The 228,033-nt window shown below is 63.8% G+C and carries 210 protein-coding genes and 3 tRNA genes (1 of these 213 only partly in view); 98 read left to right on the forward strand and 115 right to left on the reverse strand.

Features of this window, described 5'->3' with window-relative positions:
• Positions 1-357: 357 nt before the first annotated feature.
• Both lon and PVW51_RS11815 read right to left on the reverse strand, forming a co-directional pair.
• Positions 358-2,769, reverse strand: a complete 2,412-nt coding sequence (lon, locus tag PVW51_RS11810; RefSeq protein ID WP_274575227.1) for an endopeptidase La — start codon at positions 2,767-2,769, stop codon at positions 358-360.
• A gap of 274 nt (positions 2,770-3,043) precedes the next feature.
• Positions 3,044-4,141: an alkene reductase gene (locus PVW51_RS11815; protein WP_274575228.1), complete on the reverse strand. Its 1,098-nt coding sequence runs from the start codon at positions 4,139-4,141 to the stop codon at positions 3,044-3,046.
• A 14-nt stretch (positions 4,142-4,155) separates the two neighbouring features.
• Between PVW51_RS11815 and PVW51_RS11820 the strand changes: the two genes are divergently transcribed.
• Positions 4,156-4,332 (forward strand): hypothetical protein, encoded by a 177-nt coding sequence (locus PVW51_RS11820; RefSeq protein ID WP_274575229.1) that lies wholly within the window; start codon positions 4,156-4,158, stop codon positions 4,330-4,332.
• Between the two features lie 53 nt (positions 4,333-4,385).
• Here the strand turns inward: PVW51_RS11820 and tgt are convergent, their stop codons facing one another.
• Positions 4,386-5,513, reverse strand: a complete 1,128-nt coding sequence (gene tgt / locus PVW51_RS11825; protein ID WP_274575230.1) for a tRNA guanosine(34) transglycosylase Tgt — start codon at positions 5,511-5,513, stop codon at positions 4,386-4,388.
• Positions 5,514-5,630: 117 nt separating this feature from the next.
• On the opposite strand from tgt, the gene PVW51_RS11830 reads away from it, so the two are divergent.
• The 8 genes from PVW51_RS11830 (at position 5,631) to PVW51_RS11865 (ending at position 12,873) form a co-directional block, all read left to right on the forward strand.
• Complete coding sequence (locus tag PVW51_RS11830) at positions 5,631-6,518, forward strand: SPFH domain-containing protein (RefSeq protein WP_443069640.1); 888 nt, start codon at positions 5,631-5,633, stop codon at positions 6,516-6,518.
• Positions 6,518-6,793 (forward strand): NfeD family protein, encoded by a 276-nt coding sequence (locus tag PVW51_RS11835; protein ID WP_274575232.1) that lies wholly within the window; start codon positions 6,518-6,520, stop codon positions 6,791-6,793. The genes PVW51_RS11830 and PVW51_RS11835 overlap by 1 nt, the downstream gene beginning before the upstream one ends.
• 42 nt (positions 6,794-6,835) lie before the next feature.
• Entirely contained in the window at positions 6,836-8,506 is a 1,671-nt protein-coding gene (locus PVW51_RS11840; protein WP_274575233.1) for a mechanosensitive ion channel family protein, read from the forward strand.
• 51 nt (positions 8,507-8,557) lie between these two features.
• Entirely contained in the window at positions 8,558-9,937 is a 1,380-nt protein-coding gene (gene rimK / locus PVW51_RS11845; RefSeq protein ID WP_269367716.1) for a 30S ribosomal protein S6--L-glutamate ligase, read from the forward strand.
• Between the two features lie 405 nt (positions 9,938-10,342).
• Positions 10,343-10,705 (forward strand): SUF system Fe-S cluster assembly protein, encoded by a 363-nt coding sequence (locus tag PVW51_RS11850; RefSeq protein ID WP_114275625.1) that lies wholly within the window; start codon positions 10,343-10,345, stop codon positions 10,703-10,705.
• Between the two features lie 118 nt (positions 10,706-10,823).
• Positions 10,824-12,035, forward strand: a complete 1,212-nt coding sequence (locus PVW51_RS11855) for a glycerophosphodiester phosphodiesterase family protein (RefSeq protein WP_274575234.1) — start codon at positions 10,824-10,826, stop codon at positions 12,033-12,035.
• Between the two features lie 152 nt (positions 12,036-12,187).
• A complete protein-coding gene (locus PVW51_RS11860) occupies positions 12,188-12,550 on the forward strand; it encodes a HesB/IscA family protein (RefSeq protein WP_269367714.1) in 363 nt (120 codons plus the stop codon).
• Positions 12,547-12,873, forward strand: a complete 327-nt coding sequence (locus PVW51_RS11865) for a TfoX/Sxy family protein (protein WP_274575235.1) — start codon at positions 12,547-12,549, stop codon at positions 12,871-12,873. The genes PVW51_RS11860 and PVW51_RS11865 overlap by 4 nt, the downstream gene beginning before the upstream one ends.
• Before the next feature lie 178 nt (positions 12,874-13,051).
• Here the strand turns inward: PVW51_RS11865 and PVW51_RS11870 are convergent, their stop codons facing one another.
• Entirely contained in the window at positions 13,052-13,984 is a 933-nt protein-coding gene (locus PVW51_RS11870) for an isopenicillin N synthase family dioxygenase (RefSeq protein ID WP_274575236.1), read from the reverse strand.
• Positions 13,985-14,080: 96 nt separating this feature from the next.
• Between PVW51_RS11870 and tpiA the strand changes: the two genes are divergently transcribed.
• The gene (gene tpiA / locus PVW51_RS11875) at positions 14,081-14,824 is read left to right on the forward strand and encodes a triose-phosphate isomerase (protein WP_274575237.1); all 744 of its coding nucleotides are present in this window, start codon (positions 14,081-14,083) and stop codon (positions 14,822-14,824) included.
• Positions 14,825-14,977: 153 nt separating this feature from the next.
• On the opposite strand, the gene PVW51_RS11880 is transcribed toward tpiA, so the two are convergent.
• From PVW51_RS11880 to PVW51_RS11900, 5 genes are all read right to left on the reverse strand, one after another.
• Positions 14,978-16,354 carry a TRAP transporter large permease gene (locus tag PVW51_RS11880; protein ID WP_269367710.1) on the reverse strand — a complete coding sequence of 459 codons (1,377 nt, stop codon included), beginning with the start codon at positions 16,352-16,354 and terminating at the stop codon, positions 14,978-14,980.
• 4 nt (positions 16,355-16,358) lie between these two features.
• Positions 16,359-17,039, reverse strand: a complete 681-nt coding sequence (locus PVW51_RS11885) for a TRAP transporter small permease (RefSeq protein ID WP_269367709.1) — start codon at positions 17,037-17,039, stop codon at positions 16,359-16,361.
• Between the two features lie 81 nt (positions 17,040-17,120).
• A complete protein-coding gene (locus PVW51_RS11890) occupies positions 17,121-18,122 on the reverse strand; it encodes a TRAP transporter substrate-binding protein (RefSeq protein ID WP_274575239.1) in 1,002 nt (333 codons plus the stop codon).
• Between the two features lie 244 nt (positions 18,123-18,366).
• Positions 18,367-19,599 carry a sigma-54-dependent transcriptional regulator gene (locus tag PVW51_RS11895; protein WP_269367707.1) on the reverse strand — a complete coding sequence of 411 codons (1,233 nt, stop codon included), beginning with the start codon at positions 19,597-19,599 and terminating at the stop codon, positions 18,367-18,369.
• Complete coding sequence (locus PVW51_RS11900) at positions 19,596-21,326, reverse strand: sensor histidine kinase (RefSeq protein ID WP_274575240.1); 1,731 nt, start codon at positions 21,324-21,326, stop codon at positions 19,596-19,598. The genes PVW51_RS11895 and PVW51_RS11900 overlap by 4 nt, the downstream gene beginning before the upstream one ends.
• Before the next feature lie 92 nt (positions 21,327-21,418).
• Here PVW51_RS11900 and PVW51_RS11905 point away from each other — a divergent pair, with 92 nt between their 5' ends.
• Positions 21,419-22,597, forward strand: coding sequence for a cytochrome P450 (locus tag PVW51_RS11905; RefSeq protein WP_274575241.1), 1,179 nt, complete (start codon positions 21,419-21,421; stop codon positions 22,595-22,597).
• Positions 22,598-22,842: 245 nt separating this feature from the next.
• Here the strand turns inward: PVW51_RS11905 and PVW51_RS11910 are convergent, their stop codons facing one another.
• Positions 22,843-23,304 (reverse strand): Lrp/AsnC family transcriptional regulator, encoded by a 462-nt coding sequence (locus PVW51_RS11910; RefSeq protein WP_114275635.1) that lies wholly within the window; start codon positions 23,302-23,304, stop codon positions 22,843-22,845.
• Between the two features lie 156 nt (positions 23,305-23,460).
• On the opposite strand from PVW51_RS11910, the gene cysG reads away from it, so the two are divergent.
• The 6 genes from cysG to PVW51_RS11940 all read left to right on the forward strand — a co-directional run bounded on the left by cysG (position 23,461) and on the right by PVW51_RS11940 (position 28,931).
• Positions 23,461-24,855: a siroheme synthase CysG gene (cysG, locus tag PVW51_RS11915; protein WP_269367705.1), complete on the forward strand. Its 1,395-nt coding sequence runs from the start codon at positions 23,461-23,463 to the stop codon at positions 24,853-24,855.
• A complete protein-coding gene (locus PVW51_RS11920; RefSeq protein WP_274575242.1) occupies positions 24,855-25,166 on the forward strand; it encodes a DUF2849 domain-containing protein in 312 nt (103 codons plus the stop codon). The genes cysG and PVW51_RS11920 overlap by 1 nt, the downstream gene beginning before the upstream one ends.
• Entirely contained in the window at positions 25,166-26,842 is a 1,677-nt protein-coding gene (locus tag PVW51_RS11925) for a nitrite/sulfite reductase (RefSeq protein WP_274575243.1), read from the forward strand. Before PVW51_RS11920 ends, PVW51_RS11925 begins: the two co-directional genes overlap by 1 nt.
• A complete protein-coding gene (locus PVW51_RS11930; protein WP_274575244.1) occupies positions 26,832-27,611 on the forward strand; it encodes a phosphoadenylyl-sulfate reductase in 780 nt (259 codons plus the stop codon). The genes PVW51_RS11925 and PVW51_RS11930 overlap by 11 nt, the downstream gene beginning before the upstream one ends.
• Positions 27,608-28,006: a DUF934 domain-containing protein gene (locus PVW51_RS11935; protein ID WP_274575245.1), complete on the forward strand. Its 399-nt coding sequence runs from the start codon at positions 27,608-27,610 to the stop codon at positions 28,004-28,006. The genes PVW51_RS11930 and PVW51_RS11935 overlap by 4 nt, the downstream gene beginning before the upstream one ends.
• Positions 28,007-28,088: 82 nt before the next feature.
• Complete coding sequence (locus PVW51_RS11940) at positions 28,089-28,931, forward strand: ferredoxin--NADP reductase (RefSeq protein ID WP_274575246.1); 843 nt, start codon at positions 28,089-28,091, stop codon at positions 28,929-28,931.
• 174 nt (positions 28,932-29,105) lie between these two features.
• Here the strand turns inward: PVW51_RS11940 and PVW51_RS11945 are convergent, their stop codons facing one another.
• Entirely contained in the window at positions 29,106-30,011 is a 906-nt protein-coding gene (locus PVW51_RS11945) for a translation initiation factor 3 (protein ID WP_274575247.1), read from the reverse strand.
• A 191-nt stretch (positions 30,012-30,202) separates the two neighbouring features.
• Between PVW51_RS11945 and infC the strand changes: the two genes are divergently transcribed.
• Positions 30,203-30,763: a translation initiation factor IF-3 gene (gene infC / locus PVW51_RS11950; RefSeq protein ID WP_269367698.1), complete on the forward strand. Its 561-nt coding sequence runs from the start codon at positions 30,203-30,205 to the stop codon at positions 30,761-30,763.
• Positions 30,764-31,018: 255 nt separating this feature from the next.
• On the opposite strand, the gene PVW51_RS11955 is transcribed toward infC, so the two are convergent.
• The 6 genes from PVW51_RS11955 to PVW51_RS11980 all read right to left on the reverse strand — a co-directional run bounded on the left by PVW51_RS11955 (position 31,019) and on the right by PVW51_RS11980 (position 38,941).
• The gene (locus PVW51_RS11955; RefSeq protein WP_274575248.1) at positions 31,019-32,848 is read right to left on the reverse strand and encodes an OmpA family protein; all 1,830 of its coding nucleotides are present in this window, start codon (positions 32,846-32,848) and stop codon (positions 31,019-31,021) included.
• A gap of 174 nt (positions 32,849-33,022) precedes the next feature.
• Positions 33,023-33,811 carry an FAD binding domain-containing protein gene (locus PVW51_RS11960; protein WP_269367696.1) on the reverse strand — a complete coding sequence of 263 codons (789 nt, stop codon included), beginning with the start codon at positions 33,809-33,811 and terminating at the stop codon, positions 33,023-33,025.
• Between the two features lie 116 nt (positions 33,812-33,927).
• Positions 33,928-36,291 (reverse strand): xanthine dehydrogenase family protein molybdopterin-binding subunit, encoded by a 2,364-nt coding sequence (locus tag PVW51_RS11965; protein ID WP_269364246.1) that lies wholly within the window; start codon positions 36,289-36,291, stop codon positions 33,928-33,930.
• Positions 36,292-36,374: 83 nt separating this feature from the next.
• A complete protein-coding gene (locus PVW51_RS11970; RefSeq protein WP_269364248.1) occupies positions 36,375-36,860 on the reverse strand; it encodes a (2Fe-2S)-binding protein in 486 nt (161 codons plus the stop codon).
• Positions 36,861-36,986: 126 nt separating this feature from the next.
• Positions 36,987-37,979 carry a molybdopterin-binding protein gene (locus tag PVW51_RS11975; protein WP_274575249.1) on the reverse strand — a complete coding sequence of 331 codons (993 nt, stop codon included), beginning with the start codon at positions 37,977-37,979 and terminating at the stop codon, positions 36,987-36,989.
• On the reverse strand, positions 37,976-38,941 hold the full coding sequence (locus PVW51_RS11980) for an XdhC family protein (RefSeq protein WP_274575251.1): 966 nt from the start codon (positions 38,939-38,941) through the stop codon (positions 37,976-37,978). The genes PVW51_RS11975 and PVW51_RS11980 overlap by 4 nt, the downstream gene beginning before the upstream one ends.
• A gap of 221 nt (positions 38,942-39,162) precedes the next feature.
• On the opposite strand from PVW51_RS11980, the gene PVW51_RS11985 reads away from it, so the two are divergent.
• Entirely contained in the window at positions 39,163-39,399 is a 237-nt protein-coding gene (locus PVW51_RS11985; protein ID WP_269364254.1) for a BolA/IbaG family iron-sulfur metabolism protein, read from the forward strand.
• Positions 39,400-39,423: 24 nt separating this feature from the next.
• A complete protein-coding gene (gene grxD, locus PVW51_RS11990; RefSeq protein WP_274575254.1) occupies positions 39,424-39,786 on the forward strand; it encodes a Grx4 family monothiol glutaredoxin in 363 nt (120 codons plus the stop codon).
• A 73-nt stretch (positions 39,787-39,859) separates the two neighbouring features.
• Here grxD and PVW51_RS11995 read toward each other — a convergent pair whose 3' ends face one another.
• The 3 genes from PVW51_RS11995 to PVW51_RS12005 are packed head-to-tail and all read right to left on the reverse strand — an operon-like array spanning position 39,860 to position 41,093.
• Positions 39,860-40,198 (reverse strand): MliC family protein, encoded by a 339-nt coding sequence (locus tag PVW51_RS11995; RefSeq protein ID WP_274575255.1) that lies wholly within the window; start codon positions 40,196-40,198, stop codon positions 39,860-39,862.
• Entirely contained in the window at positions 40,195-40,584 is a 390-nt protein-coding gene (locus PVW51_RS12000) for a cell division protein ZapA (RefSeq protein ID WP_274575256.1), read from the reverse strand. Before PVW51_RS12000 ends, PVW51_RS11995 begins: the two co-directional genes overlap by 4 nt.
• Complete coding sequence (locus PVW51_RS12005; RefSeq protein WP_274575257.1) at positions 40,584-41,093, reverse strand: hypothetical protein; 510 nt, start codon at positions 41,091-41,093, stop codon at positions 40,584-40,586. Before PVW51_RS12005 ends, PVW51_RS12000 begins: the two co-directional genes overlap by 1 nt.
• A 249-nt stretch (positions 41,094-41,342) precedes the next feature.
• Between PVW51_RS12005 and tkt the strand changes: the two genes are divergently transcribed.
• Entirely contained in the window at positions 41,343-43,358 is a 2,016-nt protein-coding gene (tkt, locus tag PVW51_RS12010; RefSeq protein ID WP_274575258.1) for a transketolase, read from the forward strand.
• Between the two features lie 530 nt (positions 43,359-43,888).
• Here the strand turns inward: tkt and PVW51_RS12015 are convergent.
• A complete protein-coding gene (locus PVW51_RS12015) occupies positions 43,889-44,866 on the reverse strand; it encodes a DUF808 domain-containing protein (RefSeq protein WP_274575260.1) in 978 nt (325 codons plus the stop codon).
• Positions 44,867-45,054: 188 nt separating this feature from the next.
• Here PVW51_RS12015 and gap (PVW51_RS12020) point away from each other — a divergent pair, with 188 nt between their 5' ends.
• The 3 genes from gap (PVW51_RS12020) (at position 45,055) to gap (PVW51_RS12030) (ending at position 47,434) form a co-directional block, all read left to right on the forward strand.
• Entirely contained in the window at positions 45,055-46,056 is a 1,002-nt protein-coding gene (gap, locus tag PVW51_RS12020) for a type I glyceraldehyde-3-phosphate dehydrogenase (protein ID WP_274575261.1), read from the forward strand.
• Positions 46,057-46,123: 67 nt separating this feature from the next.
• Complete coding sequence (locus tag PVW51_RS12025; RefSeq protein ID WP_274575262.1) at positions 46,124-46,267, forward strand: hypothetical protein; 144 nt, start codon at positions 46,124-46,126, stop codon at positions 46,265-46,267.
• Between the two features lie 162 nt (positions 46,268-46,429).
• The gene (gene gap, locus PVW51_RS12030) at positions 46,430-47,434 is read left to right on the forward strand and encodes a type I glyceraldehyde-3-phosphate dehydrogenase (RefSeq protein ID WP_274575263.1); all 1,005 of its coding nucleotides are present in this window, start codon (positions 46,430-46,432) and stop codon (positions 47,432-47,434) included.
• A gap of 2 nt (positions 47,435-47,436) precedes the next feature.
• Here the strand turns inward: gap (PVW51_RS12030) and coaD are convergent, their stop codons facing one another.
• From coaD to PVW51_RS12045, 3 genes are all read right to left on the reverse strand, one after another.
• The gene (coaD, locus tag PVW51_RS12035; protein ID WP_274575264.1) at positions 47,437-47,928 is read right to left on the reverse strand and encodes a pantetheine-phosphate adenylyltransferase; all 492 of its coding nucleotides are present in this window, start codon (positions 47,926-47,928) and stop codon (positions 47,437-47,439) included.
• Positions 47,929-47,992: 64 nt separating this feature from the next.
• Complete coding sequence (locus PVW51_RS12040) at positions 47,993-48,427, reverse strand: CBS domain-containing protein (protein ID WP_269364276.1); 435 nt, start codon at positions 48,425-48,427, stop codon at positions 47,993-47,995.
• Positions 48,428-48,487: 60 nt separating this feature from the next.
• Entirely contained in the window at positions 48,488-49,381 is an 894-nt protein-coding gene (locus PVW51_RS12045; protein ID WP_269364277.1) for a LysR family transcriptional regulator, read from the reverse strand.
• Between the two features lie 125 nt (positions 49,382-49,506).
• Here PVW51_RS12045 and PVW51_RS12050 point away from each other — a divergent pair, with 125 nt between their 5' ends.
• From PVW51_RS12050 to PVW51_RS12075, 6 genes are all read left to right on the forward strand, one after another.
• Complete coding sequence (locus PVW51_RS12050; RefSeq protein WP_274575265.1) at positions 49,507-51,006, forward strand: CoA-acylating methylmalonate-semialdehyde dehydrogenase; 1,500 nt, start codon at positions 49,507-49,509, stop codon at positions 51,004-51,006.
• A gap of 70 nt (positions 51,007-51,076) precedes the next feature.
• The gene (locus PVW51_RS12055) at positions 51,077-52,234 is read left to right on the forward strand and encodes an SEL1-like repeat protein (protein ID WP_274575266.1); all 1,158 of its coding nucleotides are present in this window, start codon (positions 51,077-51,079) and stop codon (positions 52,232-52,234) included.
• Positions 52,235-52,314: 80 nt separating this feature from the next.
• Positions 52,315-53,457, forward strand: coding sequence for an acyl-CoA dehydrogenase family protein (locus PVW51_RS12060; RefSeq protein WP_274575267.1), 1,143 nt, complete (start codon positions 52,315-52,317; stop codon positions 53,455-53,457).
• A gap of 9 nt (positions 53,458-53,466) precedes the next feature.
• Positions 53,467-54,492, forward strand: a complete 1,026-nt coding sequence (locus PVW51_RS12065) for an enoyl-CoA hydratase/isomerase family protein (RefSeq protein ID WP_274575268.1) — start codon at positions 53,467-53,469, stop codon at positions 54,490-54,492.
• Between the two features lie 11 nt (positions 54,493-54,503).
• A complete protein-coding gene (mmsB, locus tag PVW51_RS12070; RefSeq protein ID WP_274575269.1) occupies positions 54,504-55,388 on the forward strand; it encodes a 3-hydroxyisobutyrate dehydrogenase in 885 nt (294 codons plus the stop codon).
• Positions 55,389-55,512: 124 nt separating this feature from the next.
• Positions 55,513-56,544: a hypothetical protein gene (locus PVW51_RS12075; RefSeq protein ID WP_274575270.1), complete on the forward strand. Its 1,032-nt coding sequence runs from the start codon at positions 55,513-55,515 to the stop codon at positions 56,542-56,544.
• A 93-nt stretch (positions 56,545-56,637) separates the two neighbouring features.
• Here PVW51_RS12075 and uvrA read toward each other — a convergent pair whose 3' ends face one another.
• From uvrA to PVW51_RS12115, 8 genes are all read right to left on the reverse strand, one after another.
• A complete protein-coding gene (gene uvrA / locus PVW51_RS12080) occupies positions 56,638-59,514 on the reverse strand; it encodes an excinuclease ABC subunit UvrA (protein WP_274575271.1) in 2,877 nt (958 codons plus the stop codon).
• 80 nt (positions 59,515-59,594) lie between these two features.
• Positions 59,595-60,755 carry an MFS transporter gene (locus PVW51_RS12085; protein WP_269364290.1) on the reverse strand — a complete coding sequence of 387 codons (1,161 nt, stop codon included), beginning with the start codon at positions 60,753-60,755 and terminating at the stop codon, positions 59,595-59,597.
• A 12-nt stretch (positions 60,756-60,767) separates the two neighbouring features.
• Entirely contained in the window at positions 60,768-61,328 is a 561-nt protein-coding gene (locus PVW51_RS12090) for a methyltransferase domain-containing protein (RefSeq protein WP_274575272.1), read from the reverse strand.
• Positions 61,329-61,905: 577 nt separating this feature from the next.
• Complete coding sequence (gene lpdA / locus PVW51_RS12095) at positions 61,906-63,312, reverse strand: dihydrolipoyl dehydrogenase (RefSeq protein WP_274575273.1); 1,407 nt, start codon at positions 63,310-63,312, stop codon at positions 61,906-61,908.
• Between the two features lie 87 nt (positions 63,313-63,399).
• Positions 63,400-63,987: a DUF924 family protein gene (locus tag PVW51_RS12100; protein WP_114274721.1), complete on the reverse strand. Its 588-nt coding sequence runs from the start codon at positions 63,985-63,987 to the stop codon at positions 63,400-63,402.
• Positions 63,988-64,108: 121 nt separating this feature from the next.
• Entirely contained in the window at positions 64,109-65,368 is a 1,260-nt protein-coding gene (locus PVW51_RS12105) for an MFS transporter (protein WP_269364297.1), read from the reverse strand.
• Positions 65,369-66,021: 653 nt separating this feature from the next.
• The gene (gene queA / locus PVW51_RS12110; protein ID WP_274575274.1) at positions 66,022-67,077 is read right to left on the reverse strand and encodes a tRNA preQ1(34) S-adenosylmethionine ribosyltransferase-isomerase QueA; all 1,056 of its coding nucleotides are present in this window, start codon (positions 67,075-67,077) and stop codon (positions 66,022-66,024) included.
• A 22-nt stretch (positions 67,078-67,099) separates the two neighbouring features.
• A complete protein-coding gene (locus PVW51_RS12115) occupies positions 67,100-70,462 on the reverse strand; it encodes a YhdP family protein (protein ID WP_274575275.1) in 3,363 nt (1,120 codons plus the stop codon).
• 95 nt (positions 70,463-70,557) lie between these two features.
• On the opposite strand from PVW51_RS12115, the gene PVW51_RS12120 reads away from it, so the two are divergent.
• From PVW51_RS12120 to PVW51_RS12135, 4 genes are all read left to right on the forward strand, one after another.
• Positions 70,558-71,019, forward strand: a complete 462-nt coding sequence (locus PVW51_RS12120; RefSeq protein ID WP_269364301.1) for a peroxiredoxin — start codon at positions 70,558-70,560, stop codon at positions 71,017-71,019.
• Positions 71,016-71,825, forward strand: a complete 810-nt coding sequence (locus PVW51_RS12125; protein ID WP_269364302.1) for a ferritin-like domain-containing protein — start codon at positions 71,016-71,018, stop codon at positions 71,823-71,825. Before PVW51_RS12120 ends, PVW51_RS12125 begins: the two co-directional genes overlap by 4 nt.
• Positions 71,826-72,020: 195 nt before the next feature.
• Complete coding sequence (locus PVW51_RS12130) at positions 72,021-73,349, forward strand: M23 family metallopeptidase (RefSeq protein WP_269364303.1); 1,329 nt, start codon at positions 72,021-72,023, stop codon at positions 73,347-73,349.
• Positions 73,339-73,848, forward strand: a complete 510-nt coding sequence (locus PVW51_RS12135) for a bactofilin family protein (RefSeq protein ID WP_114273259.1) — start codon at positions 73,339-73,341, stop codon at positions 73,846-73,848. Before PVW51_RS12130 ends, PVW51_RS12135 begins: the two co-directional genes overlap by 11 nt.
• 564 nt (positions 73,849-74,412) lie before the next feature.
• On the opposite strand, the gene PVW51_RS12140 is transcribed toward PVW51_RS12135, so the two are convergent.
• Both PVW51_RS12140 and PVW51_RS12145 read right to left on the reverse strand, forming a co-directional pair.
• Positions 74,413-74,967 carry a peptidylprolyl isomerase gene (locus tag PVW51_RS12140; RefSeq protein ID WP_274575276.1) on the reverse strand — a complete coding sequence of 185 codons (555 nt, stop codon included), beginning with the start codon at positions 74,965-74,967 and terminating at the stop codon, positions 74,413-74,415.
• Positions 74,960-75,466 (reverse strand): peptidylprolyl isomerase, encoded by a 507-nt coding sequence (locus tag PVW51_RS12145; protein ID WP_114273261.1) that lies wholly within the window; start codon positions 75,464-75,466, stop codon positions 74,960-74,962. Before PVW51_RS12145 ends, PVW51_RS12140 begins: the two co-directional genes overlap by 8 nt.
• A 129-nt stretch (positions 75,467-75,595) precedes the next feature.
• Between PVW51_RS12145 and PVW51_RS12150 the strand changes: the two genes are divergently transcribed.
• From PVW51_RS12150 to PVW51_RS12170, 5 genes are all read left to right on the forward strand, one after another.
• Positions 75,596-76,783 (forward strand): phosphoglycerate kinase, encoded by a 1,188-nt coding sequence (locus PVW51_RS12150; RefSeq protein ID WP_274575277.1) that lies wholly within the window; start codon positions 75,596-75,598, stop codon positions 76,781-76,783.
• A 170-nt stretch (positions 76,784-76,953) separates the two neighbouring features.
• The gene (locus PVW51_RS12155; RefSeq protein ID WP_114273264.1) at positions 76,954-77,253 is read left to right on the forward strand and encodes an FtsB family cell division protein; all 300 of its coding nucleotides are present in this window, start codon (positions 76,954-76,956) and stop codon (positions 77,251-77,253) included.
• A gap of 139 nt (positions 77,254-77,392) precedes the next feature.
• Positions 77,393-78,403 (forward strand): pyruvate dehydrogenase (acetyl-transferring) E1 component subunit alpha, encoded by a 1,011-nt coding sequence (pdhA, locus tag PVW51_RS12160; RefSeq protein ID WP_269364312.1) that lies wholly within the window; start codon positions 77,393-77,395, stop codon positions 78,401-78,403.
• A gap of 4 nt (positions 78,404-78,407) precedes the next feature.
• Positions 78,408-79,793: a pyruvate dehydrogenase complex E1 component subunit beta gene (locus tag PVW51_RS12165; RefSeq protein WP_274575278.1), complete on the forward strand. Its 1,386-nt coding sequence runs from the start codon at positions 78,408-78,410 to the stop codon at positions 79,791-79,793.
• A gap of 11 nt (positions 79,794-79,804) precedes the next feature.
• On the forward strand, positions 79,805-81,118 hold the full coding sequence (locus PVW51_RS12170) for a pyruvate dehydrogenase complex dihydrolipoamide acetyltransferase (protein ID WP_274575279.1): 1,314 nt from the start codon (positions 79,805-79,807) through the stop codon (positions 81,116-81,118).
• A gap of 163 nt (positions 81,119-81,281) precedes the next feature.
• Here the strand turns inward: PVW51_RS12170 and cysE are convergent, their stop codons facing one another.
• From cysE to fabD, 27 genes are all read right to left on the reverse strand, one after another.
• The gene (cysE, locus tag PVW51_RS12175; RefSeq protein WP_269364318.1) at positions 81,282-82,094 is read right to left on the reverse strand and encodes a serine O-acetyltransferase; all 813 of its coding nucleotides are present in this window, start codon (positions 82,092-82,094) and stop codon (positions 81,282-81,284) included.
• A 73-nt stretch (positions 82,095-82,167) separates the two neighbouring features.
• The gene (locus PVW51_RS12180) at positions 82,168-82,491 is read right to left on the reverse strand and encodes a DUF7742 family protein (RefSeq protein ID WP_269364320.1); all 324 of its coding nucleotides are present in this window, start codon (positions 82,489-82,491) and stop codon (positions 82,168-82,170) included.
• A complete protein-coding gene (locus PVW51_RS12185; RefSeq protein WP_274575280.1) occupies positions 82,491-86,420 on the reverse strand; it encodes a baseplate multidomain protein megatron in 3,930 nt (1,309 codons plus the stop codon). The genes PVW51_RS12180 and PVW51_RS12185 overlap by 1 nt, the downstream gene beginning before the upstream one ends.
• Positions 86,420-86,854, reverse strand: a complete 435-nt coding sequence (locus PVW51_RS12190) for an NlpC/P60 family protein (protein ID WP_269364323.1) — start codon at positions 86,852-86,854, stop codon at positions 86,420-86,422. Before PVW51_RS12190 ends, PVW51_RS12185 begins: the two co-directional genes overlap by 1 nt.
• Positions 86,851-87,738 (reverse strand): DUF2163 domain-containing protein, encoded by an 888-nt coding sequence (locus PVW51_RS12195; RefSeq protein ID WP_274575281.1) that lies wholly within the window; start codon positions 87,736-87,738, stop codon positions 86,851-86,853. Before PVW51_RS12195 ends, PVW51_RS12190 begins: the two co-directional genes overlap by 4 nt.
• Entirely contained in the window at positions 87,738-88,370 is a 633-nt protein-coding gene (locus PVW51_RS12200) for a DUF2460 domain-containing protein (RefSeq protein ID WP_274575282.1), read from the reverse strand. The genes PVW51_RS12195 and PVW51_RS12200 overlap by 1 nt, the downstream gene beginning before the upstream one ends.
• A gap of 14 nt (positions 88,371-88,384) precedes the next feature.
• Positions 88,385-89,041 carry a phage tail tape measure protein gene (locus tag PVW51_RS12205; RefSeq protein ID WP_269364329.1) on the reverse strand — a complete coding sequence of 219 codons (657 nt, stop codon included), beginning with the start codon at positions 89,039-89,041 and terminating at the stop codon, positions 88,385-88,387.
• A complete protein-coding gene (locus tag PVW51_RS12210; RefSeq protein WP_269364331.1) occupies positions 89,034-89,246 on the reverse strand; it encodes a rcc01693 family protein in 213 nt (70 codons plus the stop codon). The genes PVW51_RS12205 and PVW51_RS12210 overlap by 8 nt, the downstream gene beginning before the upstream one ends.
• On the reverse strand, positions 89,243-89,557 hold the full coding sequence (locus tag PVW51_RS12215) for a GTA-gp10 family protein (RefSeq protein ID WP_269364333.1): 315 nt from the start codon (positions 89,555-89,557) through the stop codon (positions 89,243-89,245). The genes PVW51_RS12210 and PVW51_RS12215 overlap by 4 nt, the downstream gene beginning before the upstream one ends.
• A gap of 2 nt (positions 89,558-89,559) precedes the next feature.
• Positions 89,560-89,985 (reverse strand): phage major tail protein, TP901-1 family, encoded by a 426-nt coding sequence (locus PVW51_RS12220; protein WP_114273276.1) that lies wholly within the window; start codon positions 89,983-89,985, stop codon positions 89,560-89,562.
• A gap of 35 nt (positions 89,986-90,020) precedes the next feature.
• Positions 90,021-90,431, reverse strand: a complete 411-nt coding sequence (locus tag PVW51_RS12225; RefSeq protein WP_269364335.1) for a DUF3168 domain-containing protein — start codon at positions 90,429-90,431, stop codon at positions 90,021-90,023.
• The gene (locus PVW51_RS12230; RefSeq protein ID WP_274575283.1) at positions 90,428-90,766 is read right to left on the reverse strand and encodes a head-tail adaptor protein; all 339 of its coding nucleotides are present in this window, start codon (positions 90,764-90,766) and stop codon (positions 90,428-90,430) included. Before PVW51_RS12230 ends, PVW51_RS12225 begins: the two co-directional genes overlap by 4 nt.
• Entirely contained in the window at positions 90,763-91,356 is a 594-nt protein-coding gene (locus tag PVW51_RS12235; protein WP_274575284.1) for a head-tail connector protein, read from the reverse strand. The genes PVW51_RS12230 and PVW51_RS12235 overlap by 4 nt, the downstream gene beginning before the upstream one ends.
• Positions 91,357-91,525: 169 nt before the next feature.
• On the reverse strand, positions 91,526-92,689 hold the full coding sequence (locus PVW51_RS12240) for a phage major capsid protein (protein WP_269364340.1): 1,164 nt from the start codon (positions 92,687-92,689) through the stop codon (positions 91,526-91,528).
• A gap of 18 nt (positions 92,690-92,707) precedes the next feature.
• On the reverse strand, positions 92,708-93,280 hold the full coding sequence (locus PVW51_RS12245; protein WP_274575454.1) for an HK97 family phage prohead protease: 573 nt from the start codon (positions 93,278-93,280) through the stop codon (positions 92,708-92,710).
• 76 nt (positions 93,281-93,356) lie between these two features.
• A complete protein-coding gene (locus PVW51_RS12250; RefSeq protein ID WP_274575285.1) occupies positions 93,357-93,578 on the reverse strand; it encodes a GTA head formation protein, RCAP_rcc01685 family in 222 nt (73 codons plus the stop codon).
• Positions 93,571-94,752 carry a phage portal protein gene (locus PVW51_RS12255; protein ID WP_274575286.1) on the reverse strand — a complete coding sequence of 394 codons (1,182 nt, stop codon included), beginning with the start codon at positions 94,750-94,752 and terminating at the stop codon, positions 93,571-93,573. The genes PVW51_RS12250 and PVW51_RS12255 overlap by 8 nt, the downstream gene beginning before the upstream one ends.
• Positions 94,753-94,904: 152 nt before the next feature.
• A complete protein-coding gene (locus PVW51_RS12260) occupies positions 94,905-96,275 on the reverse strand; it encodes a DNA-packaging protein (protein ID WP_443288002.1) in 1,371 nt (456 codons plus the stop codon).
• A complete protein-coding gene (locus PVW51_RS12265; protein ID WP_269364343.1) occupies positions 96,187-96,528 on the reverse strand; it encodes a hypothetical protein in 342 nt (113 codons plus the stop codon). The genes PVW51_RS12260 and PVW51_RS12265 overlap by 89 nt, the downstream gene beginning before the upstream one ends.
• 277 nt (positions 96,529-96,805) lie before the next feature.
• A complete protein-coding gene (mltG, locus tag PVW51_RS12270; RefSeq protein ID WP_274575290.1) occupies positions 96,806-97,990 on the reverse strand; it encodes an endolytic transglycosylase MltG in 1,185 nt (394 codons plus the stop codon).
• A 3-nt stretch (positions 97,991-97,993) separates the two neighbouring features.
• Positions 97,994-99,250 (reverse strand): beta-ketoacyl-ACP synthase II, encoded by a 1,257-nt coding sequence (gene fabF, locus PVW51_RS12275; RefSeq protein ID WP_269364347.1) that lies wholly within the window; start codon positions 99,248-99,250, stop codon positions 97,994-97,996.
• A 106-nt stretch (positions 99,251-99,356) separates the two neighbouring features.
• The gene (locus tag PVW51_RS12280; protein WP_269364349.1) at positions 99,357-99,767 is read right to left on the reverse strand and encodes a hypothetical protein; all 411 of its coding nucleotides are present in this window, start codon (positions 99,765-99,767) and stop codon (positions 99,357-99,359) included.
• Between the two features lie 108 nt (positions 99,768-99,875).
• Positions 99,876-100,409 (reverse strand): GNAT family N-acetyltransferase, encoded by a 534-nt coding sequence (locus tag PVW51_RS12285; RefSeq protein WP_274575291.1) that lies wholly within the window; start codon positions 100,407-100,409, stop codon positions 99,876-99,878.
• 166 nt (positions 100,410-100,575) lie between these two features.
• Positions 100,576-100,809 carry an acyl carrier protein gene (locus PVW51_RS12290; RefSeq protein ID WP_025048350.1) on the reverse strand — a complete coding sequence of 78 codons (234 nt, stop codon included), beginning with the start codon at positions 100,807-100,809 and terminating at the stop codon, positions 100,576-100,578.
• Between the two features lie 311 nt (positions 100,810-101,120).
• Positions 101,121-101,858, reverse strand: a complete 738-nt coding sequence (fabG, locus tag PVW51_RS12295) for a 3-oxoacyl-[acyl-carrier-protein] reductase (protein WP_269364353.1) — start codon at positions 101,856-101,858, stop codon at positions 101,121-101,123.
• A gap of 18 nt (positions 101,859-101,876) precedes the next feature.
• Positions 101,877-102,452 (reverse strand): alpha/beta hydrolase, encoded by a 576-nt coding sequence (locus tag PVW51_RS12300; RefSeq protein WP_274575294.1) that lies wholly within the window; start codon positions 102,450-102,452, stop codon positions 101,877-101,879.
• On the reverse strand, positions 102,452-103,384 hold the full coding sequence (gene fabD / locus PVW51_RS12305; RefSeq protein ID WP_274575295.1) for an ACP S-malonyltransferase: 933 nt from the start codon (positions 103,382-103,384) through the stop codon (positions 102,452-102,454). Before fabD ends, PVW51_RS12300 begins: the two co-directional genes overlap by 1 nt.
• 158 nt (positions 103,385-103,542) lie before the next feature.
• On the opposite strand from fabD, the gene PVW51_RS12310 reads away from it, so the two are divergent.
• Positions 103,543-104,751: a cytochrome b/b6 domain-containing protein gene (locus PVW51_RS12310; RefSeq protein ID WP_274575296.1), complete on the forward strand. Its 1,209-nt coding sequence runs from the start codon at positions 103,543-103,545 to the stop codon at positions 104,749-104,751.
• 401 nt (positions 104,752-105,152) lie between these two features.
• Here PVW51_RS12310 and PVW51_RS12315 read toward each other — a convergent pair whose 3' ends face one another.
• Positions 105,153-105,740: a YceI family protein gene (locus PVW51_RS12315; RefSeq protein WP_274575297.1), complete on the reverse strand. Its 588-nt coding sequence runs from the start codon at positions 105,738-105,740 to the stop codon at positions 105,153-105,155.
• A 155-nt stretch (positions 105,741-105,895) separates the two neighbouring features.
• The gene (locus PVW51_RS12320; protein WP_274575298.1) at positions 105,896-106,387 is read right to left on the reverse strand and encodes a hypothetical protein; all 492 of its coding nucleotides are present in this window, start codon (positions 106,385-106,387) and stop codon (positions 105,896-105,898) included.
• A gap of 518 nt (positions 106,388-106,905) precedes the next feature.
• Here PVW51_RS12320 and PVW51_RS12325 point away from each other — a divergent pair.
• From PVW51_RS12325 to rplI, 4 genes are all read left to right on the forward strand, one after another.
• Positions 106,906-108,300: an MATE family efflux transporter gene (locus tag PVW51_RS12325; protein WP_274575299.1), complete on the forward strand. Its 1,395-nt coding sequence runs from the start codon at positions 106,906-106,908 to the stop codon at positions 108,298-108,300.
• A gap of 155 nt (positions 108,301-108,455) precedes the next feature.
• Positions 108,456-108,809, forward strand: coding sequence for a 30S ribosomal protein S6 (gene rpsF, locus PVW51_RS12330; protein ID WP_067288809.1), 354 nt, complete (start codon positions 108,456-108,458; stop codon positions 108,807-108,809).
• Positions 108,810-108,838: 29 nt separating this feature from the next.
• Positions 108,839-109,066, forward strand: a complete 228-nt coding sequence (gene rpsR, locus PVW51_RS12335) for a 30S ribosomal protein S18 (RefSeq protein WP_005852865.1) — start codon at positions 108,839-108,841, stop codon at positions 109,064-109,066.
• Between the two features lie 11 nt (positions 109,067-109,077).
• The gene (rplI, locus tag PVW51_RS12340; protein WP_274575300.1) at positions 109,078-109,722 is read left to right on the forward strand and encodes a 50S ribosomal protein L9; all 645 of its coding nucleotides are present in this window, start codon (positions 109,078-109,080) and stop codon (positions 109,720-109,722) included.
• Between the two features lie 229 nt (positions 109,723-109,951).
• On the opposite strand, the gene PVW51_RS12345 is transcribed toward rplI, so the two are convergent.
• Complete coding sequence (locus tag PVW51_RS12345; RefSeq protein WP_274575302.1) at positions 109,952-111,475, reverse strand: ABC-F family ATP-binding cassette domain-containing protein; 1,524 nt, start codon at positions 111,473-111,475, stop codon at positions 109,952-109,954.
• A gap of 418 nt (positions 111,476-111,893) precedes the next feature.
• Here PVW51_RS12345 and PVW51_RS12350 point away from each other — a divergent pair, with 418 nt between their 5' ends.
• On the forward strand, positions 111,894-112,373 hold the full coding sequence (locus PVW51_RS12350; protein WP_274575304.1) for a lytic transglycosylase domain-containing protein: 480 nt from the start codon (positions 111,894-111,896) through the stop codon (positions 112,371-112,373).
• A 127-nt stretch (positions 112,374-112,500) separates the two neighbouring features.
• A complete protein-coding gene (locus PVW51_RS12355) occupies positions 112,501-113,424 on the forward strand; it encodes a calcium/sodium antiporter (protein ID WP_274575305.1) in 924 nt (307 codons plus the stop codon).
• A gap of 3 nt (positions 113,425-113,427) precedes the next feature.
• Here the strand turns inward: PVW51_RS12355 and PVW51_RS12360 are convergent, their stop codons facing one another.
• The 4 genes from PVW51_RS12360 to PVW51_RS12375 all read right to left on the reverse strand — a co-directional run bounded on the left by PVW51_RS12360 (position 113,428) and on the right by PVW51_RS12375 (position 117,118).
• Positions 113,428-114,105 carry a nitroreductase gene (locus tag PVW51_RS12360; protein WP_274575306.1) on the reverse strand — a complete coding sequence of 226 codons (678 nt, stop codon included), beginning with the start codon at positions 114,103-114,105 and terminating at the stop codon, positions 113,428-113,430.
• Between the two features lie 318 nt (positions 114,106-114,423).
• The gene (gene tig, locus PVW51_RS12365; RefSeq protein ID WP_274575309.1) at positions 114,424-115,755 is read right to left on the reverse strand and encodes a trigger factor; all 1,332 of its coding nucleotides are present in this window, start codon (positions 115,753-115,755) and stop codon (positions 114,424-114,426) included.
• Between the two features lie 104 nt (positions 115,756-115,859).
• The gene (locus PVW51_RS12370) at positions 115,860-116,756 is read right to left on the reverse strand and encodes a type IV pili methyl-accepting chemotaxis transducer N-terminal domain-containing protein (RefSeq protein ID WP_274575310.1); all 897 of its coding nucleotides are present in this window, start codon (positions 116,754-116,756) and stop codon (positions 115,860-115,862) included.
• A gap of 77 nt (positions 116,757-116,833) precedes the next feature.
• Positions 116,834-117,118 carry a DUF2312 domain-containing protein gene (locus tag PVW51_RS12375; protein WP_067288826.1) on the reverse strand — a complete coding sequence of 95 codons (285 nt, stop codon included), beginning with the start codon at positions 117,116-117,118 and terminating at the stop codon, positions 116,834-116,836.
• A 104-nt stretch (positions 117,119-117,222) separates the two neighbouring features.
• Here PVW51_RS12375 and PVW51_RS12380 point away from each other — a divergent pair, with 104 nt between their 5' ends.
• Both PVW51_RS12380 and PVW51_RS12385 read left to right on the forward strand, forming a co-directional pair.
• Entirely contained in the window at positions 117,223-117,462 is a 240-nt protein-coding gene (locus tag PVW51_RS12380; protein WP_269364387.1) for a hypothetical protein, read from the forward strand.
• Between the two features lie 61 nt (positions 117,463-117,523).
• Positions 117,524-117,946, forward strand: a complete 423-nt coding sequence (locus PVW51_RS12385; protein WP_269364389.1) for a TIGR01244 family sulfur transferase — start codon at positions 117,524-117,526, stop codon at positions 117,944-117,946.
• 4 nt (positions 117,947-117,950) lie between these two features.
• Here the strand turns inward: PVW51_RS12385 and PVW51_RS12390 are convergent, their stop codons facing one another.
• The 5 genes from PVW51_RS12390 to PVW51_RS12410 all read right to left on the reverse strand — a co-directional run bounded on the left by PVW51_RS12390 (position 117,951) and on the right by PVW51_RS12410 (position 124,365).
• Complete coding sequence (locus tag PVW51_RS12390; protein WP_274575312.1) at positions 117,951-119,174, reverse strand: FliM/FliN family flagellar motor C-terminal domain-containing protein; 1,224 nt, start codon at positions 119,172-119,174, stop codon at positions 117,951-117,953.
• Between the two features lie 377 nt (positions 119,175-119,551).
• Positions 119,552-122,263: an ATP-binding protein gene (locus PVW51_RS12395; protein ID WP_269364393.1), complete on the reverse strand. Its 2,712-nt coding sequence runs from the start codon at positions 122,261-122,263 to the stop codon at positions 119,552-119,554.
• The gene (locus tag PVW51_RS12400; protein ID WP_269364395.1) at positions 122,263-122,544 is read right to left on the reverse strand and encodes a hypothetical protein; all 282 of its coding nucleotides are present in this window, start codon (positions 122,542-122,544) and stop codon (positions 122,263-122,265) included. Before PVW51_RS12400 ends, PVW51_RS12395 begins: the two co-directional genes overlap by 1 nt.
• 8 nt (positions 122,545-122,552) lie before the next feature.
• Positions 122,553-122,924, reverse strand: a complete 372-nt coding sequence (locus PVW51_RS12405) for a response regulator transcription factor (protein WP_114273307.1) — start codon at positions 122,922-122,924, stop codon at positions 122,553-122,555.
• A 145-nt stretch (positions 122,925-123,069) separates the two neighbouring features.
• Complete coding sequence (locus PVW51_RS12410) at positions 123,070-124,365, reverse strand: helix-turn-helix transcriptional regulator (protein ID WP_274575314.1); 1,296 nt, start codon at positions 124,363-124,365, stop codon at positions 123,070-123,072.
• Positions 124,366-124,592: 227 nt separating this feature from the next.
• Here PVW51_RS12410 and PVW51_RS12415 point away from each other — a divergent pair, with 227 nt between their 5' ends.
• The 9 genes from PVW51_RS12415 (at position 124,593) to aat (ending at position 133,471) form a co-directional block, all read left to right on the forward strand.
• Positions 124,593-125,939, forward strand: a complete 1,347-nt coding sequence (locus PVW51_RS12415) for a substrate-binding protein (RefSeq protein ID WP_269364399.1) — start codon at positions 124,593-124,595, stop codon at positions 125,937-125,939.
• Positions 125,940-126,043: 104 nt separating this feature from the next.
• The gene (locus PVW51_RS12420) at positions 126,044-127,072 is read left to right on the forward strand and encodes a branched-chain amino acid ABC transporter permease (protein ID WP_114273310.1); all 1,029 of its coding nucleotides are present in this window, start codon (positions 126,044-126,046) and stop codon (positions 127,070-127,072) included.
• A 3-nt stretch (positions 127,073-127,075) separates the two neighbouring features.
• On the forward strand, positions 127,076-128,284 hold the full coding sequence (locus PVW51_RS12425) for a branched-chain amino acid ABC transporter permease (RefSeq protein ID WP_274575316.1): 1,209 nt from the start codon (positions 127,076-127,078) through the stop codon (positions 128,282-128,284).
• Positions 128,285-128,295: 11 nt separating this feature from the next.
• The gene (locus tag PVW51_RS12430; protein WP_274575317.1) at positions 128,296-129,060 is read left to right on the forward strand and encodes an ABC transporter ATP-binding protein; all 765 of its coding nucleotides are present in this window, start codon (positions 128,296-128,298) and stop codon (positions 129,058-129,060) included.
• A 39-nt stretch (positions 129,061-129,099) separates the two neighbouring features.
• Positions 129,100-129,852: an ABC transporter ATP-binding protein gene (locus tag PVW51_RS12435; protein ID WP_269364407.1), complete on the forward strand. Its 753-nt coding sequence runs from the start codon at positions 129,100-129,102 to the stop codon at positions 129,850-129,852.
• A 319-nt stretch (positions 129,853-130,171) separates the two neighbouring features.
• Entirely contained in the window at positions 130,172-130,714 is a 543-nt protein-coding gene (locus tag PVW51_RS12440) for a superoxide dismutase family protein (RefSeq protein WP_274575319.1), read from the forward strand.
• Positions 130,715-130,960: 246 nt separating this feature from the next.
• A complete protein-coding gene (gene accB, locus PVW51_RS12445; protein WP_269364411.1) occupies positions 130,961-131,467 on the forward strand; it encodes an acetyl-CoA carboxylase biotin carboxyl carrier protein in 507 nt (168 codons plus the stop codon).
• Positions 131,468-131,477: 10 nt separating this feature from the next.
• Entirely contained in the window at positions 131,478-132,830 is a 1,353-nt protein-coding gene (accC, locus tag PVW51_RS12450; protein WP_269364413.1) for an acetyl-CoA carboxylase biotin carboxylase subunit, read from the forward strand.
• Positions 132,831-132,835: 5 nt separating this feature from the next.
• Entirely contained in the window at positions 132,836-133,471 is a 636-nt protein-coding gene (gene aat / locus PVW51_RS12455; protein ID WP_274575320.1) for a leucyl/phenylalanyl-tRNA--protein transferase, read from the forward strand.
• Here the strand turns inward: aat and PVW51_RS12460 are convergent.
• Positions 133,435-133,788: a DUF2155 domain-containing protein gene (locus PVW51_RS12460; protein WP_274575322.1), complete on the reverse strand. Its 354-nt coding sequence runs from the start codon at positions 133,786-133,788 to the stop codon at positions 133,435-133,437. The genes aat and PVW51_RS12460 overlap by 37 nt on opposite strands.
• A gap of 26 nt (positions 133,789-133,814) precedes the next feature.
• Positions 133,815-134,198: an NADH:ubiquinone oxidoreductase subunit NDUFA12 gene (locus PVW51_RS12465; protein WP_114273317.1), complete on the reverse strand. Its 384-nt coding sequence runs from the start codon at positions 134,196-134,198 to the stop codon at positions 133,815-133,817.
• Between the two features lie 161 nt (positions 134,199-134,359).
• On the opposite strand from PVW51_RS12465, the gene PVW51_RS12470 reads away from it, so the two are divergent.
• Positions 134,360-136,126 (forward strand): FkbM family methyltransferase, encoded by a 1,767-nt coding sequence (locus PVW51_RS12470; protein WP_274575325.1) that lies wholly within the window; start codon positions 134,360-134,362, stop codon positions 136,124-136,126.
• A 163-nt stretch (positions 136,127-136,289) separates the two neighbouring features.
• On the opposite strand, the gene PVW51_RS12475 is transcribed toward PVW51_RS12470, so the two are convergent.
• From PVW51_RS12475 to PVW51_RS12490, 4 genes are all read right to left on the reverse strand, one after another.
• Positions 136,290-136,646, reverse strand: a complete 357-nt coding sequence (locus PVW51_RS12475) for a RidA family protein (protein ID WP_114273319.1) — start codon at positions 136,644-136,646, stop codon at positions 136,290-136,292.
• Positions 136,647-136,793: 147 nt separating this feature from the next.
• Entirely contained in the window at positions 136,794-138,059 is a 1,266-nt protein-coding gene (clpX, locus tag PVW51_RS12480; protein ID WP_269364422.1) for an ATP-dependent Clp protease ATP-binding subunit ClpX, read from the reverse strand.
• A gap of 131 nt (positions 138,060-138,190) precedes the next feature.
• On the reverse strand, positions 138,191-138,835 hold the full coding sequence (locus PVW51_RS12485; protein ID WP_269364423.1) for an ATP-dependent Clp protease proteolytic subunit: 645 nt from the start codon (positions 138,833-138,835) through the stop codon (positions 138,191-138,193).
• Between the two features lie 219 nt (positions 138,836-139,054).
• On the reverse strand, positions 139,055-140,551 hold the full coding sequence (locus PVW51_RS12490; protein ID WP_274575326.1) for a 5'-nucleotidase C-terminal domain-containing protein: 1,497 nt from the start codon (positions 140,549-140,551) through the stop codon (positions 139,055-139,057).
• Between the two features lie 210 nt (positions 140,552-140,761).
• On the opposite strand from PVW51_RS12490, the gene PVW51_RS12495 reads away from it, so the two are divergent.
• A complete protein-coding gene (locus PVW51_RS12495) occupies positions 140,762-142,786 on the forward strand; it encodes a PhoX family protein (RefSeq protein WP_274575327.1) in 2,025 nt (674 codons plus the stop codon).
• A 268-nt stretch (positions 142,787-143,054) separates the two neighbouring features.
• Here the strand turns inward: PVW51_RS12495 and PVW51_RS12500 are convergent, their stop codons facing one another.
• Positions 143,055-143,897 carry a hypothetical protein gene (locus tag PVW51_RS12500; RefSeq protein WP_274575328.1) on the reverse strand — a complete coding sequence of 281 codons (843 nt, stop codon included), beginning with the start codon at positions 143,895-143,897 and terminating at the stop codon, positions 143,055-143,057.
• Positions 143,898-144,016: 119 nt separating this feature from the next.
• Here PVW51_RS12500 and PVW51_RS12505 point away from each other — a divergent pair, with 119 nt between their 5' ends.
• Positions 144,017-144,754, forward strand: coding sequence for a helix-turn-helix domain-containing protein (locus PVW51_RS12505; protein ID WP_269364429.1), 738 nt, complete (start codon positions 144,017-144,019; stop codon positions 144,752-144,754).
• 166 nt (positions 144,755-144,920) lie between these two features.
• On the opposite strand, the gene kynU is transcribed toward PVW51_RS12505, so the two are convergent.
• From kynU to PVW51_RS12545, 8 genes are all read right to left on the reverse strand, one after another.
• Positions 144,921-146,111: a kynureninase gene (gene kynU, locus PVW51_RS12510; RefSeq protein WP_274575329.1), complete on the reverse strand. Its 1,191-nt coding sequence runs from the start codon at positions 146,109-146,111 to the stop codon at positions 144,921-144,923.
• Entirely contained in the window at positions 146,112-146,939 is an 828-nt protein-coding gene (locus tag PVW51_RS12515) for a tryptophan 2,3-dioxygenase (protein WP_274575331.1), read from the reverse strand.
• Positions 146,936-148,555, reverse strand: coding sequence for an AMP-binding protein (locus PVW51_RS12520; protein WP_269364435.1), 1,620 nt, complete (start codon positions 148,553-148,555; stop codon positions 146,936-146,938). Before PVW51_RS12520 ends, PVW51_RS12515 begins: the two co-directional genes overlap by 4 nt.
• Before the next feature lies 1 nt (position 148,556).
• Positions 148,557-149,705 (reverse strand): acyl-CoA dehydrogenase family protein, encoded by a 1,149-nt coding sequence (locus PVW51_RS12525; protein WP_274575332.1) that lies wholly within the window; start codon positions 149,703-149,705, stop codon positions 148,557-148,559.
• Between the two features lie 81 nt (positions 149,706-149,786).
• Positions 149,787-150,587, reverse strand: a complete 801-nt coding sequence (locus PVW51_RS12530; RefSeq protein ID WP_274575333.1) for an enoyl-CoA hydratase family protein — start codon at positions 150,585-150,587, stop codon at positions 149,787-149,789.
• The gene (locus tag PVW51_RS12535; protein WP_269364439.1) at positions 150,577-151,041 is read right to left on the reverse strand and encodes a MarR family winged helix-turn-helix transcriptional regulator; all 465 of its coding nucleotides are present in this window, start codon (positions 151,039-151,041) and stop codon (positions 150,577-150,579) included. Before PVW51_RS12535 ends, PVW51_RS12530 begins: the two co-directional genes overlap by 11 nt.
• Complete coding sequence (locus PVW51_RS12540; protein ID WP_274575335.1) at positions 151,038-151,772, reverse strand: SDR family NAD(P)-dependent oxidoreductase; 735 nt, start codon at positions 151,770-151,772, stop codon at positions 151,038-151,040. The genes PVW51_RS12535 and PVW51_RS12540 overlap by 4 nt, the downstream gene beginning before the upstream one ends.
• Positions 151,769-154,060: a bifunctional salicylyl-CoA 5-hydroxylase/oxidoreductase gene (locus PVW51_RS12545; RefSeq protein ID WP_274575336.1), complete on the reverse strand. Its 2,292-nt coding sequence runs from the start codon at positions 154,058-154,060 to the stop codon at positions 151,769-151,771. The genes PVW51_RS12540 and PVW51_RS12545 overlap by 4 nt, the downstream gene beginning before the upstream one ends.
• 167 nt (positions 154,061-154,227) lie before the next feature.
• On the opposite strand from PVW51_RS12545, the gene PVW51_RS12550 reads away from it, so the two are divergent.
• Positions 154,228-155,118 (forward strand): 2-dehydro-3-deoxygalactonokinase, encoded by an 891-nt coding sequence (locus PVW51_RS12550; RefSeq protein ID WP_274575337.1) that lies wholly within the window; start codon positions 154,228-154,230, stop codon positions 155,116-155,118.
• Between the two features lie 69 nt (positions 155,119-155,187).
• Positions 155,188-156,606 (forward strand): pyridoxal phosphate-dependent decarboxylase family protein, encoded by a 1,419-nt coding sequence (locus PVW51_RS12555; protein WP_274575338.1) that lies wholly within the window; start codon positions 155,188-155,190, stop codon positions 156,604-156,606.
• A gap of 12 nt (positions 156,607-156,618) precedes the next feature.
• On the opposite strand, the gene PVW51_RS12560 is transcribed toward PVW51_RS12555, so the two are convergent.
• Positions 156,619-157,494, reverse strand: coding sequence for a hypothetical protein (locus PVW51_RS12560; RefSeq protein WP_274575339.1), 876 nt, complete (start codon positions 157,492-157,494; stop codon positions 156,619-156,621).
• Between the two features lie 276 nt (positions 157,495-157,770).
• On the opposite strand from PVW51_RS12560, the gene PVW51_RS12565 reads away from it, so the two are divergent.
• From PVW51_RS12565 to PVW51_RS12580, 4 genes are all read left to right on the forward strand, one after another.
• Positions 157,771-157,846: transfer RNA gene (locus PVW51_RS12565), tRNA-Thr, on the forward strand.
• A 346-nt stretch (positions 157,847-158,192) separates the two neighbouring features.
• Positions 158,193-159,068: a lysophospholipid acyltransferase family protein gene (locus tag PVW51_RS12570; protein WP_274575340.1), complete on the forward strand. Its 876-nt coding sequence runs from the start codon at positions 158,193-158,195 to the stop codon at positions 159,066-159,068.
• A gap of 346 nt (positions 159,069-159,414) precedes the next feature.
• Positions 159,415-160,374: a DNA cytosine methyltransferase gene (locus tag PVW51_RS12575; RefSeq protein ID WP_114273333.1), complete on the forward strand. Its 960-nt coding sequence runs from the start codon at positions 159,415-159,417 to the stop codon at positions 160,372-160,374.
• A 66-nt stretch (positions 160,375-160,440) separates the two neighbouring features.
• The gene (locus PVW51_RS12580) at positions 160,441-161,346 is read left to right on the forward strand and encodes a NaeI family type II restriction endonuclease (RefSeq protein ID WP_274575341.1); all 906 of its coding nucleotides are present in this window, start codon (positions 160,441-160,443) and stop codon (positions 161,344-161,346) included.
• A gap of 568 nt (positions 161,347-161,914) precedes the next feature.
• On the opposite strand, the gene PVW51_RS12585 is transcribed toward PVW51_RS12580, so the two are convergent.
• The 4 genes from PVW51_RS12585 to PVW51_RS12600 form a co-directional block, all read right to left on the reverse strand.
• On the reverse strand, positions 161,915-163,459 hold the full coding sequence (locus tag PVW51_RS12585; RefSeq protein WP_443288049.1) for an acetolactate synthase large subunit: 1,545 nt from the start codon (positions 163,457-163,459) through the stop codon (positions 161,915-161,917).
• 11 nt (positions 163,460-163,470) lie between these two features.
• Positions 163,471-165,045 (reverse strand): class I adenylate-forming enzyme family protein, encoded by a 1,575-nt coding sequence (locus PVW51_RS12590; RefSeq protein ID WP_274575344.1) that lies wholly within the window; start codon positions 165,043-165,045, stop codon positions 163,471-163,473.
• Between the two features lie 5 nt (positions 165,046-165,050).
• Positions 165,051-167,042 carry a TRAP transporter permease gene (locus PVW51_RS12595; RefSeq protein ID WP_274575348.1) on the reverse strand — a complete coding sequence of 664 codons (1,992 nt, stop codon included), beginning with the start codon at positions 167,040-167,042 and terminating at the stop codon, positions 165,051-165,053.
• A gap of 82 nt (positions 167,043-167,124) precedes the next feature.
• On the reverse strand, positions 167,125-168,261 hold the full coding sequence (locus PVW51_RS12600) for a TAXI family TRAP transporter solute-binding subunit (RefSeq protein ID WP_274575350.1): 1,137 nt from the start codon (positions 168,259-168,261) through the stop codon (positions 167,125-167,127).
• Positions 168,262-168,517: 256 nt separating this feature from the next.
• Between PVW51_RS12600 and selA the strand changes: the two genes are divergently transcribed.
• From selA to PVW51_RS12625, 5 genes are all read left to right on the forward strand, one after another.
• A complete protein-coding gene (selA, locus tag PVW51_RS12605) occupies positions 168,518-169,909 on the forward strand; it encodes an L-seryl-tRNA(Sec) selenium transferase (RefSeq protein ID WP_274575353.1) in 1,392 nt (463 codons plus the stop codon).
• Positions 169,909-171,819: a selenocysteine-specific translation elongation factor gene (gene selB / locus PVW51_RS12610; protein ID WP_274575354.1), complete on the forward strand. Its 1,911-nt coding sequence runs from the start codon at positions 169,909-169,911 to the stop codon at positions 171,817-171,819. The genes selA and selB overlap by 1 nt, the downstream gene beginning before the upstream one ends.
• An 89-nt stretch (positions 171,820-171,908) precedes the next feature.
• Positions 171,909-172,003, forward strand: a tRNA-Sec gene (locus tag PVW51_RS12615).
• A 56-nt stretch (positions 172,004-172,059) separates the two neighbouring features.
• Complete coding sequence (locus tag PVW51_RS12620; RefSeq protein WP_274575355.1) at positions 172,060-173,664, forward strand: TlpA family protein disulfide reductase; 1,605 nt, start codon at positions 172,060-172,062, stop codon at positions 173,662-173,664.
• A 23-nt stretch (positions 173,665-173,687) separates the two neighbouring features.
• Positions 173,688-174,209, forward strand: coding sequence for a UGSC family (seleno)protein (locus PVW51_RS12625; protein ID WP_274575357.1), 522 nt, complete (start codon positions 173,688-173,690; stop codon positions 174,207-174,209).
• A 169-nt stretch (positions 174,210-174,378) separates the two neighbouring features.
• Here PVW51_RS12625 and PVW51_RS12630 read toward each other — a convergent pair whose 3' ends face one another.
• A complete protein-coding gene (locus PVW51_RS12630) occupies positions 174,379-175,149 on the reverse strand; it encodes an SDR family oxidoreductase (RefSeq protein ID WP_274575358.1) in 771 nt (256 codons plus the stop codon).
• Positions 175,150-175,261: 112 nt separating this feature from the next.
• Here PVW51_RS12630 and PVW51_RS12635 point away from each other — a divergent pair, with 112 nt between their 5' ends.
• The 4 genes from PVW51_RS12635 (at position 175,262) to PVW51_RS12650 (ending at position 179,600) form a co-directional block, all read left to right on the forward strand.
• Positions 175,262-176,182 carry an SMP-30/gluconolactonase/LRE family protein gene (locus PVW51_RS12635; protein WP_274575359.1) on the forward strand — a complete coding sequence of 307 codons (921 nt, stop codon included), beginning with the start codon at positions 175,262-175,264 and terminating at the stop codon, positions 176,180-176,182.
• A 289-nt stretch (positions 176,183-176,471) separates the two neighbouring features.
• Entirely contained in the window at positions 176,472-177,839 is a 1,368-nt protein-coding gene (gene radA / locus PVW51_RS12640; protein ID WP_274575361.1) for a DNA repair protein RadA, read from the forward strand.
• Positions 177,840-177,865: 26 nt separating this feature from the next.
• Positions 177,866-178,420, forward strand: coding sequence for a CvpA family protein (locus PVW51_RS12645; protein WP_274575362.1), 555 nt, complete (start codon positions 177,866-177,868; stop codon positions 178,418-178,420).
• Positions 178,421-178,487: 67 nt separating this feature from the next.
• Complete coding sequence (locus PVW51_RS12650; protein WP_274575363.1) at positions 178,488-179,600, forward strand: sensor histidine kinase; 1,113 nt, start codon at positions 178,488-178,490, stop codon at positions 179,598-179,600.
• Between the two features lie 157 nt (positions 179,601-179,757).
• Here the strand turns inward: PVW51_RS12650 and PVW51_RS12655 are convergent, their stop codons facing one another.
• Positions 179,758-180,666, reverse strand: coding sequence for a sulfotransferase domain-containing protein (locus PVW51_RS12655; protein ID WP_274575364.1), 909 nt, complete (start codon positions 180,664-180,666; stop codon positions 179,758-179,760).
• A 439-nt stretch (positions 180,667-181,105) separates the two neighbouring features.
• Between PVW51_RS12655 and purF the strand changes: the two genes are divergently transcribed.
• From purF to PVW51_RS12695, 8 genes are all read left to right on the forward strand, one after another.
• The gene (purF, locus tag PVW51_RS12660) at positions 181,106-182,590 is read left to right on the forward strand and encodes an amidophosphoribosyltransferase (protein WP_269364481.1); all 1,485 of its coding nucleotides are present in this window, start codon (positions 181,106-181,108) and stop codon (positions 182,588-182,590) included.
• 43 nt (positions 182,591-182,633) lie between these two features.
• Positions 182,634-183,056 carry a hypothetical protein gene (locus PVW51_RS12665; protein WP_274575366.1) on the forward strand — a complete coding sequence of 141 codons (423 nt, stop codon included), beginning with the start codon at positions 182,634-182,636 and terminating at the stop codon, positions 183,054-183,056.
• A gap of 126 nt (positions 183,057-183,182) precedes the next feature.
• Positions 183,183-183,449, forward strand: a complete 267-nt coding sequence (locus PVW51_RS12670) for a pilus assembly protein PilZ (RefSeq protein ID WP_274575367.1) — start codon at positions 183,183-183,185, stop codon at positions 183,447-183,449.
• A 48-nt stretch (positions 183,450-183,497) separates the two neighbouring features.
• Positions 183,498-184,133 carry an SDR family NAD(P)-dependent oxidoreductase gene (locus PVW51_RS12675; RefSeq protein ID WP_274575456.1) on the forward strand — a complete coding sequence of 212 codons (636 nt, stop codon included), beginning with the start codon at positions 183,498-183,500 and terminating at the stop codon, positions 184,131-184,133.
• Between the two features lie 80 nt (positions 184,134-184,213).
• The gene (gene surE / locus PVW51_RS12680; RefSeq protein ID WP_269366979.1) at positions 184,214-184,999 is read left to right on the forward strand and encodes a 5'/3'-nucleotidase SurE; all 786 of its coding nucleotides are present in this window, start codon (positions 184,214-184,216) and stop codon (positions 184,997-184,999) included.
• Positions 184,996-185,652 carry a protein-L-isoaspartate(D-aspartate) O-methyltransferase gene (locus PVW51_RS12685; RefSeq protein ID WP_114273348.1) on the forward strand — a complete coding sequence of 219 codons (657 nt, stop codon included), beginning with the start codon at positions 184,996-184,998 and terminating at the stop codon, positions 185,650-185,652. Before surE ends, PVW51_RS12685 begins: the two co-directional genes overlap by 4 nt.
• A 62-nt stretch (positions 185,653-185,714) precedes the next feature.
• The gene (locus PVW51_RS12690; protein ID WP_274575369.1) at positions 185,715-186,950 is read left to right on the forward strand and encodes a LysM peptidoglycan-binding domain-containing M23 family metallopeptidase; all 1,236 of its coding nucleotides are present in this window, start codon (positions 185,715-185,717) and stop codon (positions 186,948-186,950) included.
• 145 nt (positions 186,951-187,095) lie between these two features.
• Positions 187,096-188,124 (forward strand): Hint domain-containing protein, encoded by a 1,029-nt coding sequence (locus tag PVW51_RS12695; protein WP_274575370.1) that lies wholly within the window; start codon positions 187,096-187,098, stop codon positions 188,122-188,124.
• 2 nt (positions 188,125-188,126) lie between these two features.
• Here the strand turns inward: PVW51_RS12695 and PVW51_RS12700 are convergent, their stop codons facing one another.
• Genes PVW51_RS12700 through tatA form a run of 4 tightly spaced genes read right to left on the reverse strand, consistent with a single transcriptional unit; the run spans position 188,127 to position 190,783 of the window.
• Positions 188,127-188,969, reverse strand: a complete 843-nt coding sequence (locus PVW51_RS12700) for an ATP-binding protein (protein WP_274575372.1) — start codon at positions 188,967-188,969, stop codon at positions 188,127-188,129.
• Complete coding sequence (tatC, locus tag PVW51_RS12705) at positions 188,966-189,874, reverse strand: twin-arginine translocase subunit TatC (protein WP_274575373.1); 909 nt, start codon at positions 189,872-189,874, stop codon at positions 188,966-188,968. The genes PVW51_RS12700 and tatC overlap by 4 nt, the downstream gene beginning before the upstream one ends.
• A 3-nt stretch (positions 189,875-189,877) precedes the next feature.
• On the reverse strand, positions 189,878-190,513 hold the full coding sequence (gene tatB / locus PVW51_RS12710; RefSeq protein WP_274575375.1) for a Sec-independent protein translocase protein TatB: 636 nt from the start codon (positions 190,511-190,513) through the stop codon (positions 189,878-189,880).
• A gap of 6 nt (positions 190,514-190,519) precedes the next feature.
• Positions 190,520-190,783, reverse strand: a complete 264-nt coding sequence (tatA, locus tag PVW51_RS12715) for a twin-arginine translocase TatA/TatE family subunit (protein WP_269366993.1) — start codon at positions 190,781-190,783, stop codon at positions 190,520-190,522.
• Positions 190,784-190,995: 212 nt separating this feature from the next.
• Between tatA and PVW51_RS12720 the strand changes: the two genes are divergently transcribed.
• Together PVW51_RS12720 and PVW51_RS12725 are read left to right on the forward strand one after the other, a co-directional pair.
• Positions 190,996-191,304, forward strand: coding sequence for a hypothetical protein (locus tag PVW51_RS12720; protein WP_274575376.1), 309 nt, complete (start codon positions 190,996-190,998; stop codon positions 191,302-191,304).
• A 21-nt stretch (positions 191,305-191,325) separates the two neighbouring features.
• The gene (locus PVW51_RS12725; protein ID WP_274575377.1) at positions 191,326-191,991 is read left to right on the forward strand and encodes a helix-turn-helix transcriptional regulator; all 666 of its coding nucleotides are present in this window, start codon (positions 191,326-191,328) and stop codon (positions 191,989-191,991) included.
• Between the two features lie 91 nt (positions 191,992-192,082).
• Here PVW51_RS12725 and PVW51_RS12730 read toward each other — a convergent pair whose 3' ends face one another.
• The 7 genes from PVW51_RS12730 to PVW51_RS12760 form a co-directional block, all read right to left on the reverse strand.
• Positions 192,083-192,442: a Lin0512 family protein gene (locus PVW51_RS12730; RefSeq protein ID WP_274575378.1), complete on the reverse strand. Its 360-nt coding sequence runs from the start codon at positions 192,440-192,442 to the stop codon at positions 192,083-192,085.
• Positions 192,435-192,788: a Lin0512 family protein gene (locus PVW51_RS12735; protein WP_274575379.1), complete on the reverse strand. Its 354-nt coding sequence runs from the start codon at positions 192,786-192,788 to the stop codon at positions 192,435-192,437. Before PVW51_RS12735 ends, PVW51_RS12730 begins: the two co-directional genes overlap by 8 nt.
• The gene (locus PVW51_RS12740) at positions 192,781-193,881 is read right to left on the reverse strand and encodes an ABC transporter ATP-binding protein (protein WP_274575380.1); all 1,101 of its coding nucleotides are present in this window, start codon (positions 193,879-193,881) and stop codon (positions 192,781-192,783) included. The genes PVW51_RS12735 and PVW51_RS12740 overlap by 8 nt, the downstream gene beginning before the upstream one ends.
• Positions 193,882-193,914: 33 nt before the next feature.
• Complete coding sequence (locus PVW51_RS12745; protein WP_274575382.1) at positions 193,915-195,273, reverse strand: sodium:proline symporter; 1,359 nt, start codon at positions 195,271-195,273, stop codon at positions 193,915-193,917.
• Positions 195,274-195,376: 103 nt separating this feature from the next.
• Positions 195,377-196,501: a DNA alkylation repair protein gene (locus PVW51_RS12750; RefSeq protein ID WP_274575383.1), complete on the reverse strand. Its 1,125-nt coding sequence runs from the start codon at positions 196,499-196,501 to the stop codon at positions 195,377-195,379.
• A 2-nt stretch (positions 196,502-196,503) separates the two neighbouring features.
• Positions 196,504-196,890 carry a hypothetical protein gene (locus PVW51_RS12755; protein WP_274575384.1) on the reverse strand — a complete coding sequence of 129 codons (387 nt, stop codon included), beginning with the start codon at positions 196,888-196,890 and terminating at the stop codon, positions 196,504-196,506.
• Positions 196,891-196,904: 14 nt separating this feature from the next.
• The gene (locus tag PVW51_RS12760; protein ID WP_274575385.1) at positions 196,905-197,684 is read right to left on the reverse strand and encodes an SDR family oxidoreductase; all 780 of its coding nucleotides are present in this window, start codon (positions 197,682-197,684) and stop codon (positions 196,905-196,907) included.
• A 139-nt stretch (positions 197,685-197,823) separates the two neighbouring features.
• Here PVW51_RS12760 and PVW51_RS12765 point away from each other — a divergent pair, with 139 nt between their 5' ends.
• Positions 197,824-198,837, forward strand: a complete 1,014-nt coding sequence (locus PVW51_RS12765) for a Hint domain-containing protein (RefSeq protein WP_269367014.1) — start codon at positions 197,824-197,826, stop codon at positions 198,835-198,837.
• Positions 198,838-198,914: 77 nt separating this feature from the next.
• Here the strand turns inward: PVW51_RS12765 and PVW51_RS12770 are convergent, their stop codons facing one another.
• The 5 genes from PVW51_RS12770 to PVW51_RS12790 form a co-directional block, all read right to left on the reverse strand.
• On the reverse strand, positions 198,915-201,761 hold the full coding sequence (locus tag PVW51_RS12770; RefSeq protein ID WP_274575388.1) for a calcium-binding protein: 2,847 nt from the start codon (positions 201,759-201,761) through the stop codon (positions 198,915-198,917).
• Between the two features lie 181 nt (positions 201,762-201,942).
• Entirely contained in the window at positions 201,943-202,212 is a 270-nt protein-coding gene (locus PVW51_RS12775; protein ID WP_114273363.1) for a hypothetical protein, read from the reverse strand.
• An 87-nt stretch (positions 202,213-202,299) separates the two neighbouring features.
• A complete protein-coding gene (gene choV, locus PVW51_RS12780; RefSeq protein ID WP_274575389.1) occupies positions 202,300-203,316 on the reverse strand; it encodes a choline ABC transporter ATP-binding protein in 1,017 nt (338 codons plus the stop codon).
• Entirely contained in the window at positions 203,313-204,146 is an 834-nt protein-coding gene (gene choW / locus PVW51_RS12785) for a choline ABC transporter permease subunit (RefSeq protein ID WP_274575390.1), read from the reverse strand. The genes choV and choW overlap by 4 nt, the downstream gene beginning before the upstream one ends.
• An 82-nt stretch (positions 204,147-204,228) precedes the next feature.
• On the reverse strand, positions 204,229-205,152 hold the full coding sequence (locus PVW51_RS12790; protein WP_274575391.1) for a choline ABC transporter substrate-binding protein: 924 nt from the start codon (positions 205,150-205,152) through the stop codon (positions 204,229-204,231).
• 409 nt (positions 205,153-205,561) lie between these two features.
• On the opposite strand from PVW51_RS12790, the gene PVW51_RS12795 reads away from it, so the two are divergent.
• A complete protein-coding gene (locus PVW51_RS12795) occupies positions 205,562-208,285 on the forward strand; it encodes a glycosyltransferase (protein ID WP_274575392.1) in 2,724 nt (907 codons plus the stop codon).
• Between the two features lie 113 nt (positions 208,286-208,398).
• Positions 208,399-210,825, forward strand: a complete 2,427-nt coding sequence (locus PVW51_RS12800; protein WP_274575393.1) for a class I SAM-dependent methyltransferase — start codon at positions 208,399-208,401, stop codon at positions 210,823-210,825.
• A 14-nt stretch (positions 210,826-210,839) separates the two neighbouring features.
• Here the strand turns inward: PVW51_RS12800 and PVW51_RS12805 are convergent, their stop codons facing one another.
• Positions 210,840-211,859, reverse strand: coding sequence for a hypothetical protein (locus tag PVW51_RS12805; protein WP_274575395.1), 1,020 nt, complete (start codon positions 211,857-211,859; stop codon positions 210,840-210,842).
• 95 nt (positions 211,860-211,954) lie between these two features.
• On the opposite strand from PVW51_RS12805, the gene PVW51_RS12810 reads away from it, so the two are divergent.
• Positions 211,955-214,033: a non-ribosomal peptide synthetase gene (locus PVW51_RS12810; RefSeq protein ID WP_274575396.1), complete on the forward strand. Its 2,079-nt coding sequence runs from the start codon at positions 211,955-211,957 to the stop codon at positions 214,031-214,033.
• A complete protein-coding gene (locus PVW51_RS12815) occupies positions 214,030-215,847 on the forward strand; it encodes a polyketide synthase (RefSeq protein WP_274575397.1) in 1,818 nt (605 codons plus the stop codon). The genes PVW51_RS12810 and PVW51_RS12815 overlap by 4 nt, the downstream gene beginning before the upstream one ends.
• 103 nt (positions 215,848-215,950) lie before the next feature.
• Here the strand turns inward: PVW51_RS12815 and PVW51_RS12820 are convergent, their stop codons facing one another.
• Complete coding sequence (locus tag PVW51_RS12820; protein WP_274575398.1) at positions 215,951-216,721, reverse strand: class I SAM-dependent methyltransferase; 771 nt, start codon at positions 216,719-216,721, stop codon at positions 215,951-215,953.
• 88 nt (positions 216,722-216,809) lie between these two features.
• Here PVW51_RS12820 and PVW51_RS12825 point away from each other — a divergent pair, with 88 nt between their 5' ends.
• From PVW51_RS12825 to PVW51_RS12840, 4 genes are read left to right on the forward strand one after another with little or no spacing between them, the layout of a single operon-like run.
• Positions 216,810-217,097 carry an acyl carrier protein gene (locus PVW51_RS12825; RefSeq protein ID WP_269367040.1) on the forward strand — a complete coding sequence of 96 codons (288 nt, stop codon included), beginning with the start codon at positions 216,810-216,812 and terminating at the stop codon, positions 217,095-217,097.
• Positions 217,094-218,392 (forward strand): polysaccharide pyruvyl transferase family protein, encoded by a 1,299-nt coding sequence (locus tag PVW51_RS12830; RefSeq protein ID WP_274575400.1) that lies wholly within the window; start codon positions 217,094-217,096, stop codon positions 218,390-218,392. The genes PVW51_RS12825 and PVW51_RS12830 overlap by 4 nt, the downstream gene beginning before the upstream one ends.
• Before the next feature lie 3 nt (positions 218,393-218,395).
• Positions 218,396-219,262 carry a phytanoyl-CoA dioxygenase family protein gene (locus PVW51_RS12835; protein ID WP_274575402.1) on the forward strand — a complete coding sequence of 289 codons (867 nt, stop codon included), beginning with the start codon at positions 218,396-218,398 and terminating at the stop codon, positions 219,260-219,262.
• On the forward strand, positions 219,259-220,083 hold the full coding sequence (locus tag PVW51_RS12840) for a phytanoyl-CoA dioxygenase family protein (RefSeq protein WP_274575404.1): 825 nt from the start codon (positions 219,259-219,261) through the stop codon (positions 220,081-220,083). The genes PVW51_RS12835 and PVW51_RS12840 overlap by 4 nt, the downstream gene beginning before the upstream one ends.
• On the opposite strand, the gene PVW51_RS12845 is transcribed toward PVW51_RS12840, so the two are convergent.
• Positions 220,080-220,937, reverse strand: a complete 858-nt coding sequence (locus PVW51_RS12845) for a glycosyltransferase family A protein (RefSeq protein ID WP_274575405.1) — start codon at positions 220,935-220,937, stop codon at positions 220,080-220,082. The genes PVW51_RS12840 and PVW51_RS12845 overlap by 4 nt on opposite strands.
• A gap of 75 nt (positions 220,938-221,012) precedes the next feature.
• Between PVW51_RS12845 and PVW51_RS12850 the strand changes: the two genes are divergently transcribed.
• Together PVW51_RS12850 and PVW51_RS12855 are read left to right on the forward strand one after the other, a co-directional pair.
• On the forward strand, positions 221,013-222,170 hold the full coding sequence (locus PVW51_RS12850) for a cytochrome P450 (protein ID WP_274575406.1): 1,158 nt from the start codon (positions 221,013-221,015) through the stop codon (positions 222,168-222,170).
• A gap of 137 nt (positions 222,171-222,307) precedes the next feature.
• Positions 222,308-225,208, forward strand: a complete 2,901-nt coding sequence (locus tag PVW51_RS12855; protein WP_274575407.1) for a polysaccharide pyruvyl transferase family protein — start codon at positions 222,308-222,310, stop codon at positions 225,206-225,208.
• An 823-nt stretch (positions 225,209-226,031) separates the two neighbouring features.
• On the opposite strand, the gene PVW51_RS12860 is transcribed toward PVW51_RS12855, so the two are convergent.
• A tRNA-Ser gene (locus PVW51_RS12860) sits at positions 226,032-226,121 on the reverse strand.
• 228 nt (positions 226,122-226,349) lie between these two features.
• Between PVW51_RS12860 and PVW51_RS12865 the strand changes: the two genes are divergently transcribed.
• On the forward strand, positions 226,350-227,243 hold the full coding sequence (locus PVW51_RS12865; protein WP_274575409.1) for an SPOR domain-containing protein: 894 nt from the start codon (positions 226,350-226,352) through the stop codon (positions 227,241-227,243).
• 21 nt (positions 227,244-227,264) lie between these two features.
• Positions 227,265-228,033, forward strand: the 5' portion of a protein-coding gene (locus PVW51_RS12870) for a D-alanyl-D-alanine carboxypeptidase family protein (RefSeq protein WP_269367068.1). It continues 383 nt past the right edge of the window; the window shows 769 of its 1,152 coding nt (coding positions 1-769); it begins with the start codon at positions 227,265-227,267; its stop codon lies off the right edge, out of view.

Below are 228,033 nucleotides of genomic sequence, written 5' to 3' on the forward strand. Positions count from 1 at the left end.
CCGGGCTGACACCCGGGCCAAGGCTTGTGGCTGGCGTCGTGGAAGAACGATTTCGTTGTTTCGGGGGGAGCGGGTGCAGGAACGTGCGTTTTCAGCAGCCTCACGCCCCGATGTGGATCGGGGCGCTTTGGTGTTTCGTCAGGCGCGGGTCTTAGCGCGCCGACCTTGAACTTGTGACACGAATACCCTGCCGCGCCTGCGGCGCTCTCGGGACATCCGTGCCACTGGATGGTACAGTTTAAAGGCCGGACGCTTTACGCGCCCGACCTTTAACTTGCGACACGAATACCCTGTCGCGCCTGCGGCGCTCTCGGGACATCCGTGCCACAGGATGGTACGGGTTAAAGGCCGGACGCTTTAGTGCGCGGTGGCGCTGTCGCCGGAGCCTTTTTGCGAGGCCAGGCTGGCCGCAGCGGCGGCGTCCTCGGCCTCCTGATCCCATTCGATGGGTTCAGGAACCGACACCAGCGCGTGTTTCAGAACCTCCGAAACGTGGCTGACGGGGATGATGGTCAGCCCCTCTTTGACGTTGTCGGGGATCTCCGGCAGATCCTTCTCGTTCTCCTCGGGGATCAGCACCGTGGTGATACCGCCCCGCAGGGCCGCGAGCAGTTTCTCCTTCAACCCGCCGATGGCAGAGGCATTGCCGCGCAGCGTGACCTCGCCGGTCATGGCGATGTCCTTGCGCACCGGGATCTGCGTCAGCACCGAAACGATGGCCGTGACCATGGCCAGACCGGCGCTCGGCCCGTCCTTGGGCGTGGCCCCGTCCGGCACGTGAACGTGGATGTCCAGCGTGTCGAAGCGCGGCGGCTTGACCCCGATCTTCGGACTGATCGACCGCACATAGCTGGAGGCCGCGTCGATGGATTCCTTCATCACATCGCCCAGCTTCCCGGTGGTCTTCATCCGCCCCTTGCCCGGCAGGCGCAGCGCTTCGATCTGAAGCAATTCGCCGCCGACAGAGGTATAGGCAAGGCCGGTCACCACGCCGATCTGGTCTTCCTTCTCGGCCAGGCCATAGCGGTGTTTGCGCACGCCCAGGAATTCCTCAAGGTTGTCGCCGGTCACGGTGATGCTCTCGGCCTCCTTGCGGATGATCTTGGTCAGCGACTTGCGCGCCACCTTGGCGATCTCCCGCTCCAGGTTCCGCACGCCCGCCTCACGGGTGTAATAGCGGATCATGCCGGTCAAGGCACTGTCTTCAATCGAGAATTCCTTGGCCTTGAGGCCGTGGTTCTTGATCTGCTTGGCCACCAGATGCTGTTTGGCAATCTCGCGCTTCTCGTCCTCGGTGTAGCCGGACAGCGGAATGATCTCCATCCGGTCCAGCAGCGGCCCCGGCATGTTGTAGCTGTTCGATGTGGTCAGGAACATCACGTTGCTGAGGTCATATTCGACCTCCAGATAGTGATCCACGAAGGTGGAGTTCTGTTCCGGATCCAGCACCTCAAGCATGGCCGACGCCGGATCACCCCGGAAATCCTGCCCCATCTTGTCGATTTCATCGAGCAGGATCAGCGGGTTGGTGGTTTTCGCCTTTTTCAGCGCCTGGATGATCTTGCCGGGCATGGAGCCGATATAGGTCCGGCGGTGGCCACGGATCTCGCTCTCGTCACGCACGCCGCCAAGGGAGATGCGGATGAACTCGCGCCCGGTGGCCTTGGCCACGCTCTTGCCCAGCGAGGTCTTGCCCACGCCCGGAGGGCCGACAAGGCACATGATCGGGCCTTTCAGCTTGCTGGAGCGCTGCTGCACGGCCAGATATTCAACGATCCGTTCCTTGACCTTCTCAAGGCCGTAGTGGTCGTCGTCCAGCACCTTCTGCGCCTTGCCAAGGTCCTTTTTCACGCGGCTTTTCACGCCCCATGGAATGGACAGCATCCAGTCGAGGTAATTGCGCACCACGGTTGCCTCGGCGGACATCGGGCTCATGTTCTTGAGCTTCTTGATCTCGGCCTCGGCCTTTTCGCGGGCTTCCTTGCTCAGCTTGGTGTCGGCAATCTTGGCTTCCAGCTCGGCAACTTCGTTCTTGCCGTCCTCGCCATCGCCCAGCTCCTGCTGGATCGCCTTCATCTGTTCGTTCAGATAATATTCACGCTGGGTCCGCTCCATCTGCGACTTCACGCGGGTCTTGATCTTTTTCTCGACCTGCAGAACCGACATTTCGCCCTGCATCAGCCCATAGACCTTTTCCAGCCGTTCGGAGACCGAGAGCGTTTCAAGCAGGTCCTGCTTCTGCTCCACTTCGATGCCCAGATGGCCCGCAACCAGATCGGCCAGCCGCGCAGGCTCTGCCGACTCGCCCACGGCGGTCAGCGCCTCGTCCGGCACGTTCTTCTTGACCTTGGCATAACGTTCGAATTCATCGGCCACGGTCTTGATCAGCGCCTGCGTGGTCGCGGCATCGCCCGGCATCTCTGTCAGATACTCGGCACGGGCTTCAAAGAAGTTCTCGTTTTCGAGGTATTCGGTGATGCGCACCCGCGCCTGACCTTCGACCAGCACCTTGACGGTGCCATCGGGCAGTTTCAGCAGCTGCAGCACATTGGCCAGCACACCCGCCTTGAAAATACCGGTGCTCTCGGGATCGTCCTCGCCCGGGTCAACCTGGCTCGACAGCAGAATCTGCTTGTCGTCGGACATCACTTCTTCCAGGGCGCGCACGGATTTCTCGCGACCGACAAACAGCGGCACGATCATATGTGGGAACACCACGATGTCGCGCAGCGGCAATACCGGGTAAGAAGCGTTCAATGGCTCTAACATGCTCTTTTCCTTTACTAGCAAGACGAAAAGGTCCCTGATTAGGCAACCGCCTCCGTCTCCTGACATGGGGTGGATATGGAGATCTGCCCCGCCTGTTTCAATCCCTTCCGCGGGCTTTGCGTCATCATCGCCTGCCTGTCCGGTCATGGCAACCGGGGTTTTTACAGGAATGTAACGCAAAATGAACGAAAGGCCCTGCCCGCGCAACATATGTCGCGCTGCGCGGGCATCATAACGCATCTGACCGCGCGTTGCGCCGCGCGGTCAGGCATCGTCACTCCGCCGCTTGCGCGACCGCTGCGGGATAGTCGGTATACCCTTCGCGACCGCCGCCGTAATAGGTGCTCTGATCACCCTCTGCGAGGGGCAGATCGCGCTCGTAACGTGCCACCAGATCGGGGTTGGCAATGAACGGACGGCCAATGGCGATGAAATCCGCATGACCCTCTGCGACGGCTTTCAGCGCCATCTCCCGGTCATAGCCGTTGTTGGCCATATAGGGCCCCTCGAACAGCTTGCGCAGCCTGTCGATGCTCTGCCCCTCCTGCAAGGCGCGGGATCCGCCGGTGGCGCCCTCGACCAGGTGCAGATAGGCCAGACCAAAGCGGTTCAGCGCCTTGATCACATATTCGAAGGTTTCCTGCGGATTGTCGTCGCTGATCCCGTTGGCCGGAGAGAACGGCGACAGGCGCAGGCCCACACGGTCCCCGCCCCAGACCCTGGTGACGGCCTCCATCACCTCAAGCAGCAGCCGGGCGCGGTTTTCCACCGACCCGCCATAGGCGTCGTCGCGGTGGTTGCTGCCGGTCTTCAGGAACTGGTCCAGCAGATAGCCGTTGGCGCCATGCACCTCGACCCCGTCAAAACCCGCCTCAAGGGCCATGGCCGCCGCATGGGCGTAATCGGCGACGATCCGTGGCATTTCCGCAAGCTCCAGCGCGCGCGGGTCAGAGGTGTTTTCAAACCCTTTCGCGGTAAAGGTCTTGCTGCCCGCATTCAGCGCCGAGGGGGCAACCGGCGGCTGGCCGTCGGGTTGCAGCGAGGTATGGCTGATGCGCCCGACGTGCCAGAGCTGCACGACGATCTTGCCGCCTGCTTCGTGCACCGCATCCGTTACCCGACGCCAGGCAGCAGCCTGACCGGGGGTGTGGATGCCGGGGGTCTGCAGGTAACCCTTGCCCTCGGGGCTGATCTGGGTCGCCTCGGTGATGATGATGCCGGCACCGGCGCGCTGGCGGTAGTAATCGACATGCATGTCACCGACCTCGCCGGTGACATTGTCGGCGCGGTTGCGGGTCAGCGGTGCCATCGCGATCCGGTTACCGGCCTCGATGGCCCCGGCCTTCGCGGGGGTGAAAAGCGGTTGTGTCATTGTGGGAGTCCTTGATGAAGGTGGTGTCGGAAATGACAGCTAATGCACCCCTGCGCCGCTGCAAGACCTTGAAATTTCCGCGCCGCGATCACAAGACGCGCAGCATGAAACATGAAGAAAGTCGCGTAGTCCTTTGTATTAAAACTACAATTCATGAATTAAACCGCTTACCGCCCCATGAAACGGTTTGACATGGCCCCGGCCATCACACCCCCACACGTCCGCCGCATATCGCCCGTCCCCTTCAAAGCGGGTCGATATCGCCCTGCGCACGGGTGGCATGGAAATCCGCCTGCCAGGCCGCGAAAGTGCCCGCCGCGATGGCGCCGCGCATTCCCGCCATGATGTCCTGAAAATAATGCAGGTTGTGCCAGGTCAGCAGCATCGAGCTGATGATCTCCTGACTGCGGAAAACGTGATGCAGATAGGCCCGCGAATAGGTGCTGCAGGCCGGACAGTTGCAGTTCTCGTCCAGCGGGCGCGGATCATCCGCGTGGCGCGCGTTCTTGATGTTCAGCACACCGAGCCGGGTAAACACCTGCCCGGTGCGCCCCGACCGCGACGGCAGCACGCAATCCATCATGTCGATGCCCCGCGCCACCGCCCCCACGATGTCATCGGGCTTGCCCACGCCCATCAGGTAACGCGGCTTGTCCTCGGGCAGCTGGTCCGGCGCGTAATCCAGACAATCGAACATCGCCGCCTGCCCCTCGCCCACCGCCAGGCCACCCACCGCATAGCCGTCAAAGCCGATCTCGCGCAGCGCCTCGGCGCTCTGCTGGCGCAGATCGCGTTCCAGCCCGCCTTGCTGGATGCCAAAGAGCGCGTGACCGGGGCGGTCGCCAAAGGCCTCCTTCGACCGCTTCGCCCACCGCATGGACAGTTCCATGCTTTCCGCGATCCGGTCCCGTGACGCGGGCAGCGCCGGGCATTCGTCGAAACACATCACGATGTCGGAGCCCAGCAGCGCCTGGATCTCCATCGAGCGTTCCGGCGTGATCTCGTGGCGCGACCCGTCGATGTGGCTCTTGAAGGTCACCCCGCGCTCGGTCAGCTTGCGCAGCTCGGCAAGGCTCATCACCTGAAAACCGCCTGAATCCGTCAGGATCGGCCCCGACCAGTTCATGAACTTGTGCAGCCCGCCCAGCCGCGCCACCCGCTCCGCCGTGGGGCGCAGCATCAGATGGTAGGTATTGCCCAGCAGGATGTCGGCCCCGGTGGCGGCCACGCTTTCGGGCATCATCGCCTTGACCGTGGCGGCCGTGCCCACCGGCATGAATGCGGGCGTGCGGATGTCGCCCCGCGTGGTGCGGATCACCCCGGTGCGCGCCTTGCCATCGCTGGCCTTTATGTCAAAGCTGACCTGGCTCATCTGCCGTCTCCCTGCAATCTCAGCAGGCGGATACCCCCTTGCGGTGAAACTTGCAATTCGCCCGAAAAATGCTCAGATGAAACATCACGCGCCCTTACAAGGATTGATCCTTTGGACATCGAGAACCTGATCGTCGGATTGCTGGAAAACAACCTGGCATATCTGTTGCTGGCCGCACTTGTCGTCATCGTCATCTTCAAGGCGGTCAAGATCGTGCCCCAGTCCGAACAGCATGTGGTCGAACGCTTTGGCCGCTTGCGCAAGGTGATGGGACCGGGGATCAACCTGATCGTGCCCTTCATCGACCGGATCGCGCACCGGGTGTCGATCCTCGAACGCCAGCTGCCCACCGCCAGCCAGGATGCGATCACCCGCGACAACGTGCTGACGCAGGTGGATACCTCTGTCTTCTACCGCATCACCGAACCGGAAAAGACCGTCTACCGCATCCGCGACGTGGACAGCGCGATTTCCACCACGGTTGCGGGGATCGTCCGGGCCGAGATCGGCAAGATGGATCTGGACGAGGTGCAGGCAAACCGTTCCTCGCTGATCACCACCATCAAGGCCAATGTCGAGGACGCCGTGGACAACTGGGGGATCGAGGTGACGCGGGCCGAGATTCTGGATGTGAACCTCGATACCGCCACCCGCGCCGCGATGATGCAGCAGCTCAATGCCGAACGCGCCCGCCGCGCTCAGGTGACCGAGGCCGAGGGCAAGAAACGCGCCGTTGAACTGGCCGCCGACGCCGAGCTTTATGCCTCGGAACAGACCGCCAAGGCGCGCCGCGTGCTGGCCGAGGCCGAAGCCTATGCCACCCAGGTCGTGGCCCAGGCGATCAACGAAAACGGGCTGGAAGCCGCGCAATACCAGATTGCCCTGAAACAGGTGGAAGCGCTGAACGGCATGGGCTCGGGCGAAGGCAACCAGACCATCATCGTCCCGGCAGAGGCGCTGGCCGCCTTTGGCGATGCCTTCAAACTGCTGAAAGGGCGCGGCTGATGGAGGCCTATCTGACACTCTGGTGGGTCTGGATCTGCATCGCGCTGGCGCTTGGCGTGCTTGAACTGCTGGCACCGGGCTTCATCTTTCTGGGCTTTGCCCTGGGGGCGCTGGCGATGGCGGGCCTTGTGCTGATCCTGCCCGCCATCGGCATTCCTGCCCTGCTCGCGCTCTTTGCCATCCTGTCGCTTGTGGGCTGGATCATCCTGCGCTTTGCATTCCGCCACCAGTCCAGCGGTGCGCGGATCGTCACCCACGACATCAACGACAACTGAAGCAGGACTTGACCAAAGGCAGGGCGGGCTAGTTTCCTGTCGATGCATCAGGTCGTTCTGAAACCCTTCCTGCGGACCCTCGCCGCCGCCCTGGCGGCCTGTCTGATCTGGCTGGCCCCTGCCGCCACCGCGCAGGAGCCGTGGTTCGAGCAGGACAGCCTGAACGCCGGCATGGCGGCACCCCCCGCCACGCTGGACCGCGCCACGCCGATGGCCGCGATGGAAACTTTCCTCTACCTCGCGGAACACGGCCATTTCAGTGTCGCCGCACATCTGTTGGATCTGTCGGACGTGGCACCGGCCGATCAGCAAACCATCGGCACCGAACGCGCGCGGATGCTGTCGGTGATCCTGGAACGCAAGGTGGTGATCCCCTGGTCCTCGCTCGAAGACCGGCCGGACGGCTGGCTCTCCGGCAATTCAGAGGACAATGACACCGGCCGGGAACGCCGCTCCATCCTGATCGACCGGATGGAACGCGGCGGCCATCTGGTGCCCTTGCGGCTGAACCGGATCAAGGCGGCAGACACCAAGGAACCCGTCTGGGTGTTCTCGCGGCAAAGCGTGGACAACATCCCCGCACTCTACGCGCTTTATGGGCCGACCGATCTGGAACTGGCTCTGCCGGAATGGCTGCGCACACCCGCCTTCTGGGGCATGTTCCTCTGGGAGGTGCTGTTCCTGCCGCTGGTGGCGCTGGCCGCGCTGATCGTGGCTGCCCTGGCCTTCCGGATTCTGCGCAGACTGGGCGAAACCGCCCGGCGGCGCGGTGCCCGGTTCCTCGCGCGCTCGCTGAAATGGCCCGCGGCCATCACCATCTTTGCCGCCATCATCGGCACCGCAACCAGCCGGGTGCTGGTGGTGACGGGCATCATCGACGCGGTGGTCTCGCCGCTGGTGCTGATCTCTTACGTGGTGGCGATCACCCTGGCGGTGGTGCTGGTGATCGACGAGGTTTTCGACCGCATCAGCGTCTCCACCGCGACCGAGCTGGCGGACCCGCAGAATGCCCATCTGCGCGCCGTGGCCACAACCATTTCCGCCGCGCGCAAATTTGTCATCGTCATCGCGACCCTCGCCGCCTCGGGCGTCGTGCTCAGCTCCATCACCGCCTATGGCACCCTTGGCATCTCGTTGCTGGCCTCTGCCGGGGCGCTGACCATCGTGCTGGGCTTTGCCGCCCGCGAAGTGCTCGGCAATATCCTGGCCTCGGTGCAGATCGCGCTCAACCGCTCGGCGCGGATCGGTGACCAGCTGATGTTCAAAGGGCATTTCTGCACGGTGGAGCGGATTGATTTCACCTATGTCCAGCTGATGATCTGGAACGGCACCCGGCTGATCGTGCCGGTCAGCACCTTTGTGTCGGACCCCTTCGAGAACTGGTCGATCGAAGAGCCCGAAATGGTCCGCCCCATCGAACTGACCCTGGCCCATGGTGCCGATGTTGAGCGCCTGCGGCAGGTGTTCCTCGATCTGCTGAGCTACGAAGACCCTTCCGATGTCTCCCCGATGGAGCGCGCCAGGGTCAATGTGACCGGACAGGACGCCATCGGGATCAAGGTCCGCTTCGAATTGCCGACCGCGAATCCGGCCACTTTCTGGGATGTGGAGTGCCGCCTGCGCGAAGCTCTGCTGGCCGAGGCCGCGCGCATCGAACGCGAGACCGGCGCGCGGATTTTTCCGATCCTGCCGCCGGACGTAACACCAGCTTGAAGCCCGCCGGGCAAGCCGCTAGGCAGGCCGCGCAGCAGCAGGAGAAACGCCGTGAACGAACTGAATTTCGGATGGGAGGAATGGGTCTCCCTGCCCGATCTGGGCCTGCCCGCCATCAAGGCCAAGGTCGACACCGGCGCGCGCACCTCTGCGCTGCATGCCCATGACATCGAAACCTTCGGCTCTGCCGCGAAACCCAAGGTCCGTTTCAACGTGCATCCGATTCCAGGGCGCGAGGACATCTCCATCACCTGCTCTGCCCCGCTGATCGACCGGCGCGAGGTCACCTCCTCGAACGGCGAAAGCGAACAGCGGCTGGTCATCGCCTCCACGCTTGAGGTCGGCGGCCAGAGCTGGCCCATCGAAATCACCCTGACCAACCGGGCGGGCTTGACCAGCCGCATGTTGCTGGGCCGTCAGGCGCTGGGGGATCATATCATCATTTCCCCCACGGAGCGGCGGCTGCAGCCCGACCTCAGCTATGATGTTTATCATTCCGCAAAGGTGCGCCATGCCGCCCCCGTCCGCGCCCTGCGCATCGCGGTGCTCAGCCGCGAAGACAATTATTCCACCCGCCGTCTGGTCGAGGCCGGCGAGGCGCGCGGCCATACCGTGGAGGTCATCGACACCACCCGCTGCTACATGGCGATCAATTCTCTGGCGCCCGAAGTGCATTATGACGGCAAACGCCTGCCCCGTTATGACGCGGTGATCCCGCGCATCGGGGCTTCCGTCACACCCTATGGCTGCGCCGTGATCCGGCAGTTCGAAACCATCGGCACCTATTGCGTGAACGGCTCGGCAGGCATCCTTGCCAGCCGCGACAAGCTGCACGCCCATCAGGTGCTGGCGGGCAAGAAGATCGGCATGCCCACCACCGCCTTTGCCGCATCGCCCAAGGACACCTCCAACCTGATGGCGCTGGTCGGCTCCGCGCCGCTGATCGTGAAACTGCTGGAATCGACGCAAGGAAAAGGCGTGGTGCTGGCCGAAACCAAAAAGGCCGCCGAATCCGTGATCGACGCCTTCCGGGGCCTCAAGGCGAACTTTCTGGTGCAGAATTTCGTGAAAGAGGCGGCAGGCGAAGACATCCGCTGTCTGGTGGTCGCGGGCAAGGTTGTCGCGGCGATGAAACGCACCGGGGCGGAGGGCGATTTCCGGTCCAATCTGCACCGCGGCGGCTCGGCCAAGGTCGTGCGCATCTCGAAAGAGGAACGCGACACCGCCGTCCGCGCCGCCCGCGCCTTTGGCCTGGGCAAGGCAGGCGTGGACCTGCTGCGCTCCGAAAGCGGGCCAAAGGTGCTGGAAGTCAATTCCTCCCCCGGTTTCGAAGGCATCGAAAAGGCCACCGGCAAGGACATCGTCGGCAAGGTCTACGACGAGATCGAAGCAAGGGTGAAACCGCAGCCAGTGCGCCGACGCAAGGCGTGATCGGGGGAACGGCCCGGAGCGGGCATGCGCACCAGGCGCAGCCAATGGCAGCGATGGGGCCAAAGTGACATGAGGCGTCGGCCGGGTATCGCCCGACCTGGAGGGCGTTCCAAACCTATGAGTGGTAGAGAACATCTCAGCCCGCAGGCCGGTCATGGCTTGGCGGAGGCTGCAAAATCGCCCTCCGGGGGGAGGTCGGGCGATGCCCGGCTGACGCCGGGCGGGGGCGCTTGGGGCTATGCACCGCGCCAATGGCACGGCGGCAAAGCCCCCATACCAGACCTCTGCGCAAACCACAGCGAACGTCCGCAACCCCGCCCCCCCCCTGCTGCACCACCTCCCCCCACTGGACGCCGCGCCATGCTATCCCTATATAAACAGTCAGGAACCAGATCAGAGGCCGACATGACCGACAACACCCAACCGCTCGAAGGCACACCGCTGATTGCGCCCTCCAGCACCGATCACCCGCTCTACGATCAGGTGGTCGAGGCCTGTCGCACAGTCTATGACCCTGAAATCCCGGTGAATATCTATGAACTGGGCCTGATCTACACCATCGACATCGACACCGAAAACGCGGTGGACATCAAGATGTCGCTGACCGCCCCCGGCTGCCCTGTGGCCGGTGAGATGCCCGGCTGGGTCGCGGATGCGATCGAACCGCTGCCCGGTGTCAAACAGGTCAATGTTGAACTGGTCTGGGAGCCGCCCTGGGGCATGGACATGATGTCGGACGAGGCGCGGCTCGAACTGGGCTTCATGTGACACAAAGAAACTGGCAGGTGTCGTGAAACCGTCACCCGCCTGTCACAGAGGCTTCGTCATACCGTTACAGGCTGCCGTCAGAAGGGACGCGACGACACCCTGAATTTACGGAGCTTCCATGCGCAGTCTCGCAGCCCTCGCGGCCCTTTCCCTCATCCCGCTCGCAGCCCAGGCCGAAGACCACCTGGCCGCCAATGGCTACGGCTATGGTCCCCGCCCGGCCTTCCTGGTCTCCCGGCTTGCCGATGGCGATCTCAAGTCCCGGCTGACCGCCTGCCTGGGCCAGCAGGCCGAACCGACGCTGTTCTCCATCGGCCACCGGGGCGCGCCGATGATGTTTCCCGAACATACCATAGAATCCAATGTCGCCGCCGCCGGCATGGGTGCCGGCATCCTGGAATGCGACGTGACCTTCACCGCCGATCACGAGCTGGTCTGCCGTCACGCGCAGAACGACCTGCATACCACCACGAACATCCTGACCACCGATCTTGCGGCCAAATGCACCACCGGTTTCACCCCCGCCACGGCGGACACGCCGGCCAATGCCGAATGCCGCACCTCCGATCTGACACTGGCGGAATTCCGCAGCCTTGCCCCCAAGATGGACAGCGCCGACAAATCCGCCACCACGGCCGAAGCCTATCAGGGCGGTATCGCGGGCTGGCGCACGGATCTCTATTCCGCTGGCGCCCGGACCATGACCCATGCCGAATCGATTGCGCTTTTCGCCTCGCTGGGTGCCCGCTTCACGCCGGAACTGAAATCTCCCGCCGTCGAAATGCCGCATGAGGGTTTCACCCAGGCGGATTACGCGCAGAAGATGATCGACGAATACAAGGCCGCCGGCATCCCGGCCTCCGATGTCTGGGCGCAGTCGTTCAACCTGGATGACGTGATGTACTGGATCGAAAACGAACCCGAATTCGGCGCACAGGCGGTCTATCTCGTGGAATGGTCCGAAGGCTTCGACGAACAGAACCCCGAGACCTGGGCTCAGGATTTTGCCGCGCTCAAGGCCGCGGGTGTCAATTACATCGGTGCCTCGCTGAACATGCTGCTGACAAACGCGGATGGCACGCTGGCGGCCTCCGATTATGCAAAGGCCGCGCGGGACGCCGGGATCACCCTGATCGCCTGGACCCTGGAACGCTCCGGGCCGCTGGCATCGGGCGGCGGCTGGTACTTCCAGTCGGTGAACGACATCATCACCGATGACAGCGATTACCTCGTCGCGCTCGACGTGCTTGCACAGGATGTAAAGGTCGCGGGCGTCTTCTCTGACTGGCCTGCCACCGTAACCTTCTACGCCAACTGCATGGGTCTGTAACGCCCCACCCCGTCCCCAAGGGACCCGCGCAGCAGGCCGCCTCCATCCCCCCCGGAGGCGGCCATTTTGCTGCAGCGCGCACCGTTTTCCCGCAGACCGCTTGAGAATGCCGCGCAAGGCTCCTATCTTTGTCCCAACAGGAGAAAACACCCATGTTCGGCATTCCCGGAAAACAAGCTGTCACCATGACGCCCAGGGCGTCCGCCCAGATTTCCAAGCTGATGGCATCGGCAGGCCACGCGGGCCTGCGCATCGGCATCAAGAAGGGCGGCTGCGCGGGCATGGAATATACCATGGAATACGTCGATTCCCCCGACCCAAATGACGAGGTCGTGGAACAGGACGGTGCGCGGGTGATGATCGCGCCGATGGCGCAGATGTTCCTGTTCGGCACGGAAATCGACTATGAAACCACCCTGCTGGAAAGCGGGTTCAGGTTTTCCAACCCGAATGTGACCGAAGCCTGCGGCTGTGGCGAATCCATCAAGTTCGACGAAGCGCTCGGCGCGAAGTGAGCCTGGGCGCCGCGGATATTGACTTTGCCCGCGATCTGTTTTCGGAGATTCCAGACCTGGCCACCCGCCGCATGTTCGGCGGGCTGGGGATTTACTGCGGCGATACGATCTTTGCCCTGATGCTGTCGGACGGCCGTCTGATGCTCAAGACCCAGGGCGGTTTCGCACAGCGGCTGGCGGGGGACGGGGCCGAACAATGGACCTATACCCGCAAGAACGGTGCCAGTGCCGCCATGCCCTATTGGACCCTGCCCGAGGCCGCGATGGAAGATCCCGAACAGGCGCTGGCCCTCGCCCGCGACGCGATCGACGCGCTGCGTTAGGGGATACGTTTCAAAGCGCGAGAGTGTCTGCATGCGAACTTTGCAACCGTTCGCCACAATGCCCGGGTGCCCCGCGTCCGGGCCGCCCCCGACCCGCCCCGTCACGCCAGAGGCGTGCCTGATCGTTTCGGCGCACCTCTGGTGCGACGGGCGGGCGCGACTGCGTCGCCCCCGGTGATCAGGCCTTGGCCAGGTGCAGGTAGGTCTCGTTATAGCGTTTCGCCAGATGGTCTCCTGCGCTGATCACCTGATCCGACCCCGGTGGCGCCACATTGGTTTCCCGCGCGGGGTTGAAGAACAGCGGCACCGAGATGCGCTCGGCGGTGCTGCCGATGACCCGGTGCGGCGTCGCGATCACCTTGCCATCGCTCCAGAATTGCAACATCTCGCCGAAGTTGATCGCGAAAGCCCCCGGCGCCGCCGTGACCGGTATCCAGCCGCCGCCGCGTTTGCGCACCTCCAGCCCCGGTGTACCGTCGGTGGCCAGCAGCGTCAGGCAGCCGTAATCGGTATGGGTCGCGATGCCGAAATCCCTGGCCCCGGCCGATGCGGGCCTTTCGGGATAGTAATTGCCGCGCAGCAGCGCCATCGGCGCGTCAAAGGCCGCATCAAAGGCGTCGCGCCGCTGTCCGATGGCCTCCGCCACGCCGCGCAGCACTTCCAGACCCACGGCACAGGCATCCGTGTAGTAGCTCTCAATCGTCTGGCGAAAACCGGCGGGTGTGCCGGGCCAGATATTGGGCGCATAAAAGGGGTCCGCAAGGCGCGGATCACCCTCTGGCAGTGTCACGCCGCAATCAAAGACCTGTTTGTAATCCGGGTTGGCGTCCGGATCGACCTGTTCCGCACCGGACCGGCCCCAGCCCCGGTTCGACCCGGTGGTGGCCATGTCGGTCGCGGCTTTTTCCGCCTCCGGCAGTTTGAAGAAGGCGCGGTAGGTTTCGATCACCTGCGCGACCCGCTCGGGCGGCAATGCGGTGTTGTACACGGTGGCAAAGCCCACATCCGTGGCGGCGACCCGCATGGCATCAAGGGCGGCCGGGTCGCTGGTGCGCAGGGCCTGAAGGTCGATGCGGGGAATCAGCCCCGATGTCTCGCTGTGCTCATTCATGGGGCAAGCCTAGGTCGTGCTGACGCCATCGGCAAAGCCTTTCGTTGCCGCCCCGGGTGCCGGCTGGTAAGTCTGTTCGAAAATCAGGAGAATTTCATGCGCCCCAAGATCGCCGCCGGTAACTGGAAGATGAACGGCACGCAATCCGCCCTCGACGAACTCGATGCTCTGGCCGCGATGCTGCCCGGCGGCGACACCCGCGTGGTGATCTGCCCGCCTGCCCCATTGCTGATCCCTGCCGTGGCGCGGGCAAAGGGCATCGCCATCGGCGCGCAGGATTGCCATGCGGCGGAAAAGGGCGCGCATACCGGCGATATTTCCGCCGCGATGGTGGCGGACAGCGGTGCGGCCTATGTGATCCTTGGCCATTCCGAACGCCGGGCCGACCATGGCGAAAGCGACGCGGATGTCAGCGCAAAGATGCAGGCCGCCTGGGCTGCGGGGCTGACCGCGATCCTCTGCCTGGGCGAAAGCGAAGCGAACCGCGAGGCGGGGCGCACGCTGGAGGTGATCGGCGCGCAGCTGGCAGGCTCCCTGCCCGATGATGCCGGTGCTGAAAATACCGTTGTGGCCTATGAGCCGATCTGGGCCATCGGCACCGGCAAGGTGCCCACCCTGGAGCAGATCGTCGAGGTTCATGATTTCCTGCGCGCCGAGCTGACCGCGCGCTTTGGTGCGGACAGGGGCAATGCGATTGCGCTGCTCTATGGCGGGTCGGTCAAGGCCGCGAATGCCGCCACCATCTTTGAGGCGGAAAATGTCGATGGGGCGCTGGTCGGCGGGGCCAGCCTGAAGGCCAGTGATTTCGCCCCCATCGTGGCGGCGCTGGCGGCATCCTGAGCTTCCTGCTGCATGGGCCGTTCGACAGGCGCTTACAGCCCCCGCAAAAAAGGGTTCCCCGCGGGGAACCCAAATACTTGTTAACAGACATCTTGTTTGGTTAGCGCTGCGCGCGGAGGCGGCGGCGCACCGACGGGGTGCGCCGCCCGTTTGTCATTTCGTGATGATCTCCGGCCCCATCATCATTGTCGGCAACCAGGTCGAGATGATCGGGATATAGGTCACCATGATCAGGAAGACGAAGAGCACGGCAGTGAAGGGCAGCGCGGCCCTGACCACCTTCATCATCGGCATGTTTGCCACCCCGGAGGTCACAAAGAGGTTGAGCCCGACCGGTGGCGTGATCATCCCGATTTCCATGTTCACCACCATGATGATGCCAAGGTGGATCGGGTCGATGCCCAGTTCGATGGCAATCGGGAACACCAGCGGTGCCACGATGACCAGCAGGCCCGAGGGCTCCATGAACTGGCCGCCGATCAGCAGGATCACGTTGACGATGATCAGGAACATGATCGGACCAAAGCCCGCGTCCAGCATGATCGCGGAAATCCGCTGCGGGATCTGTTCGTCGGTCAGCACATGTTTCAGGATCAGCGCGTTGGCGATGATGAACATCAGCGTCACGGTCAGCTTGCCCGCGTCGAACAGGGTCCGCTTGGTGTCGGGGTGCCAGAACACGCTGAGGAGCGCCAGCGGCTTGCGCATCAGCGACAGGTTGCGCCCCTCGCCCTCCACATGCAGCGGCCCCATGTCGCGGTAGACGAAACTGGCGATCAGGAAGGCATAGATTGCCGCCACCGCTGCCGCCTCTGTCGGGGTGAAGATCCCGCCATAGATGCCGCCCAGGATGATCACGATCAGGAACAGGCCCCAGCCCGCTTCCCGGCCCGAGGCCCAGACTTCGCCCCAGCCGCGCCATTCGCCCTGCGGCAGTTTGCGCACCTTGGCCATGATGTAGATTGTGATCATCAGCATGGTGCCGGCCATCAGACCCGGGATCACCCCGGCCAGGAACATCCGGCCCACGGAGACATCGGTGGCCGAGGCATAGACCACCATCACGATGGAGGGCGGGATCAGGATGCCCAGGGTGCCCGCGTTGGCAATGACGCCAGCCGCGAATTCCTTGGTATAGCCGACCTGGCGCATCCCCGCGATGACGATGGAGCCGATGGCGACCACAGTCGCAGGGGAAGAACCGGAAAGGGCGGCAAAGAGCATACAGGCAAAGACGCCCGCAATCGCCAGACCGCCCGGCAGGTGCCCCACCAGGGCGATGGAGAACCGGATGATCCGTTTCGCCACGCCGCCGGTGGACATGAAGCTGGAGGCGAGGATGAAGAAAGGGATCGCCAGCAGGGTATAGTGACCGGCCATCGCCTGAAACAGCGTCTGCGCAATGGAGGCAAGCGAGGTATCGGACAGGACCAGCAGGAACATGATGGAGGACATGCCGAGCGAGACCGCAATCGGCACCCCGATCAGCATCAGGCCCACGACCATTGCGAAAAGAATTGCTACTTCCATGGGATCAACGCTCCGCGTTCATGTGTTTGACGTCCTCGATGGCGTCTTCGGCCTCGTGGCTGACAATCAGACTGTCGGCATTGCCCTGCAGCAGACGGATGAACGCCTGGATGAAGCGGAACAACAGCAGCGCCATGCCGATGGGCAGGATTGCATAGGGAATGAAACGGGGCAGTTTGTCATAGCTTTCGCCCTCGTTCATCACCGGCTCGATGAAGCGCAGCCAGTCGGGCATGGGCAGGTCGACAACCTCGTACCAGGCCTGATCGCGGCTGTTGGCAAAGCCGGTCGGGAACCAGCGGCCCGTGGTGGCATCGAGACCCGCGAAGGGGGCCCAGTAATCCCAGGCGCCTTTCATCAGAAACACCGCATAGATGATGCAGACCAGGCCCGCGATCAGGGCAAGCACCCGGCGCGCAGGCTTGTCAAAAAGGTTGATCACCGCGTCCACGCCCAGATGCGCGGTGACCTTGACCGCATAGCTCACGCCCAGGAGGACCAGCCAGGCAAACAGAAGCGTCACCGCCTCAAGCCCCCAGATCAGGCCCGTGTTGAAGCCGTAGCGCAGAACCACGTTGATGAATGTGATGAGTGTCATGAGCCCGAGGATCACGGCAATCGCCGTTTCCTCGAATTCGTGCACGAAGCGCCCCAGCCCCGTGCGTGGTTGGTAATGCGATGCCATCGCTCAGCCCTTCCGGAAAAATGCAGGTAAGGGGTGGCCGGTCGCCCTGACCGGGGCCGGCCACCCGCAAGACACGAAAGCCTAGTGCTTTTCGTTGATCGCCTGTGCGGCGTCGATGTTTTCCTGACCAACGTCGGCCACGAATTCTTCCCAGACGGGTTTCATTGCGCTGACCCAGGCTTCGCGCTGTTCGGCGTTCAGTTCGCGGATCACGCCACCGGCATCCAGGATCGCCTGACGCGCTTCGGCGTCCACCTGTGCCACGGCGGCGTTCCGCTCGGCGGTCACTTCGTCCATGATGGTGGCAAGCTGGGTGCGCACGTCTTCGGGCAGGCTGTCCCACCAGTCGGTGGATACGACAACCATATAATCCAGAACGCCGTGGTTGGTTTCAGTGGAACCGTCCTGCACCTCAAAGAACTTCTGGCCATAGATGTTGGACCAGGTATTCTCCTGACCGTCGACAACGCCGGTCTGCAGCGCGCCGTAGACTTCGGAGAAGGCCATCGGCTGCGGGCTGACGCCAATCGCTTCCATCTGCGCCTTGATCACTTCGGAAGGCTGCACGCGGAACTTGAGACCCTTTGCATCTTCGGGCAGCAGCAGCGGCTTGTTGGCCGACATCTGCTTCATCCCGTTGTGCCAGAAGCCCAGACCCAGCAGGCCGCGGCGTGTCATCGATTCCTTCATCGCGGCACCGGCTTCGGAGTTCTGGAACTCGTCCACGGCTTCGATGTTCTTGAAGACGAAGGGCAGGTCGAACAGGCGGAAGACCTTGGTGAACTGCTCGAACTTGGACAGCGAGGGCGCGCCCATCTGGACGTCACCCTGCAGCATGGCTTCGAGCAGCTTGTCGTCGTCGTAAAGCGTGGAGTTCGGGAACACTTCGACGCAGGCCTTGCCGTTCATCTCGTCGTTGACGCGCTGTTCGAACAGCGAGGCCGCGATGCCCTTGGGGTGTTTGTCGGTGTTGGTGACATGGCTGAACTTGATGACGATCTCGCCGTCATCACAGGCAGCGGCAACAGCGCCCGCACTGACAGACATCGTCAGGGCAACAGCGGCGGCGGTAAATAGCTTCATTGGTTGTCTCCTCCCAGAGATTTGGAATCAAATCGTCGCACCTTTCCGGGTGCGCTGAGATAAGGAGCCATATTCCCGCGTGCGTTCACAAGTGCGTGTGATCCGCGGGGTGCTTTTTCCTGTTTATACTTTAATTACAACGGATTACAAGACGATCCCGTGATAGGTCATTGAACCTGCCGTACCGGATGTGCGGTTTCCCACACATGCCGGAGCGGCATTTGTGCGGAAATCCGCACATAATTCAGCTGCGAAAATCCTCGGGGCGAATGCCGTAGCGCGCCAGCTTGTCGTAAAAGGTCTTGCGCGGCAGTTTGAGCGCCTTGGCGGCTGCGCTGGCCTGCCCGTCGGCCCGGCGCAGGGCGGCCTCCAGCAGGGATTGCTCCACCTGGGCCATCTGTTCGGACAATCCCAGCGCCGCATCGGGAGCCACGGCATCCTCATGCACCCCCATCACGAAGCGCATCGCCGCCGACATCAGCGCGCGGGCATTGCCGGGCCAGTCGCGCGCCATCAGGTCGGCCACCACCTGCGGCGTGACCTCGGGCCGGGTCAGCCCCGCCTGCTCTGCCGCCTGGTCGACATATTGGCGGAACATCGAAGGGATATCCTCGGGCCGCTCGGAGAGGGCCGGGATCCGCACCGGCATCACCTCCAGCCGGTAATAGAGATCGGCATGCAGGCGGCCTTCCCTGACCGCGGCCTCCACGTCACGGGTGCTGCCGGTCATCAGCCGCGCGGCGGGCGCACCCTCCAGCGCCTCGATCAGCGCCAGCTGGGTCTGGGCGGGCAGCAATGTGACCTCGTCGAGAAACAGGCTGCCGCCTGCCGCCGCCTCCAGCGCTGCGAACAGGGCCTCCGATCCCATCTCTGCCGCCGCGCGTTTGACGAAAGCCGCCTTGGAGCGCGCGGAGCTGAGGTGGATCACCTCCGCCACCTTGGAAATCCCGGTGCCCGGCGCACCAAAGACCAGCACCTCGCCCTCGGTCTGGGCAACGCGGCGGACACGGGCGCGCAGGGCCTCCGATATCTCCGACGTGCCAAAGATCATCCGCGACGCGGGATCGCCCTTGCGCACCAGATCGCGCAGGCGGCGGTTGTCCAGCACCAGCGCACGGGTCTTGAGCGCACGTTCCAGCACCGCAAGCAGGGCGGCAGGCGCACAGGGCTTTTCGAGGAAATCGAAGGCCCCCTGCCCCATCGCCTCCACCGCCATCGGAATGTCGCCCTCGCCGGTCAGCAGGATCACCGGCAGGTCCGGGTCCTGACCCTGGGCATATTTCAGCAGGTGAAACCCGTCACGTCCGGGCATCCGCATGTCCGACAGGATCACCCCGTCGAAATCGCGGGTGATCCGATCCTTGGCCGCCACGAAGGAGCCGGCGGTGACCGCCGTGAAGTCGGCCAGTTCCAGCGTCTGCGCCAGCGCCTCGCGCACGGCGGCATCATCATCCACAAGCAGCACCTTGCCCATCATGCCGTCGCCACATCCTGTGTATGTCGTTCAAGTGTCACGGTAAAAAGCGCCCCGCCCTGATAATTGCTGCCCCTGATCTGTCCACCAAAGCTTTGCACAATGCCATAGCTGATCGACAGGCCCAGCCCCATCCCGGCGGAGGGGCCCTGGGTTTTCGTGGTATAGAAAGGATCGAATACCTTGTCCGGCATCTCGATCCCCGGTCCGGTGTCGCGAAAGCTGACAGTGACCTCATCCGCTTCGAGCACCAGGATTTCAAGGCGCTTTTCCGGCGCATCGGCCATCGCGTCCACCGCATTGGTGATCAGATTGACAAAGACCTGCCCCAGCCGCACCTCGCCGCCGCGCACCCAGGTCGGCGCTTCGAGCGGTGCATGCACCAGTTCGACACCCGCCTCCTGCACATGGGCGCGGGTCAGCTCCAGGGCGCTTTCCAGGGCCCGGCGCAGATCGACACGGTCATCGGTCTGCTGGTCCTGCCGGGCAAAGGCGCGCAGGTTCTGGATGATCCGCGCCATCCGCTGCGCCAGTTCGGAAATGCGGGTCAGATTCTCTGCCGCGCGCGCCGGCGTGCCGCGGTTCATGAACTGCACCCCGTTCTCCGCAAAGGACCGGATCGCCATCAGCGGCTGGTTCAGCTCGTGGCTGATGCCCGCAGACATCTGCCCCAGGGCGCTGAGCTTGCCCGCCTGCACCAGCTCATCCTGCGCCCGGCGCAGGGCGGCCTGCGCCTCTTCGCGCTCGGCCGCCTCTGCCAGCAGCTTGGCATTGGTATCGCGCAGGGCCCGGGTGCGCTCGGCCACCCGGTCTTCCAGACGGGCATTGGCGCTGGCCAGCGCGCGCCGCCGCTCTGCCGCAAGAAACAGCAATGACCCGAATGCGAGGCAAAGTGCGGCCACCGCCGCGGCCTGTGCCGCCGCGAGCCTGCGCGCGGGTTCGGTATCCAGCAGCACCTCGCCGGTCAGGCCGATGACCGGCAGGCCTTGGGTCAGATGCAGCGCGGAGCGGGGCAGATACGGGCCCCAGTCCAGCAGCCAGATCTCATGCCCCCCCAGCCGGCGCGCCTCGAAAGGCGGGGCGGGCCCCACCGGCGGCACCAGACCGACCAGGCCGGAGGATGCTGGCGCCCGGTGCCAGAACAGCAGTTCCGAGCGGTTCGAAATCAGGACCTCGCCGCTGCTGTCGGTGAAAAAGGCCGGCGGGTTGCTGCCGCGCCAGTTGTAGTCGATGCCGTTCAGATCGGTCACCACAACCACGGCGCCCAGCACCTGCCCCGGCGGGCTGAACACCGGTGCGGCATGAAAATAGGCCCGCTGGGAGAGCGGCATCGCTTCGCCGTGCCCCCATCCCAGCGCGCCGCGCAATGCCCGGCGCACAAAGGGCTGTCCGGCCAGTTCCATCGGCGCATCCAGCCCCAGCGCCGAGGCGCGCAGGCGCCCCTCTGCATCAATCACCAGCACATCCAGCGCCGCCGTCTTGTCCGCGACCTTCAGCAGCAGATCGCCCAGGTCCCGCGCATCGCCCTCGGAAAGGACCGCACGCACCGCCGGATGATTCCCCATCAGCACCGCCAGATCCCGGTAGCGCTGCAGCTGGCCCACCAGCCGGTCCCCGGCAAGCGCCAGGTCCGCGCGCCCGCGTTCGGCCAGCAGGTCCAGGCCCTGTTCATGGAAATACCGCCAGACTCCCCCCGAGAGGGCCGCCACAACCGCCAGGAAGGCCAGCATCACTGCCGCTCTTTGCCGTATTCCGCTTATCATGGGGCCAGATTGCACATGCGCCCTTGCCTTGACCAGAGCCGCTCGGGCATCTGGTCGGGATGAAACGCCTTTCCCAATCCCCGCTCGACCCCGGGTTCATCCAGAACCCCTATGCCGTCTATGATGAAGCCCGCGCGCGCGGGCCGGTGCTGTTCTGGGAGGATTACGGGATGCTGGCCGCCTTTGACGCGGCCACCATCACCGCGCTGCTGCGCGACCGCAGGCTGGGCCGGCAGAACCCGGAACCGGCCCCGGCTCCGGCGCATCTGACCCAATGGCACCGGGTCGAGGCGCATTCGATGCTGGAGCTGGAGCCGCCCCGGCACACGCGGCTGCGGGCCCAGGTCCTGCGCGCCTTCACCTCGCGGCGGATCGCGAACCTGCAACCGGATATCGACCAGATCATGCAGGAACTGCTGGCCGCCCTGCCCGCGACAGGGCCGATCGACCTGATCCCCCAGGTCTGCACGCAGCTGCCGGTGCGCATCATCGCGCGGCTGCTGGGGGTGCCGGAAGAGCGCTGGCCGGACCTGCTGCGCTGGTCCAATACCATGGTGGCCATGTATATGGCGGGCCGCAGCCGCGCCATCGAGGACGCCGCCGAAGCCGCGACAGGCGAATTCGTCAGCTATCTGACCGATTACATCGACCGCCGTCGCGGCGACCCCGGCAATGACCTGATCTCGGAGCTGATCGCCACCGAAAGCGCAGGTGAAAAACTGAGCAGCGAGGAGCTGATCGGCACCTGCATCCTGCTGCTGAACGCGGGCCATGAGGCCACCGTGCACGCCATGGGCAATGCGGTGAAATGCCTGCTGGAACATCAGACCGACCCGCTGGCCCTGGCGCCGCAGAACATCGCCGCCACGGTCGAGGAACTGCTCCGCTTCGACCCGCCGCTGCACATGTTCACCCGCTACGCCTACGAAGACATCGACCTGGGCGATGTGACCCTGAAAAAGGGCGATGAGATCGCGCTGATCCTGGGGGCGGCGGGCCATGATCCCGACATCCACGTCGCCCCGGACCTGTTCAACACGCAACGCCCCGGCAGGCCCCACGCGGCCTTTGGCGGCGGGTTGCATTTCTGCGTCGGTGCGCCGCTGGCCCGGCTGGAACTGCAAAGCGCGCTGCCCGCGCTCTTTGCCCATCTGCCCGGGATGACCCTGGCCGAAACCCCGCGCTATGCCGCCACCTATCATTTCCACAGGCTCGAAAAGCTGCTGATCCAGCCGTGAACCGATCCGGGGTCAAGGAGGCCGCAGGCCCCGCGCAGCGGCTTGTCCTTGAGGCCGGAGCGGTTCGCAAGACCCTCGGAAAAGGTCGTTCAGGACGCAAGGCGCCCTGAACACCTTCTCAGCAATGAAAACCCCGGCACAAGGCAAAGCCCCGTCGCCGACAGGGGCTCAGGCCGCCACGGGTGCCCATAGAAAGGAATCGCGGCAAGGCCGCGTCCTTCAGATCACGCCAGGGCCTGTTCAGGTCACAGCGGCAGAGCCACGGTGGACTTGATCTCTTCCATCGACAAGAGCGCGGTGACATTATGCACCCGCACCTCCGAGATCAGCGCCTGATAGAACGCGTCATAGGCCCGCGCGTTCTTCACCCGCACCTTCAGGATATAATCGATATCCCCCGCCAGCCGATGCGCCTCCTGCACTTCGGGGCGGTCGCGCAGCGCCTTGAGGAAGGCCGCCTGCCATTCCGCTTCATGCTCCGAGGTGCGGATCAGGACAAAGAAACAGGCCTCGAACCCCAGCGCTTCGGCGTCCAGGATCACGGTCTGCTGGCCGATGATCCCGGCCTCGCGCATCTTGCGGATGCGATTCCATACCGGGGTCTTGGAAGAGCCCACCGCCTTGGCAATATCATCCAGCGATTGCGCCGCATCGCGTTGCAACTGGCCAAGAATTTTCCGATCTGTCTCGTCTATCCGAACAGGCATCCCGTGATTTTCCTTTTCGTCACAAACTTGTTCTATCTGGCGCTGAAAACAGAACAATATTCCTTATCTGCGCGGGCATATGGCCCAGTACAGGGAATATTTCCTATATAGAGAGGTAAGTCAACGCATCACACCGGCCGCAGCAAGGGGCACATCATGGACCATTTTCCCATCTTTCTCGCCACCGAGGGCCAGCGCATCGCGCTGTCGGGCGGCGGTGATGCGGCGCTGGCCAAGCTGCGGCTGCTGCTCAAGACCCGCGCGCGGATCCATGTCTATGCCCCGGCCCCCGCGCCCGAGATCGAAAACTGGGCGGAAGCCGGCAGGCTGACCCTACACCGCCGCGCCTTTGCCCCGGGCGACGCGCGGGACACAAGGCTGTTCTATGCCGCCGATGAGGACGCGGGCGAGGATGCCCGCACCGCCGCCATCGCGCGGGCCGAGGGGGCGCTGGTCAACATCGTCGACAATCTTGCCGACAGCGCCTTTATCACCCCCGCCATCGTGGACCGCGACCCGGTGACCGTGGCGATCGGCACCGAGGGCGCAGCGCCCGTGCTGGCCCGCGCCATCAAGGCCGACCTGGAAGAACGCCTGCCCGCCACGCTGGGCAATCTGGCGCGGATCGGCAAGGGCTTTCGCAAGCTGGCCGATGCCCTGCCCTTTGGCCGCGCGCGCCGCGATTTCTGGCGCGACTATTATTTCAACACCGGCCCCCGCGCCATCGCCGCAGGCGAGGACCGGGTGAAGGACAGCCTCGGCACGCTGCTGGAGGATCACCTGACCCGTGCCGCCCGCGCGGGCCATGTCGCCTTTGTCGGCGGTGGTCCGGGCGATCCGGAGCTGCTGACCCTCAAGGCGCGCCGCGCGCTGGATGAGGCGGATGTGGTGATCTATGACCGGCTGATCTCGGCACAGATCCTCGAACTGGCCCGCCGCGAGGCGGTGATGATCGACGTGGGCAAGGAAGGTTTCGGCCCCTCCACCAGCCAGGAAACGATCAACGCCCTGCTGGTGGAACATGCGCAATCGGGCGCCCAGGTGGTGCGGTTGAAATCGGGCGATGCCACCGTATTCGGCCGCCTGGACGAGGAAATCGACGCCATCGACGCCCATGGCATCACCTGGCATATCGTGCCGGGCATCACCTCGGCCTCTGCCGCGGTGGCGGCCATCGGCCAGAGCCTGACCCGCCGGGGGCGCAATGCTTCTGTCCGCTTCCTTACCGGGCATGACATGAAGGGGTTCGCCGATCACGACTGGGCCGCGCTTGCCCGCCCGAACGAGGTTGCCGCGATCTACATGGGCAAGAAATCCGCCCGTTTCGTGCAGGGCCGCCTGATCATGCATGGGGCGGACCGCGCCACGCCCGTCACGGTGATCGAAAACGCCTCGCGTCCCGAGCAGCGGGTGCTGGAAACCACGCTGGACCGGATGGCCGCAGACATTGCCGATGCGCAGATGACCGGCCCCGCCCTGACCTTTTACGGACTTGCCCCGCGCGCCGCCGTGCAAGCCGCCACTGACATGCCGATCGAGGAGATGGCCTGATGCCCAAACCTTTCACGCCCAAAGTTGTCACCGCCAACGCCCTGCTTGAGGGCGACGTGATCTATATGACCGCCAGTGGCTGGACCCGTGACCTGGCCGAGGCCGAAGTGCTGACCGATGAGGCCGACGCCGACCTGCGCCTGATCGAGGCGCAGTCGCAGCCGGGCAGCATCGTGGGCGCCTATCTGGCCGATGTCACCCTGCAGGACGGCGTGCCGCACCCCACCCATTTCCGCGAGGATTTCCGCGCCACCGGGCCTTCCAACTATCCCCATGGCAAGCAGGAAACCGTCAAAGAGGAGCGTTTCTGATGTACCATTATACCGATTTCGACGCCGCTTTCCTGGCCGAGCGCAACGCCCAGTTCCGCGCCCAGGTGGAACGCCGCATCGACGGCAGCCTGACCGAGGATGAATTCAAGCCGCTGCGCCTGATGAACGGGCTCTACCTGCAGCTGCACGCCTATATGCTGCGCGTCGCGATCCCCTATGGCACGCTGAACTCGCGGCAGATGGACCAGCTGGCGATGATCGCCGAGAAGTGGGACAAGGGTTACGGCCATTTCACCACACGCCAGAACATCCAGTACAACTGGCCCGAACTGCGCGATGTGCCCGACATGCTGGACGCGCTGGCGGCGGTGAACATGCATGCCATCCAGACCTCCGGCAACACCATCCGCAACGTGACCGCCGACCATTTCGCCGGTGCCGCCGCGGATGAGGTCGCGGACCCGCGCCCGGTGGCCGAACTGATCCGCCAGTGGTCCACCGACCACCCGGAATTCCAGTTCCTGCCGCGCAAGTTCAAGGTTGCCGTGACCGGGGCCGAAGCCGACCGCGCGGTGATCAAGGCGCATGACATCGGTCTGCGCATCGTGGAGCGCGACGGGGCAATCGGCTATGAGGTCATTGTGGGCGGCGGCCTGGGCCGCACGCCGATGATCGGCAAGGTGCTCTATGATTTCGTGGCGGAGGAAGACCTGCTGCCGACGCTGGAAGCGATTGTCAGCGTCTACAACTTGCTGGGCCGCCGCGACAACAAGTACAAGGCGCGCATCAAGATCACCGTGCATGAGAACGGGATCGAAGACATCCGCGCCCGTGTCGACGCGCGCTATGCGCTGATCCGCCCGCAGTTCGGCGGTGTGGACCAGCAGATGCTGGCACGGATCAAGGCCGATTTCGCCGCCCCCCGGTTCCGGGTGGCAGACGAGGCACCCTATCGCAACGCCTATCAGAACGACCCGCTGTTCCGCAGCTGGGCCGATACCAACCTCTCCGCGCACCGTGCGCCGGGCTATGCCATCGTCTCCATCAGCCTCAAGGCGCATGGCAAGACGCCCGGCGATGCCTCTGCCCGGCAGATGCGGCTGATGGCGGCGCTGGCGAAACGCTATGGCCATGACGAGCTGCGCATCAGCCACGAGCAGAACGTGATCCTGCCGCATGTCCATAAATCGGACCTGCCGTCGGTCTTTGCCGCGCTGCGGGCCGAGGGGCTGGGCACCGCCAACATCGGGCTGATCAGCGATATCATCGCCTGCCCCGGCATGGATTACTGCGCGCTGGCTACGGCACGTTCGATCCCCATCGCGCAGGAGATTGCCACCCGCTTTGACGAATTGAAGCTGGAGCATGAAGTGGGTCCGCTCAAGATCAAGATCTCGGGCTGCATCAATGCCTGCGGCCACCACCATGTGGGCCATATCGGCATCCTGGGGCTGGACCGCGCGGGCGTGGAAAACTACCAGATCACCCTGGGCGGTGACGGCACCGAAGATGCGACCATCGGCACCCGTGCCGGCCCCGGTTTCTCTGCCGATGAGATCATCCCGGCGGTGGAACGTCTGGTGCTGGCCTATCTCGACCTGCGCACGGAACCTGCGGAGACCTTCCTGCAGACCTACCGCCGGCTGGGGATGGCCCCGTTCAAGGCCGCCCTTTACCCCGAGGCAGAAAGCAAGGAACGGGCAGATGCCGCTTGACCGAGACCGACATGTACCGGCGGCGCAGGCCAGCGGGGCTGCGCAACCTGCCCTGGACCGGGTTGGCGCGCTCAACGCCGAGCTGCGCCATCACAGTGCCACGGATGTGCTGCGCCGCGCGGTAGAAGAGATCCCGCATCTTGCGCTTGTCTCAAGCTTCGGGGCGGAATCGGTGGTGCTGCTGCATCTGGCCTCCATGGTGAACCGCGACCTGCCGGTGCTGTTCATCGACACCGAACTGCTGTTCACCGAAACGCTGGTCTATCAGCAGGAGCTGACCGAACGTCTGGGCCTGCGCAATGTGACGATCCTGCGGTCGGGCAACATCCGCGCGGTGGACCCGGACAACACCCTGCACCAGCGCGACACCGACGCCTGCTGCAACCTGCGCAAGACCGTGCCGCTGCAAACCGCGCTGCGCGGCTTTGACGGCTGGATTTCGGGGCGCAAGCGGTTCCAGTCGGGCACCCGTGCCGCGCTGGAGCATTTCGAGCTGGAGCAGCGCGGCAATGGCGTGCCGGACCGGATCAAGGTGAACCCGCTGGCCTATTGGGACCCTGCCGATGTGCAGACCTATATGACCGAGAACCGCCTGCCGCGCCATCCGCTGGTGGCGCAGGGCTACCCCTCGATTGGCTGCGCGCCCTGCACATCGCCGGTGAAACCGGGTGAAGATCCCCGCGCAGGCCGTTGGAGAGACAGTGAAAAAGACGAATGCGGCATCCATTTTGTCGATGGCAAGATGGTGCGAACCGGAGGCAAGACATGACCCAATTGATCAACGATAGCGGCTTTGTGGAAGACGACTGGACCGGTGGCTTTTGCGCCACCGGGGCCGCCAATGACTGCGTGGCGCTGGACCTGGCCTCGGATGCCGATCCCGAAGCGGTCGATCTGTCGGGGCTCAAGGTCATCCGGGTTGATTTCCCCTCCTCCGCCGACGGGCGCGGCTTTACCGTTGCGCGCGCCCTGCGCCTGCGGGGGTTCACCGGACGGCTGCGCGCCCGGGGCCATCTGATTGCCGACCAATATGCGATGGCGCGCCGGGCCGGCTTTGACGAGGTCGAAGTGCATGACGAAATCGCCGCCCGCCAACCCCAGGACCAATGGCAGTTCCGCGCCAATTGGCAGGCGCATGACTATCAGTCGCGCCTGCGCGGCTGAGCTGCGACAAAGGCAAAGATTGCCCTGACCCCATTCATCTTCTAAGAAGGGAACGCAAGCGATCGCTTGTGTACATGTGATTATGACCGAGCAGACCCCAGTGAACCAGACCACAGCCCAGCCCGCCCTGCCTGACGCGCAGACCGTGACATCGGTAAAGCACTGGACAGACAGGCTTTTCTCTTTCCGCGTCTCCCGCCCCGCATCTTTGCGGTTCCGGTCGGGCGAATTTGTGATGATCGGGTTGATGGGTGATCCGCACCCCGAGACCGGCAAGCAGAAGCCGCTGTTGCGGGCCTATTCCATTGCCTCGCCCGCCTGGGACGACGAATTGGAATTCTATTCGATCAAGGTGCAGGACGGTCCGCTGACCTCGAAACTGCAGCACATCCAGCCCGGTGACCACATCATCCTGCGGCCCAAGCCGGTGGGCACGCTGGTGCATGACGCGCTGCTGCCGGGCAAGCGGCTGTGGTTCTTTGCCACCGGCACCGGCTTTGCGCCCTTTGCCTCCCTGCTGCGCGAGCCGGAGACCTATGAGAAATTCGATGAAGTGGTGATGATGCACACCTGCCGCGATGTGGCAGAGCTGGAATATGGCCGCCAGCTGATCGAGAACCTGAAATCCGACGAGTTGATGCAGGAGCTGATCGGGGCCGAAAACCTGGCCAAGATCCGCTATTACCCGACCACCACCCGTGAACAAAGCCCCAAGATGGGCCGCATCACCACCCTGTTGCAGGACGGGACCGTCTTTGCCGATCTGGGGATTGACGGGATCAACAAGGAAACCGACCGCGGCATGGTCTGCGGCAGCCTTGAATTCAACAAGGACATGATGAAAACGCTTGAGAGCTTTGGCCTTGAGGAAGGGGCAAATTCCGATCCCAAGCATTTCGTGGTCGAAAAGGCCTTTGTCGGCTAAAGCGTCATGCGAAAAACCTGCACCAGCTAACGCTGCCTGAAATCGGAGATTTCAACGCTCTGACTGATGAATGGTGTTTCAGGTATTTCGTCAGTGGCTGTAAGCCACTCACCAGACATGAAAAAACCGCGTCCCGTCACCGGGGCGCGGTTTCTTTTTGCACGTCGAAGCGGATCAGAGGTTCAGCGCTTCGCGGATTTTTTCCAGCGTCGCCTTGAGCAGATCAGGATTGTCCTGCGCCGCCTTCAGACCTGTGGTCAGGGTGGTTTTCTGCAAGGCGCCCAGATCGGAGTTCTCGATCATCTCGGTGACCTTGCCGAGGTCGAAACCATCCACTGTCAGCAGCTGATCCACCATCGAAGGTTCAACCCCATCGACACCGGCGGCGGCCTCGGCCTCTGCCGTGTCGCCGGTTGTGGCATCGACAGATGCCTCTGCGGCCGGCTCGGTGGTTGCCTCGGCTGCGGTTTCCGCGGCCTCTTCGGTGCTTTCAACAGCCGCATCCGCGGCCTGCTCGGTGCCCTCGGCGGTGGCTTCCGCTGCCTGCTCAGTTGTTGCGGCTGCGCTGTCGGCGGCCTCGGCTGTGGCATCTGCCGCGTCTTCGGCGGCTTCTGCCGTGTCCGTGGCGGCATCGGCCACCGCATCTGCCGTGTCGGAAGCTGCATCAGCGGTTGCATCTGCCGCATCCGCTGCGGTGTCGCCCGCTGCATTTGCCGCATCGGAGGCCGCTTCGGTGGTGGCTGTCACGGCGTCAGAGGCCGCTTCGGCAGCGTCGCTGGCCGCATTCTCGACCGCCTCGACAGCGCCTTCTGTCGCCTCTGCAATCGCTTCACCGGCTGCATTTGCGGCATCTGCCGTGGCATCGACCGCTTCGCTCACGGCGCCCTCCACCGCGTCAGCGGCTTCGCCTGCGGTTTCAGAGGCGCTTTCCAGTGCTTCGGGTGCATTGACTGTTTCGGAGACCTCATTCACAGCTTCGGAAGCATCATTGGCCAGTTCAGACGGTGACTTGCCGGAATACAGCATGTAGCCGCCAACAGCGACAAGTGCCGCCACGATAATCCAGATCAGGTTTTTCATATTCTTTCCCTCTTTGACAGCGCCGGGGCCAACACTGGCCCTGCACACCTTGTCGGCCCAAATGCGGAACAACCCCGATACATTCAAGGGGAATTTGGCGCGAAAGACGTCCATTGCACCAATTTACCGGCTTGAAGAAGGCGGTTGCCACGTCTACCTTGCAACTTCGAAAATACAGCAACCACCAAAGGATGACCACCATCGCTCGCAGACCTCATAACGCGCCACCGCAACGTGACACCGGACCGCGCGTCAACGAAAACATACGTTCCCCGGAAATCCGCCTGATCGGCGCAGATGGCGAAAACGTCGGCGTCGTGACGCCCAACCGCGCCCTCGAAATGGCCGAAGAGGCCGGGCTGGACCTGGTCGAGATTTCGCCCAACGCCAATCCGCCGGTCTGCAAGATCATGGATTTTGGCAAGTTCAAGTACGAACAGCAAAAGCGCGAATCCGAAGCCCGCAAGAAGCAGAAGATCATCGAGATCAAAGAGGTCAAGTTCCGTCCCAACACGGATACGAACGACTATGACGTCAAGATGCGCAATGTCTTCAAGTTTCTTGAGAACGGCGACAAGGTCAAGATCACCCTGCGTTTCCGGGGCCGCGAGATGGCGCACCAGAACCTGGGCCGCGAGCTGCTGGAACGGGTGGCAGAGGACACCAAGGAGCGTGGCAAGGTCGAGAACTTCCCCAAGATGGAAGGCCGCCAGATGGTCATGCTGATCGGGCCCCTGCCCAGCAAGGCCTGAGACCAGCACTTCGCCGCTACAAAGAGCGGCCTTCTGACGCGCCCGGCAAAGCCGGACTCTGAGAAGGCCGCCAGATGGTCATGCTCATCGGGCCCCTGCCCAGCAAGGCCTGAGGTCATAGCCTGAGGTCGGCACATTGCCTTGACACTCAGCGGCCCCTGCCTTCCGGACAGATGTCAGCGCCGACGGAATCGAAAAACCCCCGCAACGCATTGCGGGGGTTTCTTTTTGCGGGTCATGCCCCCTGCGAGAGGGTCAGCGCAGCAGGGCGGTGATGTTGCGCACCACCGCGCGGCGGTTGGCAGGTTCCGCATCAAGCGTCGGGATCTTGAGGTCGGATTCGCCATAGCCCTGGGTGACGAGGTTCTGCGCGGGCACGTTGAAGTATTCGGTCAGCGCCAGCGCCACGGTTTCGGCGCGGCGGTCCGACAGGGCCAGGTTGTAGGTGGCGCTGCCGACAGCATCGGTATGCCCCTCGACCAGGATCACGGTACGCGGATCCTGTGCGATCTGTTCGCGCAGGGCGGTGCCGATCCGGGCCAGGCTGCGCGCCTGTTCCGGCTGGATCGCGGCGGAACCGGTCGGGAAGCGGACCGCATCAAGCTCCAGCTGCGGTGCCAGGGCACGCACCTGGCTGATGTCGCGGACCTGACGCAGGGAGAAGGTGCGGTTGGTATCTGCCGCCAGTTCGCGTTGCAGCGCCGCGCGCAAGGCCTCCTCGTTCTGGTTGCTGACCATTTCCACCTGCTGCTGCCGGTTCACCTGCGGCAGGTCGTTCACCACAACCCGCTGTTCTTCGACAAGGTCATCAAACAGCACCACCTGGTTGCCCTGCGTATCCACGGAAACCCGGCGCAGGACCGAACCGTCACGGGCGCGGATCGTGATGATCTGCGAACCGTCCGGTTTGGTCACGATGCTGCGGCTGGAGCCGTCGTCGAAGGTCTGGGTGCGGACCTCATCGCCCGCCTGGCGGATCAGCGCATCTTCATCCTTCAGCACCCGCAGGTCGCCATTGGGGTCCTCGACCACCACCCGGTCGCCCGAGCGGCTGACAACCTTGTCGCCGTTCTTGAGCACGGAGCCCACCACCACGGCACCAAGCCCCAGCAGAAGCGCCTTTTCGAATTTGCTCAACCCGCTGTCGTCACTGGAGGCTGCAGGCTGCTGGTCGCCGGTCACGGCGGTCTCGAATTCCTCGTCGGAGGAGCGCAGGTTTTCCTCGGTGATCTCTTCGGTCACCACGTCGGCATCACTGCTTTGAGACTCGGCCGCTGCGGCGGCGGCGGCGATGGCCTGACGCTCGGCCTCGCGGTCTGCGGCGCGTTGGGCTTCCAGCTCGGCGGCCTGACGGTCCGCTTCGGCCTGGGCTTCGGCGGTCAGCTCTGCCTCGGCTTCGGATGTGGCCTGCGCATCAGCGGCAGCCTGTGCATCGGCTGCGGCCTGAGCATCGGCTGCGGCCTGTGCGTCAGCTGCGGCTTGAGCGTCAGCTGCGGCCTGCGCATCAGCGGCGGCTTGATCCTGCTCCGCCTGTGTTTGAGCGGCAGCGGCGCTTTCTGCGGCCTGAGCATCAGCGGCAGCTTGTGCGTCAGCAGCAGCTTGCGCATCTGCAGCGGCCTGATCCTGCGCAGCCTGTGCATCGGCAGCAGCTTGATCTTCGGCGGCCTGCGCATCTGCGGCGGCTTGATCCTGCGCAGCCTGCGCCTCAGCAGCAGCTTGGGCGTCTGCAGCAGCTTGTGCGTCAGCAGCTGCCTGGGCATCTGCAGCAGCTTGCGCGTCAGCGGCAGCCTGATCCTGTGCCGCCTGTGCCTCGGCTGCGGCCTGTGCGTCCGCCTGGGCCTGTTGCTCTTCACTTGTCGGCGCCGCCTCAGAATTCTCTGTCGCGGCGGATTCCTCTTTCATGGCGCGGCGCACAACCAGCTCTTCAGCGGTCTTCACGGCCTGATCGTCAAACATGCAGGGAAAGGTGACCTCCCCCCCGGTCAGATCGCAGGCCGGTGTTTCGGACTGCGCAAATGCGCCCCCCGGCAGCGCCAGAAGCAGGCTCATGCTCAGGGATGTTGTCGATTTCAATAGCGTCTTCATTTGGTGTTCCTCACATTGTTCCGAACGCCGTTCGGGCAGCGCTTGTGAGTTAACGTCTGGTGGCGGTGGCGGTTCCGCCGCCCCTGAAGATAGGCAAGGATACGCAAAAATCCGCGCACCCCTGGGGCACGCGGATTTCTGTTCAGACCACGACTTTCAGGCCATGGCGCCCGGTCAGGCGATGGCGGCAACCGCCCGTTTGGTCATCACGCCAACCAGATGGGCGCGATATTCGGCAGTGCCATGCAGATCGCTGATCATGTCGCCTTCGGCTTTCAGCCCCGCCACCGCATCGGCAGAGAAATTGGCCGAAAGCGCCTCTTCCGCCTCGGTCCAGCGGAAGACACCGTCATTGGAGGCACCTGTCACCGCCACGCGCACCCCGTCGCTGAACCTTGCGACAAAGACCGCGACCAGCGGGAAGCGCGAGGCAGGCTGGAGGAATTTTTCGTAATGCGCCGCCTGCGGGATCGGGAATTTCACTTCGGTGACAATCTCGCCCTCTTCCAGTGCGGTGGTGAACATGCCGAGGAAATAATCATCCGCCGCAATCTCGCGGTTGTTGGTCACGATGGTGGCGCCGGAACCAAGGGCCGCCGCCGGATAGCAGGCGGAAGGGTCGTTGTTGGCCAGAGAGCCGCCGATGGTGCCCCGGTTGCGCACCGCAGGGTCGCCGATGCGCGCCGCAACCGTTGCCAGACCCGGATAATGCGCCGCCGCTTCGGCCGCCACGGTCGCATGGGTGGTGCCGCCGCCGATGCAGAGCCTGCCATCGTCAGACATGCGGACCCCCTTCATTTCCTCGATCCCCGTCAGGGACACCAGCACCGAAGGGGCGGCCAGCCGCGCCTTCAGCGTCGGGATCAGGGTCTGCCCGCCGGAAATCGGCTGAGCCTCTTCCTTGCTCATCGCCTGCACCGCATCGGCGATGCTGGTGGGGCGTTCGACGTCGAAATTATACATCTTCTTTCCTTTCGAACCTGGCACCGCCTGCGGGTCTCGCGGGGCACCTGCTTCTTTATGCCAAAATACCTCCGGGGGGTCCGGGGGGCAACGCCTCCCGGACCCCCCGTCTCAGATCACCCCTGCATCGCGGCCCAGACGCGCGATGGCGTCACCGGCATGTCGATATGGGCCACATCCTTGCCGCCGGAGCGCATTGCGTCCAGCACCGCGTTGACCACCGCCGGAGGGGAGCCGATCGCCCCCGCCTCGCCGCAGCCTTTCACGCCCAGCGGGTTGTGGGTACAGGGTGTCTGGCAGGAATGGTCCACGTCATAGAAGGGCAGATCGCTGGCCCGCGGCATCGCGTAATCCATGTAGGATGCGCTCAGCAACTGGCCGTCGCTGTCATAGGCGCAGTTCTCCAACAGTGCCTGGCCGATCCCCTGTGCCAGCCCGCCATGAACCTGGCCGGTAACGATCATCGGGTTGATGATATTGCCGAAATCATCCGCCGCCGAGAACCGCTCGATGGTGACCTGGCCGGTCTCCGGGTCCAGTTCCACCTCGCAGGCATAAGCGCCCGAGGGGTAGGTAAAGTTCGACGGATCGTAGAATGCCGTCTCCTCCAGCCCCGGTTCAAGATCCTCCAACGGATAGTTGTGCGGCACATAGGCTGCCAGCGTCACATCGCCCCAGGCCAGGGATTTGTCGGTGCCCGCCACGCTGAACATGCCATCCTTCAGTTCGATATCGCCTTCGGAGGCCTCCAGGATATGGCCGGCGATCTTCTTGGCCTTGGCGATGATCTTTTCCGTCGCGCGGACCATGGCCGATCCGCCCACCGCGATGGAGCGGGAGCCATAGGTGCCCATGCCCATCGGCGTGCGCGCGGTGTCGCCATGCACGATCTCGACCATCGAGGCGTCGATGCCGATCATTTCCGCAATCACCTGGGGAAAGGAGGTCTCATGCCCCTGCCCGTGGCTGTGGGAACCTGTCATGACAACCAGCCCGCCGGTGGCATTGACCCGCACCGTGGCGCTTTCATAAAGCCCCGCCCGCGCGCCCAGCTGGCCCACAAGGTTCGACGGCGCGATGCCGCAGGCCTCGATATAGCAGTTCACGCCAAAGCCGCGCAGCTTGCCCTTGGCCTCGCTTTCCTTGCGGCGCGCCGCAAAGCCCGCGATGTCAGCCATCTCTTCCAGCTTGTCCATCGTGGCGAAATAATCGCCGGTGTCATATTCCACCGCCACCGGGGTGGCATAGGGGAATTCGGTGATGAAGTTCTGACGCCGCAGCTTGATCGGGTCCACGCCCAGCTCATGCGCCGCCTTGTCCACCAGCCGCTCCAGCTGAAAGGTCGCCTCGGGCCGTCCGGCACCGCGATAGGCATCGACCGGCACCGTGTTGGTGAACACCGCCTTCACGTTCACATAGATCAATGGCGTCTTGTAGTTCCCCGCCATCAGCGTGCCATGCAGCCATGTCGGCACCGAGGGCGCGAAGGTCGACAGATAGGCGCCCATGTTGGCATAGGTATCGGTGCGGATCGCGGTGAAGTTGTTGTCCCCGTCCAGCGCCAGTTCGATCTTGGTCACGTGATCGCGGCCATGGGCATCCGACATGAAGGCCTCCGACCGGCTGGAGGTCCATTTCACCGGACGGTTGCAGGCCTTGGCGGCAAAGGTACAGAAGGCTTCTTCCTGATAGTGGAAGATCTTGGTGCCGAAACCGCCGCCCACATCGGGGGCCACGACGCGCAGCTTGTGCTCGGGGATGCCCAGCACGAAGGCGCCCATCAGCAGGCGGATCACATGCGGGTTCTGCGAGGTGGTGTAGAGCGTGTGTTCGCCGTCCGAACGGCTGTAATCGCCCACCGCCACACGCGGCTCCATCGGGTTGGCGACCAGACGGTTGTTGACCAGTTCCAGCGTGGTGACATGTGCGGCCTCTTCAAAGGCCTTGTTCACCGCCTCCTTGTTCTCCTCCACGAAACCCCAGTCATAGCAGAGGTTCGAGGGCAGCTCCTCATGCACCTTGGGCGCGCCGTCCTTGACCGCCTCCTTCATGTTGATGACGGCGGGCAGTTCCTCGATCTCCAGGACAATCGCCTCGGCGGCATCGCGGGCCTGGGCCAGCGTCTCGGCCACGACAGCGGCGATGGGTTCGCCCACATGGCGCACCTTGCCCTGGGCCAGCACCGGGTGGCCCGGTTCCTGCATCGGCTGGCCGTGTTTGTCGGTGACCTGCCAGCCGCAGGGCATGCCGCCCACGCCTTCAAAGTCCTTGCCGGTGAAGATCCTGACGACCCCGTCCATGCCTTCGGCCGCCGACGTGTCCACGCTGGTCAGCTTGCCATGTGCCACGTCGGAGCGCAGGAAAAAGACATAGGCCTGTCCCCGCAGGTTGATATCGTCGGTGTATCGTCCGTTCCCTGTCAGAAACCGGACGTCCTCGCGCCGCTTCGTGCTGGCACCAATTCCGCCGTCTTTAGGCATCTTCATTCCTCCCGAATGTCTTGGGTGGCCCCCACCCTACATCTCCTCTTGCAGGGTGGGTCCGACCCCACGCGTTGATGTGCTTATTCTGCTGCGATCGCGCTGACGTCCTGGCCGGATGCGGCCATGATCGCCTTGACGATGTTGTGGTAGCCCGTGCAACGGCAGATGTTGCCGTCAAGGTAGTGTCGCACTTCGGCCTCTGTCGGCTTGGGGTTCTCCTTGAGCAGGGCCGCCGCCGACATCACCATGCCGGGGGTGCAGAACCCGCACTGGAGGCCGTGGTGGTCCTGAAACGCCTGCTGGATCACATTGAGCGATCCATCCGCATTGGCCTGCCCTTCGATGGTGTCAACGGTGGCACCGTCCGCCTCGATGGCGAGCATGGTGCAGGCTTTCACGGCCTGCCCGTTCACATGGACCACGCAGGCGCCGCACTGGCTGGTGTCACAGCCGATATGTGTGCCGGTCAGGCCCTGATCATCGCGCAGGAATTGTGCCAAGAGCGTGCGGCCCTCCACGTCGCCGGACGCGGTTTTGCCGTTCACGGTCATTTTGACCTGTGTCATGAAATCCTCCCATTTGTGACCTTGTTTGAACGTGAGTAAATCACGCAGAGCCTCTATTGAGAATAGATAAAAACGGATATCACGGGATATTGGACTAAAGTACCAAGGCTGCGCATCCGCGCAGCGTCAGCGGCCCCGGCGGGGCTGCGGACGGGTCGGAATTTCCTTGAGCAATCCGCCCACCCCCATGCCCGCGATATCGGCAGAGCTGACCGGCACGCCGCAGATCACCCGGGACAGCACCCAGTCGGCACCGTTCAGCGCCGGTGCGCGGGCACATCCCGGCAGGCCGATCACGGGGCGGCCGTTCAGCGCCCCCAGGAACAGCAGGTTGCCCGGATCGACCGGCATGCCAAAGCGTGTGACCCTGCCACCGGCCGCGCGCAGGGCGGCGGGTGCCACGTCCTCGCCGTCCGAGGTGGCAGAGCCGGTCAGGACCAGCAGCAGCTCCGATGTGCAGGCCGCCAGCGCCGCTGCCAGCTCGGTGCGCCGGTGCGGCACCAGTTTCACCGTCTCCAGCGTCACTCCCAGCGCTTCCAGCCTGCCTGCGATGGCGTTGCGGCCCTTGTCGCCGACACCGCCGGGGATTTCGGTGATGATCAATGTGGCGGTCTTCAGCACCGGCTGGCGCAGGGTGATCGCGCCTGCGGTCGCCACCGCCGCGCAGGCCTGTGCCAGGTCCGCCTCCGGCACGCCGTAGGAGATGATCTTGATCGTCGCCACCATGCCGCCGTCGCGCATCTGCTGCCAGGGCGGCACGGTGGCGATGGTGATCATCGGATGCACCGCATTCACCGCCTCAAGTGCGGCCACATCCAGTTCCGCCACCCCCGGCCCCTCGGCCAGCAGGTTGACGCGGCCGGTGAAAGGGCGGGTCTGCTTCAGCCCCTTTCCCTGTCCCAGCACGGCAGTGGCCAGCCGTTCCGCCGCCAGATCCTCGCCCAGGTCATCAGGCCCCAGCCGGGCCACGATCACCTCTGCAATGCCGGTTTCCGCCAACGCCTGCAGATCCGCGCCCGACAGCACGCGGCCCTTGCGCAGCCGTCCCCCCCGGGTCGGCACGGAATGGGCCAGCACCGCCCCCTCGGCCTGAGAAAGCGGGACCGGGCCAAACTTCACGATTGCCTCAGCGTCTGGATCATCTCTGCCAGGATCGCCACCGCAATCTCTGCCGGGCCCGCGGCCCCGATGTTCAGCCCGATGGGACCATGGATGCGCCCGATCTCATGCTCGGCAAACCCCGCCTCCGCCAGCCGCGCCACCCGCGCGCCATGTGTCCGCGTGCTGCCGAGCGCGCCGATATAGAAGGCCTTTGAGCGCAGGGCGCAGGTGATTGCCGGATCGTCCAGCTTGGGATCATGGGTCAGCAGCACCACCGCACAGCGGGCATCCAGCCCGATCGCCTCCAAGGCGGCATCGGGCCAGTCGTTGATCACCCGCGCATCCGGAAACCGCGCCTGCGCGCCAAAGGCCTCGCGCGGGTCCACCACAACAGGATCAAACCCCGTGCTGCGCGCCATGCCGACCAGATGCTGGGCAATATGCACCCCGCCCACAACGATCAGCCGCAGCGGCGGATTGTGAATGGCGATAAAGGTCTTGCCATCTGCGTCAACGCCGGAACGGTCCATGCGGAACCTGTCCTCATGTCCCTCGTGCACCAGCCTGCGCGCGCTGCCGTCCAGCGCCACCTCATAGGCGACGGGGTGACGTTCGGCACGGGCCGCGACCAGATCGCGCAGCATCGCCTCGGGCATGCCGGCCTCCCCCACCGGTTCCACCAGAATGCGGATGGTGCCGCCACAGGCCAGACCCACGGCAAAGGCATCGCCATCGCTGACACCATATTCCAGCAGCCGGGTGCCGCCCTGCTCCAGCGCCTCCAGCGCCTCGATCACCACCGCGCCCTCGACACAGCCGCCGGAAACCGAGCCCTCCATCTGCCCCTCGCCCGAGACGACCAGTTGCGCGCTCACCCGGCGCGGGGCAGAACCCCAGGTCTCGATCACCGTGGCAAGGGCCACGCGCTGGCCCGCGTCGATCCACGCCAGGGCCTGTTCCGGTGCTGTCTGCGCTGCCATGCTGATCATCCTTCTCGTCCCGGGACCAGAGGTCCGATGCACTCTTGCCCCGGAATGTAATGCGCGGGGCACCCGCGCTCAATCAGATAAGAACACCCCCGGCCCGTGCAAAGGTCCAGCGCGACCTTGGTCACAGATGGGTCAGGCGGCAGCGGATGGCTTGCACTGCCCCGCTGTGGCAACTACATCTGTCGCGACGACATGATAACCGGAGACCTGCCATGCCGATGCAAGCCAGTGAGATCGAAGAGTTGATCCGCGCGGCCTTTCCCGATGCCCGAATCGTGGTCGAAGGGAACGATGGCGTGCATATGGCGGCGATGGTGGAGGATGCCTCTTTCAAGGGGATGAACCGGGTGCAACAGCAACGCGCGGTCTATGCTGCGCTCAAGGGCAAGATGGACGGGACCAATGGCGAATTGCACGCCCTGGCGCTGACCACGCGCGCCCCAGTCTGAACAGGATTTATCGAGGATAAAACGATGAGCGATGCGACAACGCGGATCAAGGATACGATCACTGCAAACGATGTGGTGCTTTTCATGAAGGGCACCAAGGAAATGCCGCAGTGCGGGTTCTCTTCCCGCGTGGCGGGGGTGCTGAACTATATGGGTGTCACCTATTCCGACGTGAACGTGCTGGCAGACGAAGAGATCCGTCAGGGGATCAAGGATTTCTCGGACTGGCCGACCATCCCGCAACTCTACGTCAAGGGAGAATTCGTCGGCGGCTGCGACATCATCACCGAGATGACATTGTCAGGCGAGCTGGACACGTTGTTCGAGGAAAACGGCGTGACCTATGACAAGGACGCCGCAGACAAGATCCGCGAAGCGAACGGCTAAGCCCCCCGGTCGCTGCCACAGACACCTGCCGGGCCATGCCGGACCGGATGCGGTCCGGCATGGCCCGGCGCTGTCACTTCACCACGCATTCCGCCAGCAGGGTTTCTTCCGAGCCGTCGGTGCCGTCGTGCCAGAGCAGCGTGGCAGTCTCGCCCTTGGTCCACCAGACGTAATGCGACCCGTCGGACGGATAGCCATAGCGCGCGCCCGACGCGCTTTGCTCTGACTGGAGGTTGTACATGCCGCCCTCGACATGGAGGACAGCGATGCCGGGACCGGTCTCGTCGTTGACATAGACCACCGGCACCTCGACACCCCGCTCGCAGGTATAGCGCATCGCCTGCACCTGCATCTCTGCCCAAGCGCAGGCGGGCAGCAACAGCGCCGCGATGCACAGCGCGGGGCGGATCACGCCGACTTTTCCTCGACCTCGGCGGCCAGCGCCTCTGCCCTTGCGGCCAGTTCCGCCAGCGTGTCCTTGACCGACTGCGGCACCACCGGCACCTCGACGCGCTCCGGTTCGATCTTGACATTGCGCAGCCCGGCGAGCTCCGCCTCGCGCTCGGCCAGTTCGGCCTTTACCTCGGCCATGCGGTCTTCGACGCTGGCGGTCTTGTCGGCCAGCAGCAGGCCCGCCATCAGCAGCATCCGCGCCTCGGGCATGCGCCCGACCTGATCGGAGAGCACCTGCGCCTCGTCATCCAGCATCTTGGCGGCGGCATGCAGATAGCTTTCCTCACCCTCCTGACAGGCAACCTCGAACTGGCGTCCGCCAATTGTGATTCGTACCTCTGGCATCAGGCGTCCTCCTCGGCTTCGTCGGTATCGGCGGTGGCGGGGGTGTCCCCTGCGCTGTCCAGCAGCGGACCAAGCGCGGCAAGGATGGCGCTGCCTTCGGCCACATCGGCGGCGCGGGCGGCGCGCAGCCCTTCCAGTTCGGCCAGCATCGCCTTGTTGATCAGATGCGCATCCCCCACCCCTTCGGCGTTGGCCTCCTGCAAGGCGGCGCAGGCATCGGTCAATTGCGCATTGGCGCGGCGGACGCGCTGCAGCTCGATATCAAGCTGGGCGATCCGGGCCTGCGATTCCTCGACCTGGGTGCGCAGCGTTGCGTTTTCGGATTCAGCGCGGGCTTTCAGGGCGCGCACCCGCTCGGTCAGCTGCGCGTTTGCGGTGCGCTCGTCCTCCAGCGCCTGGACCATTTCGGGGTCCGGCGCGCCCGCGTCCTTGCCCAGGCCTTCAAGGCCGGCGGCAACCCGGTCCATGGCCGCGGTGATGCGGCGTTGCAGTTCATCTATGTCACTCATTCCCCGGTTCCTTCACGTCCTGTCTGTCACCGACCGTCACTGCCCCGGCAGATTTCCGGGCGAATCGCCCCTGCACAAGGATTTTTATTATCCTAACCAAAGGATCGGACAAATGCGCCCCCCTTTCAGATCAGCAACTTGACCGGCGAAGTTGATCCGCAAAGCAGCGCCCGTGCCTGTTGCGCTTGAACTTTGCCCCTTGACTGCTATGCACGGGCGCAACCCTGACGCGCTATAAGGAAGCTTCCCTTGGATCTTGACGCCCTTGCCAAAGCACACCCGGACCATTGGTCCAAAGCCACCGCCATCCGCGCCCTGGCCCTGGATGCGGTCGCCGCCGCGAACTCCGGTCACTCCGGGATGCCCATGGGCATGGCCGATGTCGCCACCGTATTGTTCGAAAAGCATCTGAAATTCGACGCCGCCAACCCGCTGTGGCCCGACCGGGACCGGTTCATCCTGTCCGCCGGTCACGGGTCGATGCTGATCTATGCGCTGCTGCACCTGGTGGGCGACGCGCAATTCCCCATCGAAGAGCTGAAGAATTTCCGCCAGATGGGCGCGCGCACCGCCGGGCACCCCGAGAATTTCCTTGCCGATGCGATTGAGACGACAACCGGACCCCTGGGTCAGGGCATCGCCAATTCCGTGGGTTTTGCCATGGCCGAGGAGATCCAGCGCGCCACCTATGGCCGCAAGATCGTCGATCACCACACCTATGTCATCGCGGGCGACGGCTGCCTGATGGAAGGTGTCAGCCAGGAGGCGATCACGCTGGCGGGGCGTCATAACCTGAGCAAGCTGATCGTGCTGTGGGACAACAACAACATCACCATCGACGGGCCTGTCTCCCTGTCCGACCGCACCGACCAGATCGGCCGGTTTACCGCCGCCGGATGGCATTGCATCGAGATTGACGGCCATAACCCCGAAGAGATCGACGCGGCCCTGACCGAGGCGCGCAAGTCCGACAAGCCCACGATGATCGCCTGCAAGACCCATATCGCCCTGGGCCATGCGGCACAGGACACCTCGAAAGGCCATGGCGCGCTGACCGATGCGGGTCAGCTGGCCGATGCCAAGGCGGCCTATGGCTGGCCCTACGGGCCCTTCGAAATCCCGTCGGATGTGAAATCCGCCTGGGAGGCGATCGGCAAGCGCGGCGCAGACGAACGCCGCGCCTGGGAGGAACGCTTTGACGCGATGTCGCGCAACAAGCGCGAGACCTTCAACCGCGCCCTGGCCCTGGACCCGCCGAAAAAGCTGAGCGCCACCATCAAGGCCTTCAAGAAGCAGATGTCGGAAGCCGCGCCCAAGCTGGCCACCCGCGCCTCTTCGGAAAAAGTGCTGGAAGTGATCAACCCGATCATGCCGGAAACCGTGGGCGGCTCTGCCGACCTGACAGGATCCAACAACACCAAGACGGGCGATCTGGGTGTCTTTGACCTGGACAACCGCGGTGGGCGCTATGTCTATTGGGGCATCCGCGAACACGGCATGGCGGCGGCGATGAACGGCATGGCGCTGCACGGCGGCGTGCGGCCCTATGGCGGCACCTTCATGTGTTTCACCGATTACGCCCGCCCCTCCATGCGTCTGGCAGCATTGATGCAGATCCCGACCGTCTTTGTCATGACCCATGATTCCATCGGTCTGGGTGAAGACGGGCCGACCCACCAGCCGGTCGAACATCTGGCAATCAGCCGCGCAACCCCCAACACCTATGTCTTCCGCCCCGCCGACACGGTGGAGACGGCAGAGGCCTGGGAAATCGCGCTGACCTCCAGGAAAACGCCTTCGGTGCTGTCGCTGACCCGTCAGGGGCTGCCGACCGTGCGCAAGGACCACAAGAACAACAACATGGTCGAAAAAGGCGCCTATGTACTGGCCGAGGCCGAGGGCAAGCGTCAGGTGATCCTGATCGCCAGCGGCTCCGAAGTCAGCGTGGCACTTGAGGCGCGCGCGCTGTTGCAGGCCGAAGGCATCGGCGTGCGGGTGGTCTCCATGCCCTGCATGGAATTGTTTGCCGCCCAGGACGACGCCTATCGCAAGCGCATCCTGCCCGGTGGTGCCGTCCGTGTCGGCATCGAGGCCGGTGTGCGCCAGGGCTGGGACCAATGGCTGCTGGGCGAACGCGGCAAGTTCGGCAAGGCCGATTTCGTCGGCATGGACCGTTTCGGCGCCTCTGCCCCGGCGGAGGAATTGTTCGAGAAATTCGGCATCACCGCCCGGAACGTGGCGAACAAGGCCAAGGCGCTGCTCTGAACCTGCGGCCATCGAAAAGCAAACCGGCCATATCTGCCAGCCTTTCAAGGCACAGGGTGGATATGGCCGGGTGAGCAAACCCCGCGCGGCGCAGCCGCAAGGTGGCTGTGCCGACCGGGCCGAAGTTGGAACCGGTTGGCGCGGATGCTAAGCGCAATCCATGAAATTCTCTGCACGCTCGGAACATTCGTGTCGCTGGATGCTTCAGCCTAGTCACCCGGACTCAAAGTTCGGTTCATTGAATGCAGCCCTCGACGGCAGGTTCGCACCCGACACCGAGGGCGGCCCTCCATTTGGCGGGGCATTTCCATTTTTCCATACTTTGCAGCACCTTGCGAGGTCGGAGTTTCGCACCCGCCCTGGGGGGCGGGGTCGGGTGCGAACCGGATCGCAAGCGATCCGGGGGCAGTGGGAAATGATGCGCATTTCGTTTCCGCCATACTAGGTCGGGCGATTCCCGCCCTGCGCCGGGCGGGGCGTTTTTGGATCATACGGCGGACCTGCGCGCCGCAGAGGTCCCCTGCGCCCGGTCAGGCAGGCTTTTTCCCGAAGGGCAGTGCGCGCCACAGCGGTGTGATCAGATTCTCACCCACCGGGATCAGCAGCAGGCCCAGCAACAGCCCGAACACACCATCCATCGCCGCCTTTGCCGCCCATTCCGTACCTGCCTCGATCCCCGCAGGCACCTGATGCGCAACCGCGACAGCCGCGTCGTGGATCCAGTGGCCCAGCGTGCCGAACCCCAGTTCCTCCAGCCCGTGAATGATGATCGACCCGCCGACCCAGAGCATCGCGGCGGTGCCGACAATGGTCAGCAACCGCAGGAACCCCGGCATCCCCTTCACCAGCAACCGCCCCAGCACGCGGGTCAGCGAGAGCCGCCCCCGCTTGGCCATGGCCAGCCCCAGATCGTCCATCTTCACGATCAGACCCACCGCGCCATAGACGGCTACGGTGATCATCACGGCAACCACCGCCAGGGTCGCAGCCTCCATCCAGAAGCTGCTGGGCGGGATCGCGGCAAGGGCAATGGTCATGATCTCTGCCGACAGGATGAAATCGGTCTTGATGGCACCTTGCGCCTTCTGCTCTTCCAGATGCGCGGGGTCTTCCACCACGCTTTCCTTGCCCGGGTAATCCCCGTGCCCGGTGGACAGTCCCACCGCATGGGCGACCTTTTCGGCCCCCTCGAAACACAGATAGGCCCCGCCCAGCATCAGCAGCGGCGAAATCGCCCAGGGCGCGAAATTCGACAGGGCCAGACCGGCTGGCAGCAGGAACACCAGCTTGTTGCGCAGCGATCCCTTGGTGATGCGCCAGACCACCGGCAATTCGCGCGAGGCCTCGAACCCATGCAGGTATTTCGGCGTCACCGCCGCGTCGTCGATCACGGCCCCCGCCGCCTTGCTGCCCGCCTTGGCCGCCTGCCCGATCACATCGTCGACAGAGGCCGCCGCCACCTTGGCGATGGCCGCCACATCATCCAGCAATGCAATCAATCCGCTCATCTTGTGCCCCTTGTTGTTCTGGCACAATTAGCCTGCGCGCCCCGCGCGGCAAATGCAAAGCTGCCATGCCTTTACCGCTAACACCAAGGTTTATCGCTAACAATCTGAAATCACGCGCGTTTGCCCCTTTCGCATCCGCAGCACGGACCGCTATAGAGCGCCCAAAGCTGCACCCAGAGGATGACCAAATGACCATCAAAGTCGGTATCAACGGATTTGGCCGGATCGGCCGCTGCACCCTGAGCCATATCGCCGCCACCGGGCGCGACGACATCGAAGTGGTCAAGATCAACGCGACCGGCCCGCTGGAAACCGCAGCGCATCTGCTGAAATACGACTCTGTCCATGGCCGTTTCCCCGGCGAGATCACCATCGACGACGGCTATCTGAACCTGGGCCAGAACGATATCGAGGTGATGTCGACCTACAACCTCGAAGAGCTGGACTGGCACGGCTGCGACGTGGTGCTGGAATGCACCGGCAAGTTCAACGACGGCAACAAGGCCAATGTGCACCTGGAACAGGGTGCGAAACGGGTCCTGCTCTCGGCTCCGGGCAAGAACGTGGACAAGACCATTGTCTTCGGCGTCAACCACGACACGCTGGTAAAGTCCGACCGGATGATCTCCAACGGCTCCTGCACCACCAACTGCCTGGCGCCGATGGCCAAGGTCATGCATGACGCGGTGGGCATCGAAAGCGGGCTGATGACCACCATTCACAGCTATACCGGCGACCAGCCGACGCTGGACCGCCGCCACAAGGATCTGTACCGCGCGCGGGCCGCTGCCATGGCGCTGATCCCCACCTCCACCGGTGCGGCCAAGGCCCTGGGCGAGGTGCTGCCGGCCCTCAAGGGCAAGCTGGACGGCACCGCGATGCGGGTGCCGACGCCAAATGTTTCCGCCGTGGATCTGACCTTTCAGGCCTGCCGCGATGTCACGGTCGAAGAGATCAACCTGGCCGCCAAGACCGCCGCGGAAGGGTCGATGAAACGGGTGCTGGGCTATGACCCCGAGCAGAAAGTCTCCATCGACTTCAATCACACCGAGGAAAGCTGCATCTTCGCACCGGATCAGACCATCGTGGTCGCGGGCCGGACCGTGCGGGTTCTGGGCTGGTACGACAACGAATGGGCGTTTTCGGTGCGGATGGCGGATGTGGCCGTGGCCATGGGCCAGTTGGGCTGACGCTTGCGCGGGCGGCGTGGGGCTGTCATATCGGTCTGACCTGATGCACAAAGGCAGGCGCGCCCCCGTGACCAACCGTATCGCTATCTTCCTCGGCATGATCCTGATCGCGGCTTTTGTCGCGGACACGATGATCTTCGGCAATGAACACCTGATCTATCTGGGCAAGAAACTGTTCGACCTGATCGAATGGATCGCCTTCTGGCGCTGACGCCAGGTATTTGCAAACCTCCCCCCTGCATTTTGCAAAGTGCCGCCTGCCCGCCGCTCCCGCGATATTGTATCGGTACTTGTTTCTGCCCCCGCCCCCGTTGACTTGGCCCCTTGAGGGCGCAATCTAGGGGCATCTGGATTTGATCAAAAAGGTGTCGTGATGACCATCAGGCTGGGGATCAATGGGTTCGGCCGCATCGGGCGCAGCGTGTTGCGCAGCCTGATGCGCCAGGCGCCGGGGCGCTTCGAGGTGGTGGCGATCAACGATCTGGCCCCGCTGGAAACAGCCGCGCATCTGTTCGAATTCGATTCCGTGCATGGCATCTATCCCGGCACCGTGACCCTTGGTGAGGGCACCATGGACCTGGGCCGCGGCCCGATCCGTGTCACGGCAGAGCCCCGGCCCGAAAGGCTGAACTGGCAGGATGTGGACATCGCCCTGGAATGTACCGGCCATATGACCGATCCGGTCCGGGCCGAGGCGCATCTGCGCAACGGCGCGGGCCGCGTGCTGATCTCGGGACCTGCCAAGGGCGAGGCAAAGACTGTGGTTTACGGCATCAACCATGACAGCCTGACCGCCGGGGACAGGGTGGTGTCGAACGGCTCCTGCACCACCAATTGCCTGGTGCCGATGGTGCATGTCCTCGATCAGGCCTTTGGCATCCGGCACGGCATGATGACCACGGTGCATTGCTATACCAATTCGCAGAACCTGACCGATGCCGCCCATGAGGACCTTTACCGCGCGCGCGCCGGTGCGCTGTCGATGGTGCCGACCTCGACCAGCGCCTCGCGCACGCTGGATCTGGTGCTGCCGCATCTGGCGGGGCGGATCACCAGCCATGCCATCCGGGTGCCGACACCGGATGTGTCCTGCTGCGATCTGGTGGTGACGCTGGACAAGTCCACCACGGCAGAGGCGGTCAACGACGCCTTTCGCGCAGCGGCGGCCGAAGGTCCGCTCAGGGGCGTGCTGGGGGTGACCGACCGCAAGCTGGTCTCGACCGATTTCAGGGGCAACCCCCATTCCGCCGTCTTTGCCACCGACCAGACGCGGATTCAGGACGGCACCCTGCTGCGGGTGCTGGCCTGGTATGACAATGAATGGGCGTTTTCCAACCGGATGCTGGACACGGCCGGCGTGATCGCCAGCCGCATGTAGGCTCAGCCGAAGCGTTCCAGCAGCTTGGCATTGACGCTGGGGGTCACGAACTTGCTGACATCCCCGTCCAGGCGGGCGATTTCCTTGACCAGCTTGCTGGCAATCGCCTGATGCTGCGCCTCGGCCATCAGGAACACCGTCTCGATGCTGTCATCAAGCTGCCGGTTCATGCCGACCATCTGGTATTCATATTCAAAATCCGCCACCGCCCGCAGGCCCCGGATGATGATCTGCGCGCCCACGTCCCGCGCGCAGTTGATCAGCAGGTTCTCAAAGGGATGCACCGCAATCTCGACCCCGGTCTGCCGGCCCAGTTCGGCGCATTCGTCCTGGATCATTTCGACCCTTTCGTCCAGGTCGAACAGCGGCCCCTTGTCGCGGTTGATGGCCACGCCGATCACCAGCTTGTCCACCAGCCGCGTCGCCCGGCGGATGATATCGATATGGCCCAATGTGATGGGGTCGAAGGTGCCGGGGTAAAGGCCAATGCGCATGGGACTTCCTGGATCTGGTCGTTTTCGCGCGCAAGCAAACATGCGCGCGCCTGAGGCGCAAGCGCTAGTGGCCCATAATCATGCCCTGCAGGGCATCTTTCTCCATCGAGAGTTCGGACAGGCGCGCCTTGACCACGTCGCCCAGCGAAATCAGCCCCACCAATGCGCCGTTTTCCAGCACCGGCATGTGACGGAACCTGCCGTCTGTCATCTGCTGCAGGATCGCATCGGCGCGGTCGTCGCGGCTGCAGGTCACCAGCTTGGTTGTCATCAGCTTGTCCACGGTCATGCTCAGGCAGCCCGCGCCCTGTTTGCCCAGTTCGCGCACGATATCACGCTCTGACAGGATGCCGATCGGGGTCTTGCCGTCCTTGGAGATCACCAATGTGCCGATCCGCTTCTCCGACAACATCCGCGCCGCCTCTGAAATCAGAAGGGTGGGCGCAGAGGTCACCACCGCATCATCGGATTTCGATTTGAGAATTTGCGACACCAGCATGGCGTTCCTCCTGTTTTGACGCACCCCGTAAGTCCAGCGTCACCAGAAAGCGTTTAGCTGTCAAGCTTTTGCCTCCAGCAGCGCCAGTTCCGAGCGGATCGCGGCACCAAAGAGGTCGGCAAAGCGGCTCAACCGGCGGTTGGACTGATCGTCGGCATGGCGGATCAGGTAAAACGACCGTTTCAGGCTGACCTCGGCGGTCAGGATGCGCTGCACCTCGGGCGCGAAGGGCAGCACGAAATCATGGACCACGCCGATGCCCCCGCCCCGCGCCACCATCTGCAACTGGACCGAGACGGAATTCGAGGCCAGCGCCACCCGCGTGAGGCCCAGATCCGCAAGATAATCCAGCTCGCGGTCAAAGATCATGTCGGGGATATAGCCCACGATGCGGTGATGTTTCAGATCGGCCACCGAGGCCGGCACGCCCTGCGCACCAAGGTAGCCGTCCGAGGCCGCCAGATGCAGGTGATAATCGCTGACCTTCTGCACGATCAGCCGTCCCGCCGTGGGTGCGGAGACACCGATGGCCATATCCGCCTCGCGCCGCGACAGGTTGAAGACGCGCGGCAGGGCGACGATCTGGATGTCCAGCTCGGGATGGTCGCGCCCCAGCGCGGCGCAGACCTGCGGCAACAGGAAATTCGCCGCCCCGTCCGGCGCACCGATGCGAATCTGTCCGGTCATCCGGTCGCTGGGCACCGCCACCCCGGCAGAGGCCAGCCGCATCGCCTGTTCCACCGCCTCTGCCCGCTCCAGCAGCTGCGCGCCCGCTTCCGTCAGCGCATAGCCCTGCGGCGATTTCACGAACAGGCCAACCTCCAGCGTCTTTTCCAGCCGTGCCACCCGGCGGCCCAGCGTCGCCGGGTCCAGCCGCAGCACCTTGCCCGCGCCCGACAGGCTGCGCTCCCGCGCGACGGCCAGGAACAGGCGGATGTCGTCCCAGTTTTCCATGCGCGCGGCCCTTTCGCCTTCTCCTGCAGATCGCCTTGCAAAAATGCAAAACCATTTTGAAAACTTGCCCCTTTAACATGCCTTTTTGCAAGACTAATCTGCCGCCAACCCAAGGGAGATCCGCTATGCAAGAACTGACCCATTATCTGAACGGTGCCCATGTCAAAGGCACCTCCGGCCGTTTCGCCGATGTGATGAACCCCGCCACCGGCGAAGTTCAGGCGCGCGTGCCGCTGGCCAATGGTGCCGAAATGGCCCAGGCCGTGGCCTATGCACAGGCCGCCCAGCCCGCATGGGCGGCAACAAACCCGCAGCGCCGCGCGCGGGTGCTGATGAAATTCGTGGCCCTGCTGAACCGCGACATGGACAAGCTGGCCGAGGCGCTGAGCCGCGAGCATGGCAAGACCCTGCCCGATGCCGCCGGTGACGTGCAGCGTGGCCTGGAAGTGGTGGAATACTGCATCGGCGCGCCGGAGCTGCTGAAAGGTGAATTCACCGACAGCGCAGGCCCCGGCATCGACATGTACTCCATGCGCCAGGCGCTTGGCGTGACGGCGGGCATCACCCCCTTCAACTTCCCCGCCATGATCCCGATGTGGATGTTCGCGCCGGCCATCGCCTGCGGCAATGCCTTCATCCTCAAACCCTCCGAACGTGACCCTTCCGTGCCGTTGATGCTGGCCGAACTGATGGAAGAAGCGGGCCTGCCCAAGGGCATCCTGCAGGTTGTCAACGGCGACAAGGAAGCGGTGGACGCGATCCTGCACGACGAGGTGATCCAGTCGGTCGGCTTTGTCGGCTCCACCCCCATCGCGGAATACATCTATGCCACCGGCTGCGCCAACGGCAAACGGGTGCAATGCTTTGGCGGCGCCAAGAACCACATGATCATCATGCCCGACGCGGATATGGATCAGGCCGCCGATGCGCTGGTGGGCGCGGGCTATGGCGCTGCGGGCGAACGCTGCATGGCGATTTCCGTGGCTGTGCCGGTGGGTGACGAAACCGCCGACCGGCTGATCGAGAAACTGGTGCCGCGCATCGAAAAGCTGAAAGTCGGCCCCTATACCGCCGGCAAGGATGTGGACTACGGCCCGGTCGTGACCGCCGCCGCCAAGGCCAACATCGAACGTCTGGTGCAGACCGGCATCGACCAGGGCGCGGAACTGGTTGTCGACGGGCGCGATTTCAAGTTGCAGGGCTATGAGGACGGCTATTTCGTCGGCCCGCACCTCTTTGACCGCGCGACCAAGGACATGGACATCTACAAGCACGAGATTTTCGGCCCCGTGCTGACCTGCGTGCGCGCCCAGACCTATGAGGAAGCGCTGGGTCTGGCGATGGACCATGAATACGGCAACGGCACCGCGATCTTTACCCGCGACGGCGACGCGGCGCGTGATTTTGCCAACCGGATCAACATCGGCATGGTGGGTGTCAACGTGCCGATCCCGGTGCCGCTGGCCTATCACACCTTCGGCGGCTGGAAGAAATCCGTCTTTGGCGATTTGAACCAGCACGGGCCGGATGCGTTCAAGTTCTACACACGCACCAAGACCGTGACCGCACGTTGGCCCTCGGGCATCAAGGAGGGTGGCGAATTCTCCATCCCTGTGATGGAGTAAACATCCACACCACCTGCAAGACCAAAGCGGGCCGCAAGACGGCCCCTTTGCCACCCGAACGGAGGAACGGATGCGCCTTTTCGCGAGGATTCTGCTGCTGAGCCTGCCCTGTGTGGCCCTTCTGGCGGGCCCGCCCGCCGCGCAGAACAGCCCGAGCATGACCATGAATGGCGTCACCTTCTCCGTCTCCGGCGGGCAGGAACAGATGCTCAATCCCATCGCGGGCGGGGTCGAGGTGGTGCTGGATGGCCGCCAAATCCAGCTGACAGGCGCGCAGGTGATCGTGGACGGCACATCTTACCCCACCAGCAGCGAGGCGCGCATCGACATCGACGCAAGCGCGGGGCTGCTGCGGATCAGCGCGGATGGGCGTCTGATCATGGAAGAGACCGAGATCGACAAACTGGCCCGCGCCGCCGAGGCGGGGGATACGCTGGCGATGAACAACCTGGCAATCCACCTGCTGACCGGGGCGCAGACCGACATGGATGTGCCCCGCGCCATCGCCCTGCTGGAACGCGCTGCGGGGTCTGGCCTTGCCTCTTCCATGCGCAACCTCGCCCTGCTCTATTACGAAGGCACTGCCGTGCCTGCCGACCTGCCCCGCGCCCGGGAGCTTGCACAACAGGCGGCTGACCTGGGCGATGGCCCCGGCCAGCGGCTGGTGGGCATCTTTCTGTCCGACGGGCTGCTGCAAGACCCCGATCCCGCCGCCGCGGCGCAGTGGTTTGCCCTTGCGGCGGCCCAGGGCGATGCAGCGGCGCAGAACCGCCTTGGCGAGGCCTATCGCGATGGCCTGGGGGTGGATGCGGATCTGACCCGGGCCGCGACCCTGTTCCGGCAGGCCACGACCGCCAAACACCAGGCCGGCACCTGCAACTACGCGCAGGCCCTCTGGGACGGGGCCGGCCTGCCCATGGACCGGGCAGCGGCCTATCAGACCGCCCTGCAACAGGCGCAGCTGGGCGGGCGGGCCTGCCAGTACCTGCTGGGCAGGGCCACTTATGACGGCGATGGCACCGCGCAGAACCGGCGCACGGCGGCGCAATGGTTCTGGGATGCGGCCAATGAAGGCCATGCAGCGGCCGCGCGGCGCCTGGGCGAGATGTACCGCGATGCGGACGGCCTGCCACACGACCTGTTTCAGGCCCGCCACTGGTTCGAAACCGCCGCCCGACTGGGAGACCCCTCTGCGGGGAATGCGCTGGCCGAAATTTCCGGTGACTGACACCGGAAATCGCTCGCAATATTTCTGCAAGGAATGGATATTAACAAGCGTTCAATAACGTGATTTGGGGAGGGAGCACGATGGACTTTGCACTGACAGAGGAACAAACAGCCATCTTCGATATGGCGCGTGATTTCGGCCAGGGTCAGATCGCGCCCCATGCCCATGCCTGGGAAAAGGACGGCACCATTCCCCGGGACCTGTGGCCGCGCGTCGGTGAGCTGGGCTTTGGCGGTCTTTATGTCTCGGAAGAGGTCGGCGGTTCGGGGCTCAGCCGTCTGGATGCGACACTGGTGTTCGAGGCGCTTTCGATGGCCTGCCCCTCTGTCGCGGCCTTCCTGTCGATCCACAACATGTGCGCCAAGATGATCGACACATTTGGCAGCGATGCGCTGAAAGGCCGGGTGCTGCCCGATGTGGTCGCCATGAACACCGTGCTCAGCTATTGCCTGACCGAACCCGGCTCAGGCTCTGACGCCGCAGCGCTCAAGACGCGCGCGGAACGCACCAACGAAGGCTACCGGCTGAACGGAAGCAAGGCCTTCATCTCCGGCGGCGGCTATTCCGATGCCTATGTGGTGATGGCACGCACCTCTGACGACGGGGCGGCGGGTGTCTCTACCCTGCTGGTCGAGGATGGGACAAAGGGCCTCAGCTTTGGCGGGCTGGAGGACAAGATGGGCTGGCGCAGCCAACCCACGGCACAGGTCCAGTTCGACAATTGCGATGTTTCCTCTGCCAACCTTGTCGGGGAAGAGGGCAAGGGCTTCAAATATGCCATGGTGGGTCTGGACGGCGGCCGGCTGAACATCGCCGCCTGTTCGCTGGGCGCGGCGCAGACGGCGCTGAACAAGACCCTCGCCTATATGGGCGAACGCAAGGCCTTTGGTCAGGCCATCGACCAGTTCCAGGGCTTGCAGTTCCGCCTTGCGGATATGGAGATCGAGCTTCAGGCCGCGCGCATCTTCCTGCGGCAGGCGGCGTGGAAGCTGGACAACAAGGCGCCCGATGCGACCAAGTTCTGCGCCATGGCCAAGAAATTCGTGACAGAGACGGGCAGCAAGGTGGTGGATCAATGCCTGCAGCTGCACGGCGGCTACGGCTATCTTGCGGATTACGGCATCGAAAAGCTGGTGCGCGATCTGCGGGTACATCAGATCCTTGAAGGCACCAATGAAATCATGCGCGTGATCGTCGCCCGCGACATGCTGAAGAACCGCTGAGGCCCTGCCATGAGCGATATCGACATCCGCATCACGGGCCGCGCCGGGCGCATCACCCTGACCCGGCCCCAGGCGCTGAACGCCATGACCTATGACATGTGTCTGGCGATCGAGGCGGCGCTGGATGACTGGGCGGGGAATGACGCCGTGGCGCTGGTGGTGATCGACGCCGAAGGCGAACGCGCCTTCTGTTCCGGCGGGGATATTGCCGAATTATACGAGACCGGAACCAGGGGTGACTACGCCTACGGCCGCCGGTTCTGGGCCGATGAATACCGGCTGAACAACAAGATTTTCGGCTATGACAAGCCCGTCGTCTCGTTCATGCAGGGGTTCACCATGGGCGGCGGGGTCGGCATCGGCTGCCACGGGTCGCACCGGGTGGTCGGAGAAAGCAGCCAGATCGCCATGCCCGAATGCGGCATCGGTCTGGTGCCCGACGTGGGCGGCACATTGATCCTTGCCCGCGCCCCCGGCAGGCTGGGCGAATACCTGGGCACCACCGCAACACGCCTGGGGCCGGATGATGCGATATTTGCAGGGTTTGCAGATGTCTTTCTGCCGGAAGCGTCCTGGCCAGAGGTTATTGCAAAACTGGAAACCACCGGCGATCCCGCTGAAATCAAAGGGGAAACACCGCCCCCCGGCAGCCTGCGCGACCAGCTTGCCGAGATTGACAGGCATTTTTCTGGCGCGGATCTGGAGGCGGTTCTGGACAGTTTGCAAACTGCGGATACCGGTTTTGCAAAGGACACATTGAAGAAACTCTCCCGTGTCTCGCCACTCTCGGCGGCCTGCACGATTGAGATCATTCACCGCTTGCGCGACACTGGCCCCACAATGGCAACCGCGCTGGATCTGGAATACCGCTTTACCTATCGCGCGATGGAAGACGGCGATTTCCTGGAAGGCATCCGCGCCGCGATCATCGACAAGGACCGCAATCCGCGCTGGCAACATGCCGGGGGCCAAGTGCCCCCGGCGGCAATCTCTCACATGCTGCAACCGCTGGGTGCGGATGCGGTGAAACTCTGAAAGGACATTCTATGGCCGCGCTCAAAATCGGATTCATCGGACTTGGCAACATGGGGGGGCCGATGGCGGCGAACCTTGCCAAGGCAGGCCATGCGGTCGCGGGGTATGACGTGGCCGGGACCACCGCCAGCGGCGTAACCGTCGCCGACAGCATCGCCGATGCCGTCACCGGCGCGGATGTGGTGATCACCATGCTGCCAAACGGGTCGATCCTGCGCCAGGTCGCGGCAGAAGCGATTGGCCATATGCGCGCGGGCGCGGTCTTCATCGACTGTTCGACCGTGGATGTGGAAAGCGCGAGGAACACCTCGGAAGCCGCTGAAAATGCGGGGCTTCTTGCGGTGGACGCACCTGTGTCCGGAGGCGTTGGCGGGGCCGAAGGCGGCACGCTGACCTTCATGGCGGGCGGGTCCGAAGCGGCATTTGCCGCAGCGCAACCGCTGTTCGAGATCATGGGCCAGAAGGCGGTCCATTGCGGCGCTGCGGGCGCGGGCCAGGCCGCCAAGATCTGCAACAACATGATCCTGGGCGCCACGATGATCGCCACCTGCGAAGCCTTTGCCCTGGCCGACAAGCTTGGCCTTGACCGTCAGCGCATGTTCGACGTGGTCAGCACTTCTTCGGGCTATTCCTGGTCGATGAACGCCTATTGCCCGGCGCCGGGGGTCGGGCCGAAATCGCCCGCCGACAACGGTTACAAACCCGGGTTTGCCGCGGAACTGATGCTCAAGGACCTTGGCCTGTCGCAACAGGCTGCCGAACTGGTGGATGCCGACACCCCGATGGGGGCGCGGGCACTGGAAATCTACAAGACCTTCGTCGAGGAAGAAGACGGCAAGGGCCGCGATTTTTCCGCCATGCTGCCCCGTCTCGCGGCCCGTGGCCGCAACGGCTGATGCCCGCCAGCCCCGTCGGCGGAGCCACGCCGACGGGCAATCCCGCCCGGGAACCTGTCTGCCTTCCCATCGGTTGAATGCGTAAAGGTGACGTTTATGCGCCGCCGCACCGGGAAGGAAACACATGCGACATCTGATGACATCCGCCCTCTTGAGCGTCGGTCTGGCCAGTTCCCTGGCCGCCGCGCCATTGGCCGCAGGCCCTGTCAGCGCCTCCTCTGTCAACGCCCTGACAACCGCGGATCACAGCGCGCAGCTCTGGCTGGCAAAGGACAATGGCAAGGGGAACGGCAAGGGTGCAAAAGCCGAAAAGCCCGCCAAGGGCAACAAGGCCAAGGGCCATGGCAAGGACAAACGGGCCAAGGGCAAGGACAAGACCGGGGACATTGCAAAGGGCAAGCCGGACAAACCCGGGAAAGCCCACAAGCAACAGGCCAGGAACGACAAGCCGGACAAGGCACTGAAAGCGGGCAAAGGCACGCTGCGCGGTGCCGACTGGGACAAGCGGGCGGAAGAAATCCTGCGCGTGAAGGCCCCGGCGGACCGCGACATGCTGACCCTGCTGGGTGGCGTTGCCCTTGCCCTGGCCGGTCCGCAACTGGTGGTCGCCGATACCCCGATCGAACAATTGATCACCTATCGCAACTGCCCCCCCGGCCTGGCCAAGAAGACCCCGGCCTGCGTGCCGCCCGGTCTGGCGAAACAGGGCGTGACCCAGGAGCAATGGCTCAGCTACGATGACGCGGAATACGACCGGCTCTGGCTGCGGCAGCGCGACGATTATCTGCGGCGCGGCCTGACCCCTTCGGAGAACCTGCTGTTGCAATCGGCGCAGATCGCGCGGCTTTTTGGTCTGGCCCCTGCCCCGAACGGTCAGCGCTATGCGCTGATCGACGGGATGCCGGTGCTGCTGGATCAGGAGGATTACACCGGCTTGCTGCTGATCAACGAATTGGCCCAGGTGGCCGATATCGGCAGCGGGCTGAACGTGGCGCCCACCGCCGCGCTGACCCAGTATGAACTCAGCCGTCTGTACCGCCTGCCCGCCCCCGGACCGGACGTCAATTATGCGGTGCTGAACGGTCAGGTGATCCGGCTGAGCGACAGCCAGTACGAGACGTTGCAACTGATCCGGATTGCCCGCGCGGTGCTGTGAACCGGATTGTCGCGGCCGCCGAGAGGGCGGCGCACCGGGGGTTTCACACCCCCGGACCCCCGTGGTATATTTTCGGAACAATGAAGCCCGGGGTTACTCTGCCGCCACTTTCGCCCGCGCCTTGGTGAGCATCGGCTTGAGGTATTTGCCGGTGTAGCTTTCCGCCACCTCGGCCACGTCTTCCGGGGTGCCGGTGGCCACCACACGGCCACCGCCATCGCCGCCCTCGGGGCCGATGTCGATGATATGGTCGGCGGTTTTCACCACATCGAGATTATGTTCGATCACGATGACGGAATTGCCCTGATCGACCAGTTCATGCAGCACTTCCAGCAGTTTGCGCACATCTTCGAAATGCAGCCCCGTGGTTGGTTCATCCAGGATATAGAGCGTGCGCCCGGTCGAGCGTTTGCTGAGCTCCTTGGAGAGTTTCACGCGCTGCGCCTCGCCGCCCGAAAGCGTCGTCGCCTGCTGGCCCACCTTGATATAGCCCAGACCCACCCGCATCAGCGCGTCCATCTTTTCGCGGATCGACGGCACCGCCTGAAAGAACGCCTGGGCGTCTTCCACGGTCATGTCCAGAACATCGGCGATGCTCTTGCCCTTGAACCTGATCTCCAGCGTCTCGCGGTTGTAGCGCGCGCCCTTGCAGGTCTCGCATTCCACATAGACATCCGGCAGGAAGTGCATCTCGATCTTGATGACGCCGTCGCCCTGGCAGGCCTCGCAGCGCCCGCCCTTGACGTTGAAGCTGAAGCGCCCCGGCTTGTAGCCGCGCGCCTTGGATTCGGGCAGGCCTGCGAACCAATCGCGGATCGGGGTGAAGGCCCCGGTGTAGGTTGCCGGGTTCGAGCGTGGCGTGCGGCCAATCGGGCGCTGGTCGATGTCGATGACCTTGTCGAGGTGCTCCAGCCCCTTGATGGTCTCGCAGGGGGCGGGCGTCTGGCGCGCGCCATTGAGGTTCATCGAGGCGGTCTTGAACAGGGTTTCTATGGTCAGCGTGGATTTGCCGCCGCCTGACACGCCGGTGACGCAGACGAATTGTCCCAAAGGAAAATCCACAGTGACATTCTGCAGGTTGTTGCCGGTCGCCTTGACCACCTGCACTTTCTTGTTCTTGCCCTTGCGCCGGGTTGCCGGGATCGGGATTTCGCGCTTGCCGGTGAGGTACTGGCCGGTGATCGAATTGGGGTCCGCCGCCACCTGATCGGGCGTGCCATGGCTGACCACCTGCCCGCCGTGCACCCCGGCCCCCGGCCCGATGTCGAACACATAATCCGCCTCGCGGATCGCTTCTTCGTCATGTTCCACCACGATCACGGTATTGCCCTGGTCGCGCAGGTTCTTCAGCGTCTGCAAAAGCCGGTCATTGTCGCGCTGGTGCAGCCCGATGGAGGGTTCGTCAAGGACATAGAGCACCCCGGTCAGGCCGGAGCCGATCTGGCTGGCAAGCCGGATGCGCTGGCTTTCGCCCCCAGACAAGGTGCCGCTGGAGCGTGCCAGTGTCAGGTATTCAAGCCCCACGTTATTGAGGAACCCAAGCCTTTCGCGGATTTCCTTCAGGATGGCGCGGGCGATCTCGTTTTTCTGCGGGCTGAGCGCCGCCGGCACCGTGTTGCACCAGTCGAAGGCCTCGCGGATCGACATCTGCACCACCTGGCCTGCATGTTTCAGATCATCCGCCGGGCCGATCTTGACCGCCAGCGCCTCTGCCCGCAGGCGATAGCCGCCGCAGGTGCCACAGGGGCGGTTGTTCTGATAGCGCTCGAATTCCTCGCGGATCCAGTTCGAATCCGTCTCGCGATAGCGGCGTTCCATGTTGGGGATCACCCCTTCGAAGACGCGCGTCACCTCATAGACGCGCCCGCCCTCGTCATAGCGGAACTTGATCTCTTCCTTGCCGGACCCGTAGAGGAACACCTGCTGCACCTGCTCGGGCAGGTCTTTCCAGCGGGTCTGCTGGTTGAAGTCGTAATGTTTCGCAATCGCCTCGATGGTCTGCTTGAAATAGGGGCTCTTGCCCTTGCGCCAGGGGGCCAGCGCGCCGTCATAGATCTTCAGGTTCTGGTCCGGCACCACCAGACGCTCGTCAAAGAACAGCTCAACCCCCAGCCCGTCGCAGGAGGGGCAGGCCCCGAAAGGCGCGTTGAAGGAAAACAGCCGTGGTTCGATTTCGGGAATGGTGAAGCCGCTGACCGGACAGGCGAATTTTTCGGAAAACGTATGGCGTTCGGGCTCCCCCTCTGCCGGAGCAGTTTCCAGGATCGCGATGCCATCGGCCAGATCAAGCGCTGTGCGCAGGGAATCGGCCAGCCGCGTCTCCAGCCCCTCGCGGACCACGATCCGGTCCACCACCACGTCGATGTCATGGCGGAACTTCTTGTCGAGCGTAGGCGGCGCGTCCAGCTCGTGGAACGCGCCGTCGACCTTGACCCGCTGGAAGCCCTGTTTGCGCAGTTCGATGAATTCCTTGCGGTATTCGCCCTTGCGGTCGCGCACGATCGGGGCCAGCAGATAGGCGCGGGTCCCCTCCTCCATGGTCATGATCCGGTCCACCATGTCCTGCACCTGCTGCGCCTCGATCGGCTTGCCGGTCTCCGGGGAGTAGGGCGTGCCGACCCGCGCAAACAGCAGGCGCATGTAGTCATAGATCTCCGTCACTGTGCCGACGGTGGAGCGCGGATTCTTGCTGGTGGTCTTCTGTTCGATGGAAATCGCCGGGGACAGCCCGCTGATGTGATCCACATCGGGCTTCTGCATCATGTCGAGGAACTGCCGCGCATAGGCGCTGAGCGATTCGACATAGCGGCGCTGCCCTTCGGCATAGATCGTGTCGAAGGCGAGCGAGGATTTCCCCGAGCCGGAAAGCCCGGTGATAACAACCAGTTGGTCGCGCGGAATATCCACGTCGATGTTCTTGAGATTGTGTTCGCGCGCGCCGCGCACTTCGATATTCTTCAGCTCAGCCATACAGCACCCCGTTTCCCGGTTTCTACATAGGCGCGGACGCGGGATTCTCCAACGATAAAATAAGAACCAAAGAAGAACATTCAGGCGGCGCGGCGCTGTCCCAGCCACAGGTGGACCAGCAGCCCGGCCAGGAAAGCGCCCCCCGCCAGCACCGGCAGCGCAGCATAGCCCAGCCAGATCAACCCGGCGGCCATCACTGGCGTGCCGATGGTATTGCCCAGGTTGCCCATCTGCGCCATCGCCCCGTTGGCCCGGGCCTGGGAAGCGGCGGTATCGTTCAATTGTGCCACGGCGGCAAAGCTGGCGCCCTGGATCAACCCCATCGCGGCGGCCAGCGCCAGACAGGCCAGCGGCGCGCCCGGACTGGCCCAGAGCCAGAGTGCGGCGGCAAGCGATCCGGCGAATCCCAGTTCGACCACCCGCACCGCGGCGATCCGGCGCAGCAACGCCACCCCGGCTGTCATCGACACCGCGATGCTGACCAGCGGCATGGCCCCCATGATCCAGCCGCGCAGCCCCGGATCCAGATAGGGCGGCAGAACCGTCAGGATGGAAACAAAGCTGAAGGTATAGAACAGCCAGCCCAGCCCAGCCGCGGATTGCCGCGGCGAGCGGTAGATCGCCACATGGTCCCGCAGCACCCGCAACAGCGAAAACACCGGCTGCGGCCCCTCGTCCGGCAGGCGGCGCAGGCGCGACGACAGATAGAGCGCACAGCCCGCCATATAGGCGCCATGGGCGGCAAAGACCGCCTGCGGTCCATAGGCCAGCGCCAGCGGCCGCCCCAGCACCGCCAGCACCGCAAAGGCCACGCCAAAGAAGGTGCCCCAAAGGGTCAGGGTGAAGCCGCGGTCCTTTTCCGCGCTGATCTGCGCGATCAGCGTCGGGGCCGCCACGACTATCGCCAGATGCGAGGCGCCTTCGATCACCCGCGACACCAGCAACAGCGGCAGCGGTGGCAACAAAGACTGAAACAGCGACAGCACCGCCCCCAGCCACAGCGCCATCAGCAAGGCCCGGCGATAGCGGACCCGCGCCACCACCAGCCCGGCCACCACCCCCAGCAGGATGCCGACAAAGCCCACCAGCGACACGGCAAAACCCAGCGACGCCCCCGCCGCAGGATAGACCCCCGGCAGCATGTCGAAAATCACCGAGACCTTGCCATATTGCGCCGCAGCGCCCAGCCCCGCGGCCCAAAGCGCCAGGACCAGCGCAAAAGACGTCTGTTTCGCTGCCATCCGCCCCGCGCCTCAGACCTTCTGCGCCAGCGCCCAGGAACAGATCGGCATCTCAGGGTCGTTCCTGATGTCATCGGTCTCTGCGTCATATTCCGGCGGCCAGTGCGCTTCGAGGTTGCGCATTGCCACATGCCGGTTGCCCCATTGCTCCGCATGGATGGCATCGGGCGCGAACCCGCCCTCGATCAGCAGGTTCTTCAGCCCCCGCGCGCTCCAGCGCGAATTGTCCTGCGGGGCCGCATGCAACGGCACGAAAAACGGCACCGCAACCCAGAAATACCCGCCCGGGCGCAACATGCGATGGATGTTGCGGGTGGCGGCATAGGGCCGGTCCAGATGTTCCCAGACCTGATTGGCAAGGATCAGGTCAAAGGTCAGCGGCACCCCCGCCGCATCGGTAAAGGGTTCACCGCAGACGTCATACTCGGGATAGCGGAACTGGCTGTAGGATTTGAAATCGAACCTTTTGCCCCATTTGCCTGATATCTCTGCACAATCCAGATCCGAGGGACCCAGGGCATTGATCATCCGGCGGCTGGCCGGCTGCATGACGACACGATTGAGACTTACCATGCCCTGCTTATGCCACCGGCCCTGCGGCCCGTCCATAACAAGAGTCTGGCATAACAAGAGTCTGGCACAACAAGAGTCTGAACCGGGTCAAGGAGGCCGCAGGCCCCGCGCAGCGGCTTGTCCTTGAGGCGGTTCAGACTCGGAAAACCATCGAAACAGGTCGTTCAGGACGCATCGCGCCCTGAACACCTTCTCAGCAGAAAATTCACCCCCTCAAACCGCGCAACATCCGCCCCGAGGGGCTCAGGTCCGCAAGAAACGCCCATAGGCTCTGGACCCATTAATTCTATATGCTCAGCGGCGATTTCGCGAAATTTCAAGGGTTTGGGGCGTGCAGTCAATAGTGGTTCTATTTGCAAGCGACCCAAGACGTTGAAATGAAGTGAAATCGCCGCCCTTCGGGTTTGACGGATTTTCCCGCAGCCTGCGTCACATCTGCTTGAAATAGAACCACTATTCTTGCGCAGATGTTCCTGGTCTGCGAAAAAATCTGTCAAACTGAGCATATAGAATTAATGGGTCCAGAGCCTAGATCGTGTCGCGCGCAGCGCGTCCGTCAGATCACACCCCGGCGGGCTCACATGTGGATCACACGCCCATAGGCATCCAGCACCGCCTCATGCATCATCTCGCTCAGGGTCGGATGCGGGAAGACCGTGTTCATCAGGTCTTCCTCGGTGGTCTCCAGCTGACGGCCCACCACATAGCCCTGGATAAGCTCGGTCACTTCCGCCCCCACCATATGCGCGCCCAGCAATTCGCCGGTCTTGGCGTCAAAGATGGTCTTGATCATCCCGCTTTCCTCTCCCAGCGCGATGGCCTTGCCATTGCCGATGAACGGGAAACGGCCCACCTTGATGTCAAAGCCCAGCTCCTTGGCCTTCGCCTCCGTATAGCCCACCGATGCGACCTGCGGGTGGCAATAGGTGCAGCCCGCGATGCTTTCGGGTTTGACCGGATGCGGATGCCCGCCCGCGATCAGCTCGGCCACCATGACACCCTCATGGCTGGCCTTATGCGCCAGCCAGGGCGCCCCGGCGATATCGCCGATGGCATAAAGCCCCTCGACCCCGGTGCGGCAATATTCATCGGTGACCACATGGGTGCGGTCCAGCTTCACGCCCAGGTCCTCCAGACCCAGCCCCTCCACATTGCCGACGATGCCCACGGCGGAAATCACCGTGTCGAAGTCCTGTTTCTCGATCTTGCCGCCCACCTCGATATGGGCGGTCACCTTGTCACCGGCCCGGTCCAGCTGCTTGACCATGGCCTTCTGCATGATCTTCATGCCCTGTTTCTCAAAGGCCTTCTTGGCAAAGGCGGAAATCTCCGCATCCTCCACCGGCAAGACGCGGTCCATCACCTCGACCACGGTGGTGTCGGCCCCCAGGGTATTGTAGAAACTGGCAAATTCGATGCCGATGGCCCCGGAACCGATCACCAGCAGTTTTTTCGGCATATGTGCCGGCTGCAGCGCGTGCTTGTAGGTCCAGACCAGCTTGCCATCCGCCTCCAGCCCCGGCAGTTCGCGGGCCCGCGCACCGGTGGCCAGAACGATGTTCTTGGCGGTCAGTTCTTCGGTGCCCCCACCATTCTTTGCGTCGGTCTTGACGCTGACCTTGCCCCTGGCAGGCAACGTCGCCTCGCCCATCACCACGGTGATCTTGTTCTTCTTCATCAGATGGCCGATCCCGCCCGACAATTGACCCGCCACCTTGCGCGAGCGTTTGACCACCGCGTCCAGATCATAACCGATGCCCTCGGCCTTCAGCCCGAATTCCTTGGCCCGGTGCATCAGGTGGAAGACTTCGGAAGAGCGCAGCAGCGCCTTGGTCGGGATGCAGCCCCAGTTCAGGCAGATGCCGCCCAGATGCTCGCGCTCGACAATCGCCACGGAAAGCCCCAGTTGCGCCCCCCGGATGGCGGCGACATAGCCACCGGGCCCCGCACCGATCACGATAAGATCAAAGGATTTTGCAGCCATTCTCGAGGTCCTCGCAATGTGACAGACAGATATAGTTTACCGTTAAACCACTTTTTGATCTGTCACAACCGCGAGAACTGAAAGTCGTCAGGCGACGGCGGATTCTGCCTGCAATTCGCGCAAAGTCTGCCCGTAGCCGCCATCGCTGACATAGGCGATCTCGCAGCTGGTGCCCGCGCGCGACAGGGCCTCGTTGCGATAGGGGAACCGCCCGAACCGCCGGATCACCTCGCGATGCGCACGCGCATGCAGCAGGTTGTTCTCGCGGGTTTCGGGCATGCGTTCGCACATCAGCCGCACACAGCGGTCCTGATCACACAGATTCTCGGAATGCATCAGCGGCATGTAGAAGAACTGTCGTGCCGGTTCGTCGATCTTCAGGTCCCAGCCCCGCTCGATCGCGGATTTCGCTGCCGCAAGTGCGGCACGGTCGCTGGCAAAGGCCCTGGCCTGGCCCCGGAACATGTTGCGCGAGAACTGATCCATCAGGATGATGTAGGCCAATGCGCCCGAGGGGTAGGTCAGCCAGAGCGAGAATTTGCCCTCGCAGGCCGCCTCCCATGTCGCCTCGAACCGGTCACGGATGGTGGCGTCCAGCGCATCGCTGGCCTCGTACCAGCCCTTGGGGCCAACTTCGTCCAGCCAGAACGAAAGTACTTCATCAGGGCCTTGCATGGATCACACTCCTCAGCTTGCACGCAATCTTGCGACCTATGGCAAGATCATCCCACCTTATGAACATCTTAACCCCAACGGCGACTCACGATTTATATCAATTGCGACATGTTTGCCGCGTTCAACTGTTGTTTTCGTCATCCTGCTCGCTTTCGATGGCATATTCCTGCGCATATTCGACGGCGACAGCCGTGGCTGTGGGGTATAGCGCGACATAGTTTCCGGTCTCGTCCACCGGCACGGCGGGACGGCGGGTGGCGCGGTAGGTGGCATAGACCGCCAGGATCACGAAGAGGACCGCCGTGAACAGATAAAACCCGCCCGGCCCCAGCGAGGTGCCCATCATCCAGCCGGTGATGATCGGCCCCAGGATGGCCCCCAGCCCGTTGATAAAGATCATCCCGCCAGAAGCTGCGGCCATGTCCTCATGTTCGAGAAAGTCGTTGGTATGGGCGATCAGCAGGGAATAGAGCGGATTGGACATGCCGCCCACGATGAAGGCGGAGATCAGCAGCAGCCAGAACACATCGCCCAGCATCATCCCCATGACCGAGCCCGCCGCCCCGATGGCAGAGGTGATGACGATCAGCGTGCGCCGGTCCATCCGGTCCGAGACCCAGCCGATGGGATATTGCAGCACCACAGAACCGACAAAGAAGGTCGCCACGAAGGTCGAGATCTGCGCCACGCTCAGCCCGGCCTCCGCGCCATAGACCGGTGCCATGCCGAATTGCGCCGAGAAGACGCCGCCCAGCAGGAACATGCCAATGCAGCCCAGCGGCGAGAACCGTGCCAGTTCCCGCAGGCTCATCGGTTTGGTTGTGTCAAAGGCCGGTGTCGGGCTGATCGTCAGCAGAATCGGAGTCACCGCCACGCTGACCAGCACCGAGGGGATCACGAAGAGCACATAGCCCGAAGGGTCCGCCGCCAGCAGCAGCGCCTGCGCCACGACGATGCCCAGCGTCTGCACGATCATGTAAAGCGACAGCGCCTGCCCCCGGTTGGAATTGTCGGCGGCATTGTTCAGCCAGCTTTCCGCCGTCACATAGACCGCGGAAAAGCAGAACCCGATCAGCACGCGCCCGATTGCCCAGAGCGGGACCGCCGGAAAGGTCGGATAGAGAATCATCACCGCCGAGATCAGCGAGGCAAGTGCCGCAAAGACCCGCACATGCCCGACTCTGCGGATCATATGCGGCGCCAGCCGCGACCCGCCCAGAAAGCCCACGAAATAGGCCGACATGACAATGGACATCTCGAAGGTGGAAAAACCTTCAAGCGCGCCACGGATACCCAGCAGCGTGCCCTGCATCCCGTTGCCGACCATCAACAGGCACATGCCCAGCAAAAGCGCCCATGCGCTGGAAAGAACCTGTATCATCGCTGCGAATCCAATCTGCCGTTTGGCCCCTCCCTGAACCTCTTGGGCAGCGGCGTCACCCGGTTATACGACATTCAGGCGCTTTTTTGCGAATCGTGTCACCTGTCGGGCCGGAACGGCCCTTGTTGTCGATTGTCGCGCAACTCCGACTCCTGGCGGCGCATTTGCTGAATCTTGTCACTGGGCCGTGCCAGGCATTTCCGACCCGGACCAGACCTGGGGCGTGGTATGGGGCAAGGTCAGGTGAGCGGACGGAGCTGCCGTTCGCAACGAAACGTCTAGCCGCGCATCGACGGGCCGTGGTTCGGCGATCCGACCTCAGTGACTGGCACTTTATGGCAGCCAAGCACTTCCAAGCTATCCGTGGCACACGACAGCAGCCAAATCGCCGTGCCAGGGGACGGCCCGGCGATGCGCGGCGGCCTGCGGCCTTGATTCCGCGCTGGGGAAGCGGAAAGACTCTTTCCGGTCCTTCGCTGCGACGTGTGTGAAGGTCAGGTGAGCGGAACAATGCTGCCGTCTGTCACTGGCACCCAGGCCCGGAACACGCCGAAGGCGCCGGGCCCCCTGCCCCCGTCCTTTGGACCTAGCGCCGCGCTCCGGGTCAGCGATGTGACGCAAAAGCCGGTTTTGCCTGGCACCTGGCACTTGTGTCACTTTTGACCCGGAATGAGCAGGCTGGAATCCCCGTAGGAGAAGAACCGGTATTCTTGCGCGATTGCATGGTCATAGATGTCACGGATCGCCTGCGGCCCCATCAGCGCGGAGACCAGCATCATCAGGGTGGATTTCGGCAAATGGAAATTCGTCATCAGCGCATCCGCGACGTGAAAGCGAAAGCCCGGCGTGATGAAGATGTCGGTGTCGCCCTCCCAGGGCCTGATCTCGCCCTCCCGCGCCGCGGTCTCGATCAGCCGCAGGGCGGTTGTCCCCACCGGGATCACCCGGCCACCTGCCGCCTTTGTTGCGGCAATCTCCGATGCGGCCTCGGCGCTGACCTGTCCCCATTCGGCATGCATCTTGTGCCGGGTGATGTCATCCACCTTGACCGGCAGGAAGGTGCCCGCACCCACATGCAGCGTCACATGGGAAAAGCAGACGCCCCTTTCCGCCAAGGCCTCCAGCAGCGGCGCGTCGAAATGCAGCGATGCCGTGGGGGCCGCGACCGCCCCCGCATGGCGCGCCCAGATGGTCTGGTAATCCGTCCGGTCGCGGGCATCTGCCGGGCGTTTCGCCGCGATATAGGGCGGCAACGGCATCGCCCCCGCCGCGTTCAGCGCCGCGTCGAAATCCGCGCCCTTGCAGTTGAAGCGCAGATGGCCCTGCCCCTCGGCCACCGCTTCCAGCGTCGCATGAAGCTCCGGGCTGAAATCCACCCGCTCGCCCACCTTGAGCTTGCGCAGCGGCTTGATCAGCGCGGCCCATGTGCCATCGGCGCGCGGCTCCAGCAGGGTGGCCTCGATCCGGGCGGTGACCTGGCCCTGCGCCGATTGGCGCAGCCGGACCCCGGACAGCCGCGCCGGGATCACCCGGGTATCGTTCAGCACCAGCCGGTCGCCCGGGCGCAGCCAGTTGGTCAGGTCGGTCACCCGGCAATCGTGCAGCGCAGCCCCATCGGCCACCAGCAGACGCGCCGAAGACCGCGGCACGGCGGGCCGGGTCGCGATCAATGCCTCGGGCAGGTCGAAATCGAAATCTGACAGTTTCATGGTGCGCCTTTTTCCGGGCCGTCTAGCGCCCCGGCGTGCGCCGGACAACGGGTTTTTGCGGTGGCGGCCGCGCTCCCGGTGCCTGCGGCACCTTTGGCGGCGGGCGGCGAAAGATCTCGCGGAACATGCCGGGCGTCAGCGCCGACAGTGGGTTGACCCCGACACTGGGCTGTCTGGCCGGGCCCTTGAGCGTATAGTTGAACCCGATCAGCCCCTCGCCCTTGCGGGTCAGCACCGACCCGATGCCGTTGAGCAGATAGACCGGGGTGATCACCCCCTGCATGTCGATCACGCCGGAATCGAGCGCATAGATCCCGTCCATCGACAGGCCCATCGACGCGCCGACAGCGCTGGCTTCGGTCAGGGTCAGCCGCTTTGGCGTCAGGCGGAACCTGCCCTCGACCTGATCGAAATAGATGCCGTCCCCGTTCAGCTCGTTGATCAGCCCCACCACGGAGATCGAGTTCAGCAGCGCCGCGATGCCCGGCGCATCCTTGACCCGCACATCCGTGACCTCAAGGGTGCCGTCAAAGGTCCCGCCGGTCCCTACCGGCAGCAGCGTCAGCGACAATTGCCCGCCCACCACCTGCCGCAGCAACCCGGCGGCGCGCAACACTCCGCCCGCATCCGCCGATATCAGCCGCACGGCGGAACGTCCGTTCTGCGGTACGATCCGCCCCTCGACCGGGGTGCCGCCGTTCAGCCGGGCCTGGAAGGAACCGTCCAGCCCCCCCGCCGTGGCAAAATTGCCGCGCAGGTCGGTCAGGGCGATGGTATCGGTGATCTGCAACCGGTCCAGCCGGACCTGCATCGGCGGGCCGCTGGCCTGTGCGCCGCCGCCGCCGCCACTGCCCAGATCGGCCTGCCGCATGTCCAGCACACCGCCGCGCAGCACCACCTGCACCGGCTTGCCCGCGCCCTGCCCGACGATATCCACCGCCGCATCCAGCCATTCCCCCGCGCGCAGCCTGTCAAAGCTCAGCCGGTCCAGCGCCCCGCCTTCGCGCAACCGAACCGCGCCCTCGGCACTCAGGCCGGGGCCGGAAATCGCCAGACGGTCCACGCGCGGCGTGGCACCCAACTGCCCGGTCACGCGCAGCTTTCCGGCGCTGGCCGGGGGTTTGGCCCAGTTCAGCTGCGGCACCGACAGGCGCAGCCCCCGCAGATCGGATTGCAGATCGAACTCCGGCGCGCGGCCCTTCGGCAGGTCCACCTCCAGTTGCGCCTTTGTCTGCCCCGCGACAGTCCCGGGCGGCAGGGCGATCCCGAAGGCGTCCAGCGCCGCCTGATCCAGGCTGACCTCCGCGCGCAGCCCGGCTGTCCGTGGCGCCTCTTCCGTTGCCGGCCCCGCCCCTATGGGCAGCACGAAACTGCCGTCAAAGCCTGCGCCGTCCAGTTCTCCCGCACCGGTCAGGATCACCCGGTCATTGTCCACCACCACGCCGATTTCGGGGGCCGACAGCGCGCGACCTTTGACCAGAACGCTGCTGCTGACATCGCGCAGTTTGCCCGACACGTCGAACACCACCTTGTCCTTGCTGCCTTTCTTGAGCGGCAAGGCGATCTGACCGCTCAGCGCGGCGCGCCCGCCTGCCAGATCGACCGGCAGATTGGCCTTGTCCATCACGTTCAGCGGCGCCCGGTTCAGCAGGGACAGCGCCGCGGTCACACTCGCTTCGGCCTCCAGCCGGACAACCGCCGGGGCACCATCACGCACGCGCACATCGGGAATGATGAAGGAAGAAGCCCCGAGACGCACATCACCGCCTTCATCCGCCGTGACCACCCCTTCATCCACAGCCACCACCAGCCGGTTGTCCATCAGGCTGAAATGCCCCTTGCCCCCGGTCACCGGCGGCATGGTTTTCAGAAACTGCACATCGGCCCCGGCATAATCGAAGCCCACATAGGTCTGCGGTGCCTTGCCCGGTGCCACCCGCAGCGCCAGGTCAAGGTTGCTGACCTCGCCCTTGCGGACATTCTCCACCAGCCAGGTCCTGGTCTTGGGCTTCAGCCCCTCGGGCCAAAGCTCCAGCAGCCGCTCAGGTGTCAGCCCGTCCATCTGCCCGTCCAGCGCCACCCGCCAGCCGTCAGGCCGCGCCGAGAGCTTGCCATCCAGCAGCAGCGTCTTGCCCTGGTCGCTGATCTGCACCCGCCCCAATTGCAGGCGGAACGGGTTCAGCCGCATCTGGAAATCGAGGTCGGTTTCGGCCAGCCCGACAGGCGCGGGATAGATATCCGCCGGATTGGCGCGCAGGTCGCGGATGGTGAACTGCCCGACCAGATCGCTCAGTTGGCCCTCCGGCGTCAGACCCAGGGTTGCGGTGCCGGAACTTTCCGCGCTGATCCATTTGCTGCGCAGACGCACATCGGCAAAGCGCAGCAGCGCCTCGGCGGGATCATAGCTGAAATAGCTGCGCGCGCCCTCAAAGGGGATCGGCCGGGTCCGCGCATTGGGCTGCACCACGCCCGCGCCGATTTGCAGGGTCGCGTTCAGCGGCATGAACTGCCCCGCATCGTTCAGCCCGCTGCGCACCGCGCCTGAAATCGGCGCGCGCAGCACCCCCAGCCAGGCAAAGGCAGGGCCCTGGGTTGCAATATCCTCGGCTGCGACGCCTTCGAAACTGACACCGAATTCAGCGGCACTGGCACCGATGCGGCTGGCATAATTGGCCGACAGGGTCGCCACCCCGGCCCCGCCGCTGAGCAGCGCCAGATCCGCCGACAGCGCCAGCACCCCGGCCTCGCGCGACAACAGCAGCCGCCCGCCATCGACGGTCCAGCTGCGGCCCGCGCGCAGGTCGTCGAACTGCAGGGTCACGGCGCGCAGCTCCGCCTCGGTCAGCGCCTGCAAGGCCGGCCGCTGCAACACACCGTCAAGCTGGGCGATCAACTGCGGCAGGGTCGCGGCCTCGCGGCTGAAACTGCCCGGCCCCACGCCTGCGCTCAGCGCCACCCGGCCCGCCGCGTCCCGGCGCAGGGTCACCACCACCCCCGAGAGCGATATGGATTGCGGCTGCACGATCCCGTCCAGCAGCGGGCGCAGGGCAAAGCCGGTCTTGAACTCCGTCAGGCTGAGGATCTCGGCCCCTTCGGGCGTGCTGATGGCGACATTGCGCAGGCGCACGCGCGGATGCCAGCCTTCCTCCACCACCAGCTCCGCCTCGCCCAGAGAGACCCGGACCTGGGGCAGCTCACGCGCGATCCGCGCCTCGATCCGCTCCTGCAGCCAGCCGGGCGCGCGCAGGGGCTGGCCCATCGACAGCCACAGCGCCCCCACCAGCGCCCCGGCGGCAAGGCTCAAGAGCAGGATCGACCACAGGCCGAAACGCGCCACATGCTGATGCGGCTTGCGTCTGGGGCGGGGCGTGTCGGGTTTGCTCATCTGTGTCCCAAATCGGGCGGCCCTCTTGGCACGCGCCTGAATTGGCCTAGTATGACAGCCCGACATCCTGCATCCAAGTGAAAGAGACGTGATCCATGCCCGAGATTTCCGAGCAAGCACCAGACTTTACCCTTCCTGTGACCGGCGGCGGCGAGGTGACCCTCTCTGACCTGCGCGGCAAACCGGTTGTGCTGTTCTTCTACCCGCGCGACGACACGCCGGGCTGCACCACGGAAAGCATCGGCTTCTCGGCAAACCTGTCGGACTTCGAGGCGGCAGGCGCAAAGGTCTTCGGCATTTCCCGCGACACCATGGCCAAGCACGACAAATTCGTGGCCAAACATGCGCTGACCGTGCCGCTGCTGTCGGATGAACAGGGCGACGTGACCGAGGCCTATGGCGTCTGGGTCGAGAAAAACATGTACGGCAAGAAATCCATGGGCATCGAACGCGCGACCTATCTGATCGGTGCCGACGGCAGGATCGCGCAGGTCTGGCGCAAGGTCAAAGTGCCCGGCCATGTGGAGGCGGTGCTGGAGGCGGCGCGCGCCCTGTGATTGCCCTTGCCCAGATGGCCGAGGCGGTGCTGCGCTGTGCCGATGGCCGCGAAAAGACCGCCCTGTCGCGCCGCCATGCGGCGGCGTGGCAGGCCGCCCGCGCGGCGGGCGAGACGCCTGAAATCGGCCATGCCGACCCGCCGCTGCACCCTGCCCGGCCCGCCGCGCCCGAATTGCTCAGCCCGCGCGACGTGCCGCGCCGCCGCCCCGGCACGCCCGAGGGGCGCATCGCCCTGCTGCATGCCGTCGCCCATATCGAATTGAACGCGGTGGACCTGCACTGGGACATCATCGCGCGGTTCACCGACACCCGCCTGCCGATGGGGTTCTACGACGATTGGGTCAAGGCGGCGGATGAGGAATCCAAACATTTCAACCTGATGTGCGATTGCCTTGAAGAAATGGGCAGCCACTACGGCGCGCTGCCCGCCCATGCGGGCATGTGGCGCGCGGCAGAGGATACGGTGGATGACCTGATGGGCCGGCTGGCGGTTGTGCCCATGGTGCTTGAGGCCCGCGGCCTGGACGTGACCCCCGGCATGATCAAGATCTTCAAACAGGCCAAGGCTGACAGCGCCGTGGCCGCGCTTGAGACGATCTATGCCGAGGAAGTGGCCCATGTCGCCTATGGGTCCAAGTGGTTTCACTTTCTCTGCGGGCGCTTCGACGAAGACCCCAAGGAACGGTTTCACAGCCTTGTGCGGACCTACTTCCACGGCGATCTGAAACCCCCGTTCAACGAGGAAAAACGCGCCGAAGCGGGCATTCCCCCGGACTTCTACTGGCCCCTGACCGCCTCGGGCTGAAACGCTCAACTTCAACACAAATCGTCAAGCTCTTGGTATCGGCGGATTTTTGCCAATATACCGCATTCCGGTGAAATGCCGCCGCCGGACAGGTCAACAGGGTTGCCCCAAGGTCACAGTGTAGCTAAGAAAATCTGAATTCGGGCGCGTATGGGGATTACCGCGCCCGTTTTGGGACGGAAAAAGGAATATACATTGCGCTCTACGCTTGCCATCAAGGTCCATGCGACGCTGGAGAAGTACTTTCCCGAACGTCGCGTGTTTCTCAAATCCGACAGTGACACGCGCTTTATCCGCCTGCGTCCCGGCACCCAGATCATCGCCTTTGCCGGCTGCGCCGCCGTCGTTGCCTGGGCCATCGTCGCCACCGCCATCCTGCTGATGGACAGCATCGGGTCGGGCAACTTCCGCGAACAGGCCAAGCGCGATCAGCGCACCTACCAGGCCCGTCTGAACGATCTTTCCGCACAGCGCGATGGCCGCGCCGAAGAGGCGCTGGCCGCCCAGAACCGGTTCAACGCAGCACTCAAGCAGATTTCCACGATGCAGTCCGAGCTGCTGGAATCCGAAACCCGCCGCCGCGAGCTGGAAACCGGGATCGACGTGATCCAGTCCACCCTGCGCGACACCATGAAAGAACGTCAGGACGCCCGCGCCCAGCTTGCCGCGCTTGAGGGGTCGCTGGCCGAAGGCGGCACCGGCGTCGTGCAGGCCGCCGCCTCAAGCGCCCCCATCGAATTTCTGGCCGAAGCACTGGCCGAGACCGCCAAGGAACGCGATCAGGTGATCGTCGATGCACAGGACGCGCTGTTGCAGGCCGACGAAATGGCCCAGCAGATCGCCCTGATGAAAGACCAGAACGACGCAATCTTCCGCCAGCTCGAAGAGGCGATGACCGTTTCCGTCGCCCCGCTGGACAAGATGTTTCGCAATGCGGGCATGTCCACCGACAGCATCCTGGCCACCGTCAAGCGCGGCTATTCCGGCCAGGGTGGCCCGATGACGCCGCTCTCCTTTACCACCCGGGGCGAGGAGCCCTCCCCCGACACGCTGCGCGCCAACCGTCTGCTGAACCAGATGGACCGGCTGAACCTCTACCGGATCGCGGCGCAGAAAGCGCCCTTTGCCAAACCGGTCAAATCCGCCTTTCGCTTCACCAGCCAGTTTGGCTATCGCCGCGATCCCAAGACCGGCGGCCGGCGGATGCATTCCGGCGTCGATTTCGCCGCCGGGATCGGCACGCCGCTTTATGCCACTGCGGATGGCGTGGTCACCCATGCGGGCTGGCAGTCCGGCTATGGCCGTCTGGTCAAGATCCAGCATGAGTTCGGGATCGAGACCCGCTATGCCCATCAGTCGCGCATTCGCGTGAAGGTCGGACAAAGGGTCTCGCGCGGGCAGCACATTGGTGATATGGGAGCATCCGGACGTGTCACCGGCGTTCATCTGCACTATGAAGTCCGAGTCGGCGGCAAAGCTGTTAACCCCATGATCTATATCAAGGCTGCAAACGATGTTTTCTAAGAGCAAAATCAACGATCCCGCCCCGAACAAGGATGCCGAAAGCCAGCGCCAGGCGACACCGCAGGCCCCGGCGCAGTCCACGCCTGCCCAGCCCAAGCCCAACGAGTTCAAGGCATCGGCGCCCAAGGCGAAACCCCCGGCCTCGGTCCTGTCTTCCGATCTGCATGTGACCGGCAACATGAAGACCACGGGCGATATCAACGTCGAAGGCACCGTGGAGGGCGACATCCGCGCGCATCTGCTGACCATCGGCGAAACCGCGACCATCAAGGGTGAAGTGGTTGCCGATGATGTGGTGATCAACGGCCGTATCGTGGGCCGCGTGCGCGGCCTCAAGGTCCGCCTGACCTCGACCGCACGGGTCGAAGGCGACATCATCCACAAGACCATCGCGATTGAATCCGGCGCGCATTTCGAAGGCTCCGTCCAGCGTCAGGACGACCCTCTGAACCCCGGTGCCAAGAACGCACCGACCCAGAAGCCGAACCCCGCCTCCTGAGGCATCGGCATCCCGGTTTCAAAGGGCGTCGCAGGCTGCGGCGCCTTTTTGCTTTTGGGGGGTGATGTGGGATTGGCTGTACGGGCCGAAGCCCCGGTTAACCACAACGCCCGGACGCCCCGCGTCCGGGCCGCGCCCGACCCGCCCGGCGCAAGCCGGGCATCGCCCGACCCGCCCTCTGGGCGGGCGCGGCCCTCAGGTTTCGGGACGCCAAGGCTCTATGGGCCCGGCCTCGACCGTCGCCGACGGTTGACTGGTTGGCAACAGCGCGGACTTTGCTGCCAACCACCACCAAAGCCCGGAACAAGCCGAAGGCGCCGGGCCATCGCCTGCCCGCCCCACGGGTAGGCGATTTGGTGAGGCTGGGTGTTCTCCCGATAGGACTCATCATGGTTGAGAAATAAAGTGCCATCTACACAAGTCGGTATCGCCCACCCCGGGCAGGCGCTGGCCCGGCTTGCGCCCCACGACACGTTGATCTCAGAACCTCCCTTCCCACACCACCTCCCCAAACGCAAAAGGGCGGACCAAACGGCCCGCCCCTTGCTTTGCCTGCAACACAGATCACTCGGTCACGGTGACCTTGCGCATCACGTCCGGGGTGCCTTCGATCGCGCCATTGCCGCCGGTGCCGCGTTTGATCGCGTCCACCACGTCCTGGCCGCCGGTCACCCGGCCGACCACGGTGTATTGGCCGTTCAGGAAATGCCCCTCATCGAACATGATGAAGAACTGGCTGTTGGCCGAATCCGGGTTCTGCGCCCGGGCCATGCCGACGACACCCTTGTCAAAAGGCGTATCGGAGAACTCGGCCGACACGTCCGGCATATCGGAGCCGCCCATGCCCGCGCGGGACATGTCGCCGCCTTCCTTGCCGAATTCCACATCGCCGGTCTGCGCCATGAAACCGTCAATCACCCGGTGGAACACGACGCCGTCATAGGCCCCCTGCTCTGCCAGCGTGGTGATGCGCTCCACATGCTGGGGTGCGAGGTCCTCCAGCAGGTCGATGGTCACGGTGCCATTGGCCTCGCCCTCGACCACGATTTCAAGCCCGGTGGCCAGCGCGGGGCCGGCGGCAAGGGTGGCGCACAGGCCACAGAGGATCAGCTTACGCATCCGCCGCAACCTTGACGCTGATCATGCGGTCCGGCTGGGCGGGCGGCTCGCCCTTGGCGATGGCATCCACATGCTCCATCCCCGACACCACCTGACCGTAAACGGTATACTGGCCGTTCAGGAAATCATTGTCCTTGAAGTTGATGAAGAACTGGCTGTTGGCACTGTCGGGATTGGCCGAACGCGCCGCACCCAGCGAGCCGCGCGCATGCGGCACCTTGGAGAATTCGGCAGGCACATTGCCCAGATCGGACCCGCCGGTGCCTGCCATCCGCAGGTTGAAACCGTCTTCCATGTTGCCATGTTCCACATCGCCGGTCTGGGCCATGAACCCGTCGATCACCCGATGGAAACAGACGTTGTCATATTTGCCCGCCCGGGCCAGTTCCTTCATCCGCGCGACGTGCTTGGGGGCGACATCCGGCAGCAGTTCGATGGTTACGGTGCCACCCTTCAGCTCCATCAGGATCGTATTTTCGGGGTCTTTGATCTCAGCCATGCGGGTCTCCTTCGCAAAATTGGTTGAGCGATACCTAAGGTCGATTGTGCCGATTGCCAAGCAGATGCATTGACCCCCGCGCCTGATATGGCAAAAGACAGCCAGCATATTTGAAACCGGAGGCACGGCATGGGCTGGAAGACATTGGACGACATGGAACTCGGCGGCAGGACAGTGCTGGTGCGCGTCGACATCAATGTGCCGGTGGAGGATGGCCGCGTCACCGATGCCACCCGCATCGAACGGATCGTGCTCACCGTCGCGGATATCCTTGCCGCGGGCGGCAAGCCCCTGCTGCTGGCGCATTTCGGCCGCCCCAAGGGCAAGGTGGTGCCGGAGATGTCGCTGAAACCGCTGCTGCCCGCGCTTGAGGGCGCGCTGGGGCGTTCCGTCGCCCTGATCGACAGTCTTGAGACCGCCGAGCAGGGGCTGAACGCGGACGCCGATGTGCTGCTGCTGGAAAACATCCGCTTCTACCCCGGGGAAGAGGCCAATGACGAAGGCTTCGCCCGCCGCCTCGCCGCGCTGGGGGACATCTATTGCAACGATGCCTTTTCCGCCGCGCACCGCGCCCATGCCTCGACCGAGGCGCTGGCGCGGCTGCTGCCCGCCTGCGCAGGCCGTCTGATGCAGGCCGAGCTGAGCGCGCTGGAAGCCGCCCTTGCCACCCCGGAACGCCCGGTGGGCGCGGTGGTGGGCGGGGCCAAGGTCTCGACCAAGATCGAATTGCTTGAGAACCTCGTGAACCGGCTCGATGTGCTGGTGATCGGCGGCGGCATGGCCAACACCTTTCTTGCAGCCCTTGGTGCCGACATGGGCGCGTCGCTGAAAGAGCCGGATTTCTACGGCACCGCCAGGGACATCCTGGCGCAGGCGGACAAGGCCGGATGCCGGGTGATCCTGCCGGTCGACGGTCTGGTGGCGCGCGCATTCGCCGAAGGGGCCGCGCATGAGGTCATGGCCCTGGGCCCTGATGCAAAACTGGCAGCGGACCAGATGGTGCTGGATGCGGGCCCGGAAAGCATCGCCGTGCTGCAAGCGGCCTTTGCCGGGCTGAAGACCCTGATCTGGAACGGCCCGATGGGGGCCTTTGAAATCGCCCCCTTCGACACCGCCACCGTTGCCGCCGCACAGGCCGCCGCGCGCCAGACCCGTGCCGGCACGCTGATCTCCGTCGCGGGCGGCGGTGACACCGTTGCCGCCCTCAACCAGGCCGGTGTGGCCGATGATTTCACCTATATCTCCACCGCCGGGGGCGCTTTCCTGGAATGGATGGAAGGCAAGGAACTGCCCGGCGTCGCGGCGCTGAACAGCTGAAACAGGCATTCGGCGGCCAATCCCGCCGCCCTGCCCCCGGTGTTGCCCGTGCAATGACCGGTATATTCATGTCAAAAAACTGATCTGCGCACACAGAGGGGATTCCCTTGGCGAATCACCTGTGTCATACTCCCGTCACGTCCACCAAGAGACGATTTGAGGCAGACCAGATGACACGCACCGCACGCCCGGCTTTCGGCACATTGCTGTTCTTTGCGATTGCATTCGCGCTCAGCCTCTATTTCACCTTTGCCGCCGTCCAGGGCGATTACGGCCTGTTCCGCCGCGCCGAAATCCTCGCCGAAAGCCAGGAGTTGCGCAGCCAGCTGTCCACAGTACGCATGGATGTGGCGCGTATGGAGAACCTGACCAAGCGCATGTCGGACGATTACCTGGACCTGGATCTGGTCGACGAACAGGTGCGCCGGGTGCTCGGCATGGTGCGCCCTGATGAAATTGTAATCAGATAAGCCTCAAACGCACGGATTTTCGCCCGGTTGCACGCGTGCAGAAAACCGCTCTACACTTCTGTCACCGAATCCGCTACAGAATAGTTTAACGCTAAACTAATTGCGCAGCCCGCCACCCGCGCGCACTGAGGAGATGCCCATGGCCGCCAGAAAAACCACCAGGAAACCCAATGTTTCGGCAGACGAGCTGAAAGCCTATTACAAGGACATGCTGCTGATCCGGCGGTTCGAGGAAAAAGCAGGCCAGCTTTACGGCATGGGCCTGATCGGTGGTTTCTGCCACCTCTATATCGGACAGGAAGCCGTGGTTGTCGGCCTTGAGGCCACCACCAAGGAAGGCGACAGCCGCATCACCACCTACCGCGACCACGGCCATATGCTGGCCTGCGGCATGGACCCCAACGGGGTGATGGCCGAACTCACCGGCCGCGAAGGTGGCTATTCACGCGGCAAGGGCGGTTCCATGCACATGTTCTCGAAAGAGAAACGCTTTTACGGCGGCCATGGCATCGTGGGCGCCAACGTGCCGCTGGGTGCGGGCATCGCATTCGCCGACAAATACAAGGGCAACGACCACGTCACCTTCACCTACTTCGGGGACGGTGCCGCCAACCAGGGCCAGGTCTATGAGGCCTTCAACATGGCGGCCCTGTGGAAACTGCCGGTGATCTTCGTGATCGAGAACAACCAATACGCCATGGGCACATCGCAGCAACGCTCCACCTCCTCCGCCGAGATCTGGGAACGCGGCAAGGCCTTCGGCATCCCCGGCGAGGCCGTCGACGGCATGGATGTGCTGGCGGTGAAGGAAGCGGGCGACAAGGCGGTCGCGCACTGCCGCGCCGCCAAGGGCCCCTATATCCTTGAAATCAAGACCTACCGCTATCGCGGCCACTCCATGTCGGACCCCGCGAAATACCGCACCCGAGAAGAGGTGCAGAAGATGCGCGACGAACGCGACCCGATCGAAGCCGTGCGCAACCTGTTGCTGACCGGCAAACATGCCAGTGAAGAGGACCTGAAAGCCATCGACAAGGACATCAAGAAAGTCGTGAACGACAGCGCCGAATTCGCCAAGGAAAGCCCCGAACCCGCACTTGATGAGCTGTGGACCGATATCTACGCAACCGAAGTCCCGCAGGAGGCATAAGACTATGGCAACCGAAATTCTCATGCCCGCCCTCTCGCCCACCATGGAAGAAGGCACCCTGGCCAAATGGCTGGTCAAGGAGGGTGACACCGTCGCCTCCGGCGACATCATGGCCGAGATCGAGACCGACAAGGCCACGATGGAATTCGAAGCGGTGGACGAAGGCACCATCGGCAAGATCCTGATCGCCGAAGGCACCGAAGGGGTCAAGGTGAACACCCCCATCGCCATTCTTCTGGAAGAGGGCGAAAGCGCGGATGACATCGACACCTCCGCCAAACCCGAAGCACCGGCAGCGGCCCCCGCCGCCGATGACGCGCCGCAAAAATCCGCAGCGGCCCCGGCAGAGGCCAGGTCGCAGCCCGAACCCAGGGTCGATACAACCCCCGACTGGCCCGAAGGCACCACGCTGAAGAAACAGACGGTCCGCGAAGCCCTGCGCGACGGCATGGCCGAGGAAATGCGCCGCGACGAAAACGTCTTCCTGATGGGCGAGGAAGTTGCCGAATATCAGGGCGCCTACAAGATCTCCCAGGGTCTGCTGGATGAATTCGGCTCCAAGCGCGTGATCGACACGCCGATCACCGAACATGGTTTTGCCGGCATCGGTGTCGGCGCCTCCTGGGGCGGTCTGCGCCCGATCGTCGAATTCATGACCTGGAACTTCGCCATGCAGGCGATCGACCAGATCATCAACTCCGCCGCCAAGACGCTCTATATGTCCGGTGGCCAGATGGGCTCGCCCATGGTGTTCCGTGGCCCCAACGGTGCCGCCGCCCGCGTCGGCGCGCAGCACAGCCAGGATTACGCCGCCTGGTACATGCAGATCCCCGGCCTGAAAGTGGCGATGCCCTATTCCGCCTCGGACTACAAAGGCCTGATGAAAACCGCGATCCGCGATCCCAACCCGGTGATCTTCCTGGAGAACGAGATCCTCTATGGCCGCAGTTTCGACGTGCCCGAGATCGAGGATTACACGGTTCCCTTCGGCAAGGCCCGGATCTGGCGCGAGGGCGACGACGTGACCATCGTCAGCTTCGGCATCGGCATGAGCTATGCCCTGCAAGCCGCTGACAAACTTGCAGAAGAAGGCATCATGGCCGAGGTCATCGACCTGCGCACCCTGCGCCCGATGGACACCGACAGCATCATCAAATCGGTGATGAAGACAAACCGCTGCGTCACGGTGGAAGAAGGCTGGCCGCAGGGCTCGGTCGGCAATTACATCTCAAGTGTCATCATGCAGCAGGCCTTCGATTATCTCGATGCCCCGGTGATCAACTGCACCGGCAAGGATGTCCCGATGCCCTATGCGGCCAATCTTGAGAAACACGCGCTGGTGACCACCGACGAGGTCATCGAAGCCGTCAAAAAAGTCACCTACAAGTAAGGAGCGGACAGATGCCAACAGAAATCCTCATGCCCGCCCTCTCGCCCACCATGGAAGAAGGCACGCTTGCCAAATGGCTGGTCAAGGAGGGCGATACCGTCGCCTCCGGCGATGTGATGTGCGAGATCGAGACCGACAAGGCCACGATGGAATTCGAAGCCGTGGACGAAGGGGTGATCGGCAAGATCCTCGTGACCGACGGCACCGAAGGGGTCAAGGTCAACACCCCCATCGCCGTGCTGCTGGAAGAGGGCGAAAGCGCCGATGACATCGGTGACACCCCCGCACCGGCAAAGGCCGAAGCCCCGAAAGAGGATGCGCCAAAGGCAGCACCCGAAGCCGCCAGACCCGAGACCGCTGCCGCCCCACCTGCCCCCAAAGGCGGTGACGGCAACCGGATCTTTGCCTCGCCGCTGGCCCGTCGCATCGCGGCGGACAAGGGGCTGGACCTTTCCGGCGTCACCGGCTCCGGCCCGCATGGCCGCATCGTCAAGGCCGATGTCGAAGGGCGCTCCGCCTCCGACACGTCCAAAGCCGCCGCCTCCCAACCTGCCGAGGCCGCTGCCGCTGCACCCAGGGCCGCAGCCCCGGCCGGCCCCTCCGCAGATGCCATCGCCAAAATGTACGAAGGCCGCGACTACGAGGAAGTCAAACTCGACGGCATGCGCCGCACCATCGCCGCGCGCCTGACCGAAGCCAAGCAGACCGTGCCGCATTTCTACCTGCGCCGCGACATCCAGCTTGACGCGCTGATGGCCTTCCGTGCCCAGCTGAACAAACAGCTTGAAGCACGGGGCGTGAAGCTCAGCGTCAATGACTTCATCATCAAGGCCTGCGCCCTGGCCCTGCAGGAGGTCCCGGAGGCCAACGCCGTCTGGGCAGGCGACAAGGTGTTCAAGCTCAAACCCTCCGACGTCGCCGTCGCCGTGGCCATCGAAGGCGGGCTGTTCACCCCGGTCCTGAAAGACGCCGAGATGAAATCCCTCTCCGCCCTCTCGGCCGAGATGAAGGATCTCGCCACCCGCGCCCGCGACCGCAAGCTGGCGCCGCATGAATACCAGGGCGGCAGCTTTGCCATCTCCAACCTCGGCATGTTCGGCATCGATAACTTCGATGCGGTCATCAACCCGCCCCATGGCGCGATTCTGGCCGTGGGTGCAGGGGTGAAAAAGCCGGTGGTGGATGCCGAAGGCCAGGTCAGCGTGGCCACGGTCATGTCGGTCACCCTCTCGGTCGATCACCGCGTCATCGACGGTGCCCTGGGCGCGCAGCTTCTGAACGCGATCAAGGCCAACCTCGAATCGCCGATGACCATGCTCGCCTGATCCCTTTTTGGCAGGCATATATCCTCGGGGAGTGTGAGGGGCAGACAGCCCCTCACCCGCCGCGTCAGGGACGCGGCCGTGATCATGCAAAAGCCGGGGCGCGCGCGCGCCCCGGCTTTTTCAATTCTTCACTTTTTCAATTCTTCACAATGTCAGCTGGCAGTCAGACGCTCTTGGTCCCGAACATGTGATCCATCAGCACCGACGGCTGATCACAGCCCGCCTCGCCCACGATCTTCGCCGGGATGCCCGCGACGGTCTTGCAGGGCGGCACTTCCTCCAGCACCACGGAGCCCGCCGCGATCCGGCTGCAATGGCCCACCTTGATGTTGCCCAGCACCTTGGCCCCGGCCCCGATCAGCACGCCATCGCCAATCTTGGGGTGACGGTCCTCTTCCTCCTTGCCGGTCCCGCCCAGGGTGACCGAATGCAGCATCGACACATTGTCGCCCACCACCGCCGTCTCACCGATGACAATCGAATGGGCATGGTCGATCATGATCCCCTTGCCGATCCGCGCCGCGGGGTGAATATCCACCCCGAAAATCTCGCTCACCCGCATCTGCACGAAATAGGCCAGATCGCGCTTGCCCTTCTTCCACAGGTGATGCCCCACGCGGTACGCCTGAACCGCCTGATAGCCCTTGAAATAGAGGATCGGCTGCACCAGCCGGTGACAGGCCGGGTCGCGCTCGTAAATCGCCACCAGATCGGCGCGCGCCGCTTCGACCAGACCGGGGTCCTCGGCAATCGCCTCATCCACGATCTCGCGCACCACGACCATCGACATTTCATTCGACGCCAGCTTTGCCGCAATCCGGTAGGACAGCGCCTTTTCGATGGATTTATGGTGCAGGATACAGGCATGCACAAAGCCGCCGATCAGCGGCTCATCCTTCACCGCCTGCTGCGCCTCATGCTGGATCTGCTGCCAGACCGGGTCAACGCTGGAGATATTTCTGCGGGGTTCGGCCATAACATCACGTCCTTTGCTGCGCTCAGACTACCTCATGCCGCATCAGAAAACCAATGGCAAACCCGTGATGCAACTAATTTCCCATGTGTGCATGTAAGCCCTGCTTGCAAGAGGCAGCCGCGCATTTTTCCAGGACCGCCGTGACAACCATCTGAAAACACGCGCAATCCTCCGCGTCGTCAAAGCGGCCCGGCGGGGCAAGCCGCCGCGCCCCGGCGGCGGCCAGCAAGGTGCCATTGCCCCATAACGGATGCACCCGCCCCAATCGCCGGGTGTGGCGGTCGGCCCAATCCGCCTCCAGGAACAGCCGCGCACAAAGCGCCGCGCGCTGTGGCGCGGGCACCGCCCGCAGGGCCCGCGCCGCCGTCCGGACATCGCTCAGCAGCACCGCGCGCATCAGCCGCCCACCACCCGCGTCTCCGCCAGCCCCGGCCCATAGACCGCCGAGATCTGCGCCACCGAGACCTCGAAGGGCAAGGTCAGACCATCGGTATCCTGATCCGCCGCGCTATAGGTCCAGCCCGGCGCATCCACCTGTTGTTCGCGCAGGATGCTGCCACCCGCCGTGATGCGCAGCAGATAGCGCTCGCTCTCCTCGCCCAATGGCACCTCCGGCACCTCCCAGGCATCGCCGTTCAGCCGCGTCCGCCTGATCCAGTTCAGGTCAAAGCTGCCATCCGCCCGTTTGACGACCCTCAGGTGACAGGGGCTCAGCGGGCGTTGCCCGTTTCCGGCAAAGGCCGTCACCAGATGGCGATAGGACGGATCGTCATAGCCCCGCCGCGCGGGCCCGATGCGGAAATGCTGCGCCACCTGGCGCAGGTTCGGGCTGAAATCAATCTGCTGCGGCCTGCCATCCAGCAGGACAAAGCGCGATCCGGCGGGCCAGACCGGCGGCATCAGCGCATCGCTCCCCGCCTGCCCCCGCAGCCGCCCCGACAGCCAGTAGACCCCCGGTGCGACCAGTGTCGCTGTCCGGAACTGGAACAACTCCCAGTTGTCCGCCGATCCGTCTCCGATCGCGGCCAGGTTCGCCCCGCTCAACAATGCCTCTTCGGTCACCGATTCCAGCGTGCCGGCAGTCAGCCTGACCTCCAGGGCATCGCCCCGGTCGATCAACCCCGGCGATGCCGCCGCCAGGTCGTTCAGGGTCACGCCAATGGTGCTGCGCGCGGGCAATATCCCGTTCAGCCGGTAATTGGCATCGGTGCTCGACTGATAGACCGCAACCGCCCCCGGCCAGGGCTGCGCCGTCGCCGCCAGATGCGGCGCATACGGCACCTCGTCGCCGCGCAGCAGCGGCAGGTCCATGAAATAGGGCTGCACCGGCACCGGCGCTGCAAAGGGCCGCAATGGCACCAGCTCATCCGTGAGCTCAGCGGCATCATAGACCTCCGGCTCGATCCGCACCGCGTCCACCAGCTGCAGGTCCGATTGTTCCACCCGGTCGATCCGGTAAAGCGCCGCGCCCTCCTGCCCCTCACCGGGCAGTTCAATCACATCCCCCGCGCCCAGCGCGAGCCTTGAGGGCGGTAAGGCCAGCCGCAAATGCCCGCGTGCCACCCGCGCCTCCACCAGCCAGCGTTCGGCCACCTGTCGGCCCTCGGCCCGGGTCAGCGCCATGTTCAGCTCTGATGCCGCAACCGCATGGGTCGCCTCATCGGGCAGAACCGCCTCCTCCGCAATGGTGTCAAAATTGCCATCCGCCTGCACGAAGCGCAGCCGCACCCGGCCCGAGATTTCGGCCTCCGCCTCGCGCAGCTGTTCGCTTACCCCGTCCAGTTCCTCGCTGACCGCCAGCAGCGCCGGGTCCAGCACCTGCGGCTTCAGCCCGTCCCGCGACCGGAAGGACAGCACCCCATCCCGCTCGACCGCATCGAAACCGTGGCGCAGCATCAGCGGCTGCAGCGCCGTCCGCGCATCCGCCACCTGATCCACCGCATAGCCGCGCACATATCCATGCAGCCCCTGCGTGCTGAACGCATCCAGCCCCGCCCGCCTGCAGATCTCGCCCACCACAGAGGCCAGCGTGCGGGCCGAGCTGCGCCCGTTGATCCAGTGACCGCGCGCATAATTCTGCCCGTCGCTCCACAGATCGCGGTTGTTGGGAAAGAACGGATAGGGCCGCACGTCCCAGGCCCAGACAAAGGCCCGCGTCATGTCCAGCATCCGCCCCTCATATTCCGAAGACTGCGGATTATGCGCCGGATCATCCCAGTAGGAGGACATCGCCCGCAGATACTGCATCTGCATCAGATCATCGCGCGCCCCCGTCGAATAGCGCGGCAGCGCACTTTCCGAACTTTTCTGATCCAGAAACTTGTTCGGCTCATTGGCCCCCTTGTCCACCGCCGCACAGCCATATTCCGTAAACCAGATCGGCTTTGATGCAGGCACCCAATCCGTCGGGCTCTCCTGCCGCAGGCCCCCCAGCCGCTCATGATGCGCATTCTGCCACCAGTTGCGGATGTCCTTGTAGCGGTAGACCCAGGGCTCATCATAGGCGCCATCGGTGATCTCTGTCCGGATCTGCGCCGCCCGGGCCTCGGGCGAATGATAATAGAAATCATAGCCTTCGCCGCCCTCGATGTTCCCGCGCAGGTAATTCAGGTCATGGATCGCATCGTGATCCTGCGCATCCAGATGATCCTCGCCTTCGCGCCAGTCCGCCAGCGGCATGTAATTGTCGATCCCGATGAAATCGACGTTGTCATCCGCCCAGAGCGGATCAAGGTGAAAGTACAGGTCGCCACTGCCATCCTGCGGCTGATAGCCGAAATATTCGGACCAATCCGCCGCATAGCTGATCTTGACCTGCGGCCCCAGCAGGGCACGCACCTCCCCCGCCAGCGCCCGCAACCGTGCCACCGCAGGAAAGCTTTTGCCGCTGCCCCGGATCTGCGTCAGCCCCCGCATTTCCGAACTGATGCAAAAGGCCTCGACCCCGCCCGCAGCGGCACAAAGCGCCGCGTAATGCAGAATGAACCGCGACAAGGACCATTCAACCGGCCCGGAATAGCTCACCGTCTCGCCCGACACGGCAAAATCCGCCGCCGTGACCGTGCCAAAGAACGCATCCACCTCTGCCTCGGCCCCGGCGGTGCCATCGGGGCTGCCGGGCCGTCCCGGTGCCTGCGACAGGGTGATGCGCCCGCGCCAGGGCAGTTTCGGCTGGCTGGTGGCATCGCTGTAGGGGTCGGGCAGGTCGTTCCCTTCCCCCTGATCCATCAGGATAAAGGGATAGAACATCACCGCCTTGCCCGCCGCCGTCATCGCCTGAATGGCCTCGATCACGGAACGGTCCGTCGGCGTGCCGCCATAGACCGGCCTGCCTTCCTGCCGGGCGATGACCTGCGCCGCGCTCCGGGTCAGCCCCGCCACCTGCCAGGCCATGTTTTCCCCTTCGATGGTGGGGTCTTCCACCTTGGGCCGGACGGTACATTCCCCACAGCGCAGGTCATCGCCGAACCAGGACACCACCAGCGATGCGGCTTCCAATTCGGGCAATTCCTCGCCCAGCGCCTCCAGCGACACGGCAAAATCCGCCTTGCCCTGCGGTGTGTTCACATTGGCGCTCCACCGCGCCTCTGCTCCATCGACGTAAGTTACATCTGTCGTTGCCAGCCCGTATTCCCCGGTTCCGGGGATCAGAGCGACACCGCGCACCCCATGGGTCGGCATATGCTCCCAACCCGGCGCGCCGCGCTGTTCGGGGCGCAACACCTCAAAGGAAAACTGCGGCACGCGGTTGCCAAAAGCCGCCAGCTGCAGGTCCTCCATCACCACATAGGCGGTCCCTCGATAGGCAGGCACCTGCCCCGCGCCCTCGATCGCCTCCATCACCGGATCCGGCAATTGATCCGCTCCCCCGGAATAGACCCGCATGTTCAGATCGTCCCGGGCCACTTCCTCCCCATCGGCCCAGACCCGCCCGATGCCGGTGATCTCCCCCTCGCAAAGCGCGATGGCCAGGCTCACCGAATAGCTGTACTCGGTTGTCTGCGGCGTGGGCCGCGCCCCCTTGCCCCCGCCCGAGACATTCACCGCCTCCTGAAAATCCGACACCCAGATCACATGTCCGCCAATGCGCATCCGGCCATAGACCTGCGCCACCGGTTCCCCTTCGCCCGCGCGGGTCAGGCGAAACCGGTCCACCTTGCCGGTCTCGACTGCCTGCCCGCCCTGCCCCAGCAACCGCTGATCGACAAAGCGGCCCAGCGTCGCCCCCACGGCACGTCCGATGGCAACCGATGACAGCCCCGCCAGCGTGCCGCCGACAGAGCCACCCAATGCCGCACCCGCAGCCGAAAAAATCACCGTTGCCATCAACCGTCTCCTTGAGGAAATTCAAACCGCGCCACGATCCGCCGCGCCCAGGGGGCGCTCAGCGGGCTTTCCACCACGCCGCGCCCCGCATAGGCATGGATGAAAGCCGGTGCCCGGCCCGCCCGCGCCTGCAGCCCCAGATGTTTGGCCACCGATCCCGCCCGCATCCGGAACAGCAGCACATCACCCGCCCGCGCCTGATCCAGCGGCCTGGCCCGCAGATGCCGCAGAGCGGCCGCCCACAACAGCTCCTCGCCCTGCGGTTCGGACCAATCCATCGAATAGGCCGGCACCGCCTCGGGCTCCGCCCCCAGCACCTCGCGCCAGACCCCACGCAGAAGGCCCAGACAATCACAGCCCGCCCCCTTGCTTGCCTGCTGATGCACATAGGGCGTCCCGATCCAGCCGCGTGCGGCCTCCACGATCCGGCTCACCGCAGCGACCCGCCCGTGTTCGCCCCCGTTGACCGCGGCACCGCCACCACCCAGTCTTCGCCCGGCAGGTCCGGAAACCCCTGAAAATTCAGCAGGTTGTTGAATTTCAGCCGGCAGGTCTCCATCCGCTTGTCACAGCCCGCAACCAGCCTCACGGAGGTGCCCTCCGCCAGATCCCCCCGCAATGGCTCCCACAGTTCGATCACGCGCCGCGCACCGTCGAACCGGTCATGCTTGATCAACCCCCAGAGCCCCTGCGCGGTGCCATCCAGCACCTCCAGCCGCCCCCGCGTGAACCACCCCGCCTCGAACCCCTGAAAGCTGTCCCAGGCAAAGATGCGGCCCTCTTCCACATCCTGCACATTCCGCGTCTCGGCATAGCCCGGCGTCTCCAGCGCAAAACGACAGGTGCTGTCGCCCAACACCGCGGTACAGGGCTTCTGATAGACCCGCCCCTGCGGCTGGTTCAGCACCTCGGTCAACCCGCGCAATTCGGCGCGAAACGCCCCCCCAACCCGGCGCAATTCCCCAATCGTGCCGTGAAACTGCAGCTTGCGCTGGGATGTATCGGCCCAGTTGACCAGCCAGGCCTGCACCTGCGCCCCGTCAAACCGCCCCTGCTCGATCTCGTCCTCGCGCAGGGTCACGTCACTCAGCGCGCCCAGCGCCTCGGTGTTGTCCACCGCCAGCCCCGTGCTCTGCGCAATGGCCCTGGCGCTCAACCCGGTATCGGCGCGGAACAGCTCGCCCTCCATGACCAGCGGCACGTCATGATCGGTAAAGGCAAAGCTGACCCCGTCCCGCCGCGTGATCCGCCAGGCATGACACAGCGTCGTATGTCCGCTCTCCAGATGCGCCTGCAGCGCCGCGCTCACCCCGGCCATCAGATCCGCACCTCGATGACAGGCACATCCGGCACCTGCCCGGCCTGAAAACTGGCAACCGAGGTCAGGATGCGGTCGGTGTCGAACCGGACAGGAACGTCAAATTCATAGCCCGCATGGATTTCGATCTCCGGATCGGGCGGATGGGCAAAGCTGACGATACCCGTGGTCAGATCCACCTCGTAATCAAGCCCCTCCTGCAACTCGTCCTGCTCCAGCCCCAGGCGCACCGTGCCCGCCACCGGCTTGCGGATCGGGCGAAGATAGCTCTGCGCGCCGGAGCGATAGGTCTTGACCAGCGGGAAGTCGGCTTTCACCCCGTCGCCATAGCCGATGGTCTGATCGTCAAAGGCAGGCTCCCGCGACGCCCGGCAGGATTTGTAATCCGCCCAATCCTTCCAGCGGAAACCATGCAGCTGCCCCATCCGCGCCTCGAAAAACCCGATCAGCAGCTGCAGATCGTCAATCGACCGCATCCCGAGACCCGCATCATAGACCCTGCGCGAATGCGCCCAGGGGGTGTTGCGCTCTTCGAAGCCATTGGCCAGCGTCACCACATCCGTGCGCCGCTGCGGTCCGCCCATCGCGCCAAAGCTCAGGCTGGCGGGAAATCGTACCTCGTGAAATGCCATGATGCTGCTCCCTCCTATCTGTTGCGGTTGCCGGCACCCAGGGCGCGGCTCATCTGTGCCGCGATCTGCGACTGGCTGCGCTGGAAGCCCTGCACATCCGGCGTGGTGATGTTCATCACCACCGTGGTGCCGCCCCCGGCCCCGCGCACCCCCAGCTTGCCGTCACTGCCCCGCGCCAGCGGCATGATCGCCTCCGGCCCTGCCTCGCCCATCACCCCCATGCCGCCGCGCATCGGAAACGCCGTGGCCGAGCTGACCACGCCGCCACTGGCAAAGGGCATCACCCGCCCCTGGCTGAAGGCGGCCCCATCGGCAAAGGGCAGGATGCCCTGCATGATGTTGCCCACCCCCTGAGAGATCAGCCCCCCGAAGTGATCGGTCACCGGCCGCATCGCTGCGTTGTAGGTCGTGCGCATCAGCGACTGGGCCACCGTGGTCAGCGCATCCGACAGTTTCATCCCGTCGAACACCACGCCATCAAAGGCCTTGCGCAACCCCTTGCTCAGGCCCCGCTCCAATGTCGCCACGTCTTTGCCGGTCGCGGCCAGCGACACCCGCATCCGCCCCAACTCACCGTCAAAGGCCGCCACCAGCCCACCGGTCTCGGCCAGCGTGCTGTTCAGCCCCTGCGCATTGTCCTCAAGCGCATCCATGTCTTCAAACTCAGCCATCGCCGGTTTCCTTCCTCTGATCCGGATAGGCCGCCATCAGCGCCGCCAACCCATCGCTCAGCATCGGGGCCTGCGCGCCTGCGCGCCCCAGCATGATCTGCAGTTCCACCGGGGTCAGCGCCCAGAACACATCCGGGCTCAGCCGCAGCCCATGCAGCCCCGCCCGCATCAGCGCACCCCAGTCCAGAGATTGCCCGCTGCTCACTCCGGCACCACAAAGGCCCGCGCCAGCAGCTCCGCCGCCGCCCGCGCCGCCGCCATCGGCCCGCCTCCGATCTCCGCCTGCGCGAGGGCGGCATCGCTGATCCGCGCCCCCCCGCCGCGCAGCCCCGCCCCCAGCAGCGCCACAACATCACGGCTGGCAAAGCTGTTGCTCTCGAAGCGTTCCACAAGGGCCACCAGCGACCCCGCCTCAAGCGCCTCTTCCAGCTCGGCCAGCGCCCCCAGCGTCAGCCGCGCCACATGGCGCTGACCGTCAATGACAACCGCCACATCCCCCCGCCACCGATTGGCCATGCTCAGACCTCCGTGGCATCGGGCGTGAACGCCAGCTCACCCGCCGACATCAGGCTGACCTCGAATGTCGCCTCGCCATTCAGCGACCCGGCATATTCCAGCGCCGTCACCTGGAACGGCCCCTGCACAACGCCAAAATCAGGAATGATGATCTGGAAATCCGGCGTCAGCCCGTCAAAGAACAACTGCCGCGCCCGTTCATCGGTGCCCGCATCGCGAAACACCCCCGATCCGCTGATCGCGGCCGAACGCACCCCCGCCCCCACCAGCAACTCCCGCCAGCCCCCGGCACTGTCGAGCGTGGTGACATCCACGGTCTCCGCATTGAAACTCACCCGCGTGGCGCGCAGCCCGGCAATGGTCTCGAATTGCCCGTCGCTTGTCATGTCCACCTTGACCAAAAGGTCCTTACCAGCTTGAACAGCCATTTCACGTCTCCTGCTTGATCCCGAAAATTCTCGTCTCAGTCGTCCTGCACCCGCGCGGCAAAGCGCAGGTCGATCTGGCGCGCCGCACCGCTGTCGATGCGCGCGGCACGCGCCCGCTCGAACCGCAGTGACACCAGCCGCCCCCGGCTCAGGGTCAGATCCGCGTCATGCAACACATCGCTGATCGCCGATCCCGCCTGCTTGGCGCTGGCAAACCCAGGTTGCGTCGTGATCACCGACACCGTGAACCGATGCAGCGCACCCGCCCCGGTCCCGTCGGAGGCATCTCTCGCTGTCTCACTGCCCAGCCGCACATAGATCGCAGGCAGGTTGCCCGATGGCACCGCGTCATAGATCGCCGTCCCCACGATGGCCCCCAGTGCCGCATCATTGCCAAGCGCCTCGAATACCGCCGCCTGCAACGGCGCTGACCCCGCAAAACTCATGCCACCTGCTCCTCTTGCGCATGACAGATCAGGTAACGCCCATCCGGATCGCGCTCTGTCACTGCCGTGATCTTGAAAACCCGCTGCCCGTCGCGCAGACGCTGTTGCGGGCGTGGCCGTTCCGGGCTGCCAAAGGGCGCGCCCCGCACAACAATCCGGAACCCCGCGCGGCTGACAAAAGCGCCGGCGGCCCGTGTTTCCCGCCCGGTCCGCGCCGTGACCTCCGCCCAAAGCGTGCCCAGCGGCAACCAACCCTCGACAAAGCCCCCGGCACCGTCCGGCAATTGCTCCGGCGTCTCCAGCACCATCGCATGGTTCAGGCGCGGCACATTCATGCCCCCAGCCCCATGCGCACTGCGCGATAGCGCTCGATCAGGCTGCTGACGCCAAAGGGCATGCAGCCCCCGCTCAGCCCGGTGTCATTGCGGTATTCATAGTAATGCGCCGCCAGCATCAGCACCGCCTGCCGCAGATCAGAGGGCACCCCCTCCCACTCCGCTGCAAACCCGGCCTCAAAGACGATCTTCACAATCCCCTGCCCAGGCACCCGCGGCAGCACCGACCCCGCCGGCCGCAGCCGCGGTGCCTGCATGTCCCGCTCCAGCCAATAGTCTGTCGCCGGCACTTCGGTCTCCGCGCCGCCCTGCGCCACCAATATGACCTGGCTGACCGCCTGCACCGGGGCCAGCGGCAGCTCCTGACCACCGGCATCACGCCATGCTGACAGCTCCAGGCTGAACGCGCGCCGCAATATCGCCTTGCCGGTGCGCGCCTCGATCGCGGCCGCGGCAGCCCGCAGGAACGACACGAGCACCGCGTCCTGTACATCCTCCAGACCAAAGCCGCTGCCCAACCGCAGATGTGCCTTCAACGCATCCACGGGCAAGGCATTGTCCGGGGCGGGTGTTACTTCGATCAACATCATGGATCATCTCCAAAAATCGCCCCCTCGGGCGGTGGTCGTCATCATTCCGGGCGCGCACCCACCCGCACCGCTCGGTCAGAGGGGAGCAGCTAGGCGATGCGAAGATGTCTTCAGGCGCGCACCCGAGCCGAGGTCAGGTCTCCCCGGCCCCGGCATCCGCCACGGGCTGTTAGGCCGTGCCGAATTTCAGCAGCTTGATCGCGGCAAAATCGCTCACATCGCCGCCCACACGCTTGGTGGCGTAGAACAGCACATGCGGCTTGGCGCTGAAGGGATCGCGCAGGATGCGCAGATCGGGGCGCTCCGCCACCGTGTAGCCGGCCGCAAAATCGCCAAAGGCGATGGAGATGGAATCCGACCCCGGATCGGGCATGTCCTCTGCCACCAGCACCGGATAGCCCATCAGCTGCGCAGGCTCGCCCGCCGCCAGACCATCAGACCACAGGAACCGGCCATCCGCGTCCTTCAGCTTGCGCACCAGCGCCGTGGTCTTGGAATTCATCACGAAGGACCCGTTGGCGCGGTACTGCGCCCCCAGCGCATAGACCAGCTCGATGATCGCATCGGCGGTCACGCTGCCATCCACGCCGCTTGGCACATAGCCAAGGTTGCCCCAGGACCACAGATCATTGTCGACAGTGGCATGGGTCAGGAACCCCCTGGGCTTGTCCACGCCGTCCCCGTTGATGAAGGCCTGCGCTTCGGCCCGCGCGAACTTGTTGGCAATGCGCCCGGCCAGCCAGCCCTCGATGTCAAAGGCACTGTCATCCAGCAGCCGCTGTGACGCCTTGGGCAGGGCCGACAGCTCATGCAGCGGGATGGTGATCCGGTCGATCTGCGGCGTGTCGGTCTCCGCCTGCGGCCCCGCCTCGGTGGCCCAGCCCGCGCCCACATCGGTATGATCCACCAGCACATCGAAAGAGGTCGCCTCGACCCGGACGACACTGGCAATCGCGCGGATTGACGCTGTTGCGTTCAGCACCGATTGCACGGTCTCCGAGGTCTGCGGATCGACCAGATAGCCGCCATCCGAATTGACAGCCGTGGACAGCGATTTGCCCTCCAGCTCCAGCCCGCGCAGCCCATCGTCATCGCCATTGCGCAGATAGGCGTTGAAAGCCTTCTGATGCGGCGCAGCCGCCTCCACGCCACCGGCCAGCGGAGTCCGTACAGTCATCTTGCGGTCCAACATTGTCACTCGCTCTTCTGTTTGTTGAAGTTTCATCTCAATTTCGCCCCGGAAGCCCTTGAAGTCGGTGACAAAACCCGTCACCGCCTGGCGAACCTCCTCCGCCGGAGACAGCTCTGTGCCCCCCGTTTCGGTCTTGCTCATCAATTGTCCTCACTTGGTTCAGCCGCGGGAGGTCCCGCGCGCCAGTTCAGCGCGCGCCCCGTCAAAGGCCGCCGCCATCTCCCGCAGCACGTCACCCAGGGGCGCACTGTCCCCCTTGGCGCCGACCCGCGCACTGGGCAGCATCGGGAAGGTCACCAGGGACACCTCCCAAAGCTCCAGTTCCGACAAGAGCCGCTGGCCCTTCGTGTTCTTGCTCGCCCGCAGCGTGCGATAGCCGATCGACAACCCGTCAATCGCCCCCGCCGCGATCAGCGCCGCCGCCTCGCGGCCCTTCGCCACGCTCGACAGGATGCGCCCCCTGACCCAGAGGCCCCGCGCATCTTCGCGGACCTCGTCCCAGACCCCGATGGGCTGGGCCGGATCATGCTGCCACAGCATCTTGATGCTGCGCCCCGCCGCCGCGACCGCCTTCAGACTGGCGGCATAGGCCCCGGCCTCCACCACGTCACCGCCCTGATCGGCATCGCCGAACAGGCTGGCATAGCCGCTGATCTCGGTGCCGCCCTCGACCGCGATGGCCTGCCCGAAGCGGGCAAACTTGCGCTCCAGCCCCGGCAGCCCGCCGGACATATCTTTCCCGTTCCCCGGAACCACCCCGAGGTCGCCTTGATCATGATCCATGACAACTCCTGTGAATTTCAGATGTTCAGGGGGCTACCGCCAGGAACGACTGCACCGCCTGCGCCAGTATCACCGCAACCACCCCATAGACGGTCAGCCACAATCTTCGTTCCATCCGCGCCATCACCCCCTCAAGCTGATCCAGCCGGCGCATCAGGTTCTCCCGATGGATTCGGCTGACTTCCTCATGGGCCTGCAACCGCAGCCCCGGCGCGCAATCGAACCGCTCGAACCCCGGCTCATGCATCGTCAGCCACCGCAGGCAGCCCCAGCAGGCTGCGCTTTTCCGCCTGGCTCAGGAAATCCGCCTGCGCCACCCGCGCCCATTGCGCGTCACGCTCTCCCGCCAGCGCGGGCACCTGGTCCAGATCGGGCTTCAGCTCCAGCACCTCGCCGCTGAACCCGGCCATCCAACCCGCCAGCGCCGCCGTGACCCGCGTGGCCAGCGGCAGCACCGTCAGGCGATAGAACGCCCGGTGCGCCTCCTGGTAATTGGCATAGGTCGCATCCCCCTGGATGCCCAGCAGCATCGGCGGCACCCCATAGGCCAGTGCAATCTCCCGCGCAGCGGCCTCCTTGGTCTTCTGGAACTCCATGTCGCTGGGCGAGAACCCCATCGGCTTCCAGTCCAGCCCGCCTTCCAGCAGCATCGGACGCCCCGCATTACGCGCGCCCTGATGATGGCTCTCCATCTCGCTCACCAGCCGCTCGTACTGGTCCTCGCTCAGCTTGCCCTGCCCTTCGATCCCCTTGTAGACGATGGCCCCCGAAGGGCGCGCCGCATTGTCCAGCAGCGCCTTGGACCAGCGCGAAGCCGCGTTATGCACGTCCATCGCCATCGCGGCGGCCTGCATCGGGGCAAAGCCGTAATGATCGTCCTGCGGATGGAAGTTCCGGATATGACAGATGGGCCTTGCCCCTTCCGCCACCTCGAACCGGTGCCTGGCCCCGCCAACGGCATATTCATAGGCCACCGGCCAGCCATCGGCCCCCGGCACCACCGACATCCGGTCAGAGCGCAAGACATGCAACTCCACCGGCAGGCCCCCGGCACCGCCCACCGCCTCGACATAGCCATTGCCGCTCAGCAGCAGCTGCGCATAAAGCGCCTCCAGCAGCTCCGCCCGGCCCTGCGCCCCGTTGGGCCGCGCCAGCAACGCCGCCAGCGGATGCGCCTCATAGCGCCGCTCGGCATCCTGCACCACCAGCGGCAAGGCCGCCGCCGCCTCCGCAATCAGCTTGACGGAGCGGAACCCGACCGGGTTGGCACAGAACCCGGTGCGCGTCAGGCTCACCGTGTCGCGCGGGCTCCAGGCCGCGCGGCCAGAGGTCTGATAGGCCACCACCGGCCCGGTCGCCGAAGCCTTCTGCTCCGGCACGCCCGCCGCCGCCGTCCCGCGCCGCAGAAAATCAAACACCATACCGTCGCTCCTCATGTCTCTTGCTGCCGGAACCCGTCTCATCCGACGCAGGAACACTTTGCCTCAAACTGATTAAGGTCCCGAAACCCCACCGCCCGGTGGGGTGCGCAACACCCAATTCTTCCTGCCGGAGATACGCAATCGCCCGGCCGCTACAGGCTCCGCACACCGGGTGACCGCCACTTCGCCGCAGGCTCGATCATCAGCTCATGCAGCGCCCAGACCAGCGCATCGACCCGGTCGGGCGAACCGCCACCCTCGAACCCCTGCGCGGTCATCCGGCACATCTGGTCCTCCAGCCTGTCCAGCCCCCTGACATGGCGCACCCGGCCCTGCTCATAAAGCGCTGCAACCGGCTCTGCCCGTGCCACCTTGCCCCGGCTCGCATGTACCGATTTGAGCGGCACCAGCGGGTCGACCCCGCGCAGCACCTCGCCCACCATCTGACCGCCCTGGTTGACCTCCGCCACCAGCCGGTCCGCGCCAAAGCGTTCCATCGCGGTAATCGCCGCCCGCGCCCAGCCCGTCGGCGTCGCCCCCTGCACCGTCGCATCCGCCAGGACATAGGCCCGCCAGTCCTGCACCGGCCCGCGCGTCTGCGCGCCTACCACCACGATCCCGCATTCGTCCGAAGCACTGCCCGATGTTGTCGCCGGGTCCAGCCCCACGACAATCCGGTCCAGTTCCGGCAGCCGCGCCACCTGCGCCGTCTCCAGCATCGCGGTTGTCCACAACGCCCCCTCGGGCTCCGCCAGCAGAACGCCCTCCAGCTCCTGCCGCCCCATGCGCGTGCCCGCATAGCGCGCCATCACCTCGTCAAGGAAGGACTGCGCCAGATGCGCGGCATTGGCCTGTGTCGGCGCATGGGTCGTCACCGTCGAGGGCGAGGCCAGCAGCGCCTTCAACACCCCCACATTGCGCGGCGTGGTGGTGACACAGACCCGCGGGTCCTCGCCCAGCCGCAGCGCAAACTGCAACTGGTCCCAGGTCGCCTGCGCCTTTTTCCACTTGGCCAGCTCATCCACCCAGGCCGCATCGAACTGCGGCCCCCGCAGACCTTCGGGGTCATGCGCCGTATGCACACAGGCCTCGGCCCCGTTGGGCCAGACCAGCCGCTTGCGGCCGGCCTCCCACACCGGCCTGCGGTCCTCGGGCGAACAGGCCAGGATGCCGCTGTCGCCAAAGATCATGACCTCGCGCACCTGCTCGATGGTCTCGCCCACCAGCGCCACCCTGCGGCATTGCCCCGGGTCCAGCGGCATCGGCCCCTCCACCATCGAACGGACCCATTCGGCACCGGCACGGGTCTTGCCCGCCCCCCGCCCGCCCATCACCACCCAGGTCCGCCAGGCGCCTTCGGGCGGCAGCTGATGGTCCATCGCCCAGAACTCGAACAGAAACGGCAGTGCCAGCAGCTCCCCCTCGTCAAGGTCATCAAGAAACTGTTTTTGGAGGTCTGCACCGGCGCAAGCGATCCAGCTTGCACCCGATCTCAAACCGGGCTTTGTCCAGATCGAGGGCATAGGCTCCCCTTGCGATGCCAGCTTGTCTGTTTCTGTTTTCATGAAGATTGTTCTCCGCCTTTGCACATTGCGGGATCAGCCCCTGAATTTCCTTCAGGGCCTGCATCACCGCCTTTCCGTCGATGTCCTCAATGGACTGCGCTTGTGTCGTCAGGTCCTCGATCCGCCGCCGCAGATCCCGGACCGCATTTTGCAGGGCCTCAAAGACCTCTGCGCTATATGCCACGTCTTGCTCCTGGGTCTTGATCGTCATTCAGAGTCAAACCTTTTGCTACAGCGTCCCGCCCTGGACCTGAGACAGATCAAATCGCCAATGTCCCCAGAGCGCGTAGCGCGGCAGGGTATGGGCGGTTCAAGTTTAAGGCGGGGCGCATTAGGGGGCCCTGACCGAACAGACATGAAAAAGGCGGCACCCGGGTCACCCCGGGGCCGCCTGCCATCTGTCCTAGCATGCCTGAATCTATACGTCAGACCGTTCGCAAAGTCAAGTTTTTAAGTGTTAACAACACCTTACACGACAGCGCGCAGCCTCAGTTGCCCCCGGTTGAAGCATTGCCCGCAGCCGCCGCACCGCGTTCCGCCTCGATCTGGCGCCAGCGTGCGACATTCTCGTTATGCGCCTCCAGCGTGGTGGCAAAGGCATGTCCACCGGTGCCATCGGCGACAAAGAACACATAATCGGTCTCATCCGGCTGCGCCGCCGCCATCAGGCTGGCACGGCCCGGATTGGCAATCGGCGTGGGCGGCAACCCGGTGATCACATAGGTGTTCCAGGGCGTCTCCGCACGCAGCTCCGACCGCCGCAGGCCCCGGCCCAGCACACCTTCCCCCTTGGTGATCCCATAGATCACCGTCGGATCGGTCTGCAGCCGCATGTTCTGGTTCAACCGGTTCACAAAGACCGAAGCCACCTGCCCCCGTTCCTCCGGCACACCGGTCTCCTTCTCGACGATGGAGGCCAGGATCAGCAGATCTTCGGGGCTGCCGATGGGCAGATCGGGATCACGCGCTTCCCAGGCAGCGGCAACCAGCACCTCCTGTGCGGCCTCCATCTGCGCCAGGATTGCCGCGCGGTCGTCACCGGGGCGCACCTCATAGCTGTCGGGGGCCAGCGCGCCCTCGGGCGGCACATCCGCAATCTCGCCTTCCAGCAGGTCAATGCCCTTGAGCGCCTCGACCACCTGCCAGCTTGTCACGCCTTCGGCCATGGCCACCCGGAACCGGGTGTCAGGCTTTGCCCTGAGCGTGGTGAAAACCTCCGGCACATCGCCCTCGCCGGGCGTGAACTCCGCACGCTCCACGAAACGATTGGTGGCCGGGTCCAGTTCACGCACCTGTACCGACACGCGGTTCACCCCGATCCGGTAGACCACCTCGGTGCCACAGGTGCTGGCCCCGCCCTTGGTCACCACATCGACGATCTGCGACATCGAGGTGCCGGGCTGCACCAGGAAACTGCCGGCCTTCAACTGGCCCGTCTTCTCCTCGTAATCCGCGCCGATGCGAAAGATCGCGGCAGAGGAGATCGCACCCTGATCGACCAGGCTCTGACTGACCCTGCGCATGTTGGACCCACGCTCGACCTGGAGGCAAATCGCCTGATCCAGCGGCCCCTCAGCCTGATATTGTGACTTTCCCCAAAGAATGACACCGCCCAGCAGGAACAGTCCCACAATCAGGAACGTCACTGCGTTGGACGCAATATGTCGCCACATGAATCAGACCTTTCCGAACAGGACAGAGGCATTTGTCCCGCCGAACCCGAACGAGTTGCTCAGCGCCACCTTGATCTCGCGCTCGACCTTCTTGTTGGGCGCAAGGTCGATGGCGGTTTCCACCGCCGGGTTGTCCAGGTTGATGGTGGGCGGGGCCACCTGATCGCGGATCGCAAGGATCGAGAAGATCGCCTCGATCGCGCCGGCCGCGCCCAGCAGGTGCCCGGTGGCGGATTTGGTCGATGACATCGTCACCTTGCCCGCCGCATCGCCCAGCATCCGCTCGACCGCGCCCAGCTCGATGGTATCGGCCATGGTCGAGGTGCCATGCGCGTTGATATAGTCGATATCACCCGGCTCCAGCCCGGCACCACGCAACGCGCTGCGCATCGAGCGTTCGGCCCCGTCGCCATCCTCCGCCGGTGCGGTGATGTGATAGGCATCGCCCGAAAGCCCGTATCCCAGCACCTCGGCATAGATCTTGGCACCGCGCGCCTTGGCGTGTTCATATTCCTCCAGCACCACGATGCCGGCCCCCTCACCCATCACAAAGCCGTCGCGGTCCGCGTCATAGGGGCGGCTGGCCTTGGTGGGGTCATCGGCGCGCTTGGTGCTCAGCGCCTTGCAGGCGTTGAACCCGGCAATCCCGATTTCGCAGATCGCGGCCTCGGCCCCGCCCGCGATCATCACATCCGCATCACCATGCTGGATCAGCCGCGAGGCGTCGCCAATGGCATGCGCCCCGGTGGAACAGGCGGTCACGACCGAATGGTTCGGGCCCCGGAACCCGTAGCGAATGCTCACCTGTCCGGAAATCAGGTTGATCAGCGCGCCCGGCACAAAGAACGGGCTCACGCGGCGCGGCCCCTTTTCCTTCATCATGATCGCGGTATTGGCGATGGAATTCAGCCCGCCGATGCCGGAGCCGATCAGAACACCCGTCCGCTCAAGGCTCTCGCGGTCTTCGGGCATCCAGCCGGAATCCTCCACCGCCTGCTGCGCCGCCGCCATGCCGAACAGGATAAAGGTATCGACCTTGCGCTGTTCCTTGGGCTCCATGTATTTGCCCGCGTCAAAGGTCCCGTCGGACCCGTCGCCAAGGGGAACTTCGCAGGCATATTGCGTGATCACATTGCTCGCGTCGAAACAGGTGATCGGACCTGCCCCGGATTGCCCCGCCAGAATCCGCGACCAGCTTGCCTCGACCCCATCGGCCAAGGGCGTCACCAGCCCCAATCCTGTCACCACCACTCTGCGCATCATATGCCCCCTCATGTCTTTTACAGGGCTATACCTTGGCCAAGGCCCCGTGTTCAAGAGCCGAGGCTCGGCTCGGCTGGATCAGGCAAATCAGGCGGCAGACGGCTCAGCGCAGGAAAAGCACCAGCAGGACAAGGCCATAGCTTGTTTCAACCACAAAGCAGCCCAGCGTGTTCAGCGACTTCAGCGGCACGCCGTGTTGCAGGCGCCGGATCAGATGCCAGATGCCCTGCGCAAAGATCGTCACGACAATCAGCGCGGGCGAAGTGACAAGCCCCAGCACACCGCCGCAGATCAGGACCGAAGCGATCAGCGTCTCCGGCCCCAGCGGCGCGCGGCGGCCATGGGTCTTGGCCAGATAGGTCAGATTGACGAAAATGGAAAAAGCGGCCGCAATCAGCCAGATATGCGGACCGGCCAGCGGCATTTGCGGCACCATCACCAATGTCAGGTACAGGGCGCAGGCCGAGATAAGCAGATGCTGCTTTTGCCGCAGAAATTCCGAAAATGAGAGCATGAGTGAAAATACCTTGGTTTCCGATAGCTGAAAATCTGCCAGCACCACCGCCGTGCAGCAAGTCAGGCAAACCTTACCCCCTGTGGTGTCCCGTAGCCCCGGCGCGGCTCATACCGGCGGTCCCTTCCGGGTCAGCAGGACCACCGGATCACCGTCCATCTCGGTCTCGCGCATCGGGGTATAGCCCAGAGTCTCGGCAATCCGCAACGACCCTTCGTTGTCGGGCGTGATCAGGCAAACTGTCCGGCCCGCCACCACCCTGTCGAACCAGTCATGCGCCGCCTGCGCCGCCTCAAGCCCAAGGCCGCGCCCCTGTGCCCCGGGTTCCAGCACCCAGCCGGCCTCGGGAAAAGGATCAAAATCATCACCCAACCCCCTGGAACCAAAGAAAAATCCCGTTTGCCCGGACATTTCGGGCTGGCGATGTATCTGGATCGCCCATTGCCCGAAACCCGCGATCTGCCAATGCCCGGCATTGCGCAGAAACGCATCCCATGACCGCGTCTTGGGCCAGGGTTTGCCGGAAATATGGGTCACCACCGCCGGGGTTGCCCAGATCTCCGCGAAACGCGGAAAATCCTCGCGCCGCATCGCGCGCAGCGTCAGCCGGTGGGTATTGATCGTCGGAACATTGCGGGACATGCGGTGAATGACTTTCACTCTTGGGAACTGCCTGAACGCACATTGGCAAATGCCCGTGCTGCTTCGCAACCCCCGCCGCACCGCAGAAACGAAAAACGGCGTCAATCCGCAGAGGATGACGCCGTTCGATGGTTTTCAGCCGCGGCCATGCCGCCGGCCCATGGACTTAGGAAGCTTCCTTGATGAACTTCACCGCGTCGCCGAATGTCTGGATGTTCTCGGCTGCGTCATCGGGAATCTCGATGCCGAACTCTTCTTCGAATGCCATCACCAGTTCAACGGTGTCGAGGCTGTCGGCACCCAGATCGTCGATGAACGACGCATTCTCGGTGACTTTGTCCTCTTCAACACCAAGGTGTTCCACAACGATCTTTTTTACGCGGTCTGCGACGTCGCTCATAATAAGTCCTCATGTCTTCCGGTGGCCGGTATGACCCCCGTTTATACTAGCCTCATGCTGATGTTCAGCGGTTGGCGGATGCCCCGTTTCCGAAGCGGCTCTGACCCTTGTTCGCACAAGGCCCATAGGGCACGCAAGCACCCCCTTTTACGATTCTGCGCCCCCTTTAGCACATGACGCATGACACGCAAATGTTATTACAGCCTCCGGCCATTACCCCAAGACAGGTCACATCGCCAATGTCCCGAGAGCGCTTGGCGCGGCAGGGTATTGGCGATTCAAGGTCATGGCCTGACGCCACAGGCACAGGGTCACAACATGGCCATGCCGCCGTTGACGTGCAAGGTGGTGCCGGTCAGATAAGCGGCCTCCGCGCTGCTGAGATAGACAACCGCGCCCGCGATTTCCGCCGCGGTGCCCATCCGCCCCGCAGGGATCTGCCCCATGATTCCAGACTTCTGGTCGTCGGTCAGCTTGTCGGTCATTGCCGTGGCGATAAAGCCCGGTGCCACCGCGTTCACGGTGATGCCACGGCTTGCGACCTCATAGGCGAGCGATTTGGACATGCCCACCATGCCCGCCTTGGACGCAGCGTAATTCGCCTGGCCGGGGTTGCCGGTGGCCCCCACCACGCTCGAAATATTCACGATCCGGCCCCAGCGCGCCTTCATCATGCCGCGCATGACGCCTTTGCACAGCTTGAAGGTTGCCGTCAGGTTCACATCCAGCACCGACTGCCATTCTTCATCCGACATCCGCATGAACAGGTTGTCGCGGGTGATGCCCGCGTTATTGACCAGAATATCGACCGATCCCATCGCCTCAGCCGCCTGTTTCGGCAGGGCATCCACCGCCGCCAAGTCGCTCAGGTTGCAGGGCAGCACATGCGCCCGCTCGCCCAGTTCCGCCTTCAGCGCCTCCAGCGGCTCGGTCCGCGTGCCGGACAGGCCGACAACCGCCCCCTGCGCGTGCAATTGCCGCGCGATCTCTGCGCCGATGCCCCCGGACGCGCCGGTGATCAGCGCATTTTTCCCTGTCAGATCAAACATATATCTTCCTTTTCGTGGTCAATTCCCGACCGGCTCTGTCAGCAGGCCATAGCGGGCGATCTCGCCCGGTGTCATTTCATGTATCCCGTCCGAGGGGGCGGCAGCCAAGGTAAACCAGTAAAACGCATCGCTGCCCAGCATATCGGCGACATAGCTGCGGGTCATATCGTGTTCCGGCGCGCTGCGCGGATAGCTGCTGCCCTCGCGGTAGCCATTGCGCCAGCTGTGTACCCCCAGGGACGCGCCGCGCGCCATCGTGCGGCGGTTGCCCGCCAGGAAAAGATCCACCCCGCCCGAGTCGACCACGCTGTCCGGCGTCAGATGGGTGTCGATGCCGCGCGCGCGCAGCAGATAACCCATGCGCACGGTCGCCGCCCCATCGACAGAGCCGCTCACCTGCGTCGGCACCAGCGTCCTGACCTGCGGATTCTGCGCCAGAAGCCGCTCGAAATTGGCAGGTGTGCGGCTGGTGATTGTCCCGGCAAGATACAGCCTGTCGCCCTCGACGCGCAGGGTCGTGCCATCGCTGGCGTTCTCGATCGTCGCGCAGGCGGCCAGCGCCAGCAACAGGATCAGGGCAAGGCGCCGGAACATCAGGCGTCTTTCAGCGCGGCCACGTCCTCTGGCGTGCCGACCGCGCGGCAGGTGCTGTCCTTGGCGATGCGGCGGATCATGCCGGACAGGGCCTTGCCTGCGCCGATCTCCCAGAACTCGGTCACGCCCTGGGCGGCCATCCATTCCACCGAAGAGCGCCAGCGCACCCGGCCTGTCACCTGCTCGACCAGCAGTTCGCGGATGCGCCCCGCATCCGTCACGCTGGTCGCCAGCACATTGGCCACCAGCGGCACGGCCGGGTCCTTCATCTCGACCTCGCCCAGGGCGCGGGCCATCTCCTCTGCGGCGGGCTGCATCAGCGCGCAATGGAAAGGCGCAGAGACCGGCAGCGGCAGCGCGCGCTTGGCACCGGCCTCCTTGGCCAGCACCACGGCGCGATCAATCGCCGCCTTGCTGCCCGACAACACGTTCTGGCTGGGGTCGTTTTCATTGGCCAGCTGGCAGACATCGCCCTGTGCGGCCTCTGCCGCCACTTTCTCGGCGGCCTCGGCATCCAGCCCCAGAACCGCCGCCATGGCGCCCTGACCCACCGGCACCGCCGCCTGCATCGCGCGGCCCCGGATACGCAGCAACCGCGCCGTATCAGCCAGCGACAGGGTGCCTGCCGCACAAAGCGCGGAATATTCCCCCAGCGAATGCCCCGCGACAAAGGCCGCGCGGTCCAGGTCGAAACCTTCGGCGCGCATCGCGGCAAGGGCGGCCATCGAGGTCGCCATCAGCGCAGGCTGGGCGTTTTCGGTCAGGGTCAGCGCCTCTGCCTCGCCCTCCCAGATCAGCGCCGAGAGTTTCTCACCCAGCGCGTCGTCCACCGCGTCGAACACCGCCCGCGCCTCCGGGTAACTGTCGGCCAGCGCCTTGCCCATCCCGATGGTCTGTGCGCCCTGCCCTGGAAATACGAATGCGATGCTCATCTTGGCCTCCTCTTTGTTGGCATCGGGTCTAGCCTGCACGGCCAGCCGGAACAAGCCCGCAGCGCATCGCGCATGGCTGCACAGCGGGCCTGCGTCTATTGGCATTGCCCCGGCGGAAACAGCCGGTATCTATGCGCCAAACCCGACCGGAGACCCAGATGCCCCTGACCAACACACAGATCCGCTATGGCGGTGTCGCGAAAACCTTTCACTGGCTGACCGCGCTGCTGATCCTGACCCTGATTGTCCTGGGCCTCGTGGCCGAGGATCTGCCCTATGCCACCGATGCCGAACTTGCACGCAAGGCCTGGCTGTTCTCGCTGCACAAGACCCTTGGCGTGCTGGTCTTTTTCGTCGCCCTCGCCCGTATCCTCTGGGCAGTCAGCCAGCCCAGGCCGGGCCTGCTGAACGCCGACAAGAGGGCAGAGAGTTTTCTGGCCGAGCTGGTGCACTGGCTGCTCTATGGCGCGCTGGTGATCGTGCCGCTGTCGGGCTGGATCGGCCATGCCGCTGCCTCCGGCTTTGCGCCGATCTGGTGGCCGCTGGGGCAAAACCTGCCGCTGGTGCCCAAATCCACCAGCCTGGAACGTCTCGCCGGTGCGGTTCACTTTGTCTCGGGCCGTGTGCTGATCGGGGCGATCCTGCTGCATTTCATCGGCGCACTGAAACATCACGTCATCGACCGCGACAGCACCCTGCGCCGCATGTTGCCGGGCGACGCGCCGATTGGCCCCCTGCCGCAGGCCAGCCACAGCGCCCTACCGGTGGTGGCCGCTGTGGCAATCTGGTGCGCCTCGCTTGGTCTGGCCCTGAGCATGGCGCAGGGCGCGGATGGGGCGCTCCCCAATGGTCCGGCCCTGAGCGAAGTCACCTCTGACTGGCAGGTGCAGGAGGGCACGATCGCGCTGCGCGTGACCCAGTTCGGATCCGAGGTCGAAGGCCGTTTCGACGACTGGACCGCCGCGATTTCCTTTGACGATGCGCAGCCGACCGGTGTTGTGGGCGATGTCACCGCCACCATTTCCATCCCCTCGCTGACGCTGGGGTCGGTCACCAAACAGGCATTGGGCGCGGATTTCTTTGCCGCCGAGAGCTTTCCCACCGCCACCTTCAGCGGCGAGATCCGTCATGCCAGCGACGGGTACGAAGCCCTGGGCACCCTGACCATCAAGGACAGGTCAGTGCCGCTGACCCTGCCCTTCCTGCTGTCGATCCGGGACAACGCCGCCGAGATGCGGGCGGATGTGACCCTGGACCGGCGCGATTTTGGCATCGGTGACAACATGCCCAAGGAGGACAGCCTGGCCTTTGCGGTCGATGTCGCGATCCGGCTGACCGCGACCCGCAAGCAGGCAGGCACCGAATAGCAGCCTTCCAGATGCAAAAAGGCCGGGAACAATCCCCGGCCTGAGGTTGCTGAAAACGCACGTTCCTGCACCCGCCCCCCCGAAACAACGAAATCGTTCTTCCACGACGCCAGCCACAACCCTTGGCGCGGGCTGAAAGCCCGGGCCGCGCCCGACCCTCCCCCCGGGAGGGCGCTTTTGGTGACTTCTCGTATCACACTGACAACATTGATATTTGTAAGGGAAGCGCTCCGAATGCGCGTCTCAATGCGCCCTCCCAGGCTCGGGCGCGGCCCTTCGTTCGACAACGTAACGCAGAGCGCAGAAGAACGATTAGCCTCAGGCGGCAGTCGTTTCCGGGTTTGTCAACAGTCTGAGGCCGGGGACAATCCCCGGCCTTTCGCTTGTTCCGTTCAGGACGATCAGTCGGCTTTCATCGCCTCGACCGAGATGTTCACCTGAACCTCGTCGCTGACATAGGGCGCAAAGGCACCAAGGTCGAAGTCGGACCGCACGATGGTGGTGGTCGCATCGAAACCGGCCCAGGGTTTGCCCTCTTGCGGGTGGTCGCCAAGCTGGTTCAGCTTCGCATCCAGCACCACGGATTTGGTCACGTCGTTCATGGTCAGATCGCCGGTGATCAGGGCCGTATCCTCGCCGGTGACCTCGATCCCGGTTGAGGTAAAGGTGATCATGTCACCCTCTTCCGCACCGAAAAAGTCATCCGCCATGAAATGGTTCTTGCGCTGTTCCCAACCGGTGAACATCGACATGACCGGCATGGACACGGTGACGGAAGACGCCGCAGGGTCTTCCTGATCGAACATGATCTCACCCTCGAAGCCCGAGAAGATGCCGTAGGTTGTCGAAAAGCCGAGGTGTTCATAGCTGAACACGACCTGCGAGTGGCTGGGGTCCAGCGTGTATTTTTCCGCCTTGGTCGCCGTGTCGGCCGCCATTGCACCGGTCGCGCCAAGGGCCAGAGCCGCGGCAAAAATCATATGCTTCATGTGGTACTCCTGGGAGGATGTTGGTTGATCGTAGTGGCAGCAGATGTGCGGCTTGCCACGACGGAATCAATTCAACATGTCCTCACAGAGACTGCGCGCCAGCAAACAATTGCCTTCTGCGAACCCTTCCGGGCTGCGCATCTGCTGTCAGCGCATCAGGCGAGTTTGCCCGCGTCGCGCAGGCCGTTGATCAGGCTGTTGCGCAGGGATGTATCCGTCAGCGTCGCGACGGCCAGCAGGACGCCCTGCGCATCCCACAAACGGACAACCGGACCGCTGACCTCGGCCGCGCCAAGATCGGCAAAGCTGCTGCGCGTCAGCACCTCCCGCACGCCATAACCGTCGGGCCGGACCAGGCTGACGGTGCGGCGGATCGTGTCGATTTCGATTTCGGGCGCCCCGGGCTTGCTGCTGGCCAGCATCATGCCCAGTCCCGCCAGTGCCGCCGCCACGGAAAGCAGCAGCCGGAACAACATCACTTCCGCCTCGGCGGTGCCGGGTGCAAGCCAGATCACGAAAGCTGCCAGAAACAGCCCCGCACCACAGATCCGCTGCAATGTGCGGGCCAGCATCCGGCCCCCGTCCACCATGGATACCGGTTCACGCGTGATTGCGCCGCCTTTGGTAAAATCCGCTGCTGCCGTCATCTGCCCAATCCTTTATTTGGTTGGCCTTTATTTGGTTGGCCTTTGTTTGGTTGATGTGATGCTGCAAAAGGAATTGGACCAAAGCTGGGCGAAGCCGCGGCACGGATCGGACCTTGTTGAGACCGCTGGGCAGAACCGGCATTGCCGTCATGCATTTCCAATGCCGGATCAGCCCTTCAGGACAGGGTGGAAGGGTCCGGTGAGGCGGACAAAACTGCCGTCGATCACTGGCACCCAGGCCCGGAACAAGCCGAAGGCGCCGGGCCATCGCCTGCCCGCCCGTCGCACCGAAGGTGCCCCGATCAAACCGCAGCTTCGGCGACTGGCAACCGCGACACTCCCCGATTTGCCATTGCGACAAAGGATTTCCTGCGCTAATCCTGCCGCAGGTCCGGCCACCTGCTGCTCGCAGACGCAAGTCACGGTGAAGGTCGTGTAACATCTCTGACCTCACATGCACTTCGCAGGTCGGCAAGGCGAGCACCCTCCCCCATGTGAAGCAGCTTGCGAGGACCACAATGTCGAACCCTGCTCCAAATCCATTTGTCCACGGTGCCCTTGGCCCGATCTTTGCCCGAACCGCCCTGCCCATCATCTTTGTCATGGGGATGAACGGTTTGCTGGCTGTCGTGGACGCCATTTTCCTCGGCCGCTACGTCGGCGCGGACGCGCTGAGCGCCGTGACCCTGGTGTTTCCGCTTTATATGGTGATCGTCGCGCTGGCGACGCTGGTCTCCAACGGCATGTCCAGCATCCTTGCCCGCAACCTGGGCGCCGGAGACCGGGCCGGGGCGGCGCGAGTTTTTACCGGCGCCCATGGGCTCGCCCTGCTGATGAGCGGGGTGCTGATGCTGCTCTACCTGCTGTTCGGCGGGGTCGTGACCCTGGCGCTGGCCTCCGGGTCCGGGGTGCTGGCGGCCATGGGGCAGACCTATCTTGGCATCACGGTGTTCATGTCGCCGCTGTTCTTTGTCCTTGCGGTCAATTCCGACGCCCTGCGCAACGAGGGGCGCGTCGGCTTCATGGCTGCGATGAGCCTGCTGGTGTCGCTGTCGAACATCGGGTTCAACTACATCCTGATCGCCCTTCTGGGCCTGGGCGTGGCCGGCTCCGCCCTTGGCACGGCGCTGGCGCAGATGCTGGCGCTGGTCATCATCATCGCCTTCCGCAGCTTCGGGCGTACCGAGCTGCGCCCCGGTCTGCTGCTGCGCATCCCGCTCAACGCCTGCTGGGGGCGCATTCTGGCGCTGGGGGCACCGCAAAGCCTGAATTTCATCGGCCTCTCGCTCAGCTCCGCTGCGGTGATCGTGGTGCTGCAACTGGTGAACACGCCGCTTTATGAAACAACTGTCGCGGCCTTCGGCATCCTGACCCGCGTGATGACCTTTGCCTTTCTGCCGCTGCTCGGGCTGACCCACGCGCTGCAAACCATCGTCGGCAACAACTATGGCGCGCGGGCATGGGCACGTTCCGACACCGGGCTGCGGATCGGGCTTGGCACCGCATTTGTCTATTGCGCGGCAATGCAGGCGGTCTTTGTCACCATGCCGCAGAGCATCGCGGGCCTTTTTGTCACCGAACCGGGGGTCATCGCCGAATTCGCGCGCATCCTGCCGGTGAACACCGCGATGTTCTGGCTGGCCGGGCCGCTGATCGTCATTGCCTCCTATTTCCAGGCCATCGGCAATGCCAGCCGCGCCGCCCTTCTGGGGCTGACCAAAAGCTATGCTTTCGGCCTGCCGCTGACATTCTGCCTGCCGCTGATGCTGGGGGAGCCGGGGATCTGGCTGGCCGGGCCATTGGCGGAATGCATGATGGCGCTGCTGACCTTTGTGGTGCTGCAGCAGAGTGTTTCGGCGCTTGGCCTGCGCCGGGGGCTGTTCGCGGCGGGGCGCGGTCCGCAGCCCGGCTGACGTGAAAAACGGCGCGGGGCGCTTGCCCTGCGCCGCAAACCGTGTATATCGGCCTTTCCTTTGCACATCTGTTGAACCGCGCAGTCTCTCGTGGTGGGGCCGCAAGGGATACCGCCCCGCCTATGAAATGCGCCTTGATATAAATAGGAGACCGCATGCCGCTATATGAGCATGTCATGATTGCGCGTCAGGATCTGTCCAACACGCAAGCCGAAGGCCTTATCGAACATTTTGGCACCGTCCTGTCCGACAACGGCGGGAAACTCGTGGATAGCGAGTACTGGGGCGTCAAGACGATGGCCTACAAGATCAACAAGAACCGCAAGGGCCACTACGCCTTCCTGCGTTCGGATGCACCTGCACCGGCCGTTCAGGAAATGGAACGCCTGATGCGCCTGCACGACGACGTGATGCGCGTTCTGACCATCAAGGTCGACACCCACGCCGAGCTGCCCTCCGTGCAGATGCAGAAACGCGACGAGCGCCCCGAGCGCCGTGAGCGCCGTTGATCATCAGCTTGAAGAAAAGGACATAAACCATGGCTGCAAAACCATTTTTCCGCCGTCGCAAGGTCTGCCCCTTCTCGGGCGACAACGCACCTGCGATCGACTACAAGGACACACGTCTGCTGCAACGCTACATCTCCGAGCGTGGCAAGATCGTCCCCTCCCGCATCACCGCAGTTTCTGCGAAAAAGCAGCGTGAACTGGCCCGTGCCATCAAACGTGCCCGCTTCCTCGCCCTGCTGCCCTACGCCGTCAAGTAAGGAGAAAGCACATGCAAGTTATCCTTCTGGAACGTGTCGCCAAACTGGGTCAGATGGGCGAAGTCGTGGACGTAAAGCCCGGCTTTGCACGCAACTACCTGCTGCCGCAGGGCAAGGCGCTGTCGGCCTCCAAGGCCAACGTCGAAGCCTTCGAGGCGCGCAAGTCGCAGCTTGAAGCCGAGAACCTGGAAACCAAGAAAGAAGCCGACAAGATGGCGGACAAGCTGAACGGTCAGCAGTTCGTCGTGATTCGCTCCGCTTCCGACGCGGGCGCGCTTTACGGTTCCGTCACCACCCGTGACGCAGCCGATGCCGCGACCGAAGGCGGGTTCACCATCGACCGCAAGCAGGTCGTGCTGAGCGCCCCGATCAAGGAACTGGGCCTGCACGACGTGCTGATCGTCCTGCACCCCGAAGTCGAAGCGACCATTCAACTGAACGTGGCCCGTTCGGTCGAAGAAGCCGAGCTTCAGGCATCCGGCAAATCCATCCAGGAACTGGCAGCCGAAGAAGAAGCGGCCGCCGAGTTCGAAATCCAGGAGCTGTTCGACGATATCGGCGCAGCGCAGCTGGACGACATGGACATCGACACAGGCAATGATGCCGGCGAAGAAGCCGCATCTGGCGATCAGGAAGACACCGCAGGCCGCGGCTGAACCTTTCCTGACTGACATTGAAACGCCGCGCGGAAGGGTCCGCGCGGCGTTTTTGTTTCCGGCATCCGGTGTCGGGTAGAATCGACGTTTCTGTCACATTGCAAGCCCGCCTCAACAAGCCGCGCGCATGGCGGAGGCCGGGCGGGTGCATTGTGTACCAGTCACTGCAAAATCGGGGCAGCAGCAAACGCCGCACAAGCACCTTCCGACACCATGCAACAGCTGGTCCTCACCCCGGCGCGGCCCCCATCTCTCCGGCCAGGAAGGGCTCGGGGCTGGCGACCTCTTCCAGCTTGCCACGGCGAATCCACCAGAACCGGGTCCCCACCTGACGCAGAAAGCTGCGGTCATGGCTGACCAGCAGGCAGGAGGCGCCATGGGCAATCAACTCCTGCTCCAGCGCCTCCTGCCCTTCGATGTCCAGATGGTTCGTCGGCTCATCCAGCAGGTAGAAATTCGGGTTCTTCAGCCGCAGCACCAGCATCGCCAGCCGCGCCTTCTGCCCGCCCGAAAGCGCGCCGATCTTCCTGTCCTGCATGCCGATCTCCACCCCCGCCCCGGCCAGCACCCCGCGGGCGCGCTGGTCGCCGATGTCGAAAGCCCCGGTGATGGCCGTCATCGGGGTGTCATGGTCCGAAAGCTGGCTCAGATGCTGGTCCGAAATGGCCGGCACAACCGAGGGCGCGCATTTCACCGGGCCCTCGGCATCTGTCAGCGCCTGCGCGATCAGCATGACCAGACGGGTCTTGCCGGTGCCATTGGCCCCCAGCAGCACAACCCGGTCACCGGGCAGGATCCACTTCTGCCCGGTCCGGTACAACAGATCGCCGCCCGGCGTTTCAACCGGCACATCATCCAGTGTTATCAGCGCCTTGGCATGGGTTCCGCTGTTGGTGAGCCTGATCTCTCCCGCGCTGCGCTCCTGATGCGCGGGCCTGGCCGCCGCCTCCATCTGTGCGGCCCTTTCGTTCAGCTGCCGGGTCTTGACCACCAGCAGGTCGGAACCGGAGTTGATCCCGATGTTCTTGAGCTTGGCCGCCTGCCTGCGCAATTGCTGCGCCTTGTTGAGGTCATTTGCAAAGCGCCGCTCGTCGGCGGAATCGGCCTCGTCCAGCGCCCCCCGCGCGGCGCTATAGGGCAGCTGGAACACCCGGGAGCGTTCTGCCCGCAGGAACAGGGTGCGGTTGGTGGTCTCGTCCAGAAACGCCCGGTCATGGGATGTGGTCACGACCGCGACATCACGGGGCAAAGCTGTCAGCCAATCCTGCAACAGCCCGATCCGCTGCAGGTCCAGATGGTTGGTCGGCTCGTCCAGCAACAGCACATCCGGTTCGGTGATCCAGACCGAAGCCAGCATCGCGGTGCGTTGCCAGCCACCGCTGAGCGCGCCCAGCTCCTTGTGCTGAATGTCATATGGCACCTTGAGATCGTCCAGCACCACATCGACCCGCCAGCCCTCGTATTCGGCCTGTTCCGCCGGAAGCGCCGCAAGCACCCGGTCATAGAGCGTCTGGCCAAGTGCCGCCTCCGGCAGGTTCTGCGCGACATGGCCGGCGCGCAACCCCCGCGCGCGGGTGATCTCGCCGGTCGTGGGGTCCAGCTCACCGGCCAGGCATTGCAACAGGGTGGTCTTGCCGCGCCCGTTGGCGGCCACCAGACCGATGCGGTCGCCCCTGGTGATGTTCAGGCTCAGGTCAGAAAACAGCGATGCGCCAAGGGTGACGCCCAAAGCGTTGATATTGATGATGGTCATGGGATTCTCTGGTCAAACAAAGGGGTGCCGCAACGCGGCCATGGGCAGGCAGTTCGACGTGTCGTCTCTGACCAGCCCTGCAAACGGATTTACAGGGCGTAGCGGGGACCATGCTGAAGTCGGCGGATGATACGCATGTTCAGCTTGTGCCCTCCCCTTGTGCGTGTTGACCGATGCCGGAAGTCTAGAAAATCCGGATCCGAAGTGCAAGTTTCGGGGGTGTTCGGGCCAGCCTGCTGGCCGGCCCGGCCTCCCGCAGGCATGGGCACATCCGGCCTCATCCCCCTGCATTACAGGCCCATTGGGCCGATTCCCGCGCATCCCTCTGCGACTTCCCGCGCATCGCGGCGCTGCACCCTTGCCAGAAAGTCCGCTGCCGGTAGTTTCTGCGCAGTTGCCACAATCGCGAATCCGTACAATGTTTCATCACACCCGTCGCGCCGCGCTGGCCTTGCTTTGCGCCGCTGCCGTCTCTGCCTGTGCCGCCGCGCCAGAGGTCAAACCCGCCCCGCGGCTTGCCATTCCGCTGCACCCCAACGAGACTCCGGAGCTGCGGCAAAAGATCAACTATTGGGCCGATCATTACGAGCTGCCGCGCCCGCTGGTGCACAAGCTGGCGATCCGCGAAAGCACCCACAATCCCAAGGCGCGCAATGGCCCCTACTACGGGTTGTTGCAGATCCTGCCCGCCACCGCACGGTCGATGGGCTTCCAGGGCGCGCCCTCCGAGTTGCTGGATGCCGATACCAATCTTGAATATGCGCTGAAATACCTGCGCGGGGCATGGTTGCTCTCGGACGGTGACCAGAGCACCGCCATCAAATGGTACGCGCGCGGCTATTACTACGAGGCCAAGCGCCGCGGCATGCTGGTCGAGACCGGGCTGCGCAGCGGCTGATCCCTGCCCGCGCCGGACGATATTATCATCCACCTCTTGAAGCCAGCACCAGCCGCCATGATCTAGGCGTTACCGGGTGGCGCAGTGATCGGCATCGTGTCTGTTCCGGTCTTTCCGGGACACCCAAATGATTGATCTTGCGCTTATCGTGATCGGCTTTGCCGGTCTGCTGGTCGGTGGCAACTGGCTGGTGGACGGGGCCGTGGGCCTTGCCACGCGCTGGGGTGTATCCCCGCTGGTGATCGGGCTGACGCTGGTGGGTTTCGGCACCTCGATGCCGGAACTGGTGACATCGGTGCAGGCCGCCCTTGCAGGCTCTCCCGGCATTGCGATCGGCAATGTGGTGGGCAGCAATATCGCCAATATCCTGCTGATCCTGGGGCTGACCTGCGCGCTCAGCCCGATGGTGGTGGCCAGGGCAACGCTGCAGCGCGACGGGCTGGTCATGCTGGGGGCCACAGGTGCCGCACTTGTGCTGGTGCTCTGGGGCAGCATCACCCGACCCATGGGGCTGCTGCTGGTGGCCGGTCTGGCGCTTTACCTTGTCAGCGCCCTGCGGCGCGGTGAGGATAACCTGGACTGCATCAGTGACACACCCGCTGCGCCGCTCTGGCGCGCGTCGCTCGGGGTGCTGGGCGGTCTGATCGTGACGATCCTCGCGGCACGCGCCCTGGTGAGTGGCGCGGTTGCCGTGGCCGCCTCCTGGGGGGTGTCAGAGGCCTTGATCGGGGTGACCATCGTGGCGGTCGGCACCTCCCTGCCGGAACTGGTGACCTCGATTGTCGCCGCACGCAAGGGTCAGGCCGAGATGGCCTTTGGCAATATCATCGGCAGCAACATCTTCAACGTGCTGGGAATTCTCGGCGTCACCGCACTTGTGCGCCCGATGCAGGTGCCTGCGCAATTCGTCACACTGGACATCTGGGTGATGACAGCGGCCGCACTGGCGGTTCTGGTCATGGGGGCAACGGGCCGGCGGATCAGCCGGGGCGAAGGGGCGGCGCTGCTTGCGGGTTACACCGCCTATACCGGGTTTCTCATCTTTGGCTGACGGTCAGTCAAACCCGACAAACCGGGCAACCTCATCCACCCCGCGCCGCCGGGAGCGCACCGCATTGGCGGAAAAACTGTCATCGGGCCAGCCCATGGCGACACAGGTCAGGATCACCTGATCCTCCGGGATCTTCGCATGTTCGCGCACCACGGGCGATTGCATGATGCCCTGCCCGTTGATCACGGTGCCAAGGCCCCTGCTCCATGCCGCCAGCACCAGACCATAGGTCACCGCCCCCAGATCGAAATGGGCGATTGTGCCTTTCTCGGTCAGGCTCTTGTCAAAGCAGACCACAATCGACACCGGCGCGTCAAACTGGCGAAAGCCGCGCATGACCCAGTCCTGCCGCCTTGCCTTGTCGTCGCGCTCGATCCCCATGGCCCCGAAAAGCTGTTTGGCGATCTCCACCTGGCGGTCGCGGTGGACGCCTTCATAGGCGCCATGGTCATTGATCTCGCGCTGGGGCGGGACGCCGCCCAGCATGCGGCTGGAATTGCCCTCCCGCACCTTCTCCAGCGGATCGCCGGTCAGCACATGCAGATGCCAGGGCTGGGTGTTCATCGAGGAGGGCGCGCGCATTGCCAGGGCAATGATCTCTTCCAGAAGGGCGCGCGGCACGGGGTCATTGGTGAACCCACGGATGCTGCGCCGTTCCAGCATGGCCTGATCCAGTTCCATCGCGATGTCCCTCCTGCGCCTCCGCGCCAGGATGCACCAAGGCTGCTGCGGGGACAATCGGCGCTGGCGGTAACGTGGCGGCACAGGGGCCGAAACGCAAAACGGCCGGCCTGCATGTTACCGCGGCCGCCCACCGGAGTTTTCAAAAACTCCGAACCGTTTTCTTCGAAGAAAACCGCGCTTTCACCCGGCATGCACCCCTTGCCACCCGCCGGAGTTTTCAAAAACTCCGGGTCGATTTTTTCGAAAAAATCGCCCCCAAACGCAAAAGGCCGTGCCCAACGGACACGGCCCTGCAAGCGTCGGCAGAGACGCGGTTTATTCGTCTTCCAGCGCCTCGACAGCCTTCTGAAGGTCCTCTTTGGACACTTCTTTTTCTGTCACTTTCGCCTGTTCGGCGATGTGATCGATCACCTTGTCCTCGAACAGCGGCGCGCGCAGCTGCTGCTGCATCTGCTGGTTCTGCTGCACGAATTCAAAGAACTGACGCTCCTGGCCCGGATACTGGCGTGCCTGGTTCATGATCGACTGGGTCATCTCGGCGTCCGAGACTTCGACCTCGGCCTTCTGACCGATCTCTGCCAGCAGCAGGCCCAGACGCACCCGGCGTTCCGCCAGCGTCTTGTGCTCATCCGTGGTTTCGATCTCGGGGTGGTCGTGGCCCTGCACGTCCGGGTTGTCCTCGTGCCACAGCTGATGCGCGATCTGGCCCGCTTCGGCTTCCACCAGCGAGGGCGGCAGATCAAAGCTCACCAGCTTGTCCAGCGCATCGAGCAGGCCGCGCTTCATGACCGCACGGGAAGCACCGGCATATTCCGCTTCCAGTCGTTCCGCGATCTGCTTTTTCAGACCTTCCAGATCCTCGGAACCGAATTTGGTCGCCAGTTCGTCGTTGATCTCTGCGGCGACGGGTTCCTTGACCTCCTTGATGGTGCAGTCAAAGGTCGCTTCCTTGCCCTTGAGATGCTCGGCCTGGTAGTCGTCGGGGAAATTGACGGTGACCGCCTTTTCCTCGCCGGCCTTCACGCCCACCAGCTGGTCTTCAAAGCCGGGGATGAAGGAGTTGGAGCCCAGCACCAGCGGATAATCCTCGGCAGAGCCGCCTTCAAAGGCTTCTCCGTCGACCTTGCCGACGAAGTCGATGACAACCTGGTCACCGTCCTTGGCCTTGGAGCCTTTCTTGCGGGCTTTGAAATCCTGCGCGGTTTCGGCCAGGTTCTTCAGCGCCTCGTCGATGGCGGCGTCGTCGGCCTTGACCACCAGCTTTTCCAGCTCGATCTGGGACATGTCGATCTCGGGGATCTCGGGCAGCGCCTCATAGGTCATGGTAACCTCGACGTCGTCGCCTTCTTTCCAGTCTTCGTTGGTCATCTTGACTTCTGGCTGCATCGCGGGGCGGTCGCCGGATTTCTCAAAATGCTCGTTCATCGCGCCGTCGATGCTTTCCTGCATCGCTTCGCCCATCACGCGCTGGCCAAACTGCTTTTTCAGCAGCGCCATCGGCACCTTGCCCTTGCGAAAACCCTTCATCTCAACGTCAGGCTGCGCCTCGGCCAGTTTCTCGTTCACCTTGGCGTCCAGTTCAGCCGCCGTCAGCGTGATGGCATAGCCGCGTTTCAGACCGTCGTTCAGCGTCTCGTTGACCTGCATGTGTGCTCCATAGAATAAGGCCGCGCCGAATGGGGCGCGGGCGAAAATTTCTGCCCTTCTATTGAGCAGGGCGCTGGGGTGCAAGGGGATTTGGGGCGCTGAGTCTAGTCCTGGGTATAAAGCAGGACAAGCGCATCGGCTTCTTGTAGCACAACTTCACTTTGCCGGGCGGCGTCACGCAGGATTTCTTCGGTGATCTCACCACCTCCCACAACCTCCTCCAGCATCTGTTTCATCGGCTTCCAACTTTTTTTCACGGCACGTAGCTGACCGCGCTGCTTAGGCTTCGGCTTGCCGCCCAACGCGCCGTCCTTGCCGCCCCTGAACAGCCGGTGTAGCGCCGTGTCAAAGACATCGACTGTATCTGCCAGAGCTTCGCGTACATCCGCGCCCCCGATGCCGATCGACAGGAAACAAAGCTCCTTGACCATTTTCTGGCTCAGCATGCCCTGCCGGCCCGCAAGCACAATTGCCGCAGCGATCCCGGGATCAATCTGCGCGGTGCCGTAATGCGCCTCCATCAATTCCATGGTTGCATTCATTTCAGTCAAGGCCGGAACATTGCGGCTGACCATCAACCAGACAACAACTGTGTGCAGGTCACCCGCTGCGATTTGCCTTACCGACGCGGTCAGCCCCGAAGAAAGAGCCGCAGTGCGCGCCAGCCCCGCACGGACGTCAGGATAGGTTTCTTTCAGCACGCCCTGTTCGGCATTGCCCTCGGCAAGACTGACAAGCATCTCGTCAAAACTGGTTGCGGCATCATGCGCGCGGCGCGCTTCGACCTCCGCGTCGACCGACACCATCGACAGACAGGCGCTTTTGGCCATCCGCTGGCTTAACATGCGCTGTCGTGCGGCCAGGCTGATCCTGTTGCGGGCATTTTGCGCGGCATCGACCTCGGCCCAGGCTTGCTGGCCATAACCCGCGCCGCATAATCCCGCCAAGACCAGCGCCACGGTCAAAAATGACCGCGACACTGCTGATATAATGTACGTCATGCGGCCATCCTGATGAACTTGCTCGGCCCGAATTAATCACGCCGGCGTAAAAAGTTCCTGAATGGCCGCCCGCCGGCTCACATGCCCAGCGCTTCCTTGTACATTTCCAGCACCGCTTCCTCTTCGGCAATGTCGTCCTTGTCGCGCTTGCGCAGGGCAATCACCTTGCGCATCACCTTGGTGTCATAGCCGCGCGCCTTGGCCTCGGCCATGACTTCCTTCTGCTGCTCGGCCAGGTCCTTTTTCTCGGCGTCCAGCCGTTCGATCCGTTCGATGAACTGGCGCAGTTCATTGGCGGTCACGCGGTAGGTCGCATCGCCCACTGTATCGACAACTTCGGGGTTGGTGCCTGTATCGCTCATTGCGTTCTCCTGCGCTTGGTGTTGGTCGGCACTGACTACAAGCGCGCCGCGCGCCCTGCAAGACGCACTTGATCCGGTCCCCTCTTTGGCGTAGCGGAGGCGCCATGGAAACAAGTGCGACCAACATACTGGACATCGTGATCTGGACCGGGGCGGCGATTTCGCTGCTGGGGCTGGTCGGGCTGATCTGGTGCATCATCAGCGTGTCACGCGCCAAACGCGCCAGGCTGGACGATGAGGCGATGCGCCAGGTGCTGAAATCCGCGATCCCGCTGAACCTGGGCGCGCTGTTTCTCTCCGTGATCGGCCTGATGATGGTGATCGTCGGCATCTTTCTGGGCTAGTTCCGGACCCGAAACGCATCGCATCGCTGGACAGAAGGCAACGGTCTGCGTAAATCATCCCATGGACATTCGACAACTCACCCCCCGCTATTTCGTGGCCCCCCAGATCGATCCGTCGGACATGGAGGCCATTCGCGCTGCGGGCATCACCCGCATCCTGTGCAACCGCCCGGATGCCGAGGTGCCGCCCAGCCACCAGGCCGCCGCCATCCGGGCCGCCGCCGAAGCGGCCGGCATCGGCTTTGCGCTGCAACCGCTGACCCATCAGACCATGGTGCCGGAAGTGATCGGGCAAAACCGCGCGCTGGGGGCAGACACGGATGATGTGGTGCTGGCCTATTGCGCCTCCGGCACACGGTCCACCATCGCCTGGGCGCTGGGTCAGGCCGGGCAGATGCCGGCGGAGGAGATCGTTGCCGCCGCCCGCGCGGGTGGCTATGACATCTCCAACATCCGGCCGGCGCTGGACGCCCCTTTCACCTGATCGTTCAGCCTGCCTTGCGCTCTGACAGGTCGGGCAGATCGTCCAGCTCTGGCAGGTCGTCCAGGTCAGGCAGGTCGTCAAGCCCGGGCAGCCCGTCAAGTTCGGGCAGGTCACTCATGTCTGACAGATCCAGTTCCGGCAGATCCGACAAATCCGGCAGGTCGGGCATGGCATCGGCGCCTGCGGGGCTCACATCCAAAGCCTGCATCTCCGGCGGCTCCGACGCTGGCATGCCCGCCTGCGGCAGCGGTTCAGGCTCGCGCTGATCCAGCTCCGCCCGGTCGCTGGCGCGGCGGCGGGGGGTCTGCGCCGCCGGTTTGGCCGGCACGATCCGCAGCGCACGGCATCCGTCCAGCTGCCCCAGCATACCGCGCGCCAGCGTGCCGCCACCGGGCCTGAGCACCTCTGCCCGGTCAAAGCGCGCCCCGTTCAGGTCAAGCAGATCGCCCACCTGCAACCGGCCCAGCTTTGCCAGCGGCATGCGCAGCCGCGCCAGCGCAATGTCCAGCGCAACATCCAGCGCCAGCACCGATTCCGACAATGTGGCGGGGCGCTGTTCAGCCCTGCTGGCAGCCTCCTGCCCCTCCTGCGCCGTGGGGTGCTGTGCCGTGGCATCATCCGGTTCCGGCATGCAGAACAGGATCTGGCCCTGCCGCAGGCCGCCCGCAATATCCACGGTCAGGGTGATCAGGCGGTAGGCCTGTGCCTCAAGCGCCAGGGACAGCAGGCGCGGCGTATCGACCCGGCTGCCAAAGGCATATCCCGCCAGCAGCCGCTTGTCCGTGGGCGCGTCGGGCAGCGCCGCCGCCCGGCTGATCAGCGCATTCACGAAAGGGGCGGTGATGGCCGCATCGGTATCCGTCATCGGGCGCGGATCGCCCCCGGCATCGGGCAATACCTGCGCCATGGTCTGCTGCTGGATCAGCGCGCCGACCAGCAAAGGGTCCAGCGCCGCCGCCGCGGGCCGCCCATCGGGGCCATCAAGCAGGATCAACAGGTGCTGCGCGTCAAAGTGATCCTGCACCTCATCACCCGAAACCTCTGCCACCCGGATGGCAAGGGCGGCCAGCGCCAGATCAAATAGCTCATCCGCCACCTTCGCCAGGCCAAGGCGCAGGGATTTGGCCAAAGTCATCGCGCGGGCCTGATGGCTGGCGCGCCCCCGGTCGGTCTTGCGCCGCAGAACGGAGCCTTCCCCAGGGTCTGAATTTTGTCGAGCTTGCCCCATGGCCACCCTTCATGCGCGCATCATTGCCACAGCCTTAACGCCAAACCGGTTACCAAGCCCTTTAACAGGCCGCTGAAAAACGAGTGTGTATGCGATTTTCCAAGCCGCAACTGGGAACTTGTTCGTCGATGCGGTCGCCACAACGCTTGGCGCGGGCTGAAAGCCCGGGCCGCGCCCGACCCTCCCCACGGGAGGGCGCTTTTGCAACGTCACGCAAATCATTGACAGCACAGAGTATTTGCAGCGCGGCACTCTGTTCAAACGTCTGGAACGCGCCCTCCCAGTGTCGGGCGCGTCCCTCTGTGATCCGAACAAACGCCTTTGCAAGGAACAATTTCCCTCCCCAACGACAATACCCGGCGTTTTTCAGCAGCCCTTTAAGACACCGCCGTCTTGCCCGGATTTCCGGTTTCCTGCACCAGAACGCTCTGCGGCAGGCTGACCCTGAAGGCGGTTCCGCTTTCGATCGGCAGATAGATCACCTGCCCGCCGAGCCGCGACATGATCTCCTGGCAGATGGCAAGGCCAAGGCCCACGCCCTCGGCCTCTTCCCCGCTGATCCGAAAGAACTTTTCGAAGATGACCGATTGCACGTCCGCGTCGATCCCGCTGCCGTTGTCGACAAAGTCGATCCACAGGCCCCCGGCATGGCGGCTGGTACGGATGGTCAGTGCAGGTTCTGCCGCATCGCAGTATTTGCGCGCGTTGGAGACAAGGTTGATGAAGACCTGCACCAGACGGTCGATATCGGTGTGCAGCACGATATCGGGCGCTTCGGTTTCACGCCGCACCGCCAGCGCAGGCCCTGCCCCGGCCAGCGCCGTTGTCACCGCGCGGTCCATGATGTCGCTCAGCCTGTCCTGCCCCATGCGCAGGGTCACCTGCCCGTTTTCCAGCACCGACAGGTCCAGAAGTTCGTCCAGCAGACGGGTCAGGCGCAGGGTCTCCGAATGGATGATGGAGGCATAGCGCGTCTTGTCGGCCTCCGAGAGTTTGCCCGCATCGCGCAGGATTTCGGAAAACGACCGGATCGAGGTCATCGGCGTGCGCAGCTCATGGCTGATCTGGCTGAGAAACCCATCCTTTTGCAGGGAAAGCTGGGTCAGCTTTTCATTGGCGCTGCGCAGTTTGGCCGCGGTTTCGGTCAATTCGCGGGATTTCTGCTCAAGCTGGTTGGAATATTCCAGCATCTGGGCGGATTCGTCCGCCACCGCCAGCAGGTCCTGCACCGAAACAGAGGTGCCGCCGACGATCTGGCTGACCATGGCATGGGCCGTCGCGGCCCCGACGGAACCTGCCAGCTCCCGCTCCAGCGCCTGCACAAAGGCAGGTGTCGGTTCCGGCAGGCCGCCGGTGATGCCCTGGGCCTCGGCCTCGGCCCGGAAGAAGGCCTGCGCCTCGGGCGCGCCGAGGATACGCTGCGCCATGATCATCAGGTCCTCGCTGCCCGCCACGGAGGCGGTCCAGTTGCGCGCCGGGCCGGAATGTTCCAGCACGTTCACGAACTGCGCGCCCTGAAGACGTTCGATCGGGTCGGGAAAGCTGACAATGGAGACCGCGACGAAGGCCAGCGCGTTCAGCGACAGCGACCAGACCACCGCATGCACCGTCGGGTCCAGCCCCGAGATCCCGAACAGCGCCTGCGGCCGCAGCCAGCTTTGCCCCCAGAGACCCTGGTTGAAGATCTCTGCCGAGAGCGCGGCCCCGACGCCGAAGCTGGGCAGGAGCATGGTAAACACCCAGATGGCAAAGCCGATCCCGAGACCGCAAAGCGCGCCCGACCGCGTGGCGCCGCGCCAGAAAATACCCCCCAGAAGCGCCGGCAGGAACTGCGCCACCCCGCCGAAAGAGATCGTGCCGATGGCGGCAAGCGCGGCGCTGCCGCCGGAGATGCGGTAATAGAGCACGCCAAGCGCGATGATCAGCAGGATCGACAGCCGCCGCGCCAGCAGGACCACCTGCCTGACATCGCCCGATTGCACCGCGCTGCCATGGCGGGTGCTGAGCCAGATCGGCATGACGATATGGTTCGACACCATGGTGGAGAGGGCCAGCGTGGCCACGATCACCATCGAGGTGGCCGATGAAAATCCGCCCAGGAAAGACAGCATCGCCAGCCCGTTCTGCCCCTGGCTCAGCGGCAGGCTGAGCACAAAGAGATCAGGGTTTGACCCGGGCGGCATCAGGTCCAGCCCCACCACCGCGATGGGCACCACAAAGAGGCTCATCAGCATCAGGTAAAGCGGAAAGGCCCAGGAGGCGATCTGCAGATGCCGTTCCTCGTCATTCTCGACCACCATGACCTGAAACATGCGCGGCAGGCAGACAAAGGCCGCCGCCGACAAGAGCGTCAGCGTGGCCCAGCGTCCGCCCTGCACCTGCCATTCCCCGATGGCCGAGGCATCGACCCGTGCCAGCGTCTGTTCCACCCCGCCGCCAAGGCTCCAGACCACGAAAATGCCCACGGCCAGCGAGGCGACAAGTTTCACGATGGCCTCCACCGCCACGGCGATCACCACGCCGTGGTGGCGTTCGTTGACGTTGAGGTTCCTTGTGCCGAAAAGCACGGTGAAGAGCGCCAGCCCTGCCGCCACCCACAGGGCCGCGCTGACCGGGTTGTAGCTGCCGCCCTCCCCGTTTGCCGCGAAGATCGACAGCGACAGGACCACCGACTGCAATTGCAGCGCAATGTAAGGGGTGACACCGATCACCGCCATCAGGGTCACGATGATCGCCAGGCTGTTGGACTTGCCATAGCGGCTTGAGATCAGGTCGGCGATGGAGGTGACCCGCTGGCTGCGCCCGATCCGCACCAGTCGGCGCAGGCCCCACCACCAGCCGATCATCACCAGACTGGGGCCAAGATAGATGGTGACATATTCCAGCCCCGAGCGCGCCGCATAGCCGACGGCGCCGTAAAACGTCCAGGCGGTGCAGTAGATCGACAGCGACAGCGTATAGACCAGCGGAGAACGCAGCAGTGCGCCGCCCTTGCCCCGCAGCGCCGCGCGCTCTGCCAGGAAGGCGACAAGGAACAAGCCGGCCACATAGGCCAGGCAGACAATGACAAGTTCGTTCAGTGCCACCATCAGCGCGGCCGGGGCGGATCGTCCGCGCCATCCTCTGCGGCACCGCGCCCGGTGCGCCACCACAGGGCCAGCGCCCCGAGGATCAGCACCACCCAGACCCCGAAGAGATAGCGCAGGGCGGAGGACATCGGGATCGGCGCGCCCTGCCCGTCGCCCGGCACCGCCCAGAGCAGCGGCACCATCCACAGGGCCAGCCCCACGAAAGGCAACAGGCGCACGGCATCCATCGCCCGGCGCATCCGGTAGCTGCGCCGTTCAAGAAACAGGCGTCGCGCGGGCATCCCGGCCCTCAGGCAGAGGCCGTCAGTTCGCGCACGGCCTCCAGCATCTCGGCATTGGAAAAGGGTTTGGTCATGAATTTGCTCACCCCGGCCTTGCGGGCCATTTCGCGGTCGCGGCTCTGGCCGCGGGCGGTCAGCATCATCACCGGCAGATCGGCAAAGGCCGGATCGGCCCTCAGATCATGCAAGATCTCGAACCCGCTGCGGCCCGGCAACATCACATCCAGCAAAACCAGATCCGGGCGGGCCTTGCGGATCACCTCCACCGCGTTCAGCCCGTTTGCCAATGTCTCCACCCGCCATCCGTCATTCGACAGGACAAAGCGGATCGCTTCGGCGATGTTCAGCTCGTCCTCCACCAAAACGACATGTTTGCTCATGCGCGGTTTTCCCTCCCCATGCGGCCTGTTGCGGCCGCGCTTCAACATGCACCGGAAGATGCGACCTGTCAAAGCTCCGAATTTGCCTGCGACCGCAAAGGTTTGAGCGAAAGGGCCAGGGGCGCGTGCCGCAGTTGTGCCAGGCTCAGGCCCCGGCGCTGAGGATCGACGGTTCGCGCCGGGCGCTGCAGTTCTCATGCGGGCAGACCCGGCAGGTTGCCCCCACCGGAACCCCGAATGTGCCGCCTTCCGGCACCGGCAGCAGCAGCATCATGGCATGTACCAGCGGCGGGGCGTTGTAGCCCTGCGGCGTCACCGGTTCGCTGACCGCATAGCACTGGAACTGCGCCTGCGCCCGGCCCAGCTGGCTGACCCGTTGCGCGATGATCGTGCCCGGTTGCCCAAGCGCCGCGAACAGGGGCCAAAGCGGGCAGCAGGCACCGTGGCGCGGCACCGAAAAACCATCCACCGTCTTGCGAAAGGTGACCGTGCCGGAGCGGTCGCAGACGATCATCCCGGCCTCTAGCTCCGGCAGCGCGGCAAGCCTGCGCAGCACCCGCCCGACCGGCTGTTCCAGCGCGCGCGCAAGCGCAACCGGATCCACCCCCGAGACCGCAAGGGCGGCGCGCAGACGGGCAAGGGGCAATTGTGCGGCATCCCGCGCGATCTGGCGCAGGACGATACGGGCGATGAAAAGCGCGGCAGGCGTGCGCAGGACGGGATCGTCCGCCAGCATCCCACTGATCAGCGCATCGGTGTCGGCGGCGCCTTCAAGCATCTCGAAACTGAAATCGCGCGCAGAGAGGAAAGCCTCCACCTCCTCCTGCGGGGAACTGGCGGCATCCTCCGCCCCGGGTTCCGCATCAAGATAGGCCACCAGATTCTGCGCGCTGGCGGACAGCCGGTCACTGTCCTCGTTCAGGTTGGCATGAAACCGGTCGCGCCATTCCGGTTGCAGCGTCTTGGTCTCTGCCAGGATCGAGGCGGTGGAGCGGATCGCGGCAGCCGTCGTCAGAAGCTCGTGGATGGAGGCCGCCAGATGCGGATCATGGCCCAGCCTGTCGGTCAGCGCCTCCACCGTGGTCTCCAGCGCATCGAGGCGGCGGCGGGTGCCTGCCAGCACATCGGCCCAGCCCGGAAACCGCCCGGCGAATTCGTCGGCCCGGTCCGCTTCCGCCCCGCTCAACCCCGCCTCATGGGCCGCCTCGCGCAGGGCGGCGACCAGCGTCGCTTCGGCCCCTTCGGTCAGGGTTTGCGGCTCCACCTCCAGGGCGGCGGCGATGTCCAGCAGCAGCTTGCCGCCGATTCTGCGCTTGTTGTGTTCGATCAGGTTCAGGTAGCTGGCGGAGATCCCGATGGCGCGCGCCAGGTCGGCCTGCTTGAGCGATGCCATGATCCGCCTTTCGCGGATCCGGCTGCCGGTCAGCGCCTCACGCGCCATGGCAAAAACATCCGGTAAAACTGTGCAATTTCAACGTGTTTCTGCGCTGCAATATCATGATATTTACAATCTCGATAAACTCATTGCGAATATATTTACAGGATTATTCAGAATTTAAAAGGACTTATTGATGGGTTTCACAAGCCGGGTGATAAAGTATTTGCACAATAGTGCCGCGTGTGTCGGACGGAGGAAGCCGGCATGCGTTTACAAATCGGGAGGAATTCATGTCATTTTCGAAACTGACACGTCGTGGTCTGATCAAAACCAGCGCCGTGGCCGGTGCAGGTCTTGCGCTGCCCACCTATCTGCGTGCTGACGCCCATTCCGGGTTTACCAATGCGCCCACCGGCGACACCGTCACATTCGGCTTCAACGTGCCGCAGACCGGCCCCTATGCCGAAGAGGGCCTTGACGAGCTGCGCGCCCAGGAGCTGGCAGTCCAGCACCTGAACGGCGAAGGCGACGGCGGGATGATGAACACTTTCAGCTCCAAGGCGCTGAAGGGGAACGGCATTCTGGGCAAGAAGGTCACTTTCGTGACCGGCGACACCCAGACCAAATCGGACGCCGCCCGCGCATCCGCCAAGGCGATGATTGAAAAAGACGGCGCCATCATGATCAACGGCGGCTCGTCCTCGGGCGTGGCTGTTGCGGTTCAGGGTCTCTGCCAGGAAGCTGGCGTGATCTTCATGGCCGGTCTTACCCACTCCAACGACACCACCGGCAAGGACAAGAAAGCCAACGGTTTCCGTCACTTCTTCAACGCCTATATGTCCGGCGCCGCGCTGGCGCCCGTGCTGGCGAAGGAATACGGCAAGGACCGCCGGGCCTATCACCTGACAGCCGATTACACCTGGGGCTGGACGCAGCAGGAATCCATGGCCGCCGCCACCGAGGCGATGGGCTGGGAAACCGTCAACAACGTGCTGACGCCGCTGGCCAGCACCGACTTCTCGTCCTACATCGCGCCGGTGCTGAACTCGGGCGCCGATGTGCTGGTTCTGAACCACTACGGCGGGAACATGGTGAACTCGCTGACCAACGCGGTGCAGTTCGACCTGCTGAACAAGGAAGTGAACGGCAAGAAGTTCGAAATCGTCGTGCCGCTCTACTCCGAACTGATGGCCGCAGGTGCGGGCAAGAACGTGCAGGGCGTGATCGGGTCGATGAACTGGAACTGGCAGCTTCAGGATGAAGGCTCCAAGGCCTTTACCAAGTCCTTTGGCGAAAAATATGGCCGTCCGCCCTCGAACTCCGCGCATACCTGCTACGTGCAGACGCTGCTTTATGCGGATGCGGTCGAACGTGCCGGGTCGTTCAACCCCTGCGCGGTTGCCGAAGCGCTCGAAGACTTCGACTTCGACGGCATGGGCAACGGTCCGACCACCTATCGCGGTGCCGACCACCAGTGTTTCAAGGACGTGCTTGTCATGAAGGGGACCGAGAACCCGTCCAATGAGTACGACACGCTGGAAATCGTCGAAGTCACGCCGCGCGCGCAGGTCGAGTATGAACCCGACCACCCGATGTTCGCCGGTGGCGACCTGGGCGAATGCAACCCGGGCGCCTGAGCCGGACCTACCAGGAGGGCGGGACACTCCCCGCCCTTCCCTCTTAAACGACCCGCCAGCCCCGGTTTCGACCGGCGGCTGCGCGCATACCTCGGGTGGGGATCATGGACGCTATCCTTCTTCAAATTCTTAATGGTCTCGACAAGGGGTCGGCCTATGCGCTGATCGCCTTGGGGCTGACACTGATCTTTGGCACATTGGGCGTGGTCAACTTTGCCCATGGCGCCCTGTTCATGATCGGTGCCTTCTGTTCGGTGACGCTGCAAAAGATCCTGACTATCAGCACCATCAGCATCGACGAGACGCAGAAGGATTTCCTTGGCCGTCCGCTGGAGGTGAAAACCCCGATCATGGAGAACTGGTTCGGCCCCGAGATCGGCGGGCTGATCATCGACTGGTCGGTGCCACTGGCGATCCTCTTTGCCATCCCGGTGATGCTGGTGATCGGCTATGTGATGGAACGCGGGCTGATCAAGCATTTCTACAAACGCCCCCATGCCGACCAGATCCTGGTGACCTTTGGCCTTGCCATCGTGCTGCAGGAGGTCATCAAGTATTTCTACGGTGCCAACCCGATCCCCACGCCTGCGCCCGACGCCTTCCGCGGCAGCTTCGACTTCGGCGCCCTGCTGGGGCTGGATACGGCACTTGCCTATCCCTATTGGCGGCTGGTCTACTTTGCCTTCTCGGCGGTGATCATCGGGGCCGTCTTTGCCTTTCTGCAATTCACCACCTTCGGCATGGTCGTCCGCGCCGGCATGGCGGACCGCGAAACCGTGGGCCTGCTGGGCATCGACATCGACCGCCGCTTTACCATCATGTTCGGCATCGCCGCCGCCGTCGCGGGCCTCGCGGGCGTCATGTATGCGCCGATCAACTCACCCAATTACCACATGGGCATGGATTTCCTCGTGCTCAGCTTCGTCGTGGTGGTCGTGGGGGGCATGGGCTCCCTGCCCGGCGCGGTGCTGGCCGGCTTCATGCTGGGCATCCTGGAATCCTTTGCCTCGATGAACGAGATCAAGGCGATCCTGCCCGGCATCGACCAGATCATCATCTATGTGGTGGCAATCATCATCTTGCTGACACGTCCCCGAGGCCTGATGGGCCGCAAGGGCGTGATGGAGGAATAAGACATGTTCGGCACCGCAAAAAGAGACACCGCCCTGTTGATCATCGTCGCCATCCTGACGCTTTTCGCACCCTTCCTGCTCAACCCCTTCCCGGCGGGATCGGCCATGGCGCAATTCAACGCGGGTTATCCCGACCTGATGCAGCGCTTTGTGATCTTCGGCATCTTCGCCATCGGGTTCAACATCCTGTTCGGCCTGACCGGCTATCTCAGCTTTGGCCATGCGGCCTTTCTCGGGGTCGGTTCCTATGCCGTGGTCTGGATGTACAAGCTGCTGGATTACAACATCATCTGGGGTCTGCCGCTGGCGATCGTGATTTCGGGCGTCTTTGCCCTGATGATCGGCTTCATCTCGCTGCGGCGCTCCGGGATCTACTTTTCGATCCTCACGCTGGCCTTTGCCCAGATGATGTTCGCAATCAGCTACTCTGACCTTCTGGGCCGCTTCTTTGGCACCACCATCACCAATGGCGAAACCGGCTTGCAGGTCTACCGTTCGGACCCGCAGGTCCTGATCGACAGCTGGGAAAGCGTGCCGCACCTGCTGGGCCTGGTCGAGATGCGCAGCACCTATACCATGCGCCTGGGCGACTGGTCCTTCGACTTCAACGCCGGTTACTACTTCTGTGCGGTGATCATGCTGCTGACCTTCTACCTTGCCATCCGCATCTTCCGCTCGCCTTTCGGCATGATGCTGCGGGCGGTGAAGTCGAACCAGCAAAGGATGAACTATACCGGCCTGAACACCCGTCCCTATGCGCTGGCCGCCTTCGTGATCTCGGGCATGTACGCCGGGCTGGCCGGCGGGCTGATGGCCGCGATGGACCCGCTTGCCGGGGCCGAACGGATGCAATGGACAGCCTCGGGCGAGGTTGTGCTGATGACGATCCTGGGCGGCACGGGCACGCTGATCGGCCCGGTGCTGGGCGCCGGTTTCATCAAGTACTTCGAGAACATCTTCTCCAAGATCAACGACAACGTGCTGCACAGCTGGTTTTCCTTCCTGCCGGACGGGATCGAGGATTTTCTGGTGGTCATCGTGCATCCCTTTGTGGGCAAGGGCTGGAACCTGACCCTGGGCCTGATGTTCATGATCGTCGTGATCTTCCTGCCCGGCGGCCTTGTGGAGGGTGGCCAGCGCATCGCGCGGCTGTTCCGCCGCAAAAGTGCCAGGAACGACGCGCCTGACGGCTCCAAGACACCCGCGGAATAAGGACCGACACAATGGCAATTCTCGAAGTCAAGAACGTGGGCAAACGCTTTGGCGGTCTGCAGGCCCTGAGCAACGTGAACCTGAGCGTGGCGGAAAACTCCTGCCATGCGATCATCGGACCCAATGGTGCGGGCAAATCCACCCTGCTGAACTGCCTGGTGGGCAAGCTGATCCCGGATACCGGGTCCGTCATGTTCGACGGGCAATCGGTGCTGGGGCGAAAACCCTATGAGATCAACCAGATGGGCATCAGCCGCGTGTTCCAGACGCCGGAAATCTTTGGCGACCTGACGGTGATGGAAAACATGATGATCCCCTGTTTCGCCAAGCGCGACGGCGCGTTCGAGCTGAACGCCATCACATCGGTGACCAGCCAGCGCGACATCGTCGAAAAGGCGGAGCATATGCTGGAGGACATGAACCTGATCGACAAGCGCGGGATGCATGCCGCCTCCATGTCGCGGGGCGACAAGCGCAGGCTTGAGATTGCCATGTGCCTGGCACAGGACCCCCGCCTGCTGCTGCTGGATGAACCCACGGCGGGCATGGCGCGGGCCGACACCAACAACACCATCGACCTGCTGAAACGCATCAAGGACGAGCGCGACATCACCATCGCGATCATCGAACACGACATGCATGTTGTGTTCTCCCTGGCCGAGCGGATCACCGTGCTGGCGCAGGGCACCCCGCTGGTCGAAGACACGCCTGAAAAGATCAAGGGACATCCCAAGGTCCGCGAAGCCTATCTGGGTGAATCCCAGGATGCCGCATAGACCGGGCTTGCCCCACCCGACCGCCAAAGGACAGGTTTCATGAACACCCAAACCCTCGAAAAGAACGCCAACCACGCCGCCACCGCCCCCGCCTTTCTGTCGGTCTGGGATCTTGAGGCCTATTACGGCGAAAGCTACATCGTGCAGGGCATCAGCTTTAACGTGCACGAGGGCGAAATCCTGGCGCTGCTGGGCCGCAACGGCGCGGGCAAGACATCGACCCTGCGCGCCATCGCGCGGCTGGCCTCCCCCGAGGTGCGCAAGGGGGAAATCTGGCTCGACCACAAGCCCCTGCACAAGATGAAGGCGCATGAGGCCTCGCAATGGGGGCTGGGTCTGGTGCCCGAGGACCGCCGTATCATTCCCGGCCTGACGGTTGAGGAAAACCTGAAGCTGGCGCAGATCGCGCCGCCCATCGGCTGGTCGCTGGACCGGCTTTACGAGCTGTTCCCGCGTCTGGGCGAACGCAAGAATCAGGAAGGCACCACCCTGTCGGGGGGCGAGCAGCAGATGCTGGCCATCGCCCGCGCCCTGGCCCGCGACATCAAGGTCTTGCTGCTGGATGAACCCTATGAGGGGCTGGCCCCCGTCATCGTGGACGAGATCGAAAAGACGCTGGCCATCATCAAGGAGCAGGGCATCACCACGATCCTTGTGGAGCAGAACGCGATCCGCGCGCTGAAACTGGCCGACCGTGCGGTGATCCTCGATACCGGGGGAATCGTCTTTGACGGCACGGCGCAGGAAGTGCTGGAAAACGAACAATTGCGCGCCGAATACCTCGCGATCTGATCGCCCGCCGGGTGCCGTTGTCAGGCGTCCGGCCACACCGGCTTTCACGCCCATTGTGACATGAGGCGCAGGCCGGGCGGGGTGCCTGCGATGCGGCTTGCGCCTTGTGGCGAAAGTTCGGTTTCAGGCCATTCCCCCGCGCGGAATCAAGGCCGCAGGCCGCCATGCAGCGGTGAAGCACCGGTTTGGCTCGGTATTTCTGCGACAGCTGCCACGCCAGGGCCGGTGAGAAATTGCCCCTGCGATGAACCCTATGGAGCCTCGATGCGTTGGACCTCAGACGGTCCAACAGGCCCGAGCAATCGCAAGGAGCAAATTCATGAAACACACCCTCCCCGCCCTCGCCTCAACTTTGTCGCTCATCGCCGGTGTCGCCCTGGCCTCCAGCCATGCCAGCGCCCCCGAACCCGTGGCCACAGCCGACATCAAGACATTGGACGGCACCGTTCTGGGCACCGCCACGGTGACCCCCGGCACCAATGGCATCCTGATCCACCTGAAGGTCGAAGGCGCAGCGCCGGGGCCGAAGGGTGTGCATCTGCACCAGATTGGTGACTGCGACCCCGCAACCGAGTTCAAATCTGCCGGGCCGCATATCGGAGACGCCGACAACGCGCATGGCCTGCTGCACCCCGACGGGCCACATGCCGGCGATCTGCCGAACCTCTATGTCGGCGCGGATGGCACCGGCGAGATGCAGGCGATCACCAGCGCGGTTTCGCTGGAAGAGACACCTGGCGGCTTGCTCGATTCAGATGGTGCCAGCGTGATGATCCATGCCGAAGGGGATGACCATTTCACCCAGCCCGGCGGCAATACCGGGGCAAGGCTGGCCTGCGGGGTCCTGGAACCCGCTTCCTGACACGTCTTTGACTTCGTCCCCGGATCGCCCGGCGGCCCGGGGGGGCGCGGTCAGAGGCATCCGGTACGCAAGCTGCCGCCCGCCTCAGCCAATGTGCCAGGTTCGTCATCACCTGCTGCCCGCGACATGCCGACAGTCGCCACCCGCCACAACTGGCGGCTTTCAATGCCGGGACCCATGTCTTATAACCGGGCAAAACGTCACGGCCCGCGCAGCGCCGGACAAGAGGGAAACGTCGAGGAATATATGACCAAAAACACCCATGACGCAGATGTCGCCTTTATCCGGGCATTGGCGGAACTGCTGAACGAAAATGACCTGACGGAGCTTCAGGTCAAGCGAGACTATGCCGAGGACGACAGCCTGAATGTGCGCGTCAGCCGCAAACCGCCGCAGCAGATCATGGCGCCCCAGCAAATTCAGGCAGCCCCGCCCCCGATGGCATCGCCCGCGCCCGCACCGATGAATGCCCCCGCAGCAGCATCCGCATCCGGGGCAGAGGACGATCCGGCAAGCCACCCCGGCGCGGTCGTGTCGCCCATGGTCGGCACCGTCTATATGCAGGCAGAACCGGGCGCGCCCGCCTTTGTCACGGTCGGCAAATCCGTGTCAGAGGGTGAAACCCTGCTGATCGTCGAGGCGATGAAAACCATGAACCACATCCCCGCCCCGCGCTCCGGAACCGTCAAGCGCATCCTGGTGGGTGACGGCGATGCCGTCGAATTCGGTGCGCCCCTGGTGATTATCGAATAAGGCACTGACAATGTTTAATAAAATTCTTGTCGCAAACCGGGGTGAAATCGCGCTGCGCGTGATCCGTGCCGCGCGCGAAATGGGCATCCAGTCCGTCGCGGTGCATTCGACCGCCGACAGTGACGCCATGCATGTGCGGATGGCCGACGAATCCGTCTGCATCGGCCCGCCCTCCTCTGCGCAATCCTATCTGTCGATCCCCTCGATCATCGCCGCCTGCGAGATCACCGGGGCAGAGGCGATCCACCCCGGCTATGGCTTCCTGTCGGAAAACGCGGGATTCGTGCAGGTGATCGAGGATCACGGGCTGACCTTCATCGGCCCCACTGCCGAACATATCCGCATCATGGGCGACAAGATCACCGCCAAGGAAACCATGCGCAAGCTGGGCGTTCCCTGCGTGCCGGGCTCTGAAGGCGGCGTGGCGACACTGGAAGAGGCCAGGCGCCTGGGCGAAGAGATCGGATACCCCGTCATCATCAAGGCCACCGCAGGCGGCGGCGGCAAGGGCATGAAGGTGGCAGGTTCTGCCGCCGAGATGGAACGCGCCTTTCAGACCGCCCGTGCGGAAGGCAAATCCAACTTTGGCAACGACGAAGTCTATATCGAGAAATACCTCACCACTCCGCGCCACATCGAGATTCAGGTCTTTGGCGACGGCAAGGGGCGCGCGGTGCATCTGGGCGAACGCGATTGTTCGCTGCAGCGCCGCCACCAGAAGGTGTTCGAAGAAGCCCCCGGCCCTGCCATCAGCGCGGAGGAACGCGCGCGCATCGGCAAGACCTGCGCCGATGCCATGGCCGATATCAATTATATCGGCGCGGGCACCATCGAATTCCTTTACGAGAACGGGGAATTCTACTTCATCGAGATGAACACCCGCCTTCAGGTCGAACATCCGGTGACCGAAGGCATCTTCGGGGTTGATCTGGTACGCGAGCAGATCCGGGTGGCCAGCGGCCTGCCCATGTCGTTCCAGCAGGAAGACCTGAAGATCAACGGCCACGCGATCGAAGTCCGCATCAATGCGGAGAAATTGCCCAACTTCCGTCCCTGCCCGGGCCGGATCACCCAGTATCATGCGCCGGGTGGCCTGGGGGTGCGGATGGATTCCGCACTTTATGACGGCTATTCGATCCCGCCCTATTACGACAGCCTGATCGGCAAGCTGATCGTACATGGCCGCGACCGGCCCGAAGCGCTGGCACGGCTGGGCCGCGCCCTGGGCGAGCTGATCGTGGATGGCGTGGATACAACCGTGCCGCTGTTCCACGCGCTGCTGGGTGAAGAGGACATTCAGACCGGCAACTACAACATTCACTGGCTCGAACACTGGCTGGAAACCAATCTCGGCGACGGCTGACGCCGATGACGGAACTGACGCCGGAACTGGTGCTGCGCGGCTACGGGATCGGCATTTTCCCGATGGCCGAACACCGCGACGACCCGGAGATTTTCTGGGTCGATCCGCGGCGGCGGGGCATCCTCCCGCTGGACGGGTTCCACCTTTCGCGGTCCCTTGCCAAGGCGATGCGGCGGACGGGTTTTGACGTGACCGTCAATCAGGATTTTGCCGGCGTGGTTGCCGCATGTGCCGACCGCACCGACACCTGGATCAACGCCGAAATATCAAGCCTTTACAGTGCGCTGCACGCCAGGGGCAATGCGCATTCGCTTGAAATCCGCGAAGCGGGCACGCTGGTCGGCGGGGTCTACGGCGTGACCCTGGGGGCCGCGTTCTTTGGCGAAAGCATGTTCTCGCGCCGCACCAATGCGTCGAAAATGGCCCTTGCGGCAACGGTGCTACGGCTGCGCGATGCGGGGTTTTCACTGTTTGACGCGCAGTTCCTGACCGATCATCTCGCCTCGCTCGGCGCGGTAGAGATCACGCGGGCGCAATATCACCTGAGACTGGAGAAGGCGCTGGCAGCCCATGCGGATTTTGCAGCACCGCCGGTTCTGCCGCTTCAGGAGGTGGTGCAGCGTATGACCCAGACGTCATAGCGCCGATGCTCCAGCGCTGACAGCGCCGGGGAGGATGCGATCATCCAGCCGGAAAACACCGTGCCGGTCTTGCCGGTTTCCGAGATTTCAAGCTCTGCAAAGGCGTCGCCGGATGGGTTGCCCGCCGGATAGCGGCATTCATTCAACACGATATCAAGATTGCCCAGCCGTGCCGACTGGCCCGCGCGCAGCTCTATGTCGCTGGTGTGGCCAGAGGTCTTGTCCAATGCACGCAGCACGGCGCCGGAGGCGCTGGTCACGTCCTGCGCGGCGGCAGGCAGGGCAAGACATGCACCAAGAACAAGACATCTGATCATGTTGACCGCTTTCGGAGGCGCCGGGATCACTCCGGGCTCCAGGCCTCGTAGTCGGACCGGTCCTTTGGATGTGCCTGCCGGATCGAGCCCGCAGGCGCATAGGCCAGCGCGGTGCCGGTCAGGTTCTCCACATGGGGTTTTTCCCAGGCCTTGTGCACCAGCGGCTTGTCACTGGGCGGCTCGTCCCAGGTGCGGTGCAGCCAGCCGTGCCAGTCGGGGCTGACGCGGGAGGCTTCCATGTCGCCGTTGTAGATCACCCAGCGCTTGGAATCGTCGGCATTGCGGTAATAGATGTTGCCCTGGTCATCCTCACCCACGCGGGTGCCCTTGCGCCAGGTGAAGAGCTGGGTGTTCAGCGTCTGCCCGTCCCACCATGTCAGCGCCCGGAATATCGTGTTGAGAATGCCCATGAAACTCTCCGCTCTTGTTGGGGCTGTTATGCACCATCGCTGCCGCAGGGTCCAGCGGGTGTTGCAGCAAAGACTCCCTCCTGCGCGACATGTGGCCCCTCCTGCATCGCGTATTGGCCTGTCAGGCGATGCTCCTTATTGTTTCGAAAACGGAGACACCCATGGCCACCAAGAGCAAGACCCGCAAGCATGTCGCTGAATGTCACGGCGTCAAGGTGCCCGACAGCCCGATGATGACCCCGGAACGGGCCGAGCGGATCAATGCGGCGCGCTATGAGGGTCAGGAGATTGCCGGCGCGCTTGAGGTCATCCGACCCGGCGACCGGGTTCTGGAAATGGGTGCGGGCATCGGGCTGGTCGGCGCGATTGCCGCAAGGAACGGCAAGCCGGAAAAAGTTCTGTCCTTTGAGGCAAATCCCGGGCTGATCCAGCATATCAACACGCTCTACCGGCTGAACGACCTGCAGGACCGGATCGAGGTTCGCAACGAGGTGCTGATCAGCGCGCCCAATCCGCCGGAAACCGTGGCCTTTCACATCCGCAATTCCTACCTTGGTTCCTCGCTCATCGACACCGACAAACGCGCCACAACGCGGGTCGAGGTGCCGACCGCGCGCTATGACGAGGTGCGCCGCGACTTTGCCCCGACGGTCCTGTTGATGGACATCGAAGGCGGAGAGCTGGATTTCCTGCGCCATGCCTCGCTTGAGGGCATCCGCGCCATCGTTCTTGAATTCCACCCCGCCGCCTATGGCAAGGAAGGGATGCGCGAATGCAAATCCATCCTGGAACGCGCAGGCTTTGCCAAGGTGCCGGAACATTGCACGCGCCAGGTCTGGACCTGCACATTCGACGCCAGCCTGCGCCCGCCGGTGCCGGACATGGGGTGGTCCTGCGATCAGCAAACCCTTGAAGGGGCCATTGTCGTGCCACCCGCCGACAGCGGCTTTGTCCAGCCCGTCGGGGTGCTGGAAAGCAACGGCAGCTATCACGGCGCCGGGGCGCTGTGGCGCAACGGGCGCGCGTTGACGGTGGCACCGCCGATGCCGCAAGGCGATTTGCCCCTGCGCGAGGGCACCTGGCTTTGGGGTGGTGTGCTTTGGGCGCATTTTGGTCATTTCCTGGTGGAAAGCACCGCGCGGCTTTGGGCGCTGGAAACCCTGGGCTCCGATATCGACGGCATCCTCTTTGTCCCCAAGCGGCCCAAGACCGGCGAGGAAGTGCAGCCGTTCCAGAAGGATTTCATTGAGCTGATGGGCAGTGACCTCCCGGTGGTCAGCCTGACCGCGCCCACACGGGTCGAGCGGCTGATCGTGCCGGGTCAGGGCTTTGGCCTTGGCACCATGATCACCGGCACCCAGCCGTTCCGCGACGCGATCGCCGCGCGGTTTGGCCGCGATGTGCCCGCCGAAGGGCCGGAAAAGCTCTATATCAGCCGCAGCGGCCTGCCCTCGGGCCGGGGCAATCTGGTGGGCGAAACCGAGCTGGAGGAGAAGCTCTCCGCCGAGGGCTATGTGATCTATCACCCCGAAAAGCACGATCTGCGCAGCCAGATCGCCACCTACAAGGCGGCCCGCCAGATCATTGCCGCCGAAGGATCGGCGCTGCATCTGCTGGCAATGGTGGCTGATCCGGCGGCACAGGTGGCGATTGTCGTGCGCCGCCCCTCCGGTGCCACGCGCAACCTTGAGCAGCATCTGATGTCCTTCGCCGGGATCACCCCGCTGACAATCGTCCAGTTGGCCCGGTCGTGGAAACCCCTGGGTGCCGCCAAACCGCGGCTCTGGATGGGCGAGCTGGACATGCCCGCCCTGCAGTCGGCACTGGCCGAGGGCGGGTTTATCTCTTCCAAATCAGGCACATGGGCGCCACTGGACCCGAAAGAAGTGCAGGAACGCCTTGGCGGCCAGTTCGAGGAAGTCGCCTGAACCTCTAAAGCGCCCCGCCTTAAACTTGAAACGCCGATACCCTGCCGCGCCTCGCGCCGCCCCGTGGGGGCGGAACGGCGCGGCCCGACAGGAACTGTTGGGCGGGAAGGATGTGAGCGGAGAAAATGGTCCCGGGCCAATCGCGTCTACCTTGAGACACAACTCAGGCCCTGGCCAGCGCCGTCACCTCGATCTCGATCCGGTACTTCGGGTCGATCAACCCGCATTCGATCATCGTTGCCGCGGGCGGATGCGCCCCGAAGGTGGCCTGCAACAGCGGCCAGCAGGGTTCGAACTCTGCCCGGTCCGGCAACATGTAAGTGACCCGCACCACATCGGCAAAACCCACGCCGGCCTCGGTCAGCGCCTGCCCGATGATGTCAAGCGCGGACCGGCATTGTTCCACCACATCATCGCCCTGCCCCACGGTGCCGGCCACATGCACAAAGCCGCCCGCGACCACGGCGCGGCAATAGCCGATCTTCGGCTCAAAAGCGCCGCCTGAGAAAATACGCTGCATTCTGTCATTGCTCCTGTTGTAGATCGGCCCGATGGCGTCAGCCGCGCCGTCATCGGGGTTGCCTTCGTTTCATGGCACGAAAAAGGGCGCGCCACCCGGCACGCCCTGTTTCAAGTCAAATCGCATTCTGGCGCTCCGCCTCACGGATCACCCGGCGGTGGCCGATTCCTTCTCGGCGTCGCTGTGGATCATGAGCGGCGCGGCGTCGGACATCACCGCCTCTTCGTTGACCACGACCTCATTCACTGAATCCAGCCCCGGCAGTTCGAACATCGTGTCCAGCAGGATGTCCTCCAGGATGGAGCGCAGGCCCCGCGCGCCGGTCTTGCGTTCGATGGCGCGTTTGGCAATCGCTTTCAGCGCATCGTCGGTAAAGGTCAGCGCGGTGTCTTCCAGTTCGAACAGGCGCTGGTATTGCTTGACCAGCGCGTTCTTGGGCTGGGTCAGGATGGTGACAAGCGCGTCCTCATCCAGGTCCTCAAGCGTTGCCAGAACCGGCAGACGGCCGACAAATTCCGGGATCAGACCGAATTTCAGCAGATCCTCAGGCTCCAGATCGGTAAAGATCTCGCCAATGCCGCGCGCATCCTTGTCGCGCACGTCAGCGCCAAAGCCCATGGCAGAGCCCTTGCCCCGTGCCGCGATGATCCGGTCAAGTCCGGCGAAGGCGCCGCCACAGATGAACAGGATGTTGGTCGTGTCCACCTGCAGGAATTCCTGCTGCGGATGCTTGCGCCCACCCTGCGGCGGCACCGAGGCCACGGTGCCTTCCATCAGCTTCAGCAGCGCCTGCTGCACCCCCTCGCCCGAGACATCGCGGGTGATCGAGGGGTTTTCCGACTTGCGGGTGATCTTGTCGACCTCGTCGATATAGACGATGCCGCGCTGCGCCCGTTCCACGTTGTATTCAGAGGACTGAAGCAGCTTGAGGATGATGTTCTCCACATCCTCGCCCACGTAACCGGCCTCGGTCAGGGTGGTTGCATCCGCCATGGTGAAAGGCACATCCAGAATCCGCGCCAGCGTCTGCGCCAGCAGCGTCTTGCCGCAGCCGGTGGGGCCGATCAGCAGGATGTTGGATTTCGCCAGCTCGATGTCACCGCCCTTCTGGGCGTGATTCAGACGTTTGTAGTGGTTGTGAACCGCAACCGAGAGCACCTTTTTCGCGTTCTGCTGGCCAATCACGTAATCGTCCAGCACGTCGCAGATGTCCTTGGGCGTCGGCACACCGTCCGTCGCCTTCAGCCCGCTCGCCTTGGTCTCTTCACGGATGATGTCCATGCAAAGCTCGACGCATTCATCACAAATGAACACAGTGGGGCCTGCAATCAGCTTGCGCACCTCGTGCTGGCTTTTACCGCAAAAGCTGCAATAGAGGGTGTTCTTGCTGTCACCGCCGGAATTATTCGCCATGTCAGCCCTTTCAGGTCTGCTTTTTCGCTCAATCGACGCGCATGCGCGCCACTCGTATGGTCAACCCTAGGCCACGCCCCCCCAGCCACAATCGCAAAATCGTCACAGTCGCGAGGGCGTGTGGACCTGTGTTATTTTTTCTTCTGCGCGTCGGGATCATCCGCCTTGCCGCGGCTTTCCACGATCTCGTCGATATGGCCCCATTCCTTGGCCTCTTCCGGGGTCATCCACAGGTCGCGGTCCAGCGCCTTCTGGACGGCCTTCAACGTCTGGCCGGAGTGTTTGACATAAAGTTCGTACATCCGTTCACGGGTGCGTTCGATGTGGCGCGCGGAAATCAGGATGTCTTCTGCCTTGCCCTGCGAACCGCCGGAGGGCTGGTGGATCATCACTTCGCCATTGGGCAGCGAGAACCGCAGCCCCTTTTCGCCGCCGATCGCAATCACCGACCCCATGGAGGCCGCCATGCCGCAGATCAGGGTCGAGACCTTGGGCTTGATGTATTGCATTGTATCGTAGATCGACAGACCCGCCGTCACCTCCCCCCCGGGGGAGTTGATGTACATGCTGATTTCCTTGGACGGATTTTCCGCCTCAAGGTGCAGCAGTTGCGCCACGACAAGGTGGCTCATGCCGCTGTGAATCGGACCGTTCACAAAGATGATCCGCTCCTTCAGCAGGCGCGAGAAGATGTCATAGGCGCGTTCGCCCCGGCTGGTCTGCTCGACCACCATGGGGACCAGCGTGTTCATGTAGGTATCATATGGATCGTTCATCGTCTCTGCCTGTCGTTATCGTTCGCTGGACCATACCCGCAAACTCTTACCCAGAGATTAGTCGCGGCGCAGAGGGGGTTCAAGGGGGGCCGGTCCGCCTTGCTCCGCCGCTTGTGCGATCTGACTGACGCAATTGATTAAAAGCCTCGAAATGCCTGTTCCGGCAGCACGCCCCGAAGGGTCGGCGAAATGCCGGCATGGTGGCGGCAGATGCAGGGTTCACCCCTTTACGACAACCGGTGCCGGGGTGGCCGTGACCTGCCCGCGCCGGGTGATGTAGCGCACCAGCGCCGGTTCCAGCGCGGTGCCGCCCCCCGCTTGCAGCAAGGCGACCGTGATCTCCTCCGCCGGGTCCAGCGCGCGTCCGCCCGCAAGCAGGGTCAGATCGGAAATGCGCGCGCCCTCGGGGGCCCCCGGCGCAATGGCAAAAGACAGGCCCGCCGCCCGCATCATCCGGCTGTCCTGCCGGGCAAAGGGGTCTTCGGCAAAGGCCGCATGGGCCGCCGCTTCCAGCAGCACCGCAACGGCCGCTCCGGTCAGGCGGCGCTTGACCAGATGCCGCCCCTGCGCCACCTGCGCCAGATGCCGCGTCAGGATCGGCTGGCCCGGCAATATCGTCTCTGCCGCGCGCAGGGGCGGCACCAGCGCCAGGTCGGCCCCCGTCTCTGCCAGCATCGCATCCCCGATCAGCGCCTCCCAGGTGCCGCTGAAACTGTCGCGATGATGCAGCATATCGGCCGCGCTGCCGACCGCTGCATCCGCCTCCGTGCCCAGGGCCTGCAGGGCCGTGGCATCCGGCCTGATCAACTCGCTGAAAACCGGGATCAGCCCATGGCGCAGATCAGCCATCTGCCCGTCCTTCACCGCGATATCGACGCGGGTCACGAACCGGCCCTGTGCCCCGGAAGCGACGATATGCGTGCCGCCCAGCACCTCCGGCTCTGGCAGGGCATGGCCCGAGCGCCCCGAAAAGATCAGATCGACCCCTTCCAGCCCCGAGGCAAGGGCGCGGTCCGCTTCGAACCCCATCTGCGACAGCAGGATGACAACAGCCGCCCCGGCGGCACGGCGCGCGGCGACGGCCTGTTGCAGCCCCTCCAGCGAAAATCCGGTCTCCGGACGGTGCGGATCGGCCAGGCCGATCACGGCAACCTGCGCCCCGCCCCGCGTGAAAACCGCGTGATCCGGCTGGCCCTCCGCATTGGCGGCCAGCGCGCCGGGGGGTGGCTGCGGCACCGCGCGGTCGAAGGTTTGTGCATCCGGTTTGAGCAGAGCCCCCGCCAGATCCGTACCGCTGCCGCCCCCGTCCAGCAGGATGGCACCGGGCCGCGCGCTGCGGACCGCGCCGATGACAGTGGCCAATTGCGCCAGCCCGCCCATGGGGCCATAGATGGCACCCAGCGCGTCAAAGCCTTCGGCGGTCATCGCGGCATCCATCGGGGTGCGCCCGCCGATCCCGTAGCGGATGCGCAGCGCCTCGCCCGTCAGGTTCGGCACCCGGTCAGGGCCATAACGCACCGCCGCAGGGCGCAGATGATGCGGCTGGACCATGCCGCACAGATCGCTGAAATGCAGCAGGGTGATGTCGCCTAGGGGGTAGAAATCCAGCAGCGCCGCCTGATCATAGCGGTCCTGTGCCATCCCCTGCCGCGCCGACAGCCCAAGCCCGGCACCGGCGGCAATCATCTGCCCCAAGACCTCGCGACGCGTTATCATTTTCGCCCGTTCCCTGTACTGGCGCCCCCGATGGGCGACCGGTGCCAGCTTGCCCGCTTGCCCCCCTTGTCGCAAGGCCCGGCACCGCTGCCTGCGGAGAATGACCAAAGACACGGGACATCGCCGGGATTTTACGTCAGTTTTGTCATGAAACGACAACACTTCGACGTCAAAGACGGCGCAGCGAAACACAGCCAGAGGATTCCCGCAATGAAGCGCAGCGACATCGTCAACGACCCCAGCATCGGCAACAAGGCCGAAGCCTTTGAAGCCTTCGATGACATCCCGACAAACCCCAACCTGGGCCGCACCATCGGCGATGTGATCAACGCCCGCTACGGGCGCCGCGACATGTTGCGCGGGATGCTGGGTGTCTCGGCCACGACGGCGCTGTTCGGCACCTCCGCGCTGATCGCGCCGAAACAGGCGCAGGCGGCAGATGCCGGCAGCCGCTATGTCTTTGACGAGGTGACGGCGGGCAATGACGAGACCCACCATGTGGCCGAAGGCTATGACGCGCAGATCCTGCTGCGCTGGGGCGATCCGATCATGGCCGACGCGCCGGAATTCGACGTGATGAACCAGACGGCGGCGGCGCAGCTCAAGCAGTTCGGCTACAACAACGACTATGTGGGCTTTGTCCCGCTGAACGACGAGGGCACGCGCGGGCTGCTTTGCGTCAACCACGAATACACCAATGAAGAGGTCATGTTCCCCGGTCTGGGCCGCCAGGACCGGGACGGTTTCTCTGGAATGACGCCCGAGCTGATCGACATCGAGATGGCCGCCCACGGCGGCTCCGTTGTCGAGATCGCGCAAGGTGAAGACGGCCAATGGTCTGTGGTGCGCGACGGCAAGATGAACCGCCGCATCACCCCGCTGGACACCGAAATGACCCTGAGCGGCCCCGCCGCGGGCCATGCGCGGCTGATGACCAATGACGACCCCACCGGCACCAGGGTGATCGGCACGATCAACAACTGCGCGGGCGGCCTGACCCCCTGGGGCACCTGGCTGATGGCCGAAGAGAACTTCCACGGCTATTTCTGGACCGACAACCTCGATGCCGAGGGCAAACCGGTGATCGACAGCGCCAACCCCGAGGCGGTCTCTTACAAGCGCTACGGCGTGCCGGGGGCCTGGTATGCCTGGGGCAAGACCCACGACCGCTGGAACGTCGACCGTGAGCCCAACATGCCGAACAAGTTCGGCTGGGTGGTCGAAGTGGACCCGATGGACCCGACCTCCACCCCCGTCAAACACACCGCATTGGGCCGGTTCCGCCACGAGGGCGCGGAAACCACTGTCGCCTCGGATGGCAAGCTGGTGATCTACATGGGCGACGACAACCGCTTTGATTATCAGTACAAATATGTCTCTGACGGCACCGTGTCGGACGACCGCGCCGCCAATACCAAGCTGCTGGAAGAAGGCACGCTTTATGTCGCGCGCTTTGACGAGGACGGTACGGTCACATGGCTGCCGCTGGTGCATGGCGAAGGGCCGCTGACGGCTGAAAACGGCTTCAACGACCAGGGCGATGTGATGATCGACACGCGCATCGCTGCCGATCTGGTCGGTGCCACCCCGATGGACCGCCCCGAAGACGCGCAGCCGCGCGGCGACGGCACCGCCTATATCATGCTGACCAACAACTCGCGCCGCGAAGAGGCCAATGCCGCCAACCCGCGCCCCGAGAACAACTTTGGCCATATCATCGAGATCAAGGAAGACGGCGGCAACCATTCGGCCACCCGCGGCACATGGTCGATCCTGGTGAAATGCGGCGATCCGGCAATTGCCGAGGTGGGCGCACAGTGGAACCCCGAAACCTCGGAAAACGGCTGGTTCGGATCTCCCGACAACTGCGTCATCGACGCGGACGGGCGGCTGTGGATCTCTACCGATCAGGGGTCGAACTGGGGCAAGACGGGCAAGTCGGACGGGCTTTATGCGCTGGAGACCGAAGGCGAGGCGCGCGGCACGTCGAAGCTGTTCTTCCGCTGCCCCGTGGGCGGCGAGATGTGCGGCCCCTACTTCACCGACAATGGCGAGACGCTGTTCCTGGCCGTGCAGCACCCCGGCACCGATGGGACCAAGGACCTCGCGGGTTTTGAGCGCGACTCGACCTTCGAAGACCCGGCAACCCGCTGGCCGGACTTCGACCCCGCCATGCCGCCGCGCCCCTCTGTGGTGGTGGTCACCAAAAAGGGCGGCGGCAAGATCGCGGTCTGAAATCGCTGCCATTGACGAAGGGGCCCTGCTTGCGGGGCCCCTTTCTGTTGGGTGCCTTGCGCAACCAACGTTGTGTCAGATCGGGGGGCGACCGGAACAGCAGCGCTTTGTGCCGAGCGCAGTGAAGGGTTGCTTTGAGCCCTTTCCGCTTCCCCCGCGCGGAAGCAAGGCCGCAGGCCGCCGCGCGGCTTGACGTTACGCAGCGTTCACATCAGGCTTTTCCGATCCTGGGTTTTTGCCTCTGCGCCCTGGGGGCCAGTAACCCCGATCAGGGATAGTCCCGAGAAATCAACGTGCCATCAAGCATCATCGGCAGGTACAGCGTGCTTCCGTCAGATGAAATATCGGCAAGCCCCGGTGCAAACTGGGCCTTCTGCGTTGCCACACCGTCACGCCCGATTTCGAACAACCCGCCCGTCACCCAATCGCTCACGAGGATTGCGTCGTCGATGCGGGTGATGCCGTCGATGTTGCCGATGCCCGGCGCGACGACGCTGATCTCCCTTGTGTCCAATGAGACGGACAGCAGCGACCCGGGCGTTTCGGTTGTGAAATCGTCGCGCAGGCCGGCGCCCCATGACCCGACAAGCAGCCGTCCTTCATCAAGGAAAACGCCGTTGGGGTGGGCAAGCTGCGGGTCGCTGAGCCAGAGCGTGAACGCCCCATCGGCGTAGCGCCACAGGCTGTCCGTCATCAGATCGCTCACAAAAGCGACCTCCCCATCGGAAGTGACGTCATTGAGAAAGACGGCCTCCGGCATGGCAATGGACCGGCGGATTTCTCCCGTGGCAAGGTCGACCTCGTGCAGTCTGGTCAGGTCCGCAACCAGCAGCACGTCGCCCAGGATCGCCATTCCCTTCGGTGCGTCCAGCCCCACCGCCCAATTGGCGTCGATTACCTCACCCTCCGGTGACAAAAGCACAAGGCTGCCCTGCCCGTCGGCAACGCCCGGATTGCCGATGATCGTGCTGAGAATGATCCTGTTTCGCGCCCTATCGAACACGGCCGATTCCGGCATGTCGAAACCACCCGCAGTCCAGTTTTCATCCGCCAGTACGGCGCCTGTGTTCAGGACCAGAGCCAGCCCTGCCAACATCGTTTTCTTGATCATATCCAAATCCTCATTTGACCTGAGACGAGTTACTGATAATGATCGAAATGGAGAATATTTAACTTTTGGGTATCAATTTTCGATACCAAAATGTGGAAAGCAGCATCAGAGAGGCCGCCGTGCAAGCGAGAATTTTCGAAACACTCAAGACGGTGTTGCGGGCGCGCAAGATCACCTATGCGGAGCTTGCCCGCAGGCTCGAAACCTCCGAGCCGACGATCAAACGCGTCTTTGCCGCACGCGACGACAAGCTGAGCAGGATCGTCGAAATCTGCGATGCGCTGGGGCTGTCGCTGGAAGACGTGGTGGCACAGGCCAGACGTACAACGGTCACGCCGGTCATGCTCGGGGACCGTATCGAGGCGCAACTGGCCGGCGATCCCTCGCTGTTCAACTTCTTCATTCTGCTGCACGATGGCATGCCCGTCGAAGAAATCGCGCGCCAGTTCAAGCTGGAGCCGGGCGATACGCTCAGGATGGGGCAGCAACTTGAACGGCTTGGACTTGCTGAAGTGCAGGCAACCGGACGCATCCGCCTGTTATTGGAGCATCCGATCCAGTTCAGGCGCGACGGGCCGTTGCATCGTGCCCTGATGAAGATCAACCTCGATTTTGTCCGTCAGGTTTTTCTGGCACCGGACACCGAGGCCGCCGCCTTTCTGACCCAGTCACGCCGGATATCGGACGATACGGCCCGCCATATGATGACGGAGTTGCGCAGGCTGAACCGCGAGCTGTCCGAAATGGCGCGGCAGGATCAGCTGACGCTGCCCGCATCTGCGCTCAAAAGCCATAAGCTCAGTCTGGCCTGGTCCCGCGTCCAGTTCTCCAGCCTGCTGACGATTGAGGGCAAGTAAGGGATATAGCCGGGTCTGATATGCGGTCTGTGCCACAGCAGATCTTCGCGCGGAATCAGGGCCGCAGGCCGCCGCGCTTCATGCCGGAAGCATCTCTGCAACATGACAGGCCCGCCCCCGGCCCGGCGCCAGTGTTCGACTGCAGCTTTCTCCGCATGGCTGCGGATCAGGTGACGCGGTTGCGCACCTTGTAGGCTTCATCGTCCCACAACTTGTTCACCATGACGTCCCGGATCACCGCAACCGCAGCACTCACATCGCCTGCATCCAGATAAAGCGGCGTAAAGCCGAAACGCATGATGTCCGGCGCGCGGAAATCGCCGATCACGCCCCGGTCGATCAGCGCCTGCATCGCGGCATAGCCCTGTTCGAAGCGGAAGGACACCTGGCTGCCGCGCTTCGCGGAATCGCGCGGGCTGGCCAGTGTCAGCTGCGGCACATCACGCTCCACCTCTTCGATGAACTGCTCCTGCAAGGCGATGGAGGCTGCGCGCACGTCCTGCATGTCCACGCCCTCCCAGACTTTCATCGCCTCTTGCAGCGCGGCCATCTGCAGGATCGGCGGCGTGCCGACGCGCATCCGTTCAATGCCCCGGCCGGGCGTGTAGTTGAGATCGAAGTCAAAGGGTGCGCGGTGACCCAGCCAGCCGCTGAGGGCCGGCTCTGCCGCATCCGCAAGATCGGGGCGCACATAGATGAACCCGGGCGCGCCCGGCCCGCCATTGAGGTACTTGTAGGTGCAGCCCACCGCGAATTCGCAGTTTGAACCCGCCAGATCCACCGGCAAGGCCCCTGCCGAATGCGCCAGATCCCAGACCACGACCGCCCCCGCCGCATGGGCAAGCTCGGTCATCGGCTTCATCTCGTGCTTGCGGCCGGTGCGGTAATCGACCTCCGTCAGCATCACCACGGCAATGGTATCGTCAATCGCCTCTGCCACCGCCTCCGGCTCGACTGTTTTCAGCGCGTAGCCCTGTTCCAGCAGGCCCACCAGCCCTTCGGCAATATAGAGGTCACTGGGGAAGTTGCCGGTATCGCTGAGGATCACGCGGCGATCCGGGCGCATCTTCACCGCCGAGGCCAGCGCCTGATAGACCTTGATCGACAGGGTGTCGCCCATCACCACGGAACCTTCCGGCGCGCCGATCAACCGGCCCACCGCATTGCCCACGTCGGAGGGCATCGCCATCCACCCGGCCTTGTTCCAGCCGCGGATCAGCATCTGCGCCCATTCCTCGTTCATCACCCCGGAGACCCGCGCCGGAACATCCACAGGCATCGGCCCAAGCGAATTGCCATCCAGATAGATCACGCCCTCGGGCAGGATGAACCGTTCTTTTCTCAATACATCAGCCACTTACAGCGCTCCTCTCACGTGCCATAATTCGGGAAACAGCTCCACTTCCAGCATCTTGCGCAGATAGGCCACGCCGCTGGTGCCGCCGGTGCCGCGCTTGAAGCCGATGATGCGTTCCACCGTGGTGACATGGTTGAACCGCCAGCGGCGGAAGTAATCCTCAAGATCGACCAGCTTTTCGGCAAGTTCATAGAGTTCCCAATGGGTTTCCGGGTCTTCATAGATTTTTTGCCACAGGTCCTGCACCGCCTGGTCGGCCTGCCAGTCACCTTCGCCCGGCGCACCTGCCAATGACGGCACCTCCAGCCGCGCGCAGAGCGTCTCAATCGCAACCTGATAGAGGCTGGGCTGCGCCAGTTCCGATTTCAGCGCCTCATAGGCATCCGCCTTGTGCTGGTGCAGCTTCATCAGCGCGCCGATGCGATTGCCCAGCAGATATTCGATCAACCGGTATTGATGTGACTGGAATCCGCTGGAATTTCCGAGGCTTGGCCGGAATGCCGTGTATTCGCTGGGGGTCATGGTGCGCAGCACGTCCCAGGCCGAATTCAACTGCTCGAAAATCCGTGCCACGCGGGTCAGCATCTTGAAGGCCGGTTGCAGCCTGCCTTGCTGCATCGACGCCCGCGCCGCCTGCAATTCGTGGATCGCCAGCCGCATCCACAGCTCCGACGTCTGGTGCTGCACGATGAACAACATTTCGTCATGGGCCGTGCTTTGCGGATGCTGGGCCGTCAGGATGGCATCCAGGCCCAGGTAATCGCCATAGGACATGTCCCTGGCGAAATCCATCTTTGCCCCTTCGGAGGCGCTGTCGAAATCGCTCATGTTTTCTCCCGCAGTGCAAAACGCTGGATCTTCCCGGTTGCCGTCTTGGGCAGCGCATCCACGAAACGGACGTCACGGGGGTATTTATAGGGCGCAATCTCTGCCTTAACATGATCCTGCAACAGTTTGATTGTGCTGCTATCTTTTGGCGCACCATCCACCAGGACCACATGCGCCTGCACGATGGAGCCGCGCGCCTCGTCCGGGGCGGCGACGACCGCACATTCGCTGACCATCGGGTGGCTCAGCAGGGCCGCCTCCACCTCCGGCCCGGCGATGTTGTACCCGGCAGAGATGATCATGTCATCGTTGCGTGCCGCGAAATGCAGATAGCCGTCCTCATCCATGGTGAAACTGTCGCCGGTGATGTTCCAGCCGTCTTTCACATAGACCCGCTGCCGGTCGTCGGACAGGTAGCGGCAGCCGGTCGGCCCCCGCACGGCCAGCCGCCCCACTTCGCCGCGCGGCACTTCTGCGCCTGCCTCGTCGATCACCTTGGCCTCATAGCCTGTCACCGGTTTGCCGGTACAGGCGGCCCGGTGATCGTCGAAGCGGTTGGAAATGAAGATATGCAGCATCTCCGTCGCGCCGATCCCGTCGAGCATCGGCTTGCCGGTCTTTTCCTTCCAGTCGTGATAGACGGGCGCTGGCAGGGTTTCACCTGCGCTGACCGCCGCGCGGAGCGAGCTGAGGTCGGCGCCCTCTTCCATTGCCTGCAACATGGCGCGATAGGCCGTGGGCGCGGTGAAACAGACAGTTGCCTTGAATTTCTCAATGATTTCAATCATATTCGGCGGGCTTGCCGTCTCCAGCAGTGTCGCGGCCGCGCCAAAGCGCAGCGGGAATACCGCCAGGCCGCCCAGGCCGAAGGTGAAGGCCAGCGGCGGCGAGCCGACAAAGACATCCTCCGGCGTGACCCCCAGCACCTCGCGGGCATAGCCATCCGCGATGATCATCAGGTCGCGGTGAAAATGCATCGTGGCCTTGGGGCTGCCGGTAGTGCCGGAGGTGAAGCCCAGTAGCGCCACGTCATCCGCCGAGGTCTGCACCGCATCGAATTTCACCGGCTTTTCCAGCGCCAGCCGGTCCAGTTCCGCATCATGATTGGAGGTGCCGTCGAAGCCCACGACGGTGGTCAGGAAATCCGAGGTCTTGGCACAGGTCGTCATCTCGTCCATCAGCCGGGTATCGCAGAGCGCATGGCTGATCTCTGCCTTGTCCACGATGGCCGCCAGCTCGCGGGCGCGCAGCATCGGCATGGTGTTGACCACCACCGCGCCCGCCTTGGTCGCCGCCAGCCAGCAGGCCACCATTGCCGGATTGTTGGCAGAACGGATAAGCACGCGATTTCCGGGCTTTACGCCAAGGTCTTCAACCAGTGCGCGGGCCAGCTTGTTGGTCCAGTCGGTCAGTTCCTTATAGGTGCGCCGCCGCCCGTTCCCGATCAGGGCGGTGTGGTCTCCGAAGCCTTTTTCCACCATAAGATCAGTGAGTTCTGACCCGGCGTTCAACTTCTCGGGATAGGGAAACCCATCGAGCAGAAAATCGGGCCAGTCGCCCTGGGCCGGCAGGTTGTCACGGGTGAATGTATCTGTATGAGCCGAAACGCCAAGCATGTCAGTATCCTCCCAATGTCTGGCGGGCGATCACGACGCGTTGCACATCGGACGCCCCTTCATAGATGCGCAACGCGCGGATCTCGCGGTAGAGGCTTTCGACCATCTGGCCGTGCCGCACACCGTCGCCCCCATGCAGTTGCACGGCCTTGTCGATCACTTGTTGCGCGTGGTCGGTGGCAAAGAGCTTGGCCATCGCGGCCTCGCGGGTCACGCGCGGCGCACCGGAATCCTTGGTCCATGCCGCGCGATAGATCAACAACGCACTTGCGTCCACATCCACCGCCATGTCGGCAATATGGCCCTGCACCATCTGCAGATCGGCCAGCGGCGCCCCCTGCACCTTGCGGGTCGTCACCCGGGCAATCGCCTCGTCCAGCGCCCGGCGGGCAAAGCCAAGGGCCGCGGCCGCCACGGTGGAACGGAAGACATCCAGCACCGACATGGCAATGCCGAACCCCTTGCCGCGATCCCCGATCAGCGCCGAACCGGGGATTTTCACATTGTCGAAATGCAGGGTTGCCAGCGGGTGCGGCGCGATGGTTTCCAGCCGCTCCTCCACCTTCAGGCCGGGCGTGTCGGCGGGCACGACAAAGGCCGACAGCCCCCGCGCCCCCGGCGCCTCGCCGGTGCGGGCAAAAACCGTATAGACATCGGCGATTCCGCCGTTGGAGATCCAGGTCTTGCGCCCGTTCAGCACAAAACCGTTGCCTTCGGTTTCGGCGGTCATGGTCGAGCTGGCCACGTCAGAGCCCGACTGCGGCTCGGTCAGTGCAAAGGCGGAAATCGCCTCTCCGGCCCGTGTCTTTGGTAACCAGGTCGCCTGCTGCTCGGGCGTGCCGAACAGCGAGATCGCGCCGGTGCCCAGCCCCTGCATGGCAAAGGCGAAGTCGGCCAGACCATCGTGACGCGCCAGCGTCTCGCGGATCAGGCAAAGGCTGCGCACGTCCAGCACCTCCGCGCCCTCGGCACCGGAATGGCGCAGCCAGCCGCCCGCCCCCAGCCGCGCCACCAGATCGCGGCAGGCCGCATCGGTGTCGCTGTGATCCACCGACGCCAGTTCAGATCCCGCCCATGCGTCCAGCGCCTCCGCCAATTCGCGATGCCGGTCCTCGAAGAACGGCCAGGTCAGAAAACTGCGGTCAGACATTGCACATCACCTGTTTCTCTTTTTGGTCAAAAATATCCCGGGGTCCGGGGCAGCGCCCCGAAGGGCGCCAGATCACACCACTCAGTTCCCTTCGAAGACCGGGCGTTCCTTGGCCACAAAGGCCTTGTAGGCGCGCTCGAAGTCGCCGGTCTGCATGCAGATCGCCTGGGCCTGTGCCTCGGCCTCGATCGCCTGTTCGATGGACATGGACCATTCCTGCGCCAGCATGGTCTTGGTCATCATATGGGCAAAGTTCGGCCCCGCCTGGATCTGTCGGGCCAGCTTCAGCGCATCGGCCTCCAGCACCTCCGCTTCGGTCAAACGGTTGAAAAAGCCCCAGCGCTCGCCTTCCTCCGCCGACATCGACCGCCCGGTATAAAGCAGCTCAGCCGCCCGGGTCTGGCCGATGATGCGCGGCAGGATTGCGCAGGCCCCCATGTCGCAGCCCGCCAGCCCGACGCGGGTGAAAAGAAACGCGGTCTTCGCCTCGGGCGTCGCCAGCCGCAGGTCGGAGGCCATGGCGATGATCGCGCCGGCACCGACGCAGATGCCGTCGACGGCAGCGATCACCGGTTTGCCGCAGTTCACGATGGCCTTGACCAGATCGCCGGTCATTCGGGTAAACCGCAGCAGCTCCTTCATGTTCATCCTGGTCAAAGGACCAATGATATCATGCACATCCCCGCCGGAGCTGAAGTTACCGCCGTTGGAGCCAAAGATCACCACATCGACGTCATCGGCATAGACCAGATCGCGGAACCAGTCGCGCAGCTCGGCATAGCTGTCGAAGGTCAGCGGGTTCTTGCGGTCCGGCCGGTCCAGCCGCACCGTGGCGATCCCGTCCTTGATGTCACAGATGAAATGCTTCACGTCACTGCGCATTTGCAGTCTCCTTTTCTTCAGATTCGGCAGCGGTCGCAAAGGCTTGCAGCCGTTCGGCCATCTCGCGGGCATCGGCGGGGCTGACGCCGGCCAGCATCTTGTCGATCCATTCCTCATGCGCCCGCGCCTGCCGGGCAAATTCCTTTTGACCGGCCGTTGTCAGGCGCAGGATGATGGCGCGGCGGTCGCCCGGCACCGGGGTCCGCTCGACCAGACCTTCGTCGCTCAACCGGTCCGCGATGCCGGTCACATTGCCGTTCGACACCCGCAGCACCCCGCTCAGCTGGCTCATCTTCAGCCCTTCGGGATGGCGCGACAGGGCCGACATCACGTCAAAACGTGGCAGCGTCGTATTGTGTTCGCGGCGCAGTTTCTCGCGCACTTCCTGTTCCATGCCCCGCACCACCTTGAGCAGGCGCAGCCAGAGGCGCAAGCGGTCCTTGGCGGCGCTCATATCTCGCCCCCCGAAAGGGACAGCGTGTGGCCGTTCACGGCGGCAGCACCGTCAGACAGCAGGTAAAGCGCTGCGGCAGCGACCTCGGCGGTTTCGACAAAGCGGTTCTGCGGGCTGGCCTTTGCCAGGATGGCACGCGCCTCATCTTCGCTCTTGCCGGTGGTGTGCACGATGTTGTCGACGCTGCGGGCCAGCAGCGGCGTGTCGATGAAGCCCGGGCAGATGGCGTTTACGGTGATGCCGGTGCGGGCCAGTTCCAGCGCCAGCGCACGGGTCAGGCCGACGACGCCGTGTTTCGCCGCGACATAGCCCGCGACATAGGGATAGCCCTTGAGCCCGGCAGTGGAGGCGACGACGATCAGCCGCCCCTTGCCCGCCTCCTTCATCCCGGTCAGCGCCGCCTGCCAGACGTTGAAGACGCCCGTTACATTGACCGCCATCATCTCGGCCATGTCCTGCGCGGTAATCTTGTGAAAGGGTGCCGAATGGGCGGCACCCGCATTTGCGATCACCCCGGTGACCGGCCCCTGTGCGTCACGCGCGGCAGCAAAGGCTGCGGTCACCGCTTCCGGATCGGTCACATCGCAAAGCTGATAGGGCAGCCCCTGCTCTTTCAGCGGCGCTTCGCGGCGGCCCATGATGGTGACAGCCACACCGGTCTGCGCCACCGCATGGGCAATCGCCGCCCCCACGCCGGTGCCGCCTCCTGTGACGATCACATGGCCTGTCATACCTGTTCCACTTCCGCCGCGCGGTCGGCCAGCCGCCAGGTCTGATCGCGGCCCGCTTCATAGGGCAGTGGCCATTTCGCGTGGCGGTCGCCAATCTCGGCCCCGGCATGCAGCGTCCAATAGGGGTCCGACAGATGCGGCCGCGCCAGGCAGACAAGATCGGCGCGCCCCGCCATCAGGATCGAATTGACATGATCGGCCTCGTAGATGTTGCCGACGGCCATCGTCCTGATCCCGGCCTCATTGCGGATGCGGTCAGAGAAGGGTGTCTGGAACATGCGGCCATAGCTTGCCGGGTGGTTGACCGAGGTCTGACCGGCGGAAACGTCGATGATGTCTGCGCCTGCCGCCTCGAACATCTTTGCGATTTCAACAGCTTCTTTCGGGGTCACCCCGTCATCGCCGGCCCAGTCATTGGCAGAGATGCGCACCGACATCGGCTTGTCTTCGGGCCAGACCGCGCGCATGGCGGCAAAAACCTCCAGCGGGTAGCGCATGCGGTTCTCCAGGCTGCCGCCGTATGCGTCCGTGCGGACATTGCTGAGCGGCGAGATGAAGGAGGAGATGAAATAGCCGTGCGCAGCATGCAGTTCGATCATGTCAAAGCCCGCGCGCTCCGCCATTTCGGTGGCGGCGACAAATTCATCGCGCACCCTGTCCATGTCTTCGCGGGTCGCCTCCTGCGGCGTGGCGTTGCCATCCGACCATGGGATGGCGGAGGCCGAAATCAGCGGCCAGTTGCCCTCTTTCAACGGCATGTCCATGCCTTCCCAGCCGATCCGGGTGGAACCCTTGCGCCCGGAATGGCCGATCTGGCTGCAGATCTTTGCACCCGTCTCTGCGTGAACGAAATCGGTGAGGCGTTTCCATGCCGCTTCGTGTTCGGGGGCATAGAGGCCGGGACAGCCGGGCGTGATCCGCCCCTCGGGCGAGACGCAGGTCATCTCGGTATAGACCAGCCCGGCGCCGCCCTTGGCCCGTTCACCGTAATGGATCAGGTGCCAGTCGGTGGGGCAGCCATCGACCGCCTTGTATTGCGCCATGGGCGAGACGACGATGCGGTTGGCAAGATCCATCTTGCGCAGGCGGAAGGGTGCGAACATCGGCGCGCGCACCGGGCCATTGCTGCCCGCGCCCGCCTGTTCCATGAACCACTTTTCCGCGCCTTCCAGCCACTTGGAATCACGCGCGCGCAGATTCTCGTGGCTGATCCGCTGGCTGCGGGTCAGCATCGAATAGTTCAGCTGCACCGGGTCCAGATCGAGGTAGCGTTCGACATCTTCAAACCATTCGAGCGAGTTGCGCGCCGCCGATTGCAGGCGCAGCACCTCAAGTCTGCGCGCGTCTTCATATTTCTCGAATGCTTTCGCAATGTCGCGTTCCTCGTGTACATGCTCCGCCAGCGAGATCGCGGATTCCAGCGCCAGCTTGGTCCCCGAGCCGATGGAGAAATGCGCCGTCGCGGCGGCATCCCCCAGCAGCACGACGTTCTTGTGGTGCCAGGTTTCACACAACACGCGGGGGAACCTGATCCAGGCGGACCCCCGGATGTGTTTGGCATTGGTCATCAGGCTGTGGCCAGCCAGATGGTCCTTGAACACCTCTTCGCAGATCGCGATGGTCTCGGCTTGCGTCTTGTCGCCAAAGCCGTAGTTGTCGAATGTCTGCTGCGAACATTCGACGATGAAGGTCGCCGTGTCCTTGTCGAACTGATAGGCATGCACCCAAAGCCAGCCCTTGTCGGTCTTCTCGAAGATGAAGGTGAAGGCATCGTCGAACTTCTGATGGGTGCCAAGCCAGAGGAACTGGCATTTGCGCACATCGATGTCGGGCTGGAAAGTGTCCTGGAATTCCAGCCGGGTCTTGGAATTCAGCCCGTCGCAGGCGACCACAAGGTCATAATCGTCCATATAGGCAGATGCGCTTTCGACTTCGGTTTCGAATTGCAGGTTCACACCCAGTTCGCGGGCCCGCGCCTGCAGGATGATCAGCAATTGCTTGCGCCCGATGCCGCAGAACCCATGGCCGGAGCTGACCGTCTTCTGACCCTTGTAGACCAGCGCCATGTCATCCCAATAGGCAAAGTGGCTGCGGATTTCGCGGGCCGAGACGGGATCATTGGCTTCGAGGTTGGCCAATGTCTCATCCGACAGCACCACGCCCCAGCCGAAGGTATCGTCCGGCTTGTTGCGCTCCAGCACGGTCACATCCGCATCCGGGTTCCGCAACTTGGTCGAAATGGCGAAATACAGCCCGGCGGGACCGCCGCCCAGACAAATTGCACGCATGGTCACATCCCCTCTTCAAAGCAGTTGCCGCAAGGCTATGCGGTTTTATTTTTTACTTCAAGCAAAAATATTTTAAGGTTGAAGTAAAATGCATTCCCTGCCCCCGGACCCGCCTTTCCGTCGGATTGAGGATGGCTCTTGCCGCCCGATTGGGCCAATGTCGCGCCATGACTGACAAACAGATAAATCCCGATTGGGTTGCAGTGGATGCAGGCGCAGATGGGCTGCGGGCCTGGGCGATGCAGGGCGGCCGCGCGGTGGCGCAGGTGCAGCAGGCCGGATCAAACGCGCGTGACCTGACAGCTGACGGGCTGCGCCCTGCCCTGCAGGACCTGACCGCGGGTTGGCAGTTCGGCAGCAAGACGCCGGTGGTGATCTGCGGCCCGCTTGAAGGCAGTGCGGCCGCGCTGCGGGCGGTGCCCTGTACGCCACTGGGCGAAAGCCTGCCACGCGCCAGCGACGCGGCATCGCCGCTCTACCCGGTGCCGGGATTGCGGCAGAAGTCCCCCGCCGATGTCATGCAGGGCGGGGAAACCCGCATCGCCGGGTTCCTGGCGCTCAACCCCGGCTGGGACGGGGTGATCTGCCTGACCGGGCCACACAGCATCTGGGCCGAGGTCAGCGCGGGCGAAGTGGTCAGCTTTCAAAGTTTCATGAGCGGCGAGCTGGTCGCGCTGCTTCGACAACATTCGACCCTGCGCCCTGCCCTGGCCCAAGCCACCATCGACATGGCCGATTTTGGCGCGGCGGTGTCGGACAGCCTGAGCCGGCCCGAACGTCTGGCCGCCCGTCTGCTGGCGATCCGCTCCGGGCATCTGTCGGGTTCTGCGGCAAAGGGCGCGGCGCTTGCACAGTTGAACGGTCTGCTGATCGGGGCGGAACTGGCGGCGGCGCGCCCCTATTGGCTGGGTCAGAACCTGGCCCTGATCGGCGCGCCGGAACAGACCCGTCTTTATGCGGCGGCGCTGGAGGCGCAGGGCGCCCCCGCAACCGTCGCGGAAGCGGCCCGTATGGCGCTGGCCGGGCTGACCGCCGCCTACCGCCTGGCTGAGGGCTGACATCAAGCCTGTTGACCTGTGCCGACGCCGCGTTTACTTAACATGATAAGTTAAACGGGGAGAGCGGCTGTGAACTGGAAAGAGTTTCGAAAGCGCGGCGCGGATGCTGCGCACTGGGCATCGGATTATCACCGCGACCTGCGCGCGCGGCCTGTCAGGGCGCGCAGCAAGCCGGGCGATGTGCTGGCGCAATTGCCGCTCTGCCCGCCGGATGCGGCACAGCCTGTCGATGACATCCTTGCCGATCTGGAACAGACCATCCTGCCGGGGATGACCCATTGGCAGCACCCCCGTTTCTTTGCCTATTTCCCGGCCAATGCGGCCCCCATATCGGTCCTGGCGGAATATTATGTCAGCGCCATCGCGGCGCAATGCATGCTCTGGCAGACCTCGCCGGCGGCGACGGAACTGGAGACCCGCGTCTGCGACTGGATGCGCCAGGCCATCGGCCTGCCCGAAGGATTCTCGGGCGTGATCCAGGACAGCGCCAGCACCGCAACGCTTTGTGCGGTGCTCAGCATGCGGGAGCGCGCGCTGGACTGGGCGGGAAATGCCGAAGGGCTGAGCGGCCAGCCCACCCTGCGCATCTATTGCTCGGCCGAGGTGCATACCTCCATCGACCGGGCGATCTGGATCAGCGGCATCGGCGAGGCAAATCTTGTGCGCATCCCCACGGGCGGCCCCACCCGCGCGATGGATGTGGCTGCCCTGCGCGCCGCTATCGCGGCGGACCGGGCGGCGGGGATGCTGCCTGCCGGGATCATCGCCTGTGTCGGCGGCACCAGTGCGGGGGCGACAGATGACATCGCCCGCGTGATGGATGTGGCCGAGGCCGAGGGGCTTTACACCCATGTGGACGCGGCCTGGGCGGGCTCCGCCATGATCTGCCCCGAATTCCAGAACCTCTGGGCGGGGGTGGAACGCGCGGATTCGGTGGTGCTGAACCCGCACAAATGGCTTGGCGCGCAATTCGACTGCACCACCCATTTCCTGCGGGACCCTGCGACGCTGGTGAAAACGCTGGCGATCCAGCCGGAGTATCTGAAAACCCATGGCGCGGACGGGATCATCAACTATTCCGAATGGTCCGTGCCGCTGGGCCGCCGGTTCCGCGCGCTGAAGCTGTGGTTCCTGATCCGGGCGCATGGGCTGGACGGGCTGCGCCAGATGATCCGCAACCACGTGGACTGGACCGTGGGGTTGGCACAGCGGCTGGCCGGGGTGCCGGGTTTCGAGATCGTGACCCAGCCGATGCTGTCGCTCTTCACCTTCCGCTATGCGCCCCCCGGTGCCGGGGACCTGGACGCGCTGACCCAGGACCTGGTGAACAGGATCAACGACGACGGGCGGATCTATCTGACACAGACGCGGATCGACGACGCGCTGGTGATCCGCTTCCAGGCCGGCGCCTTTACCGCAACAGCCGAAGATGTGGAGATGGCGTTTGACGTGATCACGGAACTGGCGGCGGATATGCACCCCACCTGAGCCGGAACGACCTCAGGGCGCGACGACAGTCACACCGGGAATGCGCTGGATGGTCAGCAGATCCTCGTCATAGATATCCGTCATCTGTTCGACCAGCTCATCGGTCCAGCCGGGCATGTCGAGCTCTTCCTCGATCTCTTCCTCCAGCGCAAACTTGTCGAGGAAGGCCGAAATCACCCGGCGTTTCTGCATCTCGGACATGCCGGGGTGGTTGTCGATGTAGGCCCGGAAGCGCTGCATGCCTTCCTTGCTCATGATCGCCGCCAACAGGTCGAAACCGCCTGCAATCTTCTCGTGATGTTCGACACCCGCCATCTCGCGGATGATCTGGGACCAGATCAGCGGCATGTCCTCGTTGCACCAGACGGTGATCGGGATATCGGGCGCGGCCTGACGGATCGCCAACAGGGTTTCGGACCATTTGACATCCAGCGGCCCGCGCCCGCCCCAGAAGGCGGTATCGGATTTCTCCAGGGCAACGGAATGCAGCACCGGCAACAGCGCCGCCGGATTGCGGATCGCCAGAAAGATCTCCACCTCGTCATCGGGGAAAATCTCGGACATGTTGCGCATCCGCGCTGCCGCGTCGGGATAGAGCCTTCCCTGCCGCACCGCCGTGCCTGCGGTGCGAAAGAAATTGGGATCGGAGAGGATCACCCGGTCGGCGGGGTCATCATCAAGGATGACATCCAGGAGCACCGCGCGCGCATCGGGTCCGGCCGGCGCCCGGTGCATCGCGTTCAGCGTATCGCGCACCAGCTTGCGGTAGGTCCCCGGACCGGGGATCATGATTCCACGTTCCCGGAACTGGGCGGCATTGCGCAGCATGGATTTGATCAGCCGGTCCTGTTCGGTGTAATGGGCGCCAGTATGCAAGATCAACTGCATGGTATTTGCTTCGCACTTTCCTGATTTCGCCCTTCCTTATCCCGTTGCGGCATCTGTGTAAAACTGCAAATGCGCGCCCCGTCCGGTCTGGTGAAAACCGGCCGGATCACCTGCCGCCCGGCCTGCCCGCCCGACCGGCCGATCACAGCGGCGCCGCGGGGCAAAAGATTTTTCACCGCGCCTCACGGACCCGCTTGCATCCGCAATCGCGATCCACTAAAGAACGCCCACGCTTGAACGGACATCCCCTTCAACGCGTCATCGCCTCAGGCGACGGCCCCTATAGCTCAGCTGGTAGAGCAACTGATTTGTAATCAGTAGGTCCGCGGTTCGAGTCCGTGTGGGGGCACCATTTAATTCCAATAACATCTTGCAATTAAACGGCTTTCTGGAGCGAACTACAGTTCAATCCACCCCAGAAACCACCTTTGACGGTTTCATGGCGCTGTCGATCAATTGGTCAGAAGGTCAAAGCGCGTCTGGAAGTATCCGACGAAGGCCGCATCCGACGCGGCCTCGAAACGTTCAATCTCGGCTGTAAGGCGGTCAAAGGTGCTTTGGTGCATGCCCTTACCCGATCAGCAGTCAACTCCGGCAGGGTGCGGCGCGACGCCGCCATCGCTGCCGAGATAGCGACCGGGACAACCTGTGCCAGCGTTTTCGATTGGCATTGACGCTGAACCCGTTGATACTGAGCCATGCTGTCAACATCCCTGAAATCAGTTTTGCATCACGCCAGATACTTCCCTTTGTGGTCGGCACTGACCATCAATCGATGGCGCGCCTTTGATTTGCAGTCTCGCGCATTGGGGACAGCGTGTGGAACGGTTATGCGTTGGTTTCCGCCCGCAAGAAACCGGTTTGACCGCGAAGCCAGACGGGTTTTTTCCGATATGAAGCGCAGTGAGCGCGCCAAGCTAGGCCAGCGTATGGGCCGCCAGATGGGGCGGACACTCTTTGAGATATATCACGATGCCGAATTTCAGACCCAACACCACAAATTCAGGAGCTCAGGCCCGGGCCTTGATGCTCTGAAAGCGGCGAACGCGGCAGGCAAGGGAGCAATCATTGTTTCCGGCCATTTCGGGCAGTGGGAAGCTGTTCGCGCTGTGATCAGGATGCATGGGCTCGAAAGCGGAGCTGTGTATCGGCCGCACAAGAACCGTCATTATGCGCGACGGATTCTTGCCGGTATCGAAGCGGGGGGAAGACCGATCCTGGCGACCGGCCGTGTGGGAACCGGGGGGCTTGTTCGACACCTGCGGGATGGAGGCATTATCTCCATCTTGTTGGATGAAAAATATGCCGAAGGTGTACGAATACCGTTTCTTGGGATTGATGCGCTGACATCCTTGGCCGCCGCTCAGCTTGCGCTGAAATATGATCTGCCCATGATCCCCGCCTATGGTACGCGCGTTGACGACGGCAACGCATTTCAGGTGGACTTCGAAGCTCCAATCCCCCACTCCGACAGCATAACCATGACCCGCGCGTTCAACGACAGTCTATCTGCGCGGATCATGGCAAACCCGGAACAATGGTATTGGATGCTAAGGCGTTGGGGGGTGGAGTAGGCGAAGGTCTGAGCCTTTCTGCTTCCTGCCTTTGAAACTACTCCGTTAAATGTTCAATGTCCGCTTTCGGAGAGCCAGGCCCAAATCAGAATGTACTGCCGAAGGTCCGTTCCGGGCCGTCCGTGACGATGGCCCAAACCCTTTGACCTGCCCCCCGGCTCGTCCTTCGTTCATAACGAGAGTCTGGCGGTTTGGACTTACCCTCGCCCCCCGGTAAAAGTCCTGCATGGGATGGCTTTTGAAGGTTGCCCGGACCGCGGCTATCGAATAGGAACGAATACAGAACTATTGACGTGGACGCGGGGATGACAGATCGTTTCCATCACGATGAAGAGGGCCGACAGCAGTGCTGACATCCGTAGAACTTTGCGCTGGTGCCGGCGGTCAGGCCCTCGGGCTTGAGAAGGCCGGATTTGCCCATACCGCATTGGTCGAGATCGACAGTCATTGCTGCAACACGCTGCGCCACAACCGGCCCGGCTGGAACGTCCTTGAAGAAGACATGCGTCTCTTCAAGGAGGGTGCCGAGGCCTACAAGGGTGTGGACCTGCTGGCAGGCGGCCTGCCCTGCCCGCCATTCTCCATCGCCGGGAAACAGCTTGGCGAAAAGGACGAGCGCAACCTGTTCAACGATGCCATCGACATTATTGACGCCGCCCGCCCCCGCGCAGTGATGATCGAAAACGTGCGCGGTTTCCTGGGTGCGGTTTTTCATGACTATCGGGAGCGGCTGAAAACACAGCTGGACAAGCTGGGGTATCAGACGGACTGGCGGCTGCTGAACGCCTCGGACTATGGCGTTCCGCAGCTACGGCCGCGTGTGGTGATTGTGGCAATTGCAAAGGACCGTGCGGAATACTTCGATTGGCCGGAAGCGAATGTGCACAACCCGCCGTCGGTCGGGGAAACATTGCAAGACCTGATGGCGGCGCGGGGCTGGCCGGGTGCGGCGGAATGGGCTGCAAAGGCCGATGAAATTGCGCCGACCATCGTGGGCGGTTCCAAGAAACATGGCGGCCCGGACCTTGGCCCGACGCGCGCGCGTGCGGCCTGGGCCACTTTGGGCGTCGAGGGGCGGACCATTGCGCCCGAGGCACCCGATCGCTTTTTCACGGGGATGCCGCGCCTGACGGTCCCGATGGTGGCGCGGATTCAGGGTTTCCCGGACGACTGGCATTTTACCGGGGCCAAGACCAATGCCTATCGCCAGGTCGGCAATGCCTTTCCGCCGCCGGTTGCCCAGGCGGTATCGGGCCAGATCGCAAAAGTGCTGCGCAAGCGCGTGCTGCGCGTGGTCAACGGCTAGGCTTCCCACAGCCGCCCGCCTGTGACAGCGTGCTGAGACACAACCGAAAGTCAGAGCGGCGGGCCTTTGAAAAAGACCATCCCAGAAAGCATCGTTCTTGCGGGTCACCGCGATTACGACCTGCTGAGTGCAATCGCGGATGAGATCACGAAACGCGCGGGCGGGGCCGGGGCGCTGGCCGCCGGGTTCTCGGCCATGCTGCGCCAATGCGTCGATGATGTGATCATGACCCCCAAGACGGGGCGGCGCTCTTATGATGAGCTGGAAAAGACCGAAAAGACCTATATCGGCACGCGGGTCGAGATTGAGCTGCGCGCGATGCTGTCGCTGCCCAAAGGCAGGCTGGACACCGTCATTCTCGGGCATGACGTGGACATCAAGAACACGATGGGCAGCAACTGGATGATCCCGACCGAAGCCATCGGCCATCCCTGCATCCTTGTGGCCGCGGATGAGATTCGCGCGCGCTGCTACCTCGGTCTGATCGTGGCACATCCGGAATATCTGACCCTGGGCCAGAACAAGGATTCCAAGAAAAGCGTATCGGCGCCGGGGTTTGCCAATATCTTCTGGTTGCTGTTGGATCATCCCTATCCGCCGAACTTCTGGCGCAGGGTTCCTGCCGATGTAATCGAAGGCATCTTTGCAGGGAGGTCGGGCAATCAGCGCATGGCCAATCTGTTTCGCGCGGTGCAGCGCGCGCCGATCACCCGCGACGTGGTCGAGGCGGTGGCCCAGCAACAGGATTTCATGCGGCGCATCCGTTCGGACAATGGCAGGGGCACCCGGGATCATCTGGCCCGCGAGGGCATCCTGCTGCTCTCCGGCCAGTATGACGCGCCGCTGATTGCAGCCCTGGGGCTGCCCGCCTGTTCGGGCAGCGAATTTGTCTCTTACCGGCCGGTGTCGCAGGGCGAGGCCGATCTGGCGGCGGCCCATGGCATTGCGCTGGTCTGGCCGCCTGACCCCTAAAGCGTTTCGGGATATACCTGAATCACTTGTTCGCTGCCTCTCCCTGCGGTCGAACGCGAAAAGTGATGTTGGATGTTTCAAGTTCATCCCGAAACGCTGTAGTCACCCGGAATCAAAGTTCGATTCATTGAATACAGCTCTCAACGGCGGGTTCGCGCCCGAGCCCGAGGGCGGCCCTCCCTTTGGCGAGGCATTTTCACTTTTTGATACTTCGCAGCATTTTGCGAGGTCGGAGTTGCGCACCCGCCGTTTTGCCGGAGGCAAACCTGCGGTTTGACGGGGGCGGTGTCAGGTGCGAACCGGATCGCAAGCGATCCGGGGGCAGTGGAAAATGGTGCGCATTTCGTTTCCGCCATACTCGCGCATGCTGCGCCGTGTGGAATCGGCACGCCTTTGGCGTGACGGGAGGGCGATTTTGTGCCCTCTGCCAAATCACGACCGGAAATCACGACCGGATTGAGTGTTTGGACATTCTTCACCGCACATTGGTCCAGAACGCCCCCCAGGTCGGGCGCTCCCCGGCCTGCACCTCAGGTCAAACGCGGCCCGTTGAGTGCGGAAATCCCGGTCAGAGCACCACTTCGATCAGGCTGGGGCCCTTGCGGGTCAGCCCGTCTTGCAAGGCGGCTTCCAGGTCTTCGCATGTGGTCACCCGGACGGCATCCACCCCCATGGAGTGCGACATCTGCACCCAATCCAGCGCCGGGCGGTCGAGGCTGAGCATGTCGATTGCGCGGGGCCCGGGGTTGCCGACGCCCACATTGGTCAGCTCGCCCCGCAGGATCTTGTAGCTGCGGTTGGCAAAGACCAGCGTCGTGATGTCCAGGTTTTCCCGCGCCATGGTCCAGAGCGCCTGCACCGTGTACATCGCCGAGCCGTCCCCGGTCAGCGCCATCACCCGGCGGTCCGGACAGGCAATCGCCGCGCCGATGGCGGCGGGCAGGCAATAGCCGATGGAGCCGCCGCAGTTGTTCAGCCAGGTATGGCGCGCCGTCCCCATGGTCGCGGGGGAAAACGCCCGGCCCGTTGTCACGGATTCGTCCACCACGATGCCATCCTGCGGGATTGCCCGGGCGATGCAGGCCGCCAGCTTCTCCAGATCAATGGTGCCGCTGGGCGCATCGGGCAGATCATGCCGGGCCACATGTGCGGGGGGCGTGTCGGACGCCGCCAGTGCCGTGCAGAGGCCAGTCAGCGCCGCGCCCAGATCCGCGCCTGCGTCGGCCAAAGTCACGATCTCGGCCCCCTCGCGGGTCAGGATCGCGGGCTTGCCGGGATAGGCGAAAAAGCCGATGGGTGCGCGCGCCCCGATCAGGACGATCCGCTTGAAGGGCTCCAGCACCTTCAGCGCCATGTCGATGGGATATGGCACGCGGCCAATGGCCACCCGCCCTGCCCCGCGTTCCAGCCGCGCGTTGGACCATTCCGACAACAGCTTGCAGCCGGTTTTCGCAGCGATCCGTCCGGCGGTTTCAAGGTTCTCTTCGGTCAGCGCCGTGCCGCCCAGCAGCAGCAGGGTTTCCGGCCCATCCAATGCGGCAGAGGCCTGCGCCAGCTTGCTTTCGTCAAAGGGCGCCGGTGCGGGGGCGTCCAGTGCAGCCGCCGGGCTGCCGCCTGCATCCCAGGCGGTGTCGCTGGGCAGGATCAGGATCGCGATCTGCCCCGGTGCTGTCATGGCGGCCTGCACCGCTTCTGCGGCATCCCGGCCCACGGACGCGGCAGAACCAGATGTGCGCACCCAATGCGAAACCGGGCGCGCGATGCCTTCGATATCGGCGGTCAGCGGCGCATCCAGCGCAATATGGCCGGAGGCATGTTCGCCAACGATGTTCACCACGCCGGAACCGGCCTTTTTCGCGTTGTGCAGGTTGGAGACCCCGTTGGCCAGCCCCGGCCCCAGGTGCAGCAGCGTCGAGGCGGGTTTGCGCGCCATGCGGTAATAGCCGTCAGCGGCCCCGGTGGCGACGGCCTCCTGCAGGGCCAGAATGGAACGCATGCCCGGAATATGGTCCAGTGCCGCGACAAAATGCATCTCGGAGGTGCCGGGATTGGTGAAACAGACCTCCACCCCGTTGGCCAGCAGGCTGTGCACCAGGCTCTCGGCGCCGTTCATGTGATCGTCTTTCACGTGTTTTCCTTTTCTGCAGCCCAATAGAGGGCCCGCAAGTCCTTCTTCAGTATTTTCCCGATGGTGCTGCGCGGCAAGGCATCGCGCAGCTCGACCGCCGACAGGCGCTGGCTTTTGCCCAGTTTGGCATTGGCCCGCGCCAAGATCTCTTCGGCCCCGCGCGATGCCCCCTCGCGCCGCACCACAAGGCCCAGCGGGGTTTCTCCCCAGGCCTCGGACGGCACGCCGATCACGGCGGCATCGGTCACATCCGGGTCATCCAGCAGCACCAGCTCCAGATCATTGGCATAGATGTTCAGCCCGCCCGAAATGATCATGTCCTTCTTGCGGTCCGACAGGGTGAGAAAGCCGTCTTCGTCCAGATGGCCCATATCGCCGGAGCGAAAGTACACATGGCCCTGGGCGTCACGCCAGATGTAATCCGCCGTCAGGTCGTCGCGGCCAAAGTATCCCGCCATCATGGTGGGGCCACGTCCGCAGATTTCGCCGACCTGCCCCGGCGGCACCTCGTTCCCCTGCACGTCGATCAGGCGGATTTCATTGCCCGGCGCGGCTTTGCCCACGGTATGCAGCTTGTCGGGGTGCTCATCCGCGACCAGAACGGTGACGCCGCCGCCTTCGGTCAGCCCGTAGTATTCGATCAGCTTGCCGGGAAAGCGCGCCAGCACATCGCGTTTGACATCCGCGCGCAGCGGTGCGGAGGTCGAGAATTTCATCCGCATGGAGGACAGATCGAAACTGTCGAAATCGGGCACATCCATGATACGTTTGTATTGCACAGGCACCAGCATGGTATGGGTGATCTGTTCGCGCTGGACGATTTCCAGATAGCGGCGCGCATCGAATTTCGGCATCAGGTACACGGTCGACCCGCCGAACAGGGTCGGGACAAAGGCCACGATGGTGGTGTTGGAATATAGCGGCGTGGACAGCAGCGTGCGGGCCTCCGCGTCATAGCCGTTGGGCGTGACCCGGTCCATCTGGGCGGCGCGCATCAGGTGGTCGTGCACGATGCCCTTGGGGGTGCCGGTGGTGCCCGAGGAATAGATCAGGTTGAAGGGGTCCTTCATGTCGATGGGCACCATCGGATCAGAGGTCCCGGCCCCCGCCAGTGCGGCCTCATAGCCGTCATAGCCCGCCGCCGTGAAATCCAGCGCGAAGCGGTGAAGTGCCATGTCGCCCAGAAACCCGTCCAGCAGGTCGCGATAGGCCTCCGCGACAAAGATCGCCTTTGCCCCGCAATCCGCGATCATTTTCTGCAGCGCCTCGGGCGATGCCATGGAGGAGAGCGGCGTGACGCATCCCCCCGCCCGCAGGATACCCATGAAAAGCGTGGCATAGGGGATCGAATTGGGCGACAGGATCGCCACGTTGTCCCCCTTTTGCAGCCCTCGCCCCAGCAGCAGATTGGCCACCCGGTTGATCCCGGTATCAAAGGCGCCCCAGGTCAGTTTCTCATCGCCACAGACCAGCGCCATCCGGTCGGGATGGGCGGCGGCATTGGCGCGGACACGCGCGACGATGGTTTCGGTGGGGGGCGTGTCGCCAACAGGTGGGTTGATGGGTATCATGGCGCTCAGGCTGTTGTTGGTTCGGTCTGTCTTGCGCGCCATGCCAGCAGGATCGGCAGGGCACAAAGGGCGGCACCGACGATGAACGACAGGCTGTAGCCCCAGTCCAGCAGTTCGGTGTGCGGTGCGGCAATCAGGACACCGCCAAAGAACAGCAGGACCCGCAGCGGCAGCTCGAACCGCCCGCGCAACGGACCGATCAGGCTGATGTAGCCCTGGAGTGCCGAGGCGATCATCGCGACGCCGATCAGCGCACAGCTCAGCGCCACCGTGACCTCCCATGCCGGGGCCTGGCCGATCAGCGCAGGGTTCAGCACAAAGAAGAAGGGCGCGATATAGATCACCCCACCGAGGCGCATCGCCTCGAACCCGGTGGCGATGGGGTTGGACCCGGCCATGGTGGAGGCCGCGAAGGCGCCCAGCGCCACGGGCGGCGTGATATAGCTGACCATGCCCCAGTAGAGGATGAACAGGTGCACCGCGAGCTGGTTCAGCCCACCCGCCTCAAGCGCGGGGGCCAGCACCACGGCCAGAAAGATGTAGCAGGCGGTCACCGTCATCCCCATGCCGAAGATAAAGGCGGTCAGCGCCCCCATCAGCAACAGGACAAGCGTGTTGTCCCCGGCCAGGAAGACCAGTTCGTTCACCAGCGTGCCCGCCAGCCCGGTGGCGGAGAAAGAGCCGACAATCAGGCCGACACCCAGCAGGATGGCGGTCAGCTCTGCCAGCCCCATGCCGACGCCCACGATCATATTGCCCAGCCGCTGCCCGTTCAGGCGGAAGCGGGCGCGGAACTGGTTCACGATCAGCAACAGGACAGTGGCATAAAAGGGCGCGGAGGATTCCTTGCGCAGCCCGATCATCATGTAGAGCAGCAGCGCGAAGACAAAGATATAGGGCCAGCCCTCGATCATCACTTCCTTGAGCCGCGGCAGATCCGGCTTGGGCAGGCCACGCAGACCGCGCCGGGCCGAATAGGCGTCGATCTGGGCAAAAAGGCTCCAGTAATACAGGATGCTGGGAATGGCGGCGGCCAGCGCGATCTCCACATAGGGGCGCGACAGGAAGGACGCCATGACAAAGGCCGTGGCCCCCATGATCGGCGGCATCAGCACCCCGCCGGTGGAGGCGCAGGCCTCTGTCGCGGCGGCGGTCTTGGCGGAAAAGCCGGTCTTGCGCATCGCCGGGATCGACACGGCACCCGTGGTCAGCACGTTCGAGATGACAGAGCCCGACATGGACCCCATGAAGCCGCTGGCAAAGATCGAGACCTTGGCGGCACCGCCCCGGTAACCGCCGACCAGCCCAAGCGCCAGATCGTTGAAGAACTGCCCGCCGCCGGTGCGTTGCAGCACCGCCCCGAACAGGATGAAGCCGATGACCACGCCGCCGAAGGCCTTCATCGGAATGCCGAAAGAGCTTTCGGCGGAATAGATGTGATAGGGCACGGTCTGCATGAAGGTGCTCTGGAAGCCCGAGAACGGGTCCGGCACATGCCCGGCAAAGGTGGGGTAAAAGGCAAAGAGCGTCACGATCAGGAACAGGATCAACCCGCCCGCGCGGCGCGTCGCCTCAAGGATCAGAAAGAAGAAGACGACCGAGACATATTGCGCCGTCTCGGGTGCGGCATATTCCCAGCCCTGCGACAGGTTCGCCTGTGCGGTCTGGGTCAGATACCAGGTACAGGCAAGCGAGGCCGCGAAGAACGCCCAGTCCAGCAGCGAGGGCCTGCCGCCCTTGCCACCGCGCATCTGGAAAATCAGGAATGTCAGGGCCAGGAAGATCCCGCCCAAAAGATACAGATAGCGCCCCTCGATCAGCACCAGCCCGAAAAGCTGCGTGTTGAACAGCTGGTTGACCACCAGCACCAGCGACAAAAGCGTGCCGGTGATGACGACCCAGCGGGCGGGCCCGGTGATGCGCTCTGCCGGGGTCTCCCCGTCGATTGCGACTTCTTCGACCGCTTTTGTGGCGGTGTTCTTGTTCTGCTCGGTCATCGGCTGGCTCACGAATTGGGGGAGTGCGCAGGGCAAACCGGCCGGCGAAAACGCCGGCCGGTTCGGTTACATGTCGCGAGGATCAGAAGACGACTTCGAAACCGCCATCTGCCAGCGCCTTGCGGCGGGCTTCGGCCCAGGCTGCTTCCCAGTCAGAGGGGTTGGCGGCCTTGGTTTCTTCCCAGGCTTTTGCCAGGACAGCCTGACGGGCAATCAGCTTGTCGTTATGCGCCTGTGCCGCATCGGTCCAGACACCCGCTTCGGTGTAATAGCGGATTGCACCCTCGTGGTAGGGAACCACCCACTCCATGTCCTGCTTGTCCATGGCCCAGCCGCCGATGCCCGGTGCCTTGCCGTCATACTGCGGGAAGAGTTCGACCATCGCCTTGGTCATGTTATAGACGAGATCCGCATCGGTGGCTTCGATCGCCGTCAGAACCGGATAGGCATAGCCCGCCCCCTGATAGCCGTCGGTGCCGTCGATGGTGGCCCCGACCATGGCCTTGTTCGGCGTAAAGAAGGGCGCGATGGCCGTCATCCGGGCCAGACCTTCGGCATTGTCGGGGTCAATCGGCGGCCAGAACAGCCCGCGCGGCCCCGCTTCGGCCTCATAGGCCTTGCCGGAGTTGGTGGAGGCGAAGGCCGCATCGACCTGGTTTTCGATCAGCCCGGTCCAGCTGGCGCCGAAACCGCCGAAATCGACCCGCTCCACGTCATCCCATGTCAGACCGCCATAGGCGAGATAGGCTTCGGTGTTCACGTTCAGCGCGGGCGCGCCGACGATATAGGCCACGCGCTTGCCCTTGAGGTCGGAAAATTCCTTGATGCCAAGGTCGTTTGCCACGCCGACAGCGAGGTTGATCGCGCCGCCGTTGTTGGCCATCAGCACGCGAATGGGCTGCGGGCCCCAGTTCTCCGCACCGAAGTCAAACACGCCCTCCTGCGCCATGAAGCTGCCGCCAACGCCGGTGGCAGAGAATTCCACCCGGCCCTGCCGCAGCGGCTCTGTCCGCGACACGTCGTTCTTGCCCGGCAACACGCGCAGGTTCACCCCCGCCGCATCCTGAAGCGCTGCCCCGATGGCAACGGCCTGGTTGTAGCCGGCCGAACCGGTGTCATAGGCCGTCCAGCTCATTTGCTTGGGCAGATCAAAATCCTGCGCGGTCGCCATGGTGGCCGTCAGGCCCAGCGCCGCAATCGTCGTCTTGATGTAGTACATAGATTCCTCCCCGGAATGTCGTAACGCCCCCACAGCTGAAAGCGTTCTGAACTTGATTTGGTCTTGTCTCTCCCTCGTGCGAAATTCAATTCCGCCTTACGGAACAAGATATGAAGCATGGCTTTCGGGAGTCAACACCACATCGCAGCGTCCGGAGCACATCACAGGGCCCGGCGGACGCCTGTTTCTGTCGCACCTCGACCCGCCGCCGCCCCTGGCCTATGCAGGGCATGTCAACAGTTTTGAAGGGCCCGATATGACCGCAAGCCTGAAAGACCTGCCCCAGATCGAGGCACTGCTGTCGCAGCCGAACATTGCTGCGCTGTCGCAGGGCTTCAGCCGTGCCGAAACGCGCGCCGCGTTACGTAGCGTCATTGCCGATCTGCGGGCTGCCCTGCTGAGCACGGATCCGCCCGCCGCCCTGCCCGATTTTGCCGGGGCCGATTTTGCCGCCTCGGTGGCGCAGCGGATCACAGCAGCGCGCGCGCCATCGCTGCGCCCGGTGATCAATGCGACCGGGATCATCATCCACACCAACCTGGGCCGCGCCCGGCTGGCGCCACAGGCCATTGCGGCGCTGGCGGCGGCCGGGGCGGATGCGAGCAACCTTGAACTCGACCTCGAAACCGGCAAGCGCGGCTCGCGCCATGCCCATGTGGAGCGGCTGATCCGGGAGCTGACCGGCGCAGAGGCTGCCGTGGTGGTCAACAATTGCGCCGCCGCCGTCCTGCTGAGCCTGATGGCCAGCGCAGGCGGGCGCAATGTGGTGGCCTCGCGCGGGGAGCTGATCGAGATCGGGGGGTCCTTCCGACTGCCCGACGTGATCGCGCAAAGCGGTGCGCAGCTGCGCGAGGTCGGCACGACCAACAAGACGCGGGTGGCGGATTACGCCAATGCCATCGACGACAACACCGCCGTGCTGCTCAAGAGCCATACCAGCAATTTCAGGATCGTGGGCTTTACCGCAGCACCCGAAAGGCAGGCGCTTGCCCGACTGGCCAGGGAGCGCCGGGTGATCCTGATGGAAGACCTTGGCAGCGGCGTGCTGGTTGACCTCACCCCCTTCGGGCTGAGCGACGAGCCGGTGGTGGCCGATGTGCTGAAGGCCGGTGTCGATCTGGTCATGTTCTCGGGCGACAAGCTGCTGGGGGGGCCGCAGGCCGGTATCATTGCCGGGCGGCAGGACATCGTGGCAGAGCTGAAGGCGCATCCGCTGATGCGCGCGCTGCGCATCGACAAACTGTCGCTTGCGGCACTTGAGGCGACCCTGCGCCTTTACCGCGCGCCCCATGATCCATTGCGGGAGGTGCCGGTGCTGCGGATGCTGTCGGCGCCGCAGGAGACGGTCGCCGCCCGTGCCGCCGCCCTGGCGGAAAGGCTGGCCGCCGTCGGCATCACCGATACCGGGACAGAGGCCACCTCGGCCCGCGTCGGCGGCGGCACGCTGCCCGAGCAGGACCTGCCCAGCGTGGCCCTGTCCCTGCGTCTGGAGGGTTTCACCGCAGAGGCGCTGAGTGCTGCGCTGCGCCGGGGCAGGCCGCCGGTGATCGGACGGATCGCGCAGGACCGGCTTTTGCTGGACCTGCGCAGCGTTGAGGACGATGAACTGTCCCTGATCGCGGATGCCTTTGCCGCGATCCTGCGCTGATGGCGGGTTTCTGCCTTGTGGTGATCGGCCATGTGGACCATGGCAAGACCGCTCTGGTGCAGCGGCTGACCGGGATCGACACCGACCGGCTGGCCGAGGAGAAAGCCCGCGGCCTGTCCATCGTGGCGGGCTATGCCCATCGCACCTATGCCAGCGGCACGGTCGATTTTGTCGATGCGCCGGGCCACAGCGATTTCGTGCAGGCGATGATTTCGGCGGCAGCGGGCGCGCGGGCCGCCCTGGTGGTGATTTCCGCCGTCGACGGCATCGCGGCCCAGACCCGCGAACACCTTGAGATTGCGGGCCTGCTTGGCCTTGCCGATGCGGTCATCGCGGTGACCAAATGCGATCTGCTGCCCCCCGGCACATTGGACGCGAGACTGGACGCCATCCGCAACGGGCTTGCCGGGACCGCCTTTGCCGAGGCGCCGATGCTCCCCTGTTCCTCGGTGACCGGCGTCGGGGTGGAGGCGCTGCAGGGGGCGATCGAAGCCCTGGCGCGGCGGGTGCCCACCGGGCCCCTGCCGGCCCATCCCTATCTGCCGGTTGACCGCGCCTTTTCCCTGCCCGGCCGCGGCACCGTCGTCACGGGAACGCTGCTGGGCGGCGCATTGACACCCGGGGCGGCCTTGCTGCTGCAACCGGGTGCCCTGCCGGTGACCATCCGGGGGCTGCACAGCCGGGACCAGGCGCAGGAGGAAATCACGGCGGGCGGGCGCACGGCGGCAAACCTGCGCGGGGTTGCGGTTGAGGATGTGCCGCGCGGTGCGGTCCTCTGCGATGCGGCGGCGGGTCCTGCATCGACCTGCATGGATGTGCAGCTGACACTGCTGGAAGCGGCAGGGCTGAAACATATGCAGGAGGTGCGGGTGCATGTCGGCACCGCCCACGCCGTGGCGCAGATCCGGCTTTTTGGTGCGGGCCGGCTGGCGGCGGGCGCGCAGGGCTTTGCCCAGTTGCGGTTCCGGCATCCGGTCATGGCCCGTGCCGGGCAACATGCCATCCTGCGCCGCCTGTCCCCGCCCCTGACCCTGGGGGGCGCGGTTGTGCTGGACCCGCAGGCGGCCCCGGCGCGGGCCGGAGACGGGGCGCGTCAGCAGGTGCTCCGCGCCGCCCTGGCGGGTGATGTGACGGAGCTCGCCCTTGCCCTGATTGCCGCCCATGGCGGTGCCGCAGACCTGCAGGAGGTGGCAAGGCTCGCGCGGAAAGATGCCGCGAACCTGCGCGCGGCGCTTGGCCCCGGGGTGGTTGAGTTTGCCCAGGGCAGGATCACCTCAGCCGATGCCATCGCCGATTGCCGCAGGGCGATGCTGGACGCCATTGCCGCGCATCACGCCCGCCATCCGGCAAGACCGGCTGTGCCGCTGTCAGCGCTCAACCCCCGCACCCGCGCGCCTGACCTGTTGCGCCATGTCCGGCAGGGGCTGATCGGTGATGGCACCTGCCGCCAGTCGGATCGCGGCCTGGCCCTGGCGCAGCACGATCCGATGGCAGCGCTGACGCCTGCGCAGCTGGACCGGCTGGCCGGGATCGGGCAGGCCTTCCGCAGTGGTGGGCTGACGCCGCCCGCCTTGTCGCAGGTTCTGAGCGGATCGGAGGATCAGGATCTGCTGGATTTGCTGGTTGCGCGCGATGAGCTGGCCGCCCTGCCCAATGTGGCACTGAAACAGACCGTGGTGTTGCACGGCGAGACCCTGCGCGCGGCGGCAATGGCCCTGCGCACGGCCTTCCCGCCGCCTGCCCCCTTCACCACCGGCGAAGCCCGCGCGGCACTTGCGACAACCCGGCGTATCATCGTGCCCCTGCTGGAGCATTTCGATACCCTCGGCGTCACCATCCGCGCGGATGACCGGCGCCGGATGGCGGAAGATCTTGCCCGGTTGCGCGACCTCGGCCCTGGCGCGGGTTGAGGGGATGGCGCACCGGGGGTTTCACACCCCCGGACCCCCGTGGTATATTTGGGGAACAATGAAACTGGCGCTCAGGGTCAGGGCCATACGGAGGTGACAGGAGTCTGGTGGCTTCCCTGGTCTTCAAAACCATGGACGCGTCGCAACGGCGTGTGGTGGGTTCGATTCCCATCCACCTCCGCCACTGGACATCGCCGCAGGATAGGCCACATTGAGCCCCGACCAGAGGGAGGGGCCGGGATGCCGAACGAGACAGCAGAGTTTTCACCACCCGGCTTTTCGCTGGCGGACCTGGCGGGGGATAGCCACAGCTTTCCGACCGGGCGCCGCGCCCTTGTCTGTTTCGTCAAGGAAGACTGCGAAACCTGCAATACGGCAGGCCCGGTGCTGGAGGCCTTTTACCGCGCCCATGGGTCGGCCCTGGATGTCCTGCTGGTGTCCCAGTCGGGCGATGACAGCACGGTTTTCGCCCGGCGCCATGGGCTGAGCATGCCGGTCCTGGATGACCGCGCCTGCAAGACGGCCTTTGACTGGGACATCGAAAGCGTCCCTTCGGTATTCCTTTGCGATGCCGGGGGCAGCAGCACGACCCGTTTCGAAGGGTTCGTGCGCAGCGACTGGGAGGCGCTGGGCGCCGAACTGGCGGCACGGACCGGCACGCCGGTCGCTGAGGTCGACTGGCAGGGCCTGCCCGCCTGGCGGCCCGGATGCGGGTCCAAACACCTGGACCCCGAGATGTTCGACAAGCTGCGCGCCGAGGCGGAGGGCAGCCCCATCCGTGCGCGGCGCATCGAGATTGCCAGCGGCGATGATGTGGCGGAGTTCATGTTCGACCAGGGGTTCTCTGACGGGTTGCCGCTGGTGCCGCCCACGCCCGAAAGGGTGATGCGGATGCTGGCAGGCACCCACCGCGACGCGCAGGAGGTGGTGGCCATCGTGCCGCCCAACATGGGCGAGGCCACGGTGGAGAAGATCGCGATCAACGCGGTGATGGCCGGGTGCAAACCGGAGTATCTGCCCGTGGTCATCGCGGGGGTCGAGGCGGTCTGCACCGATGCCTTCAACATCCACGGTGTCACCGCGACCACGATGGGTGCGGCCCCGGTGATGGTCGTCAACGGCCCGATCCGGGACAGGATCGGCATGAACATGAAGCTGGGCGCGCTGGGGGCGGGCAACCGCGCCAATGCCACCATCGGACGCGCGCTGCGGCTGGTGGTGCGCAATGTCGGGGGTGCCTCGACCGGCGGCGTCGAACGCTCCACCCTGGGCAATCCGATGAAATTCACCATGTGTTTCGCGGAATGGGAAGAACGCGCGCCCTGGGAGCCGCTGCATGTGGAACGCGGGTTCGACCGGGAGGATTCGGTGGTGACCGTCTTTGCCATGACCGGCGGGCCGGTTCATATCGTGGACCAGACCTCGCGCAGCCCGGAGCAGATCGCGGGGTCGCTGGGCATGGGGCTGGAGGGGGTATTCCTGCCCAAGATGCACAATCTGCCCATCGATGCGCTGCTGGTGATCTGCCCGGAACATATCGACACGCTGATGCGGGACGGCGCATGGGATAAGGGCCGCCTGCGCGACCGGATACAACAGGTCACGTCGCGGCCCCTGCGGGAGATGCTGGCCGATGACCGCTCCGGTGCCGGTATCCTGCCCGCTGCGGCCGCCGGGATGACGCCGGAGATGCTTGACAGCCCGGCCCCGAAATTTGCCGGTAAAGAGTACATCCATATCGTGGTGGCCGGATCGGATGCGGGCAAATTCTCTTCCGCGTTCCACGGCTGGGCCACGGGGGAGGTCGGCTCCATCTCGGTTTCCAGAAAGATTGATCTGGGTTAGGCTACGGACAGAGGAGAACGCCTATGACGACAATTCTCGACCCCACGGACGAACGCACCCCGGTAGAGCGGCAGGTGGCGGAACGTCCGGGCAGCCTGTCGGGGGTGATCGGCCTGCTGGACATCAGCAAGCCGCGCGGCAACGTGTTTCTGGATGCGCTCGAAGGTCTGCTGGCGGAAAAGGCCCCGGGCATCACCACGCGGCGCTATACCAAGCCCACCTTTGCCAAACCCTGCCCCGATGCGCTGCGCCATGAGATCCGCGACGAATGCGACTTTCTGATCGAGGCTCTGGCCGACTGAGGTTCCTGTACGACGTGCAGTATGCACGACAACGTCTGGTTTGAAATCCAGGGAATCCCGGCAGTCGCCGTCGCATCGAGCGAATTCGGACAGGCCGCAGAATCGCAGCGCCGCGCGTTGGGCATGAATGACGCGCGTTACGTGCTGGTGCCGCATCCGATCCAGGATGCGAATGACGATGAAATGCGCGCCAAGGCGGCAGCGGCGGCGGATCAGATCATCGCCGCGCTCACCGCTGGCTGAAACGCGTCGCGCAGCCTTTCCTTTCGGAAGGGCTGTGCGACGGTTCATTGAGGCGACATAGAAGACAGGGCCTTTGAGCGCGGTGCGGCACCGGCCCGAAAGGGCGCTGCGCGACATGAGGCGCGGGCCGGGCGGGAACCTGCGAGTTCGGTTCCGCGGCAGCGCGCCGTTACAGCTTCATCCCGCCCATTTCCGCAACACCGGTAAAGCTGCGGTTCCATGTGGGGCTGATCAGCACCTCGTTGATGCAGACATGGGGCGGGGCTTCGGCGATGTAGCGGACCATCGCGCCAATGTCCCCGGCCTGAAGCATCCGCGCCATGTCCTTCTCTGACGGCGGTTTGGGACGTTGCTGCATGATCGGTGTCGCCACCTCTCCGGGCATCAGGGCGGTGCAGCGGATGCCGTTCACGCCCTCGTCCTGGTTGATCGAATGGCTCAGCGCCACAACCGCGTGTTTTGACGCGGTATAGGCAGGCCCCGTCAGGCGCGACGGGTGCCGACCCGCCCAGGAGGAGGTCAGGATCAGCGTGCCCGCCCCCCGGGCACGCATCTGCGGCAGGACGGCGAGGACACCGTTCATCACGCCATTCAGGTTGATGTCCACCACCCTGGCGAAATCGGCAGCGGTGATGGCGTTCACCGCGCGGTTGGGCACGTTGATGCCTGCATTGGCCATGAAGATGTCGATCCGCCCGCGCCGGGCCATCACATCATCGCAGATCTTTTGCGTTGCATCGGCGTCAACCACGTCCAGGCTCTGCGCCTCCGCCGCGCCGCCCGCCTGGGTGATCGCCGCCGCGACGCGGTCAAGCTCTGCCTGCCGCCGCCCGGAGAGCACGACATGGGCACCGCTGGCCGCCAAAGCCCTGGCCGCCGCCTCCCCGATGCCGCCACCGGCACCTGTGACCCAGGCGGTCTTTCCTGTCAGTGTCCCCATGGTTTCCTCCCGCATGCGATGTTCGGGCCAAGACAGCCACAGAAGTCCGCCCATGTCCATTGCGCTGGCAGGACCCGCATGCTGTTCTGGACCGAGCCAACGGGAGGATGAGATGGATGTGAAGCTGACCAGGGTTTGCGAGGGGCTCGACTTTCCCGAAGGGCCGATCGCCATGGATGACGGATCAATTATCCTGGTGGAGATACGCGGCCAGCGCCTGACCCGTGTTCTGCCGGATGGGCGCAAGGTGGTCATTGCCGAACTGGGTGGTGGCCCCAATGGTGCGGCGGTGGGGCCGGACGGGATGATCTATGTCTGCAACAATGGCGGTTTCATCTGGACCGAGGGTGATGAGATCACCCGCCCCATCGGCACGCCGGATGCCTATGTCAGCGGCTCGATCCAGCGGGTCGACCCGGCGACCGGCACGTTCGAGACACTGTATGACGCCTGTGACGGCCAGCCCCTGCGCGGCCCCAATGACATCGTCTTTGACAGGGAGGGCGGTTTCTATTTCACCGATCTGGGCAAAACCACACCGGAATATGTGCATCACGGGGCCTTTTACTACGCCCTGCCGGATGGCAGCCGGATCAAGCGGGTCCACGCACCGATGATCACGCCCAACGGCATTGGGCTCTCGCCGGATGACAAGACCGTGCATGTGGCCGAAACCCGCACCGGACGGGTCTGGAGCTATGATCTGCTGGCACCCGGCAAGATCGCGCCGCATCCCTACACCATGCCGGGCAGGTTGCTCACCACCCTGCCCGATTACCAGTTGCTGGACAGTCTTGCGGTGCAGGCAAACGGGGCGATATGTGTCGCCACCCTGATGCGCGGGGGCATCAGCATCGTGCCGGTGGACGGCGGGCCGGTGCGCTATGTTGCCGGACCGGGTGATCCCTATGTCACCAATATCTGCTTTGGCGGGCCCGACATGTGCGATGCATGGATCACGGCGTCAGGCACCGGCTGCCTTTACCACGCGCGCTGGCCCGAACCGGGCCTGCGGCTGAACTTCAACGCCTAGGGTCGGGTGCCTTTGGTCACGTGGCGACACGCAACCGGAGTTTTCAAAAACTCCGGACCGTTTTCTTCAAAGAAAACGAACACTCCCACGCGTCCGGCTGTGGTCACCCGCCGGAGTTTTCAAAAACTCCGGACCGATTTTTTCAAAAAAATCGCTGCCCAGACGCCAAAGGCTGCGCCGAGACCCGGGCAGGCGCATATCATCCACGGGCGTTTCGACAATGTCCGGCCGGACCGCAGAGCAGCCCGTTTTCCTTTGACCTCTCTTCCGGCCACGGGCACAAGGCTGCATGGCAAAACCAAGCAAGACCTTCTCCTGCACGGCCTGCGGCGCGACCTACAACAAATGGTCGGGGCGCTGCGATGGCTGCGGCGACTGGAATACCATTCAGGAGGACCGCGGCATTTCCGCAGGCCCGCCCAGCAAATCGCTGGGTGCGCGGCGCGGGTCCGCGATGACGCTGACCGATCTGAGCACCGAAGAGGCCCCGCCGCCGCGCAGTGAGAGCATGATCACCGAGCTTGACCGGGTGCTGGGGGGCGGCCTGGTGGCGGCTTCGGCCATTCTGGTGGGCGGCGATCCGGGCATCGGCAAATCGACGCTGCTGTTGCAGGCGGCGGCGCAATTCGCGCGCAACGGGCTGAAAACCATCTACGTCAGCGGTGAAGAGGCCAGCGCTCAGGTCCGCATGCGCGCCCAGCGGCTGGGCCTGTCGGATGCCCCGGTGAAGCTGGCGGCAGAGACCAACCTGCGCGACATCCTGACCACGCTGGATCAGGAACGCCCGCAGCTGGCGATCATTGATTCCATTCAGACCATGTGGGCCGACAACGTCGAAAGCGCCCCCGGGTCGGTCAGCCAGGTGCGCGCCGCCTCGCATGAGCTGACGGCTTTTGCCAAGCGGACCGGCACCTCCGTCATTCTGGTGGGCCATGTCACCAAGGATGGCCAGATCGCAGGGCCACGCGTGGTCGAACATATGGTCGACACAGTGCTTTATTTCGAGGGCGAGCGCGGCCATCAGTTCCGCATCCTGCGTAGCGTAAAGAACCGCTTTGGGCCGGCGGATGAGATCGGTGTGTTCGAAATGACCGGCCAGGGGCTGGCCGAGGTCACCAACCCCTCTGCCCTGTTCCTGTCCGAACGCGGCGAACCTTCTGCCGGATCGGTCGTCTTTGCGGGCATCGAAGGCACGCGGCCCGTGCTGGTCGAGTTCCAGGCACTGGTCGCCCCCTCGCCCCACAGCCAGGCCCGCCGCACGGTGGTGGGCTGGGATTCGGGGCGGCTGGCGATGATTCTCGCCGTGCTTGAGGCGCGCTGCGGCATCCCCTTTGCCGGGCTTGACGTCTATTTGAACGTCGCGGGCGGCATGAAAGTGACCGAGCCTGCCGCCGATCTCGCGGTTGCCGCCGCCCTGCTGAGTGCGCGCGAAGACGTCGCCCTGCCTGCAGAAACCGTGGTTTTCGGCGAAATAAGCCTCTCTGGTGCGCTGCGGCCCGCCAGCCAGACTGAAAACAGGTTGAAAGAAGCGCAAAAACTTGGTTTTACCTCCGCAATCGCGCCCGCAGGGGGCAAGGCGGTGGGGACAACGGGCATCACGATCAATCAACTGAGCGATCTGACCGGTTTTGTCGGTGAAATTTTCGGCGCTGGCTAGCGCCCTGGAACGAAGGCAGGCAGCAGATGGACGGGTTTACCATTATTGATGGCGTGGTCGCGCTGGTCATCGTGCTTTCCGCGCTTCTGGCCTATGGCCGCGGGCTGGTGCGCGAGCTGATGGCGATCGTCGGCTGGATTGCCGCCGCCGTGCTGGCCTATCTCTTTGCCCCGCAGGTCGAACCGCTGGTGCGCGAACTGCCTGTGGTGGGCGAATTCCTGGCCGACAGCTGCGAATTGTCCATCATCGGGGCCTTTGCCATCGTCTTTGCCGTGGCGCTGATCGTGGTTTCGCTGTTCACGCCGCTGTTTTCCTCGCTGGTGCAGCGCTCGGTCCTGGGCGGCCTGGACCAGGGTCTTGGCTTTGTCTTTGGGGTCGCGCGGGGCATCATCCTGGTGGCAATTGCCTTTTTCGTCTATCAGACGGTCATCCCGGACCAGCAGTTCACCATGGTCGATGAAAGCCGGTCGGCCACCGTTTTCGCGCGGTTCACAGGGCAGATCGAACAACAGAACCCCGAGGATGCGCTGGGCTGGATCACCACGCGCTACGAGGAACTGGTCGGCAGCTGCGGCGCCTGATCCCTGCCGGGACTTAACATTCTGTTATCCAAGTAACTGTAGGTTGCCCCCGTAAGGGAGCAGCCACATGTCCGATGCGGAGCAATTCACCTATCTGGATCATATCGCCACCCCCGTCTTTGTGCTGGAGGTGGCTGCAGGCGGCCTGCCTGTCTATTGCGCCTTCAACGCCTGCGCCCGTGCGATCAGCGGGCGGCCGCTTTCGGATTACCTGGGGCGCACGGCCGCAGAAGTCTATGACACCGCATACGGGCGCAGCGCATTGTCGCGCCATTGCCAGGTTGCCCGCAGCGGCAAACCCCTGACCTACGAATTGCAATTGCCGCTGGCCGGGGCGGTCCGCCAGGTGCGCACCACGCTCTCGCCGGAAACGGATGCGGAAGGCCGGGTTTTCAGGCTTTACGGCACATCACTTGACATCACGGAGGAATGCCGTGCGCGGGAGGCAAGGCTGTCCTTTCATACCGCCGCATCCGAGATGGAACAATTCGTGGCGATGGCAGCCCATGATCTGCGCGCGCCGATGCGCAATGTGACCATGCTGGCCGAGGTGCTCAAGGACGGTTTCGTCGACCATGGCGATGGCAAGCTGGACATGATCAACATGATGGACGGCATTGCCGACAAGACCATGAAGCTGATCGATGACATCCTGATGCACACCCATCTGATCGAGGCGCAGGAGGCCGAAACGCTTTTCGACCTCACCGAACTGACCCGGCTGATCTGCGATATTCTGGATCCCGAAGAGCGGCACCGCGTCAATGTCACCCCCGCAATGCTGCTGACCGACAAGACGGTGATGCAGATCGCCCTGCGCAATCTGATCGAGAATGCGGTGAAACATGCGGGCAGATTGCAGATGCTGATGGATCTGACGGTCGAGCAATTGCCCGACGACAAGATCGCCGTGACGCTGGAGGACAATGGCAAGGGGTTCAGCGCGGCCGCGCTGGAACTGATGAACGGTGGCGGTTTCCGGGTCGACAGCGGGTATGGGCTGTTCGGGGTCAGGCGCATGATCCGGGTCCGTGGCGGCACGATCACCGCTGGCAATTCCCCCACGACAGGCGGTGCGACAATCCGGTTCACCCTGCCGGGACAGATCGCGGCCATGGGGGCGCAGGCGATCCCCCCGCAACTGCCCCCGCATCCATCGCCGCAACAGCAGCCGGTCTAGTGTGGAACGTCGCGCATCTTTCGCTCAATGGGGCCTGAACCTAGCATTTCTGCCCCAAACGGTGCGTTGGGCGCGGTGTGGGGCAAGGGCCGCTATGCGGACAAAGCGGGCGTTCCCCGGGGGAGCCCCAAAGTCCGATATAAGAAAAACTGACAAATTAAAGTGAGGGGTCCGAACCCCTACTGCCAAGTTCCAGCCACTGGCGCTCATCCACGCTAAGCAAGTCAGCCATCCGAGCATCGTATGCCGCTAGGTCGGCATCTGATAGCACACCCACCCACTTGCTCGAAGTCCCACTGTCAAAGAAGTCAGAGTCATTGCGCCAGAAGCCTTCGCGTGCCGACACTGCAAAACGCTCGGCATTGCGTTTCATATTCGAGAAACGTGCTGCGTCCACCAGTGCTTCCATGACAGGCGCCGGATGGGAGATGCCTATATGATCCGAGATCCTGACGAAGGCCGCGTCCAGATCGGACGTCATATCTGCGTAATGCAGGCACAGAATATTCTCGCGATCTGCCAAGGCCCGTGCGCTGCGGTAGTGGTCGATAATGGACGAAAGGCTTGCACCATCCCGGTGACTACCTTCGAGGAAGATTCGAAATCCCTCATGAATATCAGGTGGGTAGATGTCCTGCAGAACGACCTTTGTCATGTTTTCGACATGACGCCTGAACGACAGATGCACATCTATGGGATGGCGATAGACGGCGATGTAACGCAAGTCAGGCCATATCGGGATGCCGTCAAAGGGCGTGTGCGTTTTTGCCTGCCGCCTGCCAGTTTGAGCATTGAGCGATGCAATGATCTTGTCCTGTCCGGGGGTGGCAATGTCTATCCACGGCGCATCTCGCGAAATTGCGGCATCCACCGCAGGATTGCCGGATATGAGCAGTGAAAGAATTCCCTGCGTCCAGGTGGTTCCCGATTTTGGCGGCGTCGATACGACAATATCCCCCACGCGGGGATTGAAATCGTACCATCGGTCAGGATCGGCAATCTTGCCGCCGTAACGGCGACTGGGTGTCTCTGGGGTTCCTATCATATTCAAAGAATAGTGTTTCACCGTGACGGACGGAAGACCGTTTCACGACTGTGTACAGCGGACCTCGGTGCGCTGCGCAGCATCATGCAACAAGGGCTCGTTCCGGTCCTTCGCTGCGACCTGCGCGCAGATCCGGTTTCCAATTTTCGGTCAGCTTATGACGTGAAGGCCAAAGCCCTCTAACGTTCATCACCAGGACAGCCATATCGCCAAAATCAAGCACCTGGGTCACAAACCTGACGATCAGGTCGTTTTCGCGTGATGTTCAACTTCAAGGCCCAATGGGGCCTGAGCCTGAACCGCTTTGCCGCCAAATATATCCGATCCACGTCACATGATCGAAACAAACCGCATGCTACTGCGGGCTGCGGGGTGACACTGCGCCCCAAGAGCCCTACATAGGCGGCACATCCACCCGGATTCGGAGCTGCCCCCCGTGACCAATCCCACCACCAAAATCATGCCACCTGCCCATCCTTTCGACACGTCGTACCTTCGCGATGGCGATGACGAAGACAAACTGAAGGAGGAATGCGGCATCTTCGGCGTGGTCGGCGTGGCTGACGCCTCCAATTTCGTCGCTCTGGGGCTGCATGCCCTGCAACACCGCGGCCAGGAAGCAGGCGGTATCGTCTCCTACCAGCCGGAAGCCGGGTTTCAATCGGCGCGGCGGTTTGGCTATGTGCGCGACAATTTCACCAGCCAGGCCGTGATGGAAACCCTGCCGGGCGAACTGGCCATCGGCCATGTGCGCTATTCGACCACCGGATCGAAAGGGCAGACCGCGATTCGCGACGTGCAGCCCTTCTTTGGCGAATTTGCCATGGGCGGGGCGGCGATTGCCCACAACGGCAACATCACGAATGCCAATGCCCTGCGCCGCGAGCTGATCGAGCGCGGCTCGATCTTTCAGTCCTCCTCTGACAGCGAATGCATCATCCACCTGATGGCGCGGTCCCTGCAGCGCAACATCCCCGAACGGATGGAAGATGCCCTGCGCCGGGTCGAAGGTGCGTTTTCCATCGTGGCCATGACCCGGACCAAGCTGATCGGCGTGCGCGACCCGCTGGGGGTGCGCCCGCTGGTGCTGGGCCGCGTCGGCGACGGCTGGGCGCTCAGCTCGGAAACCTGTGCGCTGGACATCATCGGCGCGGATTTCGTGCGCGAGATCGAGCCCGGCGAGATGGTCGTGATCACCGCCAATGGCGTGGAAAGCCATTTCCCCTTCCGCCGCCAGCCCTCCCGCTTCTGCATCTTCGAACATGTCTATTTCAGCCGCCCCGACAGCATCCTGGGCGGCCGCAGCGTCTATGAAACCCGCGAGGCGATCGGCCGCGAACTGGCCAAGGAAAGCCCGGTGGAGGCCGATCTGGTCTGCCCGGTGCCCGACAGTGGCACACCCGCCGCCATCGGCTACAGCCTCGAATCCGGCATTCCCTATGCCATGGGGATCATCCGCAACCAGTACATGGGCCGCACCTTCATCGAACCGACAGAGCAGATCCGCAACATGGGCGTGCGTCTGAAGCTGAACGTGAACCGCGCCCTGATCAAGGGCAAGCGCGTGATCCTGGTGGATGACAGCGTGGTGCGCGGCACCACCAGCCGCAAGATCAAGGAGATGATCCTGGATGCCGGCGCTGCGGAGGTGCATTTCCGCATCGCCAGCCCGCCCACGGCCTGGCCCTGTTTCTATGGCGTCGACACGCCGCAGCGTGAAAAACTGCTGGCCGCGACCATGTCCGAAGACGAGATGTGCGAACATCTGGCGGTGGATTCCCTGCGCTTCATCTCGCTTGACGGTCTGTACCGGGCCGTGGGCGAGGCTGAGGGGCGCAATGCCAAATGCCCGCAGTATTGCGATGCCTGTTTTTCAGGGGAATACCCGGTGACCCCGGCGGACAAGGTCAAGGAAGGTTTCAAGATGAAGACGGCGGCGGAATAACCTGCTGCCGTTTTCTGTCATGAGGTCCTGCCATGATGGCGGGATGGACCACGCCCCTGCCCCGCTTTTGCATCTGATGACCTCCTGGTCGGAACCCGCGCGCGATGCGCTTTGGGCCTGCCGGAGCCTGTTTCATGACACGGCAGAGCAGGCGGAAATCGGGCCGCTGGACGAAAGCCTGAAATGGGGCCAGCCCGCATGGCGGCCCCGCGCGCCCCGCACCGGCAGCACCCTGCGCATGGGCTGGTCAGCAGGGCAGCCGCAGCAGCTGATGCTCTTTGTCGATTGCAAGACCGATCTGGCCGCCAGGATGCGCGACATCTACCCCGATGTCGGGGAAAACGACGGGCGGCGGCGGATTGCCCTGGATCTGGAGGGCCCGCTGCCCGAACAGGCCATCGCCCATCTGGCGCAAATGACCTTCTGCTACCATCTGTCGCGCCGTCTCACCCGCACCGTCGGCTGAAGCCCGCGCAGCGCTCGGCAGGGCTTGGCTGATCGGACCGCGGCCCCTTCTCCTTGTCCTGCTGCCTTGTTAGCTGACCGTTCACCTACGAATCGGCAACACGCGCAAGGCGCGAAGAGGCGTTAAATGAGCGACACGGAACCGCAACAACCCACCCCCCGCAATGTGGCCGACCTGGCCACCTCGGCGGCCCGTCTGGACCGTACAGCCCTGATCGGCATTTTCGGCAGCGAGGCCGCACCCGGTGCGCTGGTCCGCACGCGCAATGGCCGGATCGCCCGTGTGGGCATCGGCGACAAGGTCGCAGGCGGCACTGTTGCCGCGATCGGAGGGGACCAGCTGGTGCTGAACGTGGGCGGCCGGGCGAAGGCCCTCAAACTGCCCAGTGGCTAGGCCCTGGCAACTATTGACGGCGCGACCGTGGCAAGGCACATGGCCAACATGACAAAAACCGCATTGATCACCGGCGCATCGCGCGGCCTGGGTGCCGCGCTGGCAGAGGCGCTTTGCCCCACCCATCACATCATCGCCGTGGGCCGTACCACCGGCGCGCTGGAAGAACTGGATGACCGCATTCAGGCCCGGGGCGGCGCTGCGACCCTGGCCCCGATGGACATCACCACGGCCGAGGCCATGGCGGTGCTCTGCCGGGGCATTCACGACCGCTGGGGCAAGCTGGACCTGTGGCTGCACTGCGCCATCCACGCCGCCCCCCTTGCCCCCGCCGATCACGTCGATGCAAAGGACATGGAGAAATCCCTTGTCTGCAATGTCACCGCCACCGCCCGGCTGATCACCTTTGTCGCCCCCCTGCTGGGAACATCCGGTCAGGCGGTGTTTTTCGACGATCCGCGCGCGGGCGAAAAGTTCTTTGGTGCCTATGGCGCCTCCAAGGCGGCGCAGATCGCGCTGGCCCGGTCCTGGGCAGCGGAAACGGAAAAGAACGGGCCAAAGGTGCATATCCTGACCCCGGAACCGATGCCCACCGCCACCCGCGCAAGGTTCTTTCCGGGCGAGGACCGCCGCAAGCTGGCCGATCCGCAGGCCCAGGCCGCTGCGGTAATCGCGCAACTCTAGGCACCCATCCTTTTTCAATCGGCCTGACCCGTCCTTGCCGCCCGCGCGGCCCTCGCCTATCAAGGGCAAAAGGGCTTTCCATGCGCATTCTCATTACAAACGACGACGGCATCGCCGCACCCGGCCTCAAGGTGCTGGCCCGTATCGCCGCAGAACTGGCCGGAGCAGACGGCGAAGTCTGGACCGTGGCACCGGCATTCGAGCAATCAGGCGTCGGCCATTGCATCAACTACGTCAAACCCACGATGATCAGCGAACTGGGCCCGCGCCGCTATGCCGCCGAAGGCTCGCCCGCCGATTGCGTGTTGATCGGCGTTCATGACGTGATGAAGACCGCCCTGCCCGACCTGGTGCTGTCGGGCGTGAACCGGGGCAACAACTCGGCCGAAAACACGCTTTATTCCGGCACCATCGGCGGTGCGATGGAAGCGGCATTGCAGGGCTTTCCCGCCATTGCGCTGTCGCAGTACTTTGGCCCTGCGAACCGTGATCTGGACGACCCTTTCGAGGCGGCAGCGGCCCATGGCGCAGAGGTGATCCGGCGCATTCTTGCGGTCAGCCCGGAGGATCAGGGCGATTACCGGCTGTTCCACAATGTGAATTTCCCGCCGGTTCCGGCCAGTGCTGTCAAGGGGACGCGTCTGGCCCCGCAGGGCCGCCGCCCCGGCGTGGTCTTTGCGACCGAACCGCATCTGGCCCCCTCGGGCCGCCGGTTTTCCTGGATCAAGGGGGGCAACCAGCAGGTCATGACCGCCCCCGGTTCCGATGCGGCGGTGAACCTTGAGGGATATGTATCGGTCACGCCGATGCGGGCCGACCTGACGGCGCATGACATGATGGACAGATTCGCGGGCATCAACACGTGAACGATGAGGAACTGACAGAAGCCGAACGCAAGATGCAGTTCCTCTATGCCCTCCGCTCCAAGGGGGTGACGGACACCCGCGTGCTGAACGCGATGGAAACCGTCGATCGCGGACCCTTCATCAAGGGGCTGTTTGCGCAACGCGCCTATGAGGACATGCCGCTGCCCATCGCCTGCGGCCAGACCATCAGCCAGCCCTCCGTGGTGGGGCTGATGACCCAGGCGCTTGAGGTCTCGCCCCGCGACAAGGTGCTGGAGATCGGCACCGGATCGGGCTACCAGGCGGCAATCCTGAGCAAGCTGGCGCGCCGGGTCTATACCATCGACCGGCACCGCCGGCTGGTCCATGAGGCGCGGGTGATCTTTGAGCAGATGGACCTCAACAACATCACCGCGATCACGGCGGACGGCAGCTTCGGGCTGACCGAACAGGCCCCCTTTGACCGCATCATCGTGACCGCCGCCGCCGAAGACCCGCCCAGCCCGCTGCTGGCGCAGCTCAAGGTCGGGGGCATCATGGTGCTGCCGGTGGGCCAGTCGGACACCGTTCAGCACCTGATCCGTGTGCGGAAAACCGCTCAGGGCCTTGAATATGACGAAATGAGGGCTGTTCGCTTCGTTCCGTTGCTCGAAGGGTTGGGCAAGGACACATAATTGCGCTATAAGTGCGGCAAATCCCCGGGATTACACGGGGGAGGATACATGAGGACATGCAGATGCGTCATTCATTCATGCGCCGCCCCGTGCGGCTGAGCTTTCTGGCCGGGTCCAGCGCCCTGTTGCTGAGCGCCTGTGCGGACCAGCCACTGGACTTTGACCTGCGCGGGAATCTGGGCAGTTTCACCACGGCACAGGCCGCGACAGCCCCCCTTGCGGACCGGCCCAGCCCGGACAGCCGCGGTGTGATTTCATATCCGAATTACCAGGTCGCGGTGGCCCGGCGTGGCGACACACTGGCCGATGTGGCCGCGCGCGTGGGGGCCAGCACCTCGCAACTGGCCAGCTACAATGGCATCGACCCCACAGTGCGCCTGCGCAAGGACGAGATCATCGCCCTGCCCAACCGCGTTGCAGAACCATCCGCGGCAACCGGTGCCGCGTCGGGGCGGCCGGTCGATATCTCTTCGCTGGCAGGCGGCGCGATTGACCGCGCCCCTTCGGCACCCGGCGTCCAGACCGCGACGCTTGCACCGGCCTCCCCCGCTCCGGCGGCCACCGTGCAATCCGCCCGGGAACCGATCCGCCACCGCGTTGAACGGGGCGAGACGGCCTATACCGTGGCACGGCTCTATTCCGTTCCGGTCAAGGCGCTGGCAGAATGGAACGGGCTGGGTCCGGATTTCGCGGTGCGCGAAGGTCAGTTCCTGCTGATCCCCGTCCCGCAACAGAATCCGCCAAAACGCAGCACCGCCGGTACTGCAACCCCAGCAGCCGTTCCGGCGCCCGAGACCACCACATTGCCCGGTCAGGGCAGCCCGACACCGACGCCGCCATCCGCCAAGACGGCCCTGCCCGAAGATGACACCGCCAAGCCGCTGCCGCCTGCCGCCACACCGCAAAAGCCGGTCGCGGATGTTGGCAAGACAACCGCCAGCACTTCCAGGGCCAAGATGGCGACGCCGGTTCAGGGCAGCATCATCCGCGGCTATGCCAAGGGCAAGAATGAAGGCATCAACATCAAGGCCGCAGCGGGTGCGCCGGTCATGGCCGCCGATTCAGGCACCGTGGCCGCCATCACCAAAAGCGCCGAAGGCGTGCCGATTGTCGTGGTCCGCCACGAGGGCAACCTGTTGACGGTCTATGCCAATGTGGCCGGCGTCAGCGTCGCAAAGGGCGACAATGTGGCGCGTGGCCAGCAGATCGCCAAGCTGCGCGGCGGTGATGATGCCTATGTTCATTTCGAAGTTCGCAAGGGTTTTGAGAGTGTTGACCCGGCCCCCTACCTGAACTGACCGGCCTGCCGCGCGCCTTTCGGCGCGCGGAAAAATACCTCTGAAATGTCCCGTATTTGCCTTAAATGCCCGGCTTCTGCCGCAAGGCTGCCGCGTTGCGGTATTAGAAACAATCCAACGCAAATTGTTGCGATTGGATATTCCGATGCCCGTCCACTACGGCTACACGAACACGATCTACGGCACCCAGAGCACGATCAACGGCTCCGCGCATAACTATGCCTTTGCGCCGCCCGCAGGCTCTACCTGGCGCTACACCGGGCCGGACACATATTTCGTGGTCGACGAGAACACCGGCGCAACCCAGTTCAACGGCGACCCCACGAACGAGGTTGTTTCCCCTCAGGAGCGGATCGGCGGATTTGGCCAGCAGACCACAGATGTCGGCGGCACACCCCGGCAGGTGATCTACGATTATACCTTTACGGTCACCGATGGCACGACAACCTGGCGCGTGGCGGTTATTGATGTCGACCTGAACAACGACAACGACCTGGACGATGCAAACGAGGATGGTTTTTACCTGGTCTTTCCCGATGGGATGCCGCCGCCAGATACCAACCTCAGGGCCAGCGGGATCACCGACAACAGCGACTTGATCCCCCATAGCAGCCTCGGTGCCAGTGTGGTGTGCTTTGCCAGCGGCACCCTGATCGAAACGGCAGACGGCCCCGTCGCGGTCGAAGCGCTTTGCCCCGGCCAGCTTGCCCTGACCCGTGACGCCGGGCTGCAACCCATCGCCTGGATCGGTTCGATCACCATTTCGGCGCAGGGGGAACTTGCCCCCATCGTGATCAGCAAAGGCACATTGGGCAACAATCGCGATCTGGTTGTTTCGCCGCAACATGGGATCCTGTTGCAGGACTGGCGTGCCGAACTTCTGTTCGGTCAGGAGGAAGTGCTGGTACGGGCCAAGCACCTGATCGGCCATGACGGCGTTTACCGGCGTCCGGGCGGGATCGTGACCTATCACCACATTCTGTTCGAGGCGCATCACCTGCTGCACTCCGAAGGGCTCTGGACCGAAAGCCTGTATCCCGGCGACATGACCCTTCAGTCTGTCAACGACGCTGCCGGAGAGGAGATCAGAAAGCTGTTTCCTGACCTCGCGGCCTATGGTCCCAAGGCCGCCCCCTGCCTGCGCGCCTATGAGGCCGGACTCCTGGCAGCCTGAAGTCAGGCGACCTGCACGCCCTTGCGGCCTGCAAGGTCGGTGAAATACTGCCAGGCCACCCGGCCCGATCGCGACCCGCGCGTGGCCTGCCATTCGACAGCCTCGGCGCGCAGGGTCTCGTCGTCGATCTCGACCCCATAGGCATCGCAATAGCCCCGGATCATCGCCAGGTATTGATCCTGATCGCAGGCGTGAAACCCCAGCCAGAGGCCAAAACGGTCTGACAGGGAAACCTTTTCCTCGACCGCCTCCGCCGGGTTGATGGCGCTGCCGCGTTCGTTTTCGATCATGTCGCGCGGCATCAGGTGGCGGCGGTTGGACGTGGCATAAAGCACCACATTGTCGGGCCGCCCTTCGATGCCGCCATCCAGCACCGCCTTGAGCGACTTGTAATGGGCATCGTCATGGCCAAAGCTGAGGTCGTCGCAGAACAGGATGAACCGTTGCGACGCGCCGCGCAGCAGGTTCAGCAGACGCCCCACCGAGGGCAGATCCTCGCGTTGCAACTCGACCATGCGCAACGCCTCATGTGATGCATGAACATCGGCGTGTATCGCCTTTACAAGGCTCGATTTTCCCATGCCCCGCGCACCCCAGAGCAGGGCGTTGTTGGCAGGCAGGCCGGCCGCGAACTGGCGGGTGTTCGCCAGCAGGGTATCGCGCGACCGGTCCACGCCGATCAGCAGGTTCAAGGGCACGCGGGACACATCCTCCACCGGTTCCAGCCGGTCAGGCCCGGTGTGCCAGACAAAGGCCGCAGCCGCGTCGAAATCGGGTGTCGGCAGGGGCGCCGGCGCCATGCGTTCCAGCGCCGCCGCGATACGGTCAAGCGGGTCGTCTATCACTTCAGATCGCCCTCATCGTCTTCGGGATCCTGGTCAAATTCCCTGACCAGCGGATCTTCATCGGCTTCGTCGTCGTAATAGCCATCCGCGCGCAATTGTGCCTCGCGCTTGGCCTCTACCCGGCTGACAAGGAAGATCGACACTTCATAAAGCCCATAGACCACGACAAAGAGGATCAGCTGCGTCACCACATCCGGTGGCGTCACCAGAGCCGCCAGCAGCAGGATGCCCACAACCGCGTATTTGCGCACGTTGCGCAGCCCCTCGGTGCTGACCAGCCCGGCCTTGCCCATCAGGGTCAGCAGGACGGGAAGCTGAAAGCACAAGCCAAAGGCCACGATCATTTTCAGCGTGATATCAAGGCTTTCGTTGACCTTGCCGTTAAAGACGATGTCGATGCCCGACTTGCGCGCATCGCCGTCGACCACCATGGCGGTCAGATAGGAAGCAGCATCAGAGAAGCCCAGGAAGAACTGCATCGCCAGCGGCACCACCACGTAATGCGCAAAGGCCGCCCCCAGCAGGAACAGCGCGGGCGAAGCAATGAGGAACGGCAGGAAGGCGTTCTTTTCGTTCTTGTAGAGGCCCGGCGCCACGAAACGCCACAATTGGGTGGCGATCACCGGAAAGCTGATTGCAAGCCCGCCCACCATCGAAATGCGGATCAGGGTAAAGAAATACTCCTGCGGGGCGGTGTATTGCATCACCGGGTTCGGATTGCCCAGGTTGCGCATCGTGTGCTCGATCGGCACCAGCAGGAAATCGAGGATCGTGCTGCCGAAGGAAAAGCAGATGATCATGCCCACGATAAAGGCCAGCACGGACCGGATCAGCCGGGTCCGCAGCTCTGCCAGATGTTCGATCAGCGGCGCTGCGCTGTCGTCGATATCGTCGGTGGCGCTCATGGCTTACTCTTTTTTGGCCGCAGTTGCGGCGGGCTTGGCCGCCGGTTTCTTCGCGGCGGGCTTCCTGGCGGCGGGTTTCGCGGCAGGTTTGGCTGCCGTTTTTGTCGCGGCCGGCTTTTTGGCGGGTGTTTTCCGGGCCGGGGCCTTTTTCGCAGGTGCCTTCTGTGCGGCCGGCTTGGCGGCTTCCGCCCTGGGGGCGGCCGGGGCGGTCTCGGCTTCCAGCGCATCGGCGCGGGCCAGGGCCTCTGTCGCCTCGCGCTGCTTGCGTTCGGCGGCGGCGCGGGCGGTCTTGGCCTGAATTTTCTTCACATCCTCGGCCCGTTGCGCGGCCAGCTTGCCGGTTTCGCTGTCGGGGTCGATGTCAGCGAGCGATTTGCTCGCCGATTTGACGCCATCCATCGCCGCCCCCAGCGGGTTTGTCGCCGCCTTGAGAGAGGTGTTCAGGTTCGACGAGATTTCGCGCATGCCGCTGCTGTCGGCCGCGTCGTTCATCGCTGTGGTGAATTCGCGCGCCATGCCCTTGGCCTTGCCCACGAACTGCCCCACCTTGCGGAACAACACCGGCAGGTCCTTGGGGCCCACGACGATCAGCGCCACGATGCCCACGACCAACAGCTCGGTCCAGCTCATATCGAACATGGGTGATTACACCTTGTTCTTTTTCGCGCCCTTGTCGGCAACCTTGTCCGTCTTGGGATGCGTGCCGGTGTCGCTGTGGCTGGGCAGGTCCGCGCCATCCAGGTCTTCGACCTGCGTCATCTCGGTCTCGCCTTCGCTGACGCCTTTCTTGAAGCTGGTGATGCCCTTGCCGACTTCACCCATCAGGCTGGAGATCTTGCCGCGCCCGAAAAGCACCAGCACAACCACCGCAATCAGCAAAAGGCCCGGCAGGCCAATATTGTTCAACATCTCGATTCTCCCATCTAAACCGTGGTGCCCCGGAAAGGGGCCATTTGTTCCTGTCTACCGCCCGGCGCAGGCGCCATGAAGGGTGAAAGCGGTACACGGATGCCGCCGGACCCGCAGAATTGCTCTTTTTCACAGGTGCGGCACCTCAACTGACAGGTTTATGTCAGTTGGACCCTGTCATAGGCAAGCTGTCAATCACCAAGGAGAGCAAGATGACACAAGAACACGTGAGCGAAATCGTTACATTCCGGCTGATCCCCGGCAGCGATGCGGCGGCCTTTACCAGGGCGGCGGCGGATCTGGCCCCGTTTATCGAACGCAGCGGCGGAATGATACGCCGCACCCTGTCAGTGGATGAAACCGGGCTCTGGACCGATCATGTCATCTGGGAGGACATGGCCGCCGCCCAGCGCGCGGCGCAGGGGATTTCCAAGGCCCCGGAGGCAGCGGCGCTGATGGCGATGATTGCCCCCGGCGAGGTTCAGATGCGGCATGCAAGGATCACCTTGCAGCAGCCCTGACGCGGTGTCAGTCTAGGCCCGATGCGCCGCACGGACCGCCTTTTTGATATCATCCAGATCCTGCGCGACGGGCGGTTGCACCGCGCGCAGGACATCGCCCGCAGGCTTGAGGTGTCAACCCGCACGATCTATCGCGATATGGATACGCTGGTGGCCTCCGGCGTGCCGGTGGCAGGCGAACGCGGCGTCGGCTACATGATCACCGAGGCGATCACCCTGCCGCCGCTCACCCTGACCCCGGCCGAGCTGGAGGCGCTGAACCTTGGCATTGCCGTGGCCACGCAGATTGCCGATGCCGAATTGCAGGCGGCGGCCCTGACCCTGGCCGACAAGATCGACGCGGTGCTGCCGGCCCAGACCATCGCCGAGGCGGACGCCTGGAAATTCGCCGTCTACCCCTTTGCCGATGCGACCCATAATTTCACCCATATGCCCGTGGTGCGCGCGGCGATCAAGGCGCGGCAAAAGCTGCGGCTGGTCTATACCTCCAAGGAGGCGATGGTCACCACCCGCACCGTGCGCCCGCTGCATATGGAATACTGGGGCCGCGTCTGGACCCTGACCGCCTGGTGCGAGTTGCGCGAGGGGTTCCGGGTCTTCCGGCTCGACCTGATCGAAAGCGCGGAGGCCCTGCCGGAGTTGTTCGTGGACGAGCCGGGCAAGCGGTTGAAAGATTACGAGCCTTGATCCGCACCGCGCGCGCCGCCGGAGTTTTCGAAAACTCCGGTCCGTTTTCTTTGAAGAAAACGGCATCGCGCGGTTGTAGCCGGCCGCCAGATCATCCCTTCAGCCGCCAGGCCCCGATCTGATCCGGCAGAAACGCCTCCACGCTGGCCTGGGCCATGACGATGGTTTCACCGCCCGCAGGCACGTTCAGCCCGCCAAAAACTGCGCGCACCTCTGCCCGGCCGCGCGGCAGCTTGGCGGTCAGCGCGTCGACATCCACCTTGTCCGGTTCCTGAACGGCGACCGTGACCTGCACGCGCATCTCTTCATGCGAGAGCCCCGTCACCGCAAACAGGGGCAGCGAGGAATGGCGCAGCGCGTCTTCGATCGCCCTGGCGCAGGCCTTGGTGTAATCCATGCCGTGCAGGTCGTTGCCCATGCCCATTTCGATGATCACGCGTTGCTCAGCCATCGGCCCGCTCCATGTCAAAAGCGACGGAGAGGGCGACATTCGCCATGATCGTCGGATGGCCATCCCCCTCGGGGCGCGGCACGTCCAGCCCTCCGGGGTGCAGGTTCACCGTGACATGGCCATAGGGAAAGACCGCGCGCAGCGCCCCGGCGTCCACCTTGTCGGGCTGCTGGACGCCCACATCAAGGGTGATGCGCATGTCCTTCTTGTCAAAGCCGAAAAGCTCGGCGAGGTTGATCGAATTGTGCCACAGGGCATCGCGGACCGCGCGGGTCGCGGCCTGGGTGTAATCGCCCCGGCGCAGCGAGGATCCCATGCCGAATTCCACCATCAATGTTTCAGGCATTGCGCCCTCCTGTCACCGGGAAAACAAAACATCTGTCGCGGCGCACCGTCAGCCACATCACCGCCCCCGGCTGCGGCAGGAACACATTGGGCACCGTCGCCTTCAGCCGCAGCCCGCTGTCGTCCAGCACGAATTCCACCAGTGATTCATTGCCCATGAAACGGGCGCGTTCGACCACGGCGCGCGCGGCGGTGCCATCCGTCGCGGTGGGGCGCGGCCCCTGGCCCGCGCGGTCAAAGTCGATGCGCAGGTGCTGGGGGCGAAAAACGATGTCCACATCGGTGCCGTCCGGCACACCGGGGGCCAGGAACTGGCCAAAGGGCGTATCGGCCAGCGCCCCTTCGACCCGCGCGTGCAGCATGTTGGCGTCAGAGAAGACCGCAACCGCCGCGCGGTCCACGGGGCGGGTATAGACGTTGTAGGGCGCGCCCTGCATCACGATCCGCCCGTCGCGCATCAGCGCGATTTCATCGGCCATGCGCATCGCCTCGTCCGGCTCATGGGTGACCAGCAGAACGGCGGTGTCCTCTTCCTTGAGGATGCCCAGCGTTTCATCGCGGATGCCGTCGCGCAGCCGGTTGTCTAGACCGGAAAAGGGTTCGTCCATCAGCATGATGCGGGGCCGCGGTGCCAGGGCGCGGGCCAGCGCCACGCGCTGCTGTTCGCCACCCGACAATTGATGCGGAAAACCGTCGATGTAGCGTTTGAGGTCCACGCGCTCCAGCAGTTCCTCGATCCGGGCACGTTTCTCGGCGCGGGTGCCCTTTTTCAGGCCAAAGCCCACGTTATCGGCGACGCTGAGGTGCGGAAACAGGGCAAAGTCCTGAAACATCAGCCCGATTTCCCGCCGCTCGGGCGGGACGCGGAAGGTGGTGTCGCAGATCAGCTTGCCATCCACGTGGATAGTGCCGCTGTCCTGCATTTCCACCCCTGCAATCATCCGCAGCGTCGTGGACTTGCCGCAGCCCGACGGACCCAGCAGGCAGGTCACCTGCCCCGGCATGATCTTCAGGGAGACGCCATCAACCACCGGACGGCCATCATAGGACCGTTTGAGGTCTTTGATTTCGAGGCGGGGAACTTCGGCAGTCATGGGTATCCGATTAAATCACTCGGAGATCAGCTATCAGCCCCGCCGGGTCCCCGCAAGCACCGCAGCAAAGCCCATTGCCAGAACGCACAGGCAAATGATCAAAAGCTGCTCGTATTTGTGACCCTCCGGCAGCAGCGCGGCAAAGACAGGCCAGCCCCGGCCAAGATAGGCCAGCGCGCCCAGCATCGCGGCGCCAAATGCCAGAAGGTACGACCAGCGCGCGACCCTGCGGCCCCCGACCAGCGCCACCGCCAGCACCGGGGTCAGGAACATCGACGCGGTGCCGGATACGGCGACGGCATCGAACAGGGTGGCATTGCCCCAAAGGGTCAGCAGCGTGCCTGCCACCATGAAGCCCACCATCACAATGCGCCCGCCCGACAGGCTGCGCGGGGCGATGCGCCATTCCTCGACCATCAGCCGCGCGGCCGAGGCAAGGGCGGAATCCAGCGTGCTGAGCGCGGAGACCAGAAGCGAGATCATCAGTGCCACAAAGACCCAAGGGGGAAACATCACCCCCCAGGTGCCGATCAGCTCGCCCTCAAAGGCCGCGCCGGTCAGCCCCGCCTGAATGCCGAAAAAGCCGAAGCCGATGATGCAAAGGGTCGATATCCAGAAGGCATGCAGAAAGGAGGCCCTGGTTGTGGCCTCATCCGCGATAAAGCCACGGTCCATCATCACCGGGTCATGCGCCGGGTAGGAAAAGACCTGCAGCAGCGCGACCGCCAGCAGCACCCAGCCGTTCCAGGGGCCGGAGGTGCCGGGCGCCGTCAGCACCGCAGTGATGGAGAACTCCGGCCCGGTCACCAGCGCCAGAAAGGCCGCGCCAAAGACCGCGAGAAAGATACACATCTGAACCACATCGGTGCGCAGGGCCGCCGACAGCCCGCCCCATGCGGAATAGGCCAGCCCCAGCACCGCGACGACCAGGATCGCAGCGGTGCCGCTGCCTGTGAGCACCGCATCGAAGATCAGGCCGACCACAAGCAGGTTGGCAAAGACTTCGGACAAGAGCCGCAGCGCCACGACCAGATTGTAACAGGCGGTGCCGCTGCTGCCGAACCTGTCGCCCAGCCAGTCCTGCATCGACCGCGCCCCGTTGCGGCGCAGGCGCGCGACAATGAAACCGCCGGTCAGGAAGGATCCGTAATAGGCGGCATAGGCCAGCGTGCCCGCGATGCCATAGTAATATCCCAGGATCGCGGCGTTCATCAGTGAGCGGGCGAAAATCCAGGTGGTGACCTGGCTCAATACCAGCACCCAGAAGCCCGGTGCGCCACCGCTGGCGGTCTTGCCGCCAAAGAACCCTTCGACGCTGGCGCGCCGGGGAGCGGCCAGAAGACTGGCCAGAAGAAGCGCCGCAAAAAGGGCAATGAGGAGGCTGGATTGCATGAGAGGCGTCCCGATCTGTTCTGTTCAGGGTCAAGTCGTAGATCAGCCACAGCGGCAGGGCGAGACAGCACGACCCCGCTATCCGAAATGTGATGAGCTGCGGTCAGGCAGCAGTCAGATCGAACTGCGCCTCTGCCACGTCCACACCGTTGACCTGCACGATGATCCCATGCTTGCCGGGATGAAGGGTAAAGGTTGTGGCATCGCCCTTGAGCTTATGGGATTTGCGCAGGCTCAGCTTTTGTCCCGCCGCGATCTGCGTCGCTTTCAGCTTGAAGACCTTTTCCGCCTCCTTGCCGCCGGGCCGGGCAAAGCGCAGGCGGTAGTCCACCATCACCGGCAGGTCCTGCGGGGCCTCCAGTTGCAGCGAGAAGGCCAGCGCGCCGCCAATGGCGACGCTTTGCGCCTCAAGCGTCAGCTGTGCGGTCACCGGCACATCGCGGCGGTAGCCCAGCAGGTCGAGGGCAGCCGCATCGCCCTGTTTGATCAGGGTGCGCAGGGCGTGGCGGGTCATCCAGGCCAGTTCCTTGCCGTCCTGCCGGGCCGATTTTTCCCAGACGCGCAACAGGTTCACCACCCGGTCCGGTTCCTTTTTCGCGATATCATTCAGGTGGTTGGCCACCGATCTTGAGACATAGCGCGTCGGGTCGGCATGCAGCCTGTCCAGCAGCGGCAGGGTCTGATCGCTGGTCAGGGTCACGGCCCGCGCCCAGGGCAGGCGCGGCCTTGTGCCCTCGCTGACCAGACGGCGCACGTGATAATTGTCATCCTCCACCCAGTGCGAAAGCCGGGCCAGCGTTTGCTCGGGCCAGCGGTTCAGGAAGGGGCGGATATAGTATTCCATCGAAAACCGCCGGGTGGCGGCATGGATCAGGTCCAGCGCGCGCTCGCGGTGATTCTCCAGCCCGTGGCGCACCGCCAGTATCCCCGGCACCGCATGGATGAAGCGGCCAAAATCGTCGTCGCGCAGCGTCGGGTCCAGCGGCGGCGGCATCATCGCCTCCAGTTGCTCCGCCATGGTCGGAAAATCGGCGGCCAGATGCGGTTCAAGGCAATCGGCGATCCAGTCGAGCCGCTCCATCAAGGCGCGCTCAGGGAAACCGGCCAGGGTTTCCTGCTGAAAACGCGGCGCGTCGAATCCCGGCAGGCCGGCGGCATATTCCTCCGCCAGCTCCCCGATGCTTTCCGCGTTGAACAGGTGATCTTTCAGCGAAAAAGGTTCTGCCATGGTTACAACCCCATGCCGCAGGTGCGGGTGATCGGGACCAGATCACGGTTCGGGCGAATGCCCGCATCGCGATGGATGCGGGAGGCCAGACCGCCGAACTCACCCGCAGAACCGAGCCGGGCAGCCTCACTTACCGCCTTTTCGACGGCGCGGACGTAGGTCTCAGCGGTCTTACGGCCCCGCCTGCGCTCAAGTTCGCGCAGGGCACAGGCCGAGGCGGCGCGGCGCGCCGGGTTCCAGCGCGCACCGGCGGGATCAGCACCCATCACCGTGAGCATCCGCGCGTCGATCGCCCCCTGCGCGGCTTCAAGCCGTGGCAGAAGATCATCTGCCCCGAGGGGCAGCGCCGCCACGCAGAGCGCGGCGGCACAAAGGACAGGTCTGAACATCCGCCAGGCTCCGCTCACATGGTGAGGTTGGTGGCCCCGCCGTCCAGCAGCAGGTTCTGGCCCACGATAAAGCCCGCGTGCTGCGAACACAGGAAGGCACAGGCCGCGCCAAATTCCTGCCGGGTGCCATAACGCCCCGCCGGAATGCCCGAGGCACGCTCCTTGCGGGCTTCCTCCAGCGTGATGCCCTTGGCCTTGACCACACCTGCGTCGAGCGAATCCGCCCGGTCGGTGGCGTGGATGCCCGGCAACAGGTTGTTGATCGTCACGCCCGAGCCCGCGACCTGCCGCGAGGTGCCCGCGACATAGCCGGTCAGCCCAGTGCGGGCCGAGTTCGACAGCCCCAGCACACCGATCGGCGCGCGCACGGATTGCGAGGTGATGTTGACCACCCTGCCCCAGCCCCGGTCCATCATGCCCGGCACCAGCGCCTTGATCAGGGCGATGGGGGCCAGCATGTTGGCATCCAGCGCCGCGATGAAATCGGAGCGGTCCCAGTCCTTCCACATGCCGGGGGGCGGGCCGCCAGCGTTATTGACCAGAATGTCGATCTCTCCGGCGGCGTCGATCAGGGTTTTCTGCCCTTCCTCGGTCGAGACATCGGCCGCGACGGTGGTGACAGACACGCCGTAGGTGCTGCGCAGCCGCTCAGCCGCCGCCTCCAGCGCCTCGGCGCCGCGTGCGTTCATCACCAGGTTCACACCGGCCTCTGCCAGTGCCTCGGCACAGCCCAGCCCCAGCCCCTTCGACGACGCGCAGACAAGTGCGGTTTTTCCCCTGATCCCCAGATCCATTTGCGATTCCTCCTGATTGGTTGTCAAAGACCTAACATGCCCCGCCGGGGATGCCAGCAAAACACCGCGCGCTTGACCCAAGTGCGACACAATTCTAGCGTAATCCGCTGACCAGATTTCCAATTGACCCGAGGTTCCGATGGCCCGTTCACGCCCTGCTCCTGCCCAGTCCGCCCCGGTTTTCAGGGCCAGCGACATCCGGGCGACAGATGGGGCAAATATGGGCGATACCCTGTCCTTTGCCGCCGAACTGGTGCTGGATGATATCTATGAGCTGCCCTATGGCGTGGCGCCCCTGCGGTTGTCCCTGCTGCCTTCCATGAGCAACCGGTTCACGGTGGCCGAGGACAGCGAAACCGGCACGCCCGGTTCGGCGCTTCATCTGGACAGCGCGCTGATGTTCATGTCGCCTGACGGCCAGACCCAGGAGGCGCTGTTGCTGGTGGAGGTGGATCAGGACGGATCGGCGGTGGAAATCTATCTCTTGCCGATGGCACAATTGCTGCCGCAGGTGGAATACCGTCTGGTGGGCATCGACACCAAGACCCCGCGCCGCAAGTTCGCGCAGGTGGGATGCGTGTCCTTCACCCGCGGCACCCATATCACGCTGGCCAGCGGCGAACAGCGCCTGATCGAGGATCTGGTGGTCGGCGACCGGGTGCTGACCCGCGACGATGGCGTGCAGGCGGTGCGCTGGATCGGAGAGAGCACGGTGCGCGCGGTGGGCGATTTCGCCCCGATCCGCATTGCCGCCGGAACCCTGAACAACGAGAACGACCTGATTGTCAGCCCGGACCACCGCCTGTTCATCTACCAGCGCACCGATGAGGTGGGCGCGGGCCGCTCAGAGCTGCTGGTCAAGGCGCGGCATCTGGTGAACGGCTATACCGTCACCCTGCTGGACGGCGGTTTCGTGGATTATTTCCAGCTTTTGTTCGACAGCCACCAGATCATCTATGCCGAGGGGATCGCGGCCGAGACGATGCTGATCGACACGCGGACCCGGGCCATCCTGCCCGATGATCTGTCACAGGCCATGGGAGAGGTCATCCCCGGCCATTACGACCTGCCCCATGCCGGGCTGGACGTGAATGAAAAGCTGTTGAAACGCCCCGACGCCGCGGAACTGCTGCGCAAGGCCTCCACCCGCTGAGCGCGTCGCGGCGGACCGCCCCCCGCGCATGAAAAGGGGGCCGGTGACGGCCCCCTGTCGGTGTTGCGGGATCGGGATCAGAAGATGAAGTCGGATGCATCCAGATCGTTGCGGTCGACCCCTTCCAGCAGGATGGTATTGCCACCGCCCGCGTCGATCAGCACGTCCTGCCCGACCTGGGTCGCATGATTGGTCAGCAGGTCGTTCAGGTCGCGGATCGAGGAGACAAGCCGCAGGTCGATCCGTTCAAAGACGTTGTTGGCGTCGAAATCCCGGATCGTATCCTGGCCGAAGCCGCCACCGAAATCGGCAAAGACAAAGGTGTCGGCGTTGAAGGCACCGACCAGCAGGTCGTTACCGGTGCCGCCGACGATGGTGTCGAAGCCGGCCCCGCCAGTGATCTCGTCGTCACCTGACCCGCCATCGACAAGGTCATTGCCCTGACCGCCGAACAGCCGGTCATTGTCGCCCTGACCATAAAGCCGGTCATTGCCGAGCTGGCCAAAGAGCGCATCGGTCCCGAACCAGCCATAGGCCACATCGTCGTCGTCGCCGCCAAACAGACGGTCAAACCCGTTGCCGCCCAGCAGGGTATCTTCGCCCTGTTGGCCAAAGAGGTTGTCGGCCTGATTGCCCCCGTTCATGAAGTCATTGCCGGAACCGCCATACATCAGGTCGAAGCCGGCACCGCCATCCATGGTGTCATTGCCGGTGTCACCGAAAAGCAGGTCTTCCTGATTGCCGCCTTCGATCACGTCGTTACCGGCACCACCGCGCAGGGTGTCGTTGCCGTTGCCGCCATTGATGATGTCATTCCCGCCCGCAGCCGAAACTTCGTCGTTTCCGGCAAAGGCGCTGATGTCATCCGCGCTTTCGCTGCCCACGATGAAATCGGAGGTTTCCTCGCCAAACAGGTACAACACGCCGCTGTCGTCGGGTGTTGTCACGTCATCGGCCAGGAAACCGTCGGACAGAAGGATCACCCACATGCCGCCAAAGTTGGCAACGCCCATGGCGTTGTAGTCCAGCCCGATCAGCGCCTGTGACCCGGCGGTCGAGTTGCTGAGATAGGCAAACACCTCTGCCGCCGTGGCGCCGGGGTTCCAGGCCGCGAGGATCTGGGTCTGCGACAGGTCGATCCCCGCCGCATCGGCGATGCTGTCCAGCGCGTCCTGATAGCTTTGCCCGTTGGTCAGCATCTCGGCCCAGGTAGCCGCAGCAGCGGCAGAAGCCACGCCGAACGGCGCTTCGGCACGGTTGCCGATCCAGTCCACCGCGATCCGGTTGGCAAGGGCCGAGAGCGCCGCGTTGAACGCGTATTCGGTGCCATCGGTCCGTTGCTCGTTGATGTAATCGGCCAGATTGGCCTCTGGCGTGGTCACACCATCACCGGGCCGCGTGCCCAGTTCCGCGGCAAAGACACCGATATCAAAGAGGTTCGCGGGATTGTCGATGGTGACATTCAGCGCCAGGTCGGCAGGTGCAACCACGGTGCCCTGATCGTTGATCTGATGGCCCTGGTTGATCCCGATCGACAGGTAATAGGCCAGCGCGCTGACCGCCGCACCGGAATTCACCGCCTCGGCGGCATCGGCATAGGTGTCGAGATAGAAGTCGGCGTCAAAGATGTTGGCCGAAATGTCGACATCGCCCGCAACCTCATCAACCCCGATCAGATCGCCCGGCAATGCGCCGCTGTTTTCAAGGTTCGCCTCGTTCAGCAGGTCATCGTACCAGCCGTTCGCCGCATTGCGTACAGAGTTGCTGAGCCCGAAGGTATAGATCAACCCGGTGACGAAACCGCCCAGGACGCCCGCAATCGGTGTGCCGACAAATGAAACGCCGGCAGTGACGGCACCGGTCGCGGCCATGCCGGTGAACATGTCCACAATCTCGATAAAGGCCTGTCGGGGCGCGTCATTGGAATTGTAGACGTTGTCGATCCGGTTGCCGATGTCCAGCACCAGACCCAGAACGCCAAAGGCCTTGCCGATCTTGCCCAGGATACGTGCCGCGTCGTCGGCATTGTCCATGTTGTCGATGACAAGCTGGAAAATCTCGTATTTCTTGGCGTTGAAGTCAAAGACAAGCGCCCCCGCCACGCTGGCAAAGAGATCGTCGATCAGATCATCCTCGGGCAGGCGCGTCGGCGGGTTCACATCCACGATCACCGAATAGGGTTCGGCATCGGTATAGCCCGGCAGCGCGCTGAGCTGGATGACGTTCACCCCTTGCTCGAAGGTTACGGCCAGTTCGCGCACATCGTTCGGGTTGCTGTTCAGATAGACCCGGATCGTCGCGGTCAGCTGTTCGTTCGCGGTCAGGCGGATGTAATCCTGCGTGTCCACTTCGCTGACGGAATCGGAAAAGAAATATTCGGTATCCGCCTCGATCACGCCAAGGTCGCGGTCGACCCCTGCGGGCACGGTATCCAGCAGTTCGATGGTCGGCGGATCCAGATCCGCAATCGGATCGCCAAAGACCACGGTATCGACGGAGAAGCCCGCGTCATCAAAGCTTTCGTCGATGGCGGCCACCGAGGCAATGCCGAGATCAGAGGCAAATTCGAAGGTCAGAACGCCAAGTCCGCTGTTATGCGCGACATGGATGACATTGCCCGCCGCATCGCGGAATTCGATGCGGGTGCTGCCGACATTGTCGAAATAGCCGACATCCAGGCTGACGTAGTTTACCGGGTTTTCGAAATACAGGAACACCGGGCCACGGTAACTGGTATTGGCCGCAATGACCGGCGATTGAGGCTGGGCCCCGTCGCTGACGATCTGACCCACTGTCGTAACAGTGTTGTTGTCGAATTCAAATGTCGGGTTGGTCGTGAAGCGCGGTTGCTCTGAAAAGGTGATGGTGGTCAGGACCTCGGGCACTTCCGTGGTCGGATCCTCTGCAAGCTGAGTCTGGGGCATGGTTCTTCCTTAGGTCGTTAAAATATCTGTGTCAGTGTGAATGACGAAATGGATTGGCGGGTAATTCCGGGCGCGCGTGAAAATGGCCAGCTTTGGAAAGGCGCATGGCGCGGCGCTGCCGCAACAACAGGATGAAAAACTCCCCCCGAAATTTCTTGCACAAATGCAATTTCCGGGAAGATTACATCCTGCGAAAAATCGCGGGAACTCCCCAGACAATAACCAACCCTATGACCCAGAACCCCGCAATCTTCAGCAACACCGAGGTCTGGGCATTCGACAAACCCTTTTCGCTCATCGCCGCAACGACAAGCAAAAGTCCCGAGGCCAAATACGCGAAAAGAACCAGCTTATCTGCAAAAAACTGCATCGCGGTTCCATCGGGAAAATAGACCGACAGGCACCTCAGTATTGCCAAAACGACCGCGCTGATCAAGAAAAAGTACAGCATAAGACATCTCCCCCCGAGAAAAAATTATCTGGTCAGAGCAATTCTGCCCTGTCAATCACCTGATTTGACAGCACTCCTGCGCGCGCGTCAGCCTTTCAATCGTTCGACAATTGTCTGCGCCGTGACCGCCCCGATGACCGCGCCGCCATCAGTTACGTCGAAACAGCTTTCCGCGCCGCCCAACCGGCTGATCAGATCGGCCACCGGCATTTCCGCATCGACCGATGCGTGTTCGCCGGTCCTGGCCGCCCCCATCACGTCGCGCGCGGTCAGCACGCCAAGCGGGTTCATGTTGGCCACGAATTCGGCCACATAGTCGGATGCCGGGTTCGAGAAAATCTCGCGCGGGGTGCCGACCTGCACGATCCGCCCGCCTTCCATGATCGCGATGCGCCCGCCCAGCTTGAAGGCTTCGTCCAGATCGTGGCTGACAAAAATGATCGTGCGTTTCAAATCGCGTTGCAGTTCCAGCAGTTCATCCTGCAGGCGGGTGCGGATCAACGGGTCCAGGGCCGAAAAGGGTTCATCCATCAGCAGGATCGGCGCTTCGGTCACAAAGGCGCGGGCAAGGCCCACGCGCTGCTGCATCCCGCCCGACAGCTCGCCGACCTTGCGATCGGCCCAATCGGACAGGCCCACCAGTGCCAATTGCCTGTCCGCGCGCTCCAATCGTTCGTCGCGAGGCACCTTTGCCAGTTCCAGCGCCAGCGCCACGTTCTCGCGCACGCTGCGCCAGGGCAGCAGGCCGAATTGCTGAAACACCATCGACACGCATTCGCGGCGGACCTTGCGCAGGTCGGGTGCCGAACAGCCCTGCACATTGGCCGACCATGCGCCGTCATTGACGGTGACAGAGCCGCGCACCACCGGGTTCAGCCCGTTGACCGCACGCAGCAGCGTCGATTTACCCGAGCCGGAGAGGCCCATCAGCACCAGGATCTCTCCGGTGGCCACGTTGAGCGTACAGTTATGAACGCCCAGCACCTGCCCGGTCGCCGCCTCGATCTCGGACCGGCTTTGGCCCTGGTCCATCAGCGGCAGCGCCTTTTCCGGCTTGTCGCCAAAGACGATGCTCACATTGTCGAATTCTACCGCGTTGCTCATTTGCGTGTCACCCGCAGCATCCGGTCGAGCATGATGGCCACGACAACGATGATCATCCCGGATTCAAAACCAAGCCCCGTGTTCACCTGGTTGAGCGCCCGCACCACCGGCACCCCGAGGCCATCTGCCCCCACAAGCGCCGCGATCACCACCATCGACAGCGACAGCATGATGGTCTGGTTCAGGCCCGCCATGATCTGCGGCAGGGCATAGGGAAGTTCGATTTTCCAAAGCGTCTGGCTGGGCTTTGCGCCAAAGGCCTGGGCCGCCTCAAGCAGCGCTTTGGGCGTGCTTGAAATGCCCAGCTGCGTCAGCCGGATCGGCGCGGGCAGCACAAAGATCACCGTGGCAATCAGCCCCGGCACCATACCGATGCCAAAGAAGACGATGGCCGGGATCAGATAGACGAAGGTGGGCAATGTCTGCATCAGGTCCAGCACAGGCGCCATGAAGCGATAAAGCCTGGGACGGTGCGCCGCCGCGATGCCGATGGGCACGCCCACGCCCATGCAGACCACACAGGCCGACAGCACCAGCGTGAGGCTTTCGGTCGTTTCCTCCCAATAGCCCTGGTTCAGGATGAAGAGAAAGCCCACGATGACCAGCGCAGGCACCTTCCAGTTGCGCTGGATGACCCAGGTGAGGGCCGCAAAAACCGCGACGATGATCAGCGGGTTCGGCGTTTGCAGCACCCAGAGGATCGCCTCGATCAGCGTCTCCATCGCCACGGAAAGGCCGTCAAAGAACCAGCCGCCGTTGATCTGCAACCATTCGAACGCGCCTTCGGCCACGTCGTCGATGGGTATCTTGTTGTCGGTCAGCCAATTCATCCGCGCGTCCCCGTTACGTCAGGCAAGATCATAAAAATGCCCACCCCGCCGGGGGTGGGCATCTTTCATTCATTGATGGCGATCAATCCAGTTCGTCCTTGACCGCTGCCATCGCGTCGCCGCCGTCCTTGGTGGTCACGCCGTCCAGCCAGCCATCCAGCACACCGGAATTTGCCTTGAGCCATGCTTCGGCCGCATCGTCCGGGTCCTTGCCGTCATCCAGGATCGCGCCCATGATCTCGTTTTCCATCGCCAGCGAGAACGACATGTTCTCCAGCAATTTGCCGACGTTCGGGCATTCGCCGACATAGCCTGCGCGGGTGTTGGTATAGACGGTGGCACCGCCCAGATCGGGGCCAAAGAAATCATCGCCGCCCGACAGGTAGGTCAGTTCGAAATTGGCGTTCATCGGATGCGGTTCCCAGCCGAGGAAGACAATCGGCTCGCCCTTGCGGGACAGCCGCTGGACCTGCGCCAGCATCCCCTGCTCGGAGCTTTCGACCACTTCGAAATCCTTCAGGCCAAAGGCGTCATCATCAATCATCGACTGGATCAGGCGGTTGCCGTCATTGCCCGGCTCGATGCCGTAGATCTTGCCGTCCAGCGCATCTGCCTTGGCGGCGATTGCATCGAAGGAGGTGATGCCCATGTCGGCGGCGGCCTTGTTCACCGCCAATGTGTATTTCGCGCCTTCAAGGTTGGCACGCACGGTGTCCACGCTGCCTTCATCGCGGTATTTGGCGATATCGGCTTCCATCGTGGGCATCCAGTTGCCCAGAAAGACATCAATGTCGCCCGCGGCCATCGAGGTATAGGTGACCGGCACGGAGAGGATCTTGATCTCCGTCTCGTAGCCCAGCGCATCCAGCACGACGGTGGCAGCGGCGGTGGTGGCGGTAATGTCGGTCCAGCCAACGTCGGAGAAGGTGACCTTGTCACAGCCTGCGGCGGCAACGGCGGTGCCGACCGTCAGGGTAAGCGCCGTGGTGGCAAGTAGGTTTTTCATAGGTGATCTCCCGATATTGTTTTTCTGTAGCTACAGGAAAACGCTCCCGCACGACTTTGCAACCGGATAAATGGATTGATCGCCGGTGCCGCGCCCCCTGCCCGTTGCTGTTCCATCATTACCGCAAAGGGCATTGCGGCACAAACGACCCATAGCCAGCCCCGCCAACAGCACGCCATCGGGTGCCGAACCTGGCAGATGTCCGGGCCTGGTCATTTCCAGCCAGGCCAGGACGAAAACCGACTTTGCGATGCCATCAGGGTCAAAGGGCATCCGCCGGTGGCAGAGTTGCCGCAAAGATTAATGTCACGCAACCAGAGGGAAAGTTCTTCCCGTTCGCCAAAGTAGTGATATACCACCTATGGTTACCCCTACCCCAGAAAGTTCAACTATGCCGAATACCGAAACAATGACCAAATTGTCGTATCGACAAGGCGAGGCATTGGGTCGGATCGAAAATCAGCTGGACGGCAAATACAGCGGCTGGCTGGTGGGCGCAGAGGATGGCACTGAACCGCTGGTCCTGAAAAACGGTTTTCCGGTCAAGCTGTTACGAAAGGACATTCCGCGTCGGGATGTCAACAAGAAAGTTGGCCTGCCCGGTGATCTCGGGTTTGAATTCTCTGCCGAGGGCATTGAAATCGGAGACCGGCTTGAGCTGCATGCCTGCAACGGAGAGCATTCCTGGCTCGTACACGTCAAGGTTGCCGAACAGCGCGTCCCCGCCGGGGCCATCCTGCAGCAGGTCATGAAGGCCAGAGAGGTTGCGACGCACCCCGACAGCGTTGCAATTGCCTGCTGGGAATCGAGCCATAATCCGATTGGCCGCGCCCATGTGCTTTACAACGTGATCGCCAAACATCGCCCTGCCTTTCTGTTTTCCTTCAACTTCCCGGAATTCGGGACCAGGCTTTGGGCACCCTTGGAGAATGACAGCTTCGACAGGATCGTCATTCCCTGGGAAGAAAGACATCAGTATTTCGCGCTCTTCCAGATGGTCGACCTGCATTTTCCGACGATTTGGCTGAGCAAACCCAGGCTGCCCACATTCGAACTGGCGGCGCGGATTTCCGGCAAGACCACAAAGCTGATTCTGGATCACGACGACAACGATCATCATTTTTCCAAACAGACCAAGGCAGATCGGTACTATGGCCCGAATTCCGTGCCGCTGGCCTCTTACCTGCAACAGGGTATCACCGCGCATACCGCTGCAAGCGCCACGCTGGCCGAGGAATGCGACGCCGAAATCGTGCGCCACGCGAGGGCCACGCATCACACCATAACGCCACCGGCGGCAAACCCCGCGGCCATCAAGATCGGCTTTATCGGCACCGTGCGGCCCCACAAGGGGCTGATCGAAGCGGCGCGGGCCATACGGGTCTCAAGCTGGAACCTGCAGATTCCCCTGGAATTTCACGTATATGGTGATTTCAGCCCGGCCTCTCTGAAGGATGACCTGACCGAACTGGGCGTCATCGTGCAAGACAATGTCAGGAATGCCGACCTGTTCGACCTGATCTCCACCTTCGACCTTGTTCTTACCGGGTTTCCGACACAGGGCGTCAATGACGAGAACATTACCCGCTATCAGATCTCTTCCAAGATCGGCGATGCGCTGGCGGTGGGCCGTCCGGCGCTTGTCCCCTACAGTCAAAGCGTCGCGGATCTGGAGAACATCAAAGGGGTCTTCATTTTCCACGGATCGACGTTTTCTGCCGCCGTCAAGAATGCCCTGTCCCTGCAAACGGAGATCGGGCTACCGCATCAATTCTCGTTTGACGGCGCTTACGAGGCCTTTCACGCAGCCGAGGCAAAGGCCGGAACACCGCCGATGAGCTTCAGCCTTCTGGCCGAAGACAAAGCCAGGCAGGCGATTGCGCCCCAGGACACATTGGTTCTTCTTTGGAAACAAAATGATGCCGGCATCTACGGCCGACGCATCGATCAGATCGCGCGGTCCTACAAATCGCTGTTTCCGTCCTTCCGGGTGATCGTGTTGGAGTTCTGCCACCGGACGACCTATGATTCCATTCTCAAGCAGACCTTTGAATTCTCGGGTGATGCCAAGATCGTCGGCCCCGCAATCGAACGGAAGATTGCAAGGTCCTTCCGGGACGGTTTCGATGTCGATTACCACACCATCCTTCATACCTCTGTCGGGTCGCTGAACGAAGACTTCATGGCCTACCTGATAGAGCAGCGCATATCCCCGACGCACAGCACGCTGATCCTGTTTCCGGTCATTCGTTTTCTTGAAGAAATCTATGATATCATTTCGCAATTCCGCTGCATCATCGATATCGTGGACAACCAGTTTCCATGGTCGAACGACCAGACCAAGAGATATGTGGGCGCGCAATATTTCAGCCTGATCTCGATGGCGGAGACGCTTGTCTTCAACTCGCAGTTCAACGTGGACTTCTTCAAGGACTACGGAATGATCTCGGACCGCGACATCGAGAGCGGCAGGGTTTCGGTCATCCCGAACTGGTATACCGGCGCTGACGAACAGCCGCCCGAGGCGCAAAACAGTGACGAGACCGGGTTCAACGTTATCTATTCCGGCAACATGAACGACCGGATCGACTGGGGTCTGCTGGAAAGCCTGACCATGATCTCCGATGACATCACCCTGCACCTTGTCGGCGCGGCAAGGCGGCAGATTCCCGCGCTGAGCAGGCTTACCGCCAGAAAAAACGTCGTCTACTGGGGGCCGATGCAGGAATCACAGGTTCTGAACCTGTTGCGCAGATGCGATCTGGGCATTCTGCCCCATGTGTCGGATGAGATATCACGCTACATGAACCCGCTGAAGGTACATATGTACCGGGCAATGGGCGTTCCTGTCATTTCAACCGAAGTGCTTGGCCTGGCGGCGGATGACGGTCTGTCCGTCTTTCCCGATCATGTCGGTTTTCTGGACGCGGTAAAGCTGGCCTGGGAACAACATCACCTGTCAGGCAAACCCTCCCGGATCGACCTGCCGAAAGCCGAAACGAACCCCTCGGCGCGCGCTTACATGAAAATCATTATCCAGTCATTTGCGGGCAGGAAGGACGTAAAAAAGGTGCTTAATATTCAGGAACCTAAAAAGAATCTGCCGGAATTGCTCCCGCCCCTCGATTGCTAAGACCACCAATACAGGCCATCCCGGCCCCCATTATCCAGCCGTCGCCGGAATGCGGTGACCAAAGTTCTGCACTGACGGCTGACTGAACTTACTTCGTGCAAGGAGAATTGAATTTGCAGGAAATCCAACAAAACGGGCTTTGTACGATCTGCGGATACCAGGGAAATTTTCCGCTCGGCAACGAGCGGTCCCTGCGCGAGTCCTATGCCTGCCCCAACTGCAGATTCACCCTGCGCTGGCGTGATCAGGCCAGCGTCATCATCGACGAATTCGGTCGCGGACAGGCCCTGTCGATCGACGATCTCGTCTCGAAGAAGCTGCTGCAGGACGTCGCCATCTACGAACCTGCTCTGCGGGGGCCCTTTGTCCAGCGGCTGCGGGGGCTGAAGAATTACACCAGGTCCTATTTCCGGCCAGATGAACCGCTTGGCACCGAATCGTCGGATGGCGTCCGCAACGAAGACCTGACCCAGCTGACCTTCGACGAGGACAGCTTTGACCTGATCATCTCATCCGATGTGATGGAGCATCTGCCCAACATCGAACTTGCCTTTGCCGAGACACTGCGCGTGCTGCGGCCAGGCGGGGTGCATGTCTTTACGATCCCCAACGATTTTCCCTTCCCCGACCGCACGGAGCCGCGCGTGAAGATCGTGAACGGCCAGGAGATCTTTACCAAGCCCGCGCGTTATCACAATTCCGGAGACGGGACGAAATGTCTGGTCTACACGGATTACGGGGCCGATATTTCCGACATGCTGCGTTCGCTTGGCGGTCGGCTGGCGGTGGTGCGCCGCAGCATTGCCCATAATCCAAGCCATTCCAATGCCACCTTCGTGCTGCGCAAGATCGTGTCCGCCGGCGCGCGGCGCCCGGTCAGCCACCTCGGGCAAAGCCCGGCCTTCAAACACCAGCCGCCAAACCCCGCCCCCGCCCTCGCGAAATCCGGGGGCGGCGAGGTTTCGGCTCAGACCCCCGAACTGGAATGTCCGATTTGTCAGGGAACGGAATTCGAGGCCTTCAACGGGCGCAACAATGCCCGGTGTACAAAGTGCAGAAGTGTGGAACGCAACCGGCTGATGTGGATGACGCTTGACCGGCTTGGCGGTTTCCAGCCCGGCAAACGGGTTCTGCATCTTGCGCCGGAGCTGGGGCTTGCGCGCAAGCTGACGGAATTGTCCGGCGAGGCCTATCAGGGCGCTGATCTGGATGTAGAGCGCTACAAGAGCAAGTTCATCAAGATGCGCAAGCTGGACCTGTGCACCGATCTGGGCGAAATCCCCGATGCCAGCTACGACATGATCCTGCACAGCCATGTTCTGGAACATGTGCCCTGCGACGTGGAAACCGTCCTGCGCGAGATGGACCGGATTCTGGCACCGGGCGGCGTTCATTTCCTGTCTGTCCCGATCCGGGGCGAAAAGACCGTCGAGGATCTGTCGCCGGATCTCACCGATGCCGAGCGGCTCGCGCGGTTCGGGCAGGAGGACCATATGCGGATCTTCGGCTCTGCCGACCTGCAGGCGCTGCTGACCGGGGTCTGGGGACCGGGCGAGCACCTTGTCGAACCGATCCAGTTGTTCAAACGCGATGATCTGCGCCGCGCCGTCATTCCGACTGTCGCCTGGCAGGGCATATCGGGTCACAGCATCTTTCATTACAAGAAAGGCGCGCGCCCGCCGGCGGAGGCGTTTTCGCCTCCAAAGCGGAAAGAGCAGCCTCCAGCGCCCGAACCCGCCGCGCAATCTTGGGCAGCCCCGGCTGCCAATGCCGCACCGATCCTCTCGATGGTCCGTGCGGAACGCGACGCGATGGGGACTGTCTTTCCTGCCGAAGATGTCCCGCCCGGGTCTGATGCCATCCTGGGGCTGGGTGCGCTCCGGCGCGACCAACCCTGGCCGGATTTTCCCTGGGACGAACACGCGCCCTTTCTGCTGGCGCTGGATTGCAACGGCGACGGCGGCCGCGAGATCATTCAAAGCCTGCTGATCGAAAAAGATATCCGCCTGATGGTCGAAATCGGCTGCTTTCTGGGCGGATCCGCCCTGCACTGGCTGAACACCAAGCCGGATCTCGAACTGATCGGCGTGGACCCCTGGAATGGCAACTGGGCAGAGTATGTCGAGAGCATGTTGACGCATCCGACGATGTCCCGTCACGTCGAGCACCTTTCCGACGGCGAAGTGGAACGGATTGTCGGCCTGTTGCTGGAATACGGCAACTACCCCGTGGCACTGAACAATCTGCGCGCCTACAAGGACCGCTTTTATCCGCTGCGTCTTTCGTCACCGGAAGCATTGTATTATCTGCGCCGCCGCGACATCATCCCGGACCTGATCTATATTGATGCCTTCAAGCACCAGGTCGACCTGCAGATTGCGCATCATCTTTTCCCGGATGCCATCCTGTGCGGTGACGATTGGCTTTGGCCGGACGAGACCGGCAAGTTCGTCATGCAGGATGTGGTCAAGAACTTTGCCCATGAACAGGGTTTCGAAGTCGAGGCCAAGCGTCAATCCTGGGTGCTGCATCGCCGATGAGCGCAATGAGCCCGTCAGTCCTGCACAGGTTCAAGGGTCAGGATCGGCCCGACATATATCCGCAATGGCGTTTCCCGGACGCCCTTGCGCAACTGGACGTCGTCGGCGGGGGCCGTGGGAGAGATCCTCAGGCCCCCCAGTTCCCTGCCGCGCATCTTGTCAAAGGCCAAGACGCCGATCCTGGTCGTGTTGCTGTGGGGATCAATCGTGGCCAGGGGCATCGCTTCACCCGAAGGGTCCAGTGTCACGGTGTTGCGCCCACCACTGAGGTGATAGAGGTGCACAAGGCCCTGCGCCCGTATCGTCCGGTCCAGTTCAAGTATCGCCTCGCCCCCCTCGATCCGCGCGAAATCAAGGGACAGGCCAAGGCAGTCGTGGCGCTCTCTCGGCCAGGGCGACAGCGCCTTTGCAGTCGACAAGACCCTGCGACGCAAACGCGGACGGGGCAGGCTGCGCCCCGTCAACGAGGGCTCGCGGCGCAGGAAATCGGTCAGAAAGGGCGTCAGCGTTTCCGCCATGGCTTCGCCCCCCTCTTTCGTGGTGTGCGTTTCATCGCGCATCCATGCCGCGATCTGATCGGCCCCGTGCCGTTCGATCCAACCTGCGGACAAGTCGATCAGCGGCAAATCCAGTTCCGCGCAGAACCGGCGGACAAGGGCATCGAAATCGAGATAGACCTGCCCCGTCCAATGCCGCAGGTGCAACATGAAGGCCGCCTCTGCCCCGCAATCCTGAACCGTGAGGAGGATATCCGCCAACAGCTCCCGACCGTTCTCCTCGGTCGAAAGCGGATGCATGGCATAGGCCGAAGAATTGATTTCCAGCAGCACATGGGTAAACGGCCCCAGCAACTCTGCCGCCGTCCGGATAAACGGGGGAATGACCTGTGGCTGCAAGGCGCCCAAACCGACGCGAAAGGCTTCCAGCCCCGGCCAGGCCTCCTGGAGACGTTCGATTGTCGGGACGGAAAAGCCATTTGTCGTGGCCACATTCGAAAACCCGATGATCAAGAGCCTTGGTTCAGTTCTGGTCATTTGTGCCGTCTTCTCTTTGCCGTTTTATCGCATAAGATGATACGCTTGCCAGATATGCAATTCCAAGTTGTTAGATGCGTCAGAAGGAACCACCGATGACGCAAGTGCCGGATGCCCTGCACCGCCCTGCCCCGGCGACTTGCGGCTTGCTGCCCGCGGTCGTCCTGTCGCATGCGGACACCAGACCCGGGCAGATTGCATTTCACTACATCACCCCGGCAGCGCCATCGCAGGAGCTGACCTATGGCGCGCTGGCGCAGAATGCGCGCGCCCTGGCAGGCGGGCTTTTGGCAGCAGGTTGCGAAAATGGCGCGCGGGTGGCCCTCATCTGCGGCCACGGCCCGGCATTCATCACCGGGCTTGTCGCCATTCTCATGGCCGGATGCGCGGCTGTGCCTGTCGTCTTCCCTGCGGGGGCCATCATGCGGTCGCGCGCCGCGGCAATCCTGCGGGAGGCCGGTTGCGCGGCGATTCTGACAGGCGCAAGCCGAGCGGAGATTGAAGCCGCAGGCGCGGATGATCTGTTCGCCGGGCATCCCCTGCTGCTGATCGACGAGCTTGCAAGCCGGGGCGGGTCACAAAGCAACCCGGCATTGCCCCTTGTGCGGCCCGAGGACGTGGCAATCGTGCAATATACCTCGGGCTCGACCAGCGCACCGCGCGGGGTGCTGGTGACCCATGCCGCCCTGGCCGCGCAGCAACGGGCAATTGCAGCGGCGGTCCAACCGCGCGCGCAGGAGCGGTCAGTGACCTGGCTGCCCCCGGAGCATGATATGGGGCTGATGGGCGGATTGTTGTTCAACCTCTGGCGGGGTCATACCACCTGCGTGCTGGCCCCTGCGGCCTTCATCAATCGGCCGATCCGGTGGCTGGAGGCGATCAGCCGTTTCAAGGCGACCCTGTCGGTGGCACCGAATTTTGCATATGACCTGTGTGTGCGGACCATCCCGCAACACCGCCGCGCCGGGCTGGACCTGCGGTCCTGGCGGGTGGCGTTGAACGGTGCCGAACCGGTGCAGGCGACGACATTGGACAGTTTCGCGCAGGCCTTTGCGGACTCCGGTTTCGACCGCCGGGCCTTCCTGCCCTGCTATGGACTGGCGGAAGCGACGCTACTGGTCGCGGGGGCAAGCGGGGGCAATGGTGCCACAACCGGCTGGTTCGACCCCGAGGCGATGGCACAAGGCATCGTCGCGCGGGCCGGGGCCGGACAGGGCCGGCAGCTTGTTTCTTCCGGGCCGGTCTGGACAACCGGTGGCATACGAATCGTTTCAACCGATACCGGTCACCCCTGCCCGCCGGAGCGGATCGGCGAGATCTGGATCGCGGGCGACAGCATGGGCAGCGGCTATCTCGGCCTGCCGGAGGCCAGCCGGGATACCTTTGGTGCCTATACCGTAACGGGGGACGGCCCCTATCTGCGCAGTGGCGATACCGGCTTCCTGCTTGACGGAGAACTTTTTGTGACCGGTCGCATCAAGGACATCGTCCTGTGGCATGGACGTACCCTGCACGCCGCCGATCTGGAGCGGGCGCTGGATGGTGTCGAACCCCGTGTCCGGCAACGGCGCCTTGTGCTTCGGCAAACCGGCGCGGGAGAAATTGTGTTGATCGCAGAAGTTCCGCCAAACCGGGATGCCGCGCCGACGGCCACAGCAGGCCAAGACGACCAGGCACTTGCATCGCGTCTTTGGCGGCGGCTGTTGGCAAAAACCGGGGTCGAGGTCGATCAGGTCATGCTGGTGCGCCCCGGCACGCTGCGCTGGACATCCAGCAGCAAGATCAGGCGCGCCGCCAGCCATGCCCGGCTGCAGGATGAGCCGGATCGGGTGATTTGCGACTGGAGGCCGGACCATGGGAAATCCCGGCAGGCGCAGCTTGCCGCGCTGCGCGCGCTGGCGGACAGCGCCCGCAATGGCCCGCCCGATGCGGCGGCGCTGCTGGCGTTCTTCCTGGCATGGGTCGCTGCCGCCACGGATGTGCCGCTGGATGAGGTCGATCCAGACCTGCCCTGGAGCGATCAGGGGCTTGATTCCCTGATGATGACCGACCTCTCGCTGGATCTGGAAAGCGTGCTCGGCGCGCAGATCCGGACCGAAGACCTGTTTGATCAGCCCGACCCGCGCATGTTGGCCCTGACATTGGCACGCCGGATGGTGGCACCGCAGCCATGACGGCGCAGGTTCCCATTGCGGTGGTTGGCATGGCCTGCCGGTTTCCGGGCGCAGAGTCTGCGGCGGACCTGGCTGATATGCTGCGGACCGGCCGGATCGGGACGGGCCCGGTCCCGGCTGCGCGTCTGGCGCTGATGGGGGTAAAGGAGCCGCCCGCCCCGGCGATGGGCCTGCTGGCGGGCATCGACAGCTTTGATCGCCACCCCTTCCGCATCTCTGCCAATGAAGCGCCGCTGCTGGACCCCCAGCAGCGTCTGGTTCTGGAAATGGCCTGGCATGCCCTGGAAGACGCGGGCCTCTCCCCGGCCCGTCTCGACGGCATGCCGGCGGGTGTCTATGTCGGCGTGGCATCCTCCGATCATGCATTGCGGATGGCGCGGTCACCGGATTTCGCCAGCAATGCCCATCTGCCCAATGCGGTACAGAATGCCGCGGTCTCCGGCAGGGTCAGCTATTGCCTTGGCCTGACCGGGCCGTCGCTCACGGTGGATACGGCCTGTTCTTCGGGGCTGACCGCCGTGACCCTGGCCGGGGACGCCTTGCGCCTGCAACACTGCGATATTGCCCTGGCCGGCGGTGTGAATGTGCTGCTGGACGCGGCGGGTTTCATGGCATTGGGGAAAATGAATGTCCTGTCACCCTCGGGCCAGACCCGGCCTTTCGATGCGGCTGCGGATGGTTTCGTGCGTTCCGAAGGCTGCGGCATGCTGGTGCTCAAACGGCTGCCGGATGCGCTGGCGGGCAACGACCGTATCCACGCCATTCTGCCGGGCTGGGCGACGGGACAGGATGGGCGCAGCAACGGGTTGAGCGCCCCGTCGCGCGCCGGTCAGGCGCGGGTCATCTCAGGCGCGATGCGCTCTGCCGGGGTCACGGTGGAGGACATCGGCGCAATCGAGGCGCATGGGTCGGCGACTGCACTGGGCGACGCCATCGAAACCCTGGCACTCGCGGATGTATTTTCCGGCAGAAAGCAGCCTCCCGCTGCGCTGGGGTCCATCAAGGCCGCTGTCGGACATCTGGAGGCCGCGGCGGGTATCGCAGGCCTGATCAAGGCCATCGTGATGGTGCGCGACAACATCCTGCCCGGCCAGCCCTGTTTCGACGACCCCTCCCCCCGGGTCGATTGGAAATCGCTTCCGTTTCAGGTGCCGCAGACCACAGGCCCATGGCAGAGCCCGCGCCGGATCGCAGGTGTCAGCTCTTTCGGGATGAGCGGGCTGAACTGTCATGCCATTGTCAGTTCTGCCGATGATCGCGCAGTGGCAGATCCCGCTGCCACGGTGCGGGCGACAGCCACCAGCCACCTGTTCCTGCTTTCAGCCGCAAGCCCGGCGGCGCTTCGGGAGCGGGCAAAACAGCTTCTTGCCGCGCTGGAGGACCCGCAGGTCTGCCTGCACCGGCTGGCAGCCACGGTGACGCGGCGCTGGACCGGTCTGAACCGGCGCGCAGGGTTCCAGGCGCGCAGCATCGCCGAGGCGAGAGAGGCCGCAGGCAGGATCGCGTCCGGACCACCACAGGACCCCAAGCGGCTGTTGGGCCCGGTGATGCTTGAGACGCCGGAGCCCTTGGCCGGGGCCGATTATGCCAGCCTGCGCCGGGCCTGCCCGGACCTTGTCGCATCGCAGGCCGATGGTTCGGGTGCCACCGCTGTCCCCGCCCCAGGCGGGGAGATCGCGACAGCCCTGCTTGCGCTGCATCTTGCCGGTGCGACGCTTGATCCCCGGGCCCTCGCAGAAGCAGACCCCACGGCACCGGACCTGCCGGGATACCCATTCGACCGGCAGCGCTGCTGGTATGTTGACGCCCCGTGATCGGTCACGTTGAAAACAGGCATTCAGGTCAGGCATTTCAGGTTCGGCAGCGGGACACAGTTGCCGTCACGCCTGCGCATTGACGCAGCACCCGCCCTGCGCCTCAGCTCACATTGGATGTCGCGCTGCCGTTCACCGCAAGCACCAGCAGATAGCCGGAGACATCTTCCTCGATCGCGCGCCCATAGGCATGCATCGCATTGGCATGCATTACCTTGGCAAAGGGGGCAGCGGTATCGTCAAGGATGTCTGTGATCTCAAGGGGTTGCAGATCGGTTTCAACCAGGGTCCGGGCATATTCGCTGATCGAGGCTTCACTGTTGGCGGCGGGAATGAAGGTTGTCGGCCTGCGTGCCAGAACATCGGTCAGGATCAGGCGTCCGCCGGGCACAAGCACCCTGCGGGCCTCTTCGAAAAAGCGGCGGCGGGGGTGGAAATGCATGGCGGCTTCGACAGCATGGATGCAATCAATGCTCTGATCCGGAAAATTCAGCGCCGTCGCGTCCATCTGCCGGAAAGTTATGCGCGGACCGGCGTGATGGCGTTCCGCATGGGCGATCTGGCGCGCGGAATAGTTGATTCCGGTGATTTCGGCCTCCGGGTAGGCTGCCGCGAACAGCCCGGTACAGGCGCCCAGCCCGCAGCCGACATCCAGCAGGCGGCGGGTGTTGCCGCGCCCCTGATCGGTCTCCACATGCAGTTGAACCAGCCTTGCCGCGGCCTCGGCCAGCGTGGTGATCCGCCCGCCATCGGCGCTGCGCCAATACCCATAATTGTACAGATCACTTGCACCGAAAAGGCGACGCAGTGCAGGATGGAGAATAGCGAAATCATAATCGCTTTCCTTCAATCTCAGGTCGCGCTCGCTTGACATGGATCTCCTTTTAGTTGTCCTTGGATGAAAACGAATATAGCATTCCAGGTGAATTGCTATCTTTCATTTCACCGCGGAAAGGACCTCCATGGCCAGCACCGGAACATCACAGGACACCCTGGGCGCGACTGCGGTCAGCGACTGGATGGTAAACTATATTTCGTCCGTGATCGACATGCCGAAGGACTCTTTCCCGGTCAACGAGCGTTTTGACAATTACGGCCTGGATTCCGTCGAGATCACCATCATGTGCGGCATGATGGAGGAGCAATACGAGATCGAGGTCAGCCCCGGCGAAGTCTTCAACAATCCTTCGGTTGCCGCATTGTCCGCGCATATCGCGCAGCGGATCAGCGAGCGTTCCGCCACAGTATGACAGCGGACGCGCCCGGATCGGAAGGCTCGGGGGAGGTTCTGATTTCCGGCATGTTCGACATGCTCAACTTCGGCGATCTGATGTTCCCCGTGGTGGCGGCACATGAGCTGGGCCAGCGCGGATACCGGGTGCAGGCGCTATCGCCAACCGGGGCCACGGTCGCCCTGAAGCAGGCCATGCCGACGCGGCCCCTCTGGTCCGCCCTTGATCCCGACAGGCAGTTTGCCGGCATGCTGATCGGCGGCGGCTATCTCGTTCATACCCACCGGATGGACAGCCTCAGGGAATATCGCGGCCAGGGTATCGGCGCGGCGGTCGCACCCGCCGTCTGGCTGGGATCGACGCTGGCGGCGGCATTGCGTGACCTGCCCCTTGCCTGGAATGCGCCGGGTGTGCCGCATCCGCTGCGTCCGGGTGTCGACGCGCTCGCGGCTGCGGCCTTTGGCGCGGCGGATTACCTTTCGCTGCGGGATGCGGGTTCTGCCCGGATGGCCCAGGCCCCCGGGGCAAAGATCGTGCCGGACCCGATTCTGGGCCTTGCCTGGGTCTGGCCGCGGGAGGGGTTGGCAGAGGATTTCCTGCGTCTCTGCGCGCAGATGGGGCTGGAACGACAGGATCGCATCCTGGCCGTTCACGTCCGGCAAAGATCGCTTGGGGGTGAGCCGATCCCGTCTTTTGCGGATGGTTTGGCGGCAGCCTGCGTGTCGCTGGATCTGACGCCTGTGCTGATCGGCCTGGGCACGGCACATTCCGACGACCGGATCGCACGCGAGATCACCGCGGCATTGCGCGACCGGGGCATCGCGGCGGCAGCGCTGGACCGGCCAGAGGGGTTGCGCGATGTCGCGGCCCTGCTTGCCCATGCCAGGGCCTATGCAGGCTCTTCCCTGCACGGCTATATCGCGGCGGCGGCCTATGGCGTGCCGGGGATCTTGGTGGCACGGCCAGCCTACCGGAAATTTGACGGTCTGGTGGCCCATCTGGAGCGCCCCAGGGACCTTGTGAACAGCTGGGACGCGGCGCTGGCGGCACTGCCCGGAACATGTGCGGCCCCGCAGACCAGATTGCCCGACGCCGTGCCGGAACAGCTTTGCCAGCATTGGGACAACATTGCCGCCGCCTTTGCGGCCGGACCGGCCCCAAAGCGGCAGGCAAGGCTGCGTTTCGCAGCGCTTGCCATGCGCGCCGGGCTGGAACAGGCGGGACCGGACTGGGCGATGACGCCTTTCACAACCGCAAAGGACCGCGCAGCCGCGCTGGATGGCACCGACCTGCTCGAAATGGAGCCTTTCTAGATCATGACACAGCAATCCCCTGCCCGCCTTGCCGGATTGGACGAGACCCAATGCGAGACCTTTCGCCGCGACGGGTTTCTGCACCCGGTTGACGTGATGCCCGAGACCGAGGCCAAAGCCCTGAGAGCGCAGATCGAGGCGCTGGAGGCGCGCAAGCACGGGCGTTTGTCCGGCCTGACGCGTGCCAAGCCGCACCTGTTGCTGCCCTACCTTTGGGACGTGGTCCATGATGCCCGTATCCTTGACAAGGTCAGCAGCCTGCTGGGGCCGGATATCATCTGCATCGGCTCCAGCGTGATCGACAAACCCGCCCGCTCGGACGGATATGTCGCCTGGCATCAGGACGCGACGTTCTGGGGGCTGACCGAAAACCAGGGTGCCACGGCCTGGCTTGCCCTGAGTGACGTCACAAGCGGCTCCGGCGCCATGCAGGCGATCCCCGGAACGCATGCACGGCAGCTTCGCCATCTGGACACCGCTGACGACAAGAACATGCTGGGCGCCAGAGAGGCGGTCGACAGCCAGCCTGACCTCAGCCGGGCGGTCTGGATGATGTTGAAACCGGGGCAGATGTCGCTGCACCACCCGCTGGTGCTGCATGGGTCGGGGCCAAATGCCTCTGACGACCGCCGCCTGGGCTTTGTGATCCGCTATACATCCGCGCAGGTCCGGCAGGAGGGGGGCTCCGCGACGCTGGTGCGCGGCAGGAACCTGGCGCAGGTCCCCCTTGAAGTCCGGCCAGAGGCGGAAATGGACCCGGCGGCACTGAAACGGCACGCCGATATCATCCGCCAGGCCGCCAACGTCATCCGCACCGCCAAGGCGCGCCATCTTGCCGAAGCGGCGGCTGGCAAGGACCAACTGCAATGACGGGCACATTTGCACAGGATTTCGCGCGCGAAGGCTTTGCCAGCCCGATCAGGGTGATGCCGCAGGCGGCGGCGACAGAGCTTGTGGGCCGTCTTGAAGAGGCCGAACGCCGGCTTGGCCGGGAAGGGTTTGCGCGGCTCAATGCAAAAAGCCATCTGCTTTATCCGTTCCTCTGGGACCTTGTTCATGATGACCATATCCTTGATCACGTCGCGCAAATTCTCGGGCCGGACATCCTGTGCTGGGGATCAAGCTTCTTTTCCAAGGATGCCGGATCCTCCAGCGTGGTGCCATGGCATCAGGACGGCACCTGCTGGGGGCTGGATGCGCCCAAGGGGGTGACCGCATGGCTTGCCCTGACCCCGAGCACACCGCAAAGCGGCTGCCTGCGGGTGGTGTCGGGCAGCCACCTGAGCGCCGTGCCCCATGCGGTCAGGAACGCCCCCTCCTCCATGCTGCCACTGGGCGAGGAAGTGGCGGGAGAGGTTGATGAGGCAAATGCGGTGAACTGCCCGCTTGAACCGGGTGAAATGTCGCTTCACCATGTCACGCTGGTGCATGGGTCTGCCCCCAATCAGGCAACCTCCGGCAGGCGCATCGGTTTCGCGATCCGCTATATCGCGGGCGATGTCAGGCAGTTGGGCGATCAGAAGGGCTATGCCACCCATGTGCGGGGGCGCGATCACGGAACCTATCTTCTGGAGGAACAACCGCAAGCCGATCTCGAACCGGCGGCCCTGCGGCGCTACCGCGACATCCTGCGGCACTCGGCCAGTCTGGTGCAGCGCCAGGCGGCGGGGCTGGACCAGCAGCCCCGCTAGCTGCGGGTCAGCGCGCCTGTTGTCGCATCATAAAGCCAGCCGGGCGCGCGCTGCTTGCGCGGTGGTTTGCCGCGCAGACGAAGATAGTTTCGCGTGGCTTCCTTTACGATTATTACCGCCTGAGCCGGATCGGAAGTCGATGTGCCGCCGTGGATCTGATGAAATGTCGCGACCCCGGCCATGCGGATAAACTGTGTACCGGCGTGGTTCAGCGCCCGGTCCAGCATGTCGGGATTGCACATGCCGCCGCCCGGCTCCGTAAAGATGGGATCAAAGCCGCCAAGGGCCGACCAGGTGTCGCGATGCAGGAACAGGGCATTCGATTCCAGTATCGGCCCGGTGACCTGAGCCTCTTCAGGCCATGACACGGCAAATAGGTCCGCTGCCGGATCGGGCCAGCCGGCCTGCGCCAGCAAAGCATCCTCGGTCGCCCTGTCATATCCATGCTGCGTTGCGCTGGCCTGACGGTCGAAGCCGAACTGGCGATTGGGCACGGCTATCACCGGGGCCGGATGCGCCTCGGCTGCGCGCGCCACAGCAGCCAGGAGCCCGGATGACGCCATGCGCGCGCCGTCAATCCATGCGCCGACGATCCTGCCCCGCGCCAGTGACAGCGCCTGGTTCATCGCCTGGACCGGCGACGGGGCGGGGTTGCTTGCCGCGATGATCTGCGGGACCGGTGTCATCTTTGGCGCGACAGGCAGATGTCCGGAGCCGTTGTCGACCACGATGATTTCCCAGCTCAGTCCTTCGGCACCCTGCTGAAAATCGCGTGACAGCGACCAGAGCGTGCGCGGCAACTCGCGGTCCATCCGCCAGCATGTGATCGCGATTGAAATATCGGGTGCCGCCATCTCAGCGCCTTCCGTTTGCGAGACACTGGGCTTAACCTGCACAACGGCACCATTCTTTTGAAGACAGGCCCGCATATGCGCACATCGGAAATCAATTCTCAAGCCTTCGGCCCGTCCACGATCCGCGAGGCGGCGGACGCCAATCGCGATCCCATCCTGGTCGGCACGCCCTGGCGGCGCGGCTATGGTCATTGGCAGGTGTCGCGCATGCGGGATGTGCGCGCCGTGCTGGCGCACCCGGGCACCACAACCGACGATCTTGCTTTCAGGGTGTTTTCCCGGTTCCGTGAAAGGCACGGTGGTGTTGACAGCATTTTCCGTCTGTCCCGCCAGATCAGCCGCGCGCACCGCACCCCCAACGACGCCGAGCGCATGGACGCCATCACCGTCACCAAACGGTTACTGGAATGCCTGCCCGCGCAGGATTTCCGGTCTCCCCTCGCCGCGCTGGTTGCTTCGGGCGAAACCGAGGCTGACGCGATGGCAATGGCAGTGCAAAAGCCGATCATGGAATGGCGCGCCGCGGCACTTGGGATCAATGCGGCCCTGGGTCAGGAAATCGAGACCGACAGCATTGACATATTGGCAAGCCTCGACCGCACCGCGATCCCCGATTTCATCAAGCTGGAGCCAAAGGCCGCGCGCATCATGGGCAATCTCTCGGCGATGAACGTCGGTTGGTCCGCCGGGCAGAAAATTCCGCTGATACATTTGATTTCCCCCGCCTTTCTGGCAATTGAGCCCCTGTCCAAGACCAGCGGTCTGATGCTGGCGCATCTGGCCGACAATCCGGACCTTCAGGATACGCTGCGCAACCGCGCGGAACTTCGCCCGGCCTACCTGCGGGAGGTGGAGCGCCTGCTGGGGGCGGTGCGCTACGTCGCCCGCCAGATCGGGCCCGCCGGTCTGGATCTGGGTGACATGCATTTGCCGCCTCATTCTCTTGTGTCCTGCGATCTGGCGGCGGCCAACCGCGATCCGGAACTTTGGCAAGACCCCGAGGCTTTCCGTTTCGACCGGGCGCGCCTGCAGACAGCCACGTTTTCCTTTGGCTCTCTTGCCTGCACCGGCAGCCAGTTGAGCCGCCTGTTCCTCAGCACCCTTCTGGATGCCGCTCTGGAAACCGTGCGCCTTGCAGCACCGTTCACCGCCAAGCCGGATGACCGGAGGTTCGCCCGATGGTCGATGATACGGGGATACGAGAGCTGCCGGCTGCGTTTTGCCGCAATCTGATGGGATAAACCTTTGAATTTCAGATCATTGCAACCATAGCGATAAGATGCAAAGTATCATGCCATCAGCGGTTTGTATCTTGTCTGTTTTGGTTCACTTTTCACGCCCCACCCGCCCGTAGCGGTCCGGAGAATCCCATGCCTGATTCCAATGAGCGCCGTATCGCGATTTTCGGCACTTTCGACGTTGAAAACTACGGCGATCTGCTGTTTCCACTGCTGGCACAACAACGGCTTGCGCCTGCAGGCATGGATGTTGTCGCGGTCTCACCGACCGCCGGGGTGACCCGCTACCGCGATACGGTTCCGGTCATTTCGCTGGCGGAATTTGCCAAAACGGCGGACAGCTTTGACGGCATCCTGATCGGCGGCGGGAACATCGTACACATCCGCGATTTCGGTCTGCCGGGCTATGATGAAAACGCCTATCCCGCCCTCTGGGCAGGCGCAACGGCCCACGCCCTGCGCCATGGGCTGCCGGTGGTGTGGAACGCGCCCGGTGTGCTGGCGCCGGACGGGACAGCGCCCGGCCCGGACTGGCTGCAGCGCGTCGCGGCAGCCGCCAACCGTTTTGCCGTGCGGGACACACAAAGCGCCGATGCGATGGAGCGCTGGGCGGGCCGTCGCCCGGAGGTGATGCCGGACACGGCAACCGATCTGCCGCACCTCTGGCCTGAAACGGCGCTGAAGCGGCGCTTTGCCAGGATCAGAAAGAAACTGAGAATCCCGAAAGCGCGGCCGGTGATCGCGCTCCACGTCAAGGCACGCAGCCTGCGCAGAACCTCCGTCGCCGATTTCGCGCAACAACTGGATGCAGCCCTTGAAGCCGCCGGCGCAACCGCCGTTCTGATCGCAATCGGGCGCTGCCATGGCGACCACGAACTGGCCCAGGCGCTTCATGCCGCGGCGCCCCGCCATACCATTGCCTACGACGATGCCGATACCCTGCAAGACATCGCCGCCGTCATTGCGGGGGCAAACGCCTATCTTGGGGCCTCCCTGCACGGCCAGATCACGGCTGCGGCCTATGGCGTCCCGGCGCGGCTGGTCGCCGTGCCGAACCTGCACAAGTTTGAAGGTCAGGCGATCCAGATGGACCGGACTGCGGATGTCGTGGACAGTTGGGAAACCGCGCTGAAGGATCTGCCCCGCGTTCTCGAACAGCCCAAACAAGCCCTGCCTGACGCAATCGCGCCACAGCTTGAGGCCCATTGGAACCGGGTCACCCAGATCTTTGCCGCCGGGAAACAAGCTGCGGCGCATGGCGACATCTTTCCAGATGCCGCGATTGAAACAGCACTTGCCGACGCCGTGGCAGAGATGCGGCAGGGATCGGCAGCCCCCGCCACATCCGGCAAGGACGCGCCCCCACCCGCCGATGACACGCCCCCCCCTGCCCAGCTGGCGTGGGACGCCAGGGCGTTTAACGGGCTGATCGCCGATCAGGACTATGCAGCGGCAGACAGCTATGTCGGCAGCCATCTTGCCCAGACCCCTGCGCATCTGCCCGCACGTCTGGGCGAAGTGCGCCTGGCAATGGCCCGCGATGAACCCCAGAAGGCCCTCGATCTCTCCGCGAAACTGGCCGAGGAATCGCCGGCCAACCCCTGGGTCTGGAGCACTCACCTCAAGTGTCTGGCCAAGGCGGGACAGACAGATGACGCCATGGCTTGGTTTCTCGCCGGGCTCGATATGCCGGACATCGACGAAACCATGCTGAAGGCCGCAACCGGCGATGTGTTGTCGTCGATGCCCATGCAGGCGCAGGTCGCCTTTCTCAAGACGGCGCTCGAAAAACGCCCCCAAAGCACGCATTTGATGCTGCGCCTGGCAATGCGCGCTGATGTGAGCGGCGATTACCAGCTTGCGCTCGACCTGTTCAGGAAAGTCGAACAGGACGGCCCCCTGCCCGATTACGCGGCCAAGGTGCGCAATCATCTGCGTTCAATCGAACTGTCCTTGCCCGACGCCCTGGACCGTCTGCAAAGCGATGTGGAGGCCGGTGCAGAGGATGTTGTCAGCCTGTGCCGGCTGTGCAGGCTGGCCGCTGCGGCGGGGCGGTTCGACCTGTCGGTTTCGGCGCTGCGGCGGGCGCTGGAACTGCATCCGCTGGAATGGCGGACGGTCTACAGGCTCAATCGTGTTTTCCTGACGCGGGCCGAGGACAGGAAGATATTCGCGGCCCTCAAACGGCTCGCGACAACCAAGGCGCCGGAGCCCGCCTGGCTGCTGCAATACGCGCTTTTCGCCCTGCGCGCCGGATACAAGGGCGAAGGCCGTGAAACCCTCTTGCTGCTTGCCGAAACGGAACTCCTGGGCCCGACCGCACGCAGCCTGCTGGCCGCGCTTGATGTCCTTGGCAAAGCCCGACCGCGCAAAGCGGTGCTTGGTGACGGCGATGTCAGGATTGTCAGAAAGCGGGGCGCAGAGAACATCGTTGTGGTGTTTGAAGGCCTGATCGGCGGGCTGAGTTACATCAACAGCCGGTATCTGGATAAGGTCATGGCGGATATTCCGGCACATATCATCTATCTGCGCGATCCCCACGGGCAGATATTCCTCAAGGGTGTGCCCGAGCTTGGCGCAGATGAAGCGGCAATGCAGGCGGCACTGGCCGCGATGATTGCAAAGCTTGGCCAGGGCAAGGTGGTTGCAATCGGAGGATCGGCCGCCGGATTTGCGGCCCTGCGCACCGGCCTGGCAATTGATGCGGATGCCGTCATTTCACTGGCGGGCTTTGTCACGCCCGGCGCCGCCAAAGCCGGGGACGCTGACCATGCCCGGCGCGGCATGGCGGAGATCTTCGGAGCCGATCTGGACGCCTTCGATCTGCGCCAGCAGCTTCGGTCACACCCCAAGCTGCAACTGACACAGGTTGTCGGCAGCAACTACGCGCCCGACATGACCCGCCTGCGCGCGCTCGACGACATAAAGAACGCCCAGGCCATTGTCCTCGACGGTATCGACACCCATCACGTCGCCTTGCCCGCGGTGACGGACGGCACCCTGAAACGCCTGCTGAACGACGCGCTGTCGTAGGTATTCGTCAAAGGGCCGGAGGCCGGGAACACGAGCATGGTTCGGGAGCCAAAGGGCCAAACCGGGCGGTGCCGCTGCTGTGAAATGGGTTGAATGGCGGGCCGAAGACGGCGAAACCGGGAACTACACCTACGCTATAGCTCTACAAACTGATTCACAAACTCGATGGCGTCGCAACTGACGACCATCAAAAATATCAGAGTGGACCTTCATGCACCGCGCAGCGAAAGTCAGCGTCGAGCCCAACCTGTGCTCTCAAAGTAAAGACCCATTGCCAAAGCAAGGCTTTGGCAGCGCCCGAACCGCCCCCACGGGGCGGGCGCTACTCGCCCACCCCTCGGTTCGGGCGCGACCTGTTTCGAATGTCGGACATGTCAGCTCTGTCCGCTTAACTGACCTTCACACGTGTCGCAGCGAAGGGCGGGAGAGAGCCCGGAGTTACATGAGGCGTCAGCCGGGCCAGCGCCTGCCCGGGGTGGGCGATGCTGACCTTGGTTCATGCCACTTTATTTCTCAACCGTGATGAATCCTAACGAGGGAACAACTAGCCTCACCAAATCGCCTACCCGTCATGCCGAAGGCATGCCGAGATCAACGGCGCACCTTCGGTGCGACGGGCGGGCAGGCGATGGCCCGGCGCCTTCGGCTTGTTCCGGGCCTGGGTGCTCATGTTTGATGGCAGCTCTGTCCGCTCTGCTGACATCGAAACTGGAAGCTACCTTTGTCCGCTTCTCCGCGGGCACTGCGAAACCGAACAGCAATGGCCACCGCCCTCCGGTGATAGGCGGGAAATAGGCTGTTTTTGGTGGCAATCGGCGGTGAATGGCGGAGGCTCAGGGATTCGAACCCTGGGGACGCTCTCACGCCCGCCGGTTTTCAAGACCGGTGCATTCGACCACTCTGCCAAACCTCCGCAACGCCCCCCTCCTAGAGTGCCGCAATCGATTCGGCAAATGCTCCGATGTGCCGAATTTACCGGCCGTCACACGGGGAAATTTGCCGATCAGGGCAGCCCAGCCTTTTCAGGCTGTCCCTTGCAGGTTAGAGTGCGGCAAAACCCTCGTCCAAGGGGGTGTTGAGCGTTGCCGCAAGTTGCGGCGTGAAATGGCCCATCAGGCCAGCAGGCAAGGACGACAAATTGATGAGCAGGCTTATTTCCCGCCCCGACAGCCGCGCAGGCCGTTTGACCGTGATGGCAGGTCTGGTCCTGTCGGTGGGCCTGTTGGCAGGCTGCGAAGACACCGGGCAGCTTGGCTTCCTCAAGCCCAAGGCACAGGCCAGCACGGCAGGTGCCACCCGCTCCACCAAGCTGGTGGAACGCGATGTGGAGGCACCCGAGGTCTTCAACGTGACAGACCAGGGATTGTGGGATGGCCGCCCCTCGCTGGGGGGCGTCTGGGTGGCGCATCCCGATGTGACCGAACCCGAGCGGGTGATCATCCGCAACGAGGCGAACGGGAAGTTCGTGATTGGCGCCCTGTTCCGGCGCGAGCGTGAACTGCCCGGCCCGAACCTGCAGATGTCATCGGACGCCGCTGCGGCGCTGAATGTTCTGGCCGGCGCGCCCGCACCGCTGAACGTGATTGCCCTGCGCCGTGAAGAGGCCGAAGAAACCGCCGAAGCCGAGGCCGCCGCCGCGAGCGTGCAGGCCCCATCGGATGTGACGGAAACAACGCTGGACCCCATCGCATCGGCCGAACAGGCCATTGATGCGGCAGCACCCGTGGCACCCGCGGCGGCCGCCCCTGCGGCCCCGGCGGCAGCAAAACCTGCGGCACCTGCCCCGAAACCGGCATCCAGCCTGTCCAAACCCTATGTTCAGATCGGCATTTTCAGTGTCGAAGCCAATGCCGAACGCGCGGCCAAACAGATGCGCGGCGCCGGGCTGGTCCCGACGGTCAAGAAATCAGAAATCAATGGCAAGCCGTTCTGGCGTGTCGTTGTCGGCCCGGTCACCAGCCAGTCCGAACTCAACAGCCTGGTCAAGAAGATCAAGGGCGAAGGGTTCTCGGACGCCTATGCCGTGTCGAGCTAATCACAGGAGCTTTCCCAGACCATGATCCGCCACTTCGCTGCCTGCCTGGCGCTGATCCTGTTCAGCCTTCCCGCCCAAGCCTTCGAGACCAAGGCAAGTGCCGCCTATGTCTATGACCTGACCACCGGCACGGTGCTTCTGGCCAAGAATGCGGACCAGCCGCTGCCGCCCGCCTCCATGTCCAAGCTGATGACGCTATACATGGCCTTCGAAGCGCTGGAGAACGGGCGGCTGGAACTGGATGACGAATTGCTCGTCTCTGCCGATGCGGCGTCCTACGGCGGTTCCACCATGTTCCTGCAGCAGGGCGAACGGGTGTCGGTCGAAGATCTGCTGCGCGGCATCATCGTGCTGTCGGGCAATGACGCCTGTGTGGTCCTGGCAGAGGCGCTGTCGGGGACCGAAGCGCGTTTCGCCCGCGACATGACCACCCGTGCGCAGCAGCTGGGCATGACCAATTCGACCTTCATGAACTCCAACGGCTGGCCCAAGCCGGGCCACCGCATGTCGATGCGCGACCTCGGGTTGGTGGCCACCAAACTGATCACGGAATTTCCGCAGTTCTACCCGATGTTCGCTGAAGAGGAGTTCCTGTTTGATGCCAACGAGTCGGCGAACCGCTACAACCGCAACCCGCTGCTCAAGCTGGGGATTGGCGCGGACGGTCTGAAGACCGGCCACACATCCGAGGCGGGCTACGGGCTGGTCGGATCGGCCAAACAGGGGAACCGGCGCGTGGTTTTCGTGATCTCGGGGCTGGATACCGCCGAAGCACGCGCGCAGGAATCCG

This window comes from Sulfitobacter sp. PR48 (assembly GCF_028807335.1).
Taxonomy (GTDB): domain Bacteria; phylum Pseudomonadota; class Alphaproteobacteria; order Rhodobacterales; family Rhodobacteraceae; genus Sulfitobacter.

What these genes read in the sequence shown, in the direction of transcription:
- PVW51_RS12775 (WP_114273363.1), bottom strand. Translation starts at nt 202,212, where the DNA reads ATGCTGTACTTTTTCTTGATCAGCGCGGTCGTTTTGGCAATACTGAGG.
- PVW51_RS12600 (WP_274575350.1), bottom strand. Translation starts at nt 168,261, where the DNA reads ATGTACTACATCAAGACGACGATTGCGGCGCTGGGCCTGACGGCCACC.
- PVW51_RS12325 (WP_274575299.1), top strand. Translation starts at nt 106,906, where the DNA reads ATGTCGAACCCTGCTCCAAATCCATTTGTCCACGGTGCCCTTGGCCCG.
- PVW51_RS12135 (WP_114273259.1), top strand. Translation starts at nt 73,339, where the DNA reads ATGTTTTCTAAGAGCAAAATCAACGATCCCGCCCCGAACAAGGATGCC.
- PVW51_RS11860 (WP_269367714.1), top strand. Translation starts at nt 12,188, where the DNA reads ATGTTCGGCATTCCCGGAAAACAAGCTGTCACCATGACGCCCAGGGCG.
- PVW51_RS12140 (WP_274575276.1), bottom strand. Translation starts at nt 74,967, where the DNA reads ATGCGTAAGCTGATCCTCTGTGGCCTGTGCGCCACCCTTGCCGCCGGC.
- PVW51_RS12255 (WP_274575286.1), bottom strand. Translation starts at nt 94,752, where the DNA reads ATGGTGTTTGATTTTCTGCGGCGCGGGACGGCGGCGGCGGGCGTGCCG.
- tatA (WP_269366993.1), bottom strand. Translation starts at nt 190,783, where the DNA reads ATGTTGAACAATATTGGCCTGCCGGGCCTTTTGCTGATTGCGGTGGTT.
- PVW51_RS12835 (WP_274575402.1), top strand. Translation starts at nt 218,396, where the DNA reads ATGACACAGCAATCCCCTGCCCGCCTTGCCGGATTGGACGAGACCCAA.
- PVW51_RS12430 (WP_274575317.1), top strand. Translation starts at nt 128,296, where the DNA reads ATGGCAATTCTCGAAGTCAAGAACGTGGGCAAACGCTTTGGCGGTCTG.
- PVW51_RS12635 (WP_274575359.1), top strand. Translation starts at nt 175,262, where the DNA reads ATGGATGTGAAGCTGACCAGGGTTTGCGAGGGGCTCGACTTTCCCGAA.
- PVW51_RS12300 (WP_274575294.1), bottom strand. Translation starts at nt 102,452, where the DNA reads ATGTTCCGGCGCCTTGCCCTGATCCTGTTGCTGGCGCTGGCCGCCTGC.
- PVW51_RS12585 (WP_443288049.1), bottom strand. Translation starts at nt 163,459, where the DNA reads ATGAACGGCGCCGAGAGCCTGGTGCACAGCCTGCTGGCCAACGGGGTG.
- PVW51_RS12370 (WP_274575310.1), bottom strand. Translation starts at nt 116,756, where the DNA reads ATGACGTACATTATATCAGCAGTGTCGCGGTCATTTTTGACCGTGGCG.
- PVW51_RS12320 (WP_274575298.1), bottom strand. Translation starts at nt 106,387, where the DNA reads ATGACGGCAGCAGCGGATTTTACCAAAGGCGGCGCAATCACGCGTGAA.
- radA (WP_274575361.1), top strand. Translation starts at nt 176,472, where the DNA reads ATGGCAAAACCAAGCAAGACCTTCTCCTGCACGGCCTGCGGCGCGACC.
- PVW51_RS12735 (WP_274575379.1), bottom strand. Translation starts at nt 192,788, where the DNA reads ATGCCTGAAACATTGATGGTGGAATTCGGCATGGGATCCTCGCTGCGC.
- rplI (WP_274575300.1), top strand. Translation starts at nt 109,078, where the DNA reads ATGCAAGTTATCCTTCTGGAACGTGTCGCCAAACTGGGTCAGATGGGC.
- PVW51_RS12730 (WP_274575378.1), bottom strand. Translation starts at nt 192,442, where the DNA reads ATGGCTGAGCAACGCGTGATCATCGAAATGGGCATGGGCAACGACCTG.
- PVW51_RS12215 (WP_269364333.1), bottom strand. Translation starts at nt 89,557, where the DNA reads ATGGCCAATCGGTGGCGGGGGGATGTGGCGGTTGTCATTGACGGTCAG.
- tig (WP_274575309.1), bottom strand. Translation starts at nt 115,755, where the DNA reads ATGCAGGTCAACGAGACGCTGAACGACGGTCTGAAACGCGGCTATGCC.
- PVW51_RS11850 (WP_114275625.1), top strand. Translation starts at nt 10,343, where the DNA reads ATGACCGACAACACCCAACCGCTCGAAGGCACACCGCTGATTGCGCCC.
- selB (WP_274575354.1), top strand. Translation starts at nt 169,909, where the DNA reads ATGGCGGGTTTCTGCCTTGTGGTGATCGGCCATGTGGACCATGGCAAG.
- PVW51_RS12240 (WP_269364340.1), bottom strand. Translation starts at nt 92,689, where the DNA reads ATGAGCAAGACCGAAACGGGGGGCACAGAGCTGTCTCCGGCGGAGGAG.
- infC (WP_269367698.1), top strand. Translation starts at nt 30,203, where the DNA reads ATGACCACCATCGCTCGCAGACCTCATAACGCGCCACCGCAACGTGAC.
- PVW51_RS12515 (WP_274575331.1), bottom strand. Translation starts at nt 146,939, where the DNA reads ATGAGCGATTTCGACAGCGCCTCCGAAGGGGCAAAGATGGATTTCGCC.
- grxD (WP_274575254.1), top strand. Translation starts at nt 39,424, where the DNA reads ATGAGCGATGCGACAACGCGGATCAAGGATACGATCACTGCAAACGAT.
- PVW51_RS12675 (WP_274575456.1), top strand. Translation starts at nt 183,498, where the DNA reads ATGACAAAAACCGCATTGATCACCGGCGCATCGCGCGGCCTGGGTGCC.
- accB (WP_269364411.1), top strand. Translation starts at nt 130,961, where the DNA reads ATGACCAAAAACACCCATGACGCAGATGTCGCCTTTATCCGGGCATTG.
- PVW51_RS11970 (WP_269364248.1), bottom strand. Translation starts at nt 36,860, where the DNA reads ATGACACAGGTCAAAATGACCGTGAACGGCAAAACCGCGTCCGGCGAC.
- PVW51_RS11855 (WP_274575234.1), top strand. Translation starts at nt 10,824, where the DNA reads ATGCGCAGTCTCGCAGCCCTCGCGGCCCTTTCCCTCATCCCGCTCGCA.
- PVW51_RS11985 (WP_269364254.1), top strand. Translation starts at nt 39,163, where the DNA reads ATGCCGATGCAAGCCAGTGAGATCGAAGAGTTGATCCGCGCGGCCTTT.
- PVW51_RS12765 (WP_269367014.1), top strand. Translation starts at nt 197,824, where the DNA reads ATGGCCCGTTCACGCCCTGCTCCTGCCCAGTCCGCCCCGGTTTTCAGG.
- PVW51_RS12595 (WP_274575348.1), bottom strand. Translation starts at nt 167,042, where the DNA reads ATGACCGAGCAGAACAAGAACACCGCCACAAAAGCGGTCGAAGAAGTC.
- PVW51_RS12795 (WP_274575392.1), top strand. Translation starts at nt 205,562, where the DNA reads ATGACCAAATTGTCGTATCGACAAGGCGAGGCATTGGGTCGGATCGAA.
- fabF (WP_269364347.1), bottom strand. Translation starts at nt 99,250, where the DNA reads ATGCGCAGAGTGGTGGTGACAGGATTGGGGCTGGTGACGCCCTTGGCC.
- gap (WP_274575261.1), top strand. Translation starts at nt 45,055, where the DNA reads ATGACCATCAAAGTCGGTATCAACGGATTTGGCCGGATCGGCCGCTGC.
- tatC (WP_274575373.1), bottom strand. Translation starts at nt 189,874, where the DNA reads ATGAGCGCCACCGACGATATCGACGACAGCGCAGCGCCGCTGATCGAA.
- PVW51_RS12440 (WP_274575319.1), top strand. Translation starts at nt 130,172, where the DNA reads ATGAAACACACCCTCCCCGCCCTCGCCTCAACTTTGTCGCTCATCGCC.
- PVW51_RS12000 (WP_274575256.1), bottom strand. Translation starts at nt 40,584, where the DNA reads ATGCCAGAGGTACGAATCACAATTGGCGGACGCCAGTTCGAGGTTGCC.
- PVW51_RS12620 (WP_274575355.1), top strand. Translation starts at nt 172,060, where the DNA reads ATGCCGAACGAGACAGCAGAGTTTTCACCACCCGGCTTTTCGCTGGCG.
- PVW51_RS12590 (WP_274575344.1), bottom strand. Translation starts at nt 165,045, where the DNA reads ATGATACCCATCAACCCACCTGTTGGCGACACGCCCCCCACCGAAACC.
- PVW51_RS12470 (WP_274575325.1), top strand. Translation starts at nt 134,360, where the DNA reads ATGGCCACCAAGAGCAAGACCCGCAAGCATGTCGCTGAATGTCACGGC.
- PVW51_RS12530 (WP_274575333.1), bottom strand. Translation starts at nt 150,587, where the DNA reads ATGCGCAGTGACGTGAAGCATTTCATCTGTGACATCAAGGACGGGATC.
- PVW51_RS12350 (WP_274575304.1), top strand. Translation starts at nt 111,894, where the DNA reads ATGTTTCATCACACCCGTCGCGCCGCGCTGGCCTTGCTTTGCGCCGCT.
- PVW51_RS11940 (WP_274575246.1), top strand. Translation starts at nt 28,089, where the DNA reads ATGACCGAGCAGACCCCAGTGAACCAGACCACAGCCCAGCCCGCCCTG.
- PVW51_RS12770 (WP_274575388.1), bottom strand. Translation starts at nt 201,761, where the DNA reads ATGCCCCAGACTCAGCTTGCAGAGGATCCGACCACGGAAGTGCCCGAG.
- PVW51_RS12155 (WP_114273264.1), top strand. Translation starts at nt 76,954, where the DNA reads ATGACACGCACCGCACGCCCGGCTTTCGGCACATTGCTGTTCTTTGCG.
- PVW51_RS12090 (WP_274575272.1), bottom strand. Translation starts at nt 61,328, where the DNA reads ATGGTAAGTCTCAATCGTGTCGTCATGCAGCCGGCCAGCCGCCGGATG.
- PVW51_RS12840 (WP_274575404.1), top strand. Translation starts at nt 219,259, where the DNA reads ATGACGGGCACATTTGCACAGGATTTCGCGCGCGAAGGCTTTGCCAGC.
- PVW51_RS12230 (WP_274575283.1), bottom strand. Translation starts at nt 90,766, where the DNA reads ATGAATGTGCCGCGCCTGAACCATGCGATGGTGCTGGAGACGCCGGAG.
- PVW51_RS11910 (WP_114275635.1), bottom strand. Translation starts at nt 23,304, where the DNA reads ATGCCTGTTCGGATAGACGAGACAGATCGGAAAATTCTTGGCCAGTTG.
- PVW51_RS11895 (WP_269367707.1), bottom strand. Translation starts at nt 19,599, where the DNA reads ATGATGGGCAAGGTGCTGCTTGTGGATGATGATGCCGCCGTGCGCGAG.
- PVW51_RS12825 (WP_269367040.1), top strand. Translation starts at nt 216,810, where the DNA reads ATGGCCAGCACCGGAACATCACAGGACACCCTGGGCGCGACTGCGGTC.
- PVW51_RS12740 (WP_274575380.1), bottom strand. Translation starts at nt 193,881, where the DNA reads ATGACTGCCGAAGTTCCCCGCCTCGAAATCAAAGACCTCAAACGGTCC.
- PVW51_RS12250 (WP_274575285.1), bottom strand. Translation starts at nt 93,578, where the DNA reads ATGCATGAGCCGGGGTTCGAGCGGTTCGATTGCGCGCCGGGGCTGCGG.
- clpX (WP_269364422.1), bottom strand. Translation starts at nt 138,059, where the DNA reads ATGGCGAATAATTCCGGCGGTGACAGCAAGAACACCCTCTATTGCAGC.
- PVW51_RS12245 (WP_274575454.1), bottom strand. Translation starts at nt 93,280, where the DNA reads ATGTCCGGCGGGCTGCCGGGGCTGGAGCGCAAGTTTGCCCGCTTCGGG.
- PVW51_RS11835 (WP_274575232.1), top strand. Translation starts at nt 6,518, where the DNA reads ATGGAGGCCTATCTGACACTCTGGTGGGTCTGGATCTGCATCGCGCTG.
- PVW51_RS12205 (WP_269364329.1), bottom strand. Translation starts at nt 89,041, where the DNA reads ATGGCTGAGTTTGAAGACATGGATGCGCTTGAGGACAATGCGCAGGGG.
- PVW51_RS12540 (WP_274575335.1), bottom strand. Translation starts at nt 151,772, where the DNA reads ATGACAGGCCATGTGATCGTCACAGGAGGCGGCACCGGCGTGGGGGCG.
- tatB (WP_274575375.1), bottom strand. Translation starts at nt 190,513, where the DNA reads ATGTTCGATATGAGCTGGACCGAGCTGTTGGTCGTGGGCATCGTGGCG.
- PVW51_RS12385 (WP_269364389.1), top strand. Translation starts at nt 117,524, where the DNA reads ATGGACATTCGACAACTCACCCCCCGCTATTTCGTGGCCCCCCAGATC.
- cysE (WP_269364318.1), bottom strand. Translation starts at nt 82,094, where the DNA reads ATGGCCGAACCCCGCAGAAATATCTCCAGCGTTGACCCGGTCTGGCAG.
- PVW51_RS12170 (WP_274575279.1), top strand. Translation starts at nt 79,805, where the DNA reads ATGCCAACAGAAATCCTCATGCCCGCCCTCTCGCCCACCATGGAAGAA.
- PVW51_RS11945 (WP_274575247.1), bottom strand. Translation starts at nt 30,011, where the DNA reads ATGAAAAACCTGATCTGGATTATCGTGGCGGCACTTGTCGCTGTTGGC.
- PVW51_RS12405 (WP_114273307.1), bottom strand. Translation starts at nt 122,924, where the DNA reads ATGAGCAAACATGTCGTTTTGGTGGAGGACGAGCTGAACATCGCCGAA.
- gap (WP_274575263.1), top strand. Translation starts at nt 46,430, where the DNA reads ATGACCATCAGGCTGGGGATCAATGGGTTCGGCCGCATCGGGCGCAGC.
- PVW51_RS12690 (WP_274575369.1), top strand. Translation starts at nt 185,715, where the DNA reads ATGCGTCATTCATTCATGCGCCGCCCCGTGCGGCTGAGCTTTCTGGCC.
- PVW51_RS11820 (WP_274575229.1), top strand. Translation starts at nt 4,156, where the DNA reads ATGAAGGTGGTGTCGGAAATGACAGCTAATGCACCCCTGCGCCGCTGC.
- lpdA (WP_274575273.1), bottom strand. Translation starts at nt 63,312, where the DNA reads ATGGCTGCAAAATCCTTTGATCTTATCGTGATCGGTGCGGGGCCCGGT.
- PVW51_RS12725 (WP_274575377.1), top strand. Translation starts at nt 191,326, where the DNA reads ATGCGCCGCACGGACCGCCTTTTTGATATCATCCAGATCCTGCGCGAC.
- PVW51_RS11885 (WP_269367709.1), bottom strand. Translation starts at nt 17,039, where the DNA reads ATGGCATCGCATTACCAACCACGCACGGGGCTGGGGCGCTTCGTGCAC.
- PVW51_RS11935 (WP_274575245.1), top strand. Translation starts at nt 27,608, where the DNA reads ATGACCCAATTGATCAACGATAGCGGCTTTGTGGAAGACGACTGGACC.
- PVW51_RS12165 (WP_274575278.1), top strand. Translation starts at nt 78,408, where the DNA reads ATGGCAACCGAAATTCTCATGCCCGCCCTCTCGCCCACCATGGAAGAA.
- PVW51_RS12060 (WP_274575267.1), top strand. Translation starts at nt 52,315, where the DNA reads ATGGACTTTGCACTGACAGAGGAACAAACAGCCATCTTCGATATGGCG.
- PVW51_RS11930 (WP_274575244.1), top strand. Translation starts at nt 26,832, where the DNA reads ATGCCGCTTGACCGAGACCGACATGTACCGGCGGCGCAGGCCAGCGGG.
- PVW51_RS12665 (WP_274575366.1), top strand. Translation starts at nt 182,634, where the DNA reads ATGGACCACGCCCCTGCCCCGCTTTTGCATCTGATGACCTCCTGGTCG.
- queA (WP_274575274.1), bottom strand. Translation starts at nt 67,077, where the DNA reads ATGAAACTGTCAGATTTCGATTTCGACCTGCCCGAGGCATTGATCGCG.
- PVW51_RS11900 (WP_274575240.1), bottom strand. Translation starts at nt 21,326, where the DNA reads ATGCTGGCCTTCCTGGCGGTTGTGGCGGCCCTCTCGGGGGGAGTCTGG.
- PVW51_RS12105 (WP_269364297.1), bottom strand. Translation starts at nt 65,368, where the DNA reads ATGATACAGGTTCTTTCCAGCGCATGGGCGCTTTTGCTGGGCATGTGC.
- PVW51_RS12345 (WP_274575302.1), bottom strand. Translation starts at nt 111,475, where the DNA reads ATGACCATCATCAATATCAACGCTTTGGGCGTCACCCTTGGCGCATCG.
- rpsR (WP_005852865.1), top strand. Translation starts at nt 108,839, where the DNA reads ATGGCTGCAAAACCATTTTTCCGCCGTCGCAAGGTCTGCCCCTTCTCG.
- PVW51_RS11840 (WP_274575233.1), top strand. Translation starts at nt 6,836, where the DNA reads ATGCATCAGGTCGTTCTGAAACCCTTCCTGCGGACCCTCGCCGCCGCC.
- PVW51_RS12460 (WP_274575322.1), bottom strand. Translation starts at nt 133,788, where the DNA reads ATGATCAGATGTCTTGTTCTTGGTGCATGTCTTGCCCTGCCTGCCGCC.
- PVW51_RS12720 (WP_274575376.1), top strand. Translation starts at nt 190,996, where the DNA reads ATGACACAAGAACACGTGAGCGAAATCGTTACATTCCGGCTGATCCCC.
- PVW51_RS12425 (WP_274575316.1), top strand. Translation starts at nt 127,076, where the DNA reads ATGTTCGGCACCGCAAAAAGAGACACCGCCCTGTTGATCATCGTCGCC.
- PVW51_RS12410 (WP_274575314.1), bottom strand. Translation starts at nt 124,365, where the DNA reads ATGGCGCGTGAGGCGCTGACCGGCAGCCGGATCCGCGAAAGGCGGATC.
- PVW51_RS11890 (WP_274575239.1), bottom strand. Translation starts at nt 18,122, where the DNA reads ATGAAGCTATTTACCGCCGCCGCTGTTGCCCTGACGATGTCTGTCAGT.
- cysG (WP_269367705.1), top strand. Translation starts at nt 23,461, where the DNA reads ATGGACCATTTTCCCATCTTTCTCGCCACCGAGGGCCAGCGCATCGCG.
- surE (WP_269366979.1), top strand. Translation starts at nt 184,214, where the DNA reads ATGCGCATTCTCATTACAAACGACGACGGCATCGCCGCACCCGGCCTC.
- PVW51_RS12100 (WP_114274721.1), bottom strand. Translation starts at nt 63,987, where the DNA reads ATGCAAGGCCCTGATGAAGTACTTTCGTTCTGGCTGGACGAAGTTGGC.
- PVW51_RS12145 (WP_114273261.1), bottom strand. Translation starts at nt 75,466, where the DNA reads ATGGCTGAGATCAAAGACCCCGAAAATACGATCCTGATGGAGCTGAAG.
- PVW51_RS12290 (WP_025048350.1), bottom strand. Translation starts at nt 100,809, where the DNA reads ATGAGCGACGTCGCAGACCGCGTAAAAAAGATCGTTGTGGAACACCTT.
- PVW51_RS12015 (WP_274575260.1), bottom strand. Translation starts at nt 44,866, where the DNA reads ATGAGCGGATTGATTGCATTGCTGGATGATGTGGCGGCCATCGCCAAG.
- PVW51_RS12630 (WP_274575358.1), bottom strand. Translation starts at nt 175,149, where the DNA reads ATGGGGACACTGACAGGAAAGACCGCCTGGGTCACAGGTGCCGGTGGC.
- PVW51_RS12040 (WP_269364276.1), bottom strand. Translation starts at nt 48,427, where the DNA reads ATGCTGGTGTCGCAAATTCTCAAATCGAAATCCGATGATGCGGTGGTG.
- PVW51_RS12285 (WP_274575291.1), bottom strand. Translation starts at nt 100,409, where the DNA reads ATGTCCCGCAATGTTCCGACGATCAATACCCACCGGCTGACGCTGCGC.
- PVW51_RS12500 (WP_274575328.1), bottom strand. Translation starts at nt 143,897, where the DNA reads ATGATCAAGAAAACGATGTTGGCAGGGCTGGCTCTGGTCCTGAACACA.
- PVW51_RS12485 (WP_269364423.1), bottom strand. Translation starts at nt 138,835, where the DNA reads ATGAACGATCCATATGATACCTACATGAACACGCTGGTCCCCATGGTG.
- PVW51_RS12360 (WP_274575306.1), bottom strand. Translation starts at nt 114,105, where the DNA reads ATGGAACTGGATCAGGCCATGCTGGAACGGCGCAGCATCCGTGGGTTC.
- tpiA (WP_274575237.1), top strand. Translation starts at nt 14,081, where the DNA reads ATGCGCCCCAAGATCGCCGCCGGTAACTGGAAGATGAACGGCACGCAA.
- PVW51_RS12055 (WP_274575266.1), top strand. Translation starts at nt 51,077, where the DNA reads ATGCGCCTTTTCGCGAGGATTCTGCTGCTGAGCCTGCCCTGTGTGGCC.
- PVW51_RS12065 (WP_274575268.1), top strand. Translation starts at nt 53,467, where the DNA reads ATGAGCGATATCGACATCCGCATCACGGGCCGCGCCGGGCGCATCACC.
- PVW51_RS12150 (WP_274575277.1), top strand. Translation starts at nt 75,596, where the DNA reads ATGGGCTGGAAGACATTGGACGACATGGAACTCGGCGGCAGGACAGTG.
- PVW51_RS12475 (WP_114273319.1), bottom strand. Translation starts at nt 136,646, where the DNA reads ATGCAGCGTATTTTCTCAGGCGGCGCTTTTGAGCCGAAGATCGGCTAT.
- purF (WP_269364481.1), top strand. Translation starts at nt 181,106, where the DNA reads ATGCCACCTGCCCATCCTTTCGACACGTCGTACCTTCGCGATGGCGAT.
- PVW51_RS12420 (WP_114273310.1), top strand. Translation starts at nt 126,044, where the DNA reads ATGGACGCTATCCTTCTTCAAATTCTTAATGGTCTCGACAAGGGGTCG.
- PVW51_RS12495 (WP_274575327.1), top strand. Translation starts at nt 140,762, where the DNA reads ATGAAGCGCAGCGACATCGTCAACGACCCCAGCATCGGCAACAAGGCC.
- accC (WP_269364413.1), top strand. Translation starts at nt 131,478, where the DNA reads ATGTTTAATAAAATTCTTGTCGCAAACCGGGGTGAAATCGCGCTGCGC.
- PVW51_RS12645 (WP_274575362.1), top strand. Translation starts at nt 177,866, where the DNA reads ATGGACGGGTTTACCATTATTGATGGCGTGGTCGCGCTGGTCATCGTG.
- uvrA (WP_274575271.1), bottom strand. Translation starts at nt 59,514, where the DNA reads ATGGCTGAGCTGAAGAATATCGAAGTGCGCGGCGCGCGCGAACACAAT.
- PVW51_RS12315 (WP_274575297.1), bottom strand. Translation starts at nt 105,740, where the DNA reads ATGAAGCATATGATTTTTGCCGCGGCTCTGGCCCTTGGCGCGACCGGT.
- PVW51_RS11815 (WP_274575228.1), bottom strand. Translation starts at nt 4,141, where the DNA reads ATGACACAACCGCTTTTCACCCCCGCGAAGGCCGGGGCCATCGAGGCC.
- PVW51_RS11925 (WP_274575243.1), top strand. Translation starts at nt 25,166, where the DNA reads ATGTACCATTATACCGATTTCGACGCCGCTTTCCTGGCCGAGCGCAAC.
- PVW51_RS12185 (WP_274575280.1), bottom strand. Translation starts at nt 86,420, where the DNA reads ATGGCAACGGTGATTTTTTCGGCTGCGGGTGCGGCATTGGGTGGCTCT.
- PVW51_RS12050 (WP_274575265.1), top strand. Translation starts at nt 49,507, where the DNA reads ATGCAAGAACTGACCCATTATCTGAACGGTGCCCATGTCAAAGGCACC.
- PVW51_RS12535 (WP_269364439.1), bottom strand. Translation starts at nt 151,041, where the DNA reads ATGAGCGCCGCCAAGGACCGCTTGCGCCTCTGGCTGCGCCTGCTCAAG.
- PVW51_RS11905 (WP_274575241.1), top strand. Translation starts at nt 21,419, where the DNA reads ATGAAACGCCTTTCCCAATCCCCGCTCGACCCCGGGTTCATCCAGAAC.
- aat (WP_274575320.1), top strand. Translation starts at nt 132,836, where the DNA reads ATGACGGAACTGACGCCGGAACTGGTGCTGCGCGGCTACGGGATCGGC.
- PVW51_RS12855 (WP_274575407.1), top strand. Translation starts at nt 222,308, where the DNA reads ATGCCTGATTCCAATGAGCGCCGTATCGCGATTTTCGGCACTTTCGAC.
- PVW51_RS12115 (WP_274575275.1), bottom strand. Translation starts at nt 70,462, where the DNA reads ATGAGCAAACCCGACACGCCCCGCCCCAGACGCAAGCCGCATCAGCAT.
- lon (WP_274575227.1), bottom strand. Translation starts at nt 2,769, where the DNA reads ATGTTAGAGCCATTGAACGCTTCTTACCCGGTATTGCCGCTGCGCGAC.
- PVW51_RS12200 (WP_274575282.1), bottom strand. Translation starts at nt 88,370, where the DNA reads ATGGCATTTCACGAGGTACGATTTCCCGCCAGCCTGAGCTTTGGCGCG.
- PVW51_RS12400 (WP_269364395.1), bottom strand. Translation starts at nt 122,544, where the DNA reads ATGCCCGCGCGACGCCTGTTTCTTGAACGGCGCAGCTACCGGATGCGC.
- PVW51_RS12850 (WP_274575406.1), top strand. Translation starts at nt 221,013, where the DNA reads ATGCGCACATCGGAAATCAATTCTCAAGCCTTCGGCCCGTCCACGATC.
- PVW51_RS12490 (WP_274575326.1), bottom strand. Translation starts at nt 140,551, where the DNA reads ATGATAACGCGTCGCGAGGTCTTGGGGCAGATGATTGCCGCCGGTGCC.
- PVW51_RS12755 (WP_274575384.1), bottom strand. Translation starts at nt 196,890, where the DNA reads ATGTTCAGACCTGTCCTTTGTGCCGCCGCGCTCTGCGTGGCGGCGCTG.
- PVW51_RS12865 (WP_274575409.1), top strand. Translation starts at nt 226,350, where the DNA reads ATGAGCAGGCTTATTTCCCGCCCCGACAGCCGCGCAGGCCGTTTGACC.
- PVW51_RS12760 (WP_274575385.1), bottom strand. Translation starts at nt 197,684, where the DNA reads ATGGATCTGGGGATCAGGGGAAAAACCGCACTTGTCTGCGCGTCGTCG.
- PVW51_RS12075 (WP_274575270.1), top strand. Translation starts at nt 55,513, where the DNA reads ATGCGACATCTGATGACATCCGCCCTCTTGAGCGTCGGTCTGGCCAGT.
- PVW51_RS12845 (WP_274575405.1), bottom strand. Translation starts at nt 220,937, where the DNA reads ATGGCGGCACCCGATATTTCAATCGCGATCACATGCTGGCGGATGGAC.
- fabG (WP_269364353.1), bottom strand. Translation starts at nt 101,858, where the DNA reads ATGTTTGATCTGACAGGGAAAAATGCGCTGATCACCGGCGCGTCCGGG.
- PVW51_RS12750 (WP_274575383.1), bottom strand. Translation starts at nt 196,501, where the DNA reads ATGGCAGAACCTTTTTCGCTGAAAGATCACCTGTTCAACGCGGAAAGC.
- PVW51_RS12120 (WP_269364301.1), top strand. Translation starts at nt 70,558, where the DNA reads ATGCCCGAGATTTCCGAGCAAGCACCAGACTTTACCCTTCCTGTGACC.
- PVW51_RS12820 (WP_274575398.1), bottom strand. Translation starts at nt 216,721, where the DNA reads ATGTCAAGCGAGCGCGACCTGAGATTGAAGGAAAGCGATTATGATTTC.
- PVW51_RS12435 (WP_269364407.1), top strand. Translation starts at nt 129,100, where the DNA reads ATGAACACCCAAACCCTCGAAAAGAACGCCAACCACGCCGCCACCGCC.
- PVW51_RS12045 (WP_269364277.1), bottom strand. Translation starts at nt 49,381, where the DNA reads ATGGAAAACTGGGACGACATCCGCCTGTTCCTGGCCGTCGCGCGGGAG.
- PVW51_RS12220 (WP_114273276.1), bottom strand. Translation starts at nt 89,985, where the DNA reads ATGGCTGTTCAAGCTGGTAAGGACCTTTTGGTCAAGGTGGACATGACA.
- choW (WP_274575390.1), bottom strand. Translation starts at nt 204,146, where the DNA reads ATGAATTGGCTGACCGACAACAAGATACCCATCGACGACGTGGCCGAA.
- selA (WP_274575353.1), top strand. Translation starts at nt 168,518, where the DNA reads ATGACCGCAAGCCTGAAAGACCTGCCCCAGATCGAGGCACTGCTGTCG.
- PVW51_RS12395 (WP_269364393.1), bottom strand. Translation starts at nt 122,263, where the DNA reads ATGGTGGCACTGAACGAACTTGTCATTGTCTGCCTGGCCTATGTGGCC.
- PVW51_RS11920 (WP_274575242.1), top strand. Translation starts at nt 24,855, where the DNA reads ATGCCCAAACCTTTCACGCCCAAAGTTGTCACCGCCAACGCCCTGCTT.
- PVW51_RS12195 (WP_274575281.1), bottom strand. Translation starts at nt 87,738, where the DNA reads ATGGCCGGGGTGAGCGCGGCGCTGCAGGCGCATCTGGAGAGCGGACAT.
- PVW51_RS12375 (WP_067288826.1), bottom strand. Translation starts at nt 117,118, where the DNA reads ATGAGCGATACAGGCACCAACCCCGAAGTTGTCGATACAGTGGGCGAT.
- PVW51_RS12225 (WP_269364335.1), bottom strand. Translation starts at nt 90,431, where the DNA reads ATGAGTTTTGCGGGGTCAGCGCCGTTGCAGGCGGCGGTATTCGAGGCG.
- PVW51_RS12520 (WP_269364435.1), bottom strand. Translation starts at nt 148,555, where the DNA reads ATGCTTGGCGTTTCGGCTCATACAGATACATTCACCCGTGACAACCTG.
- PVW51_RS11955 (WP_274575248.1), bottom strand. Translation starts at nt 32,848, where the DNA reads ATGAAGACGCTATTGAAATCGACAACATCCCTGAGCATGAGCCTGCTT.
- PVW51_RS12235 (WP_274575284.1), bottom strand. Translation starts at nt 91,356, where the DNA reads ATGATGTTGATCGAAGTAACACCCGCCCCGGACAATGCCTTGCCCGTG.
- PVW51_RS12745 (WP_274575382.1), bottom strand. Translation starts at nt 195,273, where the DNA reads ATGCAATCCAGCCTCCTCATTGCCCTTTTTGCGGCGCTTCTTCTGGCC.
- coaD (WP_274575264.1), bottom strand. Translation starts at nt 47,928, where the DNA reads ATGCGCATTGGCCTTTACCCCGGCACCTTCGACCCCATCACATTGGGC.
- PVW51_RS12085 (WP_269364290.1), bottom strand. Translation starts at nt 60,755, where the DNA reads ATGGCAGCGAAACAGACGTCTTTTGCGCTGGTCCTGGCGCTTTGGGCC.
- tgt (WP_274575230.1), bottom strand. Translation starts at nt 5,513, where the DNA reads ATGAGCCAGGTCAGCTTTGACATAAAGGCCAGCGATGGCAAGGCGCGC.
- pdhA (WP_269364312.1), top strand. Translation starts at nt 77,393, where the DNA reads ATGGCCGCCAGAAAAACCACCAGGAAACCCAATGTTTCGGCAGACGAG.
- PVW51_RS12670 (WP_274575367.1), top strand. Translation starts at nt 183,183, where the DNA reads ATGAGCGACACGGAACCGCAACAACCCACCCCCCGCAATGTGGCCGAC.
- PVW51_RS12650 (WP_274575363.1), top strand. Translation starts at nt 178,488, where the DNA reads ATGTCCGATGCGGAGCAATTCACCTATCTGGATCATATCGCCACCCCC.
- mmsB (WP_274575269.1), top strand. Translation starts at nt 54,504, where the DNA reads ATGGCCGCGCTCAAAATCGGATTCATCGGACTTGGCAACATGGGGGGG.
- PVW51_RS12260 (WP_443288002.1), bottom strand. Translation starts at nt 96,275, where the DNA reads ATGCCCTCGATCTGGACAAAGCCCGGTTTGAGATCGGGTGCAAGCTGG.
- PVW51_RS12355 (WP_274575305.1), top strand. Translation starts at nt 112,501, where the DNA reads ATGATTGATCTTGCGCTTATCGTGATCGGCTTTGCCGGTCTGCTGGTC.
- PVW51_RS12415 (WP_269364399.1), top strand. Translation starts at nt 124,593, where the DNA reads ATGTCATTTTCGAAACTGACACGTCGTGGTCTGATCAAAACCAGCGCC.
- rpsF (WP_067288809.1), top strand. Translation starts at nt 108,456, where the DNA reads ATGCCGCTATATGAGCATGTCATGATTGCGCGTCAGGATCTGTCCAAC.
- PVW51_RS12525 (WP_274575332.1), bottom strand. Translation starts at nt 149,705, where the DNA reads ATGTCTGACCGCAGTTTTCTGACCTGGCCGTTCTTCGAGGACCGGCAT.
- PVW51_RS11870 (WP_274575236.1), bottom strand. Translation starts at nt 13,984, where the DNA reads ATGAATGAGCACAGCGAGACATCGGGGCTGATTCCCCGCATCGACCTT.
- PVW51_RS12550 (WP_274575337.1), top strand. Translation starts at nt 154,228, where the DNA reads ATGACTGACAAACAGATAAATCCCGATTGGGTTGCAGTGGATGCAGGC.
- fabD (WP_274575295.1), bottom strand. Translation starts at nt 103,384, where the DNA reads ATGAGCATCGCATTCGTATTTCCAGGGCAGGGCGCACAGACCATCGGG.
- PVW51_RS12380 (WP_269364387.1), top strand. Translation starts at nt 117,223, where the DNA reads ATGGAAACAAGTGCGACCAACATACTGGACATCGTGATCTGGACCGGG.
- PVW51_RS11960 (WP_269367696.1), bottom strand. Translation starts at nt 33,811, where the DNA reads ATGTATAATTTCGACGTCGAACGCCCCACCAGCATCGCCGATGCGGTG.
- PVW51_RS12810 (WP_274575396.1), top strand. Translation starts at nt 211,955, where the DNA reads ATGACGCAAGTGCCGGATGCCCTGCACCGCCCTGCCCCGGCGACTTGC.
- PVW51_RS11980 (WP_274575251.1), bottom strand. Translation starts at nt 38,941, where the DNA reads ATGGCAGCGCAGACAGCACCGGAACAGGCCCTGGCGTGGATCGACGCG.
- PVW51_RS12265 (WP_269364343.1), bottom strand. Translation starts at nt 96,528, where the DNA reads ATGACGATCAAGACCCAGGAGCAAGACGTGGCATATAGCGCAGAGGTC.
- PVW51_RS12180 (WP_269364320.1), bottom strand. Translation starts at nt 82,491, where the DNA reads ATGCGCGCGGTGCTGCTGAGCGATGTCCGGACGGCGGCGCGGGCCCTG.
- PVW51_RS12390 (WP_274575312.1), bottom strand. Translation starts at nt 119,174, where the DNA reads ATGGGGCAAGCTCGACAAAATTCAGACCCTGGGGAAGGCTCCGTTCTG.
- PVW51_RS12560 (WP_274575339.1), bottom strand. Translation starts at nt 157,494, where the DNA reads ATGCAGTTGATCTTGCATACTGGCGCCCATTACACCGAACAGGACCGG.
- PVW51_RS12005 (WP_274575257.1), bottom strand. Translation starts at nt 41,093, where the DNA reads ATGAGTGACATAGATGAACTGCAACGCCGCATCACCGCGGCCATGGAC.
- mltG (WP_274575290.1), bottom strand. Translation starts at nt 97,990, where the DNA reads ATGTGGCGACATATTGCGTCCAACGCAGTGACGTTCCTGATTGTGGGA.
- PVW51_RS12570 (WP_274575340.1), top strand. Translation starts at nt 158,193, where the DNA reads ATGCTGTCAACATCCCTGAAATCAGTTTTGCATCACGCCAGATACTTC.
- PVW51_RS12790 (WP_274575391.1), bottom strand. Translation starts at nt 205,152, where the DNA reads ATGAAAAACCTACTTGCCACCACGGCGCTTACCCTGACGGTCGGCACC.
- PVW51_RS12805 (WP_274575395.1), bottom strand. Translation starts at nt 211,859, where the DNA reads ATGACCAGAACTGAACCAAGGCTCTTGATCATCGGGTTTTCGAATGTG.
- PVW51_RS12815 (WP_274575397.1), top strand. Translation starts at nt 214,030, where the DNA reads ATGACGGCGCAGGTTCCCATTGCGGTGGTTGGCATGGCCTGCCGGTTT.
- choV (WP_274575389.1), bottom strand. Translation starts at nt 203,316, where the DNA reads ATGAGCAACGCGGTAGAATTCGACAATGTGAGCATCGTCTTTGGCGAC.
- PVW51_RS12280 (WP_269364349.1), bottom strand. Translation starts at nt 99,767, where the DNA reads ATGCTCTCATTTTCGGAATTTCTGCGGCAAAAGCAGCATCTGCTTATC.
- PVW51_RS12465 (WP_114273317.1), bottom strand. Translation starts at nt 134,198, where the DNA reads ATGGGCATTCTCAACACGATATTCCGGGCGCTGACATGGTGGGACGGG.
- PVW51_RS12695 (WP_274575370.1), top strand. Translation starts at nt 187,096, where the DNA reads ATGCCCGTCCACTACGGCTACACGAACACGATCTACGGCACCCAGAGC.
- PVW51_RS12830 (WP_274575400.1), top strand. Translation starts at nt 217,094, where the DNA reads ATGACAGCGGACGCGCCCGGATCGGAAGGCTCGGGGGAGGTTCTGATT.
- PVW51_RS12310 (WP_274575296.1), top strand. Translation starts at nt 103,543, where the DNA reads ATGCCCCTGACCAACACACAGATCCGCTATGGCGGTGTCGCGAAAACC.
- PVW51_RS11880 (WP_269367710.1), bottom strand. Translation starts at nt 16,354, where the DNA reads ATGGAAGTAGCAATTCTTTTCGCAATGGTCGTGGGCCTGATGCTGATC.
- PVW51_RS12545 (WP_274575336.1), bottom strand. Translation starts at nt 154,060, where the DNA reads ATGCGTGCAATTTGTCTGGGCGGCGGTCCCGCCGGGCTGTATTTCGCC.
- PVW51_RS11965 (WP_269364246.1), bottom strand. Translation starts at nt 36,291, where the DNA reads ATGCCTAAAGACGGCGGAATTGGTGCCAGCACGAAGCGGCGCGAGGAC.